Genomic DNA, 230,686 nt, shown 5'->3' on the forward strand with positions numbered 1-230,686 from the left:
TCTTTCGAATCGGTCACTCACTCAAAATACTGACAGATAATTTCTTACCTATATTTCTTCGTGAGCGTTTAAAAATATTTAAAGTTTCCAGACCCAAAGGTCTGTCGCACTTCATTAAACGCCCACACTTATCGACTGTTAATTTTTAAAGAACCTTACCTGCTTCGCACCGCACCGAAGTGCTGCTTGCGTCGCTGACAAATCGTTTTGTTTGTCAGCAGCAGAGAAACGAGATTATGTAGTGTTTTTTAATTTGCGTCAACTACTTTTTTAACGCTTCACTAAAAATTTTTACTACCAACTTCTCACTTCCTGAAACCTTTTTTACTGCCTTTTCCCCACCTCCGGCGCGCTGCGTCTTGCTGTTTGCTGCGTCGCTCTGCAGCGGGGAGGCGAACTATAGCAAAGCTTTTCCCATCCGTGCAATACTTTTTGAAAAATTATTTAAACTTTTTAATCCACCTCCCCGCAAACCCGCTCCAGCTCTGGATTTGCAACCGTAAATAATTTTTAAAACAAAAGCATGAAGCCCATCCCTCACGGGATGGGCTTCATTTTCAAGCAGATACAGGCAGCAAATTATTGATTCTTGAAACTCGGCGCCCGCTTTTCCAGGAACGCCGCCATGCCTTCCGTCTGATCTTCCATGGCGAAGCAGCTGTAGAACAATGCGCGCTCATATCTGATGCCTTCGGTCAGCGTCGTTTCGTAGGCGCGGTTCACCGAATCCTTGACCATCGCCGCCACCGGCTGCGACATCTCGGTGATGACGATGGCTGCGGCCAATGCCTCGTCCATCAGTTTGTCGGCCGGGACCACGCGCGACACCAGGCCGGCGCGCTCGGCTTCCTGTGCGTCCATCATGCGCCCGGTCAGGCACAGGTCCATGGCCTTGGCCTTGGATACCGCCCGCGGCAGGCGCTGGGTGCCGCCGGCGCCGGGTACGATGCCGAGCTTGATTTCAGGTTGGCCGAACTTGGCATTGTCGGCGGCGATGATGAAGTCGCACATCATCGCCAGCTCACAGCCGCCCCCCAGCGCGTAACCGGCTACTGCGGCGATCACCGGCTTGCGCACGCGGCGGATGGTTTCCCAGTTGCGCGTGATGAATTCGCCCTTGAGCACGTCCATGTAGTTGTAGCGCGCCATCACCGAGATGTCGGCGCCGGCCGCAAACGCCTTTTCGCTGCCGGTGACGATGATGCAGCCGATGTTGTCATCGGCGTCAAAAGCCAGCAAGGCGTCGCCGAGGTCGATCATCAGCGCGTCGTTCAACGCGTTCAGGGCCTTCGGCCGGTTCAGGCGGATCACCGTAACCTTGCCAATGGTCTCGGTCAGAATGTTTTCGTAGCTCATCTGGTCTCCTCTATATAGGGGTAGCGCGATAGTTGAATGTACCTGCCGCGTCGATTGTAACGCCAATGAATTTGCGCCATGTCAAAGCCCCCCAGGAATTTGTCCCGGCCGCAAAGGTCAGAGCCTATACTGGGGTATCCCTTCACAACAACAGAGGAGGATCATATGTTCAAGACCATTCTTGTCCCGACGGACGGATCGGAACGCTCCGACAAGGCAATCGCCAACGCCATCGACTACGCCCAGCATTGCAAATCCAAGATCATCGGCATTTCCGTGGCCGAGCCCTACCCGTTCTCGCCGCTGGCGGAAAGCTCCATGGCGATCGATCCAGGCATCTACGAAGAAAACGTCCGCACCCTCGCAGAACAGCATGTGAAAAAGATCGCCGACGCCGCCCGGGCTGCCGGCGTGGAATGCGAAACCACGACCATACTGTCGTTCGCGCCGGACGAAGAAATCGTCAACGCCGCCAAGAAGTACGCCTGCGACGTCATCTTCATGGCCTCCCACGGGCGCAGCGGACTCAGCAGACTATTTCTCGGCAGCAAAACGCAGAAGGTGCTGGCGCACTCCACCATTCCCGTCCTGGTATTGCGCTGACCACCGCCCTAACCGCCACAGACAACAAAAAACCCGGCTTGCTCTATATAGGCAAGCCGGGTTTTCTTTTGCAATGCCCTGATGCAGGCGACGAAACTCAGGAATTCGGCAAGAGCACCCACATCATGCCGCGCTGTTTCATGCCGCCGGCCTTTTCGCCGGCTTCATTGCCGAAACCCCAGAAGTAGTCGGCCCGCACCGCACCGCGAATGGCGCCGCCGGTATCCTGCGCCAGCACCAGCCGCTGCAGGACCGCGTCGCTATTGGGCTGCGTCGTCGCCAGAAACACCGGCGCACCGAGAGGAATATGCTGCGGATCAACCGCGATAGAACGCTGACCGGTCAATGGCAAACCCATAGCGCCTTTCGGCCCCTTGGACGGATCCGTGATTTTCTCTTCCTTGAAGAAGATATAGCTTGGATTGACGTTCAACAGCTCGTTCTGGCGCGATGGATTGGCGATCACCCAGGCCTTGATGCCCTGCGCGGATGCCTGCGACAGGGTCATTTCCCCCTTGTCGACCAGATAACGGCCGATCGACTTGTAGGGATAGCCGTTCTGATCGGCATAGGCCAGGCGCACGGTTTCCTGCGTATCGGTGAGCTGAACCCGGCCCGATCCCTGCACCTGCAGGAAGAAAGCCTCCACCGGATCATCCACCCAGACCAACTCCTTGCCCGCCAGCGCGCCCGATTGCAACAACTCGGCGCGCGAGGAATACGGCACCACCTTGTTGCCGACTACGCGCCCGCGCAGGCGCATGTTCTTGAGCTCCGGGTACAGGCTGACCAGGTCGATCGTCAGCAAATCGTCGGGGGCTCTATATAGAGGGGTCTGATACGGCCCGCCGCGCTTGCGCGAACCGCGCAGCAAGGGCTCGTAGTAGCCGGTCACCAGCCCGGTGTCGCTGCCGTCCGGATTGAATACCTTGTAGGGCGTGAAGCCGGATTCGAAGAACGCGCGAATCGCACCCTCGTCATCGGCATTGACCTGGCGCGCCGTGGTGCAGGCGTTTTTCCATTCATTGCGGCGGATCAGCGTCTGGCATGAGGTCAGGAAAGCCGGCCAGGCGTCGCGCAAGCTATCCCGGTCCCAGCCCGGCATGGCGGCGAAGCTGCTTTTTTGCATTCCCTGGGCCTGGCCCTCGGGCTGAGCCGGCGTGGTCGGCTTGGACGGCGTCACGGGCGGCGTCGGCCTGGCCGGCGGCAACGGCGTGGTCGTACAAGCGGCAAGGGAGACGGCGACGATGACGGCTAATGCGGGTAAACTGCGGCGGATGCTCGTTTGAATAAGTGACATTGAGGAAACATGAAATGTGGTGGTTAATACTCGAAGCCGGCGCAGCCTTCTTTATTTTTGTATTCATTGTCTGGTGGACCATGTTTTCCGGACGCAAGCCGGACCAATCCGTTCAGACAAAAAAATCCGCCGATAAAAAAGACGACAGCCAGGCTTGAGCCCTGGTGCAAGACGCTTAATGCAGCGTACGCGGCAGCGACAGGATGAACTCCGGGATCTTCACGTCGAATTGCTCGCCGTCTTCGGCGACGCAAAAATACTCTCCATGCATCGAACCCTGCGGCGTCTGCAATGACGTGCCGCTGGTGTATTCGAACTGTTCCCCCGGTTGCAGGAACGGCTGATGGCCGACGACGCCCAGACCACGCACCTCTTCGGTGTGGTTGTTGGCGTCGGTGATGACCCAGTGGCGCGAAATCAGCTGGGCCGGCACCTGTCCCGAGTTGACGATGGTGATCGCATAGGCGAATACATAATGCGAACGCGTCGGATCGGACTGTTCCTCCAGATATTGCGTCTTGACCGTCACCGTTAACTCATACGTCGCCATGCGGATTTCCTCGATTTTGTAAAAAGCCTGGCCCATTCCACACGAAATCAACCTCAAGTGCAAGGCTTGCAACAAAACCGTACGCGGCGAACGGGTAAAATAGCGCATCTTCAATCGCTCTACAGCCCTCCATAAGCCATATCGCCATGCCTAACTACCGTATCGCCCCCAGCATCCTGTCCGCCGACTTCGCCCGCCTGGGCGAGGAAGTCCGCAATGTCGTCGCTGCCGGCGCCGACATCATCCACTTCGACGTGATGGACAACCATTATGTTCCCAACCTGACCATCGGACCTTTGGTTTGCGAAGCCATCCGCCCGCATGTGCAGGTGCCGATCGACGTCCATCTGATGGTCAAGCCGGTCGATCGCATCATTCCCGACTTCGCCAAGGCCGGCGCCAACATCATCACTTTCCATCCGGAAGGCTCCGAGCACATCGACCGTTCGCTGCAGCTGATCCGCGACAACGGTTGCAAAGCCGGCCTGGTGTTCAATCCCGGCACGCCGCTGCACTTTCTCGATCACGTCATGGACAAGATCGACATCGTCCTGATCATGTCCGTCAACCCGGGCTTCGGCGGCCAGTCCTTCATTCCTGAAGCGCTCAAGAAGATCGCCGCTGTGCGCCGCCGCATCGACGAATCCGGCCGCGACATCATGCTGGAAGTCGACGGCGGCATCAAAATCGAAAATATCGCAGCGGCCGCCAAGGCCGGCGCCGACACCTTCGTGGCCGGCTCCGCCATCTTCGGCAAGCCGGACTACAAGGCCGTCATCGACGCCATGCGCGGCGAACTGGCCAAGTAAAGCAATCCCGGAAAGATCCCATGCTCGACAACATCAAAGCGGCCATCATCGACCTCGACGGCACCATGCTCGACACCGCGCCGGATTTCCACGTCGCGGTCAATCGCATGCGCGCCGACCTGGGCCTGGGGCCGCTGGCGATGCAAACCATCGTCAATTTTGTCGGCAAGGGATCGGAAAACCTGATGCGCCGCGTGCTGGCCGTCGATTACGACGAAGATGGCGTGGAACAGCGCTTCGAGGAAGCCCTGGCGTCCTATCAGGAGCATTACCTCGCGATCAACGGCGATTACGCCACGCTCTATCCGAACGTGATCGAAGGCCTGCAGGCGCTCAAGGCCAAGGGCCTGCGCCTGGCCTGCGTGACCAACAAGCCGATCGCCTTTGCCCTGCCGCTGATGGACAAGAAGGGCCTGTATCCGTATTTCGACGTGATTTACGGCGGCGATTCCCTGCCGAAAAAGAAGCCGGATCCCCTGCCCTTGCTGCAGGTCTGCGCAGATTTTTCCCTGCAACCGTCGCAGGTGGTCGCCATCGGCGATTCGTCCAACGACGCGCAAGCCGCGCGGGCTGCGGGTTGCCGGGTTCTGAACGTGCCCTACGGCTACAATCACGGCGAACCTATACACAACGTCGATTCCGATGGTATAGTTCCAACGCTGCTGGATGCAGCGCACCAAATTTCGTAGTGAAAAAGCTTTCTTACTGAACACATACGACAAATGTTTCTCAACAAAAAACTCAACGCCAACAAATCAGCCGCCCCTGAGGCTTGGCTGTGGCGACGCTGGCAATCCTGGGCTAACTAAGCCTCGTCAGCTGCTGGCCGCTCCCGTTTTTCTTCCCCGCGTACCAGCAAGTTTTTTGCAACACCACCCTGTTTAAACACATCGCTATCGTCGGCACGCGCTTGCCGGGACGCTTCAAGTCGTCCTGCACCCTGCAACCCGTCTACAATAGCGGTCCTGGAGAGAAACGATGACCGAACTCGAATTCAAATCGCTGGCCTCGCAAGGCTACAACCGCATTCCGCTGATCGCCGAAGCCTTCGCCGATCTGGAAACCCCGCTGACCTTGTACCTCAAACTGGCGCAAACCCAGAATGCCGGCAAGAACACCTTCCTGCTGGAATCGGTAGTCGGCGGCGAGCGTTTCGGCCGCTATTCCTTCATTGGTCTACCTGCCACCACCAAGCTGCGCAGCTTCGGCAACAAGATCGAAGTCCTGAAACACGACAAGGTCATCGAATCGCTCGAGGGCAACGCGCTCGAGTTCATCGCGGAATTCCAGTCCCGCTACAAAGTCGCGATCCGCCCCGGCATGCCGCGCTTCTGCGGCGGCCTGGCCGGCTACTTCGGCTATGACGCCGTGCGCTACATCGAGAAGCGCCTGGCCGACAGCGCGCCGAAAGACGACCTCGGCCTGCCCGACATTCAGTTACTCGTGACAGAAGAACTGGCCGTCATCGACAATCTCTCCGGCAAGCTCTACCTGATCGTCTACACCGACCCGTCGCAGCCGGAAGCCTTCAGCAAAGGCCGCCAACGCCTCAAGGACTTGCGCGCCATGCTGCGCCGCGGCGCCGATGCACCGGTCACCAGCGGTTCGGTGCGCACCGAGACCATACGAGAATTCCCCAAGGACGAATACCTGAAGGCCGTCGCCAAGGCCAAGGAATACGTCATGGCCGGCGACCTGATGCAAGTGCAGATCGGCCAGCGCCTGAAGAAATCCTACGTCGACTCGCCGCTGATGCTGTATCGCGCATTGCGTTCGCTGAACCCGTCGCCGTACATGTACTTCTACAACTTCGGCGACATGCAGATCGTCGGCGCCTCGCCGGAAATCCTGGTGCGCAACGAAACCATCGGCCAGACCTCAGACGGCCAAGCGCAAAAGAAAATCACCATCCGTCCGCTGGCAGGCACCCGCCCTCGCGGATCGACCCCGGAACGCGACGCCCAGCTGGCGACCGAACTGCTGGCCGATCCCAAGGAAATCGCCGAACACGTCATGCTGATCGACCTGGCGCGCAACGACATCGGCCGCATCGCCACCACCGGCAGCGTCAAGGTCACCGACCAGATGGTCATCGAAAAATATTCCCACGTGCAGCACATCGTCTCCAACGTCGAAGGCCTGCTCAAACCCGGTCTGTCGAATCTGGACGTATTGAAAGCCACCTTCCCCGCCGGCACGCTGTCGGGTGCGCCGAAAGTGCGCGCCATGGAAATCATCGACGAACTCGAGCCGACCAAGCGCGGCATCTACGGCGGCGCCTGCGGCTACCTGTCGTTCGGCGGCGAAATGGATGTCGCGATCGCGATCCGCACCGGCGTCATCAAGGACGGCACGCTGTACGTGCAGGCCGCGGCCGGCATCGTCGCCGACTCGGTGCCGGAAATGGAATGGGAAGAAACCGAAAACAAGGCGCGCGCCGTTCTGCGCGCTGCCGAACAAGTGCAAGACGGACTGGATGGAGAAATCTAAATGCTGCTGATGATCGACAACTACGATTCCTTCACCTACAACATCGTCCAGTATTTCGGCGAGCTCGGTGAAGAAGTGCTGACCATCCGCAACGATGAGATCACGCTGGCCGAAATCGAAAAACTGAATCCCGAACGCATCTGCCTGTCGCCCGGTCCATGCAGTCCGAAAGAAGCCGGCATCTGCATCGACCTGCTCAAGCATTTCTCGGGCAAGCTGCCGATTCTCGGCGTCTGCCTCGGCCACCAGGCCATCGGCGAAGCCTTCGGCGGCAAGGTAGTACGCGCCAAGCAAGTCATGCACGGCAAGACATCGAAGATCGCCCACACCGGCGTCGGCGTGTTCAAGGACATCCCCAGCCCCTACACCGTGATCCGCTATCACTCGCTGGCCATCGAGCGCGCTTCGCTGCCCGACTGCCTCGAAGTCACCGCCTGGACCGACGATGGTGAAATCATGGGCGTGCGCCACAAGGAATTTGATTTGCAGGGCGTGCAATTCCACCCGGAATCGATCCTTTCCGAACACGGCCACGCCTTGCTCAAGAACTTCCTGACCGGCACGGCCCGCTCTTGAACGCCGCCGTCCCGTTGACATCATCCGAGAACATCATGTCCATCACGCCACAAGAAGCCTTACTGCGCTGCATCGAGCACCGCGAAATTTTCCACGACGAAATGCTGACGCTGTTCCGCCAGATCATGAGCGGCGAGATGTCGCCCGTCATGATCGCCGCGCTCACCATGGGCCTGCGCGTCAAGAAGGAAAGCATCGGCGAAATCGCCGCCGCCGCGCAAGTCATGCGCGAGTTCGCCACCAAAGTGCCGATGGCCGACACCACCAACCTGCTCGACATCGTCGGCACCGGCGGCGACGGCGCGCACACCTTCAACATTTCCACCGCGTCGATGTTCGTCGCCGCCGCCGCCGGTGCACGCGTCGCCAAGCACGGCGGACGCAGCGTGTCCTCGTCGTCGGGCAGCGCCGATGTGCTCGAAGCATTGGGCGCCGACATCAACCTGCAGCCGGAACAGGTCGCGCAATCGATCGCCCAGACCGGGATCGGCTTCATGTTCGCGCCCAATCACCACGCCGCCATGAAGCACGCGGCGCCGGTGCGCAAGGAACTGGGCGTGCGCACCATTTTCAACATCCTCGGCCCGCTGACCAACCCGGCCGGTGCGCCGAACATCCTGATGGGCGTATTCCATCCGGATCTGGTCGGCATCCAGGTGCGCGTGCTGCAACGTCTCGGCGCGCAACATGCGATCGTGGTCTGGGGCCGCGACAATCTCGATGAAGTCACGCTGGGCGGCGCCACCATGATCGGCGAGCTGGTCAACGGTGAAATCCGCGAATACGAAATCCATCCGGAAGACTTCGGCATGAGCATGTTCGCCAGCCGCAACCTGCAAGTCGCCAACGCCAACGAATCGAAGGAAAAAATCTTCGAAGCGCTCAAGGGCGTGCCGGGTCCGGTACACGACATCGTCGCCATCAACGCAGGCACGGCGCTGTATGCGGCCGGCATCGCGACGTCGATCGAAGAAGGCCTGAACAAGGCGCGCGCGACCATTGCCTCCGGCGCGGCGTTGGCCAAGGTCGACCAGTTCGTCAATGCGACCAAGCAACTGGGCGGCAAGAATTAATTTTCGACGTTGATATTTGCAAGAAATCTTTTCACTGACGGAAAGGCGCACACATGATTCCCCTGAACGATTTGCTGATCTTCGCGCTGGCCGCTTTGGTGCTGGTGCTGACTCCCGGCCCCAACATGATGTATTGCGTGTCGCGCTCGATCTGCCAGGGGCGTACAGCGGGGATGATTTCGCTGCTGGGCGTGGCGGCCGGTTTCGTGGTCCACATGCTGGCCGCGACCTTCGGCCTGACGGCCTTGTTCCTGGCGGTGCCGCTGGCTTATGACCTGATCAAGTATCTGGGCGCGGCCTATCTGCTGTGGATGGCGTGGAATGCAATCAAGCCGGGCGGCGCGTCGCCGTTCCAGACCCAGGACCTGCCGCATGACAGCAATGCGACCCTGTTCCGCATGGGCTTCCTGACCAACCTGCTCAACCCCAAGGCGGCGATGTTCTACATGTCTTTCCTGCCGCAGTTCATCCACGCCGAACACGGCCACGTCATGCTGCAAAGCCTGACACTGGGCGTGACGCAGATCGCCGTCAGCTTCACCGTCAACGGCCTCCTGATCCTGACGGCCAGCGCGATTGCCGGCTTCTTCTCCAGCAATCCGGGCTGGATGCGGGTGCAGCGTTATGTCATGGGACTGACGCTGGGCGCATTGGCGTTCCGGCTGGCGCTGGATCAGCGCAAGTAACATCAATATGCAATCAAGGAATTTTCATGTCTGACATCCTCAACAAGATCCTCGACGTCAAAGCCGAAGAAGTCAAAGCGGCCAAGAAGCACCGCGACCTGGCCAGCCTGCGTCGCGACGTCGAATCCGACACCGAAGCGCGCGCACAATTGCGCGGCTTCGAAGCAAGCCTGCGCGGCAAGATCGCTGCCGGCAATGCCGGCATCATCGCCGAAGTAAAAAAAGCCTCGCCGTCGAAAGGCGTGATCCGTCCCGATTTCAAGCCCGCCGAGATCGCCGTCAGCTACGCCGCGCACGGCGCAGCCTGCCTGTCGGTGCTGACCGACGTGCAATTCTTCCAGGGTGCACCGGACTACCTCAAGCAGGCGCGCGCCGCCTGCACGCTGCCGGTGCTGCGCAAGGATTTCATGATGGACCTGTACCAGGTCTATGAAGCGCGCTCGTGGGGCGCCGACGCCATCCTGCTGATCGTCGCGGCACTCGACCACGGCCTGATGGCCGAACTCGAAGCCTGTGCCCATGAGCTCGGCATGGGCGTGCTGGTGGAAGTGCACGACGGCGTCGAACTCGACGCCGCGCTGAAACTGAAGACCGCGCTGCTGGGCATCAACAACCGCAACCTGCGCACCTTCGAGACCACGCTGGACACGACGCTCAATCTGCTGCCGCGCATTCCGTCCGACAAACTGGTCATCACCGAATCGGCCATCGCCACGCCGGACGACGTCAAGCGCATGCGGGACGCCAAGGTCAATGCCTTCCTGGTCGGCGAAGCCTTCATGCGCGCGCCGGAACCTGGTGTCGAGCTGGCGCGCTTGTTTGCCTGAGCTTCTTAGAATTTGCCCGATTGTCGCGCCATTAAAAAAGCGGAGCCCGAAAGCTCCGCTTTTTTTACGTCTGCCGCTTTGCCATGTGATCAGGCAGAGAAGCCGCCGTCGATCGTCAGGCTGGCGCCAGTGATGTAACCAGCCTCAGGGCCTGCCAGATACGCCACGAAGCTGGCGATTTCTTCAGCCTTGCCATAACGCGGCAACGCCATCAGGCCTTTCAATGCGTCAGCGAAATCGCTGTCAGCCGGATTCATGTCGGTGTCGACCGGACCTGGCTGCACATTGTTGACGGTGATGCCGCGTGGACCGAGGTCGCGCGCCAGGCCCTTGGTCAGGCCGACGATGGCCGACTTGCTCATGGCGTACACGGCGCCGCCGGCGAACGGCATGCGGTCGGCGTTGGTGCTGCCGATAGTGATGACGCGACCGCCTTCACGCATGAAGCGCACTGCTTCCTGGGTAGCGACGAATACGCTGCGCACGTTCACGTCGAGGGTACGGTCCAGGTCTTCCAGCTTGAATTCTTCCACCGGGCCCATCGCCAACACGCCGGCGTTGTTGACCAGGATGTCGAGGCGCCCGAAGGTTTCGGCAGCGATGCGGATCGCTTGTTGCAATGCTGCGCTGTCCGAGCTGTCAGCCTGAATGGCCAGTGCGCGGCCGCCCTTGGCTTCGAGTTCGCTGACCAGCGCTTGTGCCTTGTCCGGCGAGCTGACATAGGTGAAGGCAACGATGGCGCCTTCCTGCACCAGGCGCTTGACGATGGCGGCGCCGATGCCGCGGGAACCGCCTTGCACGAAGGCAACTTTGTTGGACAGGTTCAGATTGGTGTTGGTGTTTGCAGTCATGATATTGCTCCTTGTTTGGGTAAGAAAGAATGAACGTATGGCCTGCGGTTTCGGTGGGTTGATCTCGAATTCCGTTTGGCTTGGAATGAAGTATGGGGTAGCGATTATGTTTAAACTAGATGGCAATCACTATCTTCTTTTTAAACATTATGTTTAAAATAGACCCATGGAATCCCTGACCAGCATTGAGTGTTTTGTCATTTCTGCCGAAGCCGGCAGTTTCTCCGCAGCCGCACGACGGCTAGGCCTGAGTTCCGCCGCCGTCGGAAAGAATGTCGCCCGCCTTGAATCGAATCTTGGCGTACGGCTGTTCCAGCGCAGCACGCGCAGCCTGAGCCTGACCGAGGCCGGAGAGCGGTTTCTGCGGGAAGTCAGCGGCGGCCTGTCCAGCATCCAGAGCGCGGTCGCCAACCTGGCCAGCGCAGACGGCCAGCCGGCCGGCGTACTGAAGGTCAGCATGGGAACGGGATTCGGGCGCGAATACATCGTGCCGCTGCTGGGAGGATTTCTGGAACGCTATCCGGCGATCTCGCCGGACTGGCATTTCGACAATCGCCCCGTGGACCTGATTACGGAAGGCTTCGACGCCGCCATCGGCGGCAGCATCGAACTGCCACCCGGCATCGTTGCGCGCGAGCTGGCGCCGGCGCATCGGGTGCTGCTGGCTTCTCCCGCGTATCTGGCACAACGCCCGCCCATCCGCACGCCCGACGATCTGGAACAGCACGACGGCATCCTGATCCGTTCACCGCAAACCGGCCGCGTCCGCGCCTGGACCTTGCGCAATCGCGACGGCGCGCAGTCGGTGATCAATCTGAAGGTGAAAATGACAATGAGCGATCCGAATGCAGCGTGTGAAGCTGCGCAGATGGGATTGGGCATCACGCTGACGGCAATGCCCCATGCGGTGGTGTACATGAAGAGCGGAGCGCTGGTGCGGGTGCTGCCGGACTGGCATGTCGACGGCGGCATGTTGGCGCTCTACTTCGCCGCAGCGCGATTGCTGCCGGCCAAGACGCGCGTGTTCGTCGACTATGTGGTGGAGCACTTCCGCAGCGAGCAACTGGCGCAGCGGTTTTCAGCACTCTGAAGGATCAGCGGCTTTTCGCTGCGCCGCGTACGCCGCCGCCGAGATTATCGCCGGCGTCTTTCGCCAGGCTGCGATAGCCGAGCGCCGAACACAGCGTCAACACACCCGCCATGGCGAACGCCCAATGGAAATCGGTGACGGAGAAATGCGCCTCGCCGCCTGCCGCGGTCACCACGTCGGCACCGCCGTTGAAATACGACGCCACGCGCAAAGCCAAGGCGCCGAACGCGATGCCCATGCCGATCGTCATCTGCTGCGCCACGCTCCACAAGGTGGAAGCGGCGCTCTTCTGCGCTTCGCTGACATCGGCATACGCCAACGTGGCCAGTGTGGTGAACTGCATCGAGCGCGACAGACCGTAGATGAAGATCGTCATCAGCACCACCGGCAGCGGCGTCGTTGCGGTGAGCAGACCGCAGGCCAGCACGAATACACCGGCAAGCACCGCATTGTTCAGCGCTACGCGACGAAAGCCGAAACGCTGCAGCACGCGCGTGGTGAACATCTTCATCCCCAGGTTGCCGAGTGCACTGGCCAGCAGCAGCAAGCCGGAATGGAATGCCGACAAGCCGAAGCCGATCTGGAACAACAGCGGCAACAGATACGGCACCGCCTCGATGCCGATGCGAGTAAACGAGCCGGCGACGACGGTCACGTTAAATGTCGGCACCTTGAGCGTTGAATAATCAAGCAGAGGATGTTCGCGGCGCATGCCATGCCGATACGAAAACACGCCAAGCACGATCCCGCCGGCGATGAACAGCACTGCCACCAGCAAATTGGTTTCGGTGTGGCTGGCCAGTTCGGTGCCATACAGGAGTGAAGTCAAGGCCGCGCCGCTGAGGAAGAAGCCGGCCATGTCGAGCGGCTTGCGCTGGTTGCCGCGCTCGTTGGGAACGATGCTGAGCACCGCGATCAATGCCGCGATGCCGAACGGCACGTTGATCAGGAAGATCCAGTGCCAGGAAAAATAAGTGGTGATGAAACCGCCCAGCGACGGCCCCACGACCGGCGCCACGATGGCCGGCCAGGTGATCGTCGAGATCGCCTTCATCAGCTTGTCCTTGCTGGTGTTGCGCACCACGATCAGGCGCCCGACCGGCACCATCAGCGCCCCGCCCATGCCTTGCAAAATGCGGGCGGCGGTAAATTCAAAGACGTTGCCGGAAATCCCGCACAGCACCGACGCCAGCGTGAAGATCACGATCGCCGAAGCAAACACCGTTCGCGATCCGATGCGATCGGCGATCCAGCCGCTGATCGGGATGAACACCGCCAGCGTCAGCATGTAGGCCGTCATGCCCAGACTCAGCTCGTTCGGCCCCACCTTAAACGCCTGCGCCATCTGCGGCAAGGCCGTCGCAATGATGGTGGTGTCGAGGTATTCCATGAAGAACGTCGCCGCCACGATGAACGGCAACCAATGTGCGCGCGATGGAGTCTGTGCGGCTGTCATTTCCGTTGCGTCCCTGTTTTTGTTCTTGTCGTGCCTTAGTACCGCAAGAAGTGCAGCAGCACCTGCACCACGATGATCCCGCCGATCAGACCGCCGCCGAAATACACGATCACCCCCAGCAGCAGATTGGTGCGGCGCTGTTCAGCGACCAGCTTCCTGAGCAAGTCGGCGTTCTGGTCATGCTTGCCGCCTTCAGTCGCCATCGTCAGCGCCTGATGCGCCAGGCGCGGCAACTGCGGCAATAGACGGCTGTAGCGCGGCACTTCGACTTTGAGCTGCTGGATGAAACCGCGCCAGCCGATCTGCTCGTTCATCCACCGTTCCAGATACGGTTTCGCGGTTTTCCACAAATCGAGTTCGGGATCAAGCTGGCGGCCGAGGCCTTCGACGTTGAGCAGTGTCTTTTGCAACAGCACCAGCTGCGGCTGTACTTCGACATTGAACCGGCGCGAGGTCTGGAACAGGCGCAACAGCACCTGGCCGAACGAGATGTCTTTCAGCGGCCGGTCGAAAATCGGTTCGCAGCAGGCCCGCACCGCCGCTTCGAGTTCGTCGACGCGCGTGTCTTTCGGCGCCCAGCCGGATTCGATATGCGCTTCAGCAACGCGCTTGTAATCGCGCTGGAAGAACGCCAGGAAATTCTGCGACAGGTAATCCTTGTCGAAGTCGGTCAGCGTGCCGACGATGCCGAAATCGAGTGCGATGTAGCGGCCGAAGGTGGCCGGGGCGGTCGACACCAGGATATTCCCCGGATGCATGTCGGCATGGAAGAAGCCGTCGCGGAACACCTGCGTGAAAAAGATCTCGACGCCGTCGCGCGACAGCTTGCTCAGGTCCACACCTTCCGCCTGCAGGCGCTCGGTCTGGCCGATCGGGATGCCGTGCATGCGCTCCATCACGATCACCGACGAGGAGCAATAATCCCAGTACATCTCGGGCACCATCAGCAGATCGGAGTTGGCGAAGTTGCGGCGCAGCTGACTGGCGTTGGCGGCCTCACGCATCAGATCGAGTTCGTCATGCAGGTATTTGTCGAACTCGCCGACGACTTCCTTGGCCTTGAGCCGGCGACCGTCGGCCCACAGGCGCTCGACCCAGTCGGCGGCGATGTGCATCAGGCCGATATCGTGGTCGATGGTGCTGCGCATGCCCGGTCGCAAGACCTTGACGGCGACTTCGGTGCCGTCTTTCAGCGTGGCGAAGTGGACCTGCGCGATGGAAGCGGATGCGATCGGGGTGCGGTCGAAGCTGGCGAACAAGACATCCGGATGCGCGCCCAGCGACTTCTCGATCTGCGCAATCGCCAGGTCGGAATCGAACGGCGGCACGCGGTCCTGCAGGCGTGTCAGCTCATCGGCGATATCCAGCGGCAGCAGGTCGCGCCGCGTCGACAGCACCTGGCCGAACTTGACGAAGATCGGACCGAGGTCTTCCAGCGCACGGCGCAGGCGTTCGCCGCGCGGGGTCGAAATGTCGCGCCAGAAAAAAATGCCGTTGAGCAGGCGCGTGATGCGAGGCGTGTCGAAACCGGAGATGGCGATTTCATCGAGGCCGTAGCGTATTGCCACGCGCACGATCTTGAACAGACGCAAGGAACGCAAAAACATCAGCGACGCTCCAGCTTCTCTATCCGCTTGGACAGGCGTTCGAGATCGTCGCGCAGCTTGACGACCTCGCTGGAAAATTCACTCATGACGTGCGGGCGGATCAGCATCGGTTGTTCTTCCAGGAAGTATTCGGCGACATTTTCGGCGAGTTGTTTTTGCGTGGTCTGCGCCGCAGCGGCAATCGACTTGGCGCCGGACACGATGCGCGTGGCGGCGATATCGCCGACCACCTTGCCGAGGTCTTCTTCCGCATCCCAGCGCAGCGACTGGCTCAGCTGGGAAATCGCATTGGCGAAATCGGCGTCCCCCTCGATCCTGACGTAGGACACGGCGCGCTCGCGGTTGGCCAGGATCAGTGGCAAATCGGACAACTTCAGGTGGATGGTCACGGCGGGCACGGCGTTGTCGTCGGCATTCTTGAGGAAGCCGTCGCCGGTGACCGTGAGCATCAGTTGCACCACGCCGGCGTCGATGCACGCGGTCTTGTCGCGGTGTGCAATGAGCTTGGCCTGCGCCCACGGCTCTTGCGCGAGCAAATGGTTGATGACGGCGGTAGCTGGACGCAAGAGAGAAGAGAGCATGGGAGTTCGCGGCATCAAAAAAGAAAACCGCCCGAGGGATGTCGGGCGGTTTCAAGTTTAACAGTTCTTGGCGCTGCTCAGTAAGTCGCAGGCCTGGCAACAGAATGCTTACACTTGCTGAATACCTGCCAGCACCCAGCCGCCCGCGCCGTTGAGCGGCTTGGACAGATTCCAGATTTCGGCAAACGGTTCCGCCGAGGCTTCCGGGACTTCCTTGATCAGGCCGGTGAACTTGATGGTCGCCAGGTAATCGTGCTCCAGCGTTTCAATGCCAAGCAACTCGCCGTCGATCTGCACGACGTCGGTGTTGTTGGCTACGCTACCGCGCTCCTGCAGTTGCAGGCGCAGTTCGCCAAACATTTCCGGCGTGGTGAATTCTCGGATGTCATTGATGTCGCCCTTGTCCCACGCCGCTTGCAGGCGGATGAAATAAGTCTTGCCGTTGCGCACGAAGCCGGCCACGTCGAAGTCTGCCGGGATGCCCCACGGGATGATCGGCGCATTGGCAGGGTTGCCGGCGGCCGTGGACGAACCGAATTCATTGGCGCCTTGCAGCGAGGCCGGCGCTTGCACGCCGACCGGCTCGATGCGCGAACCGATTTCAGGCGTGTACACCGACGGTTCAGTCGCGCTGGCGTAAGCCGGCTGCGGAGTGAAACCATTGTTGCCGGTGCTGCCCGAGGTGGCGCCATTCTTGCGCGTGAACATGCGGAACAGGAACATTGCCACGAAAGCCAGCAGCGCCACCATCAGGATGGTGCTGAGCATGCTTGCCATGGCACCGCCCATGCCGAAGTGCGACAGCAGCGCGCCCAGGCCGAGGCCGAGCAAGGCGCCGCCGAGGATGCCCTTCCACGGGCTGGCCGGTTTCGGTGGCACCGATTGCGGTGCTGCAGCCGGCGCGGCCGGTTTGGCGGGTGCGACATTGGATGGCGATTGCGCAGGACGCGTCGGCGCCTGGCGCGCGTAGTTCGACGATTGCTTGCCGAACGAGCCGCCGCCGCCGAGACGCTTGGCTTCAGCGCCCGACATCGCGACGGTCATGGCCGTCACTGCCAGCATGAGAATGACGAAGAATTTTTTCACACGAGCTCCTGCTTAAATTGTCTCCAGCCCAAGGCTTAGAGTTTGATACCCGTATGCAAGGCGGCAACGCCCGCAGTCAGGTTGTAATACTGCACACGCTCAAGACCGACGTCTTCCATCATCTTCTTCAGCGTTTCCTGATCCGGATGCATGCGGATCGATTCAGCCAGATAACGATAGCTTTCGGCGTCGTTGGCAACTTTCTGTCCCAGCCACGGCAGCACCGAGAAGGAATAGACGTCGTACGGTTTCTTCAGCGGCTCCCAGACTTTGGAGAACTCCAGCACCAGCAGCTTGCCGCCCGGTTTCAGCACACGGCGCATTTCCGACAGGGCAACATCCTTGTGGGTCATGTTGCGCAAGCCGAAGGCTACCGACACGCGATCAAAGTAGTTGTCCGGGAACGGCAGTTTCTCCGCGTCGCACAACAAGGTGGGGGTCGGGATCCCCTTATTCAATAGGCGGTCGCGGCCGACGCGCAGCATCGATTCATTGATGTCGGTGAGCCAGACTTCGCCGCTCGGACCGGCCTGTTTGGCGAAAGCCTTGGACAGGTCGCCGGTGCCGCCGGCGATGTCGAGCACCTTGAAGCCGGGACGAATACCGGCCTGGGCGATGGTGAACGCCTTCCAGATCCGGTGCAGGCCGGCCGACATGAAGTCGTTCATGACGTCGTACTTGGCGGCGACGGAATGGAAGACTTCGGCGACTTTATGGACCTTGTCTTCTTCCGAAACAGTCTGATAACCGAAGTGGGTGGTGTTGGTCATGTGGCAACCTGAAATAAGGAATTCAAATAAGGCGACATTATAAGGGGTGGTCCGCGGCGCTCAATCAGCTCAACGAGCTTGACGGGAGATCCCCGTTGCACTCAATGATGATGACCGCAGGCGCTGCCGCCGGCCGCACTCATGTCCTGGTCGCGACCGCTTTCGCGCGTGAAACCTGCGGCTTCCAGTTTCTGCAGATAGGTTTCCCACATTGCGTCCTGGTCGCGTCCCAGTTGATACAGGTACTCCCAGGTGAAAATGCCGCTGGAATGTTCGTCCGAGAATATCGGTTTGATGCCGTAATTGCCGACAGGTTCGACGCCGACGATGCCGACTTCACGTTTGCCGGTCTGCAAGGTTTCCTGGCCGGGGCCGTGGCCGCGTACTTCGGCCGAAGGCGAATACACGCGCAGCAGTTCGAACGGAATGGAGAACTGGGCGCCGTCGTCGAAGGCGACTTCCATCACGCGCGACTGTGTGCGGACCTTGAAGGATACGGGCGTGGGACCGGAGCTCATTGCGTGCGCTTCCTATTCTGTGTGGTGTTGTCTTGCGAGGTGAGGATGCCGGCGGTTGCCCGCAGTCAGGCGGCTGCCGCCAGTTCGCGTGCAATCGCTGCGCGCAGCTTTGGCAGCAAAGCGGTACGTTCGGCGAGGGCTGCAGCAGAGCTGTCGCGGCGCACCTCGGCCCAGACCGGGCTGGGGAAATGCGCATCGTCGAGGTAGCGTGGAATCACGTGCCAATGCACGTGCGGCGTCATGTTGCCGAGACTGGCGACGTTGATTTTTTCAGGTTGCATGACTTCGCGCACGGCGGACTCGACGGCCCACACTGCATTCATCACGGCAGCGCGAGCCGCCGGCGCGAGGTCGGTCATTTCCTTCACGTGACCGTTCCAGATCACGCGGCAGAAACCGGGATAAGCCGGTTCGTCGACCAGCACGACGCGCAAGCTGCCGTTGTTGAACAGCAGCTCGCCGCCGTCGCCGTCGCACAAATCGCATGCGTTGCTGATATCGCCGACATTGCTCATGCTTACACCAGCACGCGTTCGATGCCGCCGTTGTTGGCGCGGGCCACGTAGTCAGGCAACCAGTTTTCGCCGAGCAGGTGCTTGGCCATTTCGACCACGATGTAGTCGGCGGTGGTGCCCGAGTCTTCGTTGTAGCGCGACAAGCCCTGGAAGCACGACGGGCACGACGTCAGGATCTTGACGTCGCCGTCGAAGCCGTCCGCGCGCACCTTGTCGGCACCCTTGCGCATTTCTTCTTCCTTGCGGAAGCGCACCTGGGTCGAGACATCCGGACGGCTCACGCCGAAGGTGCCCGACTCGCCGCAGCAGCGATCATTCTTCTCGATCTTTTGCGCGTCGATGGTGGTGATCAGCGAGTTGACGGTCTTCAGCGGATCCTGCAATTTCATCGGGCTGTGGCAAGGGTCGTGGTACATGTAACGGGTACCGGTGACGCCTTCCAGGCGCACGCCCTTCTCCAGCAGATATTCGTGGATGTCGATGATGCGGCAGCCCGGGAAGATCTTCTCGAATTCATAACCCTGCAGCTGGTCATAGCAGGTGCCGCAGGACACCACGACGGTCTTGATGTCGAGGTAGTTCAGCGTATTGGCCATGCGATGGAACAGCACCCGGTTGTCGGTGATGATCTTCTCGGCCTTGTCGAAATCGCCGCTGCCGCGTTGCGGATAACCGCAGCACAAGTAACCCGGCGGCAATACCGTCTGCACGCCGACGTTCCACAGCATCGCCTGCGTGGCGAGGCCGACTTGGGAGAACAATCGCTCCGAACCGCAACCCGGGAAGTAGAACACCGCTTCGGTTTCCGCCGTGGTGGTCTTGGGATCGCGGATGATCGGCACGATCTTGTCGTCCTCGATGTCGAGCAGCGCGCGCGCGGTCTTCTTGGGCAGGTTGCCCGGCATCTTCTTGTTGATGAAGTGGATCACCTGCTCCTTGATCGGCGCCTTGCCGACCGTGGCCGCAGGTTTCTGCGTCTGCTTGCGGGCGAACTTCTTGAAGATGTCGTTGCCCAGGCGCTGCGCCTTGAAGCCCCAGTCGGTCATCACCTTGCGCGTGGCGTTGATGGTGGCCGGATCGGTGGCGTTGAGGAAGAACATCGCCGCGGTAGTACCGGGGTTGAACGACTTCTTGCCCATCTTGCGCAGCAGATTGCGCATGTTCATCGAGACGTCGCCGAAGTCGATGTCGACCGGGCATGGCGTCACGCACTTGTGGCAGACGGTGCAATGGTCGGCGACGTCTTCGAACTCTTCCCAATGCTTGATCGACACGCCGCGGCGGGTCTGCTCTTCGTACAGGAAGGCTTCCACCAGCAACGAAGTCGCCAGAATTTTATTGCGTGGCGAGTACAGCAGGTTGGCGCGCGGCACGTGCGTCGCACACACCGGTTTGCACTTGCCGCAACGCAGGCAGTCCTTGACGCTGTTGGCGATGGCGCCGATGTCGCTTTGCTGCATGATCAGCGATTCGTGGCCCATCAGGCCGAACGACGGCGTATAGGCATTGGACAGGTCGGCTTCAAAGCCGGGCAGGTTCAGCAGCTTGCCCTTGTTGAAACGGCCTTCCGGATCGACGCGCAATTTGTAGTCGCGGAATTCGCTGATTTCATCTTCGGTCAGGAATTCAAGCTTGGTGATGCCGATGCCGTGCTCGCCGGAAATCACGCCGTCCAGCGAACGCGCCAGCGCCATGATGCGCGCCACGGCTTCGTGGGCATCCTGCAGCATCTGGTAATGATCCGAGTTGACCGGCAAGTTGGTGTGCACGTTGCCGTCGCCGGCGTGCATGTGCAGCGCCACGAACACGCGTCCACGCAGCACGCGCTTGTGGATCGCGTTGCATTCTTCGAGGATCAGCTTGAACGCGCCGCCGCTGAAAATCTGCCGCAGCTGCGCGCGCACTTCCTGCTTCCACGACACACGCACGGTACGGTCCTGCACGACGTGGAACACGTTGGCGTCAGGCTGCTCAAGCAGGCGCTGCTCGAATACCGGCAACAGCTTGTCGAGACCGAGCGCCGCCATTTCATCCTTGGCCTCGCTCAACGGCTTGTCGAGATTGGCCAGCAGATAGGTCCAGCGCGCCTGGGTCTTGGCGATCAGGTCTTCCGCCTGGTGCACGCGGTCTTCCAGCATTTCTGCAGCGGGAATGTCTTCGCCTTCGGCGTCGTCGCTCTTGCCCAGCGGCAGGTTGCCCTTGACGAAGAAAGCATTGAGCTCGTCCAGGAATTGCAGCTTGTTCTTGATCGACAGTTCGATGTTGATACGCTCGATGCCGTCGGTGTACTCACCCATGCGCGGCAACGGAATCACCACGTCTTCATTGATCTTGAAGGCGTTGGTGTGCTTGGCGATGGCGGCGGTGCGCGAACGGTCGAGCCAGAATTTCTTGCGCGCTTCCGGGCTGATCGCGACGAAACCTTCGCCGACGCGATTGTTTGCCATGCGGATCACTTCCGAGGCGGCCTGCGCCACGGCGTTTTCGTCGTCGCCAACGATGTCGCCGATCAGCACCATCTTCGGCAGCACGCCGCGTTTGGATTTGGTCGCGTAGCCGACCGCGCGCAGGTAGCGCTCGTCCAGATGCTCCAGGCCGGCCAGGATGGCGCCGCCCTTCTTGGTTTCGGCGTCGAGGTAATTCTTGATTTCAACGATCGACGGGATCGCATCGCGTGCCTGGCCGAAGAACTCGAGGCAGACGGTGCGCGTCTGCTTGGGCATCTTGTGCAGGATCCAGCGCGCCGAGGTGATCAGGCCGTCGCAACCTTCTTTCTGGATGCCGGGCAAACCCGACAGGAATTTGTCGGTGACGTCTTTGCCCAAGCCTTCCTTGCGGAATTTGCGGCCGGCGATCTCGAGGATTTCGGTCTTGAAAACTTCGGTCTTCTGGCCCTTTTCGCCGGGGTGCGACCACTCGAGCTTGAAGCTTGCCAGTTCGACGTCGTGGATCTTGCCGAGGTTGTGGTCCAGGCGCGTGACTTCGAGCCAGTCGCCTTGCGGATCGACCATGCGCCAGCTGGCCAGGTTGTCGAGCGCGGTGCCCCACAGCACGGCCTTCTTGCCGCCGGCGTTCATGGCGACGTTGCCGCCGATGCACGACGCTTCGGCCGAGGTCGGATCGACCGCGAAGACGAAGCCGGCTTTTTCAGCAGCGTCGGAGACACGCTTGGTGACCACGCCGGCGCCCGAGTAAATCGTGGCGTACGGTTTGTCGAGACCAGGCAGGACTTCCATCTCGACGGCGCCGAGCTGTTCCAGCTTTTCGGTATTGATGACGGCCGACATCGGCGTCAGCGGAATCGCGCCGCCGGTATAACCGGTGCCGCCGCCGCGCGGGATGATGGTCAGGCCAAGTTCGATACAGGCCTTGACCAGGCCGGCCATCTCGTCTTCGGTGTCAGGCGTGAGCACGACGAACGGATACTCGACGCGCCAGTCGGTGGCGTCGGTCACGTGCGAGACGCGCGACAGGCCGTCGAACTTGATGTTGTCCTTGGCGGTATAGCGACCCAGGACCTTGGTGGCGCGCTTGCGCAGGTCGTAGGTGTGCTTGAATTCTTCTCCGAAATCAGCAATCGCCTTGCGGGCCGCCTTGATCAGCAGCTCGACATTGGCGCTGCGGCGCGCACTATCAGCAGCGGCGGCGTCCCCCGATTCAGACTGATTGACGTCGATGCGGCGCTTGTCCACTTCGGCCAGGCGATGGTGCAAGGCTTCGATCAATGCAGCGCGACGCTTGGGATTGTCCAGCATGTCGTCCTGCAGATACGGGTTGCGGCGCACCACCCAGATGTCGCCCAGCACTTCGTACAGCATGCGTGCGGATCGACCGGTCTGGCGCTTGCTGCGCAACTCGTCGAGCACGCGCCACGCGTCTTCGCCCAGCAGGCGAATCACGATTTCGCGGTCGGAGAACGAGGTGTAGTTGTACGGAATTTCGCGCAAGCGCGTGGGGCTGGCACCTTGCGGTGCATCAGTAAGCAAAGCCTGGATTTTTGCGGGGGCGTTCATTAATTTTGGGAAAAAATCTGCTGCCGGATATGCATTTTATCTTATTGCCGTCGCTCGCGAGGGAATGCCCTTACTTTCGGAAGAACAATGCGAAATGGTTCTTATTTGCGAAAAATCGCTACAATTGACGGGATTTCCGCATCGCAACATAGTCGCCTCTATCGAATCAATAAATACAATCAATTTTTAATTATTGATCGTATAAATCTATTATTGATTCATCCCGACCTTTCCTTAGCCTACGGAGAATGCTATGTTGCAATTACTGATTACCGAAATTCTGGAAAATCTAGCCATCACCCTCGCCGAATACGCCGAGTGCAAGGCTTAGGACAGCCATCCGCCAATCCGATCCCGAGGATGACTGCCATGATACAAGCCCAATTGCGCGAACAATTCCCTGTCGAATCGACACCTGCAGCACCTCCTTCCCAACCTGGATTCTGGGCCGGCCTGCGCCTGCGTCAGATCGCCATGCTGGCAGTCGGGCTGGTGTTCGTTCTGGTCAAATCCTATGAAGGCCTGCAAGCGTTTTTCCTGGCCCATCCCGAAGTCTGGATGGCGCTGCTCGGCTCCTCCGCCGCGGCGGGACTGACGGCGCTGGGGGCGCTCGGCGTGCTGTTCACGCGGCGCATTTCCGAACGCACGCAAGACATGCTGCTCGGTTACGGCGGGGGCATCATGCTGGCGGCCAGCGTGTTTTCGCTGATTATCCCGGCCATGAACCAGGCGCAGACGCTGGGCTACGAGAAAACCGGCGCGGTCTTGCTGACCGCCACCGGCATCATGCTGGGCGGCCTGTTCGTGCTGGCGATCAACCATCTGATACCGCACCAGCATTTCATCGCGCCCAATCCGACGATCCAGTCCATGCGCACCAGCCGCATCTGGATGTTCGTGATGGCCGTGACGATCCACAATTTCCCTGAAGGCCTGGCGATCGGCGTGGGTTTCGGCGGCGACGAAATGGGCAAGGCGATTGCGCTGGCGACCGGCATCGGCATCCAGGATATTCCCGAGGGGCTGGTAGTAGCGTTGGCCTTGCGCTCGCTCGGTTATTCGCCGTGGAAGTCGGCCGGAGCAGGCATCCTGTCCGGACTCGTGGAACCGATCGGCGGCGTGCTCGGCGCGCTCGCCACCGGCGTGTCGGCCACGGCCTTGCCATGGGCTTTGGCCGGCGCAGGCGGCGCGATGCTGTTCGTGATCAGCCACGAAGTGATTCCGGAATCACATCGGCAAGGCCATGAGACCCAGGCCACGCTCGGCCTGCTGGCCGGCTTCGTGACGATGATGCTGCTCGATACGCTGCTAGGCTAGCCAGTTTGCGATACCGCGCCAGAAACCATCCGGCACGTTGAGCAACAGCCAGGTCATGAACAGGTAGCGTAGGAATTTACCGACCATCATGTAAAACACCGACGGCCAGAACGGCAACTTCAGCCAGCCGGCCAGCGTGCAGATCGGATCGCCGACGCCCGGCAGCCAGGCCAGCAGCATGGTCTTGGGGCCGAAGCGTTCGAGCCAGTGAAACCAGCGGCTGCTGCGTTCGCGCGCAAAGGTCTGCTTGGCGCCGTAACCCATCCAGTAATCCACCATTCCCCCCAGCGTGTTGCCGACCGTGGCCACCAGGATGACCGGCCAGAACATGTCGCCATTGGCCTTGATGACAGCGAACACAGCCGGTTCCGAGCCGAGCGGCAGCAATGTCGCCGAGATGAAGCTGATGAAAAATACCGACGTCAGCCCGACGCTCGGCACGGCAAGGAAGTTCAGCAACCACAAAATGGCGGATTCAATCATGCAGACCAGATAAGAATGGATGGTGGGAGAAAATTGACGCGCATTCGCGCTGTTTGACTGCAGATGACAGCAAAAGCGAATTCTTCAAGCCAAAAAAGCCGGCGCTTCATATGCTGCATCCGCATGCGGATATAAGCCTGTCAGTCGCCTCCATTATAATGATCAGTTCGCCGCGCCCCTGCGTTTCCCGATCTGCCATCGGAAAACAGCGTGAGAATCGCAGTCCCGGACTGCGCCAACCGTGCCTTTAGCTGACTATGACCACCGATTATCTGCAAAAAATCCTTACCGCCCGTGTCTACGACGTTGCCATGGAAACGCCGCTGGAAATTGCGAACACGCTGTCGCAACGGATGGAAAACCGGATTTACTTCAAGCGCGAAGATATGCAGAGCGTGTTCAGCTTCAAGCTGCGCGGCGCCTACAATAAAATGGCGCACTTGCCGCCGGCGCAACTCAAGCGCGGCGTGATCTGCGCCTCGGCCGGCAACCATGCGCAAGGCGTCGCGCTGTCGGCAGCCAAGCTCGGCTGCCGTGCCGTGATCGTGATGCCGACCACCACGCCCTCCGTCAAGATCGAAGCGGTCAAGGGCCGCGGCGGTGAAGTCGTGCTGTTCGGCGACTCGTTCACCGACGCCTACAACCATGCACTGACGCTGGAAAAGAAACTCAAGCTGACCTTCGTCCATCCCTTCGACGACCCGTATGTCATCGCCGGCCAGGGCACCGTCGGCATGGAAATACTGCGCCAGCATGCCGACCCGATCCACGCAATTTTCGTCGCCATCGGCGGCGGCGGCCTGATCTCCGGCATCGCCGCCTACGTCAAGGCGGTGCGTCCCGACATCAAGATCATCGGCGTGCAGACCACCGACTCTGACGCCATGGCGCGCAGCATCAAGGCCGGTCGCCGCATCACCCTGCCCGACGTCGGCCTGTTCTCGGACGGCACCGCGGTCAAGCTGGTCGGTGAGGAAACCTTCCGCATCACGCGCGCGCTGGTGGACGACATCATCCTGGTTGACACCGACGCGGTGTGCACCGCGATCAAGGATATCTTCCAGGACACGCGCAGCATTGTCGAGCCGGCCGGCGCACTGGCCGTGGCCGGCGCCAAGGCCTACATCGAACGCGCCAAGAACACCAAGAAGCCGATCAAGAATCAATCCCTGATCACCATCGCCTGCGGTGCCAACATGAACTTCGACCGCCTGCGTTTCGTCGCCGAAATGGCCGACGTCGGCGAGGCGCGCGAGGCGGTGTTCGCCGTGACTATTCCGGAAGAACACGGCAGCTTCAAACGCTTCTGCGAAGTGGTCGGCCCGCGCAACGTGACCGAGTTCAACTATCGCATCAGCGACGCCAAAGCGGCGCACATCTTCGTTGGCATCCAGACCAGCAGCGCCGATGAACCGGCCAAGATCGCCAAGACCTTCGAGAAGAACGGCTTCAGCACGCTCGACCTGACCCACGACGAACTGGCCAAGGTGCACATCCGCCATCTGGTCGGCGGCAAGAGCTCGCTGGCACAGGACGAACTGCTGTATCGCTTTGAATTCCCCGAGCGTCCGGGCGCGCTGATGCGCTTCCTCAGCACCATGAATCCGAACTGGAACATCAGCCTGTTCCACTACCGCAACCAGGGCGGCGACGTCGGTCGCATCCTGGTCGGCCTGCAGGTGCCGAAGAAGGAAATGAAGACGTTCCGCGCTTTCCTCGACAACCTTGGCTATCGCCATTGGGATGAAAGCAAGAACCCCCTGTACAAACTGTTCCTGGGCTGATGCCGCCAAGGACGCAACAAAGCATTCGAGAAGCACGAAGGAAGCAAGACCATGACTCACGCCGACGCAATCAACTCTCCCGACACTTCGCCGCTGGGCAAGGCGTCCGCCTATCCGGACGCCTACGATCCGTCCCTGCTGTTCCCGATTCCGCGCCAGCCCAAGCGCGACGAACTCGGCGTGACGGGCACGCTGCCGTTCTTCGGCGTCGACATCTGGAACGCGTATGAAGTGTCGTGGCTGAACCAGCGCGGCAAGCCGCAGATCGCCATCGCCACGTTCATGATCCAGGCCGATTCGCCCAACATCATCGAATCGAAGTCGTTCAAGCTGTATCTGAACTCCTTTAACCAGACACGACTGGACGACCAGCAAGCTCTGGTCGCACTCTTGCAGAAAGACCTGTCGGCAGCCGCCGGCGCCGGCGTGCAGGTGACGCTGACCGAGCCGGGAGCGTTTTCGGCGCTGCAGATGGGCGAACTCGGCGGCATGCTGCTCGATCGCCTCGACATCGAAGTCGTCGATCACCATCCGAATCCGTCGTTGCTGTCGGCCAACCACGATGAAGCCACGGTTGAAGAAACGCTGCTGTCGCATCTGCTCAAATCCAATTGCCCGGTCACCGGCCAGCCGGATTGGGGCAGCGTGCAGATCCATTACGTCGGCGCGCCGATCAATCAGGAAGCGCTGCTGAAGTACCTGATCGGTTTCCGCGAGCACAACGAATTCCACGAGCAATGCGTGGAGCGTATTTTTGTGGATGTGCTGCGTCAGTGCCGTCCGCAAAAACTTGCAGTCTATGCACGCTACACGCGTCGTGGCGGCCTCGACATCAATCCGTGGCGTAGCAATTTTTCGGCCGCGCGTGCACCTTCCAACCTGCGCAACGCGCGGCAGTAAGGCTGTCAGCGGCAGCGCTTTTTCCGGCGCTGCCGGTTTTTTGTTACAAAACCATGACGTTCCAAAGCTTTTGCCGTAACGCCCTGTCCTCGCGGCAGGCGGCGTTTTCGCGCATTTCCGCCGCAACATTTTGAAACGATTTATCCGCATTGCATAAAACTTCTTGTGCAATGATCCTGTCTCACTCTCGACTCCATCGCCAGGCAATGCTCAACGCTCGTCCCGGGCATCGCCACGTCGATTTTTTTTACGGCGAAGAAATCTGGTCAGTTTCCTGCCGGCAGCAATCGCATTTATCAATTTGGTTTGTGCAGCGCCGATTGCAATCGCCTGTCGACACCATCAACAAACAGTGAAATAGCCAATAAAAATATGAGCCAACTACTTTCCTCCCTTCGCTCCTCCCGCACCTTGCTCGCCGGCGCCTTCGCACTTGGCTGCGCTGCGACCTCGCTGCCCGCCATGGCGCAACAGAGTGACGAATTCAGCTGGTGGCAACCCATCAAGGATCACGCCTCGGAAATCGTCGACAAGGGGGACGACGCGATCTATGTTTCGGGACTGGCCCATCACGGCCGCAGCACCTATACCAAGGAAAAGCTCGACCAACTGAACGAGCACGCTTGGGGTCTCGGCTACGGCAAGACCATGCGTAACGAACGCGGCAACGACGAGTCGCTGTACGGCTTTGTACTCAAGGATTCACATCGCCACCCGCAAATCATGGCCGGTTACGCTTATGAATGGGTCTATCCGATTGGCCGCACCCCGTTGGAAGTGGGCATCGGCGGCACCGCCATGCTGATGAGCCGTCAGGATTATTTCGGCGGCGTACCATTCCCGGTACCCCTGCCGTTGGCCTCGATCGGCACCAAGAAAGCCAAGGTCATGTTCGCTTACGTTCCGCGTCTGTCGTCGAACAAGAACAGTGGCGACGTATTGCTGGTTTTTGGTCGCATCGAGATGTAATCCGGGATGGTATTTCAAGCCGGGCATTTCCCCTGCAAGGCAAGCCTGTCGCGCCGCTGCGGCGGCTTGCTGCGCTTCTTCCCGGCAATACTGTTGTTTGCATTGAAGCAACGCCGGAATTCATTGCGTAACTCCCAAAGAAGCCTATAATCCTGCACAAAAGCCTATCTAGCGCCTTCTTGTGTCATGACAAATCTTGCAAAAATCCTCTCCCCAGAGAACGTCATTCTGGATCTGGAAGTCTCCAGCAAAAAACGAGCATTCGAACAAGCCGGACTTACCTTTGAAAACAACAGCGGCATCGCCCGCTCGACTGTTTCCGAAAACCTGTTTGCCCGTGAACGACTCGGTTCCACAGGACTGGGTCACGGCGTCGCCGTTCCGCACGGCCGCATCAAGGGGCTGAAAGCACCGCTGGCGCTGTTCATGCGTCTGGCCGAGCCGATTCCTTTCGAGTCGCCCGACGGCGAACCGGTCAAGCTGCTGATCTTCCTGCTCATTCCTGACAACGTCACTCAGCAGCATCTGGAAATCCTGTCCGAAATTGCAGAGATGTTTTCGGACAACGCCTTCCGTAATGAATTGATCTCCGACCCGGACCAGGCGTCGGTCTATTCGCGCCTGGTGACCTGGCAGCCGTCGCTGGAAAAAACCAATTAAACGAAGCGCTGCGAACGATGCGATGTGTTCGCAACGGTTGCTCATACAGCTTCAACCACGCCATTGACCGCCCTATCGGAATCGGAGACCCATGCCCTCATTTACCGCGTTATCGATACAGCAACTGTATGAAGAAAATCGCGAATCGTTGCAACTGGGCTGGTTTGCCGGTTTCCCCGGCGGTGAACGCCTGATCTCCGGCGACGCCGCCTCCGCCGCCGACCAAGTCGGCCATCTGAATCTGATCCACCCCGGCCGCATCCAAGTCTTCGGCCACCAGGAAACCGAGTACTACCAACGCCTGTCGAACACCTCGCGCGCCTATCAAACCGCAGAGTTGGTGGCCGGCGAACCGCCCGCCTTCATCATCGCGCAGGGCCTGGCGACACCGCCCGACATCCTGGCGATCTGCGACGAAAAAAACATCCCATTGTTCTCGACCCCGCTGCCGGCCGCGCAAGTCATCGATTACCTGCGCGTCTACCTGTCCAAAAAACTGGCGCAGCAAATCACCATGCACGGCGTCTTCATGGACGTGCTCGGCGTGGGCGTGCTGATTACCGGCGAATCCGGACTGGGCAAGAGCGAACTTGGTCTGGAACTGATTTCACGCAGCCACGGCCTGGTCGCCGACGATGCCGTCGAATTCGCGCGCATCGCCCCCAACATGATCGAAGGCCGCTGCCCGCCGCTGCTGCAAAACCTGCTGGAAGTGCGCGGCCTGGGCCTGCTCGACATCAAGGCCATCTTCGGCGAAACCGCGGTGCGCCGCAAAATGCGCCTGAAGCTGATCGTGCACCTGGTCCGCCGCAGCACGCTGGAAGAAAATTACGAGCGCCTGCCGCTCGACGCGCAGTTCGAAGATGTCCTCGGCCTGCCGATCCGCAAAGTGGTCATCCCCGTGGCGGCCGGCCGCAACATCGCGGTGCTGCTGGAAGCGGCGGTGCGCAATACCATTCTCCAATTGCGTGGCATCGACACGCTCAAGGAATTCATCGACCGCCAGCGCAAGGCGATGAACGGCGAATAAGCCGGCGAGCGAATAAAAGCAAAGTCCGGTAAAGATTTTTATGCGTCGTGCAGAACGACAGCGCACGCGTTAAGCTGACAAGATACTGACCAATACTCAAACGTAGACTCAGGCTTGGGGTATCATCCTACTCATGCGTATCGTCCTCATTACCGGCATATCCGGCTCCGGCAAATCAGTGGCTCTCCATGTACTGGAAGACGCCGGCTATTTTTGCGTCGACAATCTGCCGCCGGCCCTGCTGCGCAATCTGGTGGAAACCCGCCAGAAAGAAGGCGACGAGGCCATGGCCGTGGCCACCGACGCGCGCAGCGCCGACTCCCTGGCCGGCCTTGGCCCTGACATCCAGTGGCTGAAAGACCAGGGCCATGACGTCAAGGTATTCTTCCTGACCGCCACCACCGAATCGCTGATCACGCGTTTTTCAGAAACGCGCCGCAGTCATCCGTTGTCGCATCGCCTGCTGCCCAACCAGAATCCGAGCGATCGCATGACGCTGACCGAGTGCATCCACAAGGAGCGCGAGATGCTGAGTGTGGTCGAAGGGCTAGGTCACGTGATCGACACCTCCAACCTGAGCGCCAACAAGTTGCGCGCCTGGATCCGCGACCTGATCGACACCAGCCGCGCCAGCCTGACGGTGCTGTTCGAATCCTTCGCATTCAAGTTCGGCGTGCCGCTCGATGCCGACTTGGTGTTCGATGTGCGCATGCTGCCCAATCCGCATTACGACCTGCGCCTGCGCCCGTTGACCGGGCGCGATGCGCCGGTGATTGAATTCCTCGAGGATTTGCCGGCGGTGCAGGATCTGCTCGGCGACATCCGCAATTTTGTGGAAAAGTGGCTGCCGTCGTTCAAGCGCGACAACCGCAGTTATCTCACCGTCGCCATCGGCTGCACCGGCGGCCAGCATCGTTCTGTGTACATCGTCGAACAGCTGGCGAAACATTTTGCGGCACACGAAAACGTCGTCGTGCGACATCGCCAGCTCAACTGACGCAAGACCAATAGGACCAACAACAGCGCGGACGATTTCAGTTCAGCAAGTCGTCGGCCTGCAATACACCCAACAATAACTTCTTGACCGGCGCCGGCAACGGCGCATCGGCAAGTTGCGCGATCGGATACCAGACATGGACCGATTCGGCGACATGCGGGCGACGCTTCTCCAGCACCACCTGATACGGTGAAATGTGCAGTTTGAAATGCGTGAAGACGTGCGAAAACGGCTGCAGCTTACGGCACGCCGCAATGGCGCCGAACGGCTGCATCGCGTTCTCCACCGCAGCGCCGAAGGCATCTGCATCGGCGCTCAGCGGCAGTTCCGGCAAGGACAGCAGGCCGCCCCAGATTCCACGGTCGGGGCGCAGTTCCAGCAGGACTTCGCTGCCTTCGCTGACCACCAGCATCATGGTTTCTTTTTCCGGCACCGCCTTCTTCGGCTTGCGCACCGGCAGTTCCGCCGTACGGCCGGTTGCCAGCGCAACACAGCGCGCCGCCAGCGGGCAGCGGTCGCAAGCAGGCTTGCCGCGTACGCACAAGGTCGCACCGAGATCCATTAATCCTTGCGTATACGATTCCATGTCGGCCTGCGGCAATAGCGCCACGGCGCGCCGCCACAACTGGTCTTCGACGGCCTTGGCGCCGGGAAAACCTTCGACGCCGAACACGCGCGCAAACACCCGCTTGACGTTGCCGTCCAAAATCGCGGCACGCTTGCCATAGGAAAACGCAGCGATCGCCGCCGCCGTCGAGCGACCGATGCCGGGCAAGTCCGCCAGCAATTCAGGATCATCAGGAAAACGGCCGCCGTATTCCGCCGCCACGCGCTGCGCGCAGCGATGCAGGTTGCGCGCGCGGGTGTAGTAACCAAGTCCGCTCCAGTGCGACATGACCGCTTCGGAAGGCGCCGCCGCGAGGCTCTCGACGGTCGGGAAACTCTGCAGGAATTTCTGATAGTACGGAATCACCGCCGTGACCTGCGTCTGCTGCAGCATGATTTCCGACAACCAGATGCGATAGGCGTCACGGGTGTTTTGCCACGGCAGCGCATGGCGGCCGTGCTGCTTTTGCCAGCCGATCACTGCCGCAGAAAAGGTCGGGTCGGCGAAATCCTGCGTCGCCTCGGCGTTGTTGAGGACGCGCTTCATCGCTGGCAGACCACGCAATAGAAGGTGGAACGCTGGCCCTGCTTGATCTGCCTGATCGGCGTGGTACAGATACGGCAAGCCTCGCCGGTGCGGCTATAGACGAAATAATTTTGCTGGAAATAACCCGACTGTCCATTGACGGCGATGAAGTCGCGCAAGCTGCTGCCACCCTGCTCAATCGCGGCGGCCAGCGTTTCGCGGATCGCCGTCACCAGCTTTTCATAGCGCGGCAGGCTGATCTTGCCGGCCGCCGTCTTGGGATTGATGCCGGCCTTGAACAGGCTTTCCGACGCATAGATGTTGCCGACGCCCACCACGATGTCGCCGGCCAACAGCACCTGCTTGATCGGCGCACTCCGGTTGCGCGTCTGGCGATGCAGCTCGCGGGCGGAGAATTTGTCTTCCAGCGGCTCCAGCCCGAGCCCGCGCAGCAAGGTGTGCTCCTCGATGTCGCCGTCGGCGTTGTCATGCCACAGGACGGCGCCAAAGCGACGCGGGTCGGTCATGCGCATGACGCTCCTGACCGGCTTGCCGACCATCAGGTCGAAATGGTCGTGCTTTTGCGGCACGATGCCGGGCGGCAGAACGCGAAGATGCCCCGACATGCCAAGATGCACGATCAAGGTGCCGTGGTCGAAATTGATCAGCAGATATTTGCCGCGGCGTCCGGTCGACCGGATCACGCATCCGGCCACCCGCTCGTTCAGGTCGGTGGGAAACGGCCAGCGCAATCCGCTGTGGCGCGTCACCACGCCCGCAACCGTCTGCCCCTCGAGATGGGGAGCGACGCCGCGCCGGGTGACTTCTACTTCTGGTAATTCGGGCATGGAACGATGACTTCTCTGGCTGAGCGGAACTGGCTGTGGGGAAAACAATAGAGTCGTAAATAAGGACGCGGGTGGGTAAACGCAAGACGGCCATGGACAGCTATGATAAGGCACATGCAGGCAGATGGTTTACACTCGCTTACACCAAGAAACATGCGGTTGGGCGTAAAATTAATATTTGCCTGCCCGCTCGCTCGTTCTTGCCGGATTATTTCCAGATCACCCCAGGATTACACTTGAAAAAACCTCTCGCCATTGTAACGCTCTCTCTCATGCTTTCGGCATGCGCAAGCCTGCAGCAACCCAGCGAGACCGATGCGGCTCCCGCTGCGAGCGGCAAGAAACAAACCCTGGTCAAAGCCTCGTCGGCGCGCAAGGGACAAGCGAAGGCCAAGGCCCAGCAGCCGGAAGACGTGGTGCCGCCGGCCGAGCTGAGCGAAGAAATCCTGTTCAAGATCCTCAGTTCCGAAATCGCCTTCCAGCGCGGCCAATGGCAAGCTGCTTACGTGACCCTGCTGGGCACGGCGCAGCAAACCCGCGATCCGCGCCTGGCCAAACGCGCCGCCGAAATCGCCCTGGCGGCGCGGCGCCCCAACGAAGCGCTGGCCGCCGTGCGCCTCTGGACTGAACTGGCGCCGCATTCGGATGAAGCGCTGCAAAATTACCTGGGCCTGATCATGTTGGGCGACAACATCGGCGAAATCCAGCCGCTCTTGACCCAACGCCTGGCCGAAGCCGCCCCGCAGGCGCGCGGCCCGATGATCCTGCAAATCCAGCGTTTGCTCAGCCGTGCGCGCGACAAGACCGCTGCATTCAACATCCTGCAAGCGGTGACTGCACCGTATCCGAACCTGGTTGAAACTCATCTCGCCCTGTCTCAAGGCGCATTCGCCAACCGCGATGCAGTGCGCGCGCGCGACGAAGCCAATCAGGCGCTCAAGCTCAAGCCGGATTCCGAGCTGGCGATCCTGACGCTGGCGCAAGTCACCCAGGATCCGGCGGAAGCCATGAAGCTGGTGGCTGATTTCCTGAAAAAATATCCCGACGCGCGCGAAGTCCGCATCGCCTATGCGCGCGGCCTGGTTGAACAGAAGCAGTTCGAACAGGCGCGCAGCCAGTTCCAGGTTTTGCTGAAAGACGATCAGGAAGATCTGACCACCTTGTTCGCGCTGGGCATCCTCAATGTGCAGACCAATCATCTGCCTGAGGCTGAGACTTACCTCAAACGCTATCTCCAGGTGCTGGCCACCCAGCCCGAAGATGAGCGCGACCCGACCCAGGCGCTGCTGCTGCTGTCGCAGATCGCCGAAGAACGCAACGACATCCCGGCCGCGCTCAAATGGCTGGAGCAGGTCGAACCTGGCGAAGCCTATATCAATGTGCAGATCCGTCGCGCCCAGTTGCTGGTCAAGCGCGGCGACATCAACGGCGCCCGCGCTGTATTGCAACAGGCGCAAGCCGAAGCCGGCAACGACCGCGAACAAATGCAGCTGATCCAGGGCGAAGCCCAGGTCCTGCGTGACGGCGAGCGTTACCAGGATGCCGCCGACGTACTGTCGGCAGGACTCAAACGCTTCCCGGAAAGCACCGACCTGCTGTACGACTACGCCATGGTCACCGACAAGACCGGTAACTACAAGGACATGGAAACCGCGCTACGCAAAATCATCGAGCTGACCCCCAACAACCAGCACGCCTATAACGCGCTCGGCTATTCGTTCGCCGATCGCAATATCCGCCTGCCGGAAGCAGTCACGCTGATCAAGAAGGCGGTGCAACTGGCGCCGGAAGACGCCTTCATCGCCGACAGCCTGGGCTGGGCGGAATTCCGCCTGGGCAACCTCGACGAAGCCGAAAAGGAATTGCGCCGCGCCTACGCCCTGCGTCCCGATCCGGAAATCGGCATCCACCTCGGAGAAATCTTGTGGGCGCGCGGCAAGCAGGACGAAGCCAAGCGCCTGTGGCGCGAAGCCCAGTCGAAAGATCCGAAGAACGACGTCCTGAAGAGCACGCTGGATCGCCTCAAGGTGCAGTTGTAATGCTGATCTTGATGCAAGAATGCGATTACAGCTCATGATGCGATTATTCAAACATGCGGCCGCAAGCGGCCTGGTGCTGCTGGCCGCCGGTTGCGCCAGCCTCTCTCCGCAAGACGGCAAAGACAACGGTCCCGCACTGGAGCGCCGCTACAGCGACGCCATCGATCTCGGCGGCCGGCTATCGGTGCGCTATGAACAGGAGGGGCGCGAGCAGGCCGTACACGGCAGTTTCACCTGGAACCAGAGCGCGCGCCATGTCGTCGTGACCTTGTTGTCGCCGCTGGGACAAACTCTGGCGACGATCGACATCAAGCCCGGCATTGCCGTATTGACACAATCGGGCAAGCCGCCGATGACCGCCGCCGATGTCGACATTCTCACCGAACAGGCGCTGGGCTGGCCCTTGCCGATTTCAGGCCTGCGCGACTGGCTGCAAGGCTTCGGACGCGGCGCCGACGGCAAACTGTTCGTAGCCCAGCCAGCCGCCGACACCGTGCGCCAGACGACGCGCGACGGTTGGAGCCTGAGCTACGGCGAATGGCAGGAAGGCGCGGCCAACACCGCCTCCAACCATCCCAAACGCATCGACCTGGCGCGTGAGACAAAACAAGCCGGTCCGGTTGCCATCCGCATCGTGATCGACAGTTGGAAAAACACCAGCACTCAATAATCACGAAGCCGCCGGCGTTTTGACGTCCTCCCTTCGCTTTCCAGAATCATTCCATGCCCGCAAGCCTTTTCGACTGCCCCGCCCCGGCCAAACTGAACCTGTTCCTGCACGTGACCGGCCGCCGCGCGGATGGCTATCATCTGCTGCAAACAGTGTTCCAGCTGGTCGATCGCAGCGACGCGCTGGATTTCACTGTGCGCGACGACGGCGTCATCCATCGCACCAATGACATCCCGGGCGTACCTGCCGATACCGACCTGGTGGTGCGCGCCGCACGCCTGTTGCAGGCGGCGAGCGGCAACCCCGGGCTGGGTGCCGATATCACCGTGCGCAAGCAATTGCCCATGGGCGGCGGTCTCGGCGGCGGTTCATCGGACGCCGCGACGACGCTGATCGCGCTCAATCACCTGTGGCAAACCGGCCTGACGCGCGCGCAATTAATGGCGCTGGGCCTGCAACTGGGCGCCGACGTGCCGTTTTTCGTGTTCGGCGGCAATGCTTTCGCCGAAGGCGTCGGCGAAGACCTTTTGCCTGTGAAAACTGTAGATTGCTGGTTCGTGGTGATCGAACCGGGCGTGTCGATTCCCACCGCGATAATTTTTTCGTCGCAGGAATTGACAAGGGATACGAAAGTGGTCAAAATAACGGACTTTCCTGAAGCGCATAATCTTCTTTACAGCGACTTCGGAAAAAACGACTTAGAAGTGGTGGCTGCCAAGCAGTTTCCTCCTGTCGCTGAAGCCATCAAGTGGCTCAAGACATTTGGAAATGCAAGGATGACCGGATCCGGCGCTTGTGTGTTCTGTGCTTTTGAACATGAACATCAGGCCGACGAAGTGCTGAAACAGATGCCTTCACAATGGATCGGATGGAAAGCCAAAGCGATGCAGGAACATCCTCTCGCCCATTTGACGAAGTCGTAGCCAAGAATTGGTTTGACGGCGAATGACAGACGATGCAGGCAGAAGCGCAGCGGATCGTTCGGCGACAGACAGCAGATTGCGTAGGGGAATCGCCAAGTTGGTTAAGGCACTGGATTTTGATTCCAGCATTCCAAGGTTCGAATCCTTGTTCCCCTGCCATTAAATTTGGGCAATAGTGAAGCGCCCATCAAGAAATAGAAAAGCCAAAGAGATAAGCCGCCAACGCAAGACTGTACAAGTCGAGCATTGTCGGCTTTTCGACTTTTAAACGATTGCATTCAGGGATACCCACATGGCAAACGAAAACCTGATGGTTTTTACCGGCAGCGCCAATCCAGAACTGGCGCAAGGCGTCGTTGAAAAACTCGGTATCCCTCTGGGCAAGGCCAATGTGTCGAAGTTCTCCGACGGTGAAGTGATGGTCGAGATCAACGAAAACGTCCGCGGCAAAGACGTCTTCGTGCTGCAGTCCACCTGCGCACCGACCAACGACAACCTGATGGAAATCATGATCATGGTCGACGCGCTCAAGCGCGCATCGGCCGGTCGCATCACCGCCGCGATTCCTTACTACGGCTATGCGCGCCAGGACCGCCGTCCACGCTCCGCCCGTGTTGCGATTTCGGCCAAGGTCGTTGCCAACATGCTGCAGGAAGCCGGCGTTGAACGCGTCCTGATCATGGATTTGCACGCCGACCAGATTCAAGGCTTCTTCGACATTCCGGTCGACAACATCTATGCATCGCCGATTTTGCTGGGCGACCTGGTGAGCAAGAACTACGACGACCTGCTGGTCGTGTCGCCTGACGTCGGCGGCGTGGTGCGCGCCCGTGCCCTGGCCAAGCGCCTCGGCTGCGACCTGGCGATCATCGACAAGCGCCGCCCGAAGGCGAACGTGTCGGAAGTCATGAACATCATCGGCGAAGTCGAAGGCCGCAACTGCGTGATCATGGATGACATGGTCGACACCGCCGGCACGCTGACCAAGGCCGCCGAAGTGTTGAAAGAGCGCGGCGCCAAGAAAGTCGTCGCCTACTGTACGCACCCTGTGCTGTCCGGCCCGGCGCTGGATCGCATCGCCAATTCGCCGCTGGACGAGCTGGTCGTCACCGACACGATTCCGCTGTCGGACGCCGCCAAGGCCTGCGGCAAGATTCGCCAACTGACTTGCGCCAGCCTGCTGGCCGAGACGTTCAAGCGCATCAGCAAGGGCGACTCGGTGATGTCGCTGTTTGCAGAATAAGTTTTCAGTTTCAGTTTTAATCCCGTCATGAAAATGACGGGATCCTTGAATCCCCTGGTCGCGGGGGATTTTTAACGCGAGACGACAGTCCCGCAACCTTTGGAGTTTCACATGAAAGTTATCGCATTTCCACGCAAAGAGCAGGGGACCGGAGCGAGCCGCCGCCTGCGTATTGCTGGTCAAACACCAGCCATCGTCTACGGTGGCACAGCTGCACCGCTGAACATCGCTCTGGACCACAACGCGCTGTACCACGCGTTGAAGAAAGAAGCCTTCCACTCGTCGATCCTCGACCTGGAAATCGAAGGCAAGGTTGAACAAGTTCTGCTGCGCGACTTCCAAGTCCACGCATACAAGCAACTGGTTCTGCACGTTGACTTCCAACGCGTCGATGCATCGCAAAAGATCCACGTCAAGGTGCCTCTGCACTTCGTGAACGCTGAAGTCTCGCCAGCCGTCAAGCTGTCGTCGGGCATCATCAGCCACGTCATGACCGAACTGGACATCTCCTGCCTGCCTAAGGATCTGCCGGAATTCGTTTCCGTCGATCTGGCGAAGCTGGAAGTCGGCCACTCGATCCACTTGGCTGACCTGAAGCTGCCAAACGGCGTGACTGCTGTTTCGCAAGAAAACCTGACAGTTGCTACCGCTTCGGTACCGGCAGGCAAGGTCGAAGCTGAAGGCGAAACGCCTGCAGCAGGCGACGCTGAAGCGAAGTAATCTTCGATTCAGTCAAGCTCAGCAGCAATAAAAAACCCGCTTCGGCGGGTTTTTTTATTGCCTGCATTTCCAGCATAGGCCCGGCGTCGGCAACAAGCCGACGCCATCACCAGGACTACCGTCCCAACCACGCCTTGCGCTTGCGTACCAAAGCAACCGGCTTGTCTTGCGCCGTCAGCGTTACTTGCGGCGCGCCGTCATTCTTCAGTTTGACCTTGAAACACATCAGCTCGTCACGACGGAATACGTGCAAGTCGACTACGTCATTCTCGTTGTAACGCGCCAGCAAGCCGTCCATGCCTGCCGCTGGAATACGTACGCCATCCAGCGCCACCAGGCGATCGCCCGCCGACAACCCGGCGCGCTGCCCTGCTCCGCCTTCATACACACTGGCAAGCTTGGCGTCGCCGCCATCGCGCGTCACACGGACGTTCATGCCCGGTCTGACGTCGTTGCGCACGTCAGCATAGGTGATGCCGAACGGCGCCACCAGCTGCTCCAGCGGCACATCTTCGGTACCGCGGATATAACGATCAAAGAAACGCTTCAGCTTCACGCCGCTGACTTCTTCGAACAAGGCCTCCGCGTCTTCCTCACCGACGCCCTTGCCGCCCTTGCGACTATAGAAATCACGGCCGAAGCGCTGCCACAGCGCCAGCATCACATCGTCCAGCGATTTGCGGCCGTTGGTTTCGGCGCGGATCGTCAGGTCGAGACCCAGCGCCACCAGCGAACCCTTGGTGTAATAGCTGACGATCGCGTTCGGCGCGTTTTCATCCTGGCGATAGTATTTGACCCAGGCGTCAAAGCTTGACTCGGCCACGCTCTGCTTGCGACGGCCGCTGCCGCGCAAGACGCCATTGGTGGTCTTCGACAGCATCTTCAGATAATCCGGCGTATCGATCAGGCCGGTGCGCACCAGGAACAGATCGTCGTAATAACTGGTAAAACCCTCGAACAGCCACAGCAGCGAGGTGTAACCCTCTTCCCGCAAATCATACGGCGCGAACATCGCCGGCTTGATGCGCTTGACGTTCCAGGTGTGGAAATATTCGTGGCTGCACAAGCCGAGATAGGTGCGATAGCCATCGGTCGATTCCGCCCTGCCCTTGACCGGCAGATCGCTGCGCGCGCAGATCAGCGCGGTCGAAGCACGATGCTCCAGACCACCGTAGCCATCGCCGACAACCATGGTCATGAAAACGTAGCGCGACATCGGCGCGCGCTTGCTTTTCGGTTCAAAGAAGGCAATCTGCGCTTCACAAATCTTCTTGAGATCGGCGGACAAGCGCGCCAGATCCAGGTTAGGCACATTGCCGGTGATGACGATGTCGTGCGGCACGCCATGTGCCGTGAACGTGGCCAGCGCGAAGTCGCCAAGCTCGACCGGATGATCGATCAGCTCGTCGTAATCGCCGGCGACATAGGTGCCGAAGCCATAACGCTTGGCCTTGAGTTCGGGCAGGGACGTCGCCACGCGCCAGCGCTTGTAGGCGTCGCCGTCCGGACGGCGGATGTCGACGATATGTTGCGACTGCTCCTGCCCTTCCACGCGCAGGAACACGCTGGTGCCGTTGAAGAACGCATGGGTCTGGTCCAGATGCGCGGTGCGCACCGACAAGTCCCAGGCGTAGACCTGATAGCTCAGCGTCAGTGGGCCAGTGCACGGTGCGGCGCGCCAGGTATGTTTGTCGAGTTTCCGCAGCGCGACTTTCTTGCCGCCGGCTTCGCCTCGGATCTGGACGATGTTGCGCGCGAATTCGCGAATCATGTAGCTGCCGGGAATCCACGCCGGCAAGGAAAATACCTGGCCGTCGGCAGCCGGCGCATCGACTGTCAGGGTGACGTCGAACACGTGGGCGGTGCAGTCGTTGGAGGTGATGCTGTAGCGAATCGGGGTGGTCATGTTGTTCTTCGGTTATCGTCGGCAGGAGCGACGACAGGCCCTGTCTGAAAAGTGAAATTCAATTGTACTTGAGCAAGGCTGATCCGGGCTGACACCCGGCTGATTTCCGTCCCCCGCACTCATCCTGCGGCTGAGCTTCAAAGTAAAAAAGCCGGAGAGACTTTCGTCAATCCGGCTTTTTTACTGCGTTCGCTTTTTACAGTGTCGTATCAGCGCGGCAGCACCGAAGAACCCATCAGGAACTCATCGACGGCGCGTGCGCATTGACGGCCTTCACGGATCGCCCAGACCACCAGCGACTGGCCGCGGCGCATGTCGCCTGCGGCAAACACCTTGTCGACCGAAGTCTTGTAGCAGCCTTCGCCGTCAGTTGTCGCCTTGACGTTGCCGCGTTGGTCCTTGTCGACACCGAACGATTCCAGTACTTGCTGCACCGGCGAGACGAAGCCCATGGCCAGCAGCACCAGGTCGGCCTTCATTTCGAATTCGGAGTTCGGCACTTCCTGCATTTTGCCGTCCTTCCATTCGACGCGCGCGGCGATCAGCTTTTCAACTTTGCCGTTCTTGCCTTCCAGACGCTTGGTCGCCACTGCCCAATCGCGGTCGCAACCTTCTTCATGCGACGACGACGTGCGCAGCTTGGTTGGCCAGTACGGCCAGACCATCGGCTTGTTTTCCGTTTCCGGCGGTTGCGGCATCAGTTCGAACTGGGCCACCGAAGCAGCGCCGTGACGGTTCGAGGTACCGACGCAGTCGGAACCGGTATCGCCGCCGCCGATCACGACCACGTGCTTGTCGGTCGCCATGATCTGGCCCTTGAGCTTGTCGCCGGCGTTGACCTTGTTTTGCAGCGGCAGGAATTCCATGGCGAAATGCACGCCCTTCAATTCACGGCCCGGCACCGGCAAGTCGCGTGGCAGTTCTGCACCGCCGGCGATGACGACGGCGTCAAAGTCTTTCTTCAGGTCGTCAGGCGAAACCGTTTCCTTGGACCAGTTGGTGATGTTGGCCGGAAAATCCTTGCCCACCAAGGTGCTGGTGCGGAAGACGACGCCTTCTGCTTGCATCTGCTCGACGCGCAGGTCGATGTGCGACTTTTCCATCTTGAAGTCGGGGATGCCGTAACGCAGCAGGCCGCCGACGCGATCGTTCTTTTCGAACACGGTGACGTCATGGCCGGCGCGCGCCAGCTGTTGTGCGGCGGCCATGCCGGCGGGACCGGAGCCGACCACGGCGACTTTCTTGCCGGTCTTGACGGCGGCCGGTTGCGGCGTGACCCAGCCGTTTTCCCAGCCCTTGTCGATGATGAAATGCTCGATCGACTTGATGCCGACAGCGTCGCTGTTGATGCCGAGCGTGCAGGCGGATTCGCACGGCGCCGGGCAGATGCGGCCGGTGAACTCAGGGAAGTTGTTGGTCGAGTGCAGCGTGTCCAGCGCTTCCTTGTAGTCGCCGCGATAGACCAGGTCGTTCCAGTCGGGAATGATATTGTTGACCGGGCAGCCGTTGTTGCAGAACGGGATGCCGCAATCCATGCAGCGTGCGCCTTGCACTTTGGCTTCCGCGTCGCCCAGATGCAGGACGAATTCCTTGTAGTGCTTCATGCGCGACTGCGGCGCTTCGCTCGCCTCTTTCAGGCGCTCATATTCCATAAAGCCGGTTACTTTACCCATTTTCCACTCACATTCTTCGCTAAGGATAGGCGGCGGGCGATTCTGTCGTTGTCGTTATCAGAATCGCCGGCCTTGCGTTATTTCAGATCTGGCCGAGGACCGAGGATTGCGGCTTACGCCGGCACCTTGTCCTTCGGGGCCGCTTTGGCTGCATTGAGTTCGCCCAGCGCACGTTTGTACTCGGTCGGGAAGACCTTGACGAACTTGCCGCGCGACGCCGCCCAGTTGTCCAGCAGGTAGCGCGCGCGCGTGCTGCCGGTGTACTTGAAGTGACGTTCGATCAGGCCACGCAGGATGACTTCATCGGTCTGGCCGTTGCCGCCGCGTTGCAGGCTGTGCCAGATTGCGCGATCGGTCGAGGCTTCCTGTTCGGTGTCGGACAGGACCTTGTCCAATGCGACCATCGCCAGGTTGCATTTGCCTGCGAAGTCGCCGGCTTCGTCGTAGACGTAAGCAATGCCGCCGGACATACCCGCTGCGAAGTTGCGGCCGGTTGCGCCCAGCACGACGACGGTGCCGCCGGTCATGTATTCGCAACCATGGTCGCCGGTGCCCTCCACCACGGCGATGGCGCCGGAGTTACGCACCGCAAAACGCTCGCCGACCACGCCGTTGATGAATGCTTCGCCGGAGGTTGCGCCGTACAGTACGGTGTTGCCGGAGATCATGTTGTCGACCGCACGGCCGCGGAACTCGGTGTTGGGACGCACGATGATGCGGCCGCCCGACAAGCCCTTGCCGACGTAGTCGTTGCCTTCGCCGACCAGGTCCAGTGTCACACCGTGCGCCAGGAACGCGCCAGCCGATTGGCCTGCGGTGCCTTGCAGCTGGATGTGGATGGTGTCGTCCGGCAGGCCTTCGTTGCCGTAGCGCTTGGCCACTTCACCCGACAACATGGCGCCGACGGTGCGGTTCAGGTTGCGGATCGGCGAGATGAAGGAAACCTTCTCGCCCTTTTCCAGCGCGATCTTGGCTTGTGCGATCAGCTTGTGATCGAGTGCCTTGTCCAGACCGTGGTCCTGGTTTTCGGTATGGAAGTACGGTGTCGCGCTGACCGGTTGATAGAAGATCTTGCTGAAGTCCAGACCTTGCGCCTTCCAGTGTTGGATGGCCTTGGTGCGGTCCAGCAGATCGGAACGGCCGATCAGTTCGTTGAAGGTACGGATGCCCAGTTGCGCCATGATCTGACGCGCTTCTTCGGCGATGAAGAAGAAGAAGTTGACCACGTGTTCAGGCTTGCCGGAGAACTTGGCGCGCAAGACAGGATCCTGCGTCGCGACGCCGACCGGGCACGTGTTCAGATGGCATTTGCGCATCATGATGCAGCCTTCGACCACCAGCGGTGCGGTAGCAAAACCGAATTCGTCCGCGCCCAGCAGCGCGCCGATGACGACGTCGCGACCGGTCTTCATCTGACCGTCGGCCTGTACGCGGATGCGATTGCGCAAACCGTTCAGCACCAGGGTCTGCTGGGTTTCGGCCAGGCCGAGTTCCCATGGCGAACCGGCATGCTTGATCGAGGACAGCGGCGATGCGCCGGTGCCGCCGTCATGGCCGGCGATCACGACGTGATCCGACTTGGCCTTGGCAACACCTGCGGCAACCGTGCCGACACCGACTTCCGACACCAGCTTGACCGAGATCGAGGCGCGCGGATTGACGTTCTTCAGATCGTGGATCAGTTGCGCCAGATCTTCGATCGAATAGATGTCATGGTGCGGCGGCGGCGAAATCAGGCCAACGCCCGGCACCGACACGCGCAATGTCGCGATGTAATCGGTAACCTTGTGGCCCGGCAGCTGACCGCCTTCGCCCGGCTTCGCGCCCTGCGCCATCTTGATCTGGATCTGATCGGCGGAGATCAGGTATTCAGCCGACACGCCGAAACGACCGGATGCCACCTGCTTGATGCGCGAACGGAGCGAGTCGCCGGCTTGCAGCGGGATGTCGACTTCGATGACGTCCTTGCCGATTTCCGAGGCCAATGTCGCGCCTTGCTTGATCGGGATGCCCTTCAGTTCGTTGCGATAGCGATTGACGTCTTCGCCGCCTTCGCCGGTGTTGGACTTGCCGCCGATGCGGTTCATCGCAATCGCCAGCGTGGCGTGTGCTTCGGTCGAGATCGAACCCAGCGACATCGCGCCGGTGGCGAAACGCTTGACGATTTCCTTGGCTGGCTCGACTTCATCGATCGAGATCGCCTTCGACGGATCGATCTTGAATTCGAACAGGCCGCGCAAGGTCATGTGGCGCTTGGATTGATCGTTGATGATCTGCGCGTATTCCTTGTACGAATTAAAGTTGTTCGCGCGGGTCGAGTGCTGCAGCTTGGCGATCGCATCCGGCGTCCACATGTGTTCTTCACCGCGAATACGGAAGGCGTATTCACCGCCGGCGTCCAGCGCGTTGGCCAGCACCGGATCGGTGCTGAAGGCAGCGCGATGCAGACGCAGCGCTTCTTCGGCGACTTCGAACACGCCGATGCCTTCGACGTTCGATGCAGTGCCCTTGAAGTACTTGTCCACCAGCGCCTTGTTCAGGCCGATGGCTTCGAAAATCTGCGCGCCGCAGTAGGACATGTAGGTCGAAATACCCATCTTCGACATGACCTTCAGCAAGCCCTTGCCGATCGCCTTCTGGAAGTTGTAGATCGCCTTGTCGCCCGACAGCTCGCCTGGCAAACCCTTGGCCATTTCGGTCAGGGTGTCCATTGCCAGGTAGGGGTGGATCGCTTCCGCGCCATAGCCTGCCAGCAGTGCAAAGTGATGCGTTTCACGTGCGGAACCGGTGTCTACCACCAGGCCGGTCGAGGTACGCATGCCTTTGCTGACCAGATGCAAGTGAATCGCGGAAGTAGCCAGCAGCGCAGGAATTGCGACTTGCTCGGAGTCCACCTTGCGGTCCGAAATGATCAGGATGTTGTGGCCCGACTTGACGGCGTCAACGGCCTTGGCGCACAGCGAGGCCAGGCGTGCTTCGATGCCTTCCTTGCCCCATGCGACCGGATAGCAGATATTCAGTTCGTGCGACTTGAACTTGCCACCGGTGTGCGCGCTGATGTTGCGCAGCTTGGCGATGTCGGCATAGTCCAGAATCGGCTGCGACACTTCCAGGCGCATCGGCGGGTTGATGTTGTTGGTGTCGAGCAGGTTTGGACGCGGGCCGATGAAGGACACCAGCGACATGACCATGGCTTCGCGGATCGGATCAATCGGCGGGTTGGTCACTTGCGCAAACAGCTGCTTGAAGTAGTTGTAGAGCGTCTTGTTCTTGTTGGACATGACGGCCAGCGGCGAGTCGTTGCCCATCGAACCGATCGCTTCTTCACCGGCCGAGGCCATCGGCGCCATCAGGAACTTGACGTCTTCCTGGGTGTAGCCGAACACTTGCTGGCGATCCAGCAGCGGAATGGTCGAACCGGATTCAAACGGCTCGGCCTTGAGTTCGTCGAGCTTGACGCGCACCGACGAAATCCATTGCTTGTACGGCTTGGCGTTGGCGTAAGTGTCTTTCAGTTCCTTGTCGTCGATGATGCGGCCGGCGTCGAGGTCGATCAGGAACATCTTGCCCGGTTGCAGGCGCCACTTCTGGATGATCTTGGATTCAGGAATCGGCAGCACGCCGGATTCCGACGCCATCACCACCAGGTCGTCGTCGGTCACGATGTAACGCGCCGGACGCAGACCGTTGCGGTCCAGCGTGCCGCCGATGTGACGGCCGTCAGTGAACGCCAGGGCGGCCGGGCCGTCCCATGGTTCCATCATCGCAGCGTGGTATTCGTAGAAGGCGCGACGGTTGTCGTCCATCAGGGTGTGGTTTTCCCAGGCTTCCGGCACCATCATCATCATGGCTTGCGCCAGCGGATAGCCTGCCATCAGCAACAGTTCCAGCGCATTATCGAAGCACGCGGTGTCGGACTGGCCCTCATAAATCAGCGGGAACAATTTCTTCAGGTCGTCGCCCAGCACGGCCGACTGCATCACGCCTTCGCGTGCGCGCATCCAGTTGAAGTTGCCCTTGACGGTGTTGATTTCGCCGTTGTGGGCGATCAGGCGGTACGGGTGAGCCAGCGGCCACTCAGGGAAAGTGTTGGTCGAGAAGCGTTGGTGCACCAGCGCCAGCGCGGACACGCAGCGCGGATCTTGCAGGTCCTTGTAGTACACGCCGACCTGGTCGGCCAGCAGCAGGCCCTTGTAGACCACGGTGCGCGCCGACATCGACGGCACGAAGAATTCCTTGCCGTGGATCAGGTTCAGCGCCTGGATGGCGTGGCCGGACGATTTGCGGATCACGTACAGTTTGCGTTCCAGCGCGTCGGTGACCATGATGTCCGGACCGCGGCCGATGAAGATCTGACGGATGACCGGTTCTTTTTCACGCACGGTCGGCGACATCGGCATGTCCATGTCGACCGGCACGTCGCGCCAGCCCAGCACGACCTGGCCTTCAGCCAGCACCGAACGCTCGATTTCCTGTTCACAGGCGATGCGGGAAGCGTTTTCCTTTGGCAGAAACACCATACCGACGCCGTATTCGCCAGGCGGCGGCAGTTCAACGCCCTGCTTGGACATTTCTTCGCGATAGTACTGATCGGGAATCTGGATCAGGATACCAGCGCCGTCGCCCATCAGCGGATCTGCACCGACCGCACCCCGGTGGTCCAGATTCTTCAGGATGAGCAAGCCTTGCTCAACGATGGAATGGTTTTTCTTGCCCTTGATATGGGCGATAAAACCGACACCACAGGCGTCGTGTTCATTAGCTGGGTCGTATAGGCCTTGCGCGTGCATAACGGTGCTCCACCACTTTGAGAGTAAGGGTTTAAGGATAGTGCACTGCACCCAAATCTTCAATAAGAACAAAAGGGGTCAGAGTAAAATTAAAAACCTTGGAATTTTTAATAATTTTTAATTAGGGACAGAGTAAAGAAATATCGCCTCTACCTTCTCTAATTCCTTGTATTTATTGAGATTTACTCCACCAGCCTTCCCGCTGGATCGCTTTCAGAAGGGGCAATTTCCTCAATTTTCTTCATCGGGCGGCCGCGCTTTGCCGGACTGACCCGGCGGCTGACCTGCTTTTCCAGCCCGCTTTTGTACTCTTCCGCCCCCAAGGCCCAACCCTTCAGTGTGGCCTGACTGATGGCGTCGACCTCGGCCTGCTCCAGCGACTGTTCCGCCTGCAGCTTGTAGGCGATTTCGCGGTCAAACGGCGTATTACCCAGCGCCCAATACACACGATGATCGGTAATCAATGGGTCCGGCTTTGCGCCAATGTGATGCATATAGCTTGACCAAGGGTAATCCAATGCGCTGCCGACCAGGCCGTTGCGCACCGGATTGAGCTCGATGTAGCGACTGCACAGTAACAGGTAGCGCTCCGCATCCAGCACCGTCGCCTTGTAGCGTCCCTGCCATAGAGTGCCGCTGCGCTGATATTTCTGGTTGATGTAGGGCACGTAATACCGCCCTACCCACTGCATCATTCGTGCCAGCCCGTCGGTATCGGCCGGCGTGGCGAGCAAATGCACGTGGTCCGGCATCAGGACGTAAGCATGGATGGCGACCTTGAAGCGTTTGGACCCTTCCTTGAGCCAGTCGAGGAAAGCGGCATGGTCGGCAGCATCGCGAAATACGACCTGGCCGTCGTGGCCGCGCTGGATGATGTGATGAGGCTGATGCGGAACAACCAGGCGGGGCAGACGAGCCATAGGAAAAGGAATGAAAAATCAAAAGAAAAGAGCCGGAGCGATTCACGATTGTAAATCACTCCGACCCTAATTTATTCAGCCTTTATGGATCCAACGGGTATCAGGCCGGCACTTTCTTTTTGGACAACACCAGGCTGATCAGCACCGATGCCAGCAGGATAGCAGCAACCACCAGCAGTGAAATCATCACCGGAATGTGGAACCAGTACGCCAGCAGCATCTTGCCGCCCACGAACACCAGCACCAGCGCCAGACCGTACTTGAGGTAGTGGAAACGGTCCGCCACGTCGGCCAGCAGGAAGTACAGCGCCCGCAAACCCATGATCGCAAACATGTTTGACGTGAACACGATGAACGGGTCAGTCGTGATCGCAAAAATCGCCGGGATGCTGTCGACCGCGAAGACCAGGTCCGTCACTTCGATCAGGATGAGCACCAGCATCAGCGGTGTGAAATAGCGCACGCCATTGCGCATGGTGAAGAACTTCTCGCCGTCGTACTCATTGCTGATACGCATGTGCTTGCGCAGGAATTTCAACAGCGGGTTGTCGTTGAGATCGCTCTCCTTGTCCGCAAAGATCAGCATCTTGATACCGGTCACGATCAGGAATGCGCCGAACAGGTACATGATCCAGCTGAACTGCGCGATCAGCCATGCGCCCAGCAAGATCATCACGGCGCGCATGATGATGGCGCCGACCACGCCGTACAACAACACGCGCCGCTGCATTTCCGCCGGCACCGCGAAGTAGCCGAAGATGACCAGGAACACGAAGATGTTATCCACCGACAGCGACTTCTCGATCAGGTAGCCGGACAGGAACTCCAAGCTCTTCTGGTTCGCGAATTCGCGCCCGACGCTGTGATCCAGGTACCACCACAGCAAACCGCTGAACAGCAGCGCCAGCATCACCCAGGCCACCGACCAGCCAAGGGCTTCCTTGACGGTCACCTTGTGCGCATGGCGACCGCCCAGCACCAGCATGTCGAATGCCAGCATGCCGAGCACGAATACGATAAAGCCGCCCCACATCAGCGGACTTGCAAAACTTTCTACACCGTTCACGGTATTTCCCCTTTGTTATTCAAATGCATCGATACATTGATACGTCAGTCGAAATCGAAGATCTCGCCCAGAAAACCCTTCTTCTTGCGCGACCGGTAATCCGAATGGTCCTTGTACTCGCGGCCGTGGCCGAAGCGGTCGTCGTAGCCGCGCTGCTGCTGTTGCGGTGGCGCATATTGATGCGGCGCCGGCGCGCGGGCGGCAACAACTTGCGGCGCCGCTGTCTGGGCACGTTCGATCAGTTTGTCGAGTTCACCGCGATCAAGCCAGACGCCGCGGCATTGCGGGCAATAATCGATCTCCACGCCCTGACGATCGCTCATGCTCAGATTGACGGTAGTGCAAACGGGACATTTCATGTTGGCCTCCATGGCTGTGCAATAGACAGGTGCCACTTTAGCCAAATTCGATACTCTTGAAAATTCGAATATACTTTTCATTATCTTCGTAAAAACCGATGTATTGAAACACCATGGCCGCGCTCAATTACAAACATCTGCACTACTTCTGGACCGTCGCCAAGACCGGCGGCATCGCCCGCGCCGGCGAGCGCCTCCATCTCACCGCGCAGACCATCAGCGGGCAGATCACGCTGTTCGAGGAGACGCTCGGCTATAAACTGTTCAACCGCGTCGGCCGCAAGCTGGAACTCAACGACGCCGGCCGTACCGTGTTTGCGTATGCCGACCAGATTTTCACCCTCGGGGAAGAACTCGAGGAAGTGATGCGCTTTCGCCCCGGCGGCAGACCGTTGCAGTTCCGTGTCGGGGTCGCCGATGCTGTGCCCAAGACCATCGCCTACCTGTTGCTGGAAACTGCATTGAAGCTGGAAGATCCGGTGCGCATCGTCTGCCGCGAAGGCAAGCTCAATAACCTGCTCGGCGACCTCGCCATCCATCGGCTCGACATCGTCATCGCGGACAGCCCGATGCCGGGCAACATTGACGTGCGTGGCTATAGCCACTTGCTGGGCGAATGCAGCACCAGCTTTTTCGCCACGCCTGCGCTGGCCAAAGTGCACAAGAAGAATTTCCCGCAGAGTCTGGATGGCGCCCCCTTCCTGATGCCAGGTGAAGACGCTGCGGTGCGGCCCAGATTGCTGCGCTGGTTCGAGAAGGAAAAGATACGTCCGCAGATTGCCGGCGAGTTCGATGACGGCGCTTTGCTCAACGCGTTCGGCGAAGCCGGCACCGGCATCTTTGCCGCACCCTCGGCGGTCGCCGTGCAACTGAAGCAGCAACTCGGCGTGGTGCAGATCGGCCAGACCGAACAGATCACGGAACAGTTCTACGCGATTTCGGTAGAGCGTCGCCTGACGCATCCCGCAGTGTTGGCGATCCAGTCCGCCGCCCGCGAGAGCCTGATCATCCCGCAAGGAAAATAACGACGCACAAAGAAAAAACCCCACGCGCCTTGCGGCTCGCGGGGTAAATCCCATTCTCGGGGGAGAGAATGGAGGGGGAAACCAGACTATAAAAAAAGCATTGCCTGACCGCAGCGTTTTTTACAAATTGTTACGCCGATCCGACCTGGGGTTCAGCGATGCACCGCGAAGCGTCAGGACTCAGTCAGCAACAAGGTTCGCAAGGCATCGTAAACCGTTGTCTGTTGATCATGTCGACAAATCAGATACGTGGTGATGCGGCCATCCTTGCCTAAAGAATAGGTCGAAAAATTCTGTTGTCCATGCATATTTAATATCGTTCGCGGAACAAACGCGATCCCGGCGCCGGCCGCCACACATGCCAGCATTGCATGATAAGAACCCAGCTCGAGCAAACGCGCCGGCCGACGCCCCTTGATCGTCCCGGATGCGTACCAGTGTTCGGCGCGCTTGCGATAGGCGCAACCTTGCTCGAACACAATCAACGTCTCGACGGTGAGGTCATCCGGGCTCTTCACCCGGGCATGTCCGCGCGGCACCACGATCACCAGTTCTTCCTGATACAGCGGCGTTGCCACAAAGACATCATCATCGATGGGCCCGGCCACTAATGCGGCGTCCAGCTTGAAAGCGCGCACCTGGTCGATCAGCATCTGCGAAGCGGACGTAGTCAGTTCCAGCTGCACCTCGGGCCAGCGCTGGTGAAATGCCGCCAGCGGACCGGGCAAACGACTGGCCGCAGTGCTTTCCATCGCCCCCACACGCAAGCGGCCGCGCGGCCCTTGCGGCAACACCGCCTGGCGCGCCTCCTGCACCAGGCCGAGGATGCGCTCGGAATAATCGAGCAAGATCTCACCGGCCGGCGTCAGCAAGAGCCGCTTGCGATCGCGGATGAACAGCGGGACGCCGACCGACTCCTCCAGCTGGCGGATGCGCGTGGTGACGTTCGATTGCACGCGATGCAGGCGCTCGGCGGCGCGCGTGATGCCTCCTTCGCTGACCACGGCGCGAAAAATTTCAAGTGCGGCAATTTCCATGCTGTTCTCCCGTGGATGGCGCGTACGCCGCCAGCCTTGTTGCAATAATTTTCATCAAACATCCCTAAAACAGATGAATCCATTCTTATTATTCATTTTTTAGGATGATAAAGACAAGCTACCATGACGCCATCAGCAATATTCGCGCAATAACAGACATGCCGCGGCAGGCAGCATCTTCAGCTCACAACCCTCGCCGACCGGCATCACCACGGGAAGACATGACTACTCAGCATATCCAGGACACGCAAGCCAACCGCAAGACCGCCTTGCGCATCGCCCTTTCCGGCCTGATCGCGCTGTCGGTCGCGATGGGCATCGGCCGCTTTGCCTTCACGCCGCTGCTGCCGATGATGCTGCACGACCAGACCATCGACCTCAATAGCGGCGGCTGGCTGGCGACGTCGAATTACCTCGGCTACTTTATCGGCGCCCTGCTGTGCGCGTTCTGGCGCGGCCTGCCGCCCACGCGCACGATCCGCGCCGGACTGCTCGCGACGGTACTGCTGACGGCGGGGATGGGTGCCTTCCATTCTCCAGGCCTGTGGCTGCTGCTGCGCCTGTTGTCGGGCATGGCCAGCGCATTGGTGTTCGTCTACAGCTCCGGCTGGTGCCTGCAGCGACTGGCGCAATTGCAATTTCCGGCTTTGGGAGGAATCATCTATTCCGGTCCCGGCCTGGGCATCATGCTGACCGGCCTGTCGAGCAGCGCCATGGTGGCCGGCGGCTGGCATGCAGCGGCGGGATGGCTGGCATTCGGCGTGATGGCGGCGTTGTTGACGCTGCTGGTGTGGAAAACCTTCCGTGGAGAAGTTGACCTGCGCGCCGGTGCCGCAGCCGCTCAGGAGTACACCGAGCCGGCCGTCGTAACGCGCGAAGTCCGCTGGCAGGTGCTGGCTTACGGCCTGGCCGGCTTCGGCTACATCATCACCGCGACCTTCTTGCCGGTGATTGCGCGCCAGGCGTTGCCCGGCTCGTTCTGGCCCGATTTCTTCTGGCCGCTGTTCGGACTGTGCGTGGCGCTCGGTGCGCTGGGCGCAACACGCATCCCGGTGCATGCTGACCAGCGCCTGCTGCTGGCAATCAGTTATGTCATGCAAGCCATCGGCGTCATCATCAGCGCGATCCTGCCCAACGAATTCGGCTTCGCGCTGGGCAGCATCTTGCTGGGGCTGCCGTTCACCGCCATCACGCTGTTCGCCATGCGCGAAGCGCGCCGCCTGCGCAGCCACCACGCGCCCGGATTGATGGGCCTGATGACCGCCTCTTACGGCATCGGACAAATCGTCGGGCCGCCGCTGGCGACCAAACTGGTCCACGTCAGCGGTTCCTTCACGCCATCGCTATCGATCGCGGCTGCCACGCTGCTGGCCGGCGCCGGACTGTATGGCTGGCTTGCCGCACGCGGTCGCCCCGGCAAGTACGCAGCGGCATAAAGAACTAAAGAACGACATATACAAAAAAGAAAAAAGCGCCGGTGCGATCTCTCGCACCGGCGCTTTCTTTGCGTGTGAATCAGCGAATCAACGGAACGCCGGCTCGCCGAAACTGCGCAGCTTGCGGCTGTGCAGCTGCTCGACGCCATGGTTGCGCAGCAATTCCAGTGCGCGGATGCCGATCTTCAGATGCTGCGCCACGCGCTGCTCGTAGAAACGATTCGCCATGCCGGGCAACTTGATCTCGCCGTGCAGCGGCTTGTCCGACACGCACAGCAAGGTGCCGTAAGGCACGCGGAAGCGGAAACCGTTGGCCGCCACCGTCGCGCTTTCCATGTCGAGCGCAATCGCCCGGCTCTGGCTGAAGCGCAGCAAAGGCGTGCGATGGTCGCGCAACTCCCAGTTGCGGTCGTCGACCGAGGCCACGGTGCCGGTGCGCATGATGCGTTTGAGCTCGTAACCTTCCAGTTGCGTGATGCTCGCCACAGCATCCTGCAGGGCCAGTTGCACTTCCGCCAATGCCGGGATCGGCACCCACAGCGGCAGGTCGTCATCGAGCACGTGGTCGTCGCGCACGTAGGCATGCGCCAGCACATAGTCGCCCATGCGTTGCGACGACGACAGGCCGGCGCAATGGCCGAGCATGATCCAGCCGTGCGGACGCAGCACGGCGATGTGGTCCGTGATGGTCTTGGCGTTGGAAGGTCCGACGCCGATGTTGACCAGCGTAATGCCGGAGCCGTCGGAGCGCTGCAGATGGTAGGCCGGCATTTGCGGCTGGCGTACCGGCGCGGTGCCGGAACCGGCCACGCCCTTCATGCCCTCGACGTTGGCGTTGGGCGTGGTGACGTTGCCGGGCTCGACGAAGGCGGTGTATTGCTGGCGATAGGTGCGCAGTTCCGGATCGTCCGTGGCCTGCATCAGTTCGCGGCCCATGCGCACGAACTCATCGACATAAAACGCGTAATTGGTGAACAGCACGTAACGCTGGAAATGCTGAGGCGCGGTGGCAGTGTAATGGCGCAGGCGATGCAGCGAATAGTCGATGCGCGGCCCGGTGAACAGCGCCAGCGGATGCACGCCGTCGCGCCAGCCGCCGTTGTCGACTTCGTAGGTGCCATTGACGATGCGGTCATCCATTTCGGCCAGGTCCGGCAAATCGAACACATCCGGCAACAGGCGCAGGTGATCCGGATCGAGATCGCCTTCGACGTGGATGCCTTCGGCGAAGGCGAAATGCACCGGGATCGGCAAGTCGCTGACGCCGACCTCGAGTGGCTCCTGATGATTCTGCAGCAGCAGCGTGAACTGGCTCAGCAGATAATTCTTGAACAGCGTCGGACGCGTCAGCGTGGTTTGATAGGTGCCGGGGCCCGCGACGAAGCCGAACGACTGGCGCGTATCGGTATGGGTCACCTTGTCCGTGGTGATGCGCACGAACGGATAGCACGCTCGCACCCGGTCCTGCAGCACTTCGCCTTTGGCAAACAGCTTGAAGGCGTCACGCAGGATGGCGGTGTTGCTCTCATAGATTTCGATCACACGATCGACCGCCGCTTGCGGATCGGTAAATTTTTCGGTCAACAACTTGGCTCCAATCAATTCCGGTTCACGGATTCACGAGTTCGCAGGTTCGCGATTCGTCGCCGCGGTTCGGTATGAATTCAACAAGGATTCATCACGGCAACGTTCAATTTCATTGTACCTATATAAACAAAAAGGCCAACTGAATTCCGGAAACTGACCGCGCCTCACAACGCCCTTGCTTTCATTTTCCCGCTGAGGGCGATTGTTGAATAAAATCAGACATTTCAGGTGTCGATTTTTGCAATTAGCAAAAATCAGATGAACGAAAAATTCAAAGTATTCACCCAAGGCGCTGGATGACTTTTCGCATTCCTTTCAGTATGCGGATGAGCCTCCACAGACGTTCGATTAGAGTGCAAAAGAGCGCTGCTCACGCCCTCAAAAAGCGCATCCTGCGCACCCCTTGCGGGCAGAAAATCGACACCTCGATTCCCTCATAAAAATACTTCTCCAAATCGTTGCGGATATCTTCTAAGAAGCCCCAATGAGTGCTATCTTGGCTGCTCTCCGCGCCTCACAAGGGCAAGCTCCGGCGTTCATCTGCTCGCGCCGGGATGCATTGGGGAAGAGACTAAAAAACATACTTTCATCAAGAGGAACGACATGCATTCCAAAAAAATATTCGGCCAGTTTCTGATCCTGGCTTGTGCCGCCCTGGTCTCCATCGCGCACGCGCAAAAACTTCCCAACGTCATGATCCTGGCAACCGGCGGCACCATCGCCGGCACCGGCGCATCGAGCACCACCACCGTCGGCTATACCGCAGCAAAAATCGGCGTTGAAGCGCTCATCGATGCCGTACCTGAGCTGAAGAAAGTCGCCAACGTCAAGGGCGAGCAAGTGTTCCAGATCGCCAGCGAAAACATGAACAACGACTATTGGCTGAAGCTGTCCAAGCGCGTGAACACGCTGCTGGCGCAAAGCGACGTTGACGGCATCGTGATCACGCACGGCACCGACACCATCGAAGAGACCGCCTACTTCCTCGACCTGACCGTGCACAGCAAGAAGCCGGTGGTGATCGTCGGCTCGATGCGTCCATCGACAGCGATCAGCGCCGACGGCCCGATCAACCTGTATAACGCCGTCTTGCTTGCAGGCAGCCAGGAAGCCATCGGCAAGGGCGTGCTGGTAACGCTGAACGATCAGATCAACGCTGCACGCGAAGTGACCAAGACCAACACCTCGACACTGGACACCTTCAAGACGCCTGAACTCGGCTTCCTCGGTTACATCCAGGGCAGCAAGCCATTCTTCTATCGCCAGTCGACCCGCAAGCACACTGTTGATTCGGAATTCGACATTTCGAAACTGGACGTGCTGCCGCAAGTCGATATCGTCTACGGCTACGCCAACATGAACCCGATCGCGCTGAACGCCTTCGTCGCCGCCGGCGCCAAGGGCATCATCCACGCCGGCGTGGGTGACGGCAGCCTGAACAACATGGTGGCGCCATCGCTGAGCGAAGCACGCAAGAAAGGCGTTGTCATCGTTCGCGCCAGCCGCGTCGGCCAAGGCATCGTGGCGCGTAACGGCGAAGCGGATGACGACAAGCTGGACTTCGTTGTTTCCGATACGCTGAACGCGCAAAAAGCACGCATCCTGCTGATGCTGGCACTGACCAAGACATCCGATACCAAAGAAATCCAGAAGATCTTCTATTCGTATTGATTGACGTCTGTTGCAAGAAAAACGGCCCGCAGCGCGGGCCGTTTTTTTATTGTGCGCAACGATCTGCGCCGGGCATCAGAATCCCATCGATTTACCCGCACCGAGCAGCGTCGCCACACCGATGATCGCGAAGATCAGCGCGGCGATGGCATGCACGATGCGCACCGGGATCTTGCCGGCGATACGGTCGCCCAGCAACACCGCCGGCACGTTGGCGATCATCATCCCCAGCGTGGTGCCGGCCACCACCGGCACGAAGGCGTGGTACTGCGCCGCCAGGGCGACCGTCGCCACCTGCGTCTTGTCGCCCATCTCCGCGAGGAAGAACGCGATCACGGTGGTGCCGAACACGCCGAAGCGCGCGAATTTGGCTTCGCTCTCGTCGAACTTGTCGGGAATCAGTGTCCAGATCGCCATGCCGATGAAGGACACGCCCAGCACCCAACGCATGGTTTCGGGCGAGACCAGCGATGTGATCCATGCACCGAGCGCGCCGGCAAAGGCGTGATTGGCAATGGTCGCCACCAGAACGCCCAGAATGATGGGAATCGGTTTGCGGAATTTTGCAGCGAGGATAAAGGCCAGCAGTTGCGTCTTGTCGCCGATTTCAGCTAAGGCGACTACGCCGGTGGAAATGAGAAATGCATCCAATTGGGGTCTCCATGGCCGGACAAAAAACGATTGACCACGCCTCTCCCCGGCCATTCCGGAGGCAACGTGGTCAAAGGTCTTGTCAAGCGACACCTTTTCATGATCTGTCGCCAGAGGCCAGTAGCCAGTGACGGCCGGAGCGGAGGAACCGGAGTGTACTGAAGTACACGAGGATTCCGAGCACCGCACGGCGCTGGATAATGGTCTCGCAGCAAGAGCATGGAAAGGTTTTAGGACCGCTTATGCCATGGTCGTGTGGACCAAGTATGTTGACATAAGCCCCTCCTCAGGGCGGAAGGCGACTACTCCCCAATGACCCGCGAATTTTACTCAATTAATTTTTACGCGTCCATAGAAAATACACAAAGAAGCAGGAACCAAGCCCCGGCATGAGACTCTTTATCAAGTAGCCTCTTGGCAAGCATGATGATCCGGGCGCCAGGCTCCCACGCGAGCACCGCCGTCATGCTAGGATTTCCGTCTTTGCAGCAGCGTCTTCGTTCATCGAATTCCATGATGCGGTCCATCGCCTTCATGTTTCGCGCTGCACCCCCGACCAACCTTTTGCTGCTTGCATGCAGCATTATTCATTCGACATCTATTGCCCATGATCAATCGACGCACCTTCCTGAGCTCTGCCACCGCGACCGCCGCTCTCGCCGCCCTCGGCATTCCTCCCGAAGCGCTCGCCGCCAATCGCATCAAGCTCGGCAACCCCGCGCCCTTCTCGTTCGACGCGCTGATCGCGCAAGCGCGCACGGCCGCACAGTCGCCCTACAAGCCGCAGAACAAACCGCCCGCCGATATCCTCGACAAGATCGACTACGAGGCGCACGGCAAGATCAAATTCAATACCGATGCATCGCTGTTCGCCAACGGCCCGGGACAATTTCCGGTGACCTTCTTCCATCTCGGCCGCTTCTTCCAGGCGCCGGTGCACATGTACACGCTGGAAGGTGCCGGAAGCAACGCCAGGGCCCGCGAAATCCTCTACGACGAAAGCTACTTCGACATGCCGGCCGACAGCCCGGCGCGCAAGCTGCCGCGCGGCAGCGGCTTTGCCGGCTTCCGCTTCCAGGAAAGCCGCAGCGGCGACCAGGCCAAGCTCGACTGGCGCAAGAATGACTGGGTCGCCTTCCTCGGCGCCTCCTACTTTCGCGCCATCGGCGACCTGTATCAATACGGCCTGTCGGCGCGCGGCATCGCCATCGACGTCGCCCAGGCCGGCAAGCCGGAAGAGTTTCCCAACTTCACGCACTTCTATTTCGAAGCGCCGCCCGACAAGAGCGACACCGTGGTGGTGTACGCCGTGCTCGACGGCCCCAGCATCGTCGGCGCCTACAAGTTCATCATGCGCCGCGGCGCCGATGTGGTCATGGACGTCGACTGCGCACTGTTCCTGCGCCAGGACGTGGGACGTCTCGGCATCGCACCGGCGACCTCGATGCTGTGGTATTCCGAAGCCGTCAAAGGCACCGGCGCCGACTGGCGTCCGGAGGTGCACGACTCCGACGGCCTGGCGATCTGGAACGGCAACGGCGAACACATCTGGCGTCCGCTCAACAACCCGGCGCGCATCACCGCCTCGGCGTTCGGCGACAACAATCCGCGCGGCTTCGGCCTGTTGCAGCGCGACCGCAACTTCGACCACTACCAGGACGGCGTGCATTACGAGCGCCGTCCGAGTTTGTGGGTGGAACCGCTGGATGGCTGGGGTGAAGGCTCGGTGCAACTGATCGAAATTCCGACTGATGATGAGATCCACGACAACATCGTCGCGATGTGGGTGCCGAAAGCCAAAGCCGCCGCCGGCAGCAGCTATCGTCTGCGCTACCGCCTGCACTGGCTGAAGGATGAACCGTTCCCGTCGCCGCTGGCGCGCTGCGTCGCCACGCGCCTCGGCAACGGCGGCCAGCCGGGCCAGGCGCGTCCGCAAAACGTGCGCAAGTTCATGGTCGAATTCAAGGGCGCGCCGCTGGAGAAACTGGCCTTCGGCGAATTGCCCGAGGCGGTGCTGTCGTCCTCGCGCGGCAGCTTCTCGTATGTCTTCACGGAAGCCGTGCCGAATGGCGTGGCCGGCCACTGGCGTGCGCAGTTCGACCTCACCGTCGACGGAGACGATCCGGTCGACCTGCGCCTGTACCTGCGCCATAAGAACCAGACGCTGTCGGAAACCTGGCTCTATCAATACCAGCCGTTCAAGACGCGCGGCGTGTATTAAGCGTCTTCAGGCATCACCTCAGCCGCGCCGGAACGTTCAGCTTCGTTCCGGCGCGCGGCCTTCTTCTGTTTCTTCCCCGCACGCTGCGCAAGATTGTGCGGCCTTGTCTCACAATCGTGCGGCCTTGTCATCAATTCGACACATTTGCCGCTTACTCTCTCGAAGGCACTTTTGCGACCACGCAAAGGCATTCCATATTGAGGCAACGAATTGCGGTTACCGCGCTTACGATTATCGAAGCGGCCGGCTTGGCTGAGCTCGGCCTTTCAAGACGGCCGGGGGCTGTCGACGGTTTATCTGCTGCTGTCCTGCTTCCTGCTGATGGTGATCTGGTCTATCACCTTCACGCGCATCCGCAATGAAAAGTCGCTGGCAGTTGAAAGTTCGCTGGCCGACAGCAGGAACGTCGCTGCCATCATCTCTTCCAATCTCGAGGAAGTCCTCAGCAAGGCGCTGCTCTATTCCCGCATCGGCCAGTCGGTGCTGGACGGCGACCCGCATGCCTCCAGCTATCTCTCGCCGCTGTTCCTGGGCGACTCGGCGTATCTGCGCGTGGCCATCTTCGACGCCAACGCCAGGCTGGTGTATTCCTCGGCAAGACAAAAAGAAGAGCCCGAATTTTCCCAGCTGATCAACGCCGCTTACGTATCGTCGCTGATGTACTCGCAACGCCAGGGCGGCATGATCATCAGCCCGCCGCTGAAAAAGGATGGCTATACCTGGCGCGTGCCCTTGCTGATCCCCCTGAAGAGCAAGAACAACGAATTGCAGGGCTTCTTCACCGCGATCCTCGACCTTGGTTACTTTCTCAAGACCTACAAGGACGTCAGCGTCGGCAGCGGCAGCCGCATCGAGATCCTCAACGCCACCGGCTTCCAGCTGGCCGAGCTGAGCGGCAGCACGCTTTCGGGAGGCAGCAATTTCGCCGGTGAAGACTATGCGCTGTTCCTGGTCGACAACAAGGCCGACGGCGAGATCCGCGCGGTGCGTCCGGGCGAGCAAGAACAGCAGATCGGCGTGCAGCGCAAACTCGATCGCTATCCGCTGGCCGTCATCGTCAGCCGCGATCCCGACTTCGTGCTCGGCAAGCTGGCGCCGCCGCATCGCCAATACCGCTACCAGGCGGTCATCATCTCCGTCATCGTGCTGCTGTTCTGCTACGGACTGATCAACATCGCGCACCGGCGCAAACGCCTGTACGAAAAGCTGCTGTACTCGGAGCGCGAAAAGAGCGGCCTGATCGACCAGCTGGAACAGGAAAAATCACGCGCCTATCAACTGGCTTCGCACGACTACCTGACCGGCATCCCCAACCGCATGCTGTTCCACGAAATCGCCGCCACCGAACTGTCGCGCGCGCGCCGCAGCCGCAAGTTGTACGCGCTGTTCTTCCTTGACCTCGACAAGTTCAAGGTCATCAACGACACGCTCGGCCATGCCGTCGGCGACGCCTTGCTGCAGACCGTTGCCACACGCCTGCGCGCAGTATTGCGCGAATACGACCTGGTGGCGCGGCTGGGCGGGGATGAATTCGTGGTGCTGGTATCCGAGATCGCCGCGGAAGAACGCGTCGCCCAGATCGCCCGCGAACTGATCGCCGCCATCAGCGCGCCCTACGCCGACCTCGAGGGCCATGAGGTGCTGACCACCACCAGCATCGGCATTGCGCTGTACCCGCGCGACGGCCAGAGCGTCGACCAGCTGCTGACCAGCGCCGACGCCGCCATGTACACCGCCAAGAAGGCCGGCAGCGGCGTCTATCGTTTCTATGACGCCTCGCTCAATGCGTCGGCCGCACGCGGTCTCGAGTTGCTGGCCCGCTTCCGCCAGGCGCTCAAGAACGACGAGTTCTGCCTGCACTACCAGCCCAAGGTGGAGATGCATGATTTCGACATCGTCGGCATGGAGGCGCTGATCCGCTGGGAACATCCCGAGCACGGACTGATCTTCCCCAACGACTTCATTGCATTGGCCGAAGACCACGATCTCATCATCCCGCTGGGACATTGGGTGATCAAGGCGGTCTGCCGCCAGCTGGCCGACTGGAAGAAGCGCGGCCTCAAGGTGGTGCCGGTCGCCATCAACGTCTCGGTCAAGCAATTGCAGGATGAACTGCTGCTGGAAACCATCCTGGACGCGCTCAAAAAATACAAGCTGCCGCCGTTCCTGCTGGAGATCGAAGTCACCGAAAGCTGCTTCATCGATGACATCGACAGCGCCAAGGATGTGTTGGAGAAGTTGCGCTCGGAAGGCCTGCGCATCTCGCTCGATGATTACGGCACCGGCTACGCCGGCCTTAGCCACATCAAGACGCTGCCGGTCTATGCGCTCAAGATAGACCGCTCGTTCATCCGCGACATCCGCAACGACAACAGCGACGCCATGATCGTCGCCTCGACCGTTTCGCTGGCGCGCAACCTCGGCCTCAAGGTCATCGCCGAAGGCGTGGAAAGCAAAGAGCAGCTGATGCATCTGAAGGTGATCGGTTGCGACGAGGTGCAGGGTTTTTACCTGCAACGGCCGGTATCGGCGGAACAGATTGAGCCGGTATTGCAAAAAGGGAGATTCGATCCGCTATGACCAAGTTGAATGCGTTGAATACATTGCTGAGGCTGGCGCAGGCCGTCCGGAAAATTCCACACACCCTGCGCGGCGGCGTCGCGCTGCCGCTGCTTCCCTTGTTTCCGCTGTCGGCGCTGATCGTGTTGCTGATCCTGACGCTCAACAGCCTGCCGGCCGACGCCGCCCAATGCGAGCGGCCGGTGCGACTGCGCTTCTCGTTTGTGCCTCAGGGTGAATTGCAGGACGATGGCGCCGCCCTGAAGCCGCTGTTCAACGATCTGGAGAAATCGCTCGGCGTCCCGGTTGAAGTGATCACGCCGGCATCCTACGGCGCCGTCAATGAAGGCTTGCTGGCAGGCGCCGTCGACGTCGCACGGCTCGGCCCTGCAACTTACGTCTCGGCGCACAAGAGCGATCCGCAGATCACGCCATTCGCGACACTGATGCGCATGGCCGATGCCTTCAGCGACGGCAATACGCCGGCTTACTATTCCCTGCTGATCGTGCGCCAGCACGGGCCGGTCGGCTCGATCTCGGGATTGAAGGGAAAGCGGCTGGCGCTGGCGGATCCGGAAAGCACCTCGGGTGCGCTGATTCCGCTGCATGTGTTTGCGCGTCAGTTGGGCACCACTCTGGACAAGTATTTTTCGCGCATCGGCTACTCCGGCAATCATGAGCAATCGGTCAGCGCCGTGCTCAGCCAGGAAGTCGACGCCGCCTTCGTCGCCAGCGCCAATCTCGGCGCGCTGATCGCCGCCGGCAAGGTCAAACGCGCGGACCTGCGCGTGCTGTGGAAATCGGCCCCGATTCCGTTCGATCCCTTCGTGTATCGCGGCCAGCTGTGCGACGACATCCGGAAGAAAATCCGTGCCGTTTTCTTCAACAAGAAGAGCAGCAACCTGCAGGCGACGCTGAACAATCTGCGCGCCCAGGAGTTCGTGCCCGTGCTGGACAAGAACTACGACATCATCCGCGGCCTGCCGTGAGGTCGATCCTGGTCTCGAACAATCTGCGCAGCCAGCGTATCAGTGCGCCGATCACCGGCAATTTCTGGAACAGTTCTTCCGCTGCATCCCAGTAGTCTCGATGCAGCACGACCAGGCCTTCGGCGTTGAACTTCAGATGCGTGCCACCGGCGATGCTGTAGTGCTTGCCCTTGAGTCTGAACTCGAACACCCAGGTGATGAAGGCCTGATCACCGTCGACAATACGGTCGTGGATGATGAAATGCGGATTGTCAGTCGTGTCGAACATGTGTTCGTACACGGCGATCATCGCAGCAATGCTGCGAATATCGTTGAACGGATCCTTGAAATGCACTTCAGGCGCATAGAACTGGCCGATATGGCGCACGCTCTGTCGTGTCAGCGTGACGTACCACTGCGCCAGCGCATCGAGCCGGTCTTTGAATCTCGTGTCAGTCATGTCAGTCATGTCATGTGCAGAAAGCGGTGGAACAAGGCGAAGCGCCAGCGATATGGCAGCATCTGGACCAGCTTCAGGATACGCGTAAAGCGGCGCGGAAAATGGATTTCAAACCGTCCTTCGGCGATGCCTTGCCATATTTCCTTCGCAGCGGCAGCGGGCGTTTGCAGGGCCGGCATGGCGAAGTCGTTTTTCTCGGTCAGGCCGGTCTTTACGAATCCGGGATTGATCAGATAGACGTTGATGCCCTTGCTGTGCAGGTCGCTATAGAGGATCTCGGCCAGATTGATCAAGGCCGCCTTGCCGGGTCCGTAGACGCTGGCATTGGGCAAGCCCATGTAGCCGGCCACGCTGGCCACCAGCGCGATGCCGCCGCTGCCGTGCGCCAGCATGTCGGGCAGCACGCTGGACAAAGCCGAATAAACGCTGACCAGGTTGGTCTTGATGGTCTGCTCGGCAAGGTCGTCGCTGACTTCCCAGCTGCGCTCGGGACGATAATCGGCGGCGCAGAACAGCATCAGGTCGACGCCGCCGAATGCAGCGCAGATCTCTGCATGCCGTGCACGCCAGGCGGCGTGGTCGAGCACGTCGAACGGTACGATCAAGGCGTTGTTGCTGGTCCCCGCGACCAGCTGCAAGGCTTCCACCCGGCGCGCCGAGATCGCCACTTGCGCGCCCATCGCCAGCGCCTGTTTGGCCAGCGCGGCGCCGATGCCGCTGGAGGCGCCGATCAGCCAGACGCGTTTGCCGGTCCAATCGTGCACCGGCTTGTTCATTGGACTAAACATCGTCATCTCCGTCAGTCCTGCTTGCGAAAGAACAGCGTCACCTGTCCGACTTCCAGTCCGAACTTGCTCATGCTGGTGCGGTTGATCATGGTGTGCTGGTCCATCTGATACATCCAGTCGTCCATGTGCATTTCGTAGGTCTTGCCGTCGACCGGCAGCAACAACGTGTAGCGCCAGTTAAGCGCATTGCCGGCAGCGTGCCCGACCGCTTCGCCGACCACATCGCCGGCGGTGCCGCGCCAGCTGCCGTCGGCTTGCCTGGTCAAGGTCCAGACGCGCTGCTGGGTGCTGCCGTCGTCATAACGGAAGCGCTCATCCAGCGTCAGCTTGCCGCCCTGTTCGCTGCCGGTAATCTCGACATGGAAACGCTTGACGACTTCGCCGCCGCGCTTCTGGAACATGCCCCAGGCGTCGGTCTTGCCACTGAAGAATTGCACCGGATCGAACACCGGCTCATTCTTTGCGTAGTGCGAGACATCGGTCCCGGCGCAGGCGCCGAGCAACAGTAGCAGGAACAAGGGCAGCGACAGCGAGGTAAAACGGCGAAGGATATTCATGAGACGGTCTCCGGTGAAACAGCAAGAGGATCGGATGCGGGCGCCGTTTTCAGCAACAGCAAAGCGATCAGTTTGAACACGCAGGGCACGGCGGCGTAGACCCATCCCAACGCTGCACTTCCACCCACGCCGGGTTGGTAGTCCAGCAGCGCCAGCAGCGGCAGGGCAAGTCCGGAAATCGCCAGCGCCAGCTTCGCCAACAGCGTCCAGACGCCGTAATAGGCGGCGGTGCTTTCGTGCCTGCCGATGACGCTGGCCAGCAATACCGGCGGCAGGGCCAGGTCGGCTCCCAGCGCCAGGCCGGCCGCCACGCAGACTGCGCCGTAGGGCAAGATATCGCCGGCTCCCAGCAGCACCGTGCCGCCGAAAGCGAGGATTGCCAACAGCATGCCCGCGCGCCAGGCCGGCAATACGCCGAAGCGTTTGGCGACCACTATCCAGAGCGGCAAGCCGATCGCGGTGGACAGAAAATACGTCGCGAGAAATGCACCGGCGTAACCCGGCGCCTGCAATCTGTCGCCGATGAAAAACAGCGCCAGCGTCGCCGGTATCGCCACCGATACTGCGTTCAGGAAGTACGGCAACAGCAGTCGGCGAAATCCGGGATTGGCTTTCATGGTCGCCATGGCGCTGCGCCAGCCGCCCGCGTGCGCCGCCACCTTGTTCCAGCGCGGCGCCAGCCACAGCAAGGCGGCCAGCGATACGGCCAGGGCGGCGGCGAATGCGCCCGAATACAGGGTGAACCCGCTTTCGCTGCGTGCGCCGCTCACCATGATGAAACCCGGAATCACGCTGGCCAGCACAGCGCCCAGCAAACCCATCAGCTCTCGCAGGGCGGAAGCGCCGAGCAAACCGCCGGCATCTTCCGACAGGCGCGAACCCCATGCCAGATAGGCGATATTGAGCATGCTGTGCGCGGTGTAGGCGACGATCAGCATGACGCCCAGCCAGATCAGCAAATAAACGCCGGAGCTGCGGACCACGTCGGGCGGCAACCAGATGCCGAAGAACGCCAGCGCCAGCAACACGCCGGCGAGCAGCATCCACAAGTTCAGCCGAGCGCCATGCAACCGGTCTATGCATTGCCCCAGCCACGGGTCCTGCACGGTGTCGACGATGCGGGCCAGGAACAGCACCCAGCCGGTGCCGGCCAGCGTCGCGTCGAGATAGGTGGTGTAATACAGCGGCGCCTGGATGTACACAGGCAGGGCCGACATCGCCAGCGGCAGACCGAGCAGGCCGTAAGCGATGTAGCGGAGCCAGCTTTCGCTTTTCATTGGTCTGCCTTCATTTTTCCGCTCCCAGCAGGCGATTGCGCAACTGCATGTCTTTGGTGCGTGGATCCAGCCAGATGGCGAAGAAGGCCCGGGCGAACTCCGGATCGCGCACTTCGCCCAGCAACTGCGTGCGGCTGTAGAAACGGCACCCCAGGCCCGGCAGATAGACGCCGGTCAGCTGATCGCCTTCATTGACATCGGTGAAGACACCCGCCATGGCGTCTTCCCAGCGCTTGAGCCGCGCGTCGTCGTACCGCTCACCGAACAATCGGCGGATTTCGTCGACGCTGGTCTGCACGATGCGTGCGCGGCTGATGCTGCGCTGATAAGTCAGTTCGAGCGCGAACGGCTGCTCAGGATCGAACGGCCCTGCGGCACTCCACAGCGCAGCGTCATAGATCTTCAACCCGAACCAGCGCAGCCCGGCGTGTCCCTGCAGGCGCGCCTGCGGCAGGTCGTCGCGCCAGCTCGCCGCCTGTGCGGCACCGGCCGACAGCACGGCGGCCAGCAACACGCATGCGACGACAGCGCGACGGGAAGTTGCGCGCAGAAGTCCTGCTCCGAAGAACCCGGTCCGGGAGTCAGCTTTTCCGCAGCATGAACTGAATGACATCGGTGCGCTCCTCGTCAAAGCCTACTTCGCAATAGGCGTAGTAGAGTTGCCACAGGCGCATGAAGCGCTCGTCGAAGCCCTGTTCCTGGATGGCGTCGCGAGCGCTCATGAACGAAGCGTGCCAACGGCGCAGCGTCTCCGCATAGTCGAAACCGAAACGGTATTGATCCAGTGTCTGCAGGCCGGCGCTGCGGGCCTTGGCGCAGAAACGTTCCGGGCTGGGCAGCATGCCGCCCGGGAAGATGTACTGGCGGATGAAATCAGACGTGCTGCGATAGCGTTCGAAGTACTGCTCGGCAATCGTGATCGACTGGATCATCGCGCGGCCGCCCTTTTTCAGGCGCGCCGATACGGTATCGAAATACTGCTGCCAGAACCGTTCGCCGACGGCCTCGAACATTTCGATAGAGACCACGGCATCGTATTCTCCCGTCAAGTCACGATAGTCGCGCAACTCCAACGTGGCGAGATGATCAAGACCGCGCGCGGCGACACGCCGCTGTGCCACCTGCAGTTGCGCCTGCGAGATCGTCACGCCATGCACCCGGATGCCGCGCAGCGCCGCGTGCTCGGCAAAGCCGCCCCAGCCGCAGCCGATTTCCAGCACGTGATCGCCGGCCTGCAAACCGAGTTGATCGATGATGCGCTGATACTTCCGCGCCTGCGCCGCTTCCAGGCTTTGCCCATGATCGCCGCTGAAGATCGCACTCGAATAGGTCCAGCTGTTGTCGAGCCACTGATGATAGAAGGCATTGCCGATGTCGTAGTGCGCATGGATATTCTTGCGGCTGCCGGCACGCGTATTGGCGCGCAGCAGATGCCGCAGGCGATACCACAGTCCGGCCAGCTTGCCGCCGAACATCATGCGCTCCAGTTCCGCCTGGTTACGCAGGCAGAGGCGCAGCAACGCGCTCAGGTCCGGTGTGTCGATCCAGCCGGCGGCATAGCTTTCGGCGAAACCGATATCGCCCGATTGCAGCATGCGGGCGCAGGCGCGCCAGTCGCGAATGTGCATCTGCGCGCTGGGCGGCTGATGCAGGTCGCCGAACATCAACGTATTGCCATGCGGCGTAATCAATTGCAGGTGGCCATGGGCGAGGCAATTGAGCAAGCGCAGGAACAGACGCGTGGCCGGCGGCGCGGAGGCGTCCTCGGGACGCGATGATTCGGATAGCGCAGCTTCGGGCATGGATGTGCTGAAGCGCTTCATCTCGGTCGGGTTCACGGTGACATCTCCTTATTGAAATTGGCGGTCGCAACCGCACTGTCCTTTGACCGGTCGGGCTTGCGGAAAAACGGCACGCGCTTGCGCCACAGTTTCCAGGCCTGCCAGTGAATTTTGGCGACGATTCCGAAGGTCATGAATGGCTGTGTCAGCAGCGCCAGCAAAGCGCTATCGGAAGTCATCGTCTGCAAACGACCGCCGACGGTGGTGCGAATCAGCACACCGGCGTTGTCCGACGTCCGGGCGTCAGGATGATCGCCTGCCTCGTCGTCGTAATCGATACCGATCAATGTGCTTTTTGCCGTATCGCGAAAGTAGAAATGGTAGGCGCCGCGCACTTCGCAAAACGGTGATACATGCATGGCTTTGGCGCATACCAGCCGTGTGTCGGGCGTAATCGCCTTGCGTTCGTTGTCGGCCAGCAGATAACGGTGGGTTTCACCGAAGGTGCTGTTCACTTCGGCCAGCACGGCGCGCAAGGCGCCGCCGCTGTCATGGCACAGCCAGAAACTGACCGGATTGAAAACGAATCCGAACATGCGCGGAAATGTCTGGAGCCAGATTTCGCCATCGGCCGGCAATCCCGCCTCGGCCAATTGAGCGCGCATCCAGCCATCCAGATCGCTGCCGTCGCGCGGACCGTAGTCGGACGTACGAACCGACATCGGCCGCTTGCGATTGACGCCGAACCAGGCGTTATTGGCGTCCGCCAGCCGGCTCAGGTTCAGGCGTACGCAGAACACCGGATAAACGAAGCGGTGATGCACCGGGCGCAGCCGCTCATGCATGACCTGGCCGCGAACCAGGTAGGCTGCTGCGCGCGGGGCCGGCATCATCAGACCTTGGCCCATGCCGGCGCCAGGCCAAAATCGGCAGCCACGCGCAAGGCGGACTTCAGGCCGTCTTCATGGAAGCCGTAGCCGGTCCAGGCGCCGGCGAACCAGGTGCGGCGCTTTCCTTGTATTGAGGCCAGCGCGGTTTGTGCCGAGATGGCGGCCTGATCGAACACCGGATGTTCGTAGTCGAACTTCGCGATGGTCTTGTCGGCTGCCGGCGCCGTGAATGGATTGAGCGTCACTATCACGGCACTTTGGCAGGGCAAGTCCTGCAATTGATTGAGCCAGTAACTGACGCAAACGGCGCGCGCGCCGCCTGGGTCCTTCGCTCCGCCGCCGAGGTAGTTCCACGAGGACCATACCTTGCGCCGTTGCGGCATCAGCGACAGATCGGTGTGCAGATACGCGGTGTTGGCCTGATAGCGCACCGCCGACAACAAATTGCGCTCCCGGCTATCGGCGTCGGTCAGCATCTGCAAGGTATCCGGCGCATGCGTGGCGAACACGACACTGTCGAATTGTTCCTCACCGGTGTCGGTGCGAACGACCACCGCATCGTCGCCACGCAGTACGGCACGCACTTGAGTATTGGATCGCACCGTCGGCAGCGTGGCGACGATCTTCCTGACGTATTCACGCGCGCCGCCTTTGACCGTGCGCCATTGCGGTCGATCATTGACCTGCAGCAGCCCGTGGTTGATGCAGAAGCGCAGGAAGGTGGCGGCAGGAAATTGCAGAATGTCCGCCGGCGCGCTCGACCAGATCGCCGCCGCCATCGGCAGCAGATAGGCGTCGCGAAACATCGCGCCATAGCGGCCTGCAACGAGCAGCTGCTGCAGCGACGCCGGCGACGCCAGGCTGGCGGCGAGATTGCTTTCGGCGGCGCGATTGAAGCGCAGGATGTCGCGCAACATGCCGAGGAAGGCCGGCGACAGCAAATGCCGGCGCTGCGCAAAGACAGTGTCCGGGTTAGTGCCGGCCCATTCCAGTCGGCCGCCATCCTGCGAGACCCCGAAAGACATGTCGGTGGCGTAGCTGTCGACGCCGAGTTCATCGAGCAAGGCGATCAGATTGGGATAGGTCGCCTCGTTGAAGACCAGGAAGCCGGTATCGACCGGAAAGCTCAGGCCTTCCAGCGTCACCTCCACCGTATTGGTGTGGCCGCCGATATAACTGCCGGCCTCGTACAACACGACGTCATGCTTGCGGGCAAGGAAATACGCGCTCGCGAGGCCGGATATGCCGGCTCCGATCACTGCGATTTTTTGCCTTGCTTGCGTCATTGCCGACCTTTCGTGTCGTGTTGCGTTGTGCGGAAATGTTCTCGTGCTGTCGGTTTTTCCGCTTCGGTGCTAAGATTACTACCAATATAAAATAAAATCTACCAATTAGTAATTAAAGCTACCAATGAGTATTTTTGGAAAATTGAACTTCAAGGATCAAGCCTTCAAGCTGCGCGAGAACGCCATTCTGGATGCGGCCACGTCCGTATTGGGCACCAAGGGTTACGACCTGATGACCATGGACGACGTCGCCGGCGCGGTGGGTATCTCCAAACCGAGCCTGTACAAGCATTTCAAATCGAAGGAAGACCTGGTCGGCGAAGCGCTGATCCGCCTGATCGACGGTGCGGTGGACTATCTGGCGCAGCTCGATGGCGCGTTGAGTCCGAAAAACAAGCTGGCGGCGCTGCTGGAGTGGGCCTTGCGAGTGCGGCTGGATGGCGGCCTGCCGTTCCTGCCGTCGACCAGCGCACATGTACGCGACATGCTCATGCGCAACCTCAAGTACGTGACGCGTGTACTCAAACTCAACGGCCAGATTGAAAAGCTGGTGCTGGCGGCGCAAAAGAATGGTGAGCTCGACGCCGCGCTGCCGAGCGACGTCATCCTGTTCAGCTATTACGCGCGCACCTGCGATCCGGCTGTGGAATACTTGCAGCGCTTCAGCAAGATGAGCAACGACGATATCGTGCGGCACATGCTGCAAGTGGCGTTCGACGGTTTTCATCCGGCGCGCTGACATCCTTGCGGCCATAAAAAAACCGGCGCTCTCGCGAGGGCCGGTTTTTTATTGTGCCGAGGAATCGATCAGAACGGGATGTCGTCATCCATATCCGAGAAATTCGGCGCCGGACGGGCTGCCGCCGGCGCGCGCGCTGCGCCACCTCCGCCGCCCGCACCGCCACCCGAACTCTGACGCGCCGGCGCACCGCCGCCACCATAACTACCGCTGCCGCCGTCATCCGACGCGCCACCGCCCATGCCCTGGCGGCCGCCCAGCATTTGCATGGTGTCGGCGATGATTTCAGTCGTGTACTTTTCGACGCCGTCCTTGTCGGTCCATTTGCGTGTTTGCAGGCGACCTTCGACGTAGACTTGCGAACCTTTTTTCAGGTACTGGCCGGCGATTTCAGCCAGCTTGCGATAGAAGGTGATGCGGTGCCATTCGGTGAGTTCTTTCTTTTCACCGCTGTTCTTGTCCTTCCAGCTTTCGGTCGTGGCGACGGCGACGTTGGTGACGGCTTCGCCATTGGGCATGTAACGCGTTTCCGGGTCACGTCCGAGATTGCCGACGATGATGACTTTATTGACCGATGCCATTGTTTCTCCTGGATTTCACTAAATTTGATAACTGATTTGATACCTAAGCCGTTGCACTTGCAGGCTGGACGCCGCGACGCGGCAGATTTTTCATGTTAGACGCGATTATAAGCCAGGTCAGTGTTGCCACAGCACACATTACGAAGACTGAAGGTGCGCCTGCATGTTGCGTCACCCATCCTCCGAGGAATGCGCCGCTGAACTGGCCGAACGCCTGCAGCGTATTGTAGACGCCCAATGCAGACCCTTTGGCGGCGGCCGGGGCGATACGCGATACCAGTGACGGCTGACAGGCTTCCAGAATATTGAACGCGATAAAAAATGCGAACAAGAGAAATACCAACACCCCCCAATGCACCGCAAATTGCGAAAGCGTTACCCACATGCCGATCTGCACGAGCAGCAATAGTAAGATGGCAGCGACGAAAATCTGCTTCATCATGCCGCGCTTCTCGCCGATGAACACCGGCGGCAGCATGAAGACGAACGAGGCCAACACTACCGGCAGGTAAATTTTCCAATGTTCGGCCACCGGCAAACCGGCATATTGCACCAGCGCCGCAGGAACGACGACGAACATCGCCATTTGAGCCATATGCAGCGCGAACACGCCGAAATTCAGGCGCATCAGTTCGCCGTCGCGCAGCACCTCGCCGAAAGGCACCCGCCTTGCCCTGACCATAGGTACATCTGGCACGACGAACAGCACAACGCCAATGGCTGTCAGCGCCAACACGCCGATCAGCAAAAAAATCCCACTCATGCCGATCAGCTTGTACAAGAGCGGCGATACCACCAGCGACACGGCAAATGTGAGGCCAATAGATGCTCCGACCATGGCCATGGCCTTCGTGCGATGCTCTTCGCGTGTGGAGTCGGCGATCAATGCGGTGACTGCCGCCGAAACCGCTCCCGCCCCCTGGATGGCGCGACCGATGATGATCCAGGTAAGGTCGTCGGCTGCTGCGGCGACAAAGGCGCCCAGCGCGAACACGATCAATCCGATCACAATCACGCGCTTTCGTCCGAACTTGTCGGATGCCATGCCGAAGGGTATCTGGCCGAACGATTGCACCAGGCCGTAGATACCCATAGCTAGTCCGACCATGGCCGCGCTTTCCCCGCCCGACATGCCTTTGGCATGAACCGCAAACACCGGCAGGATCAGGAACAGGCCGAGCATGCGCAAGGCGAAAATCGATGCCAGCGAGGCGCTGGCACGGATTTCGGCGCCGGACATGCCGGCTTTCGTTGCGAATTCGGAAGAGTTGGCGTTCATGGTGGAAATGGTGGACACGGTGTGGCTGAGTGTTCGGCAAGACCGGGGAAATCAACAGACCGCGTTGACGGCTACCCAAACCCGCAAACCCGATATGTTAGCAGCAAACAAATCCGGCGCTGCTTTTTCCGAATCGCTTGAGGGGAACGCCGTTGAATTCCCAATGCGCGACATTTCTTTACTCAATTTTCGTGTTTCGTTTTGTAACGCAATGTTTCTGGCCAGACGATTGTGCAACAATAGACGGTTGCTCATTCTGTCCCGTTGCTCGTATTCAATTTTATGCTCTCGCCTGTCCGTTCGCCCTACCTGACGCCTTTCCAGCAGCACCTTTCAAAGAGGATGGCGTGGTTGATTCTGGCGGCCGTGACATGTGCCTACTTGCTTCCGGGCATCTTTGGCCACGGTCCCTGGAAACAGGACGAAGCCTACAGTTTCGGCATGATTCATCACATGTTGACCAGCGGCGACTATCTTGTCCCCACCAACGCCGGCGTGCCCTTCATGGAAAAGCCGCCGCTGTATTACTGGACCGCCACGCTGTTCGCCACGGCGCTGCATCCCTGGTTCAGCTATGCCGACGGCGCACGGGTGACCTCGGTATTTTTCATGCTGATCACGCTGCTGTTCGTGGCGCGCATCGCGCGCGCTGCATGGAATGAAGACGGCTTCCTGAATGCGCGCGTGCTCGGCACGCTGGCACTGTTCGCCGGCACCGTCGGCATGATCAAGCATGCGCATGACATGTTCACCGACGTCGCGCTGGTCTGTGGCGGCACGATTGCCATGTACGGCCTGCTGCAGATTGCGCTCAACGAACAACGCCGGACGCCGCGTCTATCGGCGGCGCTCTGGTTCGGCCTCGGCGTCGGCATTGCCGAAATGTCCAAGGGCTTGTTCGTTCCCGTCATTTACGCCGCGACCGCCCTCCTGGTCGGCTTGCTGGTGCGCGAGTGCCGCTCGCGCTCCTACCTGCGCATGGTCGGTTTTGCCGTGCTGGTGTCGCTGCCGTTCTTCATCATATGGCCGGCGTTGCTGGCGCAGCATTCGATGCCGCTGTTCATGGAATGGTTTTGGGACAACAACGTTGGCCGCTTCCTCGGCTTTTCCGTCAAGAAACTGGGCTCCGACAACGATCACACCGTGATCTTCCGCGCATTGACCGGCTTTGCGCTGCCGGGCGCGCCGTTGGCGGTGCTGGCGATCGCCGGCGGAGAATGGCGCCGGATCCGCCAGCCGCGTGTGGCGATTCCGCTGGCGTTCACGTCGGTTTGCGTCGCCCTCTTGCTGATGTCGGCCACTGCGCGCCAGTTATACCTGCTGCCGTTGATCCTGCCGCTGTGCCTGCTCGGATCAGCCGCAATCGACCGCCTGCACGACTGGGTGCACCTGAGCTGGGATTGGTTTGCGCGCTTGTTTTTTGGCGGCATGACCGCACTTGTATGGACGATCTACGTGATTTCCATCGGTCCGGTTGAACATCATCATTATTTGTCTTACCTCGCGAAATGGCTTCCGCTCGGCTTCATCACGCCGCTGCAGCCGCTGGCGCTGGGTGCGGCGATCCTGATGACGCTGGGCTGGCTGTGCTGCCTGCCTCGTCTGAAACGATGCGGCAAGTGGCGCGGCGCGCTGAGCTGGTTTGCCGGACTGACGCTGATGTGGGGCGCTGCGTACACCTTGCTGCTGCCGTGGGGCGACTTTGCCAAGAGCTTCGAGTATGTCTACGCCCGCCTGTCGGACCAGCTGAAACCGGAATGGCGCGCGGGCGACTGCATGGCCAGTATCGGCCTGGGTGAATCGGAAGCGCCGATGTTGTTCTATTACACCGGCATCCTCCATCAGCCCATCGACAAGTCCCGCACCACCAGCTGCCGGTGGGCCATTGTGCAGACCCCCTTCGGCACCGGCCTGCCAAAGGGCGTCTGGACACCTTTCTGGGAAGGCGCGCGCGACGGCGACGAGGAGCAGACGTTCAACGTCTACCGTCGCATCGCCCCAGCCGAGCCTGCAGCCCCGTCCACAGCCGCAACAATCACGAAGTGACGCCAGGATTTTTCCCAGCCCGCCGGCCCAGCCGCAAGTGGTGAGTCCTGATATAGTAATAGGTTGATCCTCCATTCAATGTTCATATGAACAAGGGATGGAAAACTTACGCTGAAGGCATCCATGGAAGAAATTCGCATTCGCGGCGCACGCACGCACAATCTGAAGAACATCAGCCTCGACTTACCCCGCAACAAACTGATCGTGATCACCGGACTGTCCGGCTCGGGCAAGTCGTCGCTGGCATTCGATACGCTGTATGCAGAAGGCCAGCGCCGCTATGTCGAGTCGCTGTCGTCCTACGCGCGCCAGTTCCTGCAACTGATGGAAAAGCCCGACGTCGATCTGATCGAAGGCCTGTCGCCGGCGATCTCCATCGAGCAGAAGGCGACCTCGCACAATCCGCGCTCGACCGTCGGCACCGTCACCGAAATCCACGACTATTTGCGCCTGCTGTACGCGCGCGTCGGCACGCCCTACTGCCCCGACCATCCGGAAAATCCGTTGGCCGCGCAATCGGTGTCGCAAATGGTTGACGCCGTGCTGGCCATGCCGGAAGACACCAAGCTGATGATCCTGGCGCCGGTCGTGGCCAACCGCAAGGGCGAACACGTCGACCTGTTCGAGCAGATGCAGGCGCACGGCTTCGTGCGTTTCCGCATCCAGAGCGGCACCGGCACGGCAAAAGTCTACGAGATCGACGACCTGCCCAAGCTGAAGAAAACCGAAAAACACACCATCGACGTCGTCATCGACCGCGTCAAGGTCAAGGAAGACATCAAGCAACGCCTGGCGGAAAGTTTCGAAACCGCGCTGCGCATCGCCGATGGTCGTGCCATTGCGCTGGAGATGGATACCGCCAGGGAACATCTCTACTCCAACAAATTCGCCTGCCCGACCTGCGGCTACTCGCTGCAAGAGCTCGAGCCGCGCCTGTTCTCGTTCAACAATCCGATGGGTGCCTGCCCGGAATGCGACGGCCTGGGCCATATCGAGTTCTTCGATCCGAAGCGCATCGTCGCCTTCCCGAATCTGTCGCTGGCCAGCGGCGCGATCAAGGGCTGGGATCGCCGCAACCAGTTCTACTTCCAGATGCTGTCGAACCTGGCGGCGTTCTATGAGTTCGACATCGACATCCCGTTCGAGCAATTGCCAGAAAAATCCCAGCAAGTGATTCTGTACGGCTCCGGCCGCCAGACCATTCCGTTCACCTATGTGAACGAGCGCGGCCGCACCGTGGTGCGCGAGCACACCTTCGAAGGCGTGGTCACCAACCTGCAGCGCCGTTACCGCGAAACCGATTCGATGGCGGTCAAGGAAGAACTGGCCAAGTTCATCAACGAAAAGGAATGCCCGTCTTGCGGTGGCGCACGCCTGCGCGTGGAAGCGCGTTTCGTCAAGATCGGTACCGGTCGCCAGCAGCGCGCCATCTATGAAGTCGCGGCGACACCATTGCGCGAGACCCTGGCGTTCTTCGAGAACCTGAAGCTGACCGGCGCCAAGAAAGAAATCGCCGACCGCATCATCAAGGAAATCATCTCGCGCCTGAAATTCCTCAACAACGTCGGCCTCGATTATCTGTCGCTCGAACGCAGCGCCGACACGCTGTCCGGCGGCGAAGCCCAGCGCATCCGCCTGGCCTCGCAGATCGGCTCCGGCCTGACCGGCGTCATGTACGTGCTGGACGAACCGTCGATCGGCCTGCATCAGCGCGACAACGACCGCCTGATCGGCACGCTCAAGCATCTGCGCGACATCGGCAACAGCGTACTGGTGGTCGAGCATGACGAAGACGCCATCCGCACCGCCGACTACGTGGTCGACATGGGCCTGGGCGCCGGCGTGCACGGCGGCGACATCATCGCCCAAGGCACGCTGGAAGACATCCTCAAGAGCAAGAAATCGCTGACCGCGAAATACCTCAACGGCTCGCTGGAAATCAGCGTGCCGAAGAAGCGCGTGCAGCCCGATCTGGAACGCCAGCTGACCATCACCGGCGCCACCGGCAACAACCTCAAGAACGTCAGCTTCGACCTGCCGGTCGGCCTGCTCACTTGCGTGACCGGCGTGTCCGGTTCGGGCAAGTCGACGCTGGTCAACGACACGCTCTACCTGGCCGCATCGCGCCATCTGTACGGTTCACAGACCGAACCGGCCGAGCATGAATCGATCAGCGGCCTGGAACATTTCGACAAGGTGATCTCGGTCGACCAGGCGCCGATCGGCCGTACGCCGCGTTCCAATCCGGCGACTTATACCGGCCTGTTCACGCCAATCCGCGATCTGTTCGCCACCGTGCCTGCTGCCAAGGAACGCGGCTACAGCGCCGGACGTTTCTCGTTCAACGTCAAGGGCGGTCGCTGCGAAGCCTGCCAGGGCGACGGCGTGATCAAGGTCGAGATGCACTTTCTGCCGGACGTCTACGTGCCGTGCGACGTCTGCCACGGCAAGCGCTACAACCGCGAAACCCTGGAAGTGCAATACAAGGGCAAGAACATCACCGAAATCCTCGAGATGACGGTAGAAGACGCGCACACCTTCTTCCTGCCGGTGCCGCTGATCGCACGCAAGCTGCAAACCCTGCTCGACGTCGGCCTCGGCTACATCAAGCTGGGCCAGAGCGCGACCACGCTGTCGGGCGGTGAAGCGCAACGCGTCAAGCTATCGCTGGAGTTGTCCAAACGCGATACCGGGCGTACGCTGTACATCCTGGACGAGCCGACCACCGGCCTGCATTTCCACGATATCGACCTGTTGTTGAAGGTGATCCATCGCCTGCGCGATCAGGGCAATACCTTGGCCATCATCGAACACAATCTCGACGTCATCAAGACCGCTGACTGGGTCATCGACCTCGGTCCCGAAGGCGGCGCCGGCGGCGGCAAGATCATCGCCGTCGGTTCGCCCGAAGACATCGCCAAGAATCCGGAAAGCATTACCGGCCATTACCTGGCGCCGTTGTTGAAAAAGAAAAAGTAGCAGGAAGGACGCAAGGCCAGCCATGCACGCTCCACTCTCTTCAGCCCAGATCGAGGCCTTCCGCAGCCAGGGTTACCTGCTGCTCAAGGGCTTCGTTCCGGCCGCCGCCTGCGACGACATGCTGGCGGTAACGCGCGCGCATGTGCAGCAGGCCGTGGCGCCGCTCGAATACGAAGCCGAAGTCGGCTACGCCGGCGCCCCCGCTTCGCTCGACGCACCGGGTGGACGCACTGCGCGACGCTTGCGCGCGGCCTGGCAGCGCGACGATCATTTCCGCGCGTGGGCATCCAATCCCACGCTGGTCGCGGCATTGCACCAGTTGTTCGAGGAGCCGGTCAGCGTCACGCTGGCGCATCACAATTGCGTGATGACCAAGCATCCGACCTTCGGCACGGCGACCGGCTGGCATCGCGATATCCGTTACTGGTCGTTCCCGCGCAATGAGCTGATTTCGGTCTGGCTGGCGCTGGGTCCGGAACATGCCGACAACGGCGGCCTCAAATTCATCCCGGGTTCGCACCTGCTGCAACTGCAACCGGACCAAATGGATGAACTCGATTTCCTGCGTCCGGAAGTAGCGGCCAACCAGGCGCTGTTTGCGCAGGGGATTTCCGTGCCGCTAGCAAAGGGCGACGTTGTGCTGTTCCACAGCGGCCTGTTCCACGCCGCAGGTCGCAACAGTTCGGACCAGGTCAAGGCTTCGGTGGTGTTCGCGTATCACGGCCGCAGCAATGCGCCGGTGGCGGGGACGCGATCGGCGGCGGCGGAAGATATCGCGCTGGATTAACGAACGACTGATGACGCACAAGAAGAAGGGTGTTGCCGGCAACGGCAACACCCTTTTTTACGTCTCGAAGCAAGTCCTGAAGAAACGCCTCAGAACTGTTCCCAGTCATCGTCGTTCGGCTTGACCGCTGCACTCGCGGGCAAGGCCGGCGCAGCAGCGGGCTTTGCCGCCTTGGCCGGTGTGGCCGCGGGCTTCTTTGCCGCCGCGACCGCTGCCGGACGCGGCGTGATGTCGACGGTGCGCACCGGCGCCATCATCTTCGGCGCGGCCGCCAGCTGGCGGTTGCCGTCAAGCTTGAACACGCTGACCGACTGCGTCAGGCGTTGCGCCTGGTCCTGCAAGGATTGCGCAGCAGCAGCGGCCTGCTCGACCAGCGCGGCGTTCTGCTGCGTGGTCTCGTCCATCTGGGTGATGGCGCGATTGACTTCTTCGATGCCGGAACTCTGCTCCTGGCTGGCCGCCGTGATCTCGCCCATGACGTCGGTCACGCGCTTGACGCTGGCGACCACTTCGTCCATGGTGACGCCGGCCTGCTCGACCAGTTTGCTGCCCTCGCCGACCTTCTGCACCGAGTCGTCGATCAGGGTCTTGATTTCTTTTGCGGCGGCAGCCGAACGCTGCGCCAGGCTGCGCACTTCCGACGCCACCACGGCAAAGCCGCGGCCCTGCTCGCCGGCACGCGCCGCTTCCACCGCCGCATTCAGCGCCAGGATGTTGGTCTGGAAGGCGATGCCGTCGATCACGCTGATGATGTCGACGATTTTTTTCGACGAGTCGTTGATGTTGTTCATGGTGACCACGACCTGGCTGACGACGTTGCCGCCCTCTTGTGCGATCTGCGATGCGGATGCCGCCAGTTGATTGGCCTGGCGTGCGTTGTCGGCGTTCTGCTTGACAGTGGATGTCAGCTCTTCCATGGCCGAGGCGGTTTCTTCCAGCGAACCGGCCTGGCTTTCGGTACGCGCCGACAGGTCGAGGTTGCCGGTGGCGATTTCGCTGGAGGCGGTGGAAATGGTGTCGGTGCTCACGCGTACTTCGCCGACGATCTGCTGCAGGCGGGCGTTCATGGTTTTCAGGGCTTCCATGAGCTGGCCGGCTTCGTCGCGCGAATGCACCACGATGTCCTGCGTCAGGTCGCCGTCGGCCACGCCGCGCGCCACCCGGACGGCTTCATTGAGCGGACCGGAAATCGCCCGCACCAGCCAGATGCCCATGATCAGAGCAACCGACAAACCGATGACGATGGCGGCGATGGTCATGGTCAGGAAGGTGTCGTAGCGCGCCTGCGATTCGTTGTAGAGCTGCTTGCTGACGTTCTGCTGCAAGGTGTTCAGCTTGGCCATGGTGACGCTGATCTGCTTGGACATCTGCAGCAGCGGACCGTTGTACAGATCGGTCGCGCCCTGGAAATCGCGGTTGTGCAACGCTTCCATGGCCGGCTTGACGCCTTCGGCAATGAACTTTTTCTTCTGTGCGGTGAATTGCTCGGTCAGTTGTTTTTCTTCCGGCGTCAGGTAAGTCGCCAGGTATTGCTGCCAGACTTTTTCGCCGTCCTGCAGGGTCTTTTCGAGCGCGTCCATGCTCTTGTCGATTTCGCCGGAGTCGCCGACGATTGCAGTCGAGATGGCGTAACGCCCCATTTCGACCGCAGTCGCCACTTCACCGAGTTGCCCCAACGCAATGACGCGATCTTCATACAGCGACTTGAGTGCCGCATTGGTCTGTTGCAGGCTGGTCAGGCCAACGGCGCCGAACAACGCCAGCAGCACGGACAGAAAACTGACGACAAAAATGAGGCGCGCCTTGATGGAAAAATTCTTGAACATGACAACTTCCTTACAATCGATTAAGCACCCAGAGTGCCTTATTCTGTAAGCATTTCCCGTACCAAGATACGCAGAATAAAGCCTTGCGCAGGGCGCATTTCAACGGATTGACGGTTGCAATCCCAGCCACAAACCCAGCGGCACGAAAACCAGCGCAGCAAGGTTTCCCATGAGCACGATCGATGCCACTTTGTCAGGCTCCTGGCGGTACTGCTCGGCCACCATGAAACACAGCACTGCAGGCGGCAAGGCGCCGAACAGGTACATCTGGCCGCGTTGGCCCGCCGTCAGCGGCAACACCTGATCCAGTACAAACGCCACGATCAAACCGACCAGCGGACAGGTCACCGCGCCGACCAGGCCGATGTGCCAGCTCTTGAAGCTGATGTCCATCATGCGCACGCCGAGTGCGAACAGCATGATCGGGATGCTGGCTTCACCGAGCAGCTTCATCGCTGAAAACACAGGTTGCGGCAGCGGCACGTGCAATACCGCGAACAGCACGCCCAGCACCATGGCGACCATGATCGGGCTCTTGAACAGCTTGAGGAAGGAGCCGGGACGCATGCTGGTCGTGCGGCCATGCTGCAGCATCTTGATGCCCAGCGAAAAATAGATGAAAGTGGCCGCCGTGAACAAGGCCACCGCGGCCGACAGACTCTCCGGACCAAAGGCCAGCAGCATCAGCGGCACGCCCATGTTGCCGCCGTTGTTGTACATCATCGGCGGCAGGAAGGTGCGCTTGTCGTAGCCCAGCATTGTTGCCACCGGCCAGGCCAGCAAGCCGGAGCCGAGCGAAATGATCACGCTGGCAAGAATCAGCCAGCCGTTGTGCGCGAGATCGAAATCCTTCGCCGACAAGGCGCTGAACACCATCAGCGGGGCCAGCACCTCCATGGACACGCGATTGACCGAGGCCATGTCGGAACGCACCACTTCGCCGCGCCAGCGCGCATAGCCGTAACCGATGGCGATGATGGCGAAGACGGGAAGGATGATCCCGGTGATGCGCTCAAGGATTTCCATGTTTACTTTTTGAGGAGGCGTTTTTCCGCACGCAGGATGTTTTCACCGGTGCCGCGCAACACCACGATGTCGCCGGTCTGCAAGACCGTGTCGGGCTTGAATTCGACGCGCAGCTTGCCGCGCCTGAGCATGGTGACCTCCGTGTCGAATTGCTCCAGCGCGACCTGGTACAGCGTCTTGCCGATCGCCGCAGCGCCTTCGTTGAGAGCAACCGATTGCAGCCGCACGTTGAGGTTGTCGTTGTCTTCGGGCACGTCCGAGGCGCCATGGAAATAGCCGCGCAGGGAAGTGTAACGCTCGTCGCGCGCGCTTTGCACGCGATGCACCACGCGGCGCAGCGGCACGCCCAGCATCACCAGCGCATGCGAGGCCAGCATCAGGCTGCCTTCCAGCGCTTCCGGCACGACTTCGGTGGCGCCGGCCTCCAGCAGCTTGTCGAGATCGGCGTCGTCGTGGCTGCGCACGATGACCGGCAGAGTCGGGGCCAGTTCATTGGCATGATGCAAAACCTTCAACGCCGACGGCGTGCTGGCGTAGGTCACCACCAGCGCCGCGGCGCGATGGATACCGGCAGCCACCAGGCTTTCGCGGCGCGCGGCGTCGCCGTAGGAAACGTTGGCGCCGGCTTCGCGGGTGTCGTGCACCAGGTCCGGGTCCATCTCCAGCGCATGGTAGGGAATGCCTTCTTCTTCCAGCAGCTTGGCCAGGCTCTGGCCGCTGCGGCCGAAGCCGGCAATGATCACGTGCTTCTGGCTCGACATGGTGCGCGTGGCCAGTTGCGTCAGCGCCAGCGATTGCAGCATCCACTCGTTGGCCGACAGCTTCATCACGATGGCGTCGGATTTGGCCAGCAGGAACGGCGCCGCCAGCATCGACAGCACCATGGAGGCCAGGATCACCTGGATCAGCAAGGGGTCCATCAGTTGCAAACCGCCCGCCTGGTTCAGCAGCACGAAGCCGAACTCGCCGGCCTGTGCCAGCGCCAGGCCGGTGCGCAGCGCCACGCCCGTGGTCGAGCCGAACAGTTTGGCGAGACCGGCGATCAGCACGAACTTGAGCAGCACCGGGCCGACCAGCAGCAGCAGCACCAGCCACCAATGCTCCAGCACCAGGTGCACGTTGAGCAGCATGCCGATGGTGATGAAGAACAGTCCGAGCAGCACGTCGCGGAAGGACTTGATGTCTTCCTCCACCTGATGCTTGTATTCGGTTTCGGAAATCAGCATGCCGGCAATGAACGCACCCAGCGCCAGCGACAGGCCGGCCTTTTCGGTGATCCAGGCGGCGCCCAGCGTGATCATCAGCAGGTTCAGCATGAACAATTCCTGCGAGCGCCGCTTGACGACGATCTGGAACCAGCTGCGCATGAGCTTCTGGCCGAAGAACAGCAGCAAGGCCAGCACCACCAGCGCCTTGATCGAGGCCCAAGCCAGCGTCACGACCAGGTTGCCGGAATTCTTCGCCAGCGCCGGCACGATGATCAGCAGAGGCACCAGCGCCAGATCCTGGAACAGCAGGATGCCGAGGATGCGGCGGCCGTGTTCGGTTTCCAGCTCGAGCCGCTCGGTCAGCAGTTTGGAGACGATCGCGGTGGACGACATCGCCAGCGCGCCGCCCAGCGCAAATGCGGCCGGCCAGCTGATTTCGTGGAGTTGCGGCAGGATGAAGGCGGTGCTCCAGCCGAACACCATGGCCACCGCAATGGTTGCCAGCACCTGCGCCACGCCGAGGCCGAAGACGATGTGTCGCATGGCCGATAACTTGGGCAGCGAGAATTCCAGGCCAATCGAGAACATCAGGAACACCACCCCGAACTCCGCCAGCGCGTGCGTGGTTTCATTGTCGTCGGCGAAGCCGAGTCCATGCGGGCCGATGACGATGCCGACGACGAGGTAGCCCAGCATCGGTGGCAGATGCATCATTCGAAAAGCGACGACCCCAAGCACCGCAGCGCCGAGTAGAAAAAGAGTGAGCTCTAGTCCTGAAAACATGTAGTGGAAAACGAAGCAATTTTTATAAGTGGAGGCCGCAAGGCCTGTTAAGCCAGAATCATGCCCGCCCTGCCGCCATGGATTCCGATCGGTATCGCATTGCAGCAAGCCTGCTGCGACCAGCCTTGTCCCCCAGGCTGTTCGTGCTGTTGCACCGCAGATTGCGGGGCAGGATCCGGCGGCGCGACATCCCTGACGCTACACGAGGTTACATCTGGCAAGTTTTTTGCTTTCGTAATTCGTTTATACTTCGGATATGAGTGTAACCGAAGCCAAAATCTTGCCAAAATCTTTTTCCACAGAACGCGCCCGCCGCGCGCTTGAGCTCGCCCGTCAAACCCTGCAAATCGAAGCCGACGCCATCCTGGCGCTGAAATCCCGCATGTCGGACGCCGAGGCCGAACCGCTGGCCCGCGCCGTCGGGGTTTTGCTGGAATGCAAGGGCCGCGTGGTGGTCTCCGGCATCGGCAAATCCGGCCATATCGGCCGCAAGATCGCCGCCACCTTCGCCTCGACCGGTACGCCGGCGCTGTTCATGCACCCGGCCGAAGCCGCGCACGGCGATCTTGGCATGGTGACTCCTAACGATGTCTTCATTGCCATCTCGAATTCCGGCGAGACCGCCGAGCTCATGGCGATCGTGCCGATCATCAAGCGCATGGGCGCCTACCTGATCGCCATGACCGGCAACGACGAATCGAGCCTGGCGCTCCTGTCGGCGATCCACCTGAACGTCGGCGTGGCCAAGGAAGCCTGTACCCTCAACCTGGCCCCGACCGCCAGTACCACCGCCACGCTGGCCATGGGCGACGCCCTCGCGGTGTCGCTGCTGGACGCGCGCGGCTTCCTGGAAGAAGACTTTGCCCGCTCGCACCCGGGCGGCGCGCTGGGCCGCCGCCTGCTGACCCATGTGCGCGACGTCATGCGCACCGGCGACGCTATTCCCGCAGTCAAGCCGGACGTGACGCTGTCGGCGGCGCTGATGGAAATCACCCGCAAGGGCATGGCGATGACCGCCGTCGTCGACGATGACAACCATCCCATCGGCGTATTTACCGACGGCGACCTGCGCCGCCTGCTGGAGCGCGGTGAAGATTTCACCAAATCGTCGATCGCCGACGTCATGCATCGCGGCCCGCGCACCATCAATCCCGACCAACTCGCGGTCGACGCCGTCCAGCTGATGGAAGAATTCCGCATCAACCAGGTGCTGGTGGCCGACGCCCAGGGCAAGCTGGTGGGTGCGCTGCACATCCACGACCTGACCCGCGCCAAGGTGATCTGATGACAGATCGATTCAGCAAGGCCAGTGCGGCGGCCGTCGCCAATGCCCGGCAAGTCCGGCTGATGATTTTCGACGTCGACGGCGTGCTGACCGACGGCGGCTTGTATTACGGCCCCGAAGGCGAACCGGTCAAACGCTTCAACGCACTCGACGGCCACGGCATCAAGATGCTGCAGCAGTTCGGCGGCATCGCCACGGCCATCATCACCGCGCGCCAGTCGCCGATCGTCCTGCGCCGCGCCAAGGACCTGGGCATTGCCCACGTGTTCCAGGGCGTGCACGACAAGCGCATCGCCTTCGCGCAGTTGCTGGAACAAACCGGCATCGCGGCCTCCGCCTGCGGCTACCTCGGCGATGACGTGATCGATTTGCCGGTGCTGACCAAGGTCGGTTTCACCGCCTGTGTGGCCAACGGCCATCATGACGTCAAGCAGCGCGCCGACTACATCACCGATTGCACCGGCGGCAACGGCGCGGCGCGCGAGGTCTGCGACTTCATCCTGACCGCGCAAGGCTATTACGAGGCGGCGCTGGCCGCTTACCTGGCATGAGCAATCGCAGCGGCGAACGCGCAGCGCAGCGCATCCGGTTGATTGTCGTGCTTGTGGTGCTGACGGCGCTGGCGCTCGGCAGCTTCTGGGTGCTGCAGGTCATGCGGCGCAACGCCGACGACACGCTTGCCGCACGTCCGCGCAGCAAGCCCGATTATTACGTCGAAGATTTCAGCTACGTGAAGATGTCCGAAACCGGCCAGCCGCGCTACGACATCACCGGCAAGAAGATGGTGCACTTCCCGACCGACGATTCGTTCGAAGTGACCTTGCCCGTCATCACCAGCCTGACCAAGGAAAAGCCGCCGATGACCCTGCGCTCGCAGCGTGCCAGGATTGAAGACGACAACAGCAAGATCCACATGTATGACAACGTCAATGCCGACCGCTCCGCGTTCGGTACTGCCGAAGACATGCATCTGAAAACCGAATACCTGCTGCTGCTGCCCGACGAAGACATCGCGCGCACCGACAAGCCGGTTGAAATCACGATGGGGCAATCCATCATGACCGGCACCGGCATGATCGCCAACAACGCGACACAGGAATTCCAATTGCTCCACAATGTGCGCGGCACGTACCAGCCGCGCTCACGTCCGCCGCGTTAGCCGTCAGTCTTCAGCTCCCATCGCCAATTGGCATAATCAAAACGAGATACTTGCGCAGGATCCTATGAAAACGACATCCCTACTGCCGCTGCTCACCGTGCTCCTGATGAGCGTTGCCGGCCTCGCCCGCGCCGAACGCGCCGACACTGAAAAGCCGACCCGCATCGAAGCCGAGCAAATGGTGTACGACGACGTCAAGCAGGTGAAGACCTTCACCGGCAACGTCGTGCTCACGCGCGGCACGCTGCTGATCAAGGCCGGCAAGGTGGTGCTGACCACCGATCCGTCCGGCTATGAACTGGCTATCCTCTATGCGGCGCCCGGCCAGTTGGCCAGCTTCCGCCAGAAACGCGACGGCGGCCCCAACCTGTGGATCGAAGGCCAGGCCGAACGCATCGAATACAGCGAGAAGACTGAAATCTCGAAACTGTTTACGCGCGCCCACATGCAGCGCATGGACGGCCCGCGCGTGACCGATGAAGTCAACGGCGAGTTCATCTCCTACGACAGCCGTGCCGAGTTCTATTCGGTCAACAACACCAACACCGGCGAAAGCAAACCCGGCGGCGGTCGCATCACCGCGATCATCCAGCCGCGCGTCGATTCTTCGAAGGGCCAATAAGATGGCGATCAGTTCTCTCGTAGTACGCGGATTGCAAAAGAGCTATGGCGCGCGCCAGGTCGTGCGCGACGTCTCGCTCGAAGTCGCCAGCGGCGAAGTGGTCGGCCTGCTCGGCCCCAACGGCGCCGGCAAGACCACCTCGTTTTACATGATCGTCGGCCTGGTGCCGTCCGACGGCGGCGAGATCGATCTCGACGGTTCGGCGATTTCTCGGCTGCCTATCCACGAGCGCGCGCAGCTCGGCCTGTCTTATCTGCCGCAGGAAGCCTCGGTGTTCCGCAAGCTCAACGTGGAGGACAACATCCGCGCCGTGCTGGAACTGCGCAAGGAAAACGGCAAGTCGCTCAGCCGTGATGAAATCGAAGGCCGCCTCAACAGCCTGTTGCACGAATTGCAGATCGAGAAGCTGCGCGAAAGCCCGGCACTGTCGTTGTCCGGCGGCGAACGCCGGCGTGTCGAAATCGCCCGTGCGCTGGCGACCGATCCGCGCTTCGTGCTGCTCGACGAACCATTCGCCGGTATCGATCCGATCGCCGTGATCGAGATCCAGCGCATCGTGCGCTTCCTCAAGGAACGCGGCATCGGCGTGCTCATCACCGACCACAACGTGCGCGAGACGCTGGGCATTTGCGATCGCGCCTACATCATCAACCAGGGCACCGTGCTGGCCAGCGGCAGCCCTGACGACATCATCGCCGATGAGTCCGTCCGCCGCGTGTATCTGGGCGAACACTTCCGCATGTAATCCGCAGGCAATACGCTGCCAACTGAAAACTGAATGAAACAATCCCTCCAGCTTCGCACCTCTCAGCATCTGGCATTGACGCCGCAGTTGCAGCAGTCGATCCGTTTGCTGCAGCTGTCGACGCTGGAACTGCACCAGGAACTGGAACAGATCCTGTCGGACAATCCGCTGCTGGAACGCCTCGACGATGCGCTCGACAATTCCGTGCGGCTGCTTGCCGACGGCGCCCTCAGCAGCCCGTCTTCGGCGCAGGCGGAGCCGGTCGAAAACAGCGCCGCCAGCGCTGCACCCGCGGAAGGCGAAGCCGGCGATCCGCAGGACAGTGCAAGCGGCGACGAGCATGCGAGCGGCGATGCCGACTGGAGCTTCGACGACGTCGCCCGCACCGGCAAGACACCCGACGACGAAGACTCGCGTCCGCAACTCGAAGCCCACGACGTCACGCTGCGCGAACACCTGCAGGAGCAGACCCGCCTGACCGTGCGCAGCTTGCGCGACCGTGCGCTGATCGAACTGATCGTCGACGCGATTGACGACCACGGCTATCTCGAAGAATCGCTGGAAGAAATCCATGCGCGCCTGCCCGAAGAACTGGAAATCGAACTTGACGAACTGACCATTGCACTGAAGCTGCTGCAGAGCTTCGAGCCGGCCGGCGTCGGCGCGCGCAGCGCCTCCGAATGCCTGGCGCTGCAGGTCCGGCGCTTGCCGAAAGTTGCCTTTGTCACACGCCGGCTGGCGCTGACCATCGTTGAAGATTACCTGGCGCTGTTCGCCCAGCGTGATTTCAATAAAATCAAGAAAGCGCTCGGTTGCGACGATGAAGACCTGCGCGAGGCGCAAGCCGTGATTCGCCAGTGCCATCCGCATCCCGGCGCCATGTTTGCATCGGGCCGATCCGACTACGTGGTGCCCGACGTGATTGTCAAAGCGTCCAAGGACGGCTGGCAGGTTTTGCTCAACCACGACGTGATGCCGCGGCTGCGCGTCAACGCCATGTACGCCAACGCACTCAAGCAAGCCAAGGGCGACGGCTCGCTCGGTTCGCAGCTGCAGGAAGCCAAGTGGCTGATCAAAAATATGCGTCAGCGCTTCGACACAATTTTGCGTGTCGCCCAGGCAATTGTTGAGAGGCAACGCAACTTTTTTTCACATGGCGCCGTTGCCATGAGACCCCTTGTGTTGCGCGAAATAGCTGATACACTGGGTCTACACGAGAGCACTATTTCTCGTGTAACGACTCAGAAGTACATGCTGACCCCGCATGGCATGTTTGAGTTGAAATACTTCTTCGGCAGCCACGTCGCAACAGAAACCGGAGGTGAAGCTTCCTCCACTGCGATACGGGCTCTCATCAAACAACTGATAGGAGCAGAAGACCCTAAGAACCCACTCTCTGATAGCAAGATTGCAGATATGTTGGCGGAACAGGGCATGGTGGTGGCGCGACGGACCGTCGCGAAATACCGCGAAGTGCTCAAAATTCCGCCGGTGAATCTCCGCAAATCTCTGTAAGTTTTTCTGTAGCAAAGCATCGTTGCTGTGTTCTGTTGAGTTCGGGTGTTTTGTTCTGGTGCTGCCTGCAAGCAACCGGACAATGCGTAAGAACCTCCAGCAATCTCACGATAGGAGTGCTGTATGAATCTGACCATTAGTGGCCATCATCTCGATTTGACCCCCGCCATCCGCGAGTACGTGCAAAACAAGCTGACGCGCATCAAGCGCCACTTTGACCATGTGATCGACATCAGTGTCATTCTCAGCGTAGACAAGCTGACCGAAAAAGAAAAACGCCAGAAGGCAGAAATAAACGTTCATATCAAGGGGAAAGACCTGCATGCCGAGAGCATTGCACACGACCTGTACGCCGCCATTGACATGCTGATCGACAAACTGGATCGCCAGGTGATCAAGCACAAGGACCGCGTGCAAAACCATCACTCGATGGCAAAACGCCTGCCGGAAGAACCGTTGCCCGCAGCTGCCTCGTGATAGCCAACTAGCCGGCGGACTGGACCGGCACCAAAAAAAGGGCGCGCAAGCGCCCTTTCTTGTTTCTGCAACGACAACTTCATCGCGTATTTTCAATATCTTTCAAAATCTTTTACACTTTTTCCCCACCTGCCTCGCAAGGCATCTCTTGCAATCCTGCAAATCATTTACATGTTGGTCACAGCAGCCCACCCGCGCCGTGTTGCCTGAAAGACATTTCCCTGTGCAACGGCACTCTCCCAACGCGCACGCCCGCTTTTTCATATAATGGCGGCATTGCGAACTTTTTGAAGGTGTAGTCATGAGCGAAGTCCAATCCTGGATCAAGGAAACCGTTACCCAAAACCCTGTCGTGCTGTTCATGAAGGGCACCGCGCAATTCCCGCAGTGTGGCTTCTCGGGCAAGGCGATCCAACTGCTCAAGGCCAGCGGCGCGGAAAACATCGTCACTGTCAACGTGCTGGAAAGCGCAGACGTGCGCCAGGGCATCAAGGAATACTCGAACTGGCCGACCATCCCTCAGTTGTACGTCAAGGGCGAATTCATCGGCGGCTCCGACATCCTGAGCGAAATGTACGAATCGGGCGAACTGCAAACCCTGTTCAAGGGCTGATCCCCTGTCCATCGCGACAAATTCCGCACCGCCGCGCCGCCGCCTGATCGTCGCCATCACCGGCGCGACCGGCGTGGCGTACGGCGTGCGCCTGCTGGGCGTGCTGCGCGACGCCGGTGTGGAAACCCATCTGCTGGTATCCGAAGCCGGCGTGCTGAACCTGCATCAGGAACTCGACATGAGCCGCAAGGACGTCGAGGCGCTGGCCGACGTGGTCCATCCGGTGCGCGATGTCGGCGCTTCGATCGCCAGCGGTTCGTTCACGTCCTCGGGCATGATCGTTGCGCCCTGTTCGATGAAGACGCTCGCCGCCATCGCCAACGGCCTGTCCGACAATCTCATCTCGCGCGCCGCCGACGTGGTCCTGAAAGAACGCCGCCGCCTGGTGCTGATGGTGCGCGAAACGCCGTTCAATCTCGCCCACCTGCGCAACATGACCAGCGTCACCGAAATGGGCGGCATCATCTTCCCGCCCCTGCCCGGTTTCTATCATCGCCCACAATCCATCGAGGAAATGATCGACCACACGCTGGGCCGCGTGCTTGACCTCTACGACATTGCGCATGCGCTGACGCCGCGCTGGGCCGGTCTAAAAAACCAGCCGACATAAAAAAACGCTGCCTTGAGAGCAGCGTTTTTTCTTTGCGAAAGAGCGTATCAACCTCGACCGATGAACGGCATCTTGGTCGCCATCACCGTCATGAATTGCACGTTGGCATCCAGCGGCAGGCTGTCCATGTAAAGGATGGCCTTCGCCACATGGCCGGCGTCCATGGTCGGTTCAACCTGGGTCGATCCATCGGCCTGCAAGGTGCCCTTTTTCATCAGCTCGGTCATGTCGGTCGAGGCGTTGCCGATGTCGATCTGGCCGCAGGCGATGTCGTAGCGGCGACCGTCCAGCGAGGTCGACTTGGTCAGACCGGTGATCGCATGCTTGGTCGCGGTGTACGACACCGAGAACGGCCGCGGCGCGTGCGCCGAAATCGAACCGTTGTTGATGATGCGGCCGCCGCGCGGCGATTGTTCCTTCATAAGACGGAACGCTTCCTGGGTGCACAGGAAGACGCCGGTCAGGTTGATGTCGACCGCCGACTTCCATTGCTCGTAGCTCAGTTCTTCCAGCGACATCGGCGGCGCGAAAATACCCGCGTTGTTGAACAACAGATCGAGGCGACCGAATTTCTCTTTGGTCTTGGCGAACAGGTTCTTCACCGAAACCGGATCGCTGACGTCGGCCGGCACCACCAGCGCATTGGCGCCGAATTCGCCGGCCGCCTTGACGGTTTCTTCCAGCGGTTCCTGGCGACGGCCGGCCAGCACGACGGCATAGCCGTCGCGCAGCAAAGCCAGCGAAATCTGTTTGCCGATGCCGGAACCGGCGCCGGTGACCAATGCGATTTTCTTCGGTGCTGCCATCTTCTGTGCTCCTCTGTTTTCCTGGAAATGGGACGTTTGCCGTGCTCGCTCGTGTGCGCTGCACGTTCTCGCCGAGCGTTTTACTATAGCAGCTGTCGCCGCGCGGGGAGATGAAGTATTTTCAGCTGAGCCGGAACCGGATCTTCTCCGATCGGCTATGCTTGCGCACATCGTTTTTGAACCAGGGGAGCACCATGTCCGACGTCACCATTTATCACAACCCGAAATGCAGCACCTCGCGCAACGTGCTGGAAATGATCCGCGCCGCCGGCATCGAGCCCGATGTCATCGAATACCTGAAGACGCCGCCGGATCGCGCCACGCTCAAAAAGATCGTTGCGGCCACCGGCGAACCGGTGCGCAATATCATGCGCCGGCGCGGCACGTCCTACGACGAGAAGGATCTGGACAACGCCAGATGGAGCGACGAACAGCTGATCGACCTGATGCTGGAAGACCCGGTCCTGATCAACCGCCCCATCGTCGTCACTGCGCGCGGTGCTCGCCTGTGCCGGCCGGTAGAGAAACTGCAGGAAATACTGCCGCCGGCCTGACCGCGGCATCTTCCGCCGGGAGATCGGCGACACGCCCGCTCGGCTGGCCCAGCAGCGTGGTGCGGTACATGATGCGGCGCTGGCTGTGGTCGTAATCGGCCAGCGCGATATGCATGGCGCTGCGGTTGTCCCACATCATGGTGTCGCCGAGTTGCCAGCGGTGGCGGTAGACGTTTTCCGGAACGACGCTGTGGTCGTACAGGTATTGCAGCAGCGGCCGGCTCTCCTCTTCCGTCATGCCTTCGATCGCCACCGACGTCATCTCGCTCACATACAAGGCCTTGCGTCCGCTACCGTCGTGCACGCGCGCAATCGGCTGGTAGACCGGCGGATTGCGGCGGCGGATGTCGGCCAGCTCGTCGCTGGTGCGCACCAGCCGCGTCTCGCGCGCCGCCGTCATGTCATGCAGCGCGTTGCGGCCGTCGAGGATGGATTGCAGCGTCGGCGACAAACTGTCCCAGGCCTTATACATATTGCAGAACATGGTATCGCCGCCGACCTCGGGCAACTCCACGCAATGCAGCAGCGAGCCTTTGGCCGGACGCGTGGTGGTCGACAGATCGGAATGCCATTGACGGCCTACGGCGAGGCGTTTGCCGCCTGCCTCATAATTCGTGACCAGCAAAATTTCCGGATGCTCAGGATGGCGGAATTTGGGAATCGCCGCATGATCGTCGAGCGCACCGAAATGGCGGCTGAAGGCGATATGCTCCTCGAACGTCAGCGGCTGGTTGCGGAACAGCAGGATGATGTGGCGATGCCAGGCGTCGATCAAGGCCTGTACCGTCTCCGCGTCCAGCGGACTGCGCATGTCGACGCCGATCACTTCGGCACCCAGCGCCGACGACAAGGGTTTCAAGGAAAAGCTACTCATGCTGCCTCCCGTAGATGGGGGCTACATCAGTTCGTCTCCGTCATTTTTGTTTTTATCGCTGCATTTCAAACGGTGGGTATGCGCGAACTGTCAGCCCAGAACAAAGCCTTGCGTTGCAGAAAACTCATCAACACGTGCAGGCACACGCCGATCGCCGACAACACGAACAGCGTGGCGAACACGCCCGCCGTGTCGAGGTTGACGTTCATCTGCATGATGGCATTGCCGAGTCCTTTGCGCGAGCCGAGGAACTCGCCGACGATGGCGCCGAGGATGCTGAAGATGATCGCGATGTTGAGTCCCGCGAAGATCATCGGCAGCGCGCCCGGCAGGCGCACCATCGTGAAAATCTGCCAGCGCGTCGCGCGCAACGAGCGCATCAGTTCCAGCCGCGCCGGATCGGTCGAGCGCAAGCCGCTGATGACGTTGACCAGGATGGGGAAGAAGGCGATCGTCGCCGCGATGATGACCTTGGACGTCATGCCGAAACCGAACCACATGATGAACAGCGGCGCCACCGCCACCTTGGGCGTGGTTTGGATCGCGATCAGGTAGGGATACAGCGTCTTTTCCGCCAGCGGGAATTGCGCAATCAGGCCGCCCAGCACGATGCCGAACAAGGCCGCCAGCAGGAAGCCGAGCATGGCCTCCCCCAGCGTGTACAGCGCGTTGTCGAGATAGGCGGTGTTGACCAGCGCCAGCGCGATATTGGAGGGCGCCGGCATAATGTAGATCGGAATCTCGAAGAAGCGGATGATCGCTTCCCACACCACCACCACGGCGACGAATACGGCCGGAATCAGCAGCAGTTCGGGCCGCGCCTTAAGCGTGCGGCGCAGGCTGAAAGAGGCAGGCGCCGACGTGATACCGGAGTTGGCTGCGGCGCTGGTAGGGATGCTTTCCATCAGATGAACCCCTGAGTGTTGAACTGGCTGCGGATGCGCTTGCTGTACACGCCGAAGGCATCGGTCGACATGATGTCGAGACCGCGCTCGGCGGGCAGGTCAACCGTCACCAGGTCGGCGATGCGACCCGGACGATTCGACAGCACCATCACGTGAGTGCCGAGGAAAATCGCTTCCGGAATCGAGTGCGTCACGAAGATCACCGTCTTGCCGGCCTTGCGCCAGATGCGCAGCAGCTCCAGATTCATCACCTCGCGCGTCATGGCGTCGAGCGCGCCGAACGGCTCGTCCATCATCAGGATCGAAGGATCGTGGATCAGCGAGCGGGCGATGGCGACGCGTTGCTGCATGCCGCCCGACAATTCACTCGGATAGCGGTTGGCGAAATCGGCCAGGCCGACCATGTCCAGCAATTCCTGCGCGCGCACGCGGCTGGACGCCATGTCGAGGCCGAGTACCCGCGCCGGCAGCAGGACGTTGTCGATGGCGGTTTTCCACGGCAGCAATACCGGGCTCTGGAACACCATGCCGATGTCGCGATGCGGTTCGTGCACTTCTTCGCCGTTGACCTTGATCGAGCCGGCCGACCGCGGGATCAGGCCCGACAGCAATTTGAGCAGGGTCGACTTGCCGCAGCCCGAGGGGCCGACGATGGTCATGAAACCGCCTTGCGGCACCGTCACCGAAATCGGACCGAGCGCCTGCACCTTGCCGCCGTCGTGGGTGGCATAGGTCTTCTCCAAGGCCTCGACAACAATGGCCGCAGGACTGTTCACAGCGTTTGCTTCCTGGCTGAATGACGTGTCTCGCACGATCGACATAACTGACATCCGGTTGACTCCTGAATGGCATGCATCATAGAGCAAATAAGAACCGTCTTGGCAAATCTGCAACTAGGAAATCAACTGCGACTTCACGAATTCAAGGCCGCCGCCGGCATTGACAATGTCCTGCAGGAAAGGCGCCAATGGCTCCACCTGCATCTGCTTGCCGCTGGTCGCATTGAAGATCGCGCCGCGGCTGAAGTCGATGTCGAGCTGATCGCCGTCGTCGATGGCGTCGAGCACGTCGCTGCCCGCCATCAGCACGGGCACGCCCATGAAAATCGCCAGCCGGAACGGCCCGCGCGACAACGACCGCACCAGCAGGCCGACGCCCAGCGCCTTCATCGCGAGGAACGGATGGCTGTGGTTGCTGCCGTGGGCGAAGTTGCGCCCGGCCACGATGACGTCGCCCGGTTGCGCCTGTTGGGCGAACTCGGGCCGCACTTCGGTCAGAAGATGATGGCGCAGCATGCGCGGATCGAACTCGAATACGTGACGCGCCGAGATCAGCTGGTCGCTGGAGATGTCGCTGGAAAATTTCCAGGCGCGGCCGCTGCTGGTTTTGCCGGCGACGCTCATGCCGCACCTCCTTCAGCATAAGCGCGTGGATCGGTGATGTGGCCCGTAATGGCGGAGGCCGCCACGGTCATGGCGCTGGCCAGGAAAATTTCCGCCTCGTTGCTGCCCATGCGACCCGGGTCGTTGCGCGTGCTGGTGCTGATGCGGCGTTCACCTGCGGTCAGTCGTGCGATGCCGCCGAAACAGGGGCCGCAGGTCGATGGTGAAATGGTGGCGCCGGCAGCGGTGAGTTCAGTCAGCAGGCCTTCCTGCAAAGCCTGCTGGAACACTTGCTGCGTGGCGGGAATCACCAGCAGGTTCACATCGGCATGCACCTTGCGACCGCGCAGGATGGCGGCGGCGGAACGGATGTCTTCAATCGAGCCGGACACGCACGAGCCAATATAGGCATGTTGGATGACGATGTCGGACATCGCTTGCGCTTCACGTACATGGTTGGGCGACGGCGGGATCGACACGCGCGGCGTCAGCGTAGCCAGGTCGATATCGATGGTCATGGCGTACTCGGCGTCGGCGTCGCTGTTGATTGACGCCGGCGCTTGCAGCTGAGCCGAATCGGCCACGCCATGCGCACGCAGGTAGTCGATGCAGCGCTGATCGACGGCGGCGATGCCGGACTTGGCGCCGGCGTCGACGCACAGGCCGCAGATCGTCATGCGCTCCGGCACCGACAGCGTGGACAGGCCTTCGCCCTGGTATTCGATGACGCGATAGCTGGTGGCTTCGTCGTCGAGTTGCTGCATGGTCGCCAGCACAATGTCGCGCGCCGCCACGCCGGGGCGGCAGGCGCCGTGCAAGCGCACGCGGATGGTCTCGGGCACCTTCATCCAGATCTGGCCGGTGGCCAGCACCATCGATACTTCAAAGCCGAACGGCACCGACAAGGCGCCGACCGCGCCCAATCCCGGCGCATGGCTGTCGGCACCGGCGGCGAACATGCCCGGCGCGACCAGGCCCTGCTCCACCATGAGGGGATGCGTGATGCCGACACCGTCGAAGAAATGGCCGACCGACCACTCCTGCGCCAGCTGCCGTGTGAGCTCGTTGCGCTCGGCGCCGGCGGCGCTGTGCACCGGTACTTCGTGGTCGATGATGACGGCGACGCGTTCGGGATGCGCCAGTTTTGTGACGCCGATTTCGCGGATGCGTTTGATATAGGCGGAGAACGACACCTCCGGCGCCGTCACCAGGTCCGGACTGGCCCAGATGATGTCGCCGTGCTGCACGCTGTCCTTGCCGCTGGTGCGCGCAAGAATTTTCTGCGTCATGGTTGCGCCCATAGCGGTCAGCTCCCTTCGTTCACTTGCGTCGCCAGCTCTGCATCGAAGGCGGCGGCGCGTTCCACGCCGACCAGCCGGCCGACGTCGGCGAACTGCGCCATGCCGTCGACCAGCTGCACGGTGTCGCCGCTGGCGAACATGCTGCGCAACATGTCCTGCTGCGCCTTGAACGTGGTCTGGATCAGCGATAGAGGATACAGCGACATGGCGAAGCCGGCGGCGGCAAGTTGCTGGCGCGTGTAATTGGGGCGGACGGTTTCGGCGGCGACGTAGATCACCGGAATCTTCACGCTGGATGCCACCGCTCCCAGCTCGGCCGGTGTACTCAGCGAGGGCGCCATGACGGCGTCGGCGCCGGCGCGTTCCATTGCCTTTGCACGCACGATGACTTCTTCCAGGCCGTAGATGGTCATGGCGTCGGTGCGGCCGATGATGACGAATTCGCTGCTTTTCCGCCCAGCCCGTGCGGCTTTCAGGCGCAGCGACATTTCTTCGATCGGCACCAGTTTCTTGCCGGCCATGGCGCCGCATTTCTTGGGCATGATCTGGTCTTCGAGGTGGAGCCCGGCGATGCCGGCCTTTTCGAAGGCGCGTACGGTTTCGACGATGTTAGCCGCGCCGCCGTAGCCGGTGTCGGCGTCGACCAGCACAGGAACGGAAACCGCTTCGGCGATGCGCGTCGCCTGCTGCACCATGTCGGTCATGGTGAGCAGGCCGATGTCGGGCTTGCCGTAGCTGGAAGCGAGCGAAAATCCGGTCATGTAGGCGGCTTCAAAGCCGGCCTGTTCGATCAGCAAGGCGCCGAGCGCGTCGTAGCAGCCGGGCACCGGCACGGCGCCGCTACGCGCCAGCATTTCGCGGATCAAGGTCCCTGGATGTTGCATCTGGTCTCCGTTGGTAGCGTGTCAGTCAGGTATTGCGTCAGGTCTGTACTTTACCTGCAACACGCCCGGCTCGCACATGTTGCCGAGCTACGCCCGCCACTCATTTTTTCACTTCTGGTTGACTTCAATTAAATATACTTAGTAGTATGGTGATGTCAAGGACGATTCGTCAATTCCTTAGCCGCATTGCGGCACCCTTCCGACGCGGCGCACATCAACACCAGCGCCGACCGCCTTCATCGCCCTGATGTCGCCGCAGCATCGAGTTCATGTCCGCAAGTGCCCACCCTGTCCACCTTCGACGAGGCCGCATGACGATCGACTATCGCAAGCTGATGCACTGGAAGATTCCCATCGCGCGCCAGCACGTGCGGCCGCAGGATTGCATCCTGTACGCGCTTGGCGTCGGTCTCGGCGCCGATCCGCTCGACCGCGACCAGCTTCATTACGTGTACGAAGAAGGCCTGCGCGTGCTGCCCACCATGGCGACGGTGCTGGCGTATCCCGGCTTCTGGATGAAGATGCCGGACACCGGCATCGACTGGACGCGCGTGGTGCACGCCGAACAGCAGGTGATCGTGCACAAGCCGCTGCCGGTCTGCGCCCGTCTGATCGGCGACACCCGCATCGTCGATATCGTCGACAAGGGTCCGGACAAGGGCGCGCTGATTTACCAGGAGCGTGTCGTCACCGAAGAAGACAGCGGCGAGCCGGTCTGCACCCTGCGCATGACCACCATGTGCCGCGGCGACGGCGGCGTACAAAATATGCCGCCGGCTTCCGTCCATATGCATCCCGCGCCGACGCCGTTGCCGGAGCGTCCCGCAGACTTCTGCATCGACCTGCCCATCCTGTCGCAGGCCGCGCTGATCTACCGGCTGTCGGGCGACGGCAATCCACTACACGCCGATCCCGAAGTCGCCCTGCGCGCCGGCTTCCCGCGACCGATCCTGCACGGCCTGTGCACCTTCGGCGTGGCCGGCCATGCCTTGCTCAAGGCGCTGTGCTGGTCTTCCGAAGCCGGTCGCCGCATGGACATCCGCTCAATCGGCGCACGCTTTTCCGCGCCGCTTTATCCTGGAGAAATTCTGCGCACGGAAATCTGGCATGACGGTAATCAGGTAGCGTTCCGCAGCAGCGTGCCGCAACGCGGCGTGGTGGTGCTCAATAACGGCGCCGCCGTCATCGCTCCGCACGCTGAAACCAAACCCCGCAAGGAAGTCCTCCATGGCACTTGACGACCAAACCCGCAAACAATTCGTCGCGGCGGTGGAGCGCTTCGTCGCCGAACGCCTGCTGCCCAACGAAGTGCTGGTGGAAGAACAACGGCGCGTGCCCGACGACATCCTCGGCGAGATGGCGGCGCTGGGCCTGTTCGGCCTGAGTATTCCGGAACGCTGGGGCGGACTCGGACTCGGCATGGAAGATGAAGTCGCGGTGCTGATCGCGCTATGCCGCGCCAACCTGTCGTTTCGCTCCGCCATCGGCATCAACAACGGCGTCGGCTCGCACGGTCTGCTGACCTATGGCAGCGATGCACAGCGCGAACGCTATCTGGCGCGCATGGCGGCGGGAGAAATGATCGCAGCGTTCTGCCTGACCGAGCCGGACTGCGGCTCCGATGCGGCGGCACTGCGCACCAGCGCACGCCTGGACGGCCCCGAATGGGTGCTCAACGGCGTCAAGCGCTACATCACCAATGCCCCTTCGGCCGACGTCTTCACCGTGATCGCGCGCACCGATGCCGACAGCCGCGACCATCGCGGCCTGTCCGCCTTCATTGTGGAACGCGGCGCACCCGGCCTGAGCATCGGCAACACCGACCGCAAGATGGGATTGCACGGCTCGCACACGGCCGACGTGATCTTCAACGACTGCCGCATTCCCGCCGACGCCATCATTGGCGAGCCGGGACTCGGCTTTGCGCTGGCGATGTCTTCGCTCAACCGCGGCCGTCTCGGCATCGCCGCCGCGGCCATCGGCGCCGGCCGTCGACTGATCGACGAGGCGCTGGACTACGCCACCGAACGCCGTGCCTTCGGCGAACCGATCGCGCAGCATCAGCTGGTGCAGGCGATGCTGGCCGATTCGGAAACCGAACTGCTGGCCGCGCAATGCATGGTCGAGTACACGGCGCGCCGTTTCGATCAGGACCTGCCGGTGATCAAGGAGGCCTCCTGCTGCAAGTTGTTTGCCACCGAAACAGTGGGCAAGATAGCCGACCGCGTGCTGCAGATTTTCGGCGGCGCCGGCTTCATGGGCGACTATCCGATCGAACGCATCTACCGCGACGTGCGCGTGATGCGCATTTACGAAGGCACCTCGCAGATCCAGCAGCTGCTGATTGCGAAGCAGATGCTCAAGGAGCATGCACTGAAGGGTTAAGGTCTTCCCCCGCCGCAGATCACGATCTGCCCGCTGATGTAGTTCGATTCCGGAATGCAGAACAGATACACCGCCCCCGCCGCTTCCGCCGGCGTGCCGGCGCGGCCCATCGGGATCAGGGTTTCCAGGTTCTGCATCAGTTGCTGGTTGACGCCGACCTTGATCTCGTTCCCCGAGATGTTGATGGTGGCGTCGTCACCTGCGGTCGCTTCGGTCAGGCGCGTCCTGATCAGGCCGAAGGCGACGCTGTTGACGTTGACCTTGTAGCGTCCCCACTCCTTGGCCAGCGCCTTGGTCAGTCCGTTGATGGCCGATTTGGCGGCGGAGTAATTGGCCTGCCCGGCGTTGCCCATCACGCCTGATACCGACGAGATGTTGACCACCTTGCGGAATACTTCGGCGCCCTGCGCGGCTTCCACCTTGGCGGCGCGGCGGAAATATTCCGACGCCGCGCGCAGGATGCGGAACGGCGCCGTCACGTGCACTGCCATGATGGCGTCCCATTGTTCATCGGTCATTTTCTGGATCACGTTGTCCCAGGTGTAGCCGGCGTTGTTGACGATGATGTCGAGCCGGCCGAAGCTGTTCAGCGCGGTGTCGATGAAACGCGCGGCGAATTCGGACGCCGTGACGTCGCCGCAGCAGACCGCGGCGCGACCGCCGGCGGCAGTGATTTCCTGCACGACGCTCTCAGCCATTTTTTCATCGAGGTCATTGATGACCAGCGCCGCGCCGTCGGCGGCCAGCTTGAGTGCGATCTCGCGTCCGATGCCGCGGCCGGAACCGCTGACGATGGCGACTTTACCTTCCAGCTTCTTGTTCATTTTGTCTCCAGGATAGCTTTGCGGGCCCGGTCTGTGCCGCGCTCCATGGGTTGATGACGGACAAGCTTCAGCAAGTGTTCATTTGGTTTTTTCGTAGACGGTGACGACGCAGGCTCCGCCCAGCCCAAGGTTGTGCTGCAGGCCCCAGCGCGCGCCGTCGACCTGGCGCCGCTCGGCCTGGCCGCGCAATTGCCAGGTCAGTTCCGCGCATTGTGCGAGGCCGGTGGCGCCGAGCGGATGGCCTTTTGACAGCAGGCCGCCGGACGGGTTGGTGACGATCCTGCCGCCGTAGGTGTTGTCGCCGTCGAGGATGAATTTCTCGGCGGTGCCGGGCGGCGTCAGTTGCAGCGCTTCGTAGCTGATCAGTTCGTTGGCGGTGAAGCAGTCGTGCAGTTCGACCACCTGGATGTCTTCCGGCCCGGCCCCGGCTTCGGCGTATGCGCGCTCCGCTGCGATGGCCGCCATGCCGTAGCCGACCAGCTTGCGCATGTCGCCGCTGTCAAAGGAATCGGACCGGTCGGTGGTCATCACCTGCGCCGCGATGGCGACGCTGGTGTCGAGATTGAACCAGCGCGCAAAGCGTTTGGAACACAGCACCGCCGCCGCCGCACCGCAGGTCGGCGGACAGCATTGCAAACGCGTCAGCAGGCCGAACACGGTCGGCGACGCCATCACTTCTTCCAGCGTTACGGGCGTGCGAAATACGGCATAAGGATTGTTGGCCGCGTGGCGGCGCGCCTTCACTGAAATTTGTCCGAAGGTCTCCGGCGCGATGCCGTATTGATCGAGATAGTCCTGACCTGCGCCGCCGAAAAATTGCGGCGCGCGCGGCAGCTCCGGGTCATAGCCGCGATTGCTTGCCATGGTGTCGAGGAAGCGCTGCAGCGGCGCCGGCCGGTCGGTGTAAATGGTACGCAGCGGACCCGGCATCATCTGCTCCACGCCGATCACCAGCGCGCAATCGATGGCGCCGCTGGCGATCGCCTGACGCGCGAGGAACAACGCGGTAGAACCGGTCGCACAGTTGTTGTTGACGTTGATGACGGGCAGGCCGGTGAGTCCGACTTCATAGAGCATCGCCTGTCCGACGGTGGAGTCGCCGTAGACATAGCCTGCGTAGGCTTGTTCGATCGCTTCGTAACGGATGCCGGCATCGGCGAGCGCGGCGCGCGCAGCGGCGGCACCCATTTCCACATACGACGCACTGGTACTTGGCTTCGCAAACGGCACCATGCCGACACCGGTGACATAGACTTTCTCGCTCATGGCCGCCTCCTGGCCCGATCCGGGCATTTTGAGCTGCGTCAAAACAGAATTTTTGTTCGCGTGTACAGTAGGCGAACGTGTGTTCGAAAATAATGCGGAAAGCTATTTGACTCTATTCATACTACTTAGTATATTAAGATGAAGTCAATATAAGAAAGCCGCTCTACAACAGACTGCCCGCCGGCCTTCGGCGCAATGGAGAGACGATGGCGATTATTTGGGATCCTTCCCTCGACCCTGACGCAAGCAAGTGGCGCGACATCGCGCGCCGCCTCGCCCACGATCAGCTGGCGCCGCGTGCCGCCGGCATCGACCGCGATCAGCGCTATCCCCACGAAAATGTCGAAGCCCTTCATGAGAGCGGCATCGCCTCGATGTTCATCCCCAAAGATTACGGCGGCGGCGGCGCTTCACTCACCGCGTTCTGCGCTGTAATCGAAGAACTGGCGCAAGCATGCGCGTCCACCAGCGGCATTGTCGCAACCCTCCAGCTCGGTGCCATGCCGCTGCTGCGCGCCGGCACCAATGGACAAAAAGACACCTATATCCGCGCCATGGTGGCCGAACGCAAATCGATTTCGTTCGCGCTCAGCGAGCGTGAGGCTGGCTCCGATCCCTCCAACATGCAAACTCTCGCCACACCCGAGAACGGCGGCTGGCGACTGCGCGGCGAGAAGCGCTGGATCGGCGGCGGCGGGGAGTGCGCGTACTACGTAGTATTTGCGCAAACGGAACCGGGCGCAGGCCGGCGTGGCATCGCTGCCTTCATGGTGGCGGCCGATGCCGAGGGCGTGCGCGACGATGCACGCGAAGACAAGATGGGCATGCGCGGCACCGTCAACAGCACCGTCGTGCTCGACACCTGGGTTGCCGCCGGCTGCATGATCGCTGCGCCGGGCAAAGCACTCAGGCTGGCGCTCGAAGCACTCAACGTCGGACGCGTTGTTGTAGCAGCACAATCGAACGGTATTGCGCGCGCCGCATATGACGCGGCAGCGCGCCGGGCGGCGCTTCGCACCACCTTCGGCCAGCGTCTGCTTGATCATCAGGGCATAGGTTTCAAACTTGCAGATGTCGCAACTCGGTTATCCGCAGGTAGAATGCTTGCATACGAAACCGCCCGCAGTTTTGATACTGGTCAGGATGTCGCGCTTATCGGCGCTCAAGCGAAGTTATTCTGTAGCGAGGCTGCTCACGATGCAGTCGATATCGGTGTACAGGTATTTGGCGGCGAAGGTTTCGTGAAACCTTCGCTCGTGGAGCGTCTTTATCGTGATCAACGCGCTACCGAGATTTATGAAGGTACTTCGGAGATCCAGAGACTGGTGCTCGCACGGGCGATTCATGCCGAGTTCAATAATGAGGAGCAAGCATAATGAAGGTCGACACAGTACGTCCCACATCGACAAACAATGAATTCGCCGGAGACGATTCAGACCCGCGCAGCGAGATTCTCGACGCTGCCGCGCTGGCATTCATGACAAAAGGTTATGCCGCCACCAGCATCGACGATGTCGCCGATATCCTCAGCGCCACCAAGGGCAAGATCTACCATCACTACCGCAAGAAAGCCGACCTGTTCTTCGACGTGCACAAGCGCGGCATGGAAATGGACCTGGCCGCCGTGCAGGAAGCCGCGTCGAAATCCCACGCGCGGGCGATCGACAAGCTGCGCGCAATGACGCTGGCGCACATCACCGTGATCATGGACCACCTGCCCTACCAGCGCGTCGCCGTGCAAGGTCTGGAGATGCATCTGGCCGGCGAAACCACCGCCGCCCAGCGCGAAGTGCTGTCGGAAATCCTGGTGCTGCGCGATCAGTACGAGAACCTGTTCCGCGACACCATCCGCCAGGTCATGGCCGAAGGCCACGCGCCTGATCAGGATCTGCAGATCGTCGTGAAGGCCTTCTTCGGCGCATTGAACTGGACCACCATCTGGTTCCGTCCGCGCGTCGACCAGACCGAAGACGAAAAGCTGGCGGTCGCCAACTCCATCTCCACTTTCGCGATTCGCGGCCTCGGCGCGGAGCAATAACCATGCGCTCCGGTGCGCCGATCGCCGTCGCGCCCGCGCATCTCGATCCCGCCGAAAGCTGGGATCGCGCCACGCTGGAAGCATTCCAGCTGGCGCAGTTGCGCGTACAACTGGCGCGGCTTGCCAGGGACAGCGCATACTATGCGCCGCTGTTCCGGCAACTGGACTGGAACGTCGGCGAGCTGTGCTCGCTGGCCGACCTGAGCAAACTTCCGTTTACCACCAAGCCTGATTACATCAACACGATGAGCGCGCAGGCGCCGTTCGGCAAATTCATGACCGTGCCTCAGGACGAGGTGCGGCGCATGCATTTTTCTTCCGGCACGACGTCGGCGCCGTCACCGCAGTTCTGGAGCGAGCACGACCTCGACCGCTGGGCCGGCCTGTATGCGCGTCATGCGCGCGCCCAAGGCATCGGCCCCGGCGACATCGTGCAATGCATGTTCAGCTACACCTGGTTCGTCGGCGGCCTCGGCGCCACGGCCGGTTACCAACGCGCCGGCGCCATGGTGATCCCGGCTGGCAGCCAGGATACCGAACGCCAGATCAATACCTTATTCACCTACGGCAGCACGGTGCTGTGCGGCACACCATCGTTCATCACCCATCTCGCCGAAGAAGTGCGCAAGCGCGGCCGCGACCCGTTTGCCTCGACCGTGCGCAGCATCATGATGGGCGGCGAACCCGGCGCCAGCATTCCGGCCACGCGCCGCCGCATCGAAGCATTGTGGGGCGCACGCGCCTACGACGCCTACGGTTGCCTTGAATTCCAGCCCATCGCCGGCGACTGCACCGCGCAAGCCGGGCCGCACCTGGCCGAAGACTTCGCCTACGCCGAAGTCGTCGATGCCGAAACCGGCGCCGCCGTTGCCGACGGCACCCCCGGCGTGCTGGTGCTGACCCATCTCGACAAGCAGGCTGGCCCGCTGGTGCGCTGGTGGACCGGCGATATCGTGGTGCGCGACTCCACGCCCTGCAGCTGCGGCCGCACCCATGCGCGCCTGGTCGGCGGCGTACGCGGCCGCGCCGACGACATGCTGGTGGTGCGCGGCGTCAACGTTTTCCCCTCGGCGGTGGAAGAACTGGTGCGCGCCACGCCCGGCCTCGGCGACGAATACCAGCTCGTTATCAATGCCTCGGTACATGATGCCGCCGGCTTCATGAAGTCCATCCATGTACGCGTGGAACAGATCGATGCGTCGGCCAACGCAACAGAACTGGCGGCGCGACTGACACAGGAAATCAAGCAGCGCCTGCAAGTCGGCGCGCTTGTCGAAGTGCTGCCTCAGGGCACGCTCGCACGCAGTACGCACAAGGCAAAACGCGTCGTCAGGGAATAACAAAAAAACAAAGAGATCAACTGACGCGGTAACAAAACAGCAGCAAAAAACACCATCGGCGTGGGCCATCCTGACGCCAGGGAGGAGCGGACATGCAAAGCATCGTCACCGTGGAACGCAGCGACGCGGTCGCCTGCGTCACCATGAACCAGCCCGAGCGCCGCAACGCGCTGGCGCCGGAAATGCGCGAGGCTCTCACCGAAACCCTGGAGCGCCTGGCCGGCGACGTCGATTGCCGCGCCATCATCCTGGCCGGCAGCGATCGCAGCTTCTGCGCCGGCGGCGATCTGTCCAGCCTGCCCGCGGGCGACACATTGGCCAGCCGCAAACGCATGACGCTGGCGCACCGCCTGCTGCGCACCATCACCGACATGCCCAAACCGCTGATCGCCGCCGTCGACGGCACCGCCTTCGGCGCCGGCATGGGCCTGGCGCTGGCCTGCGACTACGTGCTGTGCAGCGAACGCGCGCGTTTCTGCACGGCGTACTCCAACGTCGGACTGATGGCCGACATGGGCCTGCTGTGGTCGCTGCCGCAACGCGTCAGCGCCGGCCAGGTACGCCGCCTGCTCTACACCAGCGCCGTGGTCGACGGCGAAGAAGCCCTGCGCCTCGGCCTCGCCGATCAGTTGGTGCGCAGCGACGAATTGCAGCAGACCGCACTCGACCTGGCCACGCAGTTCGCCGCCGCCCCGCCGCTCGCAGTCGGTCTCACCAAGGCGGCACTGGCGCGTCTGCCGGGCTCGCTCGACACAGTAATGGGGCTGGAACTGGACGGCCAGTTGCAATTGTTTTCGAGTGCAGATTTCACGGAAGGGCGTCATGCCTTCCTGGAAAAAAGACGGCCGCATTTCCAGGGCCGCTGATGAGGTTGAATACGTACCTGCGGGTATCCGCAGAGATGGATAGCATGCTGGACTTCACCGAGAGGAAACGTCATGAAACGAACAGTTGCCGCCCTTACCTGCACCGGCGCCATTGCCGGCGCCCTGATGAGCATTCCCGCAGCGGTCAATGCGCAGGCCCGTGAAAAAGTCACCATCGCCATCGGCACCGACGTGCTCGACGCCTCGCAGGTCAACAATACCTCGCTGCCGATTTACACCAAGTGCTGGGAAAACGCCGGCCTCGACGTCACGCTGCAGCCGACCAATTCCACCACCGCCATGCAGGCGGTACTGACCGGCCAGGCCGACATGGTCAACATGGGTCCGGCGGCCGCCATCATCGCGCGCACCAAGGGTGCGCCGTTGAAGGCGGTGTACCTGAACATGCGCCACAACTTCCAGTTCCCGGTGGTGCTCGACTCCTCGCCGGTCAAGACCATCACCGACTTCAAGGGCAAAACCATCGGCGTGCTGTCGTACGGCTCGCAAATGGTACAGATCTTCAAAGGCATGCTGACCGAAGCCGGCATCAACCCGGACAAGGACGTGACGTTTGTGGAAACCGGCTCCGGCGCGCAAGCCGTGACGGCGCTGTCGAAAGGCCGGGTCGACATCTGGGGCACCTGGGATTCACAGATCGCCACGGCGGAAAACATGGGCCTGAAGCTGCGCCGCTTCTCCTCGCCGTTCGCCGAGAAGCTCAACTTCGGCGGCTCCTACTTCGTGCGCGACGACATGATCGCCAAGCGTCCGCAAACCATCGAGAAAGTCCTGCGCTGCGTGGCCATGGGTTCCGTGACGGCGCTGGCCAATCCGCAGGGATCGCTGAAAGTGCACTGGAAGGTATTCCCGCTGACCAAGCCGTCCAGTCTCGACGACGCCACGGCCATCAAGCAGGGCCTGCACATCATCCAGACACGTGGCGAATTCCTGAAACTGGAACCGGGCGTCAAGTGGGGTGAAATCCCGATCAGCGCGGTGGCCAACATGGTCGCGTTCATGAAGGCCAACAACGTCATCCAGACCAGCCCGAAACTGGAAGACCTTTACACCAACCAGTTCATCCCGGCGATCAACAACTTCGACACCGCCAAAGTGGTAGCGGCGGCCAAGGCGCTGCCGCAATAAGCCTCGACAGAGACGCGTGTCAGGCCGGAACCCTGTTCCGGTCGGGCGCGGTCAGCCGCTCCAGCGTCCCCAGCCACTGCATCGCCGTCTCGCGGCCATCGCCGCACATCTCCGCCGACGCCTGCAACCCCGAGCAACACGCAGGCCGTTCCGGCTTGCCGAAAATCGCACAACGCAAATCCTCCATCAATTGCACGCAAGGCACGCCCGCCGGCTTGCCGTCGGGCATGCCGGGAATCGGGCTGGAGATGGAAGGCGCGGTACAGCATGCGCCGCAGTTGGGGCGGCAGTTCATCGCAATGGGACGGAGCGGGAAATAAGAGAAGGTCGGCATTGTACCGCCGATTGCAAATGCCTCTCCCGCCCCGCGTTCGCTCCGCTTAAAAACGATAACGCATCGCCAGATTCACTTGCGTCCTGGCGACCGGGTCGATCAGCAACCCCGCCGTGCTGCCCACCGCAACTTCGCTGCTGTACTGATGCGGCTGCAAGACCAGGCTGGCGGTCCAATCGACCTTGCCGACCGAGTACGTGCCGCGCAGGTCGTAGCGCGAGTACGGCCGCGAATAGCTCTTCACCAGCGGCGTCCCCGAGAAATACGGCACGCCCGAGATGAAGTAGGCATCTGCATTGAACAGCAGCTTGCCCGCCGCAAACGGCGTTGCATACGCTGCGCCGGCCTTGTAGGTATCGCGCGGCACCGACAAGTCGCTGGCGGTGCCCGGCGCCGCACTGTTGATGTGGGCGCGGATGATGCGGCCGAAGCTGCCGTAGATGCTGAAGTCGGACGTGAAGTCGAAGCTGCTCTCCACCTCCCAGCCATCGCGCGTGGTGTTGCCAACCGGACCGAAGACGTTCGGCGCGATCTGCGCGATTTCATTGTCGTTGACGGTGTGATAGCTGGCCGCGGACATATGCCACCTCGACGTCGCGCGCAAGTTGAAGCCGAAGTCATAGGACGTGACCTTGGACGGTTTCAGATCGGGAAATGACGATCCGCCATTCGCGCCCAACGGCCCCAGCGTGCCGCTCGGACTCAGCTCGCTCTGCGCCGGCGAACGGAAGCCGCTGCCGCGATTGGCAAACAGATCGATGCTGCTGACGGGCGTCCACACCACGCCGAATTTGGGCGTCGCCACGGACTGCTTGTAGCTCAGGGACGCCGCCGGCAACTTGCGGTTGCTGATGTCGTAGTCGAAGGAATCCAGTCGCAGGCCGGCCAGCAGTTTCAGACTCTCAAGCAGCTTGTACTGGCCCTGGGCGAACACGCCATACGTCACCAGATCGAGATCCTGGTCCAGGCTGTAGTTCGTTCCCGGCAAGCTGTTCGGCCAATTCTGGTTGAGCGCGGTGCCGACGTCGCGACGCACATCCGCACCGAACGCCAGCGCAGCCTTGTCGCCGAACAGCATGTCGTAGACGCCGCGCGCGCCCATGATGCGGCGATCGTCCGCAGCCACGTTCAGGGCCGTGGCGTTGGCGCCGGTGGCGCGGCGGCGCTCGTAGTCTTCCACATAGGCCGAGACGCGCAGGCCTTCAGCGCCGCTGGCCGGCGCGCGCGACAGCACCAGGCTGCCGCGCCGGGCGTCGCCCCACAGCGGCGGCGAGCTTGGATCGCGTTGTGTATCGCTGACCTTGCCGCTGCGCAGGTCATTGACGTTGAGGAAGCCGGCGGCGTTCCAGTCGGACTTTTGATAAGCGGCGCGCACTGCCCACAGGCTGTCGCCCTGGATCATCGACTCCTTGATGAACAGACTGCCGCGCTCACCGTCGCTGTTGGCGCGGAAGCCGCCGATCTTGTACAGATCAGCCACGACCAGCGACTGGATCGGTCCCGACTTGCCCGATATCACGGCGTTGAGACGTTTCGATCCCTGACTGCCGACGCTGATGGCTATGCTGTTTTCGGCGACGTTGCGCGTGGTGATGCTGACGGCGCCGGAGCGGTTCTGATCACCGTAAAGCGCCGAGAACGGTCCCTTGATGACGTCGATGCTGTCTATCATTTCCGGGGTGAGCCAGGACATGTCATTCATGCCGTGGTTGATCGCCGAGGACGGCAGGTTCTGCGGTACACCATCGATGTAGACGGCCGTGTCGGCGCCGTGTGACGAGCTGAAGAATCCGCGCATCTTGATCGAGTTGCCGATGTCGCCCTGGTCCAGCGTATGCGCCATGACGCCGGGCACGCGCCGCAACAGGTCGGAGATATCGCGGCCGACATTGGTGCGGTCGATCTCGGCGCGATCGATTACGGTGACGCTGGTCGGCAATCCACTGTTCTCGTTGCTGACGGCGGATTTGACGACATTTCTGCTGTCGCTCTTGCCGGCGCTCACGGAAATTTCCGGCAGGCTGGATTCGTTGGTTTGCTGGGCAGAGACGGCGATACTGAAGCTTGCTGCAAGCAAACCCAGTGAATAGCGTGACGTATATTTTTTCGATGGCAGCGTCTTGCCGCGCAGGCGACCTGCGGCCTGCCGGATTTTATTGTTCATGGTCCTTCCCCTGGCTTGTTTTTAGTGGTCGTGATCGTGTGCGGCGTAATCGGGCGTGAAGGTCTTCGGACCTTTCGCTTGCACCACGGTCAGGCCGAGGCGATGGCGGATGCGCTCGAAGTGTTTGCCCTCGAAATCGCCGCTGACGTCTTCGAAGTAGGTCGCCTCGATCACGTAGTTGCCGCGCCATGGCGTCGCGATGGTTGCCAGACCTGCGGCGTCGGTGCGCAGATCGGTAATCCAGCCGTTCGGCGCGATCAGCTTGGCCTTGAACTTCGCCAGCGGCGCGCCCCTGAAACTGAATCTCAATTGATTGGCGACGCCGGTAGGAACCGCATCCAGATTCAGCGCGGCCGGAAAGACGCGATCGATCTGTACGTGACGGACATAGAAATTGAGTTTGAGAATGCCGAGCTTGTAGGCGCTCAGGTCCTTGACCGGCACAGAGACGTCCTGTCCGATCAGGCTGTCGTCGCTGGAAAGCGCCGGCGTGCTGACGAAACCGTCGTGCGTCTTCCTTGCCGTGCGGGACGTCGTGACGACATCGTCTTTCTTGTGCTGCTGCACGCTGAGGGTCAAGTTGGCGAATTCGTCGAGCCGACCCGGGGAGGCTTCGCGCACGTTTTCGTCGACGCCGCCGAAGTAGATCAGATTGCCTTTGGATGTGTTTTCGGACCAGAGATAGTGCGCCTGCGCAGGCACCGAGGCGAACAGGGACAAGGCCGCGCAGATCAGTGCGGCTGAAGTGATTTTTTTCATATTGTCGTGAAGAAGGAAGCGGATGGAAGGTCGTGCGTAGCTCGCTCCGGCATCCGGCCGGCGAAAACAAACCGCACTCATTTTGCAACAGTGTTGCATTGTGCCCGCATCGCGATACATTTGCAACAGTGTTGCAATTAGCGATGAAATGTCCCCGGCATCGCTTCAACCTCGTCCTGATACCACCCCGTACACGCTGTCCGCGTCGCTGCGGCATAATCCATCAGACAACATCAAAGATCGCATCACGATCAACAAGGGAAGGTGCATGACGCAAGATCTGAACGACCTCTATTACTTCGCGCAGGTGGTGGACCACCGCGGCTTCGCCGCTGCCGGTCGCGCGCTGGGCATTCCCAAGTCGAAACTGAGCCGGCGCATCGCGCAACTGGAAGAACGCCTCGGCGCGCGCCTGATCCAGCGTTCCACGCGCAGCCTGTCGGTAACCGAAATCGGCCAAAGCTATTACGAGCACTGCAAGGCGATGCTGGTGGAAGCCGAAGCAGCGCAGGAAGCCGTCGAACGCAATCGCGCCGAACCGCAAGGCACGGTGCGGCTGACCTGTCCGGTGGCGCTGCTGCACGGTCGTGTGGGAGTGATGCTGGCCGACTTCCTGATCGAACATCCGCGCGTGACCTTGCAGGTGGAGTCGACCAACCGGCGCGTCGACGTCGTCAACGAGGGTATCGACGTCGCGTTGCGCGTATTGCTGCCGCCGCTGCAGGACAGCGATCTGGTGTTGAAGATTTTTGGCGTGCGTCACTGGTGCCTTGCGGCCAGCCCGGCCCTGCTGGAAAAATGCCGCGTCCCCGAAGTGCCGGCCGACCTGCATCGTTTTCCCAGCATGAGTCTGGCCATCCCGGTGGAACAGCATGTCTGGCATCTGGAAAACGCCGACGGCGAATCTGCATCGATCCGCCACACGCCGCGCCTGATGACCGACGACGCCACTGCGCTCAAACGCGCCGCCGTGGCCGGCGCCGGCATCGTCTATCTGCCGACCATGGTGGTGATTGATGAATTGCGCAGCGGTGCGCTGGTGAAGGTCTTGCCCGAGTGGTCACCGAAATCCGGCATCATCCACGCCGTGTATTCGTCACGGCGTTTCCTGTTGCCGTCGGTGCGCCAGCTGATCGACTTCCTCGCCAAACGCTTCGACGAGCTCGAAGACTACTGAAGCACCGCGCTGCCGATGTCCAGCGGGTCGCCGCTTAACAGCAGCGCCACGGTGTCCGCGCGGGTTTCCAGGAACAAGCCGCTGCCGGGGCGATCCAGCATGACGACTTCGCCGCCCAGCGCTGCATGATCGCCATTGATCAGCACAGAACCGCTCAGGATTGCCAGCAATAGCGTGCGCCCCTCGACGGTCTTGAATTCGCTCGTGGAACGGGCATTCAGTTGCAACTCCCATACATCGAAGGCCGACGTCGTCGGCATCGCGCCACGTCGTTTCAGGCAATCGCCTGCGATCACGCGGATGCTGCCGGCGCCGTCGGGTAAGGCGATGGAAGGGATTTTGTCGGCGGCGACAGTCTTGCCGGTGCACGACAACGATGCCTGCGTCGGCGCATCTATCCACAACTGCAGCACTTGCGGGGATGCTTCACGCTTGCCGCTGCGATTCGCTGCCGGACGATAAATTCCCGCGTCCTGTTCAGCGATCACGCTGCGGTATTGCACGTCGCCGGCGCTGAGGACCTGCTTCTTGCCATCGGCGTCGACATATTCCAGGCGACCTTGCTGCACCATCGTCAACACTTTGCAGCCGCGATACAGCTGGCGCGCGCAGGCATCCGGCGCAATGCTGTCCGCCGATCCGACATGGTCGAGCAACAGGAAAGGACTGACGTGCTGTCCCAGCATGCGCTTTGAAAACAGGGTATGCGCGAGCAAGCCGTCGCCGATGCGATGCTGCCTGGAACTGCTGTAGATACCGAGGATTTTTTTCATGATAAGCGCCGGTCCCGAACTGCGAACCGGCGTTTCCGATGATCCGCCGGCAAGACCGGAAGGCGGGGTTCGACCGGTCTTGTCAACGTTGGAAAATTGCTCAACGATTGTTGATTGCTCAACAATTGTTCAGCGATCAGGCGCCGTTGAAGTCTGTACCGCCATGTTGACGGGCTTGCTTCAGTTCTTCAACAACAGCCTGGCGCGAGACGGTCGACTTGTTCTGGACTTCAACCGGATACGCATCGTTGTTGATGATCTCGCCGTTGGCGCGCGCTTGCTTCAGTTCTTCGATCACTTCGGCGCGGGTCTTGTGCGAAACGAATTGTGTTTCTGGCGGATAGGCTTCTTCGGCCATGGCGCTGCCGACGATGGAAAGGAAAAGCAGGCCGCCGGCGATTTTCTTGATGTTCATGATGGTTCCTTGGTGAGGTGGGTGTTTGTTGCACGGCTTCTCATGAAAGCCGGCAACGGAAATAGTGGTGTTGCGTGATTGCGTAAGACTGGCGTCGATTAACGCAGATACAGTGTTTCGGTGTAAGTCAGCGGCTCGTGGCGTGCCAATTTTTGCTGGATTTCCTGACGCTTGATCGAGGACTTGGAAGGCGTCTTGGCGGTTTGCTGGATGCTGACCGGCTGCGCTTGCGCAGTGTCGGACGGTTCGTTGGCGGCCAGTGCGCTGCCGGCGGCGAAGGTGCCGGCGACGGCGACCAGCAGGACGGTGGCGGTGAGTTGCAGGACGCTGCGGTCCAGGCGTGCGGTAGTGGTGTTCATGGTGATGCTCCTTCTTTGCATTGTGTGCGTTGTTAGCGTTGTGCTTGTGGCAACGAAGCGTTCGAAGCCTTCCGGTAAAGCGCAGCGGCGTTTGCTGTAGTGAGGTGCAAGTGCGACTGCTTGGACTCAAGTGTAGGTTTTGCGTTGAAAGTGCACTAGGAGGCAAAATCCGGATTCATCGTTCTATCAGTAGAACAATGAACACCCTTGAATTCCCGCCTTCCGTCCCCGAACGGGGAACGCCCTCGCGCCGAGCAGTAGCCCCAGTCTTCTGCAGGAGGGCATATGGATATCTGTTTATCTTCGTTATCAAGCGAGTTTTGCTGCCAGATAATCGGCGCTTGACTGTACGGACTTGCTTCGCTGCAAGTCCGTGCGCATCACTTTCATCGCGAAGCAGATAACCGAGGCAATCCATGACCCAAGCATCACATCCGCCGTCGTTCGACGCCTTGCTGGCGCGTTTCGAACCCATCTTCGCGCGCATCGCGGAAGGCAGCATAGCCCGCGAAAACGACCGCGAGCTTCCGTACGAAGCCGTGCAATGGCTCAAGGATGCCGGCTTCACATCGCTGCGCGTGCCGGTCGAACATGGCGGCAGCGGCGCCACGCTGCCGCAGTTCTTCAGCCTGCTGATCCGCCTGGCGGAAGCCGAATCGAACCTGCCGCAGATCCTGCGCGTGAACGCCGGCTTTACTGAACTGCTGCTGGAGCGCAAGGACGACGACGACACGCGTCACTGGCTCGGCGTGATCGGCAAGGGCGAGACCTTCGGCGCGGCCGCCTCGGAGCGCACCGGCACCACCGGCAACTCGGTCACTGTTGCGCCGGATCCGGACAAACGTCCCGATCACTTCCTGCTGAACGGCGAAAAATATTATTCAACCGGCACGCTGTACGCCGACTGGATCCTGGTGCGCGCGCACGACGACGAGTCCGATCTCAACGTGCTGATTCGCAGCAACACGCCCGGCGTGACGCGCGTGGACGACTGGGACGGCTTCGGCCAGCGCCTGACCGGCAGCGGCACCACGCGCTTCGAGAAGGTCTTGATCACGCAGCAGCAGATCCTCGATCGCTATCACGTCTCGCAACCGCGTCGCAACACCATCATCACTGCGTTCTACCAGACCGTGCACCTGGCCACGCTGGCCGGCATCGCACGCGCCGTGCAACGCGATGCGGTGGCATTCACCCAGGCACGCACGCGCACCTTCGGCGTGCCGGGTCAATCGAGCCCGCGCGAAAACCCGCTGGTGCATCGCGTGGTCGGTCGCCTCGCCAGCCTGGCGTGGTCGGTGGAACAACTGGTCAACGCCGTCGCCAATGCCATCGAAAACGTCCATCAGGCGCGCCTGGCCGGCACCGCCAAACCGGAGGACTACATCGCGCTCGACGTGCAGACCTTCCAGGCCCAGCAGGTCGTCATCGGTCAGGTGCTGGAAGCCGCCACGCTGCTGTTCGAAGTCGGCGGCGCCTCGGCCACCAGCGACAAGCGCCGCCTCGATCGCCACTGGCGCAATGCGCGCACGCTGGCCTCGCACAATCCGGCGACGCAGCGCGAAGCCGCCATCGGCGACTACCACCTCAACGACAATCCGCCCAACGAACGCTTCGGGGTGTCGTATGCGTAAGAATATTTTCTATCGTCTCTTCGCTGCGCTCGCGTTGGGCAGCATTGCACTGTTCGCCGCACAGGCATCGGCAGCGCCGCAAAGGCCCGAGCTGCGCGTGGGCTTCGTGCCCGGTCCTTACATCGACGAGTTCAAGGTCGGCGTGCAGCCCGAGCTGGAGAAGAAAGGCTACAAGATCAAGTACTACGAATTCAGCACCGGACTGGAAGCCAACAGCGCCGTCTTCAAGGGCGACATCGACGCCAACGTGATGCAGCACTCGGTGTTCCTGAAGTCGTACAACGAGCGCAACAAGACCGACCTGGTCGGCATCGTGCAGGTGCCGACGCCGCCAATGGGGCTGTATTCGAAAAAGCACCGCAGCCTCGACGGCCTCAGGAAGGGCTTCACCGTCGCCGTGCCGAACGATCCGGTCAATCTGCAACGCGCCCTGTGGATCTTGCAGCGCCTGGGCTGGATCAGGATCAAGGAAAACGCCAATCCGGTCGACGTCACCGAACTCGACGTGGTCGAGAACAAGGCCGGCCTGAAACTGGTGCTGCTGGAAAACGCCCAGGGTCCGCGCGCACTGGACGATGCCGATTTCGCCGCGATCCAGGGCAACTTCGCCATCTTCGCCAAGCTCAAGCTGTCGGAAGCCTTCATCCTGGAAGACATGACGCCGGCCTACATCAACGTGCTGGCGGTCAAGAAAACGAAGCAGACCGATCAATATGCACGCGACATCGTCGAGGCCTATCGCTCCGACACCTTCCAGAACGCGATCCGCGCCGATCGCTTCTACGACGGCTTCCGCCTGCCCGACTATTTCAAGACCAAGTAAGCGTGACCACTTCTCCCGCATCACTACCCTGCTCATAAAAACATCAGAGGAACCAGCATGAACCTGTCTTACCGATTCCGCGTGCACGCCATCGTCGCCGCCGCACTGATCTCCGTCATGGGCCTCGCCCAAGTCCAGGCCGCCGACAAGACCCTGCGCGTCGGCGTGCGCGGCGGCACCGACGAACAGATCTGGGAAGTCGTCACCAAGGTCGCCAGGAAGAACGGCCTGAACGTCGAAGCGGTGGTCATCTCGGGCGCAGCCAGCCCGAACGAAGCGCTCAACAACGGCGACCTCGACGCCAACTCGTTCCAGCACATTCCCTTCCTGCGCGACCAGATCAAGCAACGCGGCTACAAGCTGAGCGTGGTCGGCAACACCTACATCTCGCCAATCGCGTTCTATTCGAAGAAGTACAAATCGATCAAGGACCTGCCTGACGGCGCCAAAGTCGCCATCCCCAACGACCCGAGCAACCAGACGCGCGCACTGGTGGTATTGCGCGACGCCGGCCTGATCACGCTGCGCGACGGCTTCGACCCGTTCACCGGGACGGTATCGATCAATGACATCACGGCGTACAAGAAGAAGATCACCCTGACCGAAGCCGCCTCGGTGGTGCTGGCGCGTTCGCTCGAAGACGTCGACACGGCCGCCATCGTCAACACCTTCGCCTATCAGGCCGGCCTGATCGCCACGCGCGACGGCATCGCCGTCGAGAAGCGAGAAAACAATCCCTACGTCAACATCATCGTGGTGCGCGAGCAGGACAAGAACGCCGCGTGGGTAGCGCCGCTGGTGAAGGCCTATCAATCGGAAGAAGTGCGCCAGTTCATCCAGAAGCAATACGGCGGCTCGGTGGTGCCGGTATTTTGAGTATCGCGGCATTGATCGGCGCCGGCGCTGAGGCTGGACAGCCGACACCGGCAACGGCAACGGCGGCGCCCGTAGCTTCAGCGACGCCGCTGCCGTCACCTGCTGCGACAGCAGCCGGCGACGTGCATCTGAGTTTTTCCAAGGTTTCCAAACAATATCCGGCGCCGAGCGGCATCGTGCACGCGCTGCGCGAGGTCTCGTTCACGGTCGCGCGCGGAGAGATCTTCGGCATCATCGGCCGCAGCGGCGCCGGCAAGTCGACCTTGCTGCGCACCATCAATGCGCTGGAGCTGCCCGATGCCGGCGGCATCGCCATCGACGGCCTGCAAGTCGGCGGACTCGACGAGGACGGGCTGGTGCACCTGCGCCGCCGCGTCGGCATGATCTTCCAGCATTTCAATCTGTTGTCGGCCAAGACCGTGCGCGACAACGTCGGCCTGCCGCTGCGCGTGGCCGGCGTCAAACCCGACGTGGTGCGCAGGCGCGTCGACGCCCTGCTTGAACTGGTCGGCCTGAGCGACAAGGCCGAGGTGTATCCCGCCAAACTCTCGGGTGGCCAGAAACAACGCGTCGGCATTGCGCGAGCGCTGGTGCACGATCCGGAAATCCTGTTGTGCGATGAGGCGACCTCGGCGCTCGACCCCGAGTCGACGCAAGCCATCCTGGCTTTGCTGCGCGACATCAGCAGCAAGATGGATCTGACCGTGGTGCTGATCACGCACGACATGGCGGTGATCCGTGAAATCTGCGACCGCGTGCTGGTGCTCGACCATGGCCAGGTGGTTGAACAGGGTGAAGTGTGGCGCGTGTTCGGCGACCCGCAGGCGCCCGCCACGCGCGCGCTGCTGCGTCCGCTGCAGCACGGCTTGCCGGCCGACCTGGCGGCGCAATTAGTCGACGACCTCGACGGCCGCCCCGGCAATGCGCTGCTCAGCCTGCGCTTCAACGGCGCGGCGCAGCCGCAGGGCGTCAGCCTGCAACAACTGGCTTTGCTTGGTCCCGACGCCACGCTGATCCACGGCGGTCTCGATCGCATCCGCGGCCATGCACAGGGAAGCTTGCTGGTGTCGTTGCCGATCGCATCGTGGCAATCAATAAAAACCAACGGCGTATTCGGGCAGAACTTTGGACAAAAGCACGGCGCCGATTTCATTGAGGTTCTCGGCTATGTCCCTGCCACCGCTTAACAAATATTTCCAGGCGTTTTTTGAAACCCTGTTGATGGTGAGCGCCTCGGCGCTGATCGCCATCGGCCTGGGCCTGCTGCTGGCGATCGTGCTGACGGTGACCGCCAAAAGCAGCCTGTATCCGAAGCCGCGCCTGCATCGCGGCTTGTCGGTGACGGTCAACATCTTCCGTGCGGTGCCGTTCATCATCATGCTGGTGGCGCTGTTGCCGGTGACGCGCTTCCTGGTCGGCACCACACTTGGCACCTGGGCCGCAGTGGTGCCGCTGACGGTCAACCTGATTCCGTTTTATGCGCGCATTGCGCAGGTCAGCCTCAACGACGTCGATCCCGGACTGGTCGAAGCGGCGCGCGCCATGGGTTGCCGGCGCCGCCATATCATCCGCCACGTGCTGTTGCCGGAATCCTTGCCTGGCATCGTCGGCGGCATGACGGTCAGCGTGATCGCGATGATCAACGCCTCCGCTATGGCCGGCGCAGTCGGCGCCGGCGGACTGGGCGACCTGGCGATTCGTTACGGCTACGAGCGCTATGAAACGCGGGTGATGTTTGAAGTCATCGTGATTTTGATTGCGCTGGTATCCGTCATCCAGCTGGTGGGCGAGCGGGTGTCACGCCGCTTCGACCACCGCCATTGATCAAGCAGCTGATCAGGCAGCGTCGGCGATGCTGTTGCGTCCGCCCGGACGCGCCAGTCCCAGATGTTCACGCAAGGTCGTGCCTTCATAGTCGCGACGGAAGATGCCGCGTTTCTGCAGGATAGGCACGACGCCGTCAGTAAAGTCCTGCAGACCGCTCGGCAGCGCATCCGGCATCAGGTTGAAGCCGTCGGCCGCGCCGCCCTTGAACCAGTACTCGATGTCGTCGGCAATCTGCTCCGGCGTGCCGACCACGACACGGTGACCGCCGCCGCCCGCCAATGCATAGACGAGTTGTCGCGCGGTATAGCCGTGCTGCCGCGCCTGAGCCAGCGTGGCGTTAAAGAAGGTGTGATTGCCGTTGCCGTTATTGGGCAAGGCAATGTCGTCGGGCAGACGCTCATCGAGTTTGATGCGTTCCGGCGCTACGCCGAGGATGCCGGCCAGACGATTGATGTTGTAACTCCACGGGATCATGTCGATCAGCTCGTCGCGCCGGCGGATCGCATCGGCCTCGGTGGCGCCGATGATGGTGGTCAGTCCGGCCAGGATCTTGACCGCATGCGGACCGCGTCCGTAGGCGGCTGCGCGCGCATTGAGCTCGCGTCCGTAAGCCAGCGATTCCTCGAACGACTGCGACGCCGAGAACACTGCCTCGGCATGGCGCGCCGCGAGATCGCGGCCGTCGGCGGAACCACCCGCCTGCACCAGCACCGGATGGCCTTGCGGCGTGCGCGGCAGGTTGAGCGGACCGTGTACGGAAAAGTGCGTGCCGCGATGCGCGATCGGCTGCACCTTGGCGGTGTCGATGAAGCGGCCGCCGACCTTGTCGCCGATGACCGCGTCGTCTTCCCAGCTGTCCCACAAGGCCTTGACCACATCAGTGAACTCGGCCGCGCGCGCATAGCGCTCAGCGTGGTTCGGCACGGCGTCACGGCCGAAGTTGCGCGCCGAGCCGAGATCGGCGGTGGTGACCACGTTCCAGCCGGCGCGGCCCTTGCTGACGTGGTCCAGCGTGGCGAAGCGGCGCGCGATGTTGTACGGCTCGTTGTAGCTGGTCGAGGCCGTGCCGATGACGCCGATGTGGGTGGTCGCTGCGGCGACGCTGGCCAGCAGCACGGTCGGTTCCAGCGCGGTAATGGGCCGGAAGTCGATCTGCTCGATGATGGAGGCGTTGTCGGCCAGGAAGACGGCATCGAACTTCGCCGCTTCGGCGATCTGCGCCACGCGGATGTAATGACCAACGTCGATGAAGGCATGGGGATCGGCGTCGGGCAGGCGCCAGGCCGAGGGCACGAAACCGGAATGCAGGACGTTGATGTTGAGATGCAGCTGGCGCGGGCGCACGGACGTGTCGCTCATGAGTAAACTCCGGTGGGGTCAGGGCAGATCGGATGCGCCCGCGCCGTTGCCGGCGCGAGACGACCGTGCATCAATGCACTTTGAAAAAGCCGTGGCGTTCGGCCAGCAAGTCGAGGATGCGGCGCGTGTCGGTGACGAAGCGCTTGTCGCCGAGTTGCTGCACGTGCGTGCTATCGGCCGGCAGCGGCTGTTCGTCGCCGAGGATCAGTACCGGCAGGCTCTGGTGATCGGCATCGAGCGCGGCGACCACCTTCTGGCGCGGCTTGGCGAACGGCAGGCGCTCGATGTCGAGGCGTCCGGCATGTTCCGGATCACCGGCCAGCAGGCCCTCGATGGGCGCGCCGTCGGGGCAGATGAAACGCTCACCAGGGTGGTTCGGGTCGGTAAATCCTGCTTCCAGCAACAACAGCAAATCTCGGCTCATGGCGCACTCCGGAAAGAGAAAATCAATCCTTGATTCTCTGGCGCGCGCCACGCCGCCGCCACGAATATATCCGCATATTCATATACCGCGTGCAGTCTTGGATGGGGCTCGCGCCGGCACATCCGAAGACGGATTTGAAAGCAAGAACTCGTATTGCGCCGAGGGACAATTTTGGAATATACTGGATTTATGTACAGTATAATTCGACAATTAAGACATGAGGGAATCCGCCGCACTGAGGCGGAAGTGGCTGCCGACGCCGGTTTCGCCGGCATCGTGACGATGAGCATGGCCGGCACCACGCGCCAGATGACGCTGAGCGCACCGGAGACCGCGGAAGGTACGCAAGGCACGACAGTATTGTTGCTGTCGCCGCTGTATGAACCGCAATTGCTGAGCATGCATGCCGACGGCATGATCGTGCGCGGCTGGCAGCGCGTTCTGAATGATCGCACCGGCAAGAACACGCCGGGCGCGACCTATCTGCAGGAATGGGTGCTGACGCTGGTGGCACAGCGACCGGCCAACATGCGCGAACTGAACGCCGTGATGGCAACGCCCTTGCAACTGGTGCAGGGCAAATGAAAAATAACCGTCCGGGCTATCCGACTTTGATGCCGTAGCAACGCGCCGCCGTCCCGCCCCATAGCGCAGCCTGCTCGTCTTTGCTGAGATTGCTCGCGGCCCAGTCGGCGACCAGATCGGCCACCTTGTCGTAAGAGTCAGCCAGCAAACACACCGGCCAGTCCGAGCCGAACATCAGGCGCTGCGGACCGAAGGCTTCCAGCGCGGTATCGAGACAGATGCGGATGTGCTGGTAGTCGGCCGGCTGCAGGCCGTGCTGCCAGTCGGCTTCGGTGACCAGTCCGGACAGCTTGCAGACCACGTGCGGCAATTCACCCAGCGCCAGCAATTCCTTTTCCCAGCGCCACAGGGCGTCGTCGCTTTTGCCGCCGTTTTTGCCAAACTCGCGCAGCGCCGGCTTGCCGAGATGGTCCAGCACCAGCCAGTGCTTGTCATGGCGCGCGCAGAATGCCTGCGTGTCGGCCAGTTGGCGCTCAAACACCAGCACGTCGTAGACGTAGTCGCGCTCTTGCAGCAGCGCCACGCCGCGATTGAAATCGGCATGTTCGAGGAAGGCGCGCGCGTCGGCTTCGTCCTGCACCTGATGACGAAATCCCAGCAGCTTGTCGCCGCCATGCCATTCATCGAGGCGCTCGCCGAGATCGGGTACGGCGAGGTTTTCCCAGCCGACCACACCGGCGATGAAATCATTCTCCTGCGCCAGTCCAAGCAGGAAGCGCGTCTCGTCGCGGCCCGAACGCGCCTGCACGGCAATCGAGGCATCCACCTGATGTGCGCGCAACAACGGGAGCAAATCGGCAGGCAGCTTGTCCTGCGCCAGCACGTCCATGCCGGCCCCTATCCATGGGTAATCTTCCGCGCGATAGCGCCAGAAATGTTGATGTGCATCGATGCGCATGGTCATGGTCTGATCAAAGTAAAAATTGAAAAAATCAAACGAGAATGCCGGCGCATCCGCTTGGTGCGAATGCCGCCGGCATCGGATCCTCAGATCAAATGATCAGACGATCAGTCGTACAGCACGGCTGCGATCTTCGGATCGGCGATGTTGCTCTTGTCGTACCAGTAGAAACCGGTATCGATGATCTTCGGCAGCTTCTCGCCCTTGAGCGCCTTCACTGCAGCTTCGACGGTCTTGTAGCCGATGCCGACAGGATTTTGCGTGATCGCGCCTGCCATCTGGCCGTCGCGGATCGCATCCTTCTGCTGCTTGCCCGAGTCGAAGCCGACGATAACGACCTTGCGCTTCATTTCCTTGGCGCCGTTGAGCACGCCGATGGCCGAACCTTCATTGGTGCCGAAGGCGCCCTTGAGTTTTGGATATGCCTGCAGGATGGACTTGGTGACTTCAGTCGACTTCAGCTGGTCGCCCGCGCCGTACTGGATGCTGACGATCTTGATCTTCGGATAGGCCGACTTGATGCGATCGACGAAGCCATCGCGGCGGTCGATGCCGGTGCGGCTGGTCTGATCATGCGCGACCACGGCGACTTCGCCTTCCTTGCCGATCAGCTCGGCCATCTTGTCGGCAGCCAGCGCGGCGGCGGCCTTGTTGTCGGTGGTGGCGGTCGTGACCGGAATATCGCTGTCGACGCCCGAGTCAAATGCGACCACCGGAATCTTTGCAGCTTGCGCCTTCTTCAGCAGCGGCAACGCAGCCTTGCTGTCGAGAGCGGCGAAACCGATCGCCTGCGGCTTCTTGGCCAGTGCAGCGGACAGCATGTCGATCTGCTTGTCGACCATGGCTTCGGTTTCCGGTCCTTCGAAGGTCACCTTGACCTTGTAGTCGGTCGCGGCCTGGTTGGCGCCGGCCTTTACCGCTTGCCAGAATTGGTGCTGGAAGCCCTTCGAGATCAGCGGAATATAGACTTCCTGCGCTTGTGTGATGCCGCTTGCACCGAATGCAAAACTGAGGCCGAGGGCGATGTTGAGGGCTCTTCTCTTTATCATTTTTAAGTCTCCTTGATGAATGTAAAAACAGCGGGGGTAAGGCAATTTTCTTGTTTTACTTTTATTGACGACGGCGACGCAGGATGTCCATGTACACCGCCAGGATGATGATCACGCCGGTGACCACGGTCTGCCATTCCTGCGCCACCGACATGATGCGCAGGCCGTTGATCAGCACGCTCATGATGAAGGCGCCGATGATGGTGCCGAGGATGGTGCCGGTGCCGCCCGACAGCGAGGTGCCACCGATCACCACGGCGGCGATGGCGTCGAGCTCATAGCCCTGCCCCAGCGCCGGTTGCGCGGAATTCAGGCGCGAGGCGATCAGCAGGCCGGCGATGCCGCAGATGGCGCCGCTGACGGTGTAGACGGTGACCTTCCAGAAATCCACCTTGACGCCGGACAGGCGCAGCGCTTCTTCGTTGCTGCCCAGCGCGAAGGTGTAGCGGCCGAACACGGTCTTGTTGAGGATGACGCCGGCGGCGATCGCCACCAGGAACAGGATCAGCACGGCGTTGGGAATCGGCAGCGCCGGGATCAGGTCCCCGATCAGCGACTCCTGCGAAATCTGCGGGAACGACGGCGTGTCGTTGAAGTAGATCGGCTTGGTGCCGGAGATCACCAGCGACAGGCCCTTGAGCAACATCATCATGCCCAGCGTGGCGATGAATGGCGGCACCTTGAGCTTGGCGATCAGCATGCCGGAGGTCCAGCCGCACAGCGCGCCGAAGAAGATCGCCGCAAAGATGCCGAAGTAGATCGGCAGACCCCAGTAGGTCAGGAACACGCCCGCCATCACGGAACAGAACGTCATCATGGTGCCCACCGACAGGTCAATGCCGGCGGTGATGATGACGAAGGTGCAGGCGATCGCCAGCACGCCGTTGACCGCAGTCGATTGCAGGATGCTGACGAGGTTGTCGACCTGCAGGAAGTTGTCGTTGGCGACGCTGAAGAACACCATCAGCGCCAGCAGGCTGGCAAAGGCCAGCAGCTTTTGCCGCGTCGACGGGTGGAACAGGCGCTCGCGCAGGCTGCCGGCGCCGGCTTGGGAATCGGTTGTTGGTGTCATGGTCAGGTTCGTTTGCGACAGTGGATTGGGAGTAGTTGCCATGGTCGTCTTCTTCAATGTGTGGTGGTAGCGACGGTCGAGGCAGCGACGGCGGAGGGACGCTGCGTGGCCAGTTGCATGATCTTTTCCTGCGAGGCTTCGGCGGCGCTGAGTTCGCCGGTGATGCGGCCTTCGCACATGACCAGCACACGGTGGCTCATGCGCAGGACTTCCGGCAGCTCGGAGGAAATCATCACGATGGCCTTGCCTTGTTCTGCCAGGGTGTTGAGCAGCTTGTAGATTTCGCTCTTGGCGCCGATGTCGATGCCGCGCGTCGGTTCGTCGAAAAACAGGATGTCGCAGTCGCGCAGCAGCCACTTGGCGATCACGATCTTTTGCTGGTTGCCGCCGGACAGGAGGCGCGCCGGCTGGTCAATGGATGGCGTCTTGATCGAGAGCTGGCGTACATAGCTTTGCGCCGTGCTGCGGATCGCGGCCTGGTCGAGGAACAGACCCTTTTTCAGGAAGCGGTTCATGCTCGACATGACCACGTTGGCCTTGACGTCGAGACCGGTGGCCAGGCCGAAGTGCTTGCGGTCTTCCGACAGATAGCCGATGCCGTGGGCGACGGCGTCGGACGGCGACTTGATCACGGCCTTGCCGCCATGGATGAAGATTTCGCCGGCGTCGAGCGGATCGGCGCCGAAGATGGCGCGCGCGACTTCGGTTCGACCGGCGCCCATCAGACCTGCAAAGCCGAGGATCTCGCCCTTGCGCAACTGGAAGCTGACGTCGCGGATCGCATGGCCGCGCGTCAGACCCTTGACCTCCAGCACGATCTTGTTGTCGCCGGCGTTGGCGATGACCGGACGCGCACCGTCGAGCTGACGGCCGACCATCATGCTGATGATGGTGTCGATCGGCGTCTCTTCGGTGGGCACGGTAGCGATGTATTTGCCGTCGCGCATGACGGTGACGCGATTGGAGATGCGGCGCAGCTCGTCCATCTTGTGCGAGATATAGACGATGCCGACGCCCTGCGTTTGCAGGTCGCGGATGATGCGGAACAGTTCGTCGATCTCGGCGTTGTTGAGCGCGGCGGTCGGCTCGTCCATGATCAGCACGCGCGAGTTGAAGGACAGCGCCTTGGCGATTTCCACCATCTGCTGCTTGGCCACGGTCAGCTCGCCGACCTGGGTGCGCGGATCGAGCTTCAGGCGCATGCGATCGAAGATTTCGGCGGTCTGGCGATTGAGCGTCTCTTCGTCGAGAAACATGCCGAACCGTCCGCGCGGCTCACGGCCGATGAAGATGTTTTGCGCGGCGCTCAGGTGGTTCATCAGGTTGAGCTCCTGATGGATGATGCCGATGCCGAGCTCCTGCGCCGCACGCGGGCCGTCGATGTCGACTTCCTTGCCGTCGACGAAGATGCTGCCTTCGTCTTTCTGGTACACGCCTGACAGGATCTTCATCAGCGTCGATTTGCCGGCGCCGTTTTCGCCCATGAGCGCGTGCACTTCGCCCGGCAACAGGTCGAGCTGACAATTGTCCAGCGCCAGCACGCCGGGGAAGCGTTTGGTTACGTTGCGCAGAGAAATCAGGTATCCCGATTCGTTTGCGGTCTCTGTTTGTTCTGATTGCATGCCTGCCTCTTGATGCAAGTCGGTTATCCGTCTTTGCGGGTTACCCTCACTGCGCCGTCAGGTCGAATATCTTCGCCATCGGCACCCATTTCTCTCCTTGCGGCGTCCACGGCGTCGGCGCCTGGAACTGCCACATCAGCGTTTCCCATTCCTGTACCTTGGGGTTGCTTTGCATTGCCCGCGCCATCGCCGCTGCATCATAGACGGCGTCGTCGGTGTCCATGATCATCGTCATGCGCGTGCCGAGCCGGTAGATCTCCATGCCGGTCACGCCGTGCACGCTCAGGTGCGCGGCGATCTCCGGCCAGATGCGACGATGATGTTCTTCGTAGCGCGCGATCAGCGCCGCGTCGTCTTTCAGGTCGAGGGCGAGGCAGTAACGCATGGCTCGCTCCTCAGCTCAGCGCGCGGTCGAGGTGGGTGTAGCCGCCATCGACAAATACCCATTGCCCGGTAGTGTGCGCCGCGCGATCCGACAACAGGAAGACCGCCGTGTCGGCCATCTCTTCCGAGGTCGTGAAGCGCTTGCCGAACGGAATCTTGCTCGTGATCGAGGCCAGCTTCTCCTCCGGATTGTCGAAACTGGAAATCCATTTTTCGTACAGCGGCGTCATGACTTCGGCCGGGATCAGCGCATTGACGCGCACGCCATCGTTGGCCAGCGCGGCCGCCCATTCGCGCGTGAGCGACAGTTGCGCGCCCTTGGATGCGCAATAGCCGCTGGTGTTGCCCTGACCGGTGACGGCGGTCTTGGACGACACGTTGACGATGGCGCCGCGCGTGGCCTTGAGGTGCGGTACGCAGTAGTGCGCCATGACGTAGTAGTGGATCAGGTTTTTTTCCAGCGATTGCATGAATGCGGCGCGGCCGGCGTCGAGGCCGACGCTGTCGTTGATGCCGGCGTTGTTGACGAGTCCGTCGAGATGGCCGAATGCGCGCAAAGTCTCGGCCACTGCTTGCTCACACTTCCCTTCATCGGTCAGGTCGAGCAGGAAGAAGCGTGCCTGCGGTTGCAGTTTCAGCAATTTTTCCCGAAACGCTTCGTTCGGCTCGCTTTTGCCGAATATCACGGGAATCGCGCCTTCTGCGGCCAGTTGCAGCGAGATCGCGCCGCCGATGCCCGAAGCGCCGCCGGTGACGATCACGACCTTGTCTTTGAGATGTAAATCCACGTTTGTCTCCGTGTTGCGATTGTGTCGATCGCTATTGTTGTCTTGTTTTTTAATCAGCCGCGAAAGCGATATTGCTCCAGCGATTCCGGCTTCATCGTAATCGAGAATCCCGGCGCGGTCGGCGGCATGTAGGCAGCCCCTTTGACCACGCAGGCATCGATAAAGTGCTCATGCAGGTGATCGACGTATTCGGTCACGCGTCCTTCGGTAGTGCCGGAAATGCAGACGTAGTCGATCATCGAGAGATGCTGCACGTATTCGCACAGGCCGACGCCGCCGGCGTGCGGGCAGACCGGCAGCTTGTACTTGGCCGCCATCAGCAGCACTGCCAGGATTTCGTTGACGCCGCCGAGTCGGCAGGAATCGATCTGCACCACGTCGATGGCGCCGCGCATGATGAATTGCTTGAACAGCACGCGGTTCTGGCACATCTCGCCGGTGGCGACCTTGACGGCGCCGATGCCTTCGCGGATCTTGCGATGGCCTTCGACGTCGTCCGGGCTGGTCGGCTCTTCGATAAACCATGGCTTGACGAAGGCCAGCTCATTGACCCATTCGATTGCCTGGTCGACTTCCCACACCTGGTTGGCGTCGATCATCAGGTGACGATCCGGGCCGATGACTTCACGCGCGATGGTAACGCGGCGCTTGTCGTCGGCGAGGTCGCGACCGACTTTGAGCTTGATGTGGTTGAAGCCGCCGTCGATGGCTTCTTTGCAAAGCCGGCGCAGCTTGGCGTCGTCGTAACCCAGCCAGCCGGCCGAGGTGGTGTAGCAGGGATAACCGTTCTGCTCCAGCAGGCGGATGCGTTCGGCCTTGCCGGGCGCCTGTGCGCGCAGCAGCGCCAGCGCTTCGTCGGGCGTGATGCAGTCGGTGATGTAGCGGAAGTCGATGCTGCGCACCAGTTCTTCCGGCGACATGTCGGACACCAGTTTCCACAGCGGCTTGCCTTCAGCCTTGGCCCACAGATCCCAGACCGCATTGACGACGGCGCCGGTGGCGAGATGGATCGCGCCCTTGTCCGGGCCGATCCAGCGCAGCTGGCTGTCGGAGGTGATATAGCGCCAGAAGCGTCCCATGTCTGCACTGACCCAGGCCAGGTCGAGGCCGACCACCAGATGCTCCATCGCCTTGATGGCGGCGCAGCAGATCTCGTTGCCGCGACCGATGGTGAAGGTCAGGCCGTGGCCTTCGAGGCCGGACTGGTCGGTTTCCAGGATCACGTAGGCGGCGGAGTAATCCGGATCCGGATTCATGGCGTCGGAGCCGTCGAGCGTCTTCGAGGTCGGGAAACGTACATCCAGTACGCGCATGGAAGTGATGGTGGTCATCGTCTCTGTAGATAAATGGGATGTTAAGAACAAATGTCAGTGAAGCCTGTAGATACGAGCAGGCTTGCGCTTTCTTGCCGCGCGGCCCTTCTCCTGTCTCCGCAACGCATTCGCATCGCCTTTATTGCACCTGACCTTGCCAGGCCGAAGCTGCCCTTGGCAGGTCATGAAGTGTGGCGATTATTGCACGCAGCTTAAAATTCATCAATAAAATTCTATTTTATATTTGAGTTTACTTTGCTACTATCGCTTCGCCGGAGACTACAACGGAATCACGTACCGCCGAGTGATAACCAATAGATAGTGGAGAGATATCAAAACATAGATAGCTCCCAGGCAATATTTCTTTGATATTTTATTAAAATTAAATTTTACAAATAAAAATAAAACAAGGAAGGAGGCCCGAGAAACCCACGCATTTCCCTTGCGGCAACGCCAGGAGCACCTCTGTCCCGGAAAACTGTACGCAGTACGGACGAAACACGAACACGCAGTCACCAACAACCATAAATGAAGACACATACGGAGATCCTCATGCAGACAATCACATCCATCGTCGCGACCAGCGGCAACCGCGCACCGCGCGGCGCATCCTCATTCAAGCTCGCCGCCGTCGCCAGCGCACTGCTCGGCCTGGCCGGCGCAGTGCAGGCGCAATCGGCGGTCACGGTCTACGGCCGTGTCGACGCCGGCGTAGACTATCAATCCAACGTCGCCACAGCCGGCGGCGGCAGCGGCAGCCTGTGGCGCGCCTCCGGCAACCAGTGGGGCACCAGCATGATCGGCTTCAAGGGCACGGAAGACCTGGGCTCGGGACTGAATGCCTTCTTCCTGCTCGAGTCCGGCTTCGACGCCACCAAGGGCTCCACCAACGGTACGGCGCTGTTCAACCGCCGCTCCTACGTCGGCCTGTCCGGCAGCGCCGGCTCGCTGAAGTTCGGTAAGAACCTGTTCATCGACAATGACGTCTGGTTCCTCGATCCGACCGGCCAGCAATTCATCGGCACCGCCACCTTGGTGCGCGGCCGCAACTGGCAAGGCGCTGACAATGTGATCGAATACCAGACGCCGACCTGGGGCGGCTTCAATGCCACGTTCCAGACCGCGCTCGGCGAACAGGCCGGCTCGATCAAGAACAAGCGCAAGGACGGCGTCTCGCTGGTGTATCAAAACCAGGGACTTGAGCTGCGCGCGATCTATGATCTGATCCGCGACAGCAACGGCAAGTACGGCAGCGGCCTCAACTCTGATGGCACCCGCAATACGGTCTTCGATACCTCGAAAGAACTGATCCTGGGCGGCACCTACACCATCGACAAACTCAAGCTGTTCCTCGGCTACGAAAACCTGCGCGCACCGGACGTTGCCCCGGGCTCACCGGACAAGGTCAATCATTACTGGCTGGGTGCGAACTACCAGGTCACGCCTGCGTTGACGCTGATCGGCTCGGTGTTCCGCGTGAACGTCAACAACGGCGGCGGCAACGCCAACCTGTTCATGGCCGGCGCCAACTATTCGCTGTCCAAGCGCACCTTGCTGTATGTGGGCGCTGGCACGGTCCGCAACAGCAGCACCGCCAACTTCTCGGTCGAGGCCACCAACAACAATCCGTTGCCGGGCCAGAACCAGAACGGCGCCTACGCCGGCATCAGCCATTCGTTCTAAGTTAGTCGGGCGTAACTCCCTGAAACCGGTAAAGCCGCATGAATGCCGGTTTCAGGGATAAAATGCGCAACAAGACGGATTTGCGCAAAACGACAAACATCCGCAATCCTTTCCCTCATTCAGCCTGCCCATGCCAAGAACCAAGAAAATCGTCCCTGACGCAGACTTGGAAGCCGTCGCCGAGGCTTCCGCCAACGACAGTGCCGCCGATACCGGCAAGGCGCGCTATGCCGCGCCGGCGCTGGACAAGGGACTGGACATTCTGGAGCTGCTCAGCAAGTCCGAGCAGATGTTGACGCTGAACCAGATCTCCAGGCAGCTGGGGCGTAGCGTCAATGAAATTTTCCGCATGGTGGTGACGCTGGAGCAGCGCGGCTACCTGATCGCCGACAACGACCAGTACCGCCTGTCGCTCAAGCTGTTCGAACTGGCGCACAACAACCAGCCGATCCGTTCGCTGGTGAGCACGGCGCTGCCGCACATGCGCGAGCTGGCCAACCGCACCATGCAATCGACCCATCTGACCGTCTATGAAGCCGGCCGCGTGATCGTGGTGGCGCAGGTAGACAGCCCGGAACGCTGGGCCTTCGGCCTGAAGGTCGGCGCGCTGGTCAGCCTGACCGACACCGCATCGGGCCACGTGCTGCTGTCGTTCCGCGACGAAGCGGAGCGCGGCCGCATGCTGGCGGCGCACGTGCGCATGGACGGCGAGCAGGAAATCGACCACGCGCAACTGTTGCGCCAGATCGCCGAAACTCAGGAGCGCGGCTACTCGCGCATGGAAAGCCGCCAGATCCGCGGCGTGGTGAATCTCTCGTATCCGGTGCTGGGCGCCAATGACCGCATGCTGGCGGCGCTCAACGTGCCCTACATCGAACGCATCGACAAGAAGGTCAATCCCAGCCTCGATGAAGTGCAGAACATCGTGCAGGAAATCTCGGCTCGACTATCAAAGCTCATGGGCAGCAGCAGCTTCGGCACGTAGACTTCCGGTCCGCGCCAATAAAAAAGCCAGGCATCGCGGCCTGGCTTTTTTGTTTGATGCATGCAGCGTTCAACCGCCCTGCGACACCTGATCGCGATTGAGCGTCGGCAAGCTCTTGCCCTTGTTGTATTCCACCGCCGCGTTGGTGAGGTTGTAACGCGTGTAGGCCTTCATCAGATCGTCCATGAAATCCGACTCGCCCTTGACCAGCCGCCAGGCGCCGCGGGCGTCCTGCTCTTCCACGTAGGTGCCGAGGCCATCGTAGACCACGCTGACGGCGCGCGGCTTCTGCTCTTCCTTGAACTCGGTCAGGAAGCCGCGCATGTCATAGCCGCCCTTGCCGCGCATGAAGGTGTCGATGGCTGACTCCATCGCCGCGTCGCGATCGGTCAGCGCCTTGGTGTGCGCCTGGGTCAGCAATTCGCTCACGCCGGGATTGTCGGTGATGAGCATGTCGAACTTGCCGCTGCGGTCGTCGCCTTCTTCCAGCACGTATTTTTTCTTGGTCGGCAGGATGCGCAGCTTCGGCGGCACGTTGATGCCGTAGCGGCCGATCAGGCCGCCCAGCGCCATCGTCAGCGCCGGGCTGACGTCGGCCTTGGCGGCGCCGCTGAGGCCGTCGACGCTGCCGCGCGTGGCCATCATCTGGGCGAAACCGATGTCGTCGTTTTTGGCGTACGCCTTCGCCGACGTCGGCGACGCCGTGTTGTTGATGAAAAACTGGTTGTTGATGCTGTCCATTGCCGCTCTCCTACGGATTGCCGGGACCGCTGCTGCCGCCCGGCTGCCTGTAAGTTGCCAATACGTTGCCGGATTGACAATTTCGTCCGATTTTTTGGCAATACCTGCCTGATTTTCCTATTGTAAGAGCCTTTTGTCTGTTCCGTTTGCAAGGACACCGCCGCATTCACCGCTTTATTCCCCGAATCCGGCATTTCGTCGCAAACCGCTGTCGACAGGGCCGGCGCACCTTTACCCTGCTTTACTCACTCTACCCCGGCGCGCTTCTTGACGATATGACGGTTGCCACTTACATTGCTGACTCACCGGTAACTTACTGGCGGCGCCGCCGCTTCGCCATGGCTCAGCCCTCAAAATTCCCGCCCGTCCCAAAAGCCTCTCGCACCGCCCCAGACGTTTCCCCACGCGGACCGCGCTGGGAGCGTCGCAAGGAAGCGCGCCCGCAGGAATTGCTGGCCGCTGCGCTGGACATCTTCGTCGAACGCGGCTTCGCGGCTGCGCGGCTGGAAGACGTCGCCGCCCGCGCCGGCGTCTCCAAAGGCACGCTCTATCTCTATTTCGACAGCAAGGAAAGCCTGTTCAAGTCGGTCGTGCGCACCAACATGCTGCCGCTGCTGGAAGAGGCCGAAGACATGGTTGACCGCTACGAAGGCCATAGCGCCGACTTGCTGCGCGACCTGATCCTGGGCTGGTGGGCCTCGGTGGCGGATACAAAATTAAACGGTATTTCCAAACTGATGATGGCAGAATCCGGCAACTTCCCCGAACTCGCAGAGTTCTACCATGCCGAAGTCATCACGCGCTGCAACGCCACCATCGTGCGCATGCTCGAGCGCGGCATCCGGCGCGGCGAATTCCGCGCCATCGACGCCGAGCACATGAAACGCGTGATCGTCGCGCCGGTGCTGATGCTGATGCTGTGGAGCCAGTCGTTCGGCCCGTGCGCCATCGAGCCGGTGGAGCCCGGCGCCTATCTCGACAATTTCATCGACCTTTGCCTGAACGGCCTGCTGACCAAACCCTGATGACACTTTCCTTCTTTAAACGCCGCTCGGTCCTGATCGTATTGCTTGTGCTGGTGCTGCTGATCGCCTTCATGGCGCTACGCAAGCGCCCCGCCGCGCCCGCAGCTATGGCCGTGGTCGAAAAGCCAGTCCAGGTGCTGGAATTCCTGCCGGGCGACATCGCCGTGGCCCAGGTCGAAGCCTTGCGCCAGGTGCTGCCGATGTCGGGCGCATTGCGCGCGCTCAACCAGGTTGCGGTCAAGGCCAAGGTCGCAGGCGAGGTCAAGGAAGTGCTTGTGCGCGCCGGTGAGGCAGTCACCCTCGGCCAGGTCCTGATCCGCATGGACACCAGCGAATACCAGGCCAAGGTCGAGCAGGCCAAAGGCTCGCTGGTCGCTTCGCGCGGCCAGCTCGACATCGCCACTAAATCGCGCGACAACAACCTGGCGCTGCTGGACAAGGGCTTCATTTCGCGCAACGCCTTCGACAACGCCGCCAGCCAGTTCGACATCGCCAAGGCCAACGTCGACACCGCGCGCGGCGCGCTCGACGTGGCGCAAAAGGCGCTCAACGACACCATCATCAAGGCGCCGATGGCCGGCCTGGTCAGCACCCGCACCATCGAGCCCGGCGAGAAGGTGTCGGTCGACAACAAGCTGCTCGACGTGGTCGACCTGCGCCAGATGGAACTGGAAGCGCCGGTGCCGACCGCCGACATCCTCAAGGTAAAACTCGGCCAGGAAGTGCTGGTGCGCGTGGAAGGCTTGCCGGACGCCGTCGCCGGCAAGGTGGTGCGCATCAATCCGGCCACGCAGTCGGGCTCGCGCTCGATCATGGTGTATGTGCGCATCGACAATCCCGACAATCTCCTGCGCGCCGGCATGTTCGCCGACGCCAGCCTTACGCTGGACAAGCGCGACGCCGTGCTGACCGTGCCGACCACCGCGATTCAGAACGAAGGCGACAAGGCCTACGTGTACACCATCGAGGACGGCAAGCTGGCGCGGCGCAATGTCGTCGCCGGGCTGCGCGGTGTCGACAGCAAAGGCAACGCGGTGGAAATCAGCAGCGGCCTGCAGGACGGCGCACGCATCGTCAAGGCCAACCTGGGCAACCTGAACGCCGGCACACCGGTCAAGATCCTGCCGGCGGCGAAGGAATAGCGCATGTGGTTCACCCGCATCAGCATCGGCAACCCCGTGCTCGCCACCATGATGATGATGGCGTTCGTGGTGCTCGGCCTGTTCTCCTACCAGCGTCTGCGCGTCGACCAGTTTCCCGACATCACCTTTCCGGTGGTGGTGGTGCAAACCACTTACCCCGGCGCCTCACCCGAGAACGTCGAGTCCGACGTCACGCGCAAGATCGAAGAAACGGTCAACACCATCAACGGCATCAACAGCCTGACTTCGCATTCGTATGAAGGCCTGTCGGTGGTGATCGTCGAGTTCGACCTCACCGTCGATCCGGCGCAGGGCGCGCAGGACGTGCGCGAAAAAGTGGCGCTGGTGCAGGCGGCCTTCCGCAAGGAAGTCGATCAGCCGCGCATCACACGCTACGACCCGGCCGACCAGCCGATCTTCTCGATCTCGGTCACCAATGATCCGAAGGCGCCCAACACCCGTCCGCGCACGCTGCGCGAGCTGACCACGATTTCCGACCAGGTCGTCAAGAAACGGCTGGAGAACGTGCGCGGCGTCGGTTCGGTGACACTGGTGGGCGGCGTCAAGCGCCAGATCAATATCTACGTCAAACCCAACGAGATGGAAGCGCTCGGTATCGGCGTCGATCAGGTCATCACCGCCGTCAAGAACGAGAACCAGGAGTTGCCGACCGGCGCGATTCGCATGGCCGACGCCGAGAAGGTGGTGCAGGTGCAGGGCCGGGTCAAGAATCCGGAAGACTTCAAGCGCATCATCGTGGCGCGGCGCGGCAGCCAGCCGGTCACGCTGGAACAGATCGCCACCGTGGTCGACGGCCAGGAAGAACAGGAAACGCTGGCGCTCTACAACGGCCAGCGCACGCTTGCGCTGGACATCCTGAAGGCGCAGGGCCAGAACACCATCGATGTCGCCGACGGCCTCAAGCAGGCCATCAAGGACATGGAGCCGAACCTGCAGAAACTGTATCCCGGCGTGCGCCTGCAAGTCATCAAGGACAGCTCGCGCCAGATCCGCACCGGCGTCGAGAACGTGCGCCGCACGCTGCTCGAAGGCGCCGCGCTGACGGTGCTGATCGTGTTCCTGTTCCTCAATTCCTGGCGCTCGACGGTGATCACCGGACTGACCTTACCGGTGGCGCTGATCGGTACTTTCCTGTTCATGTACATGTTCGGCTTCACCATCAACATGATCACGCTGATGGCGCTGTCGCTGTGCGTGGGCCTGCTGATCGACGATGCGATCGTGGTGCGGGAAAACATCGTGCGCCACGCCGGCATGAAGGTGCACGGCAAGTTCAAGACGCACAAGATGGCGGCGCTGGAAGGCACCGCGGAAATCGGCCTGGCGGTGCTGGCGACTACCTTCTCGATTGTTGCCGTATTCCTGCCGGTGGGCTTCATGGGCGGCATCATCGGCCGCTTCTTCCACCAGTTCGGCATCACGGTAACGGCGGCGGTGCTGATCTCGATGTTCGTGTCGTTCACGCTGGACCCGATGCTGTCGTCGATCTGGCCTGACCCCGACGTGCATGGAGAAAAACGCAAGGACGGCTGGTACGCCAAGACCATCGGCCGCGTGCTGGACCAGTTCGAACGCCTGGTGCAATGGCTGTCCGACAGTTACCAGAAACTGCTCAAGTGGTCGCTGCGGCACCGCATCCTGACGCTGGTGCTGGCGCTGCTGAGTTTCATTGCGGGCCTGGCGTTGCCGGCGGCGGGACTGATCGGTTCCGAGTTCGTGCCGCAGGCCGATTATTCGGAGAGCGGCGTGACCTTCTATACGCCGGTGGGCTCGTCGCTGGAACTGACCGAATCCAAGGTGCACCAGGTCGAAACCGTGCTGCGCCAGTTCCCCGAAGTGGTCGACACCTACAGCACCGTCAACACCGGCAATTCTCAGGGCAAGAATTACGCGACCGTATTCATCCGTCTCAAGCCGCGCAAGGAACGCCAGCTGAGCACTTCGCAACTGGCGCCGCAATTGCGTGAACGTCTCACGCGCGTGGCCGGCATCACGGTCACGCACATCGGCACGCTCGACGGCGTCGGCGGCGACAACAAGCAGGTGCGCTTCAGCCTGCTGGGGCCGGACCTGGATCAGCTCGGCCGCTTGTCGGAAGAAGTCCAGACCAGGTTGCGCGCGATCCCCGGCGTGGCCGATCTCGACTCCAGCCTGAAGCCGCAAAAGCCAACCATCTCGATCGAACCGAAGCGCGACATCGGCTCCGACCTCGGCGTCGGCGTGGCGCAGATCGGCAACGCCCTGCGCCCCTTGCTGGCTGGTGAAGCCGCCAGCAGCTGGCGCGCGCCCGACGATGAGAACTACGACGTCAACGTGCGCCTGGCGCCGACCGATCGCAATACGGTCGACGATCTGTCGCGCATGATGCTGGCCAGCAGCTTCAGCAATACCGACGGTACGCCGCGCATGGTACCGCTGCGCCAGGTGGCCGACATCCGCAATACGGTCGGCGCCAACCAGATCAACCGGCGCGACCTCAACCGTGAGGTGGAGTTGTCGGCCAACGCCGCCGGCCGCTCCGCCGGCCAGGTTAATGCCGACATCAAGGTCATGCTGGACAAGGTCAACTGGCCGCCCGGCTATCGCTACCAGATCGGCGGGTCGACCAAAAGCATGAACGAATCCTTCGGCTACGCATTGGGTGCGCTGGCGTTGGCGGTGGTGTTCATCTACATGATCCTGGCCTCGCAATTCGCCAGCTTCCTGCAGCCGATCGCCATCATGTCGTCGCTGCCGCTGACGCTGATCGGCGTGTTCCTGGCGCTGATGTTTTTCCGCTCGACGCTGAACATGTTTTCCATCATCGGCTTCATCATGCTGATGGGCCTGGTGACCAAGAACGCGATCCTGCTGGTGGACTTCGCCAACCAGGCGCGCAGGGAAGGCATGGAGCGCGGGGCAGCGCTGCTGGAAGCCGCCCATGTGCGCCTGCGGCCGATTTTGATGACCACGCTGGCGATGGTGTTCGGCATGGTGCCGCTGGCCTTCGGCATCGCCGAGGGCTCGGAACAGCGCGCGCCGATGGGCCAGGCGGTGATCGGCGGGATCATTACCTCGTCGCTGCTGACGCTGGTGGTGGTGCCGGTGGCGTACACCTACCTCGACGACCTCGGCGCCTGGGTCAAGCGCAAATGGTTCGGTGCCGCAGCAGTAGCGGACGAGGCGGAGGACAACGCGGAGGACGAGCATGCGCCCTGACTATTTCCGTTTTGCAAGCATGGCGGCGGAATCGGCAAGCGATAAATTCGCTGAATTCCCCGTTAAGCCCCGGAAAGCAACACGCTGCGGCTGTCTCGCGGCCTCCGGGTTTGATAAAATGCTGCTTTTACGTCGCTATTGAGCCCACTGCCATGAATATCGAACAAGCCCGCTTCAACATGATCGAACAGCAAATCCGCCCTTGGAATGTGCTGGCGCAAGATGTACTGGACCTTCTGACCGTGGTCCGGCGCGAGGAATTCGTCCCGGCCGCACATCGCAGCCTGGCGTTCTTCGATACCGAGATCCCGTTGCCGGGCGGCGAAAGCATGCTGGCGCCGAAGGTCGAAGCGCGCATCCTGCAGGAAGCCAACGTCAAGAAGCACGAGCAAGTGCTGGAAATCGGCGCCGGCTCCGGCTATATGGCGGCGCTGCTGGCCTCGAAGGCGCGTCACGTGACCACCGTCGAGATCGACCCTGCGCTCAAGGCGCTGGCTGAACAGAATCTGTCCGGTTATGGCGTGACCAACGTCAGCGTCGAGCTCGGCAACGGCGCCCAAGGCTGGCAAGGCGAGTACGACGTGATCGTGATTTCCGGCGCGCTGCCGTTCCTGCCGGACGCTTTCCTGAAGCAAATCAAGGTCGGCGGCCGCGTCCTGGCGATCATCGGCGAAGCGCCAGTCATGTCGCTGCAGGTGATCACCCGCACGTCCGACCAGGTCTACGACACCGTCGATGTATTTGAACTGATGGCCAAGCCTCTGCATGCGGCCAGCGAGCACTCTCACTTCACTTTCTAGGATATCTGCATGGAGCACATCACCGCACCGGAACTGGCCGCCTGGATCGCCGACCCGGACCGCCCGACACCCCTGCTGCTTGATGTGCGCGAGCCGTGGGAATTCGAGACCTGTCGCATCGATGCTGCCCAGTTGATGCCGATGAACACGATTCCCGGCCGCTTTTCCGAACTGGACGAAGAACAGCCCGTGGTGTGCATCTGCCACCACGGCGCCCGCAGCATGCAAGTTGCCGCGTTCCTGGAACGTCAGGGTTTTGCCAATGTGACCAACCTGACCGGCGGCATCCACGCCTGGGCCAAGCAGGTCGACACGGCGATGCCGACGTACTGATCCAACCCCTGTCAAGCAGCGCCAGGCCGCAGCAATATGGTCGTTTCGCGCGTCACGCGGTCCACCGTGCGCAGCGTCGGATCATTTCCGCCGCTGCGCCGCGGTGGCGCAAGCAGGGAGTTTCACTTCTTCTCCAGAGAATTCAACGTATGCGTCAAGTCCTACTCGTCCCGCTGCTGACAGCCGCCCTGCTGGGTGCTTCGGCGCACGCCGCCGCCGCCGATCTGGTGCAGGTCTATCAGCAAGCGCTGGCAAATGATCCCGTCTACCAGAGTGCGCGCTATGCGCTGCGCGCCGGTGAAGAAAAGATCACGCAAGGCCGCGCCGCCATCCTGCCGACCGTCGGCGTGGGCGGCAGCTATACGCGCTCCGGCGACACCATGCAGAATTCGTCCAACACCTATACGCTGCAGCTGACCCAACCGCTGCTGCGCTGGGCCAACTGGGAAACCTACCAGCAGGGAAAACTGTCGGTGGCCGTGAGCGAAGCGCAATTCGCCCAGGCCCAGCAAGACCTGATCCTGCGCGTCGGCCAGGCCTACTTCGATGTGCTGGCGGCGCAGGATGCGCTGGGTTTCCTGCGCGCGCAGAGAATCGCCATCTCGGAGCAACTGGCCTCGGCCAAACGCAACTTCGAGGTCGGCACCGCCACCATTACCGACACCAATGAAGCGCAGGCGCGCTACGACCTCGCAGGCGCCCAGGAAATCGCCGCGCAGAACGACCTCGAAGTAGCGCTGAGCAAACTGCAGCAGATCATCGGCCAGCCGCCGACGCCGCTGTCGGCGCTGCGCCCGAACGTGCAACTGAGCCTGCCGCAGCCGGCCATGATCGATCCCTGGATCGCCAGCGCCGAACAGCAGAATTACAGCGTGGTGGCGCAGCAGGTATCGCTGGAAATCGCCCAGAGCGAAATCCGCCGCAACCGCGCCGGCCATACGCCCACGGTCGACCTCGTGGCCGGCCGCAATTACACCAACCAGAATAGCCAGTTGACGCCGTACACCAATGGGCGCGGCTACGCCAACTCGATCGGCGTGCAATGGAATATCCCGCTGTTCTCGGGTTTCAGCGTCAGCAGCAAAGTGGATGAATCGATCGCGCTGGCCGACAAGGCTCGCTCGGATCTGGAGAATGCGCGCCGCACTGCCGTGCTCAATGCACGCCAGGCCTATCTCGGCGTGAGCAACGGTTTGTCGCAGGTGAAGGCGTATGAAGCGGCGGAAGTCTCGAGCCTGTCGGCGCTGGAGTCCAATCGTCTCGGCTACCAGGTCGGCGTACGCATCAATATCGACGTTCTGAACGCGCAGCAGCAGCTGTTTTCAACCCGGCGCGACCTGGCCCGGGCGCGTTACGACACGCTGATGAATGGATTGAAACTGAAGTCGGCAGCCGGCAGCCTGAAGGAAGAAGACCTCGCGCAGATCAACCTGCTGTTGGGCGCGCCCTCTCCCTGACAGCGCGGTTGTGCTGCCTTAGCTGAGCAGGGTCGGCGCCGTCTTGATGGCGTGGATGCAGGCGGTAAGCACGCTTTCCGCCTCCAGCTCCAGATCGAAACTGTCTGGCGAAAAGAACCAGTCGGCCAGCAAGCCGCTGAACATGGCATGCGCCATCAGGCAGGCGCGACGGATATTCAGGTTGGGCGGCAACTGGCCGCGAGAGATTGAGTTGGCGAGAATTTGCTCCATGCGCAGCATGCCTTGCATCTTGCATTCGCGCTGGCGCATCAGGATGGGATCGTTGTGGTCGACGAATTCGCACTTGTTGAAAATGATGTCGAAGACCTTGCGGCAACGTGGATCGGTCGCAGCCTGCTTGAGCACGTAGACGCCGCCCTTGATGAACTCGCCGAGCGGATCGGTGACGCGCTCGTCGGCGTTCGCTTCCATGATGGCTTCCATCGGCAGGCGCACGCGCTCGCACATGGCGTCGAACAGGTCGCTCTTGTTCTTGAAATGCCAGTAGATTGCGCCGCGCGTGACGTCGGCGGCCTTGGCGACGTCGGCCAGCGAGGTATGCGACACGCCGCGCTCGTAAAAAACTTGCTCGGCGGCATCCAGGATGCGCGAGCGGGTTTCGAGAGCTTCTTCCTTGGTCGAGCGGGCCATATCAGCAGACCGCGTAGGATGGAATGGACATAAATGTTGGGCTCATTGCAATCTCCGTGCACCTTCGTTGTGCGATAAAGACAGACTGCCGCAGTTCTCTTTGACAAAGAGACGGTTTCGCGAAAATCTGCATGTTTTGCATGTTTCTGAAAGTATCGCCGATTCATTTATAGATATATTGCGATACATCAATCAGATACATACATACAAGAATGTATGTATAATAGCACCGGATTTCAATGGCCGCTTGGGCGTTTTTACGATTGCTTTCTTTTGTTTCACCTGTCTGCTGTCTTTTCTGCACCGCAACAATTTTTGCGTTATCTTCTTGGTTCTGCCGCAGCACCCGTTATTTCAATCGCGTTTCTGTATTCATTCCGTAATTACTCCGTAATTGTTCCAAAGCTATATTCAGCAATGTCAGTAATTTAAATTCAGCAATTTAATTACCGTATTCGAATCACCAGCTGCATGTGCAGCTTCAACTCTACCTACCGTGCGAGATATTTATGAGCTCAGTTAGTCGTTTCACGCGCCTTACCCTTACCGTTGTCGCCGCAGCCGCTCTCGCAGCCTGCGGTCAAAAACCGAACGCCCCGGCCGGCGCAGGCATGCCGCCAGGCGAAGTGTCGGTCGTCACCATCGCGCCTGAGCGCATCACCATCAGCAACGAACTGCCGGGCCGCCTGGAAGCCACGCGCATTGCCGAAGTCCGCGCTCGCGTGGCCGGCATCATTCTCAAGCGCACGTTCCGCGAAGGCAGCGAAGTCAAGGCCGGCGAAGTGCTCTACCGCATCGATCCCGCCACCTTCAAAGCCAACTACGACAGCGCGCAAGCTACGTTGGCAAAGAGCCAGGCCTCGCTGACACAAGCCTCGCTGAAGGCGCAACGCTACAAGCCGCTGGTCGAAGTCAACGCCGTCAGCAAGCAGGAATATGACGACGCCGTCGCCTCGCAGAAGCAAGCGGAAGCCGATGTCGCCGCCGGCAAGGCAGCCGTGCAGACCGCCGGCCTGAGCCTGGGCTATGCCACCGTCACGTCGCCGATCTCGGGCCGCATCGGCCGCGCACTGGTGACGGAAGGCGCGCTGGTCGGCCAGGGCGATGCAACGCAATTGGCCGTGGTGCAGCAACTCGACCCGATCTATGTCAACCTGACGCAATCGAGCACCGACCTGCTCAAGCTGCAGCAAGCCATGTCCAGCGGCCAGTTGAAGACGGTCGGCAAGGACAAGGCCAAGGTCACGCTGGTGACCGACGACGGCCGTCCTTATCCGCTGCCGGGCAAGCTGCTGTTCTCGGACATCAGTGTGGACGCCACCACCGGCGCGGTGACTATCCGTGCCGAATTCCCGAATCCGAACCGCACGCTGTTGCCGGGCATGTATGTGCGCGCGCAACTTGAGCAGGCAGTCAACGAATCGGCCATCGTGGTGCCGCAACAAGCGGTCATGCGCGACCTGAACGGTTCCTCGGTATTGGTGGTCGGCGACGACAACAAGGTCGCGGCGCGTCCGGTCAAGACCGGCTCGGCGCAAGGCAACAGCTGGGTCATCACGGACGGCCTGAAAGCCGGCGATCGCGTGATCGTCGAGGGTCTTCAGAAGGCCAAGCCGGGCGCACCGGTCAAGCCGGTGCCATGGAAAGGTCCTGCCGCAGATGCTGGCGCTGCCGGCGCTGCGCCGGCCAATGCATCCGCTGCACCTGCAGCGGCGCCAGCCAAGCAGGACGCCGCAACCAAAGCTAACTAAGAGGCTGTCAGATGGGAAAGTTCTTTATTGATCGCCCCGTATTTGCGTGGGTGCTAGCAATCTTTATCATACTGGCGGGCGCGCTGGCCATTACCGGCCTGCCCGTCTCCCAGTATCCGAGCATTGCGCCGCCGACCATCGTGATCACGGCGACGTATCCGGGCGCAACCGCGCAAACCCTCGACGATTCGGTGACCAGCCTGATCGAACAGGAAATGAACGGCGCCGACGGCTTGCAATACATGGAGTCGCAAAGCCAGGCCAACGGCCAGGTGCAGATCACGGTGACCTTCTCGCCCGCCACCAATGCCGACCTGGCCGCGGTGGACGTGCAGAACCGCCTGAAACGCGTCGAAGCGCGTCTGCCGGCAGCCGTGACGCAACAAGGTGTGCAGGTCACCAAGTCGCGCAGCAACTTCCTGCTGTTCATCGGCTTGTCGTCGACCGACGGCAAACTCGATCCGGTGGCGCTGGGCGACTATCTGTCGCGTAACGTCCTGAACGAAGTCAAACGCGTTCCCGGCGTCGGCCAGGCACAGTTGTTCGGCACCGAACGCGCGATGCGCATCTGGATCGATCCGAACAAGCTGATCGGCCTGAACCTGACGCCGGCCGACGTGACTGCCGCCATCACCGCACAAAATGCGCTGGTCGCTGGCGGTACACTGGGCGCCTTGCCGAGCCCGACTTCGCAGCAGATTTCTGCGACCGTCGTCGTGAACGGCCAGCTGACCAGTCCGGAACAGTTCGGCAACATCGTCCTGCGCGCCAATGCAGACGGTTCGTCGGTGCGCATGCGCGACGTCGCCCGTATTGAAGTCGGCGGCCAATCGTACGACACCTCCGGCCGCCTCGACGGCAAGCCAAGCTCGTTCATCGGCGTGCAGTTGTCGCCGACCGCCAACGCGCTGGGCACCGCAACCGCCGTGCACAAAAAGATGGAAGAGCTGTCCAAGTATTTCCCGGCCGGCGTGAAGTACACCATCCCTTACGACACCTCCAAGTTCGTCAAGATCTCGATCGAAGAAGTGGTCAAGACCCTGATCGAAGCGATCGTGCTGGTGTTCCTGGTGATGTTCCTGTTCCTGCAAAACATCCGCTACACCATCATCCCGACGATTGTCGTGCCGGTGGCGCTGATGGGTACGTTTGCAACCTTGTTTGTCTTCGGCTTCTCGATCAACGTGCTGACCATGTTCGGCATGGTGCTGGCGATCGGTATCCTGGTCGATGATGCGATCGTGGTGGTGGAAAACGTCGAACGCATCATGAGCGAAGAAGGCTTGTCGCCCAAAGAAGCAACCCGCAAGGCGATGGGCCAGATCACCGGCGCGCTGATCGGCATCACGCTGGTGCTGATCGCGGTGTTCATCCCAATGGCCTTCTTCGGTGGTGCGGTCGGCGCGATTTATCGCCAGTTCTCGCTGGCGATGGTGGCGTCGATGGTGTTCTCCGTTTTGATGGCGTTCACGCTGACACCGGCATTGTGCGCAACCATCCTGCTGCCGGTCGAGAAGGGCCATCATCACGAGAAGCGCGGCTTCTTCGGCTGGTTCAATCGCCGTTTCAACAAGACTGCCTCCGGTTATCAGGGCTTCATCGGCAAGATGCTGGCCAAGTCCGGCCGCTACATGATCGTGTACGCGCTGATCGTGGTCTGCGTGGGCTTGCTGTATGTGCGCCTGCCGGCTTCGTTCCTGCCGAACGAAGACCAGGGCTACATCATCACCAACGTGCAGTTGCCGCCAGGCGCGAGCACCGGCCGTACGCTGGAAGTGATCAAGACCATCGAAAACTATTACCTCAAGCAACCTGCGGTCGAGCACGTCGTGGCGATTGCCGGCTTCAGCTTCTCGGGTAACGGTCAGAATGCCGGTCTGGTGTTTACCCCGCTGAAGGATTGGGGCGAGCGCGACAAGACGCAATCGGCGGATGCAGTTGCAGGCCGTGCTTTCGGCGCCTTCTCGCAGATCAAGGATGCAATCGTGTTCCCGCTGAACCCGCCGCCTATCCCTGAACTGGGTAACGCGACCGGCTTCACCTTCCGTCTGCAGGATCGTGCAGGCCTGGGCCACAACGCCCTGGTGCAGGCGCGCAACCAGATCCTCGGCATGGCTTCGCAAAGCAAGGTGCTGGCAGGCGTGCGTCCTGAAGGTCTGGAAGATGCGCCGCAGCTGCAACTGGACATCGACCGCGACAAGGCCAACGCCCTGGGCGTACCGTTCTCGACCATCAACAGCGTGCTGTCGACGGCGTTGGGTTCGTCTTACGTCAACGACTTCCCGAACCAGGGTCGTCAACAGCGTGTGATCGTCCAGGCCGATGCCAAACGTCGTCTGCAACCGGAAGACCTGGCCGGCCTGTATGCCCGCAACAGCGGTGGAACCATGGTGCCGTTCTCGGCCTTCACCACCTCGAAGTGGATCAACGGTCCCGTGCAGCTGATCCGCTACAACGGCTATCCGGCAATGAAGATCGCCGGCGGTGCAGCACCTGGCCGCAGTACCGGTGAAGCAATGGCGGAAATGGAATCCTACGTCGCCAAGCTGCCTCCCGGCTTCGGTTTCGAATGGACCGGCCAGTCGCTGGAAGAAAAGACCTCGGGTTCGCAAGCGCCGGCGCTGTACGCGCTGTCGCTGATCGCCGTGTTCCTCGTGCTGGCGGCGCTGTACGAAAGTACCTCGATCCCGCTGGCGGTGATGCTGGTGGTGCCGCTGGGTATTCTCGGCGCATTGCTGGGCGTGACGCTGCGCGGCATGCCTAACGACGTGTACTTCAAGGTCGGCATGATTGCGGTGGTCGGTTTGTCGGCGAAGAACGCGATTCTGATCATCGAGTTCGCCAAGGATCTGCAAGCGCAAGGCATGGGCCTGATCGAAGCGACGCTGGAAGCGGTGCACCTGCGCTTCCGCCCGATCATCATGACCTCGCTGGCGTTCATCCTCGGCGTACTGCCGCTGGTCATCGCCAGCGGCGCCGGCTCCGCCAGCCAACGCGCCATCGGTACCGGCGTGATGGGTGGGATGATCACAGCGACCGTACTGGCCGTGTTCCTGGTCCCGATCTTCTTCGTCGTCGTGCGCAAGATCTTCAAAGGCAGCCAAGCCAAGCCGGATGCTGCCCATCACAATATCGATGTGGAGGATAAGAATGTTTAAGTTTCCCACCCTGCGCCTGAAGCAGTTGAGCGCAGCCATGCTGGTGGTCGGCGTATTGTCCGGCTGCACGCTGGCGCCGACCTACCAGCGCCCGCAAGCGCCGGTCGAAGGCAGCTATCCGGCCGACGCCAAGGGCCAGGCGGCGTATGACGCCGCCACCCTGGGCTGGCGCCAGTTCTTCCCTGACCAGCGCCTGCAGGCGCTGATCGCGGCCGCGCTGGAAAACAACCGCGACCTGCGCACCGCCGCCCTGAACATCGAAGAAGCCCGCGCGCAGTACCAGATCGCCCGTGCCGACCTGTTGCCGACATTGAACGCCACCGGCAGCGAGTCCCGCACCCGTTTGTCGTCCAGCCAGTCGACCACCGGCGCACCGTTGATCACCAAGAGCTACCAGGTCGGCCTGGCGGTTCCTGCGTATGAACTGGACTTCTTCGGCCGCGTACGCAGCCTGAAGGATGCCGCGCTGTCGACTTACCTGTCGACCGAAGAAGCCAGGCAATCGGTGCAAATCAGCCTGGTGTCGCAAGTGGCCCAGGCTTACCTGACCGAGCGTTCCTATGCCGAGCAACTGAAGCTGGCCCAGCAGACGCTGGAAAGCCGTCAGTCCAACCTCGGCCTGGCGCAGAAGCGTTTCGACGTCGGCGCCTCCTCGGCACTTGACCTGCGCCTGTCCGACACGCTGGTGCAGTCCGCCCGCACGTCGGTGGCGACACTGCTGCGCCAGCGCGCCCAGGCGGAAAACGCCCTGACGCTGCTGGTCGGCACCAGCGTCAAGGACCTGCCTGCAGGCCAGGATCTGTCGCTGCAGAACATCGTCACCGACATTCCTGCCGGCGTGCCGTCGGATCTGCTGGCGCGTCGTCCGGACATCCGTTCGGCCGAGCAAAAGCTGCTTGCCGCCAACGCCAACATCGGCGCGGCCCGTGCCGCGTTCTTCCCGCGCATCAGCCTGACCGGCTCCTTCGGCAGCGCCAGCAGCTCGCTGGGCGGCTTGTTCGATTCCGGCTCGGGCGCCTGGTCCTACGGTCCGCAGTTGAGCCTGCCGATCTTCGACTTCGGTCGCAACAGCGCCAATCTGGATGTGGCGGAAGTACGCAAGAACCAGGCGATCGTAACGTACGAGAAAACTATTCAAACGGCGTTCCGAGAAGTTGCCGACGCACTGGTGGCGCGTGGCACGCTGGATGAACAGATCGAAGCCCAGGAAGCCTTCCTGAAAGCGCAACAGGAACGTCTGAACCTGACCGACCTGCGCTACAAGAACGGCATCGCCTCCTCGCTCGACCAGCTCGATGCGCAACGCGATCTGTTCTCGGCGCAGCAGGCGCTGATCCAGGCGCGTCAACTGCGTCTGAACAATGCGATCGATTTGTATCGTGCGCTGGGTGGTGGCTTGAATGAAACAACGGTGGCGGCAGCGCCATCCGGATCGAAGTAAATACCTCTTCTTGCCGCCACGAAAAACGCCCCTTTTCAGGGGCGTTTTTTTATGATCTTTTACTCCACGCACTGTATCTATTTCTGCGGCGCCTTGTTCAGACGTTCCAGCTCCCACAGTGCTGCGGCATGTTCGGTAAATACCGTCACACCCTGCGCACGCGTCTTTTCAAACGCAGTCCGTGCTTGCGCGGCATCACCTTTTGCCACGTAATACTGGCCGATGTAAAACCACGCCTCCGCCAACGCCATTTCACGATCATCGCCCTGCTTGCGCCTGACTTCATCGAGCACCTGATCGGGGGTCATTTGTGAAGCCAGCAACGCCAACGCCGCGTGCGGCCAATTGAGGGCATTCTTGTTTCCGGCCTGGCGCAGAACTTCCGCCGACAATGGTCGCCCCAGTCGCAATTGAGTCCACGCCTGCCACAGGACAGGATAGAGGTTGACGTCGTCCTTGCGGCGAGCCGCCTCGACGGCTTTGGCAAAGTCCGCTTCGGCTTCGCTGTACCTGCCGAGATAGAAACGCGCAATGCCGCGACGCTGGAAAGCGTAGTCCTCATCCGCACCGAGCGTCAATGCCTTGGTGAAATCAGGAATGCTTTTTTCAAAATTGGCGTTATCCAGGTACAGGTGGCCGCGGCACTCCCAGGCGCGTGCCAGCGAAGGAGCAATCCGCACGGCTTCAGCTGCATCTTCCATGCCTTTTTCTGGTGTGCCGATTTCAGCCAGCGCTTCAGCGCGTGCGCACAGCGTTTCCGCCAGGTCATCCCCCTTCAGCACGCCCCCCTGGATGGTCCGGCTCAACTGCGTGATCGTCTGCTGCAATCGCTTCTTGATATTGTCCTGCAGCGTGGTACCGCCAAATCCGAGCACGCCGCTCTTCTTGATCGCGTTGGCGTCAACATACTCGACGCGCGGGATCACCGCATTGAGCTGCTCGATCTCCTTGGACAGCTTGGGTAAATCGTCAGGTGCGGCCTGCTCCGTCAACATCGTGAGCGAAGCCTCGAAGGTCGACACGTTGCCGCGAAAATTTCGTTGCTGCTCCAATTCGAAAAACTGGTTGCGTACGCGTCGATTCAAGGGATCTCGCAACACCGCGACACTATCCGGCCAGTTGATCACCAGCTTGTATTTGGCGCGATATGGTGCGCGCGTGAATACCGCCGGGAATTGACGCCGGAAGTTTTTCGGCAGGTTGAACGAATCGATGAAATTGCCCGGCACGAACTTGATGAACCAGCTGCGCTCGTATTCGCTCGCGGCCTTCGGAATTGTGTAGCGCGCCTTGAAGTACACCCGATTGTTGCTCGCATCATCCTGAAAAACCGGCGCTTGCGTGAGGTCGATGCCCGGATAACGGCGTTCATACTGCCCAAGCGCATATTTCTTGGTCTGTTCCGGGTTCAGACGTGGAAAGACGTTTCTCATTGCCTCCGCATCCAGGCCTCGCCAGGTCCAGGTGACATCCATCACTGCATCGCCACCAAATCTGGCCAGGCGCATGGTCTCGTTCAGTTCTACAGTATTGAGGTCCAGTTTTCCCGGCCATTCGATGTTCGTCAACGCAGCGGTCTCAGGTGCGACCACCAAGCTCGCTGCGCCGTCATAACGCACGCCCATCGTGTCCAGGCCGCCTGCTTGTCCAAGCAACGTCGGGTCGAGATAGAAATTCTTGCCATCCAGCCGCAACTGCACGATCACGTGGTCGAACGCCAGCGGTGTCGGCGCCATTTTGGCAGGCAGCTTCGGTCGGCTGGCAGACAAGAGCAGCGGGCTCGCGTCCATATCAAGCTGGCGCAGCAGCGTCACCAGGAGATACGCCTTGTCCTTGCAATCACCGAAGCGATGCTGCAGGACTTCCCCCGGAGGATGGGGGCGATGCGAACTCTCGCCCATGGAAACCGAGAAATAACGAATCTCCTTTTGTACCCACCGTAACGCCGCCACGGCTCGCTGTTCCGGCGTCGGCAAGGTACGCCATTGCGCGATCAGAGGCAGCAGTTCCGATGGCGTCTTTTCCAGTCGGGGAAACAGGCCGACAGCCCAGCGGGCGACCTCATTCCAATTCTTGAATTCGGAAAACTGAAGCTGACGATAGGCGATGTAATCTCCGGGAATGCCCGGCTCGTAGTCGATCGCTTCATTCGGCTGCAATGTGAATCGCAATTTACGCCAGCCGGCCGCGTCGCTAGTTCTCGGCTGGAGATTGCCACGCTCCTTTTCGCCGAGGACGCGCCATTGGATGTCCCGACTGACAGGATGACTCAGGATGACACTGCGCAACTCAACGGGTGCATCGACATCGACTCCGGCAAATTCGCTGTAGTGATCTTCAAAGACGGGATTGGCGCCCTCAATGGTGTAGCTGACCTGCAGCGTGTCGCCTACCCGCAAGTCGCTGATCAACAGCGAAGCACTAACCGCACCGCTGTAGACACCGTTCTCCAGGCCCAGCTCGCGCTGCAGGAAACGCACCCGCACCGAACGGGTCTGGTCCAGCACATCCTTTCCACGCAGTACCTGGACTTTATGGAGGCTGAGTTTTTGATATTGCGGAACGAAATCGATGTTGGTCTGCCCCATTTCCGTCAGCAGTGATACATCGTTGATCTGGATGGCGCGATTGACGTACACACTGGCGCGCTTGTCGGCTCTAAACTGCGTATCCCACAGGCGGATGACGTAAGGGTTGATGCGCTTGGTCAGCGGTGGGGCAATCGGCTCGACCCAGGAAGGGACAGCAGCACCGCGCACAAAAGCTTCAGCCGCGACCTGTATTTCTCGAACCGGGATTTCGTCACCAGCCGATGCAGACTTATCCTGCCCGCGGGCGCCAACAGCCAGCAATAGCAGCAAGACCGGCAACCATCGTCGTGGTCGGATAGATATCGAAAGCATATTGTTGATTCCCCTGATGATGGTCTTTTTAGATCGCCTTGCGATTGCCTTTTACTCGATCATTTTATCCAACAGCGCCATGGTGCGCACCGTCGCCCCCTGATGCCGACGTGCAAAATCCTGCGCATGCCGCGCCATGGATACGCGCCGCTCGTTATCTGCGAACAGCGACCGCGCCTGCTGCAGCATGTCGGTTGCGCTGCTCACGCGCAACGCAGCATCGGCCATGACGGCATCGTCGCTGATCATCTGAAAATTGAAAGTATGTTCGCCCACCAGCACCGGGACGCCCAGCGCGCAGGCTTCGATCAGGTTTTGACCACCCAGCGGCAGAAGGCTGCCGCCGATGAAGGCCGTTTCACAAGCAGCGTAGTAAGCGGCCATTTCACCCATCGAATCCCCCAGCACGACGGCCGTATCGGCAGCCACCGCTGTACCACCGAGCGTGGAACGCCGCTGCATGGCAAACCCGCGCGCGGAAATCATCGATGCAACTTCGTCGAAACGCTGCGGATGGCGCGGCACGATTACCGTCAGGAAATTCCGGTCAGGAAGGTCGGCCAGCGCGTCGAGGATCAACTCTTCCTCACCTTCGCGCGTGCTGGCGCACAGCAGTACCGGACGTTCGCCGAACTGCGTGCGCCATTGCCGTCCCCGCGCAACCATGTCGGCAGGCGCTTCCACATCGAACTTGATGCTGCCGGTCACGTGCACCTGGCGTGCGCCGAACAGGCGCAGCCTTTTCGCATCCTGTTCCGACTGCGCAGCGACGCAGTCGATGCCGGCGGCCGCTTCCAGCAGGATGGACCCGAACCGCTGGCCGCGTCGCAGCGAACGCGCCGACAGGCGTGCGTTGGCGAGCATGACCGGCACGCCGGCGCGCACGCATTGGCGCACCATGTTCGGCCAGACCTCGGTTTCCATCAGGATGCAGATGCGTGGCTTGAAATGGCGCAGGAAGCGCGCGCACATCCAGCCGGTGTCGTACGGCAGGTAACTCTGGATCACGCGTTCGCCCTGGGCCGCGAACAACTGCTGCCCGGTTGCACGGCCGGTGGCGGTCATGTGCGTGAGCAGGATCGTGTGTTGCGGATAGGTTTTCAGCAAGGCTTCGATCAGCGGCTGGGCCGCGCGCGTCTCGCCGACGGAAACGGCATGCACCCAGATCAGCTGCGGCAAGGCGCGCTGGCGGAACTGAGCGTAAAAGCCGAGGCGCTCGCCGATGTGTTGCCGATAGCCCGGCTCCTTGCGGCCGCGTCGCCACAAGCGCAACAAGACGAACGGCAAGCCGACCCACCACAGCGCGGAATAAAGCAGGCGCATCAGACCAGCTGACGTCCGGTGAGCTTGCTCAGGATGGCGAGCGGACTGGCGGTGGGATCGTATTGCTTTTCAGGTGGCAGGTGCAGGGTTTGCTCCAGCATGTATTGGCCGGACATCACGGCATGCGACGCCTGGTCCGAGAAGCACACCCACACCGAGCCGGCCGCGAACGGCATGGTGACCTGGCCGGCGCTTTCCTGATAGGCCATGTCGCCCTTCATGCCGTCGTGTAATTGCAGCATGAGGTGATCATATTCGCTGCGCAGGGACTTGGTCACGTGCAGCGCCTTCAATGCCTTGGCCTGCCACGCGACATAGGGCTTGGCGCGCGGCACAAACTTGCGCGCCACGGTTTCAAACGGCTCGCCGACGCGCCAGACGCGCGGCACGCCTTCGGGATTGATGTTGCTGAATACGCGCAGGATACGCTCGCCGTAATTCGGCCGCGATGGGAAGGCGTCGACGTGCAGTCGGCGGTCATCGGCGCGCCAGGATTGCGCACGCGTTTCGACCTGGGTCGGACGATAGCTGGTCGGCGCCAGGCGCAGCGCGCCCTGGTATTTCGGCAGCAGTGAATACACCAGCGACTGCGCCTGTTCGCGAAAGCGTCCGATCATCAGCGCCAACGCCAGCTGCGTGGCGGTGTCGCCGACCGCACCTTTGAGGTGACCTGCGGCGTCAAGGCTGATGTTGCGGACCTTGGGGTCGCGGATTTCCGGCTTCAGCAAGGCCTTTTCTTCCGGCAACAACTCGAACGGCAGTTGCGGGAAATACAGAACCTTGCCGCCTTCCAGGCCGGCGATCCATGCGGGATTCGGCTCGGCCACCTGCCAGTCGGTGACGCCGATTTCAATAATTTGCGATTCCATGTCGATATTATGCCTCGTTGTCCGATATGCCACTGCCGCTCTATGCGGCAGCCTGCGCCGACAATACGCCATCGATGGCGAGCAGTACTTGCGCTACATCAGGAGCCTGGCCGGTATCCCCCAGATTGGCGATGAATGGCGACCAGTTCCCTTCGGTTTTCCAGCGCGGGGAGTCGCAATACAGCTCCACGGTAGGCCGGCAATACGCGGCAGCGATATGCGTCAGCCCGGTATCCAGTCCAACTACCAATGCAGCCCGGCGGACCAGCGTCACCGCCTCCGTCAGCGGCAACGCAGGCAACACCGTGGCGTCCGGCATCAGGGCGCCAAGGTGCTCGGCCGCCTGCTTTTCCTTCGGATTGCCCCACGGCAGCAAGACCGGCAGATTGCGCGCATGCAGCGCCTGCGCCACGGCGACCCAATGCTCGGGCGCCCATTGTTTGGCGGCGCGTGCCGTGCCGTGGAAAAACACTGCGTAGGGATGCTGTGGCAGCCAACCAGGTGAATTGTCCGGCGTCGGCGCGCCCAAGGAAAAGTCCGCCGCACCATCCGGCGCGTAGCCAAGCGCGACGGCAGCCACGGTGCGCGCGCGCAGCACCGCATGCGTATGCAAACCGACCGGCACGCTCTGGGTATGGAAAATCCTGGAAAGCGGCTCGTAACCCGAGCCTTCAGTGGCATTGGCCAAACCCACGCGCTTGCCGCCCGGCGCCAGACGCGCCATGCGCATCACCACGCTGGTCTTGAGCAAGCCCTGAGTGTCGAAGACAACGTCATAGGCCTCATGGCGCAACTGTCGATAAAACGCCGCGATCTCAGCGCGTGTGGCGGCCGAGCCGAGGCTCTTGCGCCAGCGCCGCAGGGCGATGGGAATGATCTTGCGGACGTGGGGATTGAGTCGCACCAGGCTGGTATAGGCCTCTTCCACCACCCAGTCGATATTGGCATCCGGATAATGGCGCCGGATGTCGGCGACCATGGGCATGTTGTGCACCACGTCGCCTAGGGACGAAACGCGGACGATCAGGATGTTCAAGGCTAACCCACTATTGTTTGTCTGTGGGCCAGCATCTTACCCCTTTCAAAAGGGCAAGGCTACATCCGGCCGGGCCGCCAGGATCACGCGCCGGAACTCATCCTGGATGCGCGCCAGCGCCTCCCCGGTCTCGGCCTCGAAGCGCAGCACCACCACCGGCGTGGTGTTGGAGGAGCGCATCAGGCCGAAGCCGTCGGCATATTCGATGCGCAGGCCGTCGATGGTGATGATCTGTTCGGCGCCGGGGAATTTTGCATCGTTTTGCAATTTGCCGATCAGGGCGAAGTTCTCGCCCTCCTGCAGCTTCAATTGCAATTCGGGCGTACTGATCGATTGCGGCAAGGCATTCAGCACGGCCGACGGATCGGCTTCGCGGCTGAGCAGCTCCAGCAGGCGCGCGCCGGCGTACAGGCCGTCGTCAAAGCCGTACCAGCGATCCTTGAAGAACACATGCCCGCTCATCTCGCCGCCCAGCGGCGCACCGGTTTCACGCAGCTTGGCCTTGACCAGCGAATGGCCGGTCTTCCACATCAGCGGCTGGCCGCCGCGGGCGCTGATCCACGGCGCCAGGTGGCGTGTGCATTTGACGTCGTACAGGATTTCGCGGCCCGGGTGGCGCGTCAGTACATCGGCGGCGAACAGCATCAGTTGCCGGTCGGGATAAATGATCTGTCCATCCCTGGTCACCACGCCCAGGCGGTCGCCGTCGCCGTCAAAGGCCAGGCCGATCTCGTTGTCGGTCTCCTGCAGGCAGCGGATCAGGTCTTGCAGGTTTTCCGGATGGGCCGGGTCGGGATGATGGTTGGGAAAAGTACCGTCGACTTCGCAGAACAATTCCGTCACTTCGCAACCGAGCGCGCGATACAGCTCGCCGGCAAAGGCGCCGGCCACGCCGTTGCCGCAGTCGACGGCGATCTTCATCGGCCGCGCCAGTCTGGCGTCGCCGACGATACGGTCGATGTATTGCTTGCGGATATCATGGGTGCGGTAACTGCCGGCGCCGCTGGCGAATGCGTTCCTGACGATGGCCTGGTACAGCGCCTGGATGGTCTCGCCATGGATGGCCTCGCCCGCCAGCACCATCTTGAACCCGTTGTAGTCGGGCGGGTTGTGGCTGCCGGTGACCATCACGCCGGATTGCGTGCCCAGCACGTGCGTGCCGAAATACACCATGGGCGTGGCCACCACGCCGAGGTCGATGACGTCGATACCGACTGATTGCAGTCCGGCGGCCAGCGCAGCGGACAGCTCCGGCCCCGACAACCGGCCGTCGCGACCGATCACGACCAAGGTCTGGCCCTTGGCCAACGCTGCGCTGCCGAAAGCCTGGCCAATCTGGCGGGCGACATCGGCACTGAGGGTCTGGCCGACGATGCCGCGGATGTCGTAGGCCTTGAAGATGGAGGAAGAAATCATGTTCGACTTGGCAAATGCACGGTTGATCTATAGGGGGTTCGCAAAGTACACGATAGCATAGCCAATGTACCCGCTGCGATGGCGCCGGATTGAGCGCAACCCCGCTCTGCTATAGAATCTGGCGTCCTTGTAGAATACGTCTGGCGTCGCCGACGATGATCACGGCATGCGCTCCCCCTTTTTCAGCAGGTATTCACGATGAACTGGTACGTTGTCCATACCAAACCAAGACAGGAACAACGTGCGCTGGACAACCTCTCCAGGCAAGGCTACGAATGCTTCTTGCCGACGCTTGCCTTCGAACGCATTGTCAACGGCAAGCTAGCTTTCGTGCCGGAAGCCATGTTTCCGCGCTATCTGTTCGTCAACCTGGAAGATCCCGAGACCGGCAAAGGTCTCAGCCCCATCCGCTCGACCAAGGGCGTCAGCCAGTTGGTGACGTTCGGCGCCGAACCTGCGAGGGTCGGCGCCAACATCATCGAAAGCCTGCGCAACATGTCCGCCGCGCCACCGCAAAATCTGTTCACTCCCGGACAGCGGGTTGTCGTGACGGACGGCCCTTTCAGCGGGATGGAAGGCATTTACCAGACCCTTACCACCATGAAGGATGGGGAAAGCCGGGCGCTGGTGCTGATCGAACTCCTCCACAAACCCGCCACCCTGAGTGCGCGTCTGGCCAGCGTCAAAAAAATCGACTGAAGCTGTCCCGCAGGGAATTCATTTTTACTCGCGTAACTGGTATAGTGCGTTCACTCGTTGAACACAACAATAAATATTGCACTTTATGCAATATTTATCCATTTCCGCGCTTGCTGATCGTGATACAGCATGGCGGTAGCCTGCCTGATCCCCCTGATCGCCCCTCCGTCCAATGCCCGACAAGTCCTTGCACGAAGAAACGCACCTGAAAGTTCTGCGCTTGCTGGAAAGCAACCCGCATATGAATCAGCGCGACCTGGCGGAGACGCTCGGCGTCAGCATCGGCAAGACCAACTATTGCATCAAAGCCTTGCTGGACAAGGGGCTGATCAAGATCGACAACTTCCGCAACAGCAACAACAAGCTGGCCTACGCGTATTTGCTCACGCCGTCGGGCATCGCCGCGAAAGCCGAGCTCGCAGCCCGCTTCCTCAAGCGCAAGGTTGCCGAATATGAAAATCTGAAACGCGAAATTGAAATGCTGACGGATGAAATCGGCGACAACGCCGACGAACTCGACCATAAAACCAACTAATCCCATCGCCATCTTGAATACGCTCCCAAATCTGAAACTGGCCGTGATCGGCCTTGGTTACGTGGGTCTGCCACTTGCAGTGGAATTCGGCAAGAAGCGCTCCGTCGTCGGCTTCGACATCAATCAAAAGCGCATCGACGCCTTGAAAGCAGGTTTTGACCAGACATTGGAAACCGAGCGCGAAGAGCTGCTGGCTGCTACACAGCTGTCCTTCTCCACCGATATCGACGACCTGCGCACGGCCAATTGCTTCATCGTGACGGTGCCGACGCCTATCGACGAACACAAGCGCCCGGATCTGACGCCGCTGATCAAAGCCAGCGAACTGGTCGGCAAAGTGCTCAAGAAGGGCGACATCGTCATTTACGAATCGACCGTCTATCCCGGCGCTACGGAAGAAGACTGCGTCCCCATCCTTGAGAAGCATTCGGGGCTGGTGTTCAACCAGGATTTTTACGCCGGCTATTCGCCGGAGCGCATCAATCCCGGCGACAAGCAGCATCGCGTCACGACGATCATGAAGGTCACCTCCGGCTCGACCCCGGAAGTCGCCGACCTGGTCGATGCCTTGTACAACGAGATCATCGTCGCCGGCACGCACAAGGCCGCCAGCATCCGCGTCGCCGAAGCGGCCAAGGTCATCGAGAACACGCAGCGCGACCTCAACATCGCCCTGATCAACGAACTGGCGATCATCTTCAACAAGCTCGGCATCGATACCGAAGCGGTGCTGAAGGCAGCCGGCAGCAAATGGAATTTCCTGCCGTTCCGCCCCGGCCTGGTGGGGGGCCACTGCATCGGCGTCGATCCCTACTATCTGACGCACAAGGCGCAATCGATCGGCTACCATCCGGAAATCATCCTTGCCGGCCGCCGGCTCAACGACAACATGGGTTCCTATGTCGTCGCGCAACTGGTCAAGGCGCTCACGCGCAAGCGCATCCACGTTGACGGCGCACGCGTGCTGGTCATGGGCCTGGCGTTCAAGGAAAACTGCCCCGACCTGCGCAACACTCGCATCGTCGACATCATCACTGAACTGCGCGACTACAACTGCGAAGTCGACGTGTTCGATCCCTGGATCGACGCCGACGAAGCCCGCCACGAATACGGCATCACGCCCATCGTGCAGCCCGAAGAAGGCCGCTATGACAGCATCATCCTGGCCGTCGCGCACCGCCAGTTCATCGACATGGGCGCCGCGGCAATCCGCAAGCTGGGCGCCCCCGAACATGTCCTGTACGACCTGAAATACGTTCTTCCTTCGGAAGACTCCGATTTACGCCTGTAAGCAGACAATGAGCGCCTACCAAGACCTGCAAGCCCGCCTTGCCACCGAACCATCGACATGGCTGATCACCGGCGTGGCCGGCTTCATCGGCAGCAACCTGCTTGAACGACTGCTGACGCTGAACCAGCGTGTCGTCGGCCTGGATAATTTCGCCACCGGCTATCAGCACAACCTGGATGCGGTCAAGGCGCTCGTGAGCGCCGAACAATGGGCTAACTTCCGCTTTATCGAAGGCGACATCTGCGACCCCGAAGCATGCCGCAACGCCTGCATCGGCGTCGATTACGTGCTGCATCAGGCCGCGTTGGGCAGCGTTCCGCGCAGCATCGAAAATCCGATTGCGACCAATGCCACCAACATCGGCGGCTTCCTGAACATGCTGGTGGCCGCCAAGGACGCCAACGTCCGACGCTTTGTCTACGCCGCCAGCAGCTCCACGTACGGCGACCATCCGGCGCTGCCGAAGGTCGAAGAGAACATCGGCAAACCGTTGTCGCCCTATGCCGTCACCAAATATGTCAACGAACTGTACGCCGACGTCTTTGCGCGCACCTATGGCTTCAAGACCATCGGACTGCGTTATTTCAATGTCTTCGGCCCACGCCAGAATCCCGACGGCGCCTACGCGGCGGTGATTCCCAAATGGACCGCCGCGCTGCTGGAAAACGAGCCAGTGCACATCAATGGCGACGGCGAGACCAGCCGCGACTTCTGCTTCGTCGACAACGCCGTGCAGGCGAACTTGCTGGCCGCAACCGCGCAGGATCCGGATGCCGCCAACCAGGTCTACAACGTCGCCGTCGGCGATCGCACCACGCTCAATGAACTGTATCGCTATCTGGTCGAGTACCTGGCGCCGACGTTCCCGCACATTGAAGGTTCCGCACCGATTTACCGCGACTTCCGCGCCGGCGACGTGCGCCAGTCGCTGGCCGACATCGGCAAGGCCGCGCGCCTGCTGGGCTATGCGCCCAGCCATCGCATCGGCGCCGGGCTCAAGGTCGCGACCGCCTGGTACGTCCGGAATCTGCACGACCGCGCCGCGTCGACCGTTGGCAAAACCTGAAGAGAACAGCCGCCGCCATGCAAAAACACCTTCCGCTGGTCACCATCACCAGCCAAAAAAAATGGGCCCTCCCGGATGTCCGGGAACTCTGGAGCTTCCGTGAACTGCTGTGGATCCTGGTCACCCGCGACATCAAGATCCGCTACAAGCAAACCGCCATCGGCATCCTCTGGGCGCTGCTCCAGCCCTTGCTGACCATGGTCGTGTTCAGCGTCATCTTCGGCAAGCTCGGCAACCTTCCCTCCGACAGCGTTCCCTATCCGGTCTTCGTCATGACGGCGCTACTGCCATGGCAGTTGTTCACCAAGGCCCTCACCCAGGGCAGCGCCAGCATGGTGACCATGGGCGGGATGATGGGAAAAATCTACTTCCCGCGCCTGATCGCACCGCTTTCCTCCGTCTTGTCCGGCGCCGTCGACTTCGTGATTGCGCTGGCGATCCTGATTGCCATGATGTTCTGGTACGGCGTCGTGCCGGGCTGGGAGATCATGCTGGCGCCGCTATTCGTGCTGCTCGGTCTGGCCTCTGCACTGGCGGTGGCGCTGTGGCTCAGCGCCATCAACGCCAAATACCGCGACGTTCAGCAGGCAATGCCGTTCCTGACGCAGATATGGATGTTCATCACGCCGGTGATCTACCCGACGTCGATGATTCCGCAGGGATGGAAATGGCTGTTCGTACTCAATCCCATGGTCAGCGTCATTGACGGCTTCCGCTGGTCGCTGCTCGGCGTGCGTCCGCCCGACATGTCCAGCCTGCTGATCTCCAGCCTGTCGGTGCTGGTGCTGCTGGTAACCGGCCTGATCTACTTCGCCCGTTTCGAAAAAAACTTCGTCGACAGTCTTTGATATCCACTTATGACAGATTCCGTTCTTAGCCTGCATGGCGTCGGCAAGTATTACCAGCTCGGCGGCATGCAGCCGTATCACACGCTGCGCGACACCCTCACCGAACTGGTCACCGGCCGCAAGTCTTCCCAGCAATCCAAGAAAGGATTCTGGGCGCTGCACGACATTTCCTTCGATCTCAAGCAAGGCGAAGTGCTCGGCATCGTCGGCCGCAACGGCGCCGGCAAGAGCACGCTGCTCAAGCTTCTCAGCCGCATCACCACGCCCGACGAAGGCCGCATCCAGATTCGCGGCCGCATCGGCTCCCTGCTCGAAGTCGGCACCGGCTTCCATCCCGAACTGACCGGTCGTGAAAACATCTTCATGAACGGCGTCCTGCTTGGCATGACCCAACGCGAGATCGCGCGCAAGTTCGACGAAATCGTCGCGTTTTCCGGCGTCGAGGAATTCCTCGACACGCCGGTCAAGCGTTATTCCAGCGGCATGCGCGTGCGCCTCGGCTTTGCGGTGGCGGCCCATCTGGATCCGGAAATCCTGGTGGTGGACGAAGTCCTGGCCGTCGGCGACGCCGAGTTCCAGCGCAAGTGCCTGGGACGCATGAATGCGGTGGCGTCGGAGGGGCGCACGGTGCTGTTCGTGAGCCATCAGATGGAAGCCATCCAATCATTGTGCACGCGCGCGATCTGGCTGCAATCGGGCCAGGTCAAGCAAGACGGGCCGGCTGAAAGCGTAGTGCTGTCCTATCTGGCTTCGACCACCAAGGACGCCATTTCGGAAATCGGTTCGCGCGAAGATCGTAGTGGCCAGGGCAAGATCAAGATCACCGGCCTGAGCGTTACCGATGAAGAAAAACGCCCTCCATCGACCGGCCGCTCCGCACGAATAGAATTTACGTTGCAGTCCGAGACGCAGATACAGGGCCCCATGATTGTCCGGTTTGCCATCCGTGATGGCATGGACAAAGTGCTTGCGTTACTCACCAACGAATCAGGCATTGAGGAATCGAACTACAAAGGAAATGGCAAAAAAGCTATTTGCACCGTCCCAAAACTCCCTCTGATGCCTGGCGAGTACACGGCTGACGTCTCTCTCTGGTGTAACGGATACTTGCAGGACAAAGTGAATCGTGCGATTTCGTTTACGGTGATGACCGGGGACTATGCGGCTGGGAAAAATTATCAGGTCGGCGCCTTCCATCTAGATCAGCTATGGAGCGAGTCGTAATGATTCCGCGTAATTCAAGAATCGGCTTCCTTTTGCGGCGCATTGCTTGGTTTTTCAGACTACCAAATCTCCCTAAGTGCGACAGCAGCATGCGCATTCATCCTATGGCCATTTTCGAAGGCTATACCGAGAATATCGAACTGGGCGAAGGTGTCATCATTGACGCGTACGCACGCATTTTTTGCCACAAGAGTGGGAAGGTGCGAATCGGCGCCGGCACTTATATCGGTGACCACGCGATCATCCATACTGGCAAAAAGGATGGGAGTGTAGTGATTGGATCCAACTGTAGTCTGCAGTCATTCAGCATAGTTCATGGACATGGCGGGTGCGAGATCGGCAACGATGTTCGTATTGCCGCGCACAGCATTATCATTCCCGCCAACCACCGCTTCGCAGACACAACGCGTCCTATCCGCGAACAAGGGCTAACCAAGCTGGGCATCAAAATTGAAAACGATGTCTGGATCGGCACTAACACCGTCGTACTCGATGGCGTGACGGTGGGTACCGGCAGTGTCATTGGTACCGGATCGGTAGTAAACAAGACCATACCGCCTGGATCCGTAGCCGTAGGCTCCCCAGCGCGTGTCGTAGCCAATCGCAATGCGGTCAGACCAGATGTATCGGACCTCTCTGACCCGGCAACGCAATCGAACGAGTGACGGAACCCTGCTACACCGGGAATATATGGTGTTGCAAGGCGTTCCACGATTACATTTTCTTGTTATCCATTCTGCCATGCAGTTCTCTTCGGAATGGAATTCTTCTCAACCGTCTCGATGCTTATTGCTCTTCAGATCGTGACCTGAAAACCAAAACAAACATCGCCTATTTTTCTCCACACAGAAAATCCCATGCGCAATATTGAGAACCTGACTATTCCGCGAAACCGTATTGATGAAATACTGGCCAGATACGGCATAACCGCATCCACGTCTCCTTCGACACTGTGGTCTGCCGCCTGGAAAGCGCAAAAACAAAAGTTATGGAAAGCCTTCTTCCACAAGCAGCTCAAACGCCTCCGAAGAAAAAATTCGACCAACGGCCAACAGGAGATTCTGTCCGCTTATAGCGCTCAATGGCAGAAGAAAGTTTTTTCGCGCTATGAACCGAAGACTACGCCAGGGGGAGCGCCATGGGAGTGGGGCGATCTGAAATGGACCATTTCCAACGAGGGCGGCGCAGCGATTCGCCTCGTCTATCTTGAGGAAGTGCTGCGCAACCTGAATCCGGCCTCGGTATTGGAAGTGGGTGCAGGAAACGGCATCAACCTGCTGATGCTGGCAAGCCGCTTTCCAGAAATCAGCTTCGCGGGAGTCGAGCCCACCGAAGGAGGGTTTCGGACTGCCCAGGCAGCAATCCAGGAAGGTGTTTTGCCGGAGTCCCTGGTTCAGTTCGCGCCTTTTGCCGTTCAGTCCACCTCGTCAGTCGCCGGCATCCGGATGGTTCAGGAATCCGCCCAGAAATTATCCTTCCCGACGGCAAGCGTGGATGTTGTGATGACGTCGCTGGCCTTGGAACAAATGGAACAGATTCGTCACGAAGCACTCACTGAAATCGCCCGTGTCGCCAAAGACTGGGTGGTGATGCTGGAACCATTCAAGGAAGTCAACTCGAAGGGCTTGAAGAGACTCTATGTCGACACTTACGATTATTTCCAAGGTGCCATTTCGGAGTTGAAAGACTATGGAATGCAAGTTGAAAAGATCTATTTCGACATGCCCCACAAATCTATCCTTGGAACTGCCCTGGTGATCGCACGCCGCGTACGATGACCGAATCGTCTCGACGCTTCATCGTTTTCTTTGATCGGGAAGACGTAGTTCAGCGCCGTCCCGTGCCTGCAGGCACGGAGGCTTGGGCAATGTCGCCCTCCGCACGCATCGCTGCGCAGGAGAACGGTATTGTTTTATCGAACGATACGACCTCATTTTCCGACCTGCATCACGCAAGATGCGTCGCCGCAGCAAAGAGGGCCGTTCGTGAAATGGCGCAAGCGCCGGAGGCCGCCGGCATTTCTCCCGGGGTCATGCATATGGCCATCCAGTCAGTGTGGGGACATGCGAGCCTGGTTCAACGCTTGCGCCTGTCGTTACCCGATGCCTTCCTCTATGTCCGGGGAATGGACGGCGAATGGCAAGAGGCGGATAACTGGGAACGCCTGCAGTCGGTCATTCTTCCAAGGATATGGAATTATGGCCTGGGGCATAAAGTCGTCAGCGCGATCCCACGCTTTCCTCAACTGTTGCGACAGGTAGTCAGATGGGCTGCATGGATAAAGAAGGCTCAGCACAAGAATAAACCGTGGATCGTGTCGCCGGCGCGCAAACTGAAAAACGGCCTCATAGAAACCCTGTCTCGACATGGCGCCGGTATCGCCGTGCTGAAACCTTCGACCAGCAAATGGGGCGACTATCTGGACGCGCTCAGGAACTTGCGAGCGAAATCCAACGTATGTACTTTCCCCATTGCCCCGTTGAGCAGTCGCGACAAGGAAGTTGTGGCGGAGCTTGGCCGCCTGTGTGCACTCGAACATGCGATTTCAGACCAGCGGCTTCGAGCTGCCTGGCGCCTGTACCAGCAGTATCTGGCCGACATCGTGCCGACCATGCTTGCCGTGGCAGATGAAGGGGCCAGTATCATGAAAACGCTCGCGCCCCGGGCTGCCGTCAGCTACGAAGCGAACTCCTGGCTATCCGCTGCCGTGCTGGACGGTTCATCCCGGCACGCGAAAATCAAGCGCATCGTTTTCAATCACAATTCGCAACCTCCTTCTGCATCCACCGTTGCAAATGAAATATTGGAAACCCTGTTCCGGCAGCGAACCAGTAACGGCTTGGTGAATGAGGCCTTTTTCTGGTCACCGGCATCCGCGGAGCGCCTGCGGGCGCCACACGGCCTGTCAGACTCAATCGCGGAAAAAGGCCTTCGCTTGCCTTACCCAGCTTTCAACATCCGGCGCTCCGGCAGCCGCCCCTTGCGAGTTCTTCATGCCGGCAATTACCAGAACTGGTCCGACTTCTTTCCTTGGATCGCCGAAACTTCGGATGAATATTTGAATGGTCTGGAAACATTGGCGAAAACTGTCGACTTGCTCGACAACATCGAGCTGACGATTCGCGTTCGACCAAAGCGGGAAGTTGACGCAGAGGCCGTTGAAAACAGGCTGGGACATTATCGCCACGTGACTATCTGCGGTACCGATCAGGATTTTCTGGAGCAACTTGCGGACCATGATCTCCTGATGGCGCATTTTTCAACGACAGTGGAACAAGCCTTGCAAATGGGGAAACCCGTCCTTCTATGGGGCAGCACGCAACGCTACGAGCAGTTTTCGGCGCAATCCGTCCCACCTGCCGGAGCACTGCAGGACCATGTCTACACGGCCCGAACAGTCGACGAATTGAAGACGATGCTGCAAGCAATCGAGCGCTCGGAAGACAGCGAACAACGGATGGCGAAAAGCATTGCCCGGAGCAATTTTGACGCCGCACATCCGACCCTGGAGGCACTGGTGGAAAAACTGGTTCACTAGTACTTCCATCTTCTCAATATTCATCATGACCATCCTCATTGTTCTCCTGCTGACTTTTGCCGCTGCCATCCTTGTCGGGCGACTACTGTTGCGCCGCATAGAACCCCGCCTGCGTCGTGAACTGCGATCGGCTCGCGAAGCGGCGCAGGCGGTACCGGGCATCAGAGCGGATATGGAGTTGCTCTATCAACTCCATTTGCGCGACGCTACGCCCCCGCTTCCCGACGCACCCGAGGTATCACCCTTCACACGCGGCGCATGGCGCCTCATCGGCGGCGACGGTACGGGCTGGAGTGCCAACGCCTTTTACAAGGTGCGCGGCCTGGCAGCACACCAGGGCGCCATCTTCGCCAGCCTCACCGGCCCTAATGCCGACGGTCCCAATGGCCAGGTGTGGCGACTCGACGGCGGCTCCGCCACCCAGGTCGGCGGCGACAAAGGCAATTCCTGGCCCGCCGACAACTCATTCGTCGACCACGTTTTCAGCAAGGACGACTCTGCTTTGCTCGCTGCGGAGAAGAGCGGCGTCTGGTCGCTCGAGAACGGACAATGGACGCCGCTGCGCGACGGCCTGGAACTCAACGACAAATGCGGGCCTTACAGTTTCGCGACCTGGAACGGCAACGTCGTCATGGGACAGTGGGGAGCGCCGCGCGTGGCCCGATTGGGTGACGACGGCAAATGGACTTATCTGCCGGAACCTGAAGGCGGCTGGGGCGTCGGCGCGCGCACCATTTATTGCCTGATCGAATTCAAGGGTGCGCTGTACGCAGGCACCGGCACCGGCAAACTGACCGGTCCCGCCAGCGCGGTATGGCGTTTCGACGGCGTCCGCTGGGAAAAGGTCGGTGGCGACGGCATCCGCGGCAGTTGGGCGCGCGGCGGCCTGCCGTTCGTCCTGAGCCTGACGGTATTCGGGGAAGCGCTGATCGCGACAGTGTCGCGTCCGGACGATACACCGAACGGCGCCTCGAGCGTCTGGCTCTTCGACGGCAACCGCTGGGGACCGCTGGCGGTCGCAGCGACGCCGGCGCTGATGGCGGAATCGCTGATCATGAATGACGCCATCGTCTACAAGGGCCAGCTGGTCGTCGCAACCGGACATTCCACCCGCCGCGCCGCGCAGATATGGACCTTCGGCAAGGATCGCAGCTGGCAGCCGGTCGGCCCTGCAGAACTGGCTTCGCCGCCGGCCGGAGACGGCGGCTGGTGGGTCTATCGCCTGTGTACCGACGGCGAGCGCCTGTACGCTTCAACTGCCGGCCATACGGGCGCGGCCCGCGTGTATTGCTATACGCCCGAAATATAATAATGTGCAAAGAACCGCTGTCATATCCAAGAGACCGGCAATGGGACTAGGAACACTCCGCCTCTTGCTTGCCTTCGGCGTTGTAGCCTCCCATACGCATGGATATATTTTTAGCCGCTATCCCGATACCGGCATCATTGCCGTGGTGACGTTCTTTTTTATTTCGGGCTATCTGATACCTGCGGCGTTCCAGACACACTATACCAACGGCAGTGTACTGATCCGCATCAGAAATTATCTGGTAAATCGCCTGCTTCGGATCTATCCGATCTATTGGATCGCGGGAACACTGGCGCTTGCAGTTATCATATTAAAAGGGCAAACCGCCAACTACGATCTTTCCATAAAGTCTCTGGTTCAAAATGCCCTTTTACTTGGTTTGAATCAGGAAACCCTCTGGCATAACGACACCAAACTGATTGGCCCAGCATGGACGCTTGACATCGAGATGCAATTTTATTTGCTGACACCGATGCTTGTGCTGCTACGCCAGCAATTGCCCCGCTTCTTCTTCTGGCTGGTATGCGGCGTGTCATTTGCTGGTGTTGTTTTGCTGATCAAACCCGTCGGCAGCTCGTCGATAGATCGATCAATTTTTCCCTATTTCATTTTCTTCTGTTTGGGCATGCTTGCCTACGAACAAAGAAAACGAATCCCCGGGTTTGTGCGGTCGTGTACCTGGCGTGTCTTGTTGATTACATTTGGCTTAGCTGCGATGTTTGTGGCTTCTCGACCTGAACAGACGCAATGGCTATTGGCTTCCCTCATGCTGTTGCTGACCTTACCGTTGTTGCCGCAGCCCTCTTCCCGCAAGGATAGATATCTCGGAGATTTGTCCTATCCGGTCTTTGTGCTGCACTCCCCCTTGATCATTCTCAATATTTGGGGGCAACACTCATTTTTTACTACACTTTTTCTGAATATCGGGACGACCACTATCGCCGCAGTGCTCCTGCACCCACTGGTCTCTCGTTACATTGAGAAAGTACGCTCAGGAAACAAAGATCGAAGTGCCTCAGCGATAGTATCCCTCAATACAATTGGAACATCTCCTAAGGACGCATCATGAGCTCAATACTTCAATTGGACGACACCAAGTTCTGGAAAGACGGCTACCTGATTTTGCGTAACCTGTTCTCGCCGAAGGAATTTGCGACGATGCGCGAGAACGTCTTCGAATCGCTCAAAGGCCGCGAACAGAACGGCGAGCCTGTCGTAGATGCACTGGCCGATCCGCACCTGCAACACTGGGTGCATGACGAACGCCTGGTCCACGTCGCCAAAACGCTGCTCAAGGGCGACAACCTCGCCTATTTCGGCGATGGCGGTTATGCCGTCATTGGTCACGGTTACGAAGCCGGCAAGGACGTCGGCGGCTGGCATCGCGACAATACCGACCGTTCCGACACCAACGCTCCCGATTGGCAAGGCCGCTATTCGCTGGTGCGTTTCGGCTTCTATCTGCAGGATCACAAGGCGCGTTCCGGCGGCCTGATCGTGCGCCGCGATTCACACAACCGCATCCTGCGCGGCTGGAAGGCGCATCTTCACGATCGCTACCTGAACACCGGCATCGGCGACGTCGGCGTGTGGAACATGCGTATCCAGCACGCCGGCCTCGGACGCTGCATCCGCGGCATCCCCGGCCTTGCCCTCGGTCCATATTTGCAAAAGCGCTTGCCGCAGTTCCTGCAGGCGCCGTTTCCGAAAGAAGAACGCACCGGCTTCTGGATTTCCTACGGCCTGAACGACCAGCATCTGGAGCGGCATTGCCAGTACCTGCTGACGCGCTCGGAGCGCAAGGTCATGTGGAGCAATTCCCACTATTCCGAGGCGATCCTAGACGATTGCCGCGCGGCGGGTTTGCAGGTCATTGACATGCCGTCCAGGATGAGAGCCGCTATCGCGGCGGGGGAAGAAGTCGGCTTTCTGAAGCATCATCGCCAGCTGGCCTATTGATTTGAATTCCTTTGGATATATGCACCGGCAACACAACGAAAGCGATAGAAAACACGTATGAACAACAACTCCGATCACGATAACCCGAAGAACAAGGCAGAAGGCGTGACCCGCTATGCACAGTTATTTCAGGGAGCGGAAGCAGTCGTACGCTATCAGAGAAAACTGGGCAACCGTATCGACATACTCAGGGACAGGATTGAACGCGACCTTCTGGCAGAACGTTTGCAGGGAAGTCTGTTTGATTGCACGATCGGTGTCGGCAGATTCATTGGCAAACTACCCCGCGTGACCAGCTACGACGGCATGGATCTGTCGGCGGAATTTGTTGAACATGTCCAGCAGTTGCATCCCCCCGGGAAATTCTTCACAGCCGATTTGAGTCAACCCATACCCCTGCCGTCCGATAGTTACGACAATGTGCTTTGCCTGCGCAGCTTGTCCGGGATTGGTCGCTTGGCCAGCATCCTGCCGGAAATGCTCAGGATCACCAAACCGGGCGGACTGCTGATTTTTGACTACGGCCGCAAGCGCACCATCAGCCACGTGAAAGGCGAAATGACCGTGCTCGATGGTGACGACCTGGAAGGAATTCTAAGAACACTCGATGCAACTGAAGTAGAACGCATCAAGGTCGATGCGGTCCTCACCAGGGCCAAGATAAGCGCCAGGTGTTTTCGCTATCTCACCGGGCCGCGCGGTCACTGGGTCTCCGACCAGCGTTTGCTGCAGGCGGAACGATTGAGCGCGCCCTTCTTCTGGCAACGACAAATCATCATTTTGCGACGTAACTGATCGGCGTAGCGGTCTCATGTCCAGTCTTCAAACATCGACGCGCCCCGTCCTGTTGGCAGTTCTTGAGTACGGCGAAATGCCGGAACTGCTTCGCGTCGCGGAATCTGCGCGCGCGGCTTTCGACGCGCCGGTCATATTCATGTTCGTCAAGCGCAGCTACCGCAGACTTGTCGAAGATACTTCCCGGGTTGTCGACAGCGGCTTCCTCTGGATGGATTCAGAGGGCAATCTGCATGAGAAAGCTGCGGCCGTCACCAGCGCGGTCTCGTCGATCGAGGCAGGCGAGACTCCGCCTCCGGCCGAGGTCAGACTGCCGCGCGTTCCGGAAGGTCGCAATTTCTTTGCCAAATTGCGCATCCCTCTCGCTCTTGCTTTTTTTTCCTTTCAATCAATCTTCTCCGCCTGTCGTTCCTCCTTGCGCTCCGTCGGGCGCGATGTGGTCAACGTACTGCGAGACCGCAAGCGCTTTCGGGCGCGCCATGCGCAATTAGCCTCGATACTTGCCAAGGTTCAGCCTCGACTGCTTATCGTGGGACAGGACTCGCCGGGCAACGAACTGTCGTTTCTGTTGATCGCCGCAGGCCGACAAAAAATTCCCCGCCTCATCACGCCGTTCGCAATGTTCTCGATTTACGAAACGGCCGAATATGCTCTTGCGCAACCGTCCTATCAAGTTGACGCCAGCGCGATGAACCGGGTTGTCGCGACAGTCTTTCCCCACTGGTCGCTACACTACCGCGGTCGCCAAATACTTAGACTGCCAGGCTACCGCGCCATGGCGCTTGAACTCACAGGGTTGATTAAAGGCATGCCATGGTCCCCCTTGTCGGAACCTGCTGAAGCAATCACGGCCAATGCGGCGGTAGCGGCGGATGCATTGATCGATCTTGGGCATGCAAGCCAGAACTTGCATGTCATCGGCTCGCCAATTCAGGATCGTCTCGCAAGTCATGTCCAAAACAAGGAACTGATAAGAGAGCGCTTGTTTCTGGAGCATGGCCTGACGCCCGGACGCCCCCTGCTGGTTTGCGGCTGGCCTGTCAACATGTTTTCCTGGCTGGGAAGCAAACGCATCGCCTATCCGGATTACCAATCGGTGGCCCGCGCCTGGACAACGATTCTGTCGGAAGTGCGGACCCGATATGGCATCAATATCCTTATCAGCGTCCACCCCAAAACATTGCAGGAAGAAATGGCAGCAGCACAGGAAGCAAAACTTCCCTGCACCTATGCCAATGCAGATGAGCTGGTTGCCGTGTGCGACTTGTTCACGACGCTCAATGGTTCTTCCATCACGGCCTGGGCCATCGCCTGCGGTGTCCCGGTCGTGCTCTTCGACTGCTTCCTTACCCGCTATCCCGACTTTCTTGACGTGGCCGGCTGCATCACTGTCGAGACCGAAGAAGAGTTTTCCGGCCAACTGAACCGGCTTTGCGGCGACGATGAGGCCAGGCGTGATCTGGCAAGGCTCCAGGCAAGCGAATCTACAGCCTGGGGGGTGCTTGATGGAAAGGCCGGAGCGAGACTTAACGAATTGCTCATCAAATTGACAGATAGAAACGATCGATGAAACGGGTTTTTTACATAGAGTGCTCCGGCCCCATCTGGCGCGATGTCGCTGCGCATTGCCGCGACGACGCCCAGTGGCAACCGGTTCTCTGGACTGCCGCCCACGGCGACGCCGCAGAGGTGGCCCAACAGTTCCCCGAATCTTTGTTCATATCCGGAACGGACGCGGCGCTCGGCATCACGCCTTCGTTCCCGTCATGGGACTTGCCGGCACTGGATGCCCCCTTGCTCGAAGCACTCGCAACTGACGAGAGCATTGTCTTGCACATGATGGATCGCATGGACCCCGCAGGCGGAGCAGGCTTTCCGCATGACGCCCGGCGTCGACATTACCATCGCCTGCTGAGCTATTGGCTTGGTGCCCTGGATGCATTACGGCCTGATCTGATCGTTTTCTCCATTGCCCCGCACATTATTTTTGACTACGTCATACTGGCGCTTGCGCGTCATCGGCGTATCCCCACCGTCATGTTTGAACGCATCGGCCTGCCGGGCTGGGTGTACCCGATGTCAGACTTCAAGACGGGAGCGCAGGCGTTACGCGACAACCTTTCCGACGCCGCATTCCTGGAGTCATTCGTCCTGCCGGATGCATTCCAGGATTGGATCACCAAGTCGCTGCAGGGCCACGCTGCGGTTCCGGCCAACTATCAGAAAAAGTTATTACGCTACAAACTCGGCAACAGCCAGCAAACGGCGCCCCTGTTCCGCGCGGTCTTGCATGAGCTCAAGCGCGCAGTCGTGCTGTTCAGAAAAAACGGAACCAAGCCGGCGGTGAACAGCTATCTACGTTCTCAAAACTATCCGCACGGCCGGTGCGGGCCTTTGGAAACCTTGATGAGCCGCCTGCGCGGCTTGCAAAAAAAACGGAAACTGATGCGCTATCACGATGCCATCAGCTGCACCCCCGATGCGCAAGACAACTACATCCTGCTGGGACTTCACTACCAGCCGGAGCGAGCCACCGTACCTATGGGCGGCGCCTTTGGCGATCAGACCCTGATTGTGAAGCTTCTTTCCTCAGCCCTTCCCGCCGGTTGGAAACTGTACGTGAAAGAGCATCCTTGGCAATTGCAGTCGTTTGGCCGCGGCGAAGTCCAGCGTTCGGAAGATTTCTATGCGTTCATATCATCGCTTCCCAACGTGAAAATAATTCGCCGGGAGACGTCCACGGCAACGATGGTAAGAAATGCGCGCGCCGTGGCCACCGTCACTGGAAGCGTGGGTTGGGATGCCCTTTGTTCCGGAGTCCCCGTCTTGCTTTTCGGCGCCGCCTGGTATCGGGACTGCATCGGTGTTCATTCCATCTACGCAAAAGAAGAATTGGCTGCCGCCTTGAAGCATGTCGTGGGTGGCAATATTCCGCGTGCAGAAGACGCCAAGAAATTTTGCAAGGCGCTTGCCGGCGTTTGCATTCCAGGAACACTGGAGCCGGAGCTCGAACAGATAGGCGCGTTGACACACAAAGAAGCGGCTGAGCGGATGTCGTCTGCGCTTGTGCAATTCGTGAAGAAAGCCGAACTGCAATGAACGTCATCTTGCTGTGCAGCCGTCGACCCATCGTTGCAGAATTCCTTCTGCTCGCGGAGACACTTGAAGAAAACGATCTGCAGCCGGTGCTGGTCGTCCCACCGGGGCTGATTCAATCTCTGCCCGTACTGCCTTCGTCTTGGAGAATCATCTCCACCGACGTGGCCGTGTGGCGCAAGGCCGGATTGGGAGCATTTCTCCATTACGCGGGACTGACCTTGTTACGACGTTTGTCGACGATCTCCAGCCGCGCACGGAACTCGCTCATTCCAGACTTCCTCTCCACCTGGGAAGCCGTGATGCGGGGCAAGCTGTTTGCGGGACAGGTTTTGAAACTGTCGCGAACAACATGCGCCGCCATACTCACTGCGGATGATCGAGATATTCGTTTTGACCAAGGTGTCATTGCATTCGGCCGGAAAAACAGGATTCCCGTACTGACGGTCGCATTCGGGAAGTCTGACCCTGACGCCGACTTTTTCCGGCGGAACAACGCGACTCACCAGATCGATTCGTCTCCTTTCCGCAGCCTCAAGAACCGCATCGCGAAACGTTATCCGGCGGGCATCAGGACCAGCGCTCAAACAGGGCCTCTGCTTTTTTTCAGGCCAGGAGAATATCTTGCGCTTTCATTGCACGACAGCCTGTTCCCGACGCCGTGGTCATACGGCGGCGGTACCGGCGACAAAGTGGCAGTGATTGATCGCCAGGCTGCCGACATGCTCAGCGCACTGGGAGTATCCGAGGAAAAAATTTCTGTGGCGGGGCAATGCAGTCATGACGTGCTGTGGGCCTTTCGTGCTGAACGCAACGCCATTCGGGAGAACCTGAACGCCCGTCATGGCTTTGCCGCCACCGACAAGCTGATGGTCGTTGCGCTGCCCGTGTTCGGCGAACATGGCATGTCCGACAAGAGCGTTCATGTGGCAGAAACTGAATGGCTTCTTGCCACATTGGCGTCCGTGCGGAACAGTGCGGTCCTGGTCTCCCTGCATCCCCGTCAAAAACGCAGCGACTATGAATCATTGGCGCGCAGCCTCCATGTAAGCATTGCCGATGAACCGTTGCGCAATGTGCTGGCAGCTGCAGATTTGTTCGTCGCCAATTCGAGCACGATCAGCTGGGCTCAGTTATTGAAGATCCCGACGATCGCGCTTGAGTATTACGATCTGGGATACGAATTATTCGGCAACGAGCCTGGCGTCCTGACCGTGCGTTCCCGGGACGACTTGCGTGCCACATGTGAAGCGGCGTTGTACGACGCCGATACAATGTTGACCCTGAACACCGCCCTGGACGCGCTGGGCGACAATATCCCCTTTGACGGCAAGGCAAGGCAGCGGATCGTCGCTGAAATAGCACAACATCGATGAAAGAGTTGATATGAGATTCGTTGGTCTGATCACTGCCCGGGGCGGCTCCAAGGGGCTGCCGGGGAAAAACACCGCCTTGGCCGGGGGCAAGCCTCTGATCAATTGGAGCATCGAAGCAGCTCAAAAATCGTTGCTGGAGCGTACGATCATTTCGACCGACAGCGAAGATATTGCCGCCATCTGCCGAGCTGCGGGTGGGGAGGTTCCGTTCATGCGCCCTGCCGAACTGGCGCAAGACGACACTCCGCACATCGACGTCATCCTGCATGCGCTGGACTGGCTGGAATCGAATGGCGATCTGCCTGAATACATCGTCCTTCTGCAACCCACGTCCCCAATGCGGCAGGCGACGGATATCGACGGCGCCGTGCGCATGGCCGTCGACAACGACGCCGACAGCGTCATCAGTGTTTTCCCGGCTCCCGTGCACCCTTTCTGGATACGCAGACTGGACGCTTCCGGGCGCCTGGAGGACTTCATGAAATGGCCGGAGCAAAGCGGCTATCTGCGACGGCAAGTCCTGCCACCTGCATATGCGCTAAACGGCGCCATCTATGTTCTGCGCAGCCGCACGTTGCGGGAAAACAGAAATTACTTCACGGACAAGACTTTTGGCTATGTCATGTCCGAAGAGAACTCGACGGATATTGATACACATGCGGACCTGCTGGTTGCCGATCTGCTCCTGAAACAACGAAAAGAGTGAGCTTCAGTTCCGATCATCGAGCCATGGTGTTGGTTTCCAAACCGGCCATGCTCCAGGAAGCGCTGGCGGTCTGCACCTTTCTGGAAAAGGTTTGCCCAGGCAGTTCCACGCTGGTGTTGGCGGGTGAACTACTGGAAAAAAGCGAGAACTTTGCCCTCCCGGAAGCAACAAACCTCGTTAAAGACTCGCTACGCCCTGCGATACTTGCCGGCAATGACTTCGCATACCGCATTGCCCGCTTTGGAGCGCTTCGTGTTTTATGGACCTCATGGGCCATCTCGAGGCGACGCAGGAATGCGAAAAGCTTGATAGCGTCGCTCAAACCAGCTGCGCTGATCATATTCGAGGACCGGGTCATTGATCCTGAAATGGCTTGGCTGGACGCTGCGGCACAATGCGGTTTGCCTGCCGTCATGGTTCGCTATGCAACGTCGTCCGTTGAAAGCGATGTATGGACAAGATCGGGAAAGACCTCGTATTCGCTGGAGCAAGGAGCCATGGCCTGGGCAAGACGGCTGTTTTCCAACAGGCATTCCAGGCATGCGATCGCGGTCGGCCGGCATCGATATCTTTTCTTTTCGCTATGGGACAGCATCGCTTTGCATCTCTTTGGCATGGCAGACACGCACCCATGGATAGCAGGCGGCGGCAAAGTTCGCGCCAGCGCCTTGCAGGGAAAGATGGACTATGACGAAGCGGTGGAATACTGCAACTTGCCGGATCGTTTCCACGTCACTGGACAGCCGACATGGGACGCCATGGCGACGACATGCGAAAGACTGCGCGAAGAGCGCAGCTTGTCTGCCGCCACGGAGAATTCACCATGCGTGCTGGTTTGTGCTTTGCCACAATGGGGTGAGCATCTGCAAATGAACTGGCCCACACACATGGCGAGCATCGAACAGTTGTTTGCAATTCTTGGCGCCCTGGAATGCAAGGTCATCATTTCCCTGCATCCGAAAGCATGCCGGGAGCACTATCAGGCGTTGGCAGAGAGACATCGCTGCGCCATTTCGCCGCTCCAGCTCTCCGAACTGTTGCCTGGTGCAGACATTTTTGTTGCGTCGTGGTCCTCGACCCTGCGCTGGGCGGCGATGCTGGGGATCACGAGCATCAATCTGGACTGGGCCAATCAGCAATACACCGTCTTCTCAAAGCTGCCGACGCTTCTGCAATCAAAAATACCGGCTGATCTTGAGGCCACGTTGGTTCCGCTCACTCAAGACAAAGCGTTGCGAGAAAACCTGGGCAGCCGGCTTCAAAAAGAATCGGAAGAATTCGGCGTCATGAACGGCAAGGCTGGCCAAGCAATTCTTTCTTTAGCAAAATCTTTCATCAGAGAAAAAACATCATGAACAACAACGTCTACATCATTGCAGAAGTCGGCTCGGTACATGACGGCAGCTTCGGCAACGCGCAACGCCTGATCGATGTGGCAGCTTCCTGCGGTGCGGATGCGGTCAAGTTCCAGACCCATTTGCCCGCGGCGGAAACGCTGAAGGATGCGCCGATGCCGTCCTATTTCAAGGGCGAACCGCGCTTTGAATATTTCGCGCGCACCGGCTTCACGCTGGAACAATGGAAGAAGCTGGCCAAGCACGCCGCCGACGCCGGCATTGAATTCATGTCGTCGCCGTTTTCGGAAGAAGCCGTCGCCATGCTGGAAGACATCGGCATCAGCCGTTACAAGATTCCATCCGGCGAAGTGTCCAACCTGCCCATGCTGGAAGCCATCGCCAAGACCGGCAAGCAGGTGCTGTTGTCTTCCGGCATGAGCTCCTGGAACGAACTCGACGCGGCCGTGCAAACCATCCTGCGCCATCACGACAAGCTGTCGGTGATGCAATGCACCTCCGCCTACCCCTGCCCGCCGGAGCGCGTCGGCCTGAACGTCCTTGGCGAAATGCGCGCACGCTGGAACCTGCCGGTCGGCTACTCCGATCACTCGATGGAAAACAACGCCTGCCTGGCCGCAGTCGCGCTGGGCGCCACCGTAGTTGAAAAGCACCTGACCTTCAGCCGTGCCATGTACGGCTCGGACGCCAAACATTCAGCCGAGCCACTTCAGTTTGCGGCTCTGGTCAAGGGCATCCGCGAAATCAGCGCGATGCTGGCCAATCCGGTCGACAAGAACGACCTCGGCGACTTCCGGGAAATGAAGGAAATCTTCGAAAAGAGCGTCGTCTCTACCCGCCTGATCCCGGCCGGCACCGTCATCACGGCGGACATGCTCGGCATCAAGAAACCCGGCACCGGCATTCCTGCGGCGAAGATCAAGGAAGTGATCGGCAGAATCGTGCAGCAGGACGTCGCGGCGGACAAGCTGATTCTCGAATCCGACCTCGCGCCGAAGTAAGCAATCCGTCCGCGCCCGTTCTCGACTAGTTCAAGGAAAACACATGATTCCAATTTTCATCGGATACGATCCACGCGAGGCCGTGGCCTACCACGTCTGCTGCAACAGCATCGTGCGCCAGGTGTCACAGCCGGTGTCGCTGAACCCGCTGGCATTGCGCAATCTCGGCTTTTACGTGGAGCAGCATACCGACGGCAGCAACCATTTCATCTACAGCCGGTTCCTGGTGCCTCATCTGACCGGATATCGCGGCTGGGCCATCTTCATGGACGGCGACATGCTGCTGCGCGACGACATCACAAAGCTGTGGGAAATGCGCGATCCAAGCAAGGCCGTGATGGTCGTCAAGCACGATTATCAGACCCGCATGACCGAGAAATACCTCGGTTCGAAGAACGAAAACTATCCGCGCAAGAACTGGTCCAGCGTGGTCCTGTGGAATTGCGAACATCCGGCCAATCGCGCACTGACGCCCGAATTCGTACAGACCGCGACAGGCGCACAGCTGCATCGCTTCACTTGGATCCCCGATGAGCAGATCGGCGAACTGCCGATCGAATGGAACTGGCTGCCGGACGAATTCGGCGCCAACCCCGACGCGAAACTGTTGCATTACACATTGGGAACACCCTGCTTCCATGAATTTGCGACGGTGCCGATGGCCGACGAATGGCATCGGGAACGCATGTTGATGGATTACTCCATCCAGCGCACTTAAGACTTGATCAAACAAAGACACTACCGTAGGAAACGAAAATGACTAAAAGAAAGATTTGTATCGTCGTCGGCTCGCGCGCCAACTACAGCAGCATCAAGGCCGTCATGCGCGCCGTGCAGCAACATCCGCAGCTGGAGTTGCAAGTCGTGGCCGCGGCGTCGGCCCTCCTGGACCGCTACGGCGCGGTTGTCGACATCATGGAGAACGACGGCTTCACCATCGATGCCCGGCTGTTCATGCTGGTCGAAGGCGAAACACCCGCGACCATGGCGAAATCGACCGGCCTGGGCCTGATCGAACTGCCGACCATTTTTGAAAAACTCAAACCCGATGTCGTGCTGACCGTCGGCGATCGTTTCGAGACCATGTCGACCACGCTGGCGGCCGCCTACATGAACATTCCGCTGGCGCACACGATGGGCGGTGAAGTGTCGGGCAACATCGACGAAAACATCCGTCACGCGATCACGAAATTCGCCACCATTCATTTCCCTGCGTCGGCAGATGCGCGCGAGCGCATCATCCGTCTCGGCGAACGTCCCGAAACAGTCCATAACGTCGGCTGCCCGCGCATGGACCTGGTTGCCGGATTCCTGAAGAAGGAATCGCAGTCGGACGGCAAGCTGCTGGTCGAAGGCGTCGGCAGCAACTTCGACGTCAACGACGACTTCCTGCTGGTGTCGCAACATCCGGTCACGGGAGAGTACGGCCGCGGTGAACAGCAAGTGGCGGCCACGCTCGGTGCCTGCCTGGAATTGGGCATGCCGACGCTGGTGCTGTGGCCGAATGCCGATGCCGGATCGGAAGACGTGTCGCGCGGCATCCGCAAGTTCCGCGAACAGCATCCGAATGCGCCGTTCCGCTACGTGAAGAATCTGCCGCCGGAGATCTACATGCCGCTGATGGCGCGCACGCGCTGCCTGATCGGCAATTCGTCGAGCGCCATCCGTGAAGGCGCCTTCATCGGTACCCCTGCCGTAAACATCGGCTCACGCCAGACTGCGCGGGAGCGCGGCGACAACGTCATCGACGCCGGTTACACCCAGGCCGAAATCGTGACCGCCATCAAGGACCGCCTGGCCAAGGGACGCCTGCCGTCCAATCCGATCTACGGCGATGGCAATGCCGGGCCGCGCATCGCCGACATCCTGGCCACGGCCGAGTTCGACATCAATAAAGTGATCACGTATTGAACGACGCTCCGTTCGTGACAATGACATCCGCAAAACGCATCCTCGCCATCGTCCCGGCGCGCGGCGGCTCGAAGGGCATTCCGCGCAAGAACGTCGCCGATCTCGGCGGCCATCCGCTGATTGCCTGGACCGCTGTCGCAGCAACGGCGGCACAGGGATTGGATCGCGTGATCGTGTCGACCGATGACGCCGAGATTGCGGCGACTGCCGGCAGGTATGGCGCCGAGGCGCCGTTCCTGCGTCCGCCGGAAATCTCCGGCGACACGGCCTCGGCTACGGAAGTGATTCGCCACGCGTTGAACTTTTACGCGGACCAGGGCATCGACTACGACGCCGTCGCCTACCTGCAGCCGACCTCGCCGTTTCGCCGCAGCAGCCATATCAATGAAGCGGTGGCCTTGTTTGCGCGACTGTCGCCTGATACGCTGGTGAGTGTCCAAAAGGTGCCACATAACATGAGCGCCGGCTCGGTGATGCGTCCGCTCGGTACGTCGCCCGACTTGTTCCTCGAGTCGCCCGACGGCCAGAAACTCAGGCGCCAGGACAAGGAAATCCTGTTTGCACGCAACGGCCCGGCAATCCTGATCTGTTCCGCTGCGGACGTGCTACGACACGACCGGCTGTACGGCGAGACGGTCGTCGGCTTTCCCATGGACGGCATTTCCTCGCATGACATCGACGAACCGCTCGATCTGGACATCGCGAGATGCCTGCTGCCGCTGACTACATTCGCATGACCGCTGCACCACCAAAAATCCTTGTCGTCCTTCCTTCTCCCCTGATGGCACGCAATTTCCTTCGCTCCGACGCGCTGCAGATACTGCGGCGGGACCTCGACGCGATTGTCACGGTCGTCTCGCCGCATCCGGACGACCGCCTCACGGTGGAACAGCTGGGCGGCACATGGCTGCCCTATTTCCATCCACGACGCTCGCGGGAACCAGGCGATGGCGGCGTGCTGAAAACCCTGGCCCGGCTCACCCGCTACGGTCGCTATCTTGCCGGCCTGTTCGTGCACATGTGCCTGACGTATCGCATCAACGTCATCTCCGACTTGCAGGGATTCAAAACACGTCTGCGGCAATCCTGGAGTCAGCGCAAGATCTACCTGCGCGAAGGACTGCCCATGTCGCAACTGTTCGGGATTCCGTTTGCGCGCAGCCGCACCATCTACGACGTGCTGTACCGCGTCTATTACAGCCGCTGGCAACGTTTCGCCGCCGTCGACAGGCTGCTGGCGCAAAGCCGGCCTGACCTGATGATCCTGTCGATGTTGCAGACCCACATGGTGACGCCTTATGCGCTGGCGGCCCGTGCGCGAGGCGTGCGCATCCTTGGCATCAACGGCAGCTGGGACCAGCCGACCACCAAGGGCCCGGTATGCCCGGGCGTTGAGCGCATCGCCGTGCAGAACGACATCGTGCGCGGCGAACTGGTCCGCTATCATCAGATTCCCGATGCACGGATGACCACGACAGGCTGGTTGCAGATGGACGCTTTTGCGCGTGACGAGACGATGCCTCGCACCGAATTGCTGGCGCAACTGGGCATTCCGGCGACGCATCGTTTCATCCTGTTTGCGGCCAACGCCCCGCGACTCGGGCCGCATGAACCTGATGTGTTCCGGCGTCTGGCCGAATTGACCGCCGCCGGCGAGTTCGGCGACGACGTGGTGCTGCTGTGCCGTTGCCACCCGCAAGACCGGGCGTGGGAAACGCGCTGGGGCTGGGTCCGCGGCATGCACAACGTCGTGCTGGAAGCGCCCGAACTGGGGCCGCTCAATCATTTGGCGGCGCTGATCCGGCACGCCGGCGTCGTTGTCGCATCCGCAGGTTCGATCAACCTTGATGCGGTGGCACTGGATACCCCGACCATCGGATTGGCGTGGGAGGACGCATCCCTGCCCCACGAAGACCGTCACGCCCGCGCCTACGAACTGGAACATCTGTCCGAACTACGCACCTCGCCCGGTATGACCGTCGTAAGCGACATGCCTGCGCTGCTTGCCGCATGCAAACGCTATCTTGCCGACAAGAGCACCGACAGCGCCGGCAGGGCAGACCTGCGGAATCGCTATCTGTATCGTCTCGACGGCCAGGCTGCGACTCGCCTGACCGACATGGCAAAGGAAATGCTGGCATGAGCACTTTCGTCGTCACCGGCGCCACCGGCTTTATCGGACGGCATCTGCTCGCCGATGTGCTGGCGGCCGGACACTCGGTGCGCGCGCTGACGCGCAACGCCGCAACCCAGCAGCTGACCCATGCCAATCTGCAATGGATTTCCGGCGATGCCGAAAATCCGGACGTCTGGCGCGAGCTGGCAACGCCCGGCAGCGTGGTGGTCAATCTCGGTTATTCCAATGCCACGCCGGCAGCAGGCGCGGTGGCGTCAACCGCGGCCATGATCGAGATATGCGCGCAGCGGAACATCGGCCGCATGATCCACTGCAGCACCGCGTCGGTCTACGGCAGTAACCAGGACGCGCTGATCAGCGAAGATTCGGCTTGCTTGCCGGCCAACGACTACGGTCGGCTGAAGCTGGCTATAGAACGAGAATTTGATCAGGTTCGTGGCCGCTTTCCCGTCGCGATCCTGCGTCCTACCGTGGTTTTCGGCGCCGGCGGCGAAGCACTGGTCAAGCTGCTGCACGACCTGCGCCACGCGAGTCGCCTGCTCAACTATTGCCGATCGTCGCTGTATGGTCGCCGGCACACGCATCTGGTTCCCGTGGAAACCGTGGTCGCTGCCATCACGTTTCTTGCCTCGGCGCCTTTGCTTGCCGACATTGAAATCCTGAACGTATCGGACGACGACAGCGAGCTCAACAATTTCCGCTCGGTCGAACACATATTGATGGAAGAACTGGGCATGGCGCCGTATCCACTGGCGCCATTACCTGTTCCAAGGCTGGCCCTGGAGTCGCTGTTGCGACTGCGGCACGGTGCGGCCGGCAACACACGCAGCCGGTACATGGGGAACCGGCTTGCGGCGCGAGGACTGACGCCGCCGGTCCTGCTGGAGACAGCCCTGCGCAATTTCGCTATCGCTTCTCTAAAAAAACAATAAGGTTTTGCGTGAACATACTGAATGTCAATCACTTGCTGGACGCCAAAATCGGCGGGGGGACTGCCGAACGGACGCTGCAGCTGAGCCGGTCTTTTGAAAAAGCCGGCGTGCGCTGCACGGTGCTGACGCTGGACGTGGGCATTACGGAAAAATTGTTGCAAGCGTTGCACGGCGCTTCCCTGATTCCGGTTCGCTATCTCAATCTGCGTTACTTCGTGCCGCGCGTTTCCTTCAAACTGCTGCGCAAACTTATCTCGGAAGCAACGTTCGTCCAACTCTCGGGGCATTGGACGGTGCTCAATGCTCTGGTGTTCCTGATGTGCCGCCAGCAAAACAAGCCTTACCTTTTTTGCCCGGCCGGCGCACTGACGCCGATGGGGCGCTCCGTGTTCCTGAAGAAGATCTATGACGCCGTCATCGGCTTTCGCATCGCTCGAAACGCCGCCATGTGCATTGCCATCACCGATCACGAACGGGCTGACTTCTCGCGCTATGGTGTATCCGACGGACACGTGCGCGTTATCGCCAACGGCATCGATCCGCAGGAATATGTGGCCGATCCCGCAGCCGACGCCGCCCATGCCGCCGCGGTTCGCATCACGCACGGCATCGGCGATGCGCCCTATGTCCTGTTCCTCGGACGACTCAACACCATCAAGGGTCCGGACCTGTTGCTCGATGCCTTTGCACGCATTGCCGACAAGCATCCGGGACTATTGCTGGTTTTCGCCGGCCCTGATGGCGGCATGCTCGGCGGCATGCAGCAGAAAATGGCTGCGCACGGCCTGTCCGGCAGAGTATTGTTTACGGGCTATATCGGCGGCAGCGACAAGGTCGCGCTGTTGCGATCCGCGACCCTGCTGGCAATTCCATCACGCCGCGAAGCCATGTCCATCGTCGTTCTGGAAGCAGGCATCTGCGAAACCCCGGCGCTGTTCACGAATGCCTGCGGCCTGGAGGAATTCGCGACCGCCGGCGCCGGCACCATGGTGGCGCCGTCGGCAGACGGATTGACTGCAGGACTGTCGTCCATGCTGGCCGATCCGGAAGCAAGCAAGGCGGCCGCCCGGAAACTGAAACATATCGTGCTCGATCGTTACACCTGGGACAAGCAAGCCGCGCTTTACCTGAACCTGCTCGACACCCTGGCGACAAAGGACGGACGTTGAGACTGCTGATACTGACGCAATATTTCTGGCCCGAGAATTTCCGCATCAACGACCTCGTCGACGGCTTGCTGGAACGCGGGCACGACGTGACCGTGCTGACCGGTTTGCCGAATTATCCGTCCGGCAGGCTGGCCGACGGCTACGACTGGCAAGGGCCTTACTCGGGAAAATACGGCAAGGCCGAGATCATCCGCGTTCCGCTGATTCCGCGCGGCAAGGGACGGGGCATCAACCTGGCGCTCAATTACCTGTCTTTCGCGTTCAGCGCCTCAGTGCTGGGTCCGCTGCGCTGCAAGGGCAAGTTCGATGCAATTTTCGTATTCGAACCATCGCCGGTGACCATCGGCATTCCGGCACGGGTCATGGCGTGGTTCAAGTCGGCGCCGGTATTGTTCTGGGTACAAGATCTCTGGCCTGAAAGTCTGTCGGCAACCGGCGCTGTGAAATCGCCCCGCCTCCTCCACGGCGTGGAAAAACTGGTGCGCTGGATCTACCGCGGATGCGCGCTGGTGCTGGCACAGTCGGAGGCTTTCATTCCCGCCATTGAAAAGGCGGGCGTACCGCGAGCGAAAATCCGCTATTTCCCCAACAGCGCCGAGGACATCTATCAGACTCCGGCCCAGGCCGCGTGGTCCGGTCCCGACCTGCCGCCCGGCTTTCGGGTCATGTTCGCCGGCAACATTGGCGCCGCACAGTCGATGGAAACGATCGTCAAGGCAGCTGAATTGCTCAAAGAATATCCAGACGTGCATTGGATCATTGTCGGCGACGGCCGTCTCGCTTCCTGGCTCAGGGAAGAAATTGCGGCACGAAAGCTGGAAACCCAGGTCCACCTGATGGGAAGGCATCCGGTAGAAACCATGCCGCAATGGTTCGCCCAGGCCGATGTGCTGCTGGTAACGCTGCGCCGCGATCCGGTGTTTTCGCTGACCATCCCGTCCAAGATCCAGTCTTATCTCGCCTGCCGGAAGCCGATTGCGGGCGCCTTGGACGGCGAAGGCGCCAGAATCATCGACACCTCGGGTGCCGGTCTGGCTTGCGCGGCCGACGATGCGCAAGGATTGGCCGATACCGTGCTGAAACTCTATAAAATGTCGGCTGGCGAACGTCGCGACATGGGCGAAATGGGATATCGCTACTACGAACTCCATTTCAACCGCACACAATTGTTAAATCAGCTGGAAAACTGGCTGACGGAAGTCACCATGGAAAATACATATGCATAAGGTTCTCATACTCGGCGCCAGCGGCATGCTGGGGAACGCGATGCTGCGCACCTTCGCGGAAGATGGGCGGTACAAGGTATTCGGCTCGGTCCGAACGCACGCCACCGGCAAACTGTTTCCAGAGCCGCTGCGGCAACATCTGGTGGTCGCGGGCGACATCGAAAACCAGGACGCGCTCATCCAGCTGTTCGGCAAGGTGCGTCCGACCGTCGTCGTCAATTGCATCGGCCTCATCAAGCAGCTGGCGCACGCCGGCGACGCCCTGAGCGCAATCCCGGTCAACGCCCTGTTGCCGCACCGGATCGCCAACCTGTGCGCCGCAACGGGCGCACGGATGGTGCACGTCAGCACCGATTGCGTATTTGCCGGACGTGCCGGCATGTACAAGGAAACCGACACCTCCGATGCCGAGGACTTGTACGGTCGCAGCAAATTGCTGGGTGAAGTCGACTACCCTCATACCATCACCTTGCGCACCTCCATCATCGGACAAGAGCTGGCCGGCGCCAACGGACTGATTGGCTGGTTCCTGAAACAGGAAGGGAAGTGCGACGGCTACAGAAAAGCGATTTTTTCCGGCCTGCCCACCGACGAACTCGCACGCGTAGTCCGCGACGTCGTCCTGCCGCGTCCGGAATTGAGCGGCTTGTATCATGTCGCCTCGGCGCCCATCAACAAATACGATTTGCTGAAACTGGTCGCCGAAGTCTATGGCAAGCAAATTGACATCAACCCCAACGACAAGCTCGTCATCGACCGTTCATTGAACGCCGATCGCTTCAAGGCAGCCACCGGCTACGTCGCGCCGACTTGGCGTACCCTGGTGGAAGGCATGCATCGTTTTCAGGAAAGCAACCATGTTCAAGGATAAAACCCTGCTCATCACCGGCGGCACAGGCTCGTTCGGCAACACCATTCTCAAGCGTTTTCTGGCGACTGACGTCAAGGAGATCCGCGTCTTCAGCCGCGATGAAAAGAAGCAGGAAGACATGCGCATCAGCCTGTCGAACGACAAGGTCAAGTTCTACATCGGCGACGTGCGCGACTACAGCAGCGTGGCCCAGGCCACCGTCGGCGTCGATTACGTGTTTCACGCCGCAGCGTTGAAACAGGTTCCGTCCTGCGAGTTTTATCCGATGGAAGCCTTGCGTACCAACGTCATCGGCACCGAAAACGTGCTCAATGCCTCGATCGCCAATGACGTCAAGCGCGTGATCGTGCTCAGTACCGACAAAGCGGTGTATCCGATCAATGCGATGGGTATCTCCAAGGCAATGGCCGAGAAGCTGATGGTGGCCAAGTCCCGCATGATCCCCGAAGGCAAGACCGTGGTCTGCGCCACCCGCTACGGCAACGTCATGGCCTCGCGTGGCTCCGTAATTCCGCTGTTTGTCAACCAGATCAAAAACGGTACACCGCTGACCGTCACCGATCCAAACATGACGCGTTTCCTGATGTCGCTGGAAGATTCGGTCGACCTGGTCCTGCATGCATTCGCCCACGCCAGCCAGGGCGACATCTTCGTGCAAAAGGCGCCGGCATCCACTGTCGCCGATCTTGCGAGTGCCTTGCAGGAACTGTTCGCGGGCAAGGGCGACGTCAAGATCATCGGCACACGCCACGGCGAGAAATTGTATGAATCGCTGATCTCGCGTGAAGAAATGGCCAAGGCCGAAGACATGGGGCGCTACTATCGTATTCCGGCGGATAATCGCGACCTCAATTACGAGAAGTATTTCGTCGAAGGTGAAGAGCACATTTCGGAGCTGGACGATTACACCTCGCACAACACGCAGCGCCTGGATATCCCGGGTATCAAGCAATTGCTGTTGAAGCTCGATTACATTCAAGAGGTGCTCAATGCTTAAAGTCATGACCCTCGTCGGCACGCGTCCCGAACTCATCAAGATGAGCCGGGTGATTGCCGAACTGGACAAGCAAGTCGAACACGTCCTCGTGCATTCCGGCCAGAACTACGATTTCGAACTGAATCAGGTCTTCTTTGACGAGCTGGAAATCCGCAAGCCGGATCACTTTCTCGGCGCAGTAGGCGATACCCCGGCGCAGGCGATCGCTGAAGTGATTTCCAAGGCCGACGCGGTGTTCGAAAGAGAAAAACCGGACGCCTTGCTGCTGTACGGCGACACCAATACCTGCCTGGCCGTGATCGCGGCCAAACGCCGCAAGATTCCGGTATTCCACATGGAGGCAGGCAACCGCTGCTTCGACCAGCGTGTACCGGAAGAGCTGAACCGCAAGGTGCTGGATCACCTGAGCGACATCAACATGGTACTGACCGAACAGGCCCGAGATTATCTGGTGGCGGAAGGCATCCGGCCGGAAACCGTCATCAAGACCGGTTCGCACATGCAGGAGGTCCTGGATTTCTACATGCCCAAGATCGAAGCATCGGATGTGCTGCCGCGGCTTGGTCTGGAACAGGACAAGTTTTTCATCGTCAGCATTCACCGCGAAGAGAATGTCGATACGGTCGAGAACCTGCGCGATTTGCTGGCCACCCTGCGTGCGCTGGCCGACCAGTACCAGTTCCCGATCATCGTCTCGACGCATCCTCGTACCCGCAAGCGACTGGAAGCGCTGGGTGAGTCGCTTGAACATCCCTTGCTCAAGTTCGTCAAGCCGTTCGGCCTGTTGGATTACATCAAGCTGCAGATGACGGCATTCTGCATCCTGTCGGACAGCGGCACCATCACCGAAGAAGCCGCCCTGCTCAACCTGCCGGCGATCACACTGCGCAATGCGCACGAACGTCCCGAAGGGATGGACCAGGGCACGCTGGTGATGAGCGGGCTGCGTACCGAACGCGTGGTCGAAGCGGTGCGCGTGGTGACGAGCCAGCATCAGCGCGGCCAGCGCACAATCAAAGTGGTGCCGGATTATCTCGGCGGCGCGGTGTCGCAAAAGGTGGTGCGCATCGTGCTGAGCTACACCGACTACATCAACCGGACAGTCTGGTCGAAAAATTGAAGATACTCGTTACCGGCGCTTCCGGCTTCGTGGGCTCGGCGCTTGTCAGGACCTTGGCAAGCCAAGACCTGCATACGGCGATCAGCGCAATGCGACGTGCGCCGGAGCCGTCGTGGCCCACGCCGGTTCGACAGGCTGCCGCGCTTGAGCCCGGCGCCGACTGGGCGCCAGCACTGCAAGACATCGACGTGGTGGTCCACGCCGCCGCGCGCGTACATGTCATGTCGGACAAGTCGGCCGACCCGCTGGCCGAATTTCGCAAGGTCAATGTCGAGGGGACTGCACATCTGGCGCGCCAGGCTGCCGCCGCCGGCGTGCAACGCTTCGTTTTCCTGAGTTCGGTCAAGGTCAACGGCGAGATGACGATGCCGGGCCGGCCGTTCCGCGCAGCCGATGTTCCCGGGCCGCAAGACCCCTACGGGGTGTCGAAGCTTGAAGCCGAGCAGGCGTTGATGCAGATCGGCAAGGAAACCGGCATGGAAATCGTCGTGATCCGTCCTCCCCTGGTCTACGGCCCCGGTGTGAAAGCCAACTTCCGCAACATGATGCACTGGCTGCGCAAAGGCCTTCCGCTGCCGCTGGGCGGCATCGACAATCGCCGCAGCTTTGTGGCACTGGATAATCTTGTCGATCTGATCATTACCTGCATTGACCATCACGCCGCCGCCGGACACGTTTTCCTGGTGTCGGACGGCGAAGATCTGTCGACGCCGGAACTCCTCCGGCGCATCGGCGCCGCTTTGGGTCGACCAGCCAGATTGCTCCCTGTTCCGGCGTCTTTGCTGATCGCCGGCGCCGCCCTTCTGGGCAAACCGGGCATCGCGCAACGGCTATGTTCTTCCTTGCAACTTGATATTTCCGACACAAAGGAGATATTGGGCTGGAGGCCGCCCGTGACTGTTAATATTGCACTACAAGAGACCGCAATTTCTTTTTTAAATACGTAACAACCCGCTTATTTTTTACTTTGAAATCATGGAAAAAATCCCCTACCCGAAAGATACAGACAAGTCCGAATTTGTCGGTGAACACGAACATCTGCGCGCCAAATACGGATTGCCGCCTGACGTAGAGTTTTGCGTGAAATGCGTGATTTCAAATCAGCGTCCCAATTCAGCGGTGGAATACTCGCACACCAAGGACTCCAAGAAGAAGACCATCCACTTCGACGAAAACGGCGTGTGCGACGCCTGCAATTTCGCGGAAAAGAAAAAGGCCACGATCGACTGGGAAGAACGTGAACGCAACCTGCGCGAACTATGCGATCGCCACCGCAGCAAGGACGGCAGCTATGACTGCATCGTCCCGGGCTCGGGCGGCAAGGACAGCTTTTACGCGTCGCACATCCTGCGCACCAAATATGGCATGCACCCGCTGACCGTGACTTGGGCGCCGCACGTCTACACTGAATGGGGCTGGAAAAATTTCCAGAGCTGGATCCATGCCGGTCACGACAACCTGCTGATGACGCCGAACGGTCGCGTTCACCGCTTGCTCACCCGCCTGGCCGTGGACAATCTGTTCCACCCGTTCCAGGCGTTCATGTTCGGCCAGAAGGCGCTGGCGCCGAAAATGGCCTTGCTGCACAAAATCCCGCTGGTGTTCTATGGCGAGAACGAAGCCGAATACGGCAATCCCATCGGCGACACCGAAACCGCCAAGCGCGACTGGTCTTACTTCACAGCAGAGGATCAATCGAAGGTCAGCCTGGGCGGCGTCAGCGTCCCTGATCTGAAGCAGCATTTCGGCGTCGAGCATCAGGACTTGCTGCCCTACCTGCCGGCCAACCCGAACCAGATCGAAGAACAAAAGGTCGAAGTCCATTATCTGGGCTACTACCTCAAGTGGCATCCTCAAAGCTGCTACTACTACGCGGTCGAGCACGGCGGCTTCGAAGCTTCGCCGGAACGCACTCCGGGCACATACAGCAAGTACAACAGCATCGATGACCGCATCGACGATTTCCACTATTACACGACAGGCGTGAAATTCGGCCTGGGCCGCGCCACCTACGACGCAGCCCAGGAAATCCGCTCGGGGGATATCACGCGCGAGGAAGGTTGCGCGCTGGTCAAACGCTTCGACCATGAATTCCCCGAGCGTTTTGCAGACGAGATTTTCAAGTATCTGAGCATCCCTGCCAGCGAATTTCCCGAGGCCAGCAAGATGTTCGAGCAGCCGATCCTGGACCGCGAATACTTCATGAAACTTGCCGAAACATTCCGCTCGCCGCATCTGTGGAAATGGGAAGACAACCAATGGAAATTGCGCCACGCGGTGTGGCATGAGTAATGTCCGCCTGATTCCACGCCTCGACATCAAGGGGCCGAACCTGATCAAGGGCATCAGGCTGGAAGGCTTGCGCGTAATGGGCGATCCGCAGGAGTTTGCGTTGCGCTATTACGAAGCAGGCGCCGATGAACTGATTTACATGGACATCGTCGCCAGCCTCTATGGCCGCAACAACCTGAGCGACATCATCCGGCGCGCCGCCGACCAGGTGTATATCCCGATCACGGTAGGCGGCGGCATCCGTTCGGTTGACGATGCACGCCACATCCTGCGTTCCGGCGCCGACAAGGTCGCCATCAACACCGCCGCCGTGGCGAATCCGGCGCTGATCACACAAGTGTCGCGTCGCTTCGGCTCACAGGCAATGGTGCTTTCCATCGAGGCCAAGCAGGTTGCGCCCGGTCGCTGGGAAGCGTATACCGACAACGGCCGCGAGCGCACCGGCCTGGACGTCATCGAATGGGTCAAGCGCGGCGTCGAACTCGGCGCCGGTGAAATCCTGCTGACGTCGGTGGATCGTGAAGGCACCCGCAAGGGTTTCGAGATCGATCTGGTGAGTCAGGTCAGCGAAGCAGTTCCGGTGCCCGTGATCGCCAGCGGCGGCATGGGTTCAATCGACGATTTGCTGCAAGTGGTGAAGTCCGGCCGCGCCGATGCGGTCGCCATGGCCGATGTGTTGCACTACAAGCGTCTCGAGTTGCCCGACATCCGTGTCGCGGCCCGCGATGCAGGTTTGGCGGTAAGGAGTATCTGAAAATGACGGTTAAAGTAACCATCGCTGATTACGGCGTGGGCAATCTCCTGAACGTGGTTCGGGCATTCCAGCATTGCGGCGCCGACGTGCACGTTACCGAAGACCCGGCCGCCATCGCAGGTTCGGATCGTCTCGTGGTGCCGGGCGTCGGCGCTTTTGAGGACAGTATCAACGAATTGAACAGCCGCGGCTTTGCTGATGCCGTCAAACGTTACGCCGAATCCGGCAAGCCGTTGTTCGGCATTTGCGTCGGCATGCAGATGCTGTTCGACGCCAGCGAGGAGTTCGGCGAACACGCCGGCCTTGGTATCCTGCCGGGACGCGTGGTGGCGGTTCCCAGCCTCTCCACGGAAGGCCTGCCGCAACGCGTGCCGCATATCGGCTGGAACCACCTGGTGTCCCCGGAACACGGCAACGATTGGAAAGGCACTTTGCTGCAGTCTTTTGAAGATGCTCGCCCCGCTGTGTATTTCGTCCATTCGTTTGCCGCGCAACCGGCCAACGACCAGGATCGCCTGGCGGACTGTTTTTACGGCGGTCATCGTATCTGTGCCGCGGTGCGCCGCGATAATATCGTAGCCACGCAATTTCATCCGGAGCGCAGCGGCGAGATTGGCCTGACCATGGTTCGCAGTTTCCTGGCGCTGTGATGCCGCCGGTCGCTGAAAAATATCTGATCGTCAGTCTGGGCAGCATCGGTCGCCGGCACCTGCGCAACCTGCGCGCATTGAAGCCGGATGCCCGGATCGGCGTGCTGCGCCTGCATACGCAGGACACGTCCGGCGTGTTGCCGGACGGCGCCGACGTGCAGTTCTCCTCGATCGACGCGGCGCTGGCGTTTGCGCCTGCAGCGGCGATTCTCGCCGGCCCGGCGTCGACGCATCTTGCCATTGCCGAAGCGCTGGTGAAAGCCCGTATTCCCGTACTGACGGAAAAGCCGATAGCCGACAGCATGGACGGTATTGATGAACTGGTGACGTCCGCCAGAACGCATGGCGTACCTTTGCTGGTCGGCTACAACCTGCGCTTCTTGCCATCCCTGCAAACAGTGCGCCGCTTGCTGCTGGAAGGCATCATCGGCGAAATCCGGCTGGTGCGCGCCGAGGTCGGACAATATCTGCCGGACTGGCGCCCAGGTCAACCCTACCAGACCACCGTTTCTGCGCAGCAGGCGCTCGGCGGAGGCGCGTTGCTCGAACTGAGCCATGAGATCGACTATCTTTACTGGATATTCGGCCTGCCGTCAGTGGTCTCGGCAAGAGGTGGAAGTTTCGGCGCGCTCGGCATTGACGTCGAGGACGCGGTGGAGCTGACCCTGGAATACGAATCGCCATCCATCCTGGTCAACGTTCATCTGGATTTCCTCCAGAGGACACCTTCCCGCACCTGCAAATTCATCGGCCAGCAAGGCACGCTGATATGGAATGGCATTGCCGACACTGTTGATGTCTTCCAAGTCAGCACCGGGCAATGGTCTCGCATCGACATCGCGAGTCCTGCCGATCGCAACCAGATGTACATTGACGAACTGTCTTATTTCCTCGATGCACGCCATGCCTTGGGGGCTATCGCCAGCGACGGCGAGCAAGGCCGCGACGTATTGAGAATCGTGGAAGCGGCAAAAACGTCGATCCGTTCCAATGCCGCTGTCAACCTGTCCACTTATGTCAAACATTGAATCACGAACGATCGCCTTCATCTTCGCGCGCGGCGGATCCAAGGGCCTGCCCGGCAAAAATATCAAGCCGCTCGCCGGCAAACCTTTGATCGCCCACTCCATCGATATTGCCAAAGCTTGTCCGTTCATCGAAACGGTCATCGTTTCCACGGACGACGAAGCCATCGCGGCGGTAGCGCGCGAATACGGCGCCGAGGTACCGTTCATGCGACCGCCCGAACTGGCGACCGATACTGCCCCCGAATGGCTTTCGTGGCGCCATGCGATTGAGTGGACCATGCGGGAAAAAGGCCATTTCGACCACTTCGTCAGTCTGCCCGCCACCTCCCCGTTCAGAAATGTCGAGGATGTCCGCGCATGCGTACAAACCCTGGAAGAAGACAGCGCCACCGACATCGTCATCACCGTGAAGAATGCCGACCGCAGTCCCTATTTCAATATGGTGGTAATCGACTCGGACGGTCGCGCCGACCTGGTGATCAAACCGCAGGGTGAGGTCAGCCGGCGACAGGATGCGCCCGCCGTCTACGACATGACGACCGTCGCTTACGCCGCCCGTCCGCAATTCGTCCTGCGCGCGCAACGCCTTTTCGACGGCAAGGTAAAGACCGTCAACATCCCCCCGGAGCGTGCGCTGGACATCGATACGCCCTATGATTTCATGCTGGCGCAAGCCATTGCCCAGTCACGCTTCGCTTCGTAACATCAGTACTTTCCATACAGAGCCAACAATGCGTTCCATTGCATCACTCATGAACATGGACGGCCGTGTGGCCGTCATCACCGGCGGCGGAGGTCATTTGGGACAGGCCATGGCCGACTCGCTGGCCGAACTGGGCTGCGCCATCTGCCTGATTGACCGCAACGAGGCCGCGTTGGCTGACGCCGCAGGCAAGCTGCGTGAGGCCTGGGGTGCCAGCGTCGACACGCTGCTGGTGGATCTCGAATCCGAAGCCGAGCGCGCCGACGTGGCGCCGCGCGTTCAGGAACTGTTCGGCCGCGCCGACGTGCTGATCAATAATGCCGGCTTTGTCGGCGACAGCAATCTGACTGGCTGGGTAGTCCCGTTTGAACAGCAGGAAATCTCGACCTGGCGCCGCGCCGTCGAAGTCAACCTGACCGCTGCGTTTCATTTGTCGCAAGTGATGACGCCACTGCTGCGCGCAAACGCCAGGGGCTCCATCATCAACGTCAGCTCGATCTACGGTGTCGTCGGTCCGGACATGTCTATTTACGCAGGAACCGCGATGGGCAACCCCGCTGCCTATGCCGCAAGCAAGGGTGGACTGGTGCAGACGACACGCTGGCTGTCCACGGTGCTGGCACCGCAGATTCGCGTCAATTGCATCAGCCCGGGCGGTATCGCCAGAAATCAGCCACAGGAATTTTCCGAACGCTATATCCAGAAGACGCCGATGCAACGCATGGGCACAGAAGAAGATTTCAAAGGTGCGATCGCCTACTTCGCCAGCGATCTGTCGGCCTGGGTGACGGGCGAGAACCTGATGATTGATGGTGGGTGGACAGCATGGTAAAACCGGTTTTCATCATCGCCGAAGCGGGCGTCAATCATAACGGCGACGCTGATCTGGCATTACAGCTGGTCGACACCGCCGCCGCATGCGGCGCCGACGCCGTCAAGTTCCAGACGTTCTCAGCCGACAAGCTGGTGCGCCCCGGCGCGGAAAAAGCCGAATACCAGAAGCGCGAGACCGGCGCCGGCGATCAGCACTCCATGTTGAAGGCGCTGGAAATGTCGGAAGATCTGCATCGCCGGATCGTCGCGCGCTGCCTCGAGAAAGGCATTGAGTTCATGTCGACGCCGTTCGACGAAGAGGCGGCCGACTTCCTTGTATCGCTCGGCATGCAGCGCATCAAGGTTCCCTCCGGAGAGATCACCAATGAACCGTTCCTGCGCTTCCTTGCCGCCAAGGGCGTGGCGATGATCGTATCGACAGGGATGGCCGACATGCAGGAAATCCGTCGCGCCGTCGAAGTAATTGCGCAGACTCGCGACCAGCACGGTTTCACGGAACCGTTGGCGGATGTCCTCACAATCCTGCACTGCACCTCCAACTATCCGGCGGCATGCAGCGACGTCAATTTACGTGCAATGAGTTCGATTGCGACGGAGACCGGTGTGCCTGTCGGCTACTCCGATCACACGCTCGGCATCTCGGTGTCGACGGCGGCCGTGGCTTTGGGTGCTACCGTCATCGAGAAACATTTCACGCTCGACCGCAACATGCCGGGCCCCGATCACAAGGCTTCGCTCAGCCCGGAAGAATTGACCCAGCTTATCGGACAAATCCGTGATGTCGAGCAGGCATTGGGGTCCTCACTGAAGCGTCCGACGGCATCCGAACTTCCGGTGCGCGAACTGGTTCGCCGCAGCGTGACGCTGGTCGCCCCCTTGCGCGCAGGCGCGACGATCCGGCGCGAAGACATCTCCCTGCTGCGCCCCGGCACCGGCATCGCGCCACGCCACATCGACGAGGTCATCGGCAAGGTGATCCTCAAGGATACGTCGGCAGGCACGACATTGCAGTGGCAGGACCTGGAATGATGCGCAAGATCTGCTACATCACCGGCACGCGCGCCGATTTCGGCCTGATGCAGTCGACGCTGGAATTGATCGACAAGGCGCCCGGCCTGGAGCTGTCCCTCATCGTCACGGGCATGCATCTGCTGGAAGAATACGGTTCGACGATTCAGGACATCGAGGCCGCCGGCTTCAAGATCGCCGCCACGGTTGCGGTCGGCGCGCACTCTTCCGGCGCCGCGATGGGTCGCAACATCGGAATCATGATCTCCGGGTTCATCGATGCGCTTGAAAGTGCACGCCCTGATGTCGTCATGCTGCTGGGCGACCGCGGCGAGATGCTGGCGGGAGCGATCGCGGCCATCCATCTCAATATTCCGATTGTGCACGTACACGGCGGCGAGCGCTCCGGCACTGTCGATGAACCTGTGCGCCACGCCATTTCAAAGTTGTCCCACCTGCACTTCACGGCGACGACGGATGCTCGTGAACGCTTGATTCGCATGGGAGAGAATCCTGCTGACGTGTACGTCACCGGCGCTCCCGGGCTGGACGGCCTGACGGATATGGCCAAGGCAACACGAACAGAATTGCTGGAATCTGCCGGTCTTGATCCGGCGCGACCCTTCGCCCTGATGGTCTATCATCCCGTACTGCAGGAAGCCGAAGCGGCGGGCACGGCCGCCGAGTCGATCCTTGCCGCCATGGCCGCGGGCGGCGTCCAGATCGTTGCCCTGAAACCCAACTCCGACGCGGGCAGCGACGGCATCCGCAAAGTATTGGAACAACACGCTTCGGACGCTAACCTGCGCGTCTTTACGCATTTTCCGCGCACGCGGTTTGTTGCCTGGATGGCGGCAGCTGAAGTCATGGTCGGCAATTCGAGTGCGGGCATCATCGAAGCTGCGTCTTTTGGCACACCTGTCATCAACATCGGATCGCGGCAGCATTTGCGCGAACGCAATGCCAACACCGTGGATGTGCCCACCGACGAGACCGCGATCAGCGCGGCATTGGTCCATGCCCTGCATCAAGGCCGCCGGCCGCTGCAGAATGTCTATGGCGACGGCAGCGCCGGCTTGCGCATTCTGCAACTGCTCAGTGAAACCGATCTGAACGCGGCCATGTTGGCAAAGTCCAATGCCTACTGACCTCGTTTATCTTCTTGGTGCAGGCGGCCACGCCAAGGTGGTGATTGACGCTTTGCATGAGATGCAGTTCGACATGCGGCAAGTGCGACTCAGGGACGATGCCGTCGCAAGGCGCGGCGACGACATCCTGGGGCTGGAAATTGACGCACCCGCGATCATCGCGTCGATGTCGGGAAGCCGCTACCACCTTGCCATCGGAAGTTGCACCGCACGGCTGCAACTGAGCGGGAAGCTGGAAGCCCTTGGGATGCGCGCTTTGGCGATCATTCATCCGGCTTCCGTAATTTCGCGCCATGCGCAGATTGCCGATGGCGCGTTCATCGCCGCACGCGCCATCATCGGGCCGGCCGCACGCATCGGCAAAAGCGTCATCGTCAACCATGGCGCCGTCGTCGACCACGATTGCGTGGTAGGAGACTTTTCACATATCGCGCCCAATGCCACTCTGGCAGGCAATGTCCGCATCGGCGCAGGTGTTCTGATCGGCGCCGGAGCAAATATTCTTCCCGGGGTCGAGATCGGTGATGACGCCGTCATCGGCGCCGGAGCAGTAGTCGTTTCAAATGTCGAGGCGGGACAAGTCCAAGTCGGAATACCTGCGAAAAAATTAAAAGGGAAGTAACGTGTTCAACATACAAAACGTATCAGTAAGTCGCAGCACCACGCTGCGAGAAGCCTTGCTCGCGCTCAACAATACCGCCATCGGCCTGCTGCTCCTGCTGGACGAAGAGCGGCGCCTGGATCGGACCGTCACCGACGGCGATATCCGTCGCCTGCTGCTCGACGGTGCGCAGCTGGACGATACGCTGGCAAAACTGGCGAAAATCCAATCCCTCACCGTTCCCAAGAGCGCGTCGCGCCGGGAGGCGCTCGACCTGATGAACAAGCACGTCATCAATCATCTGCCGGTGGTCGACGACGACGGCAAGCCGGTCGACATCCTGGACCGTCGCGTGATTGATGAACAGATCCTGTTGTCGACGCCGCACATGGGCAGCACCGAACGTGAGTTCGTGGAGGAAGCATTCCGCACGAACTGGATTGCGCCGCTCGGACCAAACGTCGACGCCTTTGAGAGCGAGCTGGCCGAATTGGTGGGCATCAAGCACGCGGCCGCCTTGTCCTCGGGTACCGCGGCCATTCATCTGGCGCTGCAATTGATGGGCGTGGGCCGCGGCGACAAGGTCTTCTGCTCAACGCTGACGTTTGCCGCGAGCGCCAATCCGATCGTGTATCAGGGCGCGGAACCCGTTTTCATCGACTCTGACGACGTCAGCTGGAACATGTCTCCGGCCGCGCTGAGAAAAGCATTCGAAACTGCTGCTGCCGAAGGCTGGAAACCCAAGGCCGTCATCGTCGTCAATCTTTACGGGCAGAGCGCAGATATCGACAGCCTGCAGGCCATCTGTGACGAATATGGTGTCGAGATATTGGAGGACGCGGCGGAATCGCTCGGAGCCTACTACAAAGGCCGCGCCAGCGGCACCTTCGGCCGCCTCAGCGTCTATTCGTTCAACGGCAACAAGATCATCACCACTTCCGGTGGCGGCATGCTGGTCTCGGATGACGCCGAATTGATTGCAAAAGCCCGCTTCCTGGCGACGCAGGCGCGCGATCCGGCGCCGCATTACCAACACTCGCAAATCGGCTTCAACTACCGCATGAGCAATATCCTCGCGGGCGTCGGACGAGGCCAGTTGAAGGTGCTCAAGGAACGCGTCGAAGCGCGCCGGGCCGTGTTCAAGGCCTACAAGGATGCCTTCAGCGACATCGCCGGCATCACCTGGATGCCGGAACCCGAATGGAGTTATTCAACTCATTGGCTGACCGTGTGCACGGTTGATCCCGCCATGGGAATCACCAGCGCCGAACTGATTGCCAAACTGGCCGGCGAATTGATTGAAGCCCGTCCGGTCTGGAAGCCTATGCATCTGCAGCCGGTGTTTTCCGAATGCCGCTATTTCGCGCACTCGGAAGAATCGGTTTCCGATCGCCTGTTCTCCCAAGGCGTTTGCCTGCCGTCTGGATCGAACATGACGCCGGAACAGATTCAACGCATTGTGGCAACAATCCGCAGCCATCTTTAAGATTCATTCAGGAAAAAAAACGGGCCTCACGGCCCGTTTTTTTTGCCCGTCACAAGCTGGGTCTCAACTATTTACGCGCGCGTAAATCAAATCCACGAAGTCTTCCGGCGCAACATATCCCGTCACCAGCTCACGCAAGATATCGCGGATGGCCTCAACATCATTGCCGTCCACTGCATGTCCCAATTCCAGCAGTTTCTGCGCCAGCGTATCCCATGGCAAAAACGCTTCATGCGCCTTCATGATGCGCGGATGCGTCGTCGACTGCGGATTTGCGCCGATCAACAACTCCTCATAGAGCTTTTCTCCCGGCCGCAAACCCGTCACCTTGATCTCGATGTCGCCATCAGGATGTTCTTCATCCTTGACCACCAGACCGGACAATTCGATCATCCGAAAAGCCAGGTCGACGATCTTGACTGGTTCGCCCATGTCCAGAACGAATACATCCCCGCCTTCTGTCATCGCCCCAGCCTGTACGACGAGTTGGGCGGCTTCCGGAATCGTCATGAAATACCGCGTCACTTCCGAGTCCGTCACCGTCACCGGGCCGCCGTCCTTGATCTGGCGCCGGAACAAAGGCACAACGGAGCCCGACGAACCGAGCACATTGCCGAACCGCACCATTGCGAAGCGCGTGTTGTTCGCCACGGGAGCCGCAGTAGTTCCGGCATCTCGGAACGCCACCAGCTTCGTGGTTGCCAGCGCCTGCAAAATCATTTCCGCCAAGCGCTTGCTCGCGCCCATCACATTGGTCGGACGAACCGCCTTGTCGGTACTGATCAGCACAAAATCCGTTACACCGCTTTCCACTGCGGCGCGCGCCAGATTGTAGGTTCCGAACACATTGTTCTTGATGCCCTCTGCAGGATTCTGCTCGACCAGGGGAACATGCTTGTATGCCGCCGCGTGATAGACGGTTTGCGGCTTCCAGGCGTTGCATATTTCCAACAGCCGATCGTAGTGACGAACGCTCCCCAGCAGGGGGATCAGTTCTGTTGTGACGCCCAGCTCTGCCGCACGCGCCGACAAGTCGGCGTGAATCTTGTACAGGCTGTACTCACTATGTTCCAGCAGGATCAGTTTGGTCGGTCCGACGGCAATGATCTGACGGCACAATTCACTGCCGATGCTGCCGCCCGCGCCGGATACCATCACCACACTGCCGCTGATGTTGCGGCTCATCAGTTCCGGATGCGGCGGCACCGGTTCGCGTCCCAGCAAATCGGTAATATCAAGTTCATGGATGTCGGAAACGCCAACTTTACCTTGCGCCAGTTCGACGATATCCGGCAACGACCTGATATGCACCTTCTGCTTGCGCAGGCTCTCCAGTATTTCATTGCGACGCGCTCGGCTGATGGCCGGCATCGCCAGCAATACGTCGCTGACCATGTGCTTGGCAATCAGAGCACTCACCTTGTCCGGCGAATGGACGACACAACCGTTGATCGTACGGCCCGCCAGATGCGGATCGTCGTCGATGAATCCGACCAGTTTCAGGTTTTTTTGCTGCTGCAACGCATCCGCAATCTGGGCACCTGCGGCGCCTGCGCCGTAGATCAACAGGCGCGACTCCACCGGCGTGCGCCGATCGGCACGCACCCGCCCGAACCAGACACGGGCGAACGCCCTGCTGCTGGCGATTAGAACAAACAGAATCAAAGGCTGCAACAAACCGACCGAGCGCGGCACATTCGGCAGTCCGAGCCATAGCAACAACGGGAACAGCACTGCGCAATACACGCCGATGGCCTTGCCTATGGTCATCATGGCGGCGATGCCGGTGTAGCGGAATACTGCCTTGTACAGTCCGAAGCGCGAAAAGACAATAAGCCCAAGTACTACGGCGAGAAGGTAGACATGTTGCTGGTAACCGCTGGGAAGGGAGATCGAATCCAGTCGCAGGCCGAATGCGCACCACGTGGCGATCAACGAGAGAACGACATCGAGCAGGGCAACAATGTATTGCTTTACGCGACGCGAAAGCAAGTTCAGTTTATTTAGCATCAAATTCTTACTACAAAGATAGATCAGTGCGTAGGCAAATCAGTGCAGATCAGTGCGTAACGCCATCGCGTTTTATTACTTTTTCGAGCGTCAGCCACAGGATGCGCAGGTCGAATGCAAAATTGCCGGCCTTCATGTATTCGACATCCAGTCGCACCTTCTCCGGAATCGGCAATTCATCACGGCCGTTCACTTGCGCCCATCCGGTCAAACCAGGCAGCAGCTTGTGCACGCCGAATTCCGAGCGCATCTGGATCAGATCCATCTGATTGGACAGTGCCGGCCTCGGCCCGACCAGACTCATGTCGCCTTTCAGGATGCTCCAGATCTGCGGCAACTCATCAAGGCTGGTCTTGCGCAGGAAACTGCCTATCGGAGTCAGATGAGCAGCAGGATTGGTCAGCAAATGCGTGGCAACCGCAGGAGTTCCTATCTCCATGGTCCGAAATTTGGGCATCCTGAATATCTTGTTATCCTTGCCGACGCGATCGGACCAATAGATGGCTGGCCCGCGCGAGGTCGCGCGCACCAGCACCGCAATTATCGACATCGGCACTATCAGGAAAACAATCCCAATTACGGCACTCACAAAATCAAAGGCTCTTTTCATCTTGGTCTTGTTTCAAATCGGCGCGCCTGTCTTCACAGCTTCCTTTTGCAGCATTTTTCTCCATGCCGCGTGGAACGATGTTTTTTGCCGCCGATCATGCATTTTCACTAACATTTAACAAAAGATCATCGCAACAATTGCCAATGATTTTCATCAGACCCATTCTTGATTTGTCTAATTGTGTCAGAACGGGGACCGCTCAAGAGGATACTACGTTCGTGCTCCAAAACCCAACATTCCGTGCCTTTATGTAACAATCTGCATGTTGCCGTCTCATCTGTTAAAAAAGTTACCCATTATCATCATTTTCGCTAAAAGTATGATTTCCCTGCACCCAGGCGAGCATATTCCGGCCGATATGAGGCACCCTGAAAATCCCAGCCAATTACATGCCAACAACAATGCCGCAAGCCAGCCCCGCGTTTAGTAGATTGTCGGCAATAGCCACCTTCGAGAGCTTTTTTATGTTGCTACCAGCACACCACAGAGGATTTGCTGTAGCAAAACATGTCATGCATGTAAATCGGCAAGGCTGCCAACAAATACAGGAATCGTAAATTGCGTTATTCATTTCCCCTAGCATTCATGGCGAATACCTTCGCCATGACTGTCCTGCTGATCGCGCTCGGCCTGACCAAAAATCCTAGCATGGCCGCCGAAGTCGGCGTTGTCCAGGCCGTGACCCTGGCTCTGCTTTACGCATTTTCCGCCAATGCGCGCAGCCTGATCCTCAACGGCGTCTCGGGCGTGTCCGCGCATTCAGTCCTGCTGGTTCGCTGCCTGCTGCTGTTGCCGCTGGCGGCGGCATGCTACTGGCTCAGCGTCGATGTCGCCAAGATTGAACTGGCGCTGGCTCTTATCCTGATCCTGCGCCGTTGCATCGAATGGCTCGGCGAAGTTCACCTGAGCGAAATGGAACGGCTGGAGCATCACAGCTTCGCGCGCAACTACGTGCTGTTGCAATCCATCCTGCTCGCCGTGCTGCTGGTCTGGCTGCTTGCCGATCTTCCTTACAGGCTGGTGGCCCTGTTCATATGGGCTGCGGCGCCTCTCTTGATGAGCGGCGGTTTCCTTTTCCGTTTGCTGCTGTCGAAACAACCGAAGATCAGCGGCAGTTCGCTCCGCAAATTGTTGCCTAACCTCGGCTCCACGGCCATCATCGGCATTACGGTCTATATCTTCCGCCTGCTGATCCTGCTGGTTGCCGGCAAGCAGACCGCCGGAGATTTATATACCGCTTTTGCCATTGGCGGGGTCACCGGCTCCGTGTTCGCCAACGCACTCGGCGCCAGCGCTGCACTGCACGAACAGCGCAGCGGGAAGTCGCATTTGCCCGGCCCGCTGCGCTATGCTTTGACCGCATCGGTTTTGCTTGGTGTCGTATTGTTTTGCGCCGCCGCGCTGAAAATGCCGTTCCTGCTCCCGGCCGGGAAAACGTTTTTCTTCTGGGAAGCCACCGGATTGTCGCTGATCGGCGGCTTCATCATGGTGAAGGCACAGCAAATCCGCTTCCGCCTGCTGCAGCACGACAGCGATCACGACGTGTTCGGGCCGGACGTGCTCATCAACATCCTGGCATTCACGTCGGTGCCGTTCGCGTTCTATATTTTTGGAGAGCGCTCGCTGGTCGCCCTGTTCCTGCTCAGCGCGATCATGTCTTACGTTTTTTACCGCAGTGCCCGAAAAGAAACCTTCGGGTTTTCAGTCGACAGGATTTATTCACCTGCCGTCTATAAGACCATTCGATTCGCCATCCCCTTTTTCCTGCTACTTCCGCTGTTTTTCCAACTGAGCAAGGGCATCTTCATGGATACCACCGGAGGCTTTTCCGGTGACGGGACCTTGAAGAACCTGCCGCTTCCCGTCTCGATCATGGCATGTGCGGCAGGCATATTGCTGCTGAGGACGTATCGGCGTGCGTCGTTGTCGTTCGGCTATATTTTCCTCACCTGCGCGTTGATGGCGATGTCATCAATCATCCTTACTCAGGATTCTCCCTCGCAACAACAGGCCAAGTTCATCCTGCTGATCCAGTTCACGTTGCCGATGTTTGCATTGGTGCTTGGGCAGGTATACGAACCGCTCAGCCGCAAACTCGAAGACGATGCGCATGCAAAGGCCTTCCTCTGGCTGTTGTTTGCGACGGTGCCGCTGCAGCTTTATCTCTCGCATCGAAACGGACTCAGATTCCTTACTCCCGATCTGGGCTTGTTCGCTGTTTATCAGTACCTGCAATATGTCCCCGTCATTTTCGTGGCGGCATATCTGCTGGCGCTTTTCACGTTGTGGGCCAATCCAGCCTACCGAATCGCGCTTTGCATAGCGACATTATTCATGGCGATCTATGTCCCGGCATCGACCTCGTTCCTCGCCATTTCATTGTTCATCTTCGGGTTGGCGACGTTTGTGGTTTTTCCTTCCAAGGCAACCACCAGGAAAATTCCCGCCTTGCTTTTCATTCTGGCCATGCTGTCGAGCTGGACGTATTATCAGTATGAAAAAAAGGAGGTCGCATTCAAGTTCGGCACGATCTCGGATGACGTAAAAAATCTTTCCCAGCCCGCTCCTGCGGCCCCGGCTCAGTCCGCGCAGACCTCCCCGCCTTCCACCAGCACGACTGTGGCCAATGGACGTATCACGCTTCCCACCAATATTGCGCAACGGCTTTACTGGTGGACGTATTACGCGACCAACGCGACGGCCAGCGCAAAAAGCTTTTTCATCGGCAACAGCGTCGTCCCTGACCGCACGCAATATCCGAGTGCACACAATTACTATCTGGACTTCATCTATAACTTCGGCGCGATCGCATTGATACCGACGATGCTGTTGCTTGGAGCGACCGTAATCAACCTCGTACGGCAACGGCGCCAGCTTCTTCAGTCTCCATCGTTGATGGTGCTCAGTCTGGTGGTGATCTTCCTTCTGGTGGCGGACAATGCGCTGAAAGTCAGCCTGCGCCAGCCATATAGCGGCATATTCACCTTCTTCTTATGGGGTGTGCTGCTTACCAGGCTGCAGCGCCTGAAAGACGGAAGCACGGAAAATATTTCCCACGACGTTGCAGCCAATGCCACCGACATGTCTGAGTCATGAAAGGTACCTACGCCATCGGCGACCTCCAAGGCTGCGACCAGCAGCTGCAAAACCTGCTCGACCTGATCGGCAAAACCGCTCCCGACGCCGACCTGCTGTTCGTCGGCGACCTGGTCAACCGCGGGCCGCATTCGCTGGCCACGCTGCGCCATTTGCGCGCTCTGGGCGACCGCGCGCGCGCAGTTCTGGGCAACCACGACCTGCATCTGCTGGCGGTGTCGCAAGGCATCCGCCCGCTCCATGCCACCGACACCTTGCACGACATCCTGATCGCCCCTGACCGCGACGAGTTGCTTGACTGGGTGCGCCATCGTCCGTTGGCGCTGTTAGAGAACGGCCATCTGCTGTTTCACGCCGGGGTGTTGCCGGAGTGGGATGCCGACAAAGTCATGTCGCTGGCGCATGAAGTCGAAACCATGCTGCGCGGCCCCGACTGGGTCGACTTCCTGCGCCAGATGTACGGCAACGAACCGGCCGTGTGGAGCGACGATTTGCAGGGCCATGACCGGCTGCGCTGCATCATCAACACGCTCACGCGCATCCGCTTTTGCCGGCCCGACGGCGGCATCGATTTCACGATCAAGGAAGGCGCCGGCGCTGCGCCTGAAGGTTACCTGCCATGGTTCGACATGCCGGGACGCAAGACCGCCGACGTCACCTGCGTGTTCGGACATTGGTCGGCATTGGGATTGACGCTGCGCCCCAATCTGATCGGCCTTGATACCGGTTGCGTGTGGGGCGGCAAGCTTACTGCGGTGCGGCTTGAGGACCGGGCTCTGTTCCAGGTGGATTGCCCGCAGACGCTGAAGCCGGGTTGAGGTCTTCCGGCAGATAGCCGAGTCCGTCGGCGACCACCTTGCGCGCCGCCACCGCCAGCTCGCGGCGATGCGCGCCCTCAGTGGGGATGCTCGGCAATTGCGTCAACTCAGCCGTGATCGCGCCAGCCTGCAACACCGCCAGGATACTTTCCACAATGGTCGTGTCGCCGATGAAGTCGGCGGCGGAATGGTAATTGCCCTGCGCGTCCAGATAGCGCAACGCGTACGGCTGCACCGGCACTTTGGCGTCCAGCGCCGCTTCGAACAGATTGGCATGGAACGGCAACAGCTTGCCTTGTGCGGCAGTCGTACCTTCCGGGAAGAAGGCCACGCGGTCGCCCGCTTCGATGCTTTCCACGATGCCCTTGAAGATGCGGCGCACGTCGCTGGCCTTGCCGCGCGAGATGAAAATGGTGCCGGTCTTGGCGCACAGCCAGCCGATGAAGGGCCAGCTGCGGATGTCCGACTTCGCCACGAAGCGGCACGGCTGCATCGAGTTCACCACGAAGATGTCGAGCCACGAAATGTGATTGGCGACGATCAGCGCACGCGGCGGCGCCGGCGTACCGGGCAGCGCGCGCACCACCAGCTTGATGCCGCAGATGCCCAGCAGCTGATGCGACCAGCGGCGGATATGGCCTTCCCGGCGCGCCGGTCCGATCAGGGGAAAGATGAAGGCGCAGATCGCCATGCCGACGAACAGATGCACCACCATGCGCAACACGCGGAAAACAAGCATGGATCTTCCGTAATTAACGTTCGAACGCGACGTGACCCGACACGATGGTCGCCTGGACCTGGCCGCTCAGCTCGTAACCGAGGAAAGGCGTGTGCTTGCCCTGGCTGGCCAGCGCTTTCGCTTCAACGACCCAGCGCGTCTTCGGATCGAAGATGCAGACGTCGGCGACGTCGCCCACCTTCAGGCTGCCGGCCGGCAGACGCGCCACGCGCGCTGCGTCGGTAGTGACTTTGGCGACCGCCCTGCTGACGGCGTCAGGCGCGCCGGCGTCTTCCGCCCACTTGAGCGACAGCGACAGCAGCAGTTCCAGACCGGTTGCGCCCGGCGAAGCTTCGCCGAACGGCAGCAGCTTCTCGTCGTCGTCGACCGGGGTGTGGTCGGAGCAGATCGCGTCGACCGTGCCGTCCAGCAGCGCCGCACGGATCGCGTCGCGGTCGCGTTGCGAACGGAACGGCGGATTGACGCGCGCGTTGGAATCGAAGAAGCCGATGTCCATGTCCGACAAATGAATGTGATGGGCGCCGACGTCGCAGGTGACCGGCAAGCCCTCTTTTTTCGCCGCGCGCACCAGTTCAAGCCCCGCTGCCGACGACATGCGGCACAGGTGGACGCGCGCGCCGGTGGAGCGCACCAGTTCGAAGATGGTGTAGAGGGCAATCGTTTCCGACATCACCGGCACGCCCGACAAACCCAGGCGCGACGCCGCCGGACCGCTGTGCGCGATGCCGTGGCGACCGAGGTGCGGATCCTGCGGACGCAGCCACACGGTGTAGTCGAAGGTCTTGGCGTATTGCAGCGCGGACAGCAGCACCGTGGTGTCCAGCACCGGCTCGTCGGCTTGCGAGAAACCGACGCAACCTGCCTCGGTCAGTTCAGCCATTTCAGTCAGGGCTTTGCCCTTGAGGCCCATGGTCAATGCGCCCAGCGGATACACGTGCGCCTGGTTGAGCGACTTGGCGCGATGCTTGAGCATTTCCACCAGGCCGGGTTCATCGAGCACCGGATCGGTGTCGGGCGGGCACAGCAGGCTGGTCACGCCGCCTTGCATCGCCGCCTGCATCTCGGATTCCAGCGTGGCCTTGTATTCGTAGCCCGGCTCGCGCAGGCGCGCGCTCAGGTCGACCAGGCCGGGAGCAACCACCAGGCCGCTCGCGTCAATGGTCTTGTCGGCGCTGAAGCCGGCCGGCGCCTGGCCGATGCCGGCAATTTTGCCGTCGGCCACGAACACGTCTTGTTGCGCGTCGATGTTGTTGGCAGGATCGATCAGTCTGCCGTTCTTGATGTGCAGTTTCATGCGCTTATTCCACTCTTGTCCGCGTTGCGTCTGTTGAATTCGTTGTCACTCAGTTTCCTGCGACGATGCTCATCACCGCCATGCGCACCGCGATGCCGAAGGTCACCTGCGGCAGGATCACGGCTTGCGATCCGTCGGCCACGGCGGAGTCGATCTCGACGCCGCGGTTCATCGGCCCCGGATGCATCACGATGGCGTCCGGCTTGGCCAGCGCCAGGCGTTCCGGCGTCAGGCCGTAGCTCTTGAAGAACTCCTGCGCCGACGGCAGCAGCGCGCCGCTCATGCGTTCGTTCTGCAGGCGCAGCATGATGATGACGTCGACATCCTTCAAGCCCTCTTCCATGTTGTGGAAGACGCGCACGCCCATCTGCTCCAGACCGTTCGGCAGCAGGGTGCGCGGACCGATCGCGCGCACTTCCGGCACGCCCAGCGTGGTCAGGCCGTGGATGTCGGAACGCGCCACGCGGCTGTGCAGGATGTCGCCGACGATGGCCACGCGCAGGTTGGTGAAATCCTTCTTGTAGTGACGGATCGTGTACATGTCGAGCAGGCCCTGCGTCGGATGCGCATGACGGCCGTCGCCGGCGTTGACCACGTGCACGTGCGACTGCTTCGTGTCGATCAGATGCTTGGCGATCAGGTAAGGCGCACCTGACTGCGAATGGCGCACCACGAACATGTCCGCGTGCATCGCTGCCAGGTTGTCGATGGTGTCGAGCAGCGACTCGCCCTTGCTGGCGCTCGAAGCGGAGATGTTGAGATTGATCACGTCTGCCGACAGACGCTTGGAGGCGATCTCAAACGTTGTGCGGGTGCGCGTGGAGTTCTCGAAGAACAGGTTGAACACGCTCTTGCCGCGCATCAGCGGCACCTTCTTCACTTCACGGTCGCCGATGCTGACGAAGGACGAAGCGGTGTCGAGGATGTTGGTGATGATGGCTTTGGGCAGACCTTCGATGGTCAGCAGATGTTGCAGTTCGCCGTTCTTGTTCAGTTGTGGATTAAGCATGGACCACCGTCAGGGAAAATCGGCCGTCGTCGGCGCGTTGCAGTTGCAGGGATTGATCGTCGGCCAGCGCAATCGTCTCGGCCAGGAAGTCGGCGGCGATCGGCAGCTCGCGCCCGCCGCGGTCGACCAGCGCCGCCAGCAGGATGCGCGCCGGACGGCCGTAGTCGAACAGCTCATTGATTGCGGCGCGCGTGGTGCGGCCGGTGTAGAGCACATCGTCGACCAGCACGATGGTCGCGCCTTCGACGTCGAAACCGATCTGGCTCGGCTTGACGTCGGCACGCAGGCCCTTCTCGGCAAAGTCGTCGCGATAGAAGGACACGTCGATGAAGCCGAGCCGGTCGTTCAGCTGCAGCTCTGTGGCCAGGCGTTCAGCCAGCCAGGCGCCGCCGGAATGGATGCCGACGATGGCGACCTGCTCGACGCCTTGCAAACCGGCTTTGACCTGCTGCGCCAGCCTGGCGTACAGCGCTTCCGCATCCAGCGGCGGGAGAGTGTTAGTTGTGCTCATGGGTATCGTCAAAATATTGCTGCAAAATGATGGCGGCAGCCTCGTCGTCGATATGCTCGCCGCGGCGCTGTTCGATGACGGCCGACGAATAACGCTCGTCCACCAGCACGGTTTCGACGCCGAAGCGTCCGTGCAATTGATTGGCGAAACGTCGGCAGCGTACGGTCATTTCATGCTCGGCCCCGTCCGGATGGCTGGGCAGGCCGACGATGCAGCGTGCCGGCGTCCACTCGCTGATCAGCTTGCCGAGTTCGGCGAACTTGGCGTCGTTGGTGGCCGCACTGATGATGGTGAGCGGCTGGGCTTGCTTGATCAGGGTATTGCCGATTGCCACGCCGATGCGCTTTAAGCCGAAGTCGAAGGCCAGGAGCGTTTCCACGACGTCCCGTTCAGGCGCGGCCGAAATCGCCGCTGAGCATGACGGGATCAATACCCAGCAAGGCCAGCGCGGCGGTGAAGCGCTGCTCCACCGGCAAGTCGAAAATGATGGACGGATCGGCCTTGACCGTAAGCCAGCCGTTGCGGCCGAGTTCTTCTTCCAACTGGCCGGCGCTCCAGCCCGAACAACCGAGGCTGACCAGCACCTGCTCCGGACCGTCGCCATGGGCGACCGCTTCCAGCACGTCCTTGGAGGTGGTCAGCGAAATGCCGTCGGTCACCTGCAGGGTCGACGAAAACTGGTCCATCGCGCTATGCAGCACGAAGCCGCGCTCGACCTGCACCGGCCCGCCGAACATGACCTGGCTGCGGTACAGCTCCGGCTTGGCTTCGGGTGTGTCGTGGATGATTTCCAGCTTGAGATTGATGCGATCGAACAGGACATCCATGGTCATGTCGGTCGGCTTGTTGATGACCACGCCGAGCGCGCCGTTCTGGTTGTGTTCGCACAGATAGACGACGGTGCCGCCGAAAACAGGGTCCAGCATCGACGGCATTGCGATCAGGAAATGATCGGTCAGATCGAGCTCGGCCTTGAGCGGCGCGGCTTGTTCCTCATTGGCAACAATATCGGCGGATTCCGGCGCGAGGGCTGCAGCGTCGGAACGGTTGGCGGGAGGGGCATTGCGTCGCTTGATCATGCCCGCCATTTTAGCAGTTTTAGCGCTGGCCCCCAAGCCGATCCGACGCCACGGCTAGTCCTCCAGCAGGCGCCTGGTGGCGGCGCGCGCCTCGCGGCCCAGCTCAACCAGATCGACGCCGGCAATGACGTCGTCCTCAACCACCGCCCTGCCGGCCACGTACAAGGCCTTCAGGAAGGGCCGCCCGCCCCCTACCACGGGCCCCAGCGCCGGATCGTGCAGACCGAAATAGCGCGGGTCGTCGAGACGGTACAGGGCGATGTCGGCCTGTTGCCCGACCTGCAATCCGTCGAGGCCGCCAAGGCCGAGCACCTTTGCCCCGCCGGTGCTGCCCCAGCGCACTACATCTTCCACCGTCGCCGCGTCGGCGCCGCCTTCGAAGCTGCCGCCTGCATAGGCCGGCGTCGCCTCCTGGCCGCGCCGTGCGCGTTGCATCAGCCACGCCGCGTGGGTCTCCGACAGCATGTCGGCTGCCTCGTTGGAGGCCGCGCCGTCGACGCCGATGGAGACCGGCACGCCGGCCTCTTCCAACTGGCGAATCGGCGCGATGCCGCTGCCGAGCCTGCCGTTGCTCTGCGGACAGTGAGCGATACCGGTGCCGGTCTCGCCCAGCAGGGCGATTTCCGCGGCATCCAGCTTGACCAGGTGGGCGAACCAGACGTCGCTGCCGAGCCAGTCGCAGCGCTCGGCAAATTCCACCGGCGTGCATCCGTGCTTGCCGTGCGCGGTGTCCTGGTAACCCACGGTTTCCGACAAATGGCTGTGCAGACGCACGCCGGCCCGGCGCGCGAAACCGGCCATGGTGCGCAGCTCTTCCGGCGTCGCCGAATACAGCGGCGTGGTCGGCGCCATCACGACGCGGCGCATCGCCGCCGGCGACGGATCGTGGTAGAGCTTGATCAGGCGCTCCATGTCGCCAAGGTAGCCGTCCAGCGTCTCGGGCCGCAATGCCGTCGGCAACTCAGCCTCCAGCTGACGCGTCTGCGTCGCGCCGCCGCGGCACAGCACGAAGCGCACGCCGAGCGCTTCGGCTTCTTCGAACAAGATCGCCGACGTGTCGTAGGGCATGCCGGGGTAATACAGATAGTTGTGATCGGCCACGGTGCCGCAACCGGAACGCATCAGCTCGACCAGGCCGATGCGCGCGGCAAGACGAAACAGCTTCTCGTCGAATTTGGCGCGGTAGCGATACGGCGTCGCCGCCAGCCATGGCGTCAGTGACGCATCGATGCCGGCCGGATCGCCCTTGAGCATGGACTGGAACAAGTGATGATGCGTGTTCACCCACGACGGATAAGCGATGCAATCGGTGGCATCGACAATCGTCTCGCCCGGCAGGGGCGACAGCTTGCCGATGGCGCCGATGACGCCGTCAACCACGCGGATGTCCGGCCCGGAATGACGGGCCGCCGCACCGGGCAAGCCGGTCATGATGGCGTCGATGTTGCTGATCAAGAAAGAAGTCGTCATTGTCTGCCTATTCGTTTAACCCATTTCGCTTTCATGCCATCCGGCCAGCGCCACGCGCGACAAGGCCGTCATGGCGAGGAACAATACGATCCCGGTCACGGTGATCAGGAACAGCGCCGCAAACAAGCGTGGAATATTCAGTTGAAACCCTGCCTGCAGAATCTGATACGCCAGCCCTGACCCGGTGCCGCCGGTGCCGGCGACAAACTCCGCCACCACCGCGCCGATCAGCGCCAGTCCGCTGGAAATCCGCAAGCCGCCGAAGAAGTACGGCAAGGCGCTGGAGATGCGCAACCGGCGCAGGGTCTGCCAGCGCGACGCCTTGTTCAGCCTGAACAGGTTGAGCAACCCCGGATTGACGCTGCGCAGTCCCAGCGTGGTATTCGAGATGATCGGGAACAGCGCCATGATCGTTGCGCAAATCACCAGCGCGAAGGTCGGTTCCTTGACCCAGATGATGATCAGCGGCGCGATGGCGACGATCGGCGTCACCTGCAGGATGATCGCGTACGGAAAGAGGCTGACCTCGATGAAGCGACTCTGCACGAACACGAAGGCAATCGCCACACCCAGCAGTACCGACAGCAAGAAAGCCATAAACGTAATCTTCAGCGTCACCAGCAGCGAGTCGGACAACAGGCCCCAATCCGCCACCAGCGTCCTGGCAATCACCGACGGTGTCGGCACCAGATAGACCGGCACTTCCAGCGCCACGCAGATCAGTTGCCAGGACAGCAGCAAGGCTACGCCGATCACGAACGGCGCAGCAATGCGCAGGAACTTCGGATTAGTGATGAGCGGAGTCATGCGCCCCTCCTTCCTGGTTTTCTTGATTGGCCAGCGTCAGGTAATCAGACAGTATCTTGCAATAGCCCATGAATTCCGGCGAGATGCGGAAAGCATCGTCGCGCATGCCGCCGGCGCCCGGCGCTTCAATCGGCACGTCGGCAATCACGCGTCCCGGCCGCGCCGCCATCACCACCACGCGGCTCGACAGATACACCGCCTCGTAAATACTGTGCGTGACGAACACCACGGTCAGGTCTTGCTGGCTCCAGATCTTGCGCAGGTCGGCGTCCAGCTTGTTGCGCGTGAACTCGTCGAGTGCGCCGAAAGGCTCGTCCATCAGCAGCAGATTCGGCTGCGTCGCCAGGGCACGCGCAATCGAGGCGCGCATCTGCATACCGCCCGACAGCTCGCGCGGATAGGCGTCATGAAACCGATCCAGTCCCACAAGTTTGAGCGCATCCCGTACGCGCACATCGCTGTCGGTGCGCGGCATGTGCCTGAGGTCGAGCGGCAGACGTACGTTCTGTTCCACCGATGCCCACGGCATCAGCGTCGCTTCCTGAAACACCATCGCCAGCGTGCGATCCGGCGACCCCACCGTCGCCAGATTCTTGCCCCACCAGCGGATGTGACCGTGCGACGGTTCTTCCAGCCCCGCAAACATTTTCAGCAGCGTGCTCTTGCCGCAGCCGGACGGTCCCAGCAGCGAGACGAACTCGCCGCGCCGGATGTCCAGCTTCACCTCGTCCAGCGCGCGGGTGCCGTTGCGATAAGTTTTCTCCACCCGCTGCGCACTGAGCACCGCATCGATGGAGGATGCAGGATCGGCAGCGCCCTGTTCCCATGCCGCCAGTTGCGGCATCGCGTGATCGTCTCGTTTCATCATTGCTCCCGGCCTCTAGTTTCTGCTGCGGAAAACTTCGGTTTCGCCATGCTCGTCCAGCAACTGCAACAGCATGCGGCGCATAATCAGTCCCGGCCGGTCGGACGCCATGTGGAACTCCTGCTTGCGGCGCACGTCGATGCAGGCGTCGGGATCGGTCGCCTCCAGGATCTCGCGGTCTTCCACGAGAATCGGTGCATCCCAGGCGATCAATTCGGCTTCGGTGCAATCCTCTTCGGTGTCGTTGCGGTACAGCCATTGCGCCAGCATGATGGAACCGTCGTCGATCGGCGTGGCGCAGTTGTAGATGATGTGGTGGCGGCCCGAGCCTGGGTACTGGCAACCGAAACGGCGCGAGAACGGCAGGTACCAGCGGTTGAACATGTGGCGCATGGTGGTGTCGTCGGTAGTGCCGGTGACACGGTAGCTGGCCGGCACGTTCTTGATCGGCACCAGGGTTTCCGCTTCGAATCCGTAGTCGGTTTCGTTGATCTCGTACTTCTCCGGCTTGGGCTGGTCGTACAGGCCGAAGGTGCCGCGATGCACGTAGCTGAAATGCGAATTGTCGAAGGAGTTTTCCATCATGCGCAGCGCACTGGTCTCCCAACGCTCGTAGAACTGGAAGATGCGGCGATAACCCGGCATGGTCTCCTCCGGGAAGAACGGGATGTCGCGCAGCGGCTTCTCCAGTGCCACCCACACGTAGCCGTAGCGCTCTTCGCAGTAATACGACTGCACCATCGCGCCGGCCGGCACCGAACCGTCGGCGTTCTGCGGCACGCGCACGCAAGCGCCGGCGCAGTCGAAGGTCCAGCCGTGATAGCCGCAGACGATGTTGCCATTCTCGACAAAGCCTTTCGACAGTTTCGCCGTGCGATGGCAGCAGCGATCCTGCAAGGCCGCCGGCTTGCCCGGCGATTTGAGCCAGACCACGATGTTCTCGCCCAGCAATGTGAACGGCTTGGGACCGTCTTCCAGCATCGAGATCGGCATCACTGCGTACCAGAACTTGCGCAAGACTTTTTGTTTCGTAACCAGCATGGTGCAACTCCTTTAAAACCAGCCGCGTCTTGCTCCTGCAAAGACGTGGCCGAGCAGCCGGCGCGCCATCATGGTCGCCTTCGCCGCGAATTCAATCAGACCAGATTACGACGCCGCAGCCAGTACGCTGGCGGCGCCGAAGGTTTCCTGCACTTTTTGCGCGAGGTAGTCGCCGATGGTGCACGGCGCATAGCGCGCCGGATGCTCGTCGGAACAGCACGAGGGCAGACACGACACCGTCACCGCGTGATCGCCGTCCATGAAAAACGGCAATGAATAGCGCGGCACCGGATTGTCGTTGCGCACGCGATGCGCATTGCTGTGATAAACGTCATTGCTCCAGCGCTGCAGCAAGTCGCCGATGTTGACCACGAAGCTGCCGTGTATCGGTGTCGCGCGTACCCAATCGCCGTCGGCATTGCGCACTTCCAGACCGCCGATGTCGTCTTGCGCAAGGATGGTGACGAGTCCCCAGTCGGTGTGCGCACCGGCGCCGATCTGGTTGTGCTGGGCGTCGGCCGGTTGTGGCGGATAGTGCAGCATGCGCTGCGTGGCGATCGGCGTGCCGAGCGCAAAATTGAAAAAGTCCTCCGGCAATTGCAGCGACAGCGCAATGATCGCCAGCAGTCGCTGCGACAGCGTGCTCATGGCGGCGTGATATTGCTGCGCATGTGCGCGCATGCCGGGCAACTCCGCAGGCCAGAGGTTGTGGCCGTAGCGCAGCACGCCTTGCTGCACATAAGGATGATCCAGCGGCAGATCGGTGCCGAACTGGAAGCCTTCCTTGAGATCGGTCGGACCGTCGTCCAGCGCCTGCGTACCGATGCGTTCATAACCGAAACCTGCCGGCGACAGCGACATGTCGACCGCACGCTTGACTGCAGCGGGCGCGGCAAAGAAACGACGTGCCCAGTCGAACTGGCCGTCGATCAGGCCTTGCGGCACGCCATGATTGACCAGATAGAAGAAGCCGACATCGCGGGCGATCTTGTGGACCTCCCAGGCGACGGCTTCACGCTTGCCGAGGTCGCTTGAAAACGCGTCGGCGAAGTCAATGACCGGCAGGCGCTGCGCGGTCTTGGGTGGGGTGTAGAGAATCATGGCGTCCTCACGCAAATGAACTTCGGACATCCGGTCTGCGCCGATGAAGGACACAGCCCGACGGGCAATCACCAAATCGTCAGAGCATCATGCGCATCAAGGCATTACGTGCATGTCCTTGACGAACTGCGTGGTGTACGCTTTGCGCCAGTCGACGTCGGCTTTCAACAAACCGGTGGCAACCATGGTGTCGTAGGTCTTCTTCCAGCGTTCGTCGGTCATGATGCCGATACCTTGCCTGGCGGCGTCGCCGCCGGTGACGACCTTCAGTTCCTTCAGCTTTTTGACGGCGTAAGCCAGTTGCTCGTCGCCCATTTCCTTGTTGTCTTTCTTGATTAGCGCGTTGCCCGCAGACGGATCTTCCAGATAGCTCTTCCAGCCTTCGGCGGTGGCCTTGACGAAGCGCTTCACCAGATCAGGCTTGGTCGCCACCATCTTTTGCAGCGTAATGATGGTGGTGCCGTAAGGCGGATAGCCTTCCTGTGCAAACAGGAAGAAATTGGCCTTGGCGCCGGTCTTTTCCGCCTGGAACAGTTCCGACGATGGATAGGCTTGCTGAACGATGTTCGGATCGGCGAAGAACGGCTGCAGGTTGAAGGTGTAAGCCTTCGACTGGGCGTCGGTGTAGCCGTACTTGGCTTTCAGCCACGGCCACCAGCTCGATTGTCCGGAGCCGGCCACCAGGATGGTCTTGTCCTTCAGCGCGCCGAGATTGGGCACGTCAGCGTGCGTCATCATGCCTTGCAGATCAGATTGAAAAGAGGTGCCGACGGTCACCAGCGGCAAGCCCTGCTCGATGCCTTTCAATACGGTGAAGTCATAGCCCATGCTGAAGTCGGCCTGGCCGGCCACCAGGATCTGCATGTTGTTAACCTGCGGGCCGCCCATCTTGATGGTGACGTCCATGCCGTACTTCTTGTAGATGCCCTTGGCGACAGCCTGATAGAAACCGCCGTGTTCTGCCTGGGCGTACCAGTTGCTCAGGACGGTGACCTTTTCCTGCGCCTGCACGCCGGCTGCTGCCTGCAACGCCAGTGCGCCTATCATTGCTGCGGCAATGCGGATGAGGGATGTTCGCTTGCTCATGGCCTTCCTTTCAGGTGGGTTGTTGTACTTCAATCGAAAATCAGATATCCAGCACCAGGCGTTCGCTGTGACAGCGCGATACGCAGGGCATCAGGCATCGGTTGGCGGCGCGCTCTTTTTCCGTCAGCACGCTGTCGCGATGATCGGGGATGCCTTCCAGCACACCGGTCTGGCAGCTGCCGCAAAAGCCTTCGCCGCACGAGGTGCCGATAGGCACCCCGGCCGCAGCGGCGGCAGCGACGATGCTTTGTCCCGGCGGCACCATGCAGCGCACACCGGAACGTTGCAGCACGAGTTCGAATACGCGGTCCTGCGTGGCCGACGCATCGCTTGCCGGTGTCGTGGCGGCGAACAGTTCGAAGTGCACGTCGACGTCGCGCCAGCCAAGTTGCGCAGCCTGATCGCGCACCTGTGCAATGAAGGGCGTCGGACCGCAGATATACAAAGGAGTGGTGCGCAGCAAAGGGGCCAGCCGGGCGGCAACGACAACACCGACTTCATCCGCATTCAGACCGAAACTGAAGTGGCAATGCCCGGCCATGGCCGGCTGCGACAACGGGGAGAGAAAGGCCGCGTGCTCCACGCTGCGCGCGAAATAGTGCAATTGCGCGGCGCGTCCGCGACGCAGCAAGTCGGCTGCCATGGCGTAGATCGGCGTAATGCCGATGCCGGCCGCAAACAGCGCGACGGCGTGTTCACTGTCGTGCAAAGGAAAGGCGTTGACCGGCGCCCCGACGATCAGTTGTGTGCCGATGCCGGCTTGTTCGTGCAGCCAGGCTGACCCGCCGCGCGATGCCGCCTCGCGCTTGACCGCGATGCGATAAAAGCCGTCTTCGCCGGGCGTGTTGCACAGGGAATAGCAACGCTCCAGCCCGCCGGGCAGCGACAGCTTGATATGCGCGCCGGGCGTCCACGCCGGCAGGCGGCGCGCATCGTCAGCAGCGAGGTCGAAGACGCGGATATCACGGCCATCGTCACGGACGGACACCACGCGCAGGTTCAGCGGTGCAGCGGTTTGCGCCGCCGTCATGAAAGCGTCGCGCACGGTCGTCATCGCGCGCCTCCGTGAGGAAACAATCGCGCAGCACGGCGTGGAAAATAGTCAGGAGAAAAGGAAGTGCCGCAGCGTGCGGCGAGGGAAATATGGCTTGAGCAGCATGAGTGCGGAGATGGTCGCAGCATTTCTCGTGTCCTATAAATTCACAGGTGCCACCGGTTCATTCCGATGGCGTCACGAGCAATGCCCCACAGTCGATGGTATTTGGATCGACGGCTAGCCGCTTCTACTCAATCTTCAAACTAGCAATCTGCGTGCCATGTCCAACAGACAGGGGATACGCGCTTTTTATTGCCGGACAAATAAAAAGAGGACGGATAAATCCGTCCTCCGTGCAAACAGCTGATCCAAATCAGTGCGAGGGTCCCCAAAAACTGGCGCGAGCATCGGGCCGCCCCTGCTGACTTGTGCGGCTATATAGAGATCAGCCCCAGATCAGACCACGCCGTGCGACTTGAACCATTCGACCGCGCGTTTCCAGCCCTCCTTGGCGTCCGCCTCGACATAGCTCGGACGATAATCGGCGTTGAAGGCATGACCCGAATTCGGGAACACCACGAACTCCGACTTGTTGCCGGTCTTGGCCAGCGCTTCCTTCATCTGCTCCACGGTCGCCACCGGGATGCCGCCATCCTTGCCGCCGTACAGGCCGAGCACCGGTGCTTTCAGCGTCGGCGCGATGTCGATCGGATGCTGCGGCTGCAGCGCCGATTTCTCGCCGACGATGCGGCCGTACCATGCGGCGCCGGCCTTGATCTTCGGATTGCGCGCGCTGTACAGCCAGACGATGCGGCCGCCCCAGCAGAAACCGTTGATGCCGATCTTGTCCGGATTGCCGCCGTTCTGGCCAGCCCAGGCGACGTAGGCGTCGAGGTCGCCGAAGACTTGCTCGTCAGGGACCTTGGAGATGATTTCCTTGTTCAGTTCGGCAATGGTCGGATAGGCCGCCGGATTGCCCTGGCGCACGAAGAAGTCCGGCGCAATCGCCAGGTAGCCGAGCTTGGCGAAGCGGCGCGCGATGTCGGCGATGTGCTCATGCACGCCGAAGATTTCGGAGATCACCAGAATCACCGGCAAGTTGGTCTTGCCTTCCGGCTGCGCGCGATAGGCAGGCACCTTCTGGCCGTTGACGGTCACGCTGACTTCGCCGGCGGTCAGACCGACGGTGTCGGTCTTGATCATGGTCTGCGCGCAGACCGGCAGTACGGCAGCGGCAAAGCCGGTGCCCAGCGCGGTCTTGATGAAAGTGCGGCGATTGCCGGCATCGAGCAGGCCGGTCGTGCCCACCAGGCTGTCTACATCGTTCTTCAGATCGTTCATGAGATTCTCCAGGAGTCGGAAGTGCGCAAAAGGGGATGAAACTGGCTGGGACAAAAACACGGCCTGCCTGGCAATGAAGGCCGGCAGGCCGTGCGTGCTGAGTCTTGGCTAACGGGTCAAGCAGCTAACTGCCGCAAAGCATTCTACAAGATACAACCGCTTGTTACGCCGCCATCGCTCCCGGCAGTTCCGGATGCATGGGCGTGATGTCGATGGTCCGCTGCGTCAGTGGCGCGCTCAGCTGGCGCCCATCGAGCTTGAACACGCTGACCAGCGCGGTCAGGTTGGCCGCCTGGTCCTGCAGGGACTGCGCCGCAGCTGCCGCCTGCTCGACCAGTGCGGCGTTCTGCTGGGTCATGTCGTCGATCTGGATGATCGCTTCGTTGACCTGCTCGATGCCGCTGCTCTGCTCGCTGTTGGCGCTGGTGATTTCGGACATGACGTCGGTGACGCGGCGGATGCTGGTGACGATATCGTTCATCGTCACGCCGGCCTGCTCGACCAGCTTGCTGCCGTTCTCGACCTTGCCGACCGAGTCACCGATGAGCACCTTGATTTCCTTGGCGGCGCTGGCCGAGCGCTGGGCCAGGCTGCGTACTTCCGACGCCACCACGGCGAAACCGCGGCCCTGTTCGCCGGCGCGCGCGGCTTCGACTGCAGCATTGAGCGCGAGGATGTTGGTCTGGAAGGCGATGCCGTCGATCACGCTGATGATGTCGACCACTTTTTGCGATGAGGCGTTGATCGACTCCATGGTCTGCACCACCTGCGACACGATGCTGCCGCCCTGCACCGCGACGTCGGATGCGGCGACGGCGAGCTGGTTGGCCTGCTGCGCGTTCTCGGCGTTCTGCTTGACGGTGGAATTGAGTTGCTCCATCGACGAGGCGGTTTCTTCGAGCGAGCCGGCCTGCTGTTCGGTGCGTGACGACAGGTCGAGATTGCCGCGGGCGATTTCAGTCGACGCGGTGCTGATGGTTTCGGAGCCGACGCGCACCTGCGTGACGATGGCAGCGAGCTTGTCGCGCATGCCCTTCATCGCCATCAGCAAACTGTCCTTGTCGCCCGGTTTGGTTTCGATGTGCACCGCGAGGTCGCCGTCGGCGATCTGGCCGGCGATCGCCACCGCGTAGTCAGGCTCGCCGCCGAGCTTCTTGAGCAGGTTGCGTGTGATCCACGCCGCCGCGATCAGCGCGGTGATGATGCCGACGGCGCTGGTGACCAGCATCAGCCAGCGTGCTGCGGTGTAGGCGCTGGTGCTGGCTTGCGAGGCATCAGCGTTGAGGCGGTCTTCGACCGCCACCAGTGCGGACAATTCGGTCTGCCATTTCTTTTGCACCGGCAGGTATTCTTCCTTGAGGAATTGCGCCAGCTCATAAGCTTCGCGCTTGAGGCCAAGGTCGACGGCCTGATCGATCAGCTTGTGCGCGATGTCGCCCTGCGCCTTGATCTTCTGGATGGCCGCCTTCTTTTCGGCGACCGCGCCGGCATCCTTGTCGAACATGCTGCGCAGCTTCTGCTCGGAGCTCTGATATTTCTGTGTCTGCGCCTTGATGTAGGCGGCTTCTTTTTCGATATCGTCGGCGCCCCCTTGCAGCATCAGGTTGCGCAGCGAGATGGAGCGTTCCGAAACGGTCCCCATCATTTCATTGACCAGTTTGGTCTCCGGGTTGTTGACCTCGACCACATCGAGGAACCGGCGCTGCATCTGGTCCATGTTGTACAGACCGAACGCCGTCACTGCAATGAGCAGCAACACCACCCACGCGAACCCCAGCCCCAGCCGTGTCCCCACCTTCATCCCTGCAACCATGACGCCTCCTCGTTTCTGCTTGTCCGAGAAGCGGTCGCCCGCGAATGTCCGCCGAATCCGTCGTCTTGCCTATGCCTGTGTTTCCGTCGACGCAACAGCCAACTTCACCGCAACAGCTTCGTGTCTCTACTGCATTTGTATTTGGTCTCAAACAGCATCGGGCGATGCCGTTTTTACAACTTTATCGTTATTCGTTTTTATCTTGTATTTTCAGCAAGTGTACCCCTGCTTCCGAAAATGCATTTTGCATCAATCTGCGTTGTCGTGCATCAATATAAATTCATGCGAAAAATGATTAGCCGAAGCTTAATGGCTTGGTGAAGCGTAGCGAGCGCGTCCGTGTGTGGCCGAGGAGCGGAGTCGTACGCGAGTACGTCGAGCACCGCAGGCCGCATACGGGCGCGCGCAGTAGCTTCAACAAGTCATTAATGGGCTTGGTCCCAGTTTTTGCCTGTTCCTACTTCGGCGATCAACGGCACCTTGAGCTCCGCAACATTTTTCATCAGTTCCGGCAGTTTTTCACGCACCAGCGCCAGCTCCGCATCGGGTACTTCCATGACCAGTTCATCGTGCACCTGCATGATCAGTTTGGATTGCAAACCATCCTGCTCGATCCAGCCCTGCACGGCAATCATCGCCAGCTTGATCAGATCGGCGGCGGTGCCCTGCATCGGCGCATTGATCGCTGCGCGTTCGGCGCCCTGCCGGCGCGGGCCGTTGGGCGAGTTGATCTCGGGCAGCCACAGGCGGCGGCCGAACACGGTTTCGACATAGCCCTGCGACTTGGCTTCGAGGCGCGTGTCGTCCATGTATTGCTTCACGCTGGAGAAACGCTGGAAATACTTGTCGATGTACATCGCCGCAGCAGCGCGCTCGATGCCCAGATTGCCGGCCAGTCCGAAAGCGCTCATGCCGTAGATCAGGCCGAAGTTGATGACCTTGGCGTAGCGACGCTGTTCGCTGGTGACGTCGCCGAGGCCAACGCCGAAGATTTCGGAAGCGGTGGCGCGGTGAATGTCTTCGCCGTCGGCGAAGGCCTTGAGCATGTTGGCGTCTCCCGAGATGTGCGCCATGATGCGCAACTCGATCTGCGAATAGTCTGCGGAGACGATGGTGCTGCCCGGTGGCGCGATAAAGGCTTCGCGGATGCGGCGGCCTTCTGCAGTGCGGATCGGGATGTTTTGCAGGTTGGGATCGTTGGACGCCAACCGTCCGGTGACCGCCACGGCTTGCGCATAATTGGTGTGCACGCGACCGGTGGTCGGATCGACCATCTTGGGCAGCTTGTCGGTGTAGGTCGACTTCAGTTTCGACAAACCGCGATAGTCGAGCAGGATCTTCGGCAGCGGATAATCCTTGGCCAGTTTTGCCAGCACTTCTTCGTCGGTGGACGGCGTGCCGGACGGCGTCTTTTTCACCACCGGCAATTGCAGTTTCTCGAACAGAATTTCACCAAGCTGCTTGGGTGAATTCAGGTTGAACGGCTGGCCGGCGAGTTCGTACGCCTGCTGCTCGATCTCGAGCATGCGCTTGCCGAGCTCATTCGATTGCGTGGCGAGGATGGCGGCGTCGACCAGCACACCGTTGCGTTCGATCTTTTGCAGCACGACCGAGGTCGGCACCTCGATCTTTTCGTAGATGTAGCGCAGCTTGGCGTCGTTCTCGACCTGCGGCCACATGGCCTGGTGCAGCGCCCGCGTGACGTCGGCGTCTTCCGCCGCGTATTCGGTGGCGCGTCCGATTTCTACCTGGTCAAAGCAGATCTGCGAAGCGCCCTTGCCGCAGACGTCGGTGTAGCTGATCGTGGTGCGGTTCAGATGGCGCAGCGCCAGGCTGTCCATGTCATGCGTGCGGTGCGACTCGAACACATAGGATTCCAGCAGCGTGTCATGCACGATGCCGCGCAGCTGGATGCCCTGGTTGGCGAAGATGTGGCTGTCGTATTTGAGGTTCTGTCCGAGCTTGGGCTTGCTGTCGTCTTCCAGCCAGGGCTTGAGCTTGGCCAGCACCAGTTCGCGCGGCAGTTGCGCCGGCATGTCCTGGTAGTTGTGTGCGACCGGAATATAGGCCGCACGTCCCGCCTCGCAGCACAGCGAAATGCCGACCAGTTGCGCCTGCATGGGAACCAGCGAGGTAGTTTCCGTGTCCACTGCCGTGAGCTTGGCAGAATTGATGGTGGCGATCCAGGCATCGAGTTGCGCTTCGGTCAGGACGGTTTCGTATTCCTTGACGATCGTTGCGCTGGCATCGAACAGGCCGACTTGCGCGGGGCCGCCGGCGGCATCGGCTGAACCGGTTGCGGGAGGCGCCGCTGTCGATCTGGACGCAGCATCGGCGCCGGAGGCTGGAGCTGAAGCAGCATCCAGTTCGCGCAACCAGGTGCGGAAATTGTAGCGGGTGAAAAGTTCACGCAGCACGTCGTTGTCGTTCGGTTGCACTGTCAACGAATCGAGGATTGTGCCCATGTGCGCCGACAGGTCGCAGTCGGTCTTGATGGTCACCAGCACGCGCGCCTGTGGCAGCCACGGCAAGGCCTTGCGCAAGTTCTCGCCGACCACGCCGGTGATCTTGTCGGCGTTGGCGATGACACCGTCGAGCGAGTCGTATTGGGTGAGCCATTTGACGGCGGTTTTGGGGCCGCACTTTTCGACGCCGGGCACGTTGTCGACAGTGTCGCCGATCAGGCTGAGGTAGTCGACGATGCGCTCCGGCGGCACGCCGAATTTGCCGATGACGCCGGCGCGGTCCATGGTTTCGTTGCTCATGGTGTTGACCAGCGTGACGTGGTCGTTGACCAATTGCGCCATGTCCTTGTCGCCGGTGGAGACGATGGTCTTGAGTCCTTCTTCGGCGGCGCGCAAGCCCAGCGTGCCGATGACGTCGTCGGCTTCGATGCCTTCGACCATCAGGATGGGCCAGCCCAACGCGCGCACGGCAGCGTGGATCGGCTCGATTTGCAACGCCAGGTCCTCAGGCATCGATTTGCGTGTAGCCTTGTACTCGGCGTACAAGTCATCGCGGAATGTCTTGCCCTTGGCGTCGAATACACAAGCGATGTAACTTGCTGGATAATCATTACGCAGTCGGCGCAGCATATTGATGATGCCGTACAACGCACCGGTCGGCGCGCCTTCCGCGTTACGCATGTCGGGCAGAGCATGGAATGCACGATAGAGGTAACTGGAACCATCAACTAACAACAAGGTTTTTTGCATATGGAACTTAGAGGAAAAAATGTCCCGCGACTGCGGGAAGTGGATGACATCGAGCGCGCCACCGCCAAGAAGGCACGCGAGTCATGGCATGTACTCACGATTATGGCAGAATTTATCGAGTCCACCGAGCGCCTGTCAGAGCTGCGCCCGGCGGTTTCCATCTTCGGTTCCGCCCGCACAAAACCGGACGATCCGCATTATGCCCTGTGCGTTGACATCGCCCGGCGCCTGTCCGACGCCGGCTTTGCCGTGATCTCGGGCGGCGGCCCGGGCATCATGGAAGCGGCCAACAAGGGCGCCTTCGACGGCGCCTCGCCGTCGGTCGGACTCAACATCGAGCTGCCGCATGAACAGCACGGCAACGGCTGGCAAGACATCTCGCTGTCGTTCCGCCATTTCTTCGCGCGCAAGGTCGCCTTCGTCAAGTACGCCGATGCCTACGTGGTGCTGCCGGGCGGTTTCGGCACGCTTGATGAGCTGACCGAAGCGCTGACCCTGATGCAGACCGGCAAGTCGCGCCTGATGCCGGTGATCCTGGTCGGCAGCAAATTCTGGGCGGGCCTGATGGAATGGATCCGCACGCGCCTGGTTGATGACGGCATGATTTCCGCCAAGGACCTCGACCTGTTGCAAGTGATCGACGATCCGGCCGAAGTGGTGGTGGCGGTGCAGAAGTTCTACGATGCGCGCCAAAAGAAACCGGCCGATCCGGAAGACACCGAACGCCAGACCGGCATGTATCTGTAATTCAATCGCCTCACCAAAAACGCCGATCCGCAACAAGTTTGCCGGTCGGCGTTTTTTATGAATGACATGCAGTAATTTTTCTATAACTCCACAACAATCGTCGCATAATCAACGCGACGCCGAACAAATTTCCTCCGTGTCCGTCGAAACCTGTTCCGTGCAAGCGCTCGCTGCCCGTTGCTCTTCTCTTCTTCGACCGGACCCAATATGATCATCAACTACTGGCTGTGCTGGCTGCTTGCATTCGCTGCGATGCAGGCGAGTCCGATTGCCTCTGCCCAATCGACGGGCGCGAGCGCCGGCGCGTTGTCGCCGGCCGTGGCGAAGGTCGCTGACGCTGCCGCCGCCGGCGACGCCGAATCCCAATACACGCTGGCGCAGATGTACCACAGCGGCAGCGGCGTGCCGAAGGATCCTGCGGCGGCGGCGCTGTGGCTGCAAAAGGCCGCGAACCAGGGTCATGCCAACGCCCAGTACAGCCTCGGCACCAGTTATCTGCTGGGCGACGGCGTGCCGAAAAGCACGGCGTCGGCAATCGAGTGGCTCAACAAATCGGCGCAACAGGGCAACTCGCTGGCCCAGGCCAATCTCGGCGCGATCTACCTGAACGGTGACGGTGTTGCGCAGAATTTTCGCGTGGCCTTGTCCTGGTTTGAAAAAGCCGCCGCCCAAGGCCTGCCACTGGCGCAATACAGCCTCGGCAAGATGCATCAGAACGGCTACGGCGTGCGCACCGACGAGACGATAGCGGCGCAGTGGTATGCCCGCGCCGCTGCGCAGGACTATGCGCCGGCGCGGCAAGCGTTGGCGGAACTGAAACGGCCGGTGTCGCCTACTTCGCGCACGCCGACTGCCGTCACGGCTGGCCCGGCTGCAACGCCCCCGGCAGCGGCGTCACCGGAACAAGCCGCGGTACTCGCCACTGTTCGCGACTGGGCTGCGGTGTGGGGCCGCAAGGACGTCGATGCCTATCTGGCTTACTACGCCGACGACTTCCGCCCCCCAAATGGCGAGCGCCACAGCGATTGGGCAGCGCAGCGACGCACGCGCATTGATGCCAGCAAGCGTATCGCCGTCGACATCGTCGCGCCCGGCGTGACGGTGAGCGGCGACGTCGCCACCGTCAGGTTCACCCAGAAATACACGTCAGACCGACTCGCCGAGACCAGCGAGAAGACACTGGTGCTGGCGCGTCGCGGCGACGCCTGGAAAATCGTCCAGGAAACTGTGCGCAAAGCCGCGTCAGCCGGTAAATAGCGGCTGACAACCGTAACCGGGACAAGACGCGCGATAAAACAGTTGAGCTTCGACAACATGCCCCCATCTATATAGCGGAGCACATTCGCGAGGATGCGGGCTCCGACTGATTCGTTTGTTACAATGACCACCTACTGTCAACCTGTCCAGATTGCGAGTTCCCCATGATTACCAGAAGCCGGTCCGTTGTGTCCGCCATGTCGCTTTGCTTCTCCCTGCTGATGCTGTCTTCCCTGGCGCACGCCCAGGCGGTATCGGACAAGCCGGCCCCGCCGCCGCCTGAGCTGCAAACTCTGGAAGAAGGCGAACCGCCTGCCGTGACCATCAAGAAGCCGGGCGAAGAGCAAGGCAGCGGCAACAGCATCACCGAGCGCCGCGACCACGGCCAGACCAAGGAAGTCAAAGTCAAATCGGGCCCGAGCACGTATTACGTGAAGCCGACGCAGCAACTTGGCGGCTCCACGCCGGGCGATGTTCAAAGCGGCCCGCCAAGCGGCGCCCAATGGCAGATCAAGGAATTCGACTGGGGCGGCAAGAAGAAAGCCAAAGAAGGCGAAGCCGGCGACGCCAGCAAGTAATTCATCCTCTCCGGACGGCATCCCGTCCGGATTTTCCATCGTTCTCCATCATTCCCGCACATGGCAGTTTTTACTCCGGTCAGCCTGGACGACCTCTCAGGCTGGATCACCCAGTTTTCTCTCGGCAAAGCGCTGGCCGTCAAAGGCATTTCTTCCGGCATCGAGAACAGCAATTTCTTCATCACGACCGAAAGCGGCGAGTACGTCCTGACGCTGTTTGAAAAACTGAGTTTCGAGCAACTGCCGTTTTATCTGGAACTGATGCGCCATCTGGCCCAGCGCGACGTGCTGGTGCCGGCGCCGATCCCCAACAAGAGCGGCAGCATCATCAATGCCCTCAACGGCAAGCCGGCGTCGATCGTCACCAAGCTGGAAGGCGCCTACCAGCCGAAGCCGGAGCCGGTGCATTGCGCCGAAGTCGGCGCCATGCTGGCAAAAATGCATCTGGCGGCGCAGGACTTTGGCATCCGCCAGCCGAATCTGCGCGGCTTGACGTGGCGACGCGAAACCGCGCCGGTGGTACTGCCTTACCTGAACGCCGAAACGCAACAGGTGCTGCGCGCCGAAATGCAATTCCAGGAAGGCTTCGCCGCCTCCGATATCTACGCACAGTTGCCCAACGGTCCGGTGCACGCCGACCTGTTCCGCGACAACGCCATGTTCGTCGGCACGCGCCTGACCGGTTTCTTCGATTTCTATTTTGCCGGCTGTGACACTTGGCTGTTCGACCTGGCCGTCACCGTCAACGACTGGTGCATCGACCTGGCCAGCGGTGTGCTCGACGTTGCGCGCGTGCAAGCCATGCTGGATGCCTACCACGCCGTGCGCCCGTTCAAAGCGGTCGAACAACAGGCCTGGGCCGCCATGCTGCGCGCCGCCGCCCTGCGTTTCTGGCTGTCGCGCCTGTATGATTTCCACCTCCCGCGCGCCGCCGAAATGCTGACGCCGCACGATCCCACGCACTTCGAACGTATCCTGCGAGAGCGCGTGAACGGCGCCATCCCGCCGCTGCCCGGACCGAATGATTGATATGGAAAAACTGCCCGCAAAAACCGGCTGGCTCTGGGTCAAGGAAGGCCTGGCGCTGTTCCGCAAGCAACCTGCTGAAGTGTCGACGCTGTTCCTGAGCTACATGTTCCTGATGCTGGCGCTGGGCATCCTGCCCGTCATCGGCCAGTTGCTGCCGCTGATCCTGGTGCCGGTGTTCGCGATGTCGTTCATGCAAGCCTGCCGCCAGATCGAGGAAGGCAAACGCGTCTATCCGAGCCTGCTGCTGGTCGGCTTCCGTTCGCCTGCGCTGCGTACGCTGCTGGCGCTGGGCGTGCTGTATCTGCTGGCAGCCTTCGCGGCGGTCGGCGTGTCGACGCTGGTCGACGGCGGCGCCTTCTGGAAAGCCATGACCGGCCCCGGCCTGGACCCCAAGGACATTGAAGGCAGCAACCTGCGCCTGGCCATGATCGTGGCTGCGCTGGTGTATATCCCGGCGGCGATGGCGTTCTGGTTCGCAGCGCCTCTGGTCGCCTGGCACAAGATGTCGCTGGGCAAGGCGCTGTTCTACAGCTTCTTCGCGGTGCGCCGCGCCGCCAAGGCGTTCACGGTCTACGGCCTGGCCTGGCTGGTGATCGGCGTGCTGCTGCCGGCCACCATCAGCACGATCGTCGCTTTACTATTTAACAACATGACGGTGATCGTGTTTATTTTGCTGCCATTGTCGATAATATTGACCGTGGTCATGTATTGCTCTTTTTACCCGACTTACACTGCGGTCTTTGGCAAGCCTCCGCGCGACGAAGCACCCGCTCCAGAGAGCGGCGACAGCGCAAGGTAAATGCTTGCCGAAAAGGCAAGTATAACTACCACCACAACGCAGCTGTCACGGGGAAAAAGATGCGCATGAACCTGCCGGTCACCAATGCCGAGTATGAATTACAAGACGGCAAATCGATCGTCTCCAAAACCGATCTGAAGGGCAACATCACCTACGTCAATCCCTACTTCATCGAAGTCAGCGGATTCCACGAAGAAGAATTGATGGGCGCGCCGCAAAACATCGTGCGCCATCCCGACATGCCGGCCGAAGCCTTCGCCGACATGTGGAAAACGGTCAAGAAGGGCATCCCCTGGACCGGCCTGGTCAAGAATCGCCGCAAATGCGGCGATCACTACTGGGTGCTCGCCAACATCACCCCGGTGCGCGAAAAAGGCCAGGTCATCGGCTACATGTCGGTACGCACCAAGCCGTCGCGCCAGGAAGTCGCCGGCGCCGAAAAACTCTACGCTGACATGCGCAAGGGCAAGGCCAAAGGCATCGCCATCGAGCAGGGCAACGTCGTCAGGACCGGCCTCAAGGGCTGGGTCGGCAAGTTCGGCAAGATCCAGCTCAACACCCGCATCAACCTGTCCATGATCACGTTGCTGGGCCTGCAGCTGGTAGCGGCGAGCGTGAGTTTCGTCACCGACCACAGCGTGCTCAACACCGGCATCTGCATCGCCACCATGCTGATCACGCTGTATATCTGGTACGCGCTGCACAGCGCGCTGGTGCGCCCGATCCAGGCGGCGTTGCTGGCCACTTACGCGATCACCGGCGGCGACTTGTCGAACCGCGCCGAATCCGACCGCCACGACGAGATCGGTCGCTTGTTGCGCGCCCTGCGCCAGATGAACATCAACCTGACCGCGATCATCGGCGACGTGCGCTCCAATGTCGAATCGATCAACGGCGCCACACGCGAGATCGCCAGCGGCAACATGGACTTGTCGCATCGCACCGAGGCGCAAGCCTCCAACCTCGAAGAGACCGCGTCGAGCATGGAACAACTGGCCGTCACCGTACGCCAGAACGCCGACAGCGCGCTGCAAGCCAATCAGTTGGCGGCCTCAGCTTCGGCGATTGCGGTCAAGGGCGGCGACGTGGTCGCCAAGACCGGCAGCACCATGAGCGAGATCAGCGCCTCGTCGAAGAAGATCGTCGACATCATCAGCCTGATCGACAGCATCGCCTTCCAGACCAACATTCTGGCGCTGAATGCCGCCGTCGAAGCCGCACGCGCCGGCGAGCAAGGCCGCGGCTTCGCCGTGGTCGCCTCCGAAGTGCGCAGCCTGGCCCAGCGCTCGGCCGGCGCAGCGAAGGAAATCAAGACGCTGATCGAAGACTCGGTGGAAAAGGTCGACATCGGCAACCGCCTGGTCGATGACGCGCGCAGCACCATGACCGAGATCGTCGAATCGGTCAAGCGCGTGACCGGCATCATGACCGAAATCACCGTCGCCACGCAGCAGCAAAGCGCCGGCATCATGCAGGTGCACCAGGCTGTCACCGACATGGATGAAAGCACGCAGCAGAACGCTGCGCTGGTGGAACAGGCCGCCGCCGCAGCGGGCAGCCTGGAAGAACAGACCGGCCGCTTGCTGCAGGCCATCTCGGTGTTCAAGTTCCAGCACCAATAAACCTTCCGGCAGCATGAAGCCGCGATAAAAGGAAAAGGCAGTCGGAGTGTTCTCCGCCTGCCTTTTTTCATGCTCGTCTCAGCCGCGTCAATACTTGATGTAGCGGCCCTGCTGCATCAGACGCGTGGTGATGGTCTGCGACGTCTTCAACGCGGCTTCCACGCTGCTGCGGCCCGTCAGCGCACGCGCGATAGCCTGACCGGTGAAGGTGCCGATGCTGGTGAATTCGGGGATCGTCACCAGCTGGATGCCTACGTAAGGCACTGGTTTGAGGGTGGGGCTGTCGGGGTCGGCGCTTTGGATGGCATCAAGGACGAAGTCCGCATACGGCGAGGCTCTCTGGTAGCCGGCCGACGCATAGGTCGATTTGCGCGTGCCCGGCGGCGCCAGTCCCCAGCCGTCCCGTTCAGCAACCAGCTGGATGTATTCTTTCGAGGTCGCCCACACGGCGAATTTTTTTGCTGCCTCCTTCGATTTCGACGAATGAGGCACCGCCAGCGCCCACGCCCACAACCACTGCGCACCTTTCGCCGTGGTCGCGGTCGGCGCCGCCACGAAGGCGGTCTTGTCGAACACCCTGGAATTCTTGCCGTGGAAGAGTGTTCCCGCCGCGACGGTGGCGTCGATCCACATGGCGCATTTGCCCGCGGCGAACAGCGCCAGGTTTTCGTTGAAACCGTTCTGGACCGCGTCGGCGGGGCCGTATTTGCGCAGCAAGTCGACATACAGGCCGACCGCCTGCGCCCATTCCGGCGTATTGAGCTGAGGCTGCCATTGTTCGTCGAACCAGCGACCGCCATACGCATTGACCATGGTGCCGATCAGCGCCATGTTTTCACCCCAGCCGGGACGCCCGCGCAGGCAGATGCCGGCAACACCGCCCGCGGGATCATGCAGCTGGGCGGCGAACGTGGCGATTTCTTCCCAGCTCGGCCGGGTCGGCATGACCAGCTTCTTTTGTGCGAACAGATCCTTGCGGTAATAGGTCATCGAGCTTTCCGCATAGAACGGCAGCGCGTACAACTTGCCCTTGCTGCTCAGGCCGTCGCGCACCGGCTTGAGCAAGTCGTCCACGTCATAGCCGGCGGGCAGGTCGTCCATCGGCACCAGCCACTCCTGCTCCGCCCACAGCGGCGTCGACATCAGGCCGATGGTCATCAGGTCGAATTGTCCGCCGCTGGTCGTGATATCGGTCGTCACGCGCTCGCGCAGCACGCCTTCGTCCATGATGTTCCAGTTGAGTCTGATATCGGGATTGGCTTTTTCGAACACCGTGGACAGCCGTTGCAGCTCCAGCATGTCGGGGTTGTTGGTGGTGGCGATGTTGACGACGGTCACCACGTCGGCGCCGGCCAAGCCCGGCCAGAGCAGGCCGCTGAGGATGGCGAGCAGGGACAGCCGGCGCGTGAACGCGCCGCGACGTGCGTAAGGTTTCATGCGAATCCCCCCGGGCGTTGGAATAGGTTCCGGCCTGTTCAGGGGATCATCAGACAAGCCCTGCGGCAAGTCAAGCGAGTGTCTTTTTAATGAAAAAACCGCGCATGATTTGCCGCAACGCAAGGAACGCGTGAGACTCAGGCAGAGCCCGACGGCAATGCTTCCCACGGCTGGTAAATATCACGATAGCGCTGCAAGCGCGGTTGCAGCCGTGCGTGGCGCGCCGGCCGCGGCTCGTAGCAATCCTGTTGCGGCGGCTTGCGGCACACCACTTCTTCGCTGCCGCCGTCGGCCAGCCAGGCCAGTCGGGCAGCGCCCAGGGCGCCGCCGGCCTCGCTGCCTACGTGGGTGACGATGCGCACGTCGAGCGCGTCGCTGAGCAACTGCGCCCAGTAAGCGCTGCGTGCGCCGCCGCCGACCAGCGACAATTGCCGCACATCGGTGCCGGCTGCACGCAAGGCGTCGAGGCCGTCGACCATGCCGAAGCTCACGCCCTCCAGCACCGCATACGCGAGCGCAGCGCGCTGGTGTTCGTGCGAGAGGCCGTGGAATACGCCGAGCGCGTAAGGATCGTTGTGCGGGGTGCGCTCTCCGGACAGATAGGGCAGGAACAGCGGCGCATTGGCCAGGGCTTCGTCATCGAGCGCAGCGACTTCCTGCAGCAAGGTTTTCTCATCGACGCTGCACAGGCGGCAGAACCAGCGCAGGCAGCTTGCCGCCGACAACATCACGCTCATCTGGTGCCAGCGCTGCGGCAAGGTATGGCAAAACGCATGGATGGCGCGCGCCGGATTGGGACGGAATTTATCGTTGACCACGAACAGCACGCCCGACGTGCCCAGCGACAGGAAGCCATCGCCCGGCTTCACGGCGCCGATGCCGACCGCACTCGCAGCCCCGTCGCCGGCGCCGCCCGCCACCACCACGTCATCGGCCAGCCCCCAGGCCCGCGCTACTTCCGGCAACAGCAAGCCGGCGGCGGCGCTGCCGTCGGCCAGCTCCGGCATTTGTGCGCGACGCATGCCGCCTGCGGCCAGCAAGGCGTCCGACCAGTCGCGCCGGGCCACGTCGAGCCAGAGCGTGCCGGCAGCGTCGGAAGGATCGGAAATCTTGCGCCCGGTCATCTGCAGCCGCAGCCAGTCCTTGGGCAGCAGCACGCAGGCGACCTGCTCGAAAAGTTGCGGCTCGTGACGCGCCACCCACAGCAATTTTGGCGCGGTGAATCCCGGCATCGCCAGATTGCCCGCGACCTGGTGCAGGTCGCCGGATTCACTCCAGCGCCGCGTCAACTCGGCGCATTCATCCGTGCTGCGCGAATCGCTCCACAGGATGGCCGGACGCAGCACGCGCTCCCGCGCATCCAGCAGGACCGCGCCGTGCATCTGCCCGGACAGGCCGATCGCGCGGATGCCGGCGAAACGTTCCGCTCCCAATTGTTCGCGCAGACCGGCGACGGTGTCGCAGGCTGCCCGCCACCAGTGCTGCGGATCCTGCTCCGACCAGCGCGGGTGCGGACGCGACACCGTCAGCGGCGAACCGGCCAGCGCCAGCAGTTTTCCTTCGGCGTCGATGACAACCGCTTTGACTTCCGACGTACCAAGGTCAATCCCCAGATACATGGTGCTCCTTGTTATTGATTGTTGTCCGTCTCAAGCGGGCATTTTAGTCGACGTTGCGAGCCAGGCGTTCACGCTGACGATCCCTTCGCGCAACAGCCGCTCAAGCTGGATGCTCCCGGCAAGTTCGCCCCACAGCAGCGGATCGTTGCAATAGGCGCGTACCGGGTCGGGACTTTCCAGCATCAGCCTGACCGCCGCCGGATCGAACACGCCGTCCTGGTATTCATACGCCAGCTCGCCGCGCCGCCAGCGCTGCAGGAAGGCGAAAAACAACGCCGCCACCTGTGCCGTAGCGCGCGGCTGATGGCCACGCCCCAGGCTGTCGGAGATGGTCGGGCGAATGAAGCCGGGGATCTTCGAGAAGCCGTCCGCCGCCACCCGCTGGTTGGTGTCCTGGATGGCGGGATTGGCAAAACGCGCCAAGGTCGTGTCGCGATACGCTTCGAGGTCCAGCGGACTCGGCGTCAGGCACGGGATGACGTCTTGCGTGATGTAGTCGTAAGCCATCCGGCGAATGTCTTCGTGTACCGTGCCTTCGTGGATGTAGTCGAGGCCGATCATGGTGCCGGCCCAGGCGATGCAGCTGTGGCTGGCGTTGAGGATGCGGATCTTGGCTTCTTCGTAGGGCAGCACGGACGCCACCATTTCGACGCCGACCTTTTCCAGCGCCGGACGGCCGGCCTTGAAATCATCCTCGATCACCCATTGGATGAAAGACTCGGCCATCAGCGCACACGGATCGTCGACGCCGGTCGCTTCCTTCACGCGCTGCCGCACGGCCTCGGTTGGACGCGGCGTGATGCGATCCACCATGGAGCTGGGGCTGGCGACATTGGCGCGCACCCACTCCAGCAGCTGGTGATGACCGCGCAAGGTCAGGAATTGCTGCAGACCGCCGAAGAAGCGTTCTCCGTTGTGGCGCAGGTTGTCGCAGTTGAGCAGCGTCACGCCGCCGGCGTTGCCGTCCTGGCGCGCTTGCAGGATCGCCGTCACGGCGCCGTAGATGGTGCGGCGGTCGCCGCCGACGTCGGCCGCCAGATCAGGATTGTGTACGTCCAGCAGATGTTGGTGGTCGAGGTAATAGCCGCCCTCGGTCACGGTAAACGAGATCACGCGCGTGCGCGGCTCGGCCCCCGTCTTCACGAGGCTTTTCAGCTGCGCATCCCAGGGCACGATGTCGCGGATGGCGCGGATCGTCTCATACGCACGCTGTCCCTGTGGCGTCACCGTTTCCAGCGTGTAGCGGCCTTCGCTTTGCTCCAGCTCTTTCAGCAATGGCGCCATGTCGGCGCGGATATTGCCCAGCGCCAGTTGCCAGCGACGATCGTCGTCATTGCCGCGCTCGCGCAGACGATGCAGATAGACCGCCTGGTGGGCGCGGTGAAACGATCCGGCGCCGATATGCAGCCAGACCAGGTCATTTTTTGAATCACGGTTCGTCATGTTGTCCTCTCTGTCCTTGCTTGCTTCTCAATGCACCGCCATCGCCGGATCGCGCAGCAGGCGCTTCACGGCGCTGCCGTCCTCACGGAACAGATGGCAGCGATGCGCTTCGGCGCCGACGCCGATAACGCTGCCGGAAGCAAGCTGCAGGCTGTCCGCGACGCGCAGGATCAACGGTTCGTCGGAAGCATCGGTGGCGGCGTACAGGTAAGAGAAATCACCGAGCAACTCCAGCGCCGTATAGCGCGCCTGCAGCATCGGCTGTCCGGTCACGATGACAAGATGCTCGGGACGAATGCCCAGCGTCACCTTGTCGCCGACCTTGAGCGTGCCGGCCTCGACCGCCGCCAGCTGGCGTCCGCCGCCCGGCACGTCAACCAGCACGCCTTCGGGGCCGATCTCGGCGATCACGCCGTCGATGAAATTCATCTTGGGCGAACCGATGAAACCTGCCACGAAACGATTGGCCGGATGGTGGTACAGCTGCTGCGGCGTGCCGACCTGTTCGATGCGCCCGGCCGACAGCACGACTATCTTGTCGGCCAGCGTCATGGCTTCGATCTGGTCGTGCGTGACATAGATCATGGTGGTCTTGAGATCGTCATGCAGCTTGGAAAACTCCAGCCGCATCTTCACGCGCAGCGCGGCGTCGAGATTCGACAGCGGCTCGTCGAACAGGAACACGCTGGGCTGGCGGGTGATCGCGCGGCCGATGGCGACACGCTGGCGCTGGCCGCCGGACAA

General features: G+C 60.7%; 203 protein-coding genes, 1 tRNA gene, 2 pseudogenes and 1 riboswitch (1 of these 207 cut by a window edge). Of the genes and pseudogenes, 115 read left to right on the top strand and 91 right to left on the bottom strand.

Annotated elements, in window-relative coordinates:
* Positions 1-579: 579 nt before the first annotated feature.
* Entirely contained in the window at positions 580-1,356 is a 777-nt protein-coding gene (locus tag ACIROY_RS17415) for an enoyl-CoA hydratase (RefSeq protein ID WP_402342753.1), read from the bottom strand.
* Between the two features lie 165 nt (positions 1,357-1,521).
* On the opposite strand from ACIROY_RS17415, the gene ACIROY_RS17420 reads away from it, so the two are divergent.
* Positions 1,522-1,959, top strand: a complete 438-nt coding sequence (locus ACIROY_RS17420; protein ID WP_402274997.1) for a universal stress protein — start codon at positions 1,522-1,524, stop codon at positions 1,957-1,959.
* Between the two features lie 97 nt (positions 1,960-2,056).
* On the opposite strand, the gene ACIROY_RS17425 is transcribed toward ACIROY_RS17420, so the two are convergent.
* Both ACIROY_RS17425 and apaG read right to left on the bottom strand, forming a co-directional pair.
* A complete protein-coding gene (locus ACIROY_RS17425) occupies positions 2,057-3,259 on the bottom strand; it encodes a murein transglycosylase A (protein ID WP_402342756.1) in 1,203 nt (400 codons plus the stop codon).
* Positions 3,260-3,434: 175 nt separating this feature from the next.
* Positions 3,435-3,809: a Co2+/Mg2+ efflux protein ApaG gene (gene apaG, locus ACIROY_RS17430; RefSeq protein WP_402342759.1), complete on the bottom strand. Its 375-nt coding sequence runs from the start codon at positions 3,807-3,809 to the stop codon at positions 3,435-3,437.
* 146 nt (positions 3,810-3,955) lie between these two features.
* Between apaG and rpe the strand changes: the two genes are divergently transcribed.
* The 7 genes from rpe (at position 3,956) to trpC (ending at position 10,270) form a co-directional block, all read left to right on the top strand.
* On the top strand, positions 3,956-4,618 hold the full coding sequence (gene rpe / locus ACIROY_RS17435; RefSeq protein ID WP_402342762.1) for a ribulose-phosphate 3-epimerase: 663 nt from the start codon (positions 3,956-3,958) through the stop codon (positions 4,616-4,618).
* A gap of 20 nt (positions 4,619-4,638) precedes the next feature.
* The gene (locus ACIROY_RS17440) at positions 4,639-5,307 is read left to right on the top strand and encodes a phosphoglycolate phosphatase (protein ID WP_116436396.1); all 669 of its coding nucleotides are present in this window, start codon (positions 4,639-4,641) and stop codon (positions 5,305-5,307) included.
* Between the two features lie 289 nt (positions 5,308-5,596).
* Entirely contained in the window at positions 5,597-7,108 is a 1,512-nt protein-coding gene (gene trpE, locus ACIROY_RS17445) for an anthranilate synthase component I (RefSeq protein WP_402275002.1), read from the top strand.
* Positions 7,109-7,684 carry an aminodeoxychorismate/anthranilate synthase component II gene (locus ACIROY_RS17450; protein WP_116436398.1) on the top strand — a complete coding sequence of 192 codons (576 nt, stop codon included), beginning with the start codon at positions 7,109-7,111 and terminating at the stop codon, positions 7,682-7,684.
* 35 nt (positions 7,685-7,719) lie between these two features.
* The gene (trpD, locus tag ACIROY_RS17455; RefSeq protein WP_402275005.1) at positions 7,720-8,757 is read left to right on the top strand and encodes an anthranilate phosphoribosyltransferase; all 1,038 of its coding nucleotides are present in this window, start codon (positions 7,720-7,722) and stop codon (positions 8,755-8,757) included.
* A gap of 53 nt (positions 8,758-8,810) precedes the next feature.
* Positions 8,811-9,443 (top strand): LysE family translocator, encoded by a 633-nt coding sequence (locus ACIROY_RS17460; RefSeq protein WP_402275007.1) that lies wholly within the window; start codon positions 8,811-8,813, stop codon positions 9,441-9,443.
* Between the two features lie 26 nt (positions 9,444-9,469).
* Positions 9,470-10,270: an indole-3-glycerol phosphate synthase TrpC gene (trpC, locus tag ACIROY_RS17465; protein WP_402342765.1), complete on the top strand. Its 801-nt coding sequence runs from the start codon at positions 9,470-9,472 to the stop codon at positions 10,268-10,270.
* Between the two features lie 89 nt (positions 10,271-10,359).
* On the opposite strand, the gene ACIROY_RS17470 is transcribed toward trpC, so the two are convergent.
* The gene (locus ACIROY_RS17470; protein ID WP_402342768.1) at positions 10,360-11,121 is read right to left on the bottom strand and encodes a 3-oxoacyl-ACP reductase family protein; all 762 of its coding nucleotides are present in this window, start codon (positions 11,119-11,121) and stop codon (positions 10,360-10,362) included.
* A gap of 166 nt (positions 11,122-11,287) precedes the next feature.
* Between ACIROY_RS17470 and ACIROY_RS17475 the strand changes: the two genes are divergently transcribed.
* Positions 11,288-12,211, top strand: coding sequence for a LysR family transcriptional regulator (locus ACIROY_RS17475; RefSeq protein ID WP_402342771.1), 924 nt, complete (start codon positions 11,288-11,290; stop codon positions 12,209-12,211).
* Between the two features lie 4 nt (positions 12,212-12,215).
* Here ACIROY_RS17475 and ACIROY_RS17480 read toward each other — a convergent pair whose 3' ends face one another.
* The 8 genes from ACIROY_RS17480 to ACIROY_RS17515 all read right to left on the bottom strand — a co-directional run bounded on the left by ACIROY_RS17480 (position 12,216) and on the right by ACIROY_RS17515 (position 22,757).
* Complete coding sequence (locus tag ACIROY_RS17480; protein ID WP_402342774.1) at positions 12,216-13,667, bottom strand: DHA2 family efflux MFS transporter permease subunit; 1,452 nt, start codon at positions 13,665-13,667, stop codon at positions 12,216-12,218.
* 35 nt (positions 13,668-13,702) lie between these two features.
* Positions 13,703-15,274 carry a ubiquinone biosynthesis regulatory protein kinase UbiB gene (gene ubiB, locus ACIROY_RS17485; protein ID WP_116436404.1) on the bottom strand — a complete coding sequence of 524 codons (1,572 nt, stop codon included), beginning with the start codon at positions 15,272-15,274 and terminating at the stop codon, positions 13,703-13,705.
* Complete coding sequence (locus tag ACIROY_RS17490; protein WP_402342777.1) at positions 15,274-15,855, bottom strand: SCP2 domain-containing protein; 582 nt, start codon at positions 15,853-15,855, stop codon at positions 15,274-15,276. The genes ubiB and ACIROY_RS17490 overlap by 1 nt, the downstream gene beginning before the upstream one ends.
* Positions 15,856-15,963: 108 nt before the next feature.
* A complete protein-coding gene (locus tag ACIROY_RS17495) occupies positions 15,964-16,941 on the bottom strand; it encodes a Tim44 domain-containing protein (protein ID WP_402275022.1) in 978 nt (325 codons plus the stop codon).
* 35 nt (positions 16,942-16,976) lie between these two features.
* Positions 16,977-17,711, bottom strand: coding sequence for a bifunctional demethylmenaquinone methyltransferase/2-methoxy-6-polyprenyl-1,4-benzoquinol methylase UbiE (ubiE, locus tag ACIROY_RS17500; protein WP_402275024.1), 735 nt, complete (start codon positions 17,709-17,711; stop codon positions 16,977-16,979).
* A 101-nt stretch (positions 17,712-17,812) separates the two neighbouring features.
* Positions 17,813-18,229 carry a gamma-butyrobetaine hydroxylase-like domain-containing protein gene (locus ACIROY_RS17505; protein WP_402275026.1) on the bottom strand — a complete coding sequence of 139 codons (417 nt, stop codon included), beginning with the start codon at positions 18,227-18,229 and terminating at the stop codon, positions 17,813-17,815.
* Positions 18,230-18,294: 65 nt separating this feature from the next.
* Positions 18,295-18,744: an HIT family protein gene (locus tag ACIROY_RS17510; RefSeq protein WP_402342780.1), complete on the bottom strand. Its 450-nt coding sequence runs from the start codon at positions 18,742-18,744 to the stop codon at positions 18,295-18,297.
* A 2-nt stretch (positions 18,745-18,746) separates the two neighbouring features.
* The gene (locus ACIROY_RS17515) at positions 18,747-22,757 is read right to left on the bottom strand and encodes a DUF3683 domain-containing protein (protein ID WP_402275030.1); all 4,011 of its coding nucleotides are present in this window, start codon (positions 22,755-22,757) and stop codon (positions 18,747-18,749) included.
* A gap of 369 nt (positions 22,758-23,126) precedes the next feature.
* Between ACIROY_RS17515 and ACIROY_RS17520 the strand changes: the two genes are divergently transcribed.
* Positions 23,127-24,074: a ZIP family metal transporter gene (locus ACIROY_RS17520; protein ID WP_402342783.1), complete on the top strand. Its 948-nt coding sequence runs from the start codon at positions 23,127-23,129 to the stop codon at positions 24,072-24,074.
* On the opposite strand, the gene ACIROY_RS17525 is transcribed toward ACIROY_RS17520, so the two are convergent.
* Positions 24,066-24,557 carry a YqaA family protein gene (locus ACIROY_RS17525; RefSeq protein WP_402342787.1) on the bottom strand — a complete coding sequence of 164 codons (492 nt, stop codon included), beginning with the start codon at positions 24,555-24,557 and terminating at the stop codon, positions 24,066-24,068. The two genes, ACIROY_RS17520 and ACIROY_RS17525, sit on opposite strands and share 9 nt — an antisense overlap.
* A 257-nt stretch (positions 24,558-24,814) precedes the next feature.
* On the opposite strand from ACIROY_RS17525, the gene ilvA reads away from it, so the two are divergent.
* From ilvA to rapZ, 6 genes are all read left to right on the top strand, one after another.
* Positions 24,815-26,341, top strand: coding sequence for a threonine ammonia-lyase, biosynthetic (gene ilvA, locus ACIROY_RS17530; RefSeq protein ID WP_402275035.1), 1,527 nt, complete (start codon positions 24,815-24,817; stop codon positions 26,339-26,341).
* Positions 26,342-26,392: 51 nt separating this feature from the next.
* The gene (gene queF, locus ACIROY_RS17535; protein WP_402342790.1) at positions 26,393-27,241 is read left to right on the top strand and encodes an NADPH-dependent 7-cyano-7-deazaguanine reductase QueF; all 849 of its coding nucleotides are present in this window, start codon (positions 26,393-26,395) and stop codon (positions 27,239-27,241) included.
* A 462-nt stretch (positions 27,242-27,703) separates the two neighbouring features.
* Entirely contained in the window at positions 27,704-28,210 is a 507-nt protein-coding gene (locus ACIROY_RS17540) for a hypothetical protein (RefSeq protein WP_402343605.1), read from the top strand.
* Positions 28,211-28,396: 186 nt separating this feature from the next.
* On the top strand, positions 28,397-28,870 hold the full coding sequence (locus ACIROY_RS17545) for a PTS sugar transporter subunit IIA (RefSeq protein WP_016832849.1): 474 nt from the start codon (positions 28,397-28,399) through the stop codon (positions 28,868-28,870).
* A gap of 91 nt (positions 28,871-28,961) precedes the next feature.
* Entirely contained in the window at positions 28,962-29,900 is a 939-nt protein-coding gene (hprK, locus tag ACIROY_RS17550; RefSeq protein WP_053195082.1) for an HPr(Ser) kinase/phosphatase, read from the top strand.
* Between the two features lie 133 nt (positions 29,901-30,033).
* A complete protein-coding gene (rapZ, locus tag ACIROY_RS17555) occupies positions 30,034-30,897 on the top strand; it encodes an RNase adapter RapZ (protein WP_402342793.1) in 864 nt (287 codons plus the stop codon).
* Between the two features lie 37 nt (positions 30,898-30,934).
* On the opposite strand, the gene mutY is transcribed toward rapZ, so the two are convergent.
* Both mutY and mutM read right to left on the bottom strand, forming a co-directional pair.
* Positions 30,935-32,050, bottom strand: coding sequence for an A/G-specific adenine glycosylase (gene mutY / locus ACIROY_RS17560; protein WP_402342796.1), 1,116 nt, complete (start codon positions 32,048-32,050; stop codon positions 30,935-30,937).
* Entirely contained in the window at positions 32,047-32,877 is an 831-nt protein-coding gene (gene mutM / locus ACIROY_RS17565) for a bifunctional DNA-formamidopyrimidine glycosylase/DNA-(apurinic or apyrimidinic site) lyase (protein ID WP_402342799.1), read from the bottom strand. Before mutM ends, mutY begins: the two co-directional genes overlap by 4 nt.
* Before the next feature lie 272 nt (positions 32,878-33,149).
* Between mutM and ACIROY_RS17570 the strand changes: the two genes are divergently transcribed.
* From ACIROY_RS17570 to ACIROY_RS17595, 6 genes are all read left to right on the top strand, one after another.
* A complete protein-coding gene (locus ACIROY_RS17570) occupies positions 33,150-34,916 on the top strand; it encodes a tetratricopeptide repeat protein (RefSeq protein WP_402342802.1) in 1,767 nt (588 codons plus the stop codon).
* 34 nt (positions 34,917-34,950) lie between these two features.
* Positions 34,951-35,586 (top strand): outer membrane lipoprotein LolB, encoded by a 636-nt coding sequence (locus ACIROY_RS17575; RefSeq protein WP_402342805.1) that lies wholly within the window; start codon positions 34,951-34,953, stop codon positions 35,584-35,586.
* Between the two features lie 53 nt (positions 35,587-35,639).
* Positions 35,640-36,509, top strand: coding sequence for a 4-(cytidine 5'-diphospho)-2-C-methyl-D-erythritol kinase (ispE, locus tag ACIROY_RS17580; RefSeq protein ID WP_402342807.1), 870 nt, complete (start codon positions 35,640-35,642; stop codon positions 36,507-36,509).
* An 82-nt stretch (positions 36,510-36,591) separates the two neighbouring features.
* Positions 36,592-36,668 (top strand) — tRNA-Gln (locus ACIROY_RS17585).
* 133 nt (positions 36,669-36,801) lie between these two features.
* Complete coding sequence (locus ACIROY_RS17590; protein WP_016832843.1) at positions 36,802-37,752, top strand: ribose-phosphate pyrophosphokinase; 951 nt, start codon at positions 36,802-36,804, stop codon at positions 37,750-37,752.
* A 111-nt stretch (positions 37,753-37,863) separates the two neighbouring features.
* Positions 37,864-38,472, top strand: coding sequence for a 50S ribosomal protein L25/general stress protein Ctc (locus ACIROY_RS17595; protein WP_402275057.1), 609 nt, complete (start codon positions 37,864-37,866; stop codon positions 38,470-38,472).
* Positions 38,473-38,587: 115 nt separating this feature from the next.
* Here the strand turns inward: ACIROY_RS17595 and ACIROY_RS17600 are convergent, their stop codons facing one another.
* From ACIROY_RS17600 to ACIROY_RS17625, 6 genes are all read right to left on the bottom strand, one after another.
* On the bottom strand, positions 38,588-40,378 hold the full coding sequence (locus ACIROY_RS17600; RefSeq protein WP_402342810.1) for a M61 family metallopeptidase: 1,791 nt from the start codon (positions 40,376-40,378) through the stop codon (positions 38,588-38,590).
* 209 nt (positions 40,379-40,587) lie between these two features.
* Complete coding sequence (locus ACIROY_RS17605; RefSeq protein ID WP_402275061.1) at positions 40,588-42,051, bottom strand: glutamate synthase subunit beta; 1,464 nt, start codon at positions 42,049-42,051, stop codon at positions 40,588-40,590.
* Positions 42,052-42,164: 113 nt separating this feature from the next.
* The gene (locus ACIROY_RS17610) at positions 42,165-46,841 is read right to left on the bottom strand and encodes a glutamate synthase-related protein (RefSeq protein ID WP_402342813.1); all 4,677 of its coding nucleotides are present in this window, start codon (positions 46,839-46,841) and stop codon (positions 42,165-42,167) included.
* 182 nt (positions 46,842-47,023) lie between these two features.
* The gene (locus ACIROY_RS17615; RefSeq protein ID WP_402275065.1) at positions 47,024-47,761 is read right to left on the bottom strand and encodes a transposase; all 738 of its coding nucleotides are present in this window, start codon (positions 47,759-47,761) and stop codon (positions 47,024-47,026) included.
* A 100-nt stretch (positions 47,762-47,861) separates the two neighbouring features.
* Positions 47,862-48,827, bottom strand: coding sequence for a TerC family protein (locus tag ACIROY_RS17620; protein WP_402342817.1), 966 nt, complete (start codon positions 48,825-48,827; stop codon positions 47,862-47,864).
* Between the two features lie 44 nt (positions 48,828-48,871).
* A complete protein-coding gene (locus ACIROY_RS17625) occupies positions 48,872-49,186 on the bottom strand; it encodes a zf-TFIIB domain-containing protein (RefSeq protein ID WP_402342820.1) in 315 nt (104 codons plus the stop codon).
* A gap of 113 nt (positions 49,187-49,299) precedes the next feature.
* On the opposite strand from ACIROY_RS17625, the gene nhaR reads away from it, so the two are divergent.
* Positions 49,300-50,211 carry a transcriptional activator NhaR gene (gene nhaR / locus ACIROY_RS17630; protein ID WP_402342823.1) on the top strand — a complete coding sequence of 304 codons (912 nt, stop codon included), beginning with the start codon at positions 49,300-49,302 and terminating at the stop codon, positions 50,209-50,211.
* 173 nt (positions 50,212-50,384) lie between these two features.
* On the opposite strand, the gene ACIROY_RS17635 is transcribed toward nhaR, so the two are convergent.
* Complete coding sequence (locus tag ACIROY_RS17635) at positions 50,385-51,248, bottom strand: LysR substrate-binding domain-containing protein (RefSeq protein WP_402342826.1); 864 nt, start codon at positions 51,246-51,248, stop codon at positions 50,385-50,387.
* Positions 51,249-51,469: 221 nt separating this feature from the next.
* Between ACIROY_RS17635 and ACIROY_RS17640 the strand changes: the two genes are divergently transcribed.
* On the top strand, positions 51,470-52,684 hold the full coding sequence (locus ACIROY_RS17640) for a YbfB/YjiJ family MFS transporter (RefSeq protein ID WP_402275076.1): 1,215 nt from the start codon (positions 51,470-51,472) through the stop codon (positions 52,682-52,684).
* An 87-nt stretch (positions 52,685-52,771) separates the two neighbouring features.
* Here the strand turns inward: ACIROY_RS17640 and ACIROY_RS17645 are convergent, their stop codons facing one another.
* The gene (locus ACIROY_RS17645; protein WP_402275078.1) at positions 52,772-54,271 is read right to left on the bottom strand and encodes an AMP nucleosidase; all 1,500 of its coding nucleotides are present in this window, start codon (positions 54,269-54,271) and stop codon (positions 52,772-52,774) included.
* A 603-nt stretch (positions 54,272-54,874) separates the two neighbouring features.
* Between ACIROY_RS17645 and ACIROY_RS17650 the strand changes: the two genes are divergently transcribed.
* Positions 54,875-55,942, top strand: a complete 1,068-nt coding sequence (locus tag ACIROY_RS17650; protein ID WP_265211426.1) for a type II asparaginase — start codon at positions 54,875-54,877, stop codon at positions 55,940-55,942.
* Between the two features lie 75 nt (positions 55,943-56,017).
* On the opposite strand, the gene ACIROY_RS17655 is transcribed toward ACIROY_RS17650, so the two are convergent.
* Both ACIROY_RS17655 and ACIROY_RS17660 read right to left on the bottom strand, forming a co-directional pair.
* Positions 56,018-56,593 carry a TMEM165/GDT1 family protein gene (locus tag ACIROY_RS17655; protein ID WP_402342830.1) on the bottom strand — a complete coding sequence of 192 codons (576 nt, stop codon included), beginning with the start codon at positions 56,591-56,593 and terminating at the stop codon, positions 56,018-56,020.
* A 173-nt stretch (positions 56,594-56,766) separates the two neighbouring features.
* A riboswitch (yybP-ykoY riboswitch) is annotated at positions 56,767-56,916 on the bottom strand.
* 18 nt (positions 56,917-56,934) lie between these two features.
* Positions 56,935-57,108 (bottom strand): hypothetical protein, encoded by a 174-nt coding sequence (locus ACIROY_RS17660; protein ID WP_402275082.1) that lies wholly within the window; start codon positions 57,106-57,108, stop codon positions 56,935-56,937.
* 92 nt (positions 57,109-57,200) lie between these two features.
* Here ACIROY_RS17660 and ACIROY_RS17665 point away from each other — a divergent pair, with 92 nt between their 5' ends.
* The 3 genes from ACIROY_RS17665 (at position 57,201) to ACIROY_RS17675 (ending at position 62,362) form a co-directional block, all read left to right on the top strand.
* Positions 57,201-58,814, top strand: a complete 1,614-nt coding sequence (locus ACIROY_RS17665; RefSeq protein ID WP_402342833.1) for a glucan biosynthesis protein — start codon at positions 57,201-57,203, stop codon at positions 58,812-58,814.
* Between the two features lie 321 nt (positions 58,815-59,135).
* Positions 59,136-61,394, top strand: a complete 2,259-nt coding sequence (locus tag ACIROY_RS17670; protein ID WP_402342836.1) for an EAL domain-containing protein — start codon at positions 59,136-59,138, stop codon at positions 61,392-61,394.
* On the top strand, positions 61,391-62,362 hold the full coding sequence (locus ACIROY_RS17675) for a phosphate/phosphite/phosphonate ABC transporter substrate-binding protein (protein ID WP_402342839.1): 972 nt from the start codon (positions 61,391-61,393) through the stop codon (positions 62,360-62,362). Before ACIROY_RS17670 ends, ACIROY_RS17675 begins: the two co-directional genes overlap by 4 nt.
* Here ACIROY_RS17675 and ACIROY_RS17680 read toward each other — a convergent pair.
* From ACIROY_RS17680 to ACIROY_RS17715, 8 genes are all read right to left on the bottom strand, one after another.
* On the bottom strand, positions 62,343-62,801 hold the full coding sequence (locus tag ACIROY_RS17680; RefSeq protein WP_402342842.1) for a nuclear transport factor 2 family protein: 459 nt from the start codon (positions 62,799-62,801) through the stop codon (positions 62,343-62,345). The two genes, ACIROY_RS17675 and ACIROY_RS17680, sit on opposite strands and share 20 nt — an antisense overlap.
* 5 nt (positions 62,802-62,806) lie before the next feature.
* Positions 62,807-63,589 (bottom strand): SDR family NAD(P)-dependent oxidoreductase, encoded by a 783-nt coding sequence (locus tag ACIROY_RS17685; RefSeq protein ID WP_402342845.1) that lies wholly within the window; start codon positions 63,587-63,589, stop codon positions 62,807-62,809.
* 11 nt (positions 63,590-63,600) lie between these two features.
* Positions 63,601-64,146 (bottom strand): DUF3833 domain-containing protein, encoded by a 546-nt coding sequence (locus tag ACIROY_RS17690; RefSeq protein WP_402275097.1) that lies wholly within the window; start codon positions 64,144-64,146, stop codon positions 63,601-63,603.
* On the bottom strand, positions 64,143-65,423 hold the full coding sequence (locus tag ACIROY_RS17695) for an MFS transporter (RefSeq protein WP_402342848.1): 1,281 nt from the start codon (positions 65,421-65,423) through the stop codon (positions 64,143-64,145). The genes ACIROY_RS17690 and ACIROY_RS17695 overlap by 4 nt, the downstream gene beginning before the upstream one ends.
* A gap of 10 nt (positions 65,424-65,433) precedes the next feature.
* Entirely contained in the window at positions 65,434-65,937 is a 504-nt protein-coding gene (locus tag ACIROY_RS17700; protein ID WP_402275101.1) for a chalcone isomerase family protein, read from the bottom strand.
* A gap of 67 nt (positions 65,938-66,004) precedes the next feature.
* Entirely contained in the window at positions 66,005-67,225 is a 1,221-nt protein-coding gene (locus tag ACIROY_RS17705) for a class I SAM-dependent methyltransferase (protein WP_402275936.1), read from the bottom strand.
* A 32-nt stretch (positions 67,226-67,257) separates the two neighbouring features.
* Entirely contained in the window at positions 67,258-68,112 is an 855-nt protein-coding gene (locus tag ACIROY_RS17710) for a DUF1365 domain-containing protein (protein WP_402342851.1), read from the bottom strand.
* Positions 68,097-69,380: an NAD(P)/FAD-dependent oxidoreductase gene (locus tag ACIROY_RS17715; RefSeq protein ID WP_402342853.1), complete on the bottom strand. Its 1,284-nt coding sequence runs from the start codon at positions 69,378-69,380 to the stop codon at positions 68,097-68,099. The genes ACIROY_RS17710 and ACIROY_RS17715 overlap by 16 nt, the downstream gene beginning before the upstream one ends.
* A gap of 124 nt (positions 69,381-69,504) precedes the next feature.
* Between ACIROY_RS17715 and ACIROY_RS17720 the strand changes: the two genes are divergently transcribed.
* Positions 69,505-70,119, top strand: a complete 615-nt coding sequence (locus tag ACIROY_RS17720) for a TetR/AcrR family transcriptional regulator (protein WP_402275109.1) — start codon at positions 69,505-69,507, stop codon at positions 70,117-70,119.
* Between the two features lie 68 nt (positions 70,120-70,187).
* Here ACIROY_RS17720 and ssb read toward each other — a convergent pair whose 3' ends face one another.
* Entirely contained in the window at positions 70,188-70,700 is a 513-nt protein-coding gene (ssb, locus tag ACIROY_RS17725) for a single-stranded DNA-binding protein (protein WP_402275111.1), read from the bottom strand.
* Positions 70,701-70,743: 43 nt separating this feature from the next.
* Positions 70,744-71,940 carry an MFS transporter gene (locus ACIROY_RS17730; RefSeq protein WP_402343607.1) on the bottom strand — a complete coding sequence of 399 codons (1,197 nt, stop codon included), beginning with the start codon at positions 71,938-71,940 and terminating at the stop codon, positions 70,744-70,746.
* A gap of 381 nt (positions 71,941-72,321) precedes the next feature.
* Between ACIROY_RS17730 and ACIROY_RS17735 the strand changes: the two genes are divergently transcribed.
* The 3 genes from ACIROY_RS17735 to ACIROY_RS17745 all read left to right on the top strand — a co-directional run bounded on the left by ACIROY_RS17735 (position 72,322) and on the right by ACIROY_RS17745 (position 77,791).
* Positions 72,322-74,025: an ArnT family glycosyltransferase gene (locus ACIROY_RS17735; RefSeq protein WP_402342856.1), complete on the top strand. Its 1,704-nt coding sequence runs from the start codon at positions 72,322-72,324 to the stop codon at positions 74,023-74,025.
* 123 nt (positions 74,026-74,148) lie between these two features.
* Positions 74,149-77,004: an excinuclease ABC subunit UvrA gene (uvrA, locus tag ACIROY_RS17740; protein ID WP_402342859.1), complete on the top strand. Its 2,856-nt coding sequence runs from the start codon at positions 74,149-74,151 to the stop codon at positions 77,002-77,004.
* Between the two features lie 22 nt (positions 77,005-77,026).
* On the top strand, positions 77,027-77,791 hold the full coding sequence (locus tag ACIROY_RS17745; RefSeq protein WP_402275118.1) for a phytanoyl-CoA dioxygenase family protein: 765 nt from the start codon (positions 77,027-77,029) through the stop codon (positions 77,789-77,791).
* Between the two features lie 89 nt (positions 77,792-77,880).
* Here ACIROY_RS17745 and ACIROY_RS17750 read toward each other — a convergent pair whose 3' ends face one another.
* The 3 genes from ACIROY_RS17750 to ACIROY_RS17760 form a co-directional block, all read right to left on the bottom strand.
* Positions 77,881-79,617 carry a methyl-accepting chemotaxis protein gene (locus ACIROY_RS17750; protein WP_402342862.1) on the bottom strand — a complete coding sequence of 579 codons (1,737 nt, stop codon included), beginning with the start codon at positions 79,615-79,617 and terminating at the stop codon, positions 77,881-77,883.
* Between the two features lie 99 nt (positions 79,618-79,716).
* Positions 79,717-80,643, bottom strand: a complete 927-nt coding sequence (locus ACIROY_RS17755) for an AEC family transporter (RefSeq protein WP_402342865.1) — start codon at positions 80,641-80,643, stop codon at positions 79,717-79,719.
* Between the two features lie 2 nt (positions 80,644-80,645).
* Positions 80,646-82,634 carry a cation:proton antiporter gene (locus ACIROY_RS17760; protein WP_402275124.1) on the bottom strand — a complete coding sequence of 663 codons (1,989 nt, stop codon included), beginning with the start codon at positions 82,632-82,634 and terminating at the stop codon, positions 80,646-80,648.
* Between the two features lie 256 nt (positions 82,635-82,890).
* Between ACIROY_RS17760 and ACIROY_RS17765 the strand changes: the two genes are divergently transcribed.
* The 9 genes from ACIROY_RS17765 to ACIROY_RS17805 all read left to right on the top strand — a co-directional run bounded on the left by ACIROY_RS17765 (position 82,891) and on the right by ACIROY_RS17805 (position 89,660).
* Positions 82,891-83,919: an SIS domain-containing protein gene (locus ACIROY_RS17765; protein ID WP_402275126.1), complete on the top strand. Its 1,029-nt coding sequence runs from the start codon at positions 82,891-82,893 to the stop codon at positions 83,917-83,919.
* A complete protein-coding gene (locus ACIROY_RS17770) occupies positions 83,919-84,470 on the top strand; it encodes a KdsC family phosphatase (RefSeq protein ID WP_402275129.1) in 552 nt (183 codons plus the stop codon). The genes ACIROY_RS17765 and ACIROY_RS17770 overlap by 1 nt, the downstream gene beginning before the upstream one ends.
* The gene (lptC, locus tag ACIROY_RS17775) at positions 84,467-85,078 is read left to right on the top strand and encodes an LPS export ABC transporter periplasmic protein LptC (RefSeq protein ID WP_402275131.1); all 612 of its coding nucleotides are present in this window, start codon (positions 84,467-84,469) and stop codon (positions 85,076-85,078) included. Before ACIROY_RS17770 ends, lptC begins: the two co-directional genes overlap by 4 nt.
* 64 nt (positions 85,079-85,142) lie before the next feature.
* A complete protein-coding gene (gene lptA / locus ACIROY_RS17780) occupies positions 85,143-85,700 on the top strand; it encodes a lipopolysaccharide transport periplasmic protein LptA (RefSeq protein ID WP_402275133.1) in 558 nt (185 codons plus the stop codon).
* A gap of 1 nt (position 85,701) precedes the next feature.
* Positions 85,702-86,445, top strand: coding sequence for an LPS export ABC transporter ATP-binding protein (gene lptB, locus ACIROY_RS17785; RefSeq protein ID WP_402275135.1), 744 nt, complete (start codon positions 85,702-85,704; stop codon positions 86,443-86,445).
* Between the two features lie 33 nt (positions 86,446-86,478).
* Positions 86,479-87,960: an RNA polymerase factor sigma-54 gene (locus ACIROY_RS17790; protein WP_402275137.1), complete on the top strand. Its 1,482-nt coding sequence runs from the start codon at positions 86,479-86,481 to the stop codon at positions 87,958-87,960.
* 123 nt (positions 87,961-88,083) lie between these two features.
* Positions 88,084-88,437, top strand: a complete 354-nt coding sequence (hpf, locus tag ACIROY_RS17795; RefSeq protein WP_402275139.1) for a ribosome hibernation-promoting factor, HPF/YfiA family — start codon at positions 88,084-88,086, stop codon at positions 88,435-88,437.
* A 301-nt stretch (positions 88,438-88,738) separates the two neighbouring features.
* Positions 88,739-89,050, top strand: coding sequence for a Grx4 family monothiol glutaredoxin (gene grxD / locus ACIROY_RS17800; protein WP_053195041.1), 312 nt, complete (start codon positions 88,739-88,741; stop codon positions 89,048-89,050).
* Positions 89,051-89,060: 10 nt separating this feature from the next.
* Positions 89,061-89,660: a UbiX family flavin prenyltransferase gene (locus ACIROY_RS17805; RefSeq protein WP_402343610.1), complete on the top strand. Its 600-nt coding sequence runs from the start codon at positions 89,061-89,063 to the stop codon at positions 89,658-89,660.
* Positions 89,661-89,707: 47 nt separating this feature from the next.
* On the opposite strand, the gene ACIROY_RS17810 is transcribed toward ACIROY_RS17805, so the two are convergent.
* A complete protein-coding gene (locus ACIROY_RS17810) occupies positions 89,708-90,466 on the bottom strand; it encodes an SDR family oxidoreductase (protein ID WP_402275141.1) in 759 nt (252 codons plus the stop codon).
* A 194-nt stretch (positions 90,467-90,660) separates the two neighbouring features.
* Here ACIROY_RS17810 and arsC point away from each other — a divergent pair.
* A pseudogene (gene arsC, locus ACIROY_RS17815) lies at positions 90,661-91,051 on the top strand (arsenate reductase (glutaredoxin)); the annotation flags it as partial.
* A gap of 84 nt (positions 91,052-91,135) precedes the next feature.
* On the opposite strand, the pseudogene ACIROY_RS17820 reads toward arsC, so the two are convergent.
* The 6 genes and pseudogenes from ACIROY_RS17820 to ACIROY_RS17845 all read right to left on the bottom strand — a co-directional run.
* Positions 91,136-91,894: pseudogene (locus tag ACIROY_RS17820) on the bottom strand (TauD/TfdA dioxygenase family protein); the annotation flags it as partial.
* Between the two features lie 65 nt (positions 91,895-91,959).
* Positions 91,960-92,799, bottom strand: a complete 840-nt coding sequence (locus ACIROY_RS17825; protein ID WP_402275143.1) for an ABC transporter permease — start codon at positions 92,797-92,799, stop codon at positions 91,960-91,962.
* The gene (locus tag ACIROY_RS17830) at positions 92,799-93,620 is read right to left on the bottom strand and encodes an ABC transporter ATP-binding protein (RefSeq protein ID WP_402275145.1); all 822 of its coding nucleotides are present in this window, start codon (positions 93,618-93,620) and stop codon (positions 92,799-92,801) included. Before ACIROY_RS17830 ends, ACIROY_RS17825 begins: the two co-directional genes overlap by 1 nt.
* Before the next feature lie 72 nt (positions 93,621-93,692).
* A complete protein-coding gene (locus tag ACIROY_RS17835; RefSeq protein ID WP_402275147.1) occupies positions 93,693-94,202 on the bottom strand; it encodes a 3-isopropylmalate dehydratase in 510 nt (169 codons plus the stop codon).
* The gene (locus tag ACIROY_RS17840; RefSeq protein WP_402275149.1) at positions 94,199-95,470 is read right to left on the bottom strand and encodes an aconitase/3-isopropylmalate dehydratase large subunit family protein; all 1,272 of its coding nucleotides are present in this window, start codon (positions 95,468-95,470) and stop codon (positions 94,199-94,201) included. Before ACIROY_RS17840 ends, ACIROY_RS17835 begins: the two co-directional genes overlap by 4 nt.
* Before the next feature lie 17 nt (positions 95,471-95,487).
* A complete protein-coding gene (locus ACIROY_RS17845) occupies positions 95,488-96,366 on the bottom strand; it encodes an oxaloacetate decarboxylase (protein ID WP_402275152.1) in 879 nt (292 codons plus the stop codon).
* 311 nt (positions 96,367-96,677) lie between these two features.
* Between ACIROY_RS17845 and ACIROY_RS17850 the strand changes: the two genes are divergently transcribed.
* Both ACIROY_RS17850 and ACIROY_RS17855 read left to right on the top strand, forming a co-directional pair.
* On the top strand, positions 96,678-97,604 hold the full coding sequence (locus ACIROY_RS17850; RefSeq protein ID WP_402342868.1) for a MaoC/PaaZ C-terminal domain-containing protein: 927 nt from the start codon (positions 96,678-96,680) through the stop codon (positions 97,602-97,604).
* Positions 97,594-98,751 carry an acyl-CoA dehydrogenase family protein gene (locus ACIROY_RS17855; RefSeq protein WP_402342871.1) on the top strand — a complete coding sequence of 386 codons (1,158 nt, stop codon included), beginning with the start codon at positions 97,594-97,596 and terminating at the stop codon, positions 98,749-98,751. The genes ACIROY_RS17850 and ACIROY_RS17855 overlap by 11 nt, the downstream gene beginning before the upstream one ends.
* Here ACIROY_RS17855 and ACIROY_RS17860 read toward each other — a convergent pair.
* Both ACIROY_RS17860 and ACIROY_RS17865 read right to left on the bottom strand, forming a co-directional pair.
* Complete coding sequence (locus ACIROY_RS17860) at positions 98,748-99,575, bottom strand: SDR family NAD(P)-dependent oxidoreductase (RefSeq protein ID WP_402342873.1); 828 nt, start codon at positions 99,573-99,575, stop codon at positions 98,748-98,750. The genes ACIROY_RS17855 and ACIROY_RS17860 overlap by 4 nt on opposite strands.
* 78 nt (positions 99,576-99,653) lie before the next feature.
* Positions 99,654-100,841, bottom strand: a complete 1,188-nt coding sequence (locus ACIROY_RS17865; protein ID WP_402342876.1) for a lipid-transfer protein — start codon at positions 100,839-100,841, stop codon at positions 99,654-99,656.
* A 206-nt stretch (positions 100,842-101,047) separates the two neighbouring features.
* Between ACIROY_RS17865 and ACIROY_RS17870 the strand changes: the two genes are divergently transcribed.
* The 5 genes from ACIROY_RS17870 to ACIROY_RS17890 all read left to right on the top strand — a co-directional run bounded on the left by ACIROY_RS17870 (position 101,048) and on the right by ACIROY_RS17890 (position 106,234).
* Positions 101,048-102,217, top strand: coding sequence for an acyl-CoA dehydrogenase family protein (locus ACIROY_RS17870; protein WP_402275162.1), 1,170 nt, complete (start codon positions 101,048-101,050; stop codon positions 102,215-102,217).
* Complete coding sequence (locus tag ACIROY_RS17875; protein WP_402275164.1) at positions 102,217-102,879, top strand: TetR/AcrR family transcriptional regulator; 663 nt, start codon at positions 102,217-102,219, stop codon at positions 102,877-102,879. Before ACIROY_RS17870 ends, ACIROY_RS17875 begins: the two co-directional genes overlap by 1 nt.
* Before the next feature lie 2 nt (positions 102,880-102,881).
* Positions 102,882-104,219 carry a phenylacetate--CoA ligase family protein gene (locus ACIROY_RS17880; protein ID WP_402342879.1) on the top strand — a complete coding sequence of 446 codons (1,338 nt, stop codon included), beginning with the start codon at positions 102,882-102,884 and terminating at the stop codon, positions 104,217-104,219.
* A 92-nt stretch (positions 104,220-104,311) separates the two neighbouring features.
* A complete protein-coding gene (locus ACIROY_RS17885) occupies positions 104,312-105,085 on the top strand; it encodes an enoyl-CoA hydratase/isomerase family protein (protein ID WP_402275170.1) in 774 nt (257 codons plus the stop codon).
* A 72-nt stretch (positions 105,086-105,157) separates the two neighbouring features.
* Positions 105,158-106,234 (top strand): ABC transporter substrate-binding protein, encoded by a 1,077-nt coding sequence (locus tag ACIROY_RS17890; RefSeq protein ID WP_402275173.1) that lies wholly within the window; start codon positions 105,158-105,160, stop codon positions 106,232-106,234.
* A 19-nt stretch (positions 106,235-106,253) separates the two neighbouring features.
* Here the strand turns inward: ACIROY_RS17890 and ACIROY_RS17895 are convergent, their stop codons facing one another.
* From ACIROY_RS17895 to ACIROY_RS17905, 3 genes are all read right to left on the bottom strand, one after another.
* The gene (locus ACIROY_RS17895; RefSeq protein ID WP_402275943.1) at positions 106,254-106,529 is read right to left on the bottom strand and encodes a YkgJ family cysteine cluster protein; all 276 of its coding nucleotides are present in this window, start codon (positions 106,527-106,529) and stop codon (positions 106,254-106,256) included.
* Between the two features lie 85 nt (positions 106,530-106,614).
* Positions 106,615-108,732 carry a TonB-dependent receptor gene (locus ACIROY_RS17900; protein ID WP_402342882.1) on the bottom strand — a complete coding sequence of 706 codons (2,118 nt, stop codon included), beginning with the start codon at positions 108,730-108,732 and terminating at the stop codon, positions 106,615-106,617.
* 21 nt (positions 108,733-108,753) lie between these two features.
* On the bottom strand, positions 108,754-109,491 hold the full coding sequence (locus tag ACIROY_RS17905) for a hypothetical protein (RefSeq protein WP_402275178.1): 738 nt from the start codon (positions 109,489-109,491) through the stop codon (positions 108,754-108,756).
* 268 nt (positions 109,492-109,759) lie between these two features.
* Between ACIROY_RS17905 and ACIROY_RS17910 the strand changes: the two genes are divergently transcribed.
* On the top strand, positions 109,760-110,668 hold the full coding sequence (locus tag ACIROY_RS17910) for a LysR family transcriptional regulator (RefSeq protein WP_402275180.1): 909 nt from the start codon (positions 109,760-109,762) through the stop codon (positions 110,666-110,668).
* Here the strand turns inward: ACIROY_RS17910 and ACIROY_RS17915 are convergent.
* From ACIROY_RS17915 to ACIROY_RS17925, 3 genes are all read right to left on the bottom strand, one after another.
* On the bottom strand, positions 110,662-111,441 hold the full coding sequence (locus ACIROY_RS17915; protein WP_402342885.1) for a pirin family protein: 780 nt from the start codon (positions 111,439-111,441) through the stop codon (positions 110,662-110,664). The genes ACIROY_RS17910 and ACIROY_RS17915 overlap by 7 nt on opposite strands.
* A 136-nt stretch (positions 111,442-111,577) precedes the next feature.
* Positions 111,578-111,856 (bottom strand): DUF4148 domain-containing protein, encoded by a 279-nt coding sequence (locus tag ACIROY_RS17920; RefSeq protein ID WP_402342888.1) that lies wholly within the window; start codon positions 111,854-111,856, stop codon positions 111,578-111,580.
* Between the two features lie 98 nt (positions 111,857-111,954).
* On the bottom strand, positions 111,955-112,215 hold the full coding sequence (locus ACIROY_RS17925) for a hypothetical protein (protein ID WP_402342890.1): 261 nt from the start codon (positions 112,213-112,215) through the stop codon (positions 111,955-111,957).
* A gap of 416 nt (positions 112,216-112,631) precedes the next feature.
* On the opposite strand from ACIROY_RS17925, the gene ACIROY_RS17930 reads away from it, so the two are divergent.
* The 5 genes from ACIROY_RS17930 to ACIROY_RS17950 all read left to right on the top strand — a co-directional run bounded on the left by ACIROY_RS17930 (position 112,632) and on the right by ACIROY_RS17950 (position 117,372).
* Positions 112,632-113,849 carry an acyl-CoA dehydrogenase family protein gene (locus ACIROY_RS17930; protein ID WP_402275189.1) on the top strand — a complete coding sequence of 406 codons (1,218 nt, stop codon included), beginning with the start codon at positions 112,632-112,634 and terminating at the stop codon, positions 113,847-113,849.
* Positions 113,842-114,672 carry a MetQ/NlpA family ABC transporter substrate-binding protein gene (locus ACIROY_RS17935; RefSeq protein WP_402342893.1) on the top strand — a complete coding sequence of 277 codons (831 nt, stop codon included), beginning with the start codon at positions 113,842-113,844 and terminating at the stop codon, positions 114,670-114,672. The genes ACIROY_RS17930 and ACIROY_RS17935 overlap by 8 nt, the downstream gene beginning before the upstream one ends.
* A gap of 117 nt (positions 114,673-114,789) precedes the next feature.
* Positions 114,790-115,548, top strand: a complete 759-nt coding sequence (locus ACIROY_RS17940) for a MetQ/NlpA family ABC transporter substrate-binding protein (protein WP_402275946.1) — start codon at positions 114,790-114,792, stop codon at positions 115,546-115,548.
* 89 nt (positions 115,549-115,637) lie between these two features.
* Complete coding sequence (locus tag ACIROY_RS17945) at positions 115,638-116,735, top strand: methionine ABC transporter ATP-binding protein (RefSeq protein ID WP_402343613.1); 1,098 nt, start codon at positions 115,638-115,640, stop codon at positions 116,733-116,735.
* The gene (locus tag ACIROY_RS17950) at positions 116,716-117,372 is read left to right on the top strand and encodes a methionine ABC transporter permease (RefSeq protein WP_402342896.1); all 657 of its coding nucleotides are present in this window, start codon (positions 116,716-116,718) and stop codon (positions 117,370-117,372) included. Before ACIROY_RS17945 ends, ACIROY_RS17950 begins: the two co-directional genes overlap by 20 nt.
* A gap of 12 nt (positions 117,373-117,384) precedes the next feature.
* On the opposite strand, the gene ACIROY_RS17955 is transcribed toward ACIROY_RS17950, so the two are convergent.
* Positions 117,385-118,734, bottom strand: coding sequence for an LLM class flavin-dependent oxidoreductase (locus tag ACIROY_RS17955; RefSeq protein ID WP_402275194.1), 1,350 nt, complete (start codon positions 118,732-118,734; stop codon positions 117,385-117,387).
* A 70-nt stretch (positions 118,735-118,804) separates the two neighbouring features.
* Positions 118,805-119,158 (bottom strand): DUF3088 domain-containing protein, encoded by a 354-nt coding sequence (locus ACIROY_RS17960; RefSeq protein ID WP_402275197.1) that lies wholly within the window; start codon positions 119,156-119,158, stop codon positions 118,805-118,807.
* Between the two features lie 246 nt (positions 119,159-119,404).
* Here ACIROY_RS17960 and ACIROY_RS17965 point away from each other — a divergent pair, with 246 nt between their 5' ends.
* Complete coding sequence (locus ACIROY_RS17965; protein ID WP_402342898.1) at positions 119,405-119,743, top strand: hypothetical protein; 339 nt, start codon at positions 119,405-119,407, stop codon at positions 119,741-119,743.
* Between the two features lie 16 nt (positions 119,744-119,759).
* Here ACIROY_RS17965 and ACIROY_RS17970 read toward each other — a convergent pair whose 3' ends face one another.
* The 7 genes from ACIROY_RS17970 to ACIROY_RS18000 form a co-directional block, all read right to left on the bottom strand.
* The gene (locus ACIROY_RS17970) at positions 119,760-120,647 is read right to left on the bottom strand and encodes an amidohydrolase family protein (protein ID WP_402342901.1); all 888 of its coding nucleotides are present in this window, start codon (positions 120,645-120,647) and stop codon (positions 119,760-119,762) included.
* A 104-nt stretch (positions 120,648-120,751) separates the two neighbouring features.
* Complete coding sequence (locus ACIROY_RS17975; protein WP_402342904.1) at positions 120,752-121,693, bottom strand: ABC transporter substrate-binding protein; 942 nt, start codon at positions 121,691-121,693, stop codon at positions 120,752-120,754.
* Positions 121,694-121,754: 61 nt separating this feature from the next.
* The gene (locus tag ACIROY_RS17980; RefSeq protein ID WP_402275951.1) at positions 121,755-122,765 is read right to left on the bottom strand and encodes an ABC transporter permease; all 1,011 of its coding nucleotides are present in this window, start codon (positions 122,763-122,765) and stop codon (positions 121,755-121,757) included.
* 53 nt (positions 122,766-122,818) lie between these two features.
* Positions 122,819-124,387, bottom strand: coding sequence for a sugar ABC transporter ATP-binding protein (locus tag ACIROY_RS17985; RefSeq protein WP_402342907.1), 1,569 nt, complete (start codon positions 124,385-124,387; stop codon positions 122,819-122,821).
* Positions 124,388-124,433: 46 nt separating this feature from the next.
* Positions 124,434-124,772 (bottom strand): L-rhamnose mutarotase, encoded by a 339-nt coding sequence (locus ACIROY_RS17990; protein ID WP_402275210.1) that lies wholly within the window; start codon positions 124,770-124,772, stop codon positions 124,434-124,436.
* A 10-nt stretch (positions 124,773-124,782) separates the two neighbouring features.
* Entirely contained in the window at positions 124,783-125,559 is a 777-nt protein-coding gene (locus ACIROY_RS17995) for an SDR family oxidoreductase (protein WP_402275212.1), read from the bottom strand.
* A gap of 53 nt (positions 125,560-125,612) precedes the next feature.
* Positions 125,613-126,890, bottom strand: coding sequence for an L-fuconate dehydratase (locus ACIROY_RS18000; RefSeq protein WP_402342910.1), 1,278 nt, complete (start codon positions 126,888-126,890; stop codon positions 125,613-125,615).
* Between the two features lie 534 nt (positions 126,891-127,424).
* Between ACIROY_RS18000 and ACIROY_RS18005 the strand changes: the two genes are divergently transcribed.
* Both ACIROY_RS18005 and ACIROY_RS18010 read left to right on the top strand, forming a co-directional pair.
* Positions 127,425-128,555 carry a porin gene (locus ACIROY_RS18005; RefSeq protein ID WP_402342913.1) on the top strand — a complete coding sequence of 377 codons (1,131 nt, stop codon included), beginning with the start codon at positions 127,425-127,427 and terminating at the stop codon, positions 128,553-128,555.
* 130 nt (positions 128,556-128,685) lie between these two features.
* Positions 128,686-129,540: an IclR family transcriptional regulator gene (locus tag ACIROY_RS18010; protein WP_402275218.1), complete on the top strand. Its 855-nt coding sequence runs from the start codon at positions 128,686-128,688 to the stop codon at positions 129,538-129,540.
* A 69-nt stretch (positions 129,541-129,609) separates the two neighbouring features.
* On the opposite strand, the gene ACIROY_RS18015 is transcribed toward ACIROY_RS18010, so the two are convergent.
* Positions 129,610-130,281, bottom strand: coding sequence for a hypothetical protein (locus tag ACIROY_RS18015; protein ID WP_402342916.1), 672 nt, complete (start codon positions 130,279-130,281; stop codon positions 129,610-129,612).
* Positions 130,282-130,619: 338 nt separating this feature from the next.
* Here ACIROY_RS18015 and ACIROY_RS18020 point away from each other — a divergent pair, with 338 nt between their 5' ends.
* From ACIROY_RS18020 to ACIROY_RS18045, 6 genes are all read left to right on the top strand, one after another.
* The gene (locus ACIROY_RS18020; protein ID WP_402342919.1) at positions 130,620-131,306 is read left to right on the top strand and encodes a TetR/AcrR family transcriptional regulator; all 687 of its coding nucleotides are present in this window, start codon (positions 130,620-130,622) and stop codon (positions 131,304-131,306) included.
* Positions 131,306-132,448, top strand: a complete 1,143-nt coding sequence (locus ACIROY_RS18025) for an efflux RND transporter periplasmic adaptor subunit (protein ID WP_402342922.1) — start codon at positions 131,306-131,308, stop codon at positions 132,446-132,448. The genes ACIROY_RS18020 and ACIROY_RS18025 overlap by 1 nt, the downstream gene beginning before the upstream one ends.
* 3 nt (positions 132,449-132,451) lie before the next feature.
* Entirely contained in the window at positions 132,452-135,667 is a 3,216-nt protein-coding gene (locus ACIROY_RS18030) for an efflux RND transporter permease subunit (RefSeq protein WP_402342925.1), read from the top strand.
* Positions 135,668-135,819: 152 nt separating this feature from the next.
* Positions 135,820-136,467: a protein-L-isoaspartate O-methyltransferase gene (locus ACIROY_RS18035; protein WP_402342928.1), complete on the top strand. Its 648-nt coding sequence runs from the start codon at positions 135,820-135,822 to the stop codon at positions 136,465-136,467.
* A 9-nt stretch (positions 136,468-136,476) separates the two neighbouring features.
* Complete coding sequence (locus ACIROY_RS18040; protein ID WP_116436498.1) at positions 136,477-136,800, top strand: rhodanese-like domain-containing protein; 324 nt, start codon at positions 136,477-136,479, stop codon at positions 136,798-136,800.
* A gap of 149 nt (positions 136,801-136,949) precedes the next feature.
* A complete protein-coding gene (locus ACIROY_RS18045) occupies positions 136,950-138,257 on the top strand; it encodes a TolC family outer membrane protein (RefSeq protein ID WP_402275231.1) in 1,308 nt (435 codons plus the stop codon).
* An 18-nt stretch (positions 138,258-138,275) separates the two neighbouring features.
* Here the strand turns inward: ACIROY_RS18045 and ACIROY_RS18050 are convergent, their stop codons facing one another.
* Positions 138,276-138,908 carry a TetR family transcriptional regulator gene (locus ACIROY_RS18050; protein ID WP_402275233.1) on the bottom strand — a complete coding sequence of 211 codons (633 nt, stop codon included), beginning with the start codon at positions 138,906-138,908 and terminating at the stop codon, positions 138,276-138,278.
* Between the two features lie 509 nt (positions 138,909-139,417).
* On the opposite strand from ACIROY_RS18050, the gene ACIROY_RS18055 reads away from it, so the two are divergent.
* Genes ACIROY_RS18055 through ACIROY_RS18065 form a run of 3 tightly spaced genes read left to right on the top strand, consistent with a single transcriptional unit; the run spans position 139,418 to position 145,258 of the window.
* Positions 139,418-140,659: an efflux RND transporter periplasmic adaptor subunit gene (locus ACIROY_RS18055; RefSeq protein WP_402275235.1), complete on the top strand. Its 1,242-nt coding sequence runs from the start codon at positions 139,418-139,420 to the stop codon at positions 140,657-140,659.
* 11 nt (positions 140,660-140,670) lie between these two features.
* On the top strand, positions 140,671-143,817 hold the full coding sequence (locus ACIROY_RS18060) for an efflux RND transporter permease subunit (protein WP_402275237.1): 3,147 nt from the start codon (positions 140,671-140,673) through the stop codon (positions 143,815-143,817).
* Complete coding sequence (locus ACIROY_RS18065; protein WP_402342931.1) at positions 143,810-145,258, top strand: efflux transporter outer membrane subunit; 1,449 nt, start codon at positions 143,810-143,812, stop codon at positions 145,256-145,258. The genes ACIROY_RS18060 and ACIROY_RS18065 overlap by 8 nt, the downstream gene beginning before the upstream one ends.
* 77 nt (positions 145,259-145,335) lie before the next feature.
* On the opposite strand, the gene ACIROY_RS18070 is transcribed toward ACIROY_RS18065, so the two are convergent.
* The 5 genes from ACIROY_RS18070 to ACIROY_RS18090 form a co-directional block, all read right to left on the bottom strand.
* Complete coding sequence (locus tag ACIROY_RS18070; RefSeq protein ID WP_402342934.1) at positions 145,336-148,119, bottom strand: DUF3857 domain-containing protein; 2,784 nt, start codon at positions 148,117-148,119, stop codon at positions 145,336-145,338.
* A gap of 93 nt (positions 148,120-148,212) precedes the next feature.
* The gene (gene waaA / locus ACIROY_RS18075) at positions 148,213-149,484 is read right to left on the bottom strand and encodes a lipid IV(A) 3-deoxy-D-manno-octulosonic acid transferase (RefSeq protein WP_402342937.1); all 1,272 of its coding nucleotides are present in this window, start codon (positions 149,482-149,484) and stop codon (positions 148,213-148,215) included.
* Positions 149,484-150,353 (bottom strand): Kdo hydroxylase family protein, encoded by an 870-nt coding sequence (locus tag ACIROY_RS18080; RefSeq protein WP_402342940.1) that lies wholly within the window; start codon positions 150,351-150,353, stop codon positions 149,484-149,486. The genes waaA and ACIROY_RS18080 overlap by 1 nt, the downstream gene beginning before the upstream one ends.
* A gap of 40 nt (positions 150,354-150,393) precedes the next feature.
* On the bottom strand, positions 150,394-151,389 hold the full coding sequence (gene waaC, locus ACIROY_RS18085; RefSeq protein WP_402342943.1) for a lipopolysaccharide heptosyltransferase I: 996 nt from the start codon (positions 151,387-151,389) through the stop codon (positions 150,394-150,396).
* Positions 151,390-151,434: 45 nt separating this feature from the next.
* Positions 151,435-152,805, bottom strand: a complete 1,371-nt coding sequence (locus ACIROY_RS18090; RefSeq protein WP_402342946.1) for a phosphomannomutase/phosphoglucomutase — start codon at positions 152,803-152,805, stop codon at positions 151,435-151,437.
* Between the two features lie 198 nt (positions 152,806-153,003).
* Here ACIROY_RS18090 and rfaH point away from each other — a divergent pair, with 198 nt between their 5' ends.
* The 40 genes from rfaH to ACIROY_RS18290 all read left to right on the top strand — a co-directional run bounded on the left by rfaH (position 153,004) and on the right by ACIROY_RS18290 (position 194,470).
* A complete protein-coding gene (gene rfaH, locus ACIROY_RS18095) occupies positions 153,004-153,504 on the top strand; it encodes a transcription/translation regulatory transformer protein RfaH (RefSeq protein ID WP_402342949.1) in 501 nt (166 codons plus the stop codon).
* Positions 153,505-153,676: 172 nt separating this feature from the next.
* Positions 153,677-154,039: a MarR family EPS-associated transcriptional regulator gene (locus tag ACIROY_RS18100; protein WP_402342952.1), complete on the top strand. Its 363-nt coding sequence runs from the start codon at positions 153,677-153,679 to the stop codon at positions 154,037-154,039.
* Positions 153,993-155,330, top strand: coding sequence for a Vi polysaccharide biosynthesis UDP-N-acetylglucosamine C-6 dehydrogenase TviB (gene tviB, locus ACIROY_RS18105; protein ID WP_402342955.1), 1,338 nt, complete (start codon positions 153,993-153,995; stop codon positions 155,328-155,330). Before ACIROY_RS18100 ends, tviB begins: the two co-directional genes overlap by 47 nt.
* Positions 155,331-155,337: 7 nt before the next feature.
* Positions 155,338-156,396: an NAD-dependent epimerase/dehydratase family protein gene (locus tag ACIROY_RS18110; protein WP_402342958.1), complete on the top strand. Its 1,059-nt coding sequence runs from the start codon at positions 155,338-155,340 to the stop codon at positions 156,394-156,396.
* Between the two features lie 17 nt (positions 156,397-156,413).
* Complete coding sequence (locus ACIROY_RS18115; RefSeq protein ID WP_402342961.1) at positions 156,414-157,244, top strand: ABC transporter permease; 831 nt, start codon at positions 156,414-156,416, stop codon at positions 157,242-157,244.
* Between the two features lie 9 nt (positions 157,245-157,253).
* Positions 157,254-158,468 carry an ABC transporter ATP-binding protein gene (locus tag ACIROY_RS18120; RefSeq protein WP_402342964.1) on the top strand — a complete coding sequence of 405 codons (1,215 nt, stop codon included), beginning with the start codon at positions 157,254-157,256 and terminating at the stop codon, positions 158,466-158,468.
* Positions 158,468-159,133 (top strand): acyltransferase, encoded by a 666-nt coding sequence (locus ACIROY_RS18125; protein ID WP_402342967.1) that lies wholly within the window; start codon positions 158,468-158,470, stop codon positions 159,131-159,133. Before ACIROY_RS18120 ends, ACIROY_RS18125 begins: the two co-directional genes overlap by 1 nt.
* Positions 159,134-159,325: 192 nt before the next feature.
* Positions 159,326-160,246, top strand: coding sequence for a class I SAM-dependent methyltransferase (locus tag ACIROY_RS18130; RefSeq protein ID WP_402342970.1), 921 nt, complete (start codon positions 159,326-159,328; stop codon positions 160,244-160,246).
* 89 nt (positions 160,247-160,335) lie between these two features.
* The gene (locus tag ACIROY_RS18135; RefSeq protein ID WP_402342973.1) at positions 160,336-162,006 is read left to right on the top strand and encodes a hypothetical protein; all 1,671 of its coding nucleotides are present in this window, start codon (positions 160,336-160,338) and stop codon (positions 162,004-162,006) included.
* Positions 162,007-162,178: 172 nt separating this feature from the next.
* Positions 162,179-163,315 (top strand): hypothetical protein, encoded by a 1,137-nt coding sequence (locus ACIROY_RS18140; protein WP_402342976.1) that lies wholly within the window; start codon positions 162,179-162,181, stop codon positions 163,313-163,315.
* Between the two features lie 40 nt (positions 163,316-163,355).
* A complete protein-coding gene (locus ACIROY_RS18145; protein ID WP_402342978.1) occupies positions 163,356-164,384 on the top strand; it encodes an acyltransferase family protein in 1,029 nt (342 codons plus the stop codon).
* Positions 164,381-165,274: a phytanoyl-CoA dioxygenase family protein gene (locus ACIROY_RS18150; protein WP_402342981.1), complete on the top strand. Its 894-nt coding sequence runs from the start codon at positions 164,381-164,383 to the stop codon at positions 165,272-165,274. The genes ACIROY_RS18145 and ACIROY_RS18150 overlap by 4 nt, the downstream gene beginning before the upstream one ends.
* Positions 165,275-165,331: 57 nt before the next feature.
* Positions 165,332-166,069 carry a methyltransferase domain-containing protein gene (locus tag ACIROY_RS18155; RefSeq protein WP_402342984.1) on the top strand — a complete coding sequence of 246 codons (738 nt, stop codon included), beginning with the start codon at positions 165,332-165,334 and terminating at the stop codon, positions 166,067-166,069.
* Between the two features lie 16 nt (positions 166,070-166,085).
* A complete protein-coding gene (locus ACIROY_RS18160) occupies positions 166,086-167,639 on the top strand; it encodes a hypothetical protein (protein WP_402342987.1) in 1,554 nt (517 codons plus the stop codon).
* Positions 167,636-169,168 (top strand): hypothetical protein, encoded by a 1,533-nt coding sequence (locus tag ACIROY_RS18165; RefSeq protein ID WP_402342990.1) that lies wholly within the window; start codon positions 167,636-167,638, stop codon positions 169,166-169,168. The genes ACIROY_RS18160 and ACIROY_RS18165 overlap by 4 nt, the downstream gene beginning before the upstream one ends.
* On the top strand, positions 169,165-170,541 hold the full coding sequence (locus tag ACIROY_RS18170; RefSeq protein WP_402342993.1) for a hypothetical protein: 1,377 nt from the start codon (positions 169,165-169,167) through the stop codon (positions 170,539-170,541). Before ACIROY_RS18165 ends, ACIROY_RS18170 begins: the two co-directional genes overlap by 4 nt.
* 10 nt (positions 170,542-170,551) lie before the next feature.
* Positions 170,552-171,247, top strand: a complete 696-nt coding sequence (locus ACIROY_RS18175) for a cytidylyltransferase domain-containing protein (protein ID WP_402342996.1) — start codon at positions 170,552-170,554, stop codon at positions 171,245-171,247.
* The gene (locus ACIROY_RS18180; RefSeq protein WP_402342999.1) at positions 171,244-172,602 is read left to right on the top strand and encodes a hypothetical protein; all 1,359 of its coding nucleotides are present in this window, start codon (positions 171,244-171,246) and stop codon (positions 172,600-172,602) included. The genes ACIROY_RS18175 and ACIROY_RS18180 overlap by 4 nt, the downstream gene beginning before the upstream one ends.
* On the top strand, positions 172,599-173,603 hold the full coding sequence (locus ACIROY_RS18185; RefSeq protein WP_402343002.1) for an N-acetylneuraminate synthase family protein: 1,005 nt from the start codon (positions 172,599-172,601) through the stop codon (positions 173,601-173,603). The genes ACIROY_RS18180 and ACIROY_RS18185 overlap by 4 nt, the downstream gene beginning before the upstream one ends.
* Positions 173,604-173,646: 43 nt before the next feature.
* Positions 173,647-174,321, top strand: a complete 675-nt coding sequence (locus tag ACIROY_RS18190) for a glycosyltransferase (protein WP_402343005.1) — start codon at positions 173,647-173,649, stop codon at positions 174,319-174,321.
* Between the two features lie 38 nt (positions 174,322-174,359).
* Positions 174,360-175,514: a UDP-N-acetylglucosamine 2-epimerase gene (gene neuC / locus ACIROY_RS18195; protein ID WP_402343008.1), complete on the top strand. Its 1,155-nt coding sequence runs from the start codon at positions 174,360-174,362 to the stop codon at positions 175,512-175,514.
* A gap of 20 nt (positions 175,515-175,534) precedes the next feature.
* The gene (locus ACIROY_RS18200) at positions 175,535-176,251 is read left to right on the top strand and encodes a cytidylyltransferase domain-containing protein (protein WP_402343616.1); all 717 of its coding nucleotides are present in this window, start codon (positions 175,535-175,537) and stop codon (positions 176,249-176,251) included.
* Positions 176,221-177,657: a hypothetical protein gene (locus ACIROY_RS18205; RefSeq protein WP_402343011.1), complete on the top strand. Its 1,437-nt coding sequence runs from the start codon at positions 176,221-176,223 to the stop codon at positions 177,655-177,657. Before ACIROY_RS18200 ends, ACIROY_RS18205 begins: the two co-directional genes overlap by 31 nt.
* Positions 177,654-178,583 carry an NAD-dependent epimerase/dehydratase family protein gene (locus tag ACIROY_RS18210; protein WP_402343014.1) on the top strand — a complete coding sequence of 310 codons (930 nt, stop codon included), beginning with the start codon at positions 177,654-177,656 and terminating at the stop codon, positions 178,581-178,583. The genes ACIROY_RS18205 and ACIROY_RS18210 overlap by 4 nt, the downstream gene beginning before the upstream one ends.
* Before the next feature lie 8 nt (positions 178,584-178,591).
* The gene (locus tag ACIROY_RS18215; RefSeq protein WP_402343017.1) at positions 178,592-179,752 is read left to right on the top strand and encodes a glycosyltransferase; all 1,161 of its coding nucleotides are present in this window, start codon (positions 178,592-178,594) and stop codon (positions 179,750-179,752) included.
* Positions 179,749-180,978 (top strand): glycosyltransferase family 4 protein, encoded by a 1,230-nt coding sequence (locus tag ACIROY_RS18220; RefSeq protein ID WP_402343020.1) that lies wholly within the window; start codon positions 179,749-179,751, stop codon positions 180,976-180,978. The genes ACIROY_RS18215 and ACIROY_RS18220 overlap by 4 nt, the downstream gene beginning before the upstream one ends.
* Positions 180,971-181,849: a dTDP-4-dehydrorhamnose reductase family protein gene (locus ACIROY_RS18225; protein ID WP_402343023.1), complete on the top strand. Its 879-nt coding sequence runs from the start codon at positions 180,971-180,973 to the stop codon at positions 181,847-181,849. Before ACIROY_RS18220 ends, ACIROY_RS18225 begins: the two co-directional genes overlap by 8 nt.
* Positions 181,836-182,846 carry a polysaccharide biosynthesis protein gene (locus tag ACIROY_RS18230; RefSeq protein ID WP_402343026.1) on the top strand — a complete coding sequence of 337 codons (1,011 nt, stop codon included), beginning with the start codon at positions 181,836-181,838 and terminating at the stop codon, positions 182,844-182,846. The genes ACIROY_RS18225 and ACIROY_RS18230 overlap by 14 nt, the downstream gene beginning before the upstream one ends.
* The gene (gene wecB, locus ACIROY_RS18235; protein WP_402343029.1) at positions 182,839-183,966 is read left to right on the top strand and encodes a non-hydrolyzing UDP-N-acetylglucosamine 2-epimerase; all 1,128 of its coding nucleotides are present in this window, start codon (positions 182,839-182,841) and stop codon (positions 183,964-183,966) included. The genes ACIROY_RS18230 and wecB overlap by 8 nt, the downstream gene beginning before the upstream one ends.
* Positions 183,963-184,913, top strand: coding sequence for a UDP-glucose 4-epimerase family protein (locus ACIROY_RS18240; protein ID WP_402343032.1), 951 nt, complete (start codon positions 183,963-183,965; stop codon positions 184,911-184,913). The genes wecB and ACIROY_RS18240 overlap by 4 nt, the downstream gene beginning before the upstream one ends.
* 28 nt (positions 184,914-184,941) lie before the next feature.
* Positions 184,942-186,258 (top strand): N-acetyl sugar amidotransferase, encoded by a 1,317-nt coding sequence (locus ACIROY_RS18245; protein ID WP_402343034.1) that lies wholly within the window; start codon positions 184,942-184,944, stop codon positions 186,256-186,258.
* On the top strand, positions 186,251-187,012 hold the full coding sequence (gene hisF / locus ACIROY_RS18250; RefSeq protein ID WP_402343037.1) for an imidazole glycerol phosphate synthase subunit HisF: 762 nt from the start codon (positions 186,251-186,253) through the stop codon (positions 187,010-187,012). The genes ACIROY_RS18245 and hisF overlap by 8 nt, the downstream gene beginning before the upstream one ends.
* Positions 187,013-187,014: 2 nt before the next feature.
* Positions 187,015-187,662 carry an imidazole glycerol phosphate synthase subunit HisH gene (gene hisH, locus ACIROY_RS18255; protein WP_402343040.1) on the top strand — a complete coding sequence of 216 codons (648 nt, stop codon included), beginning with the start codon at positions 187,015-187,017 and terminating at the stop codon, positions 187,660-187,662.
* Complete coding sequence (locus tag ACIROY_RS18260; RefSeq protein ID WP_402343043.1) at positions 187,662-188,690, top strand: Gfo/Idh/MocA family protein; 1,029 nt, start codon at positions 187,662-187,664, stop codon at positions 188,688-188,690. Before hisH ends, ACIROY_RS18260 begins: the two co-directional genes overlap by 1 nt.
* A complete protein-coding gene (locus ACIROY_RS18265) occupies positions 188,677-189,393 on the top strand; it encodes a cytidylyltransferase domain-containing protein (RefSeq protein WP_402343046.1) in 717 nt (238 codons plus the stop codon). The genes ACIROY_RS18260 and ACIROY_RS18265 overlap by 14 nt, the downstream gene beginning before the upstream one ends.
* A gap of 28 nt (positions 189,394-189,421) precedes the next feature.
* Positions 189,422-190,225 carry an SDR family oxidoreductase gene (locus ACIROY_RS18270; protein WP_402343049.1) on the top strand — a complete coding sequence of 268 codons (804 nt, stop codon included), beginning with the start codon at positions 189,422-189,424 and terminating at the stop codon, positions 190,223-190,225.
* On the top strand, positions 190,219-191,256 hold the full coding sequence (neuB, locus tag ACIROY_RS18275; RefSeq protein ID WP_402343052.1) for an N-acetylneuraminate synthase: 1,038 nt from the start codon (positions 190,219-190,221) through the stop codon (positions 191,254-191,256). The genes ACIROY_RS18270 and neuB overlap by 7 nt, the downstream gene beginning before the upstream one ends.
* Complete coding sequence (gene neuC, locus ACIROY_RS18280) at positions 191,253-192,383, top strand: UDP-N-acetylglucosamine 2-epimerase (RefSeq protein WP_402343055.1); 1,131 nt, start codon at positions 191,253-191,255, stop codon at positions 192,381-192,383. Before neuB ends, neuC (ACIROY_RS18280) begins: the two co-directional genes overlap by 4 nt.
* A complete protein-coding gene (locus tag ACIROY_RS18285; protein WP_402343058.1) occupies positions 192,373-193,005 on the top strand; it encodes an acetyltransferase in 633 nt (210 codons plus the stop codon). The genes neuC (ACIROY_RS18280) and ACIROY_RS18285 overlap by 11 nt, the downstream gene beginning before the upstream one ends.
* Before the next feature lies 1 nt (position 193,006).
* Positions 193,007-194,470: an aminotransferase class I/II-fold pyridoxal phosphate-dependent enzyme gene (locus ACIROY_RS18290; protein ID WP_402343061.1), complete on the top strand. Its 1,464-nt coding sequence runs from the start codon at positions 193,007-193,009 to the stop codon at positions 194,468-194,470.
* Positions 194,471-194,533: 63 nt separating this feature from the next.
* On the opposite strand, the gene ACIROY_RS18295 is transcribed toward ACIROY_RS18290, so the two are convergent.
* The gene (locus tag ACIROY_RS18295; RefSeq protein WP_402343064.1) at positions 194,534-196,480 is read right to left on the bottom strand and encodes a polysaccharide biosynthesis protein; all 1,947 of its coding nucleotides are present in this window, start codon (positions 196,478-196,480) and stop codon (positions 194,534-194,536) included.
* A gap of 49 nt (positions 196,481-196,529) precedes the next feature.
* Positions 196,530-197,090: a sugar transferase gene (locus tag ACIROY_RS18300; RefSeq protein ID WP_402343068.1), complete on the bottom strand. Its 561-nt coding sequence runs from the start codon at positions 197,088-197,090 to the stop codon at positions 196,530-196,532.
* A 585-nt stretch (positions 197,091-197,675) separates the two neighbouring features.
* Here ACIROY_RS18300 and ACIROY_RS18305 point away from each other — a divergent pair.
* Both ACIROY_RS18305 and ACIROY_RS18310 read left to right on the top strand, forming a co-directional pair.
* A complete protein-coding gene (locus ACIROY_RS18305) occupies positions 197,676-200,186 on the top strand; it encodes a hypothetical protein (protein WP_402343071.1) in 2,511 nt (836 codons plus the stop codon).
* Complete coding sequence (locus tag ACIROY_RS18310; protein WP_402343074.1) at positions 200,183-201,004, top strand: symmetrical bis(5'-nucleosyl)-tetraphosphatase; 822 nt, start codon at positions 200,183-200,185, stop codon at positions 201,002-201,004. Before ACIROY_RS18305 ends, ACIROY_RS18310 begins: the two co-directional genes overlap by 4 nt.
* Here the strand turns inward: ACIROY_RS18310 and ACIROY_RS18315 are convergent.
* The 16 genes from ACIROY_RS18315 to polA all read right to left on the bottom strand — a co-directional run bounded on the left by ACIROY_RS18315 (position 200,934) and on the right by polA (position 219,411).
* A complete protein-coding gene (locus tag ACIROY_RS18315; RefSeq protein ID WP_402343076.1) occupies positions 200,934-201,743 on the bottom strand; it encodes a lysophospholipid acyltransferase family protein in 810 nt (269 codons plus the stop codon). The genes ACIROY_RS18310 and ACIROY_RS18315 overlap by 71 nt on opposite strands.
* Positions 201,744-201,756: 13 nt before the next feature.
* Positions 201,757-203,037, bottom strand: coding sequence for a dihydroorotase (locus ACIROY_RS18320; RefSeq protein ID WP_402343079.1), 1,281 nt, complete (start codon positions 203,035-203,037; stop codon positions 201,757-201,759).
* Between the two features lie 49 nt (positions 203,038-203,086).
* Positions 203,087-204,046 (bottom strand): aspartate carbamoyltransferase catalytic subunit, encoded by a 960-nt coding sequence (locus ACIROY_RS18325; protein ID WP_053194965.1) that lies wholly within the window; start codon positions 204,044-204,046, stop codon positions 203,087-203,089.
* Positions 204,039-204,557 carry a bifunctional pyr operon transcriptional regulator/uracil phosphoribosyltransferase PyrR gene (gene pyrR / locus ACIROY_RS18330; protein WP_402275370.1) on the bottom strand — a complete coding sequence of 173 codons (519 nt, stop codon included), beginning with the start codon at positions 204,555-204,557 and terminating at the stop codon, positions 204,039-204,041. Before pyrR ends, ACIROY_RS18325 begins: the two co-directional genes overlap by 8 nt.
* Entirely contained in the window at positions 204,544-204,936 is a 393-nt protein-coding gene (ruvX, locus tag ACIROY_RS18335) for a Holliday junction resolvase RuvX (protein WP_402275372.1), read from the bottom strand. The genes pyrR and ruvX overlap by 14 nt, the downstream gene beginning before the upstream one ends.
* Positions 204,937-204,946: 10 nt before the next feature.
* Positions 204,947-205,645: a YqgE/AlgH family protein gene (locus ACIROY_RS18340; RefSeq protein ID WP_402275375.1), complete on the bottom strand. Its 699-nt coding sequence runs from the start codon at positions 205,643-205,645 to the stop codon at positions 204,947-204,949.
* A gap of 45 nt (positions 205,646-205,690) precedes the next feature.
* On the bottom strand, positions 205,691-207,106 hold the full coding sequence (locus ACIROY_RS18345; RefSeq protein WP_402343082.1) for an amidohydrolase family protein: 1,416 nt from the start codon (positions 207,104-207,106) through the stop codon (positions 205,691-205,693).
* 15 nt (positions 207,107-207,121) lie between these two features.
* Positions 207,122-207,913 carry an ABC transporter permease gene (locus ACIROY_RS18350; RefSeq protein ID WP_402343085.1) on the bottom strand — a complete coding sequence of 264 codons (792 nt, stop codon included), beginning with the start codon at positions 207,911-207,913 and terminating at the stop codon, positions 207,122-207,124.
* A complete protein-coding gene (locus ACIROY_RS18355; RefSeq protein WP_402275381.1) occupies positions 207,894-208,778 on the bottom strand; it encodes an ABC transporter ATP-binding protein in 885 nt (294 codons plus the stop codon). The genes ACIROY_RS18350 and ACIROY_RS18355 overlap by 20 nt, the downstream gene beginning before the upstream one ends.
* 15 nt (positions 208,779-208,793) lie before the next feature.
* Positions 208,794-209,819 (bottom strand): Rieske 2Fe-2S domain-containing protein, encoded by a 1,026-nt coding sequence (locus tag ACIROY_RS18360; RefSeq protein ID WP_402275384.1) that lies wholly within the window; start codon positions 209,817-209,819, stop codon positions 208,794-208,796.
* Between the two features lie 105 nt (positions 209,820-209,924).
* Positions 209,925-210,920: an isopenicillin N synthase family dioxygenase gene (locus tag ACIROY_RS18365; protein ID WP_402343088.1), complete on the bottom strand. Its 996-nt coding sequence runs from the start codon at positions 210,918-210,920 to the stop codon at positions 209,925-209,927.
* A gap of 96 nt (positions 210,921-211,016) precedes the next feature.
* Complete coding sequence (locus tag ACIROY_RS18370; RefSeq protein ID WP_402343091.1) at positions 211,017-212,006, bottom strand: ABC transporter substrate-binding protein; 990 nt, start codon at positions 212,004-212,006, stop codon at positions 211,017-211,019.
* Between the two features lie 40 nt (positions 212,007-212,046).
* Entirely contained in the window at positions 212,047-213,060 is a 1,014-nt protein-coding gene (locus tag ACIROY_RS18375) for a PDR/VanB family oxidoreductase (protein WP_402343094.1), read from the bottom strand.
* 438 nt (positions 213,061-213,498) lie between these two features.
* Positions 213,499-214,383, bottom strand: a complete 885-nt coding sequence (locus ACIROY_RS18380) for a dienelactone hydrolase family protein (protein ID WP_116436552.1) — start codon at positions 214,381-214,383, stop codon at positions 213,499-213,501.
* A gap of 163 nt (positions 214,384-214,546) precedes the next feature.
* A complete protein-coding gene (locus ACIROY_RS18385) occupies positions 214,547-216,196 on the bottom strand; it encodes a methyl-accepting chemotaxis protein (RefSeq protein WP_402343097.1) in 1,650 nt (549 codons plus the stop codon).
* A 425-nt stretch (positions 216,197-216,621) separates the two neighbouring features.
* Positions 216,622-219,411 carry a DNA polymerase I gene (gene polA, locus ACIROY_RS18390; protein WP_402343100.1) on the bottom strand — a complete coding sequence of 930 codons (2,790 nt, stop codon included), beginning with the start codon at positions 219,409-219,411 and terminating at the stop codon, positions 216,622-216,624.
* Between polA and ACIROY_RS18395 the strand changes: the two genes are divergently transcribed.
* The 6 genes from ACIROY_RS18395 to ACIROY_RS18420 all read left to right on the top strand — a co-directional run bounded on the left by ACIROY_RS18395 (position 219,412) and on the right by ACIROY_RS18420 (position 225,443).
* Entirely contained in the window at positions 219,412-220,158 is a 747-nt protein-coding gene (locus ACIROY_RS18395) for a TIGR00730 family Rossman fold protein (protein WP_402343103.1), read from the top strand.
* 207 nt (positions 220,159-220,365) lie between these two features.
* Entirely contained in the window at positions 220,366-221,415 is a 1,050-nt protein-coding gene (locus ACIROY_RS18400; protein ID WP_402275414.1) for a DUF4440 domain-containing protein, read from the top strand.
* Between the two features lie 197 nt (positions 221,416-221,612).
* Positions 221,613-221,993: a hypothetical protein gene (locus tag ACIROY_RS18405; protein ID WP_402275416.1), complete on the top strand. Its 381-nt coding sequence runs from the start codon at positions 221,613-221,615 to the stop codon at positions 221,991-221,993.
* A 60-nt stretch (positions 221,994-222,053) separates the two neighbouring features.
* Positions 222,054-223,022: a homoserine kinase gene (locus ACIROY_RS18410; RefSeq protein WP_402275419.1), complete on the top strand. Its 969-nt coding sequence runs from the start codon at positions 222,054-222,056 to the stop codon at positions 223,020-223,022.
* 1 nt (position 223,023) lies between these two features.
* Positions 223,024-223,821, top strand: a complete 798-nt coding sequence (locus tag ACIROY_RS18415) for a BPSS1780 family membrane protein (protein WP_402343106.1) — start codon at positions 223,024-223,026, stop codon at positions 223,819-223,821.
* A gap of 59 nt (positions 223,822-223,880) precedes the next feature.
* Positions 223,881-225,443 carry a methyl-accepting chemotaxis protein gene (locus tag ACIROY_RS18420; protein ID WP_402275423.1) on the top strand — a complete coding sequence of 521 codons (1,563 nt, stop codon included), beginning with the start codon at positions 223,881-223,883 and terminating at the stop codon, positions 225,441-225,443.
* Between the two features lie 87 nt (positions 225,444-225,530).
* Here ACIROY_RS18420 and ACIROY_RS18425 read toward each other — a convergent pair whose 3' ends face one another.
* The 4 genes from ACIROY_RS18425 to ugpC all read right to left on the bottom strand — a co-directional run.
* Positions 225,531-226,880, bottom strand: coding sequence for an ABC transporter substrate-binding protein (locus ACIROY_RS18425; RefSeq protein WP_402275426.1), 1,350 nt, complete (start codon positions 226,878-226,880; stop codon positions 225,531-225,533).
* 137 nt (positions 226,881-227,017) lie between these two features.
* Positions 227,018-228,499, bottom strand: coding sequence for a xylulokinase (gene xylB / locus ACIROY_RS18430; RefSeq protein WP_402275428.1), 1,482 nt, complete (start codon positions 228,497-228,499; stop codon positions 227,018-227,020).
* 30 nt (positions 228,500-228,529) lie between these two features.
* On the bottom strand, positions 228,530-229,942 hold the full coding sequence (gene dalD, locus ACIROY_RS18435; RefSeq protein WP_402343109.1) for a D-arabinitol 4-dehydrogenase: 1,413 nt from the start codon (positions 229,940-229,942) through the stop codon (positions 228,530-228,532).
* Between the two features lie 27 nt (positions 229,943-229,969).
* On the bottom strand, positions 229,970-230,686 hold the 3' portion of the coding sequence (gene ugpC, locus ACIROY_RS18440) for a sn-glycerol-3-phosphate ABC transporter ATP-binding protein UgpC (protein WP_402275434.1). Its footprint extends 399 nt past the window's final position; the window shows 717 of its 1,116 coding nt (coding positions 400-1,116); its start codon lies beyond the right edge, outside the window — the gene reads right to left on this strand; it ends in the stop codon at positions 229,970-229,972.

This window comes from Herbaspirillum sp. NPDC101396 (assembly GCF_044767365.1).
GTDB lineage: Bacteria > Pseudomonadota > Gammaproteobacteria > Burkholderiales > Burkholderiaceae_D > Herbaspirillum.

Coding starts and splice junctions, on each gene's coding strand:
- ACIROY_RS17415 (WP_402342753.1), bottom strand. CDS start 1,356: ATGAGCTACGAAAACATTCTGACCGAGACCATTGGCAAGGTTACGGTG.
- ACIROY_RS17420 (WP_402274997.1), top strand. CDS start 1,522: ATGTTCAAGACCATTCTTGTCCCGACGGACGGATCGGAACGCTCCGAC.
- ACIROY_RS17425 (WP_402342756.1), bottom strand. CDS start 3,259: ATGTCACTTATTCAAACGAGCATCCGCCGCAGTTTACCCGCATTAGCC.
- apaG (WP_402342759.1), bottom strand. CDS start 3,809: ATGGCGACGTATGAGTTAACGGTGACGGTCAAGACGCAATATCTGGAG.
- rpe (WP_402342762.1), top strand. CDS start 3,956: ATGCCTAACTACCGTATCGCCCCCAGCATCCTGTCCGCCGACTTCGCC.
- ACIROY_RS17440 (WP_116436396.1), top strand. CDS start 4,639: ATGCTCGACAACATCAAAGCGGCCATCATCGACCTCGACGGCACCATG.
- trpE (WP_402275002.1), top strand. CDS start 5,597: ATGACCGAACTCGAATTCAAATCGCTGGCCTCGCAAGGCTACAACCGC.
- ACIROY_RS17450 (WP_116436398.1), top strand. CDS start 7,109: ATGCTGCTGATGATCGACAACTACGATTCCTTCACCTACAACATCGTC.
- trpD (WP_402275005.1), top strand. CDS start 7,720: ATGTCCATCACGCCACAAGAAGCCTTACTGCGCTGCATCGAGCACCGC.
- ACIROY_RS17460 (WP_402275007.1), top strand. CDS start 8,811: ATGATTCCCCTGAACGATTTGCTGATCTTCGCGCTGGCCGCTTTGGTG.
- trpC (WP_402342765.1), top strand. CDS start 9,470: ATGTCTGACATCCTCAACAAGATCCTCGACGTCAAAGCCGAAGAAGTC.
- ACIROY_RS17470 (WP_402342768.1), bottom strand. CDS start 11,121: ATGACTGCAAACACCAACACCAATCTGAACCTGTCCAACAAAGTTGCC.
- ACIROY_RS17475 (WP_402342771.1), top strand. CDS start 11,288: ATGGAATCCCTGACCAGCATTGAGTGTTTTGTCATTTCTGCCGAAGCC.
- ACIROY_RS17480 (WP_402342774.1), bottom strand. CDS start 13,667: ATGACAGCCGCACAGACTCCATCGCGCGCACATTGGTTGCCGTTCATC.
- ubiB (WP_116436404.1), bottom strand. CDS start 15,274: ATGTTTTTGCGTTCCTTGCGTCTGTTCAAGATCGTGCGCGTGGCAATA.
- ACIROY_RS17490 (WP_402342777.1), bottom strand. CDS start 15,855: ATGCTCTCTTCTCTCTTGCGTCCAGCTACCGCCGTCATCAACCATTTG.
- ubiE (WP_402275024.1), bottom strand. CDS start 17,711: ATGACCAACACCACCCACTTCGGTTATCAGACTGTTTCGGAAGAAGAC.
- ACIROY_RS17505 (WP_402275026.1), bottom strand. CDS start 18,229: ATGAGCTCCGGTCCCACGCCCGTATCCTTCAAGGTCCGCACACAGTCG.
- ACIROY_RS17510 (WP_402342780.1), bottom strand. CDS start 18,744: ATGAGCAATGTCGGCGATATCAGCAACGCATGCGATTTGTGCGACGGC.
- ACIROY_RS17515 (WP_402275030.1), bottom strand. CDS start 22,757: ATGAACGCCCCCGCAAAAATCCAGGCTTTGCTTACTGATGCACCGCAA.
- ACIROY_RS17520 (WP_402342783.1), top strand. CDS start 23,127: ATGATACAAGCCCAATTGCGCGAACAATTCCCTGTCGAATCGACACCT.
- ACIROY_RS17525 (WP_402342787.1), bottom strand. CDS start 24,557: ATGATTGAATCCGCCATTTTGTGGTTGCTGAACTTCCTTGCCGTGCCG.
- ilvA (WP_402275035.1), top strand. CDS start 24,815: ATGACCACCGATTATCTGCAAAAAATCCTTACCGCCCGTGTCTACGAC.
- queF (WP_402342790.1), top strand. CDS start 26,393: ATGACTCACGCCGACGCAATCAACTCTCCCGACACTTCGCCGCTGGGC.
- ACIROY_RS17540 (WP_402343605.1), top strand. CDS start 27,704: ATGGCGCAACAGAGTGACGAATTCAGCTGGTGGCAACCCATCAAGGAT.
- ACIROY_RS17545 (WP_016832849.1), top strand. CDS start 28,397: ATGACAAATCTTGCAAAAATCCTCTCCCCAGAGAACGTCATTCTGGAT.
- hprK (WP_053195082.1), top strand. CDS start 28,962: ATGCCCTCATTTACCGCGTTATCGATACAGCAACTGTATGAAGAAAAT.
- rapZ (WP_402342793.1), top strand. CDS start 30,034: ATGCGTATCGTCCTCATTACCGGCATATCCGGCTCCGGCAAATCAGTG.
- mutY (WP_402342796.1), bottom strand. CDS start 32,050: ATGAAGCGCGTCCTCAACAACGCCGAGGCGACGCAGGATTTCGCCGAC.
- mutM (WP_402342799.1), bottom strand. CDS start 32,877: ATGCCCGAATTACCAGAAGTAGAAGTCACCCGGCGCGGCGTCGCTCCC.
- ACIROY_RS17570 (WP_402342802.1), top strand. CDS start 33,150: ATGCTTTCGGCATGCGCAAGCCTGCAGCAACCCAGCGAGACCGATGCG.
- ACIROY_RS17575 (WP_402342805.1), top strand. CDS start 34,951: ATGATGCGATTATTCAAACATGCGGCCGCAAGCGGCCTGGTGCTGCTG.
- ispE (WP_402342807.1), top strand. CDS start 35,640: ATGCCCGCAAGCCTTTTCGACTGCCCCGCCCCGGCCAAACTGAACCTG.
- ACIROY_RS17590 (WP_016832843.1), top strand. CDS start 36,802: ATGGCAAACGAAAACCTGATGGTTTTTACCGGCAGCGCCAATCCAGAA.
- ACIROY_RS17595 (WP_402275057.1), top strand. CDS start 37,864: ATGAAAGTTATCGCATTTCCACGCAAAGAGCAGGGGACCGGAGCGAGC.
- ACIROY_RS17600 (WP_402342810.1), bottom strand. CDS start 40,378: ATGACCACCCCGATTCGCTACAGCATCACCTCCAACGACTGCACCGCC.
- ACIROY_RS17605 (WP_402275061.1), bottom strand. CDS start 42,051: ATGGGTAAAGTAACCGGCTTTATGGAATATGAGCGCCTGAAAGAGGCG.
- ACIROY_RS17610 (WP_402342813.1), bottom strand. CDS start 46,841: ATGCACGCGCAAGGCCTATACGACCCAGCTAATGAACACGACGCCTGT.
- ACIROY_RS17615 (WP_402275065.1), bottom strand. CDS start 47,761: ATGGCTCGTCTGCCCCGCCTGGTTGTTCCGCATCAGCCTCATCACATC.
- ACIROY_RS17625 (WP_402342820.1), bottom strand. CDS start 49,186: ATGAAATGTCCCGTTTGCACTACCGTCAATCTGAGCATGAGCGATCGT.
- nhaR (WP_402342823.1), top strand. CDS start 49,300: ATGGCCGCGCTCAATTACAAACATCTGCACTACTTCTGGACCGTCGCC.
- ACIROY_RS17635 (WP_402342826.1), bottom strand. CDS start 51,248: ATGGAAATTGCCGCACTTGAAATTTTTCGCGCCGTGGTCAGCGAAGGA.
- ACIROY_RS17640 (WP_402275076.1), top strand. CDS start 51,470: ATGACTACTCAGCATATCCAGGACACGCAAGCCAACCGCAAGACCGCC.
- ACIROY_RS17650 (WP_265211426.1), top strand. CDS start 54,875: ATGCATTCCAAAAAAATATTCGGCCAGTTTCTGATCCTGGCTTGTGCC.
- ACIROY_RS17660 (WP_402275082.1), bottom strand. CDS start 57,108: ATGGAATTCGATGAACGAAGACGCTGCTGCAAAGACGGAAATCCTAGC.
- ACIROY_RS17665 (WP_402342833.1), top strand. CDS start 57,201: ATGATCAATCGACGCACCTTCCTGAGCTCTGCCACCGCGACCGCCGCT.
- ACIROY_RS17670 (WP_402342836.1), top strand. CDS start 59,136: ATGGTGATCTGGTCTATCACCTTCACGCGCATCCGCAATGAAAAGTCG.
- ACIROY_RS17675 (WP_402342839.1), top strand. CDS start 61,391: ATGACCAAGTTGAATGCGTTGAATACATTGCTGAGGCTGGCGCAGGCC.
- ACIROY_RS17680 (WP_402342842.1), bottom strand. CDS start 62,801: ATGACTGACACGAGATTCAAAGACCGGCTCGATGCGCTGGCGCAGTGG.
- ACIROY_RS17685 (WP_402342845.1), bottom strand. CDS start 63,589: ATGTTTAGTCCAATGAACAAGCCGGTGCACGATTGGACCGGCAAACGC.
- ACIROY_RS17690 (WP_402275097.1), bottom strand. CDS start 64,146: ATGAATATCCTTCGCCGTTTTACCTCGCTGTCGCTGCCCTTGTTCCTG.
- ACIROY_RS17695 (WP_402342848.1), bottom strand. CDS start 65,423: ATGAAAAGCGAAAGCTGGCTCCGCTACATCGCTTACGGCCTGCTCGGT.
- ACIROY_RS17705 (WP_402275936.1), bottom strand. CDS start 67,225: ATGCCCGAAGCTGCGCTATCCGAATCATCGCGTCCCGAGGACGCCTCC.
- ACIROY_RS17710 (WP_402342851.1), bottom strand. CDS start 68,112: ATGGGCCAAGGTCTGATGATGCCGGCCCCGCGCGCAGCAGCCTACCTG.
- ACIROY_RS17715 (WP_402342853.1), bottom strand. CDS start 69,380: ATGACGCAAGCAAGGCAAAAAATCGCAGTGATCGGAGCCGGCATATCC.
- ACIROY_RS17720 (WP_402275109.1), top strand. CDS start 69,505: ATGAGTATTTTTGGAAAATTGAACTTCAAGGATCAAGCCTTCAAGCTG.
- ssb (WP_402275111.1), bottom strand. CDS start 70,700: ATGGCATCGGTCAATAAAGTCATCATCGTCGGCAATCTCGGACGTGAC.
- ACIROY_RS17730 (WP_402343607.1), bottom strand. CDS start 71,940: ATGTCCGGCGCCGAAATCCGTGCCAGCGCCTCGCTGGCATCGATTTTC.
- ACIROY_RS17735 (WP_402342856.1), top strand. CDS start 72,322: ATGGCGTGGTTGATTCTGGCGGCCGTGACATGTGCCTACTTGCTTCCG.
- uvrA (WP_402342859.1), top strand. CDS start 74,149: ATGGAAGAAATTCGCATTCGCGGCGCACGCACGCACAATCTGAAGAAC.
- ACIROY_RS17745 (WP_402275118.1), top strand. CDS start 77,027: ATGCACGCTCCACTCTCTTCAGCCCAGATCGAGGCCTTCCGCAGCCAG.
- ACIROY_RS17750 (WP_402342862.1), bottom strand. CDS start 79,617: ATGTTCAAGAATTTTTCCATCAAGGCGCGCCTCATTTTTGTCGTCAGT.
- ACIROY_RS17755 (WP_402342865.1), bottom strand. CDS start 80,643: ATGGAAATCCTTGAGCGCATCACCGGGATCATCCTTCCCGTCTTCGCC.
- ACIROY_RS17760 (WP_402275124.1), bottom strand. CDS start 82,634: ATGTTTTCAGGACTAGAGCTCACTCTTTTTCTACTCGGCGCTGCGGTG.
- ACIROY_RS17765 (WP_402275126.1), top strand. CDS start 82,891: ATGAGTGTAACCGAAGCCAAAATCTTGCCAAAATCTTTTTCCACAGAA.
- ACIROY_RS17770 (WP_402275129.1), top strand. CDS start 83,919: ATGACAGATCGATTCAGCAAGGCCAGTGCGGCGGCCGTCGCCAATGCC.
- lptC (WP_402275131.1), top strand. CDS start 84,467: ATGAGCAATCGCAGCGGCGAACGCGCAGCGCAGCGCATCCGGTTGATT.
- lptA (WP_402275133.1), top strand. CDS start 85,143: ATGAAAACGACATCCCTACTGCCGCTGCTCACCGTGCTCCTGATGAGC.
- lptB (WP_402275135.1), top strand. CDS start 85,702: ATGGCGATCAGTTCTCTCGTAGTACGCGGATTGCAAAAGAGCTATGGC.
- ACIROY_RS17790 (WP_402275137.1), top strand. CDS start 86,479: ATGAAACAATCCCTCCAGCTTCGCACCTCTCAGCATCTGGCATTGACG.
- hpf (WP_402275139.1), top strand. CDS start 88,084: ATGAATCTGACCATTAGTGGCCATCATCTCGATTTGACCCCCGCCATC.
- grxD (WP_053195041.1), top strand. CDS start 88,739: ATGAGCGAAGTCCAATCCTGGATCAAGGAAACCGTTACCCAAAACCCT.
- ACIROY_RS17810 (WP_402275141.1), bottom strand. CDS start 90,466: ATGGCAGCACCGAAGAAAATCGCATTGGTCACCGGCGCCGGTTCCGGC.
- ACIROY_RS17825 (WP_402275143.1), bottom strand. CDS start 92,799: ATGGAAAGCATCCCTACCAGCGCCGCAGCCAACTCCGGTATCACGTCG.
- ACIROY_RS17830 (WP_402275145.1), bottom strand. CDS start 93,620: ATGTCGATCGTGCGAGACACGTCATTCAGCCAGGAAGCAAACGCTGTG.
- ACIROY_RS17835 (WP_402275147.1), bottom strand. CDS start 94,202: ATGAGCGTCGCCGGCAAAACCAGCAGCGGCCGCGCCTGGAAATTTTCC.
- ACIROY_RS17840 (WP_402275149.1), bottom strand. CDS start 95,470: ATGACGCAGAAAATTCTTGCGCGCACCAGCGGCAAGGACAGCGTGCAG.
- ACIROY_RS17845 (WP_402275152.1), bottom strand. CDS start 96,366: ATGCAACATCCAGGGACCTTGATCCGCGAAATGCTGGCGCGTAGCGGC.
- ACIROY_RS17850 (WP_402342868.1), top strand. CDS start 96,678: ATGACGATCGACTATCGCAAGCTGATGCACTGGAAGATTCCCATCGCG.
- ACIROY_RS17855 (WP_402342871.1), top strand. CDS start 97,594: ATGGCACTTGACGACCAAACCCGCAAACAATTCGTCGCGGCGGTGGAG.
- ACIROY_RS17860 (WP_402342873.1), bottom strand. CDS start 99,575: ATGAACAAGAAGCTGGAAGGTAAAGTCGCCATCGTCAGCGGTTCCGGC.
- ACIROY_RS17865 (WP_402342876.1), bottom strand. CDS start 100,841: ATGAGCGAGAAAGTCTATGTCACCGGTGTCGGCATGGTGCCGTTTGCG.
- ACIROY_RS17870 (WP_402275162.1), top strand. CDS start 101,048: ATGGCGATTATTTGGGATCCTTCCCTCGACCCTGACGCAAGCAAGTGG.
- ACIROY_RS17875 (WP_402275164.1), top strand. CDS start 102,217: ATGAAGGTCGACACAGTACGTCCCACATCGACAAACAATGAATTCGCC.
- ACIROY_RS17880 (WP_402342879.1), top strand. CDS start 102,882: ATGCGCTCCGGTGCGCCGATCGCCGTCGCGCCCGCGCATCTCGATCCC.
- ACIROY_RS17885 (WP_402275170.1), top strand. CDS start 104,312: ATGCAAAGCATCGTCACCGTGGAACGCAGCGACGCGGTCGCCTGCGTC.
- ACIROY_RS17890 (WP_402275173.1), top strand. CDS start 105,158: ATGAAACGAACAGTTGCCGCCCTTACCTGCACCGGCGCCATTGCCGGC.
- ACIROY_RS17895 (WP_402275943.1), bottom strand. CDS start 106,529: ATGAACTGCCGCCCCAACTGCGGCGCATGCTGTACCGCGCCTTCCATC.
- ACIROY_RS17900 (WP_402342882.1), bottom strand. CDS start 108,732: ATGAACAATAAAATCCGGCAGGCCGCAGGTCGCCTGCGCGGCAAGACG.
- ACIROY_RS17905 (WP_402275178.1), bottom strand. CDS start 109,491: ATGAAAAAAATCACTTCAGCCGCACTGATCTGCGCGGCCTTGTCCCTG.
- ACIROY_RS17910 (WP_402275180.1), top strand. CDS start 109,760: ATGACGCAAGATCTGAACGACCTCTATTACTTCGCGCAGGTGGTGGAC.
- ACIROY_RS17915 (WP_402342885.1), bottom strand. CDS start 111,441: ATGAAAAAAATCCTCGGTATCTACAGCAGTTCCAGGCAGCATCGCATC.
- ACIROY_RS17920 (WP_402342888.1), bottom strand. CDS start 111,856: ATGAACATCAAGAAAATCGCCGGCGGCCTGCTTTTCCTTTCCATCGTC.
- ACIROY_RS17925 (WP_402342890.1), bottom strand. CDS start 112,215: ATGAACACCACTACCGCACGCCTGGACCGCAGCGTCCTGCAACTCACC.
- ACIROY_RS17930 (WP_402275189.1), top strand. CDS start 112,632: ATGACCCAAGCATCACATCCGCCGTCGTTCGACGCCTTGCTGGCGCGT.
- ACIROY_RS17935 (WP_402342893.1), top strand. CDS start 113,842: ATGCGTAAGAATATTTTCTATCGTCTCTTCGCTGCGCTCGCGTTGGGC.
- ACIROY_RS17940 (WP_402275946.1), top strand. CDS start 114,790: ATGGGCCTCGCCCAAGTCCAGGCCGCCGACAAGACCCTGCGCGTCGGC.
- ACIROY_RS17950 (WP_402342896.1), top strand. CDS start 116,716: ATGTCCCTGCCACCGCTTAACAAATATTTCCAGGCGTTTTTTGAAACC.
- ACIROY_RS17955 (WP_402275194.1), bottom strand. CDS start 118,734: ATGAGCGACACGTCCGTGCGCCCGCGCCAGCTGCATCTCAACATCAAC.
- ACIROY_RS17960 (WP_402275197.1), bottom strand. CDS start 119,158: ATGAGCCGAGATTTGCTGTTGTTGCTGGAAGCAGGATTTACCGACCCG.
- ACIROY_RS17970 (WP_402342901.1), bottom strand. CDS start 120,647: ATGACCATGCGCATCGATGCACATCAACATTTCTGGCGCTATCGCGCG.
- ACIROY_RS17975 (WP_402342904.1), bottom strand. CDS start 121,693: ATGATAAAGAGAAGAGCCCTCAACATCGCCCTCGGCCTCAGTTTTGCA.
- ACIROY_RS17980 (WP_402275951.1), bottom strand. CDS start 122,765: ATGACACCAACAACCGATTCCCAAGCCGGCGCCGGCAGCCTGCGCGAG.
- ACIROY_RS17985 (WP_402342907.1), bottom strand. CDS start 124,387: ATGCAATCAGAACAAACAGAGACCGCAAACGAATCGGGATACCTGATT.
- ACIROY_RS17990 (WP_402275210.1), bottom strand. CDS start 124,772: ATGCGTTACTGCCTCGCCCTCGACCTGAAAGACGACGCGGCGCTGATC.
- ACIROY_RS18000 (WP_402342910.1), bottom strand. CDS start 126,890: ATGACCACCATCACTTCCATGCGCGTACTGGATGTACGTTTCCCGACC.
- ACIROY_RS18005 (WP_402342913.1), top strand. CDS start 127,425: ATGCAGACAATCACATCCATCGTCGCGACCAGCGGCAACCGCGCACCG.
- ACIROY_RS18010 (WP_402275218.1), top strand. CDS start 128,686: ATGCCAAGAACCAAGAAAATCGTCCCTGACGCAGACTTGGAAGCCGTC.
- ACIROY_RS18015 (WP_402342916.1), bottom strand. CDS start 130,281: ATGGACAGCATCAACAACCAGTTTTTCATCAACAACACGGCGTCGCCG.
- ACIROY_RS18020 (WP_402342919.1), top strand. CDS start 130,620: ATGGCTCAGCCCTCAAAATTCCCGCCCGTCCCAAAAGCCTCTCGCACC.
- ACIROY_RS18025 (WP_402342922.1), top strand. CDS start 131,306: ATGACACTTTCCTTCTTTAAACGCCGCTCGGTCCTGATCGTATTGCTT.
- ACIROY_RS18030 (WP_402342925.1), top strand. CDS start 132,452: ATGTGGTTCACCCGCATCAGCATCGGCAACCCCGTGCTCGCCACCATG.
- ACIROY_RS18035 (WP_402342928.1), top strand. CDS start 135,820: ATGAATATCGAACAAGCCCGCTTCAACATGATCGAACAGCAAATCCGC.
- ACIROY_RS18040 (WP_116436498.1), top strand. CDS start 136,477: ATGGAGCACATCACCGCACCGGAACTGGCCGCCTGGATCGCCGACCCG.
- ACIROY_RS18045 (WP_402275231.1), top strand. CDS start 136,950: ATGCGTCAAGTCCTACTCGTCCCGCTGCTGACAGCCGCCCTGCTGGGT.
- ACIROY_RS18050 (WP_402275233.1), bottom strand. CDS start 138,908: ATGGCCCGCTCGACCAAGGAAGAAGCTCTCGAAACCCGCTCGCGCATC.
- ACIROY_RS18055 (WP_402275235.1), top strand. CDS start 139,418: ATGAGCTCAGTTAGTCGTTTCACGCGCCTTACCCTTACCGTTGTCGCC.
- ACIROY_RS18060 (WP_402275237.1), top strand. CDS start 140,671: ATGGGAAAGTTCTTTATTGATCGCCCCGTATTTGCGTGGGTGCTAGCA.
- ACIROY_RS18065 (WP_402342931.1), top strand. CDS start 143,810: ATGTTTAAGTTTCCCACCCTGCGCCTGAAGCAGTTGAGCGCAGCCATG.
- waaA (WP_402342937.1), bottom strand. CDS start 149,484: ATGCGCCTGCTTTATTCCGCGCTGTGGTGGGTCGGCTTGCCGTTCGTC.
- ACIROY_RS18080 (WP_402342940.1), bottom strand. CDS start 150,353: ATGGAATCGCAAATTATTGAAATCGGCGTCACCGACTGGCAGGTGGCC.
- ACIROY_RS18090 (WP_402342946.1), bottom strand. CDS start 152,805: ATGATTTCTTCCTCCATCTTCAAGGCCTACGACATCCGCGGCATCGTC.
- rfaH (WP_402342949.1), top strand. CDS start 153,004: ATGAACTGGTACGTTGTCCATACCAAACCAAGACAGGAACAACGTGCG.
- ACIROY_RS18100 (WP_402342952.1), top strand. CDS start 153,677: ATGCCCGACAAGTCCTTGCACGAAGAAACGCACCTGAAAGTTCTGCGC.
- tviB (WP_402342955.1), top strand. CDS start 153,993: ATGAAATCGGCGACAACGCCGACGAACTCGACCATAAAACCAACTAAT.
- ACIROY_RS18110 (WP_402342958.1), top strand. CDS start 155,338: ATGAGCGCCTACCAAGACCTGCAAGCCCGCCTTGCCACCGAACCATCG.
- ACIROY_RS18115 (WP_402342961.1), top strand. CDS start 156,414: ATGCAAAAACACCTTCCGCTGGTCACCATCACCAGCCAAAAAAAATGG.
- ACIROY_RS18120 (WP_402342964.1), top strand. CDS start 157,254: ATGACAGATTCCGTTCTTAGCCTGCATGGCGTCGGCAAGTATTACCAG.
- ACIROY_RS18125 (WP_402342967.1), top strand. CDS start 158,468: ATGATTCCGCGTAATTCAAGAATCGGCTTCCTTTTGCGGCGCATTGCT.
- ACIROY_RS18130 (WP_402342970.1), top strand. CDS start 159,326: ATGCGCAATATTGAGAACCTGACTATTCCGCGAAACCGTATTGATGAA.
- ACIROY_RS18135 (WP_402342973.1), top strand. CDS start 160,336: ATGTCGCCCTCCGCACGCATCGCTGCGCAGGAGAACGGTATTGTTTTA.
- ACIROY_RS18140 (WP_402342976.1), top strand. CDS start 162,179: ATGGAGTTGCTCTATCAACTCCATTTGCGCGACGCTACGCCCCCGCTT.
- ACIROY_RS18145 (WP_402342978.1), top strand. CDS start 163,356: ATGGGACTAGGAACACTCCGCCTCTTGCTTGCCTTCGGCGTTGTAGCC.
- ACIROY_RS18150 (WP_402342981.1), top strand. CDS start 164,381: ATGAGCTCAATACTTCAATTGGACGACACCAAGTTCTGGAAAGACGGC.
- ACIROY_RS18155 (WP_402342984.1), top strand. CDS start 165,332: ATGAACAACAACTCCGATCACGATAACCCGAAGAACAAGGCAGAAGGC.
- ACIROY_RS18160 (WP_402342987.1), top strand. CDS start 166,086: ATGTCCAGTCTTCAAACATCGACGCGCCCCGTCCTGTTGGCAGTTCTT.
- ACIROY_RS18165 (WP_402342990.1), top strand. CDS start 167,636: ATGAAACGGGTTTTTTACATAGAGTGCTCCGGCCCCATCTGGCGCGAT.
- ACIROY_RS18170 (WP_402342993.1), top strand. CDS start 169,165: ATGAACGTCATCTTGCTGTGCAGCCGTCGACCCATCGTTGCAGAATTC.
- ACIROY_RS18175 (WP_402342996.1), top strand. CDS start 170,552: ATGAGATTCGTTGGTCTGATCACTGCCCGGGGCGGCTCCAAGGGGCTG.
- ACIROY_RS18185 (WP_402343002.1), top strand. CDS start 172,599: ATGAACAACAACGTCTACATCATTGCAGAAGTCGGCTCGGTACATGAC.
- ACIROY_RS18190 (WP_402343005.1), top strand. CDS start 173,647: ATGATTCCAATTTTCATCGGATACGATCCACGCGAGGCCGTGGCCTAC.
- neuC (WP_402343008.1), top strand. CDS start 174,360: ATGACTAAAAGAAAGATTTGTATCGTCGTCGGCTCGCGCGCCAACTAC.
- ACIROY_RS18200 (WP_402343616.1), top strand. CDS start 175,535: ATGACATCCGCAAAACGCATCCTCGCCATCGTCCCGGCGCGCGGCGGC.
- ACIROY_RS18205 (WP_402343011.1), top strand. CDS start 176,221: ATGCCTGCTGCCGCTGACTACATTCGCATGACCGCTGCACCACCAAAA.
- ACIROY_RS18210 (WP_402343014.1), top strand. CDS start 177,654: ATGAGCACTTTCGTCGTCACCGGCGCCACCGGCTTTATCGGACGGCAT.
- ACIROY_RS18225 (WP_402343023.1), top strand. CDS start 180,971: ATGCATAAGGTTCTCATACTCGGCGCCAGCGGCATGCTGGGGAACGCG.
- ACIROY_RS18230 (WP_402343026.1), top strand. CDS start 181,836: ATGTTCAAGGATAAAACCCTGCTCATCACCGGCGGCACAGGCTCGTTC.
- wecB (WP_402343029.1), top strand. CDS start 182,839: ATGCTTAAAGTCATGACCCTCGTCGGCACGCGTCCCGAACTCATCAAG.
- ACIROY_RS18245 (WP_402343034.1), top strand. CDS start 184,942: ATGGAAAAAATCCCCTACCCGAAAGATACAGACAAGTCCGAATTTGTC.
- hisF (WP_402343037.1), top strand. CDS start 186,251: ATGAGTAATGTCCGCCTGATTCCACGCCTCGACATCAAGGGGCCGAAC.
- hisH (WP_402343040.1), top strand. CDS start 187,015: ATGACGGTTAAAGTAACCATCGCTGATTACGGCGTGGGCAATCTCCTG.
- ACIROY_RS18260 (WP_402343043.1), top strand. CDS start 187,662: ATGCCGCCGGTCGCTGAAAAATATCTGATCGTCAGTCTGGGCAGCATC.
- ACIROY_RS18265 (WP_402343046.1), top strand. CDS start 188,677: ATGTCAAACATTGAATCACGAACGATCGCCTTCATCTTCGCGCGCGGC.
- ACIROY_RS18270 (WP_402343049.1), top strand. CDS start 189,422: ATGCGTTCCATTGCATCACTCATGAACATGGACGGCCGTGTGGCCGTC.
- neuB (WP_402343052.1), top strand. CDS start 190,219: ATGGTAAAACCGGTTTTCATCATCGCCGAAGCGGGCGTCAATCATAAC.
- neuC (WP_402343055.1), top strand. CDS start 191,253: ATGATGCGCAAGATCTGCTACATCACCGGCACGCGCGCCGATTTCGGC.
- ACIROY_RS18285 (WP_402343058.1), top strand. CDS start 192,373: ATGCCTACTGACCTCGTTTATCTTCTTGGTGCAGGCGGCCACGCCAAG.
- ACIROY_RS18295 (WP_402343064.1), bottom strand. CDS start 196,480: ATGCTAAATAAACTGAACTTGCTTTCGCGTCGCGTAAAGCAATACATT.
- ACIROY_RS18300 (WP_402343068.1), bottom strand. CDS start 197,090: ATGAAAAGAGCCTTTGATTTTGTGAGTGCCGTAATTGGGATTGTTTTC.
- ACIROY_RS18305 (WP_402343071.1), top strand. CDS start 197,676: ATGGCGAATACCTTCGCCATGACTGTCCTGCTGATCGCGCTCGGCCTG.
- ACIROY_RS18310 (WP_402343074.1), top strand. CDS start 200,183: ATGAAAGGTACCTACGCCATCGGCGACCTCCAAGGCTGCGACCAGCAG.
- ACIROY_RS18315 (WP_402343076.1), bottom strand. CDS start 201,743: ATGCTTGTTTTCCGCGTGTTGCGCATGGTGGTGCATCTGTTCGTCGGC.
- ACIROY_RS18320 (WP_402343079.1), bottom strand. CDS start 203,037: ATGAAACTGCACATCAAGAACGGCAGACTGATCGATCCTGCCAACAAC.
- ACIROY_RS18325 (WP_053194965.1), bottom strand. CDS start 204,046: ATGCTTAATCCACAACTGAACAAGAACGGCGAACTGCAACATCTGCTG.
- pyrR (WP_402275370.1), bottom strand. CDS start 204,557: ATGAGCACAACTAACACTCTCCCGCCGCTGGATGCGGAAGCGCTGTAC.
- ACIROY_RS18340 (WP_402275375.1), bottom strand. CDS start 205,645: ATGGCGGGCATGATCAAGCGACGCAATGCCCCTCCCGCCAACCGTTCC.
- ACIROY_RS18345 (WP_402343082.1), bottom strand. CDS start 207,106: ATGACGACTTCTTTCTTGATCAGCAACATCGACGCCATCATGACCGGC.
- ACIROY_RS18350 (WP_402343085.1), bottom strand. CDS start 207,913: ATGACTCCGCTCATCACTAATCCGAAGTTCCTGCGCATTGCTGCGCCG.
- ACIROY_RS18355 (WP_402275381.1), bottom strand. CDS start 208,778: ATGAAACGAGACGATCACGCGATGCCGCAACTGGCGGCATGGGAACAG.
- ACIROY_RS18360 (WP_402275384.1), bottom strand. CDS start 209,819: ATGCTGGTTACGAAACAAAAAGTCTTGCGCAAGTTCTGGTACGCAGTG.
- ACIROY_RS18365 (WP_402343088.1), bottom strand. CDS start 210,920: ATGATTCTCTACACCCCACCCAAGACCGCGCAGCGCCTGCCGGTCATT.
- ACIROY_RS18370 (WP_402343091.1), bottom strand. CDS start 212,006: ATGAGCAAGCGAACATCCCTCATCCGCATTGCCGCAGCAATGATAGGC.
- ACIROY_RS18375 (WP_402343094.1), bottom strand. CDS start 213,060: ATGACGACCGTGCGCGACGCTTTCATGACGGCGGCGCAAACCGCTGCA.
- ACIROY_RS18380 (WP_116436552.1), bottom strand. CDS start 214,383: ATGAACGATCTGAAGAACGATGTAGACAGCCTGGTGGGCACGACCGGC.
- ACIROY_RS18385 (WP_402343097.1), bottom strand. CDS start 216,196: ATGGTTGCAGGGATGAAGGTGGGGACACGGCTGGGGCTGGGGTTCGCG.
- polA (WP_402343100.1), bottom strand. CDS start 219,411: ATGCAAAAAACCTTGTTGTTAGTTGATGGTTCCAGTTACCTCTATCGT.
- ACIROY_RS18395 (WP_402343103.1), top strand. CDS start 219,412: ATGGAACTTAGAGGAAAAAATGTCCCGCGACTGCGGGAAGTGGATGAC.
- ACIROY_RS18400 (WP_402275414.1), top strand. CDS start 220,366: ATGATCATCAACTACTGGCTGTGCTGGCTGCTTGCATTCGCTGCGATG.
- ACIROY_RS18405 (WP_402275416.1), top strand. CDS start 221,613: ATGTCGCTTTGCTTCTCCCTGCTGATGCTGTCTTCCCTGGCGCACGCC.
- ACIROY_RS18410 (WP_402275419.1), top strand. CDS start 222,054: ATGGCAGTTTTTACTCCGGTCAGCCTGGACGACCTCTCAGGCTGGATC.
- ACIROY_RS18415 (WP_402343106.1), top strand. CDS start 223,024: ATGGAAAAACTGCCCGCAAAAACCGGCTGGCTCTGGGTCAAGGAAGGC.
- ACIROY_RS18420 (WP_402275423.1), top strand. CDS start 223,881: ATGCGCATGAACCTGCCGGTCACCAATGCCGAGTATGAATTACAAGAC.
- ACIROY_RS18425 (WP_402275426.1), bottom strand. CDS start 226,880: ATGAAACCTTACGCACGTCGCGGCGCGTTCACGCGCCGGCTGTCCCTG.
- xylB (WP_402275428.1), bottom strand. CDS start 228,499: ATGTATCTGGGGATTGACCTTGGTACGTCGGAAGTCAAAGCGGTTGTC.
- dalD (WP_402343109.1), bottom strand. CDS start 229,942: ATGACGAACCGTGATTCAAAAAATGACCTGGTCTGGCTGCATATCGGC.